The sequence below is a fragment of the Aristophania sp. ESL1100 genome, assembly GCF_058511235.1.
Genome location: NZ_CP196394.1, coordinates 1,803,206 through 2,033,891, shown reverse-complemented (window position 1 = coordinate 2,033,891; position 230,686 = coordinate 1,803,206). Strand labels below are relative to the sequence as shown.

General features: G+C 49.4%; 190 protein-coding genes, 5 tRNA genes and 2 riboswitches (2 of these 197 cut by a window edge). Of the genes, 95 read left to right on the top strand and 100 right to left on the bottom strand.

Annotation, left to right across the window (positions count from 1 at the left end; all coding sequences use genetic code 11):
* The 16 genes from mdoH to ACSYSY_RS09205 form a co-directional block, all read right to left on the bottom strand.
* Nucleotides 1–1,867 carry the 5' portion of a glucans biosynthesis glucosyltransferase MdoH gene (mdoH, locus tag ACSYSY_RS09280; RefSeq protein ID WP_491707274.1) on the bottom strand. Its footprint begins 440 nt before the window's first position, so the window shows 1,867 of its 2,307 coding nt (coding positions 1–1,867); its start codon is at nucleotides 1,865–1,867; its stop codon lies beyond the left edge, outside the window.
* A gap of 10 nt (nucleotides 1,868–1,877) precedes the next feature.
* Nucleotides 1,878–3,017 carry a polysaccharide biosynthesis/export family protein gene (locus tag ACSYSY_RS09275; RefSeq protein ID WP_491707273.1) on the bottom strand — a complete coding sequence of 380 codons (1,140 nt, stop codon included), beginning with the start codon at nucleotides 3,015–3,017 and terminating at the stop codon, nucleotides 1,878–1,880.
* A gap of 53 nt (nucleotides 3,018–3,070) precedes the next feature.
* Nucleotides 3,071–4,033 carry a hypothetical protein gene (locus tag ACSYSY_RS09270; RefSeq protein ID WP_491707272.1) on the bottom strand — a complete coding sequence of 321 codons (963 nt, stop codon included), beginning with the start codon at nucleotides 4,031–4,033 and terminating at the stop codon, nucleotides 3,071–3,073.
* Nucleotides 4,034–4,733: 700 nt separating this feature from the next.
* On the bottom strand, nucleotides 4,734–7,607 hold the full coding sequence (gene gcvP, locus ACSYSY_RS09265; protein WP_491707271.1) for an aminomethyl-transferring glycine dehydrogenase: 2,874 nt from the start codon (nucleotides 7,605–7,607) through the stop codon (nucleotides 4,734–4,736).
* Between the two features lie 44 nt (nucleotides 7,608–7,651).
* Complete coding sequence (gene gcvH / locus ACSYSY_RS09260; RefSeq protein WP_491707270.1) at nucleotides 7,652–8,011, bottom strand: glycine cleavage system protein GcvH; 360 nt, start codon at nucleotides 8,009–8,011, stop codon at nucleotides 7,652–7,654.
* A 19-nt stretch (nucleotides 8,012–8,030) separates the two neighbouring features.
* Nucleotides 8,031–9,164: a glycine cleavage system aminomethyltransferase GcvT gene (gene gcvT, locus ACSYSY_RS09255; protein WP_491707269.1), complete on the bottom strand. Its 1,134-nt coding sequence runs from the start codon at nucleotides 9,162–9,164 to the stop codon at nucleotides 8,031–8,033.
* Between the two features lie 131 nt (nucleotides 9,165–9,295).
* A riboswitch (glycine riboswitch) is annotated at nucleotides 9,296–9,407 on the bottom strand.
* Between the two features lie 97 nt (nucleotides 9,408–9,504).
* Nucleotides 9,505–10,341: a 3-methyl-2-oxobutanoate hydroxymethyltransferase gene (gene panB, locus ACSYSY_RS09250; protein WP_491707268.1), complete on the bottom strand. Its 837-nt coding sequence runs from the start codon at nucleotides 10,339–10,341 to the stop codon at nucleotides 9,505–9,507.
* Between the two features lie 12 nt (nucleotides 10,342–10,353).
* Entirely contained in the window at nucleotides 10,354–11,226 is an 873-nt protein-coding gene (gene speE, locus ACSYSY_RS09245) for a polyamine aminopropyltransferase (protein WP_491707267.1), read from the bottom strand.
* 113 nt (nucleotides 11,227–11,339) lie between these two features.
* Entirely contained in the window at nucleotides 11,340–11,819 is a 480-nt protein-coding gene (gene speD / locus ACSYSY_RS09240) for an adenosylmethionine decarboxylase (RefSeq protein ID WP_491707266.1), read from the bottom strand.
* A 176-nt stretch (nucleotides 11,820–11,995) separates the two neighbouring features.
* A complete protein-coding gene (locus tag ACSYSY_RS09235; RefSeq protein ID WP_491707265.1) occupies nucleotides 11,996–12,853 on the bottom strand; it encodes an aldo/keto reductase in 858 nt (285 codons plus the stop codon).
* 145 nt (nucleotides 12,854–12,998) lie between these two features.
* A tRNA-Phe gene (locus ACSYSY_RS09230) sits at nucleotides 12,999–13,074 on the bottom strand.
* An 85-nt stretch (nucleotides 13,075–13,159) separates the two neighbouring features.
* Nucleotides 13,160–13,342, bottom strand: coding sequence for a DNA gyrase inhibitor YacG (gene yacG / locus ACSYSY_RS09225; RefSeq protein ID WP_491707264.1), 183 nt, complete (start codon nucleotides 13,340–13,342; stop codon nucleotides 13,160–13,162).
* A complete protein-coding gene (locus tag ACSYSY_RS09220) occupies nucleotides 13,342–14,391 on the bottom strand; it encodes a ribonuclease E/G (RefSeq protein ID WP_491707263.1) in 1,050 nt (349 codons plus the stop codon). Before ACSYSY_RS09220 ends, yacG begins: the two co-directional genes overlap by 1 nt.
* A gap of 35 nt (nucleotides 14,392–14,426) precedes the next feature.
* On the bottom strand, nucleotides 14,427–15,041 hold the full coding sequence (locus ACSYSY_RS09215; RefSeq protein ID WP_491708269.1) for a Maf family protein: 615 nt from the start codon (nucleotides 15,039–15,041) through the stop codon (nucleotides 14,427–14,429).
* Between the two features lie 29 nt (nucleotides 15,042–15,070).
* Nucleotides 15,071–15,289, bottom strand: coding sequence for a translation initiation factor IF-1 (gene infA, locus ACSYSY_RS09210; RefSeq protein WP_043559458.1), 219 nt, complete (start codon nucleotides 15,287–15,289; stop codon nucleotides 15,071–15,073).
* Between the two features lie 143 nt (nucleotides 15,290–15,432).
* Complete coding sequence (locus ACSYSY_RS09205) at nucleotides 15,433–16,104, bottom strand: DNA-3-methyladenine glycosylase family protein (RefSeq protein WP_491707262.1); 672 nt, start codon at nucleotides 16,102–16,104, stop codon at nucleotides 15,433–15,435.
* Nucleotides 16,105–16,255: 151 nt separating this feature from the next.
* Between ACSYSY_RS09205 and ACSYSY_RS09200 the strand changes: the two genes are divergently transcribed.
* The 4 genes from ACSYSY_RS09200 (at nucleotide 16,256) to ACSYSY_RS09185 (ending at nucleotide 19,899) form a co-directional block, all read left to right on the top strand.
* On the top strand, nucleotides 16,256–17,251 hold the full coding sequence (locus ACSYSY_RS09200) for an energy transducer TonB (protein WP_491707261.1): 996 nt from the start codon (nucleotides 16,256–16,258) through the stop codon (nucleotides 17,249–17,251).
* 44 nt (nucleotides 17,252–17,295) lie between these two features.
* Nucleotides 17,296–18,228, top strand: coding sequence for a hypothetical protein (locus tag ACSYSY_RS09195; protein WP_491707260.1), 933 nt, complete (start codon nucleotides 17,296–17,298; stop codon nucleotides 18,226–18,228).
* A gap of 94 nt (nucleotides 18,229–18,322) precedes the next feature.
* On the top strand, nucleotides 18,323–19,264 hold the full coding sequence (locus tag ACSYSY_RS09190; RefSeq protein WP_491707259.1) for a ribose-phosphate pyrophosphokinase: 942 nt from the start codon (nucleotides 18,323–18,325) through the stop codon (nucleotides 19,262–19,264).
* Between the two features lie 38 nt (nucleotides 19,265–19,302).
* The gene (locus ACSYSY_RS09185; protein ID WP_491707258.1) at nucleotides 19,303–19,899 is read left to right on the top strand and encodes a histidine phosphatase family protein; all 597 of its coding nucleotides are present in this window, start codon (nucleotides 19,303–19,305) and stop codon (nucleotides 19,897–19,899) included.
* Nucleotides 19,900–19,933: 34 nt separating this feature from the next.
* Here ACSYSY_RS09185 and ACSYSY_RS09180 read toward each other — a convergent pair whose 3' ends face one another.
* From ACSYSY_RS09180 to ACSYSY_RS09165, 4 genes are all read right to left on the bottom strand, one after another.
* Entirely contained in the window at nucleotides 19,934–21,460 is a 1,527-nt protein-coding gene (locus ACSYSY_RS09180) for an efflux transporter outer membrane subunit (protein ID WP_491707257.1), read from the bottom strand.
* Complete coding sequence (locus ACSYSY_RS09175; RefSeq protein WP_491707256.1) at nucleotides 21,460–24,558, bottom strand: efflux RND transporter permease subunit; 3,099 nt, start codon at nucleotides 24,556–24,558, stop codon at nucleotides 21,460–21,462. The genes ACSYSY_RS09180 and ACSYSY_RS09175 overlap by 1 nt, the downstream gene beginning before the upstream one ends.
* Before the next feature lie 21 nt (nucleotides 24,559–24,579).
* Nucleotides 24,580–25,629, bottom strand: coding sequence for an efflux RND transporter periplasmic adaptor subunit (locus ACSYSY_RS09170; protein ID WP_491707255.1), 1,050 nt, complete (start codon nucleotides 25,627–25,629; stop codon nucleotides 24,580–24,582).
* Nucleotides 25,630–25,934: 305 nt separating this feature from the next.
* Nucleotides 25,935–26,801 carry an OmpW/AlkL family protein gene (locus ACSYSY_RS09165; RefSeq protein WP_491707254.1) on the bottom strand — a complete coding sequence of 289 codons (867 nt, stop codon included), beginning with the start codon at nucleotides 26,799–26,801 and terminating at the stop codon, nucleotides 25,935–25,937.
* Between the two features lie 217 nt (nucleotides 26,802–27,018).
* On the opposite strand from ACSYSY_RS09165, the gene ACSYSY_RS09160 reads away from it, so the two are divergent.
* The 10 genes from ACSYSY_RS09160 (at nucleotide 27,019) to ACSYSY_RS09115 (ending at nucleotide 36,322) form a co-directional block, all read left to right on the top strand.
* A complete protein-coding gene (locus ACSYSY_RS09160; protein WP_491707253.1) occupies nucleotides 27,019–27,795 on the top strand; it encodes a Crp/Fnr family transcriptional regulator in 777 nt (258 codons plus the stop codon).
* 84 nt (nucleotides 27,796–27,879) lie between these two features.
* Nucleotides 27,880–28,356: a hypothetical protein gene (locus ACSYSY_RS09155; protein ID WP_491707252.1), complete on the top strand. Its 477-nt coding sequence runs from the start codon at nucleotides 27,880–27,882 to the stop codon at nucleotides 28,354–28,356.
* Nucleotides 28,357–29,060: 704 nt separating this feature from the next.
* On the top strand, nucleotides 29,061–29,369 hold the full coding sequence (locus tag ACSYSY_RS09150; protein ID WP_491707251.1) for a hypothetical protein: 309 nt from the start codon (nucleotides 29,061–29,063) through the stop codon (nucleotides 29,367–29,369).
* A 202-nt stretch (nucleotides 29,370–29,571) separates the two neighbouring features.
* The gene (locus ACSYSY_RS09145) at nucleotides 29,572–30,009 is read left to right on the top strand and encodes a hypothetical protein (protein WP_491707250.1); all 438 of its coding nucleotides are present in this window, start codon (nucleotides 29,572–29,574) and stop codon (nucleotides 30,007–30,009) included.
* 250 nt (nucleotides 30,010–30,259) lie between these two features.
* On the top strand, nucleotides 30,260–30,550 hold the full coding sequence (locus ACSYSY_RS09140; protein ID WP_491707249.1) for a hypothetical protein: 291 nt from the start codon (nucleotides 30,260–30,262) through the stop codon (nucleotides 30,548–30,550).
* A gap of 129 nt (nucleotides 30,551–30,679) precedes the next feature.
* A riboswitch (FMN riboswitch) is annotated at nucleotides 30,680–30,837 on the top strand.
* Nucleotides 30,838–30,893: 56 nt separating this feature from the next.
* On the top strand, nucleotides 30,894–32,009 hold the full coding sequence (ribD, locus tag ACSYSY_RS09135; RefSeq protein WP_491707248.1) for a bifunctional diaminohydroxyphosphoribosylaminopyrimidine deaminase/5-amino-6-(5-phosphoribosylamino)uracil reductase RibD: 1,116 nt from the start codon (nucleotides 30,894–30,896) through the stop codon (nucleotides 32,007–32,009).
* A 3-nt stretch (nucleotides 32,010–32,012) separates the two neighbouring features.
* A complete protein-coding gene (locus ACSYSY_RS09130) occupies nucleotides 32,013–32,666 on the top strand; it encodes a riboflavin synthase (RefSeq protein WP_491707247.1) in 654 nt (217 codons plus the stop codon).
* A 5-nt stretch (nucleotides 32,667–32,671) separates the two neighbouring features.
* Nucleotides 32,672–33,913, top strand: coding sequence for a 3,4-dihydroxy-2-butanone-4-phosphate synthase (ribB, locus tag ACSYSY_RS09125; RefSeq protein WP_491708268.1), 1,242 nt, complete (start codon nucleotides 32,672–32,674; stop codon nucleotides 33,911–33,913).
* A gap of 2 nt (nucleotides 33,914–33,915) precedes the next feature.
* Entirely contained in the window at nucleotides 33,916–34,404 is a 489-nt protein-coding gene (gene ribH, locus ACSYSY_RS09120; RefSeq protein WP_491707246.1) for a 6,7-dimethyl-8-ribityllumazine synthase, read from the top strand.
* Nucleotides 34,405–34,474: 70 nt separating this feature from the next.
* Nucleotides 34,475–36,322, top strand: coding sequence for a glycosyltransferase (locus ACSYSY_RS09115; protein WP_491707245.1), 1,848 nt, complete (start codon nucleotides 34,475–34,477; stop codon nucleotides 36,320–36,322).
* Between the two features lies 1 nt (nucleotide 36,323).
* On the opposite strand, the gene pqqE is transcribed toward ACSYSY_RS09115, so the two are convergent.
* From pqqE to pqqA, 5 genes are all read right to left on the bottom strand, one after another.
* Complete coding sequence (gene pqqE / locus ACSYSY_RS09110) at nucleotides 36,324–37,424, bottom strand: pyrroloquinoline quinone biosynthesis protein PqqE (protein ID WP_491707244.1); 1,101 nt, start codon at nucleotides 37,422–37,424, stop codon at nucleotides 36,324–36,326.
* Entirely contained in the window at nucleotides 37,421–37,693 is a 273-nt protein-coding gene (gene pqqD, locus ACSYSY_RS09105; RefSeq protein ID WP_491707243.1) for a pyrroloquinoline quinone biosynthesis peptide chaperone PqqD, read from the bottom strand. Before pqqD ends, pqqE begins: the two co-directional genes overlap by 4 nt.
* A gap of 15 nt (nucleotides 37,694–37,708) precedes the next feature.
* The gene (gene pqqC / locus ACSYSY_RS09100) at nucleotides 37,709–38,434 is read right to left on the bottom strand and encodes a pyrroloquinoline-quinone synthase PqqC (RefSeq protein WP_491707242.1); all 726 of its coding nucleotides are present in this window, start codon (nucleotides 38,432–38,434) and stop codon (nucleotides 37,709–37,711) included.
* Entirely contained in the window at nucleotides 38,431–39,345 is a 915-nt protein-coding gene (gene pqqB, locus ACSYSY_RS09095; RefSeq protein ID WP_491707241.1) for a pyrroloquinoline quinone biosynthesis protein PqqB, read from the bottom strand. Before pqqB ends, pqqC begins: the two co-directional genes overlap by 4 nt.
* Nucleotides 39,346–39,444: 99 nt before the next feature.
* Nucleotides 39,445–39,525: a pyrroloquinoline quinone precursor peptide PqqA gene (gene pqqA, locus ACSYSY_RS09090; RefSeq protein WP_043559425.1), complete on the bottom strand. Its 81-nt coding sequence runs from the start codon at nucleotides 39,523–39,525 to the stop codon at nucleotides 39,445–39,447.
* Between the two features lie 204 nt (nucleotides 39,526–39,729).
* Here pqqA and gmk point away from each other — a divergent pair, with 204 nt between their 5' ends.
* The 3 genes from gmk (at nucleotide 39,730) to hisD (ending at nucleotide 42,451) form a co-directional block, all read left to right on the top strand.
* Nucleotides 39,730–40,326: a guanylate kinase gene (gene gmk, locus ACSYSY_RS09085; protein ID WP_491707240.1), complete on the top strand. Its 597-nt coding sequence runs from the start codon at nucleotides 39,730–39,732 to the stop codon at nucleotides 40,324–40,326.
* 117 nt (nucleotides 40,327–40,443) lie between these two features.
* Entirely contained in the window at nucleotides 40,444–41,118 is a 675-nt protein-coding gene (gene hisG, locus ACSYSY_RS09080) for an ATP phosphoribosyltransferase (RefSeq protein WP_491707239.1), read from the top strand.
* Nucleotides 41,119–41,152: 34 nt separating this feature from the next.
* The gene (hisD, locus tag ACSYSY_RS09075; RefSeq protein WP_491707238.1) at nucleotides 41,153–42,451 is read left to right on the top strand and encodes a histidinol dehydrogenase; all 1,299 of its coding nucleotides are present in this window, start codon (nucleotides 41,153–41,155) and stop codon (nucleotides 42,449–42,451) included.
* 237 nt (nucleotides 42,452–42,688) lie between these two features.
* On the opposite strand, the gene ACSYSY_RS09070 is transcribed toward hisD, so the two are convergent.
* Nucleotides 42,689–43,477 (bottom strand): alpha/beta fold hydrolase, encoded by a 789-nt coding sequence (locus tag ACSYSY_RS09070; RefSeq protein WP_491707237.1) that lies wholly within the window; start codon nucleotides 43,475–43,477, stop codon nucleotides 42,689–42,691.
* 123 nt (nucleotides 43,478–43,600) lie between these two features.
* Here ACSYSY_RS09070 and ACSYSY_RS09065 point away from each other — a divergent pair, with 123 nt between their 5' ends.
* The 6 genes from ACSYSY_RS09065 (at nucleotide 43,601) to ACSYSY_RS09040 (ending at nucleotide 50,343) form a co-directional block, all read left to right on the top strand.
* Nucleotides 43,601–44,692 (top strand): glycosyltransferase, encoded by a 1,092-nt coding sequence (locus tag ACSYSY_RS09065; protein WP_491707236.1) that lies wholly within the window; start codon nucleotides 43,601–43,603, stop codon nucleotides 44,690–44,692.
* A 371-nt stretch (nucleotides 44,693–45,063) separates the two neighbouring features.
* A complete protein-coding gene (locus ACSYSY_RS09060; RefSeq protein WP_491707235.1) occupies nucleotides 45,064–46,842 on the top strand; it encodes a chloride channel protein in 1,779 nt (592 codons plus the stop codon).
* An 82-nt stretch (nucleotides 46,843–46,924) separates the two neighbouring features.
* Nucleotides 46,925–47,407 (top strand): RidA family protein, encoded by a 483-nt coding sequence (locus tag ACSYSY_RS09055; protein ID WP_491707234.1) that lies wholly within the window; start codon nucleotides 46,925–46,927, stop codon nucleotides 47,405–47,407.
* Nucleotides 47,408–47,448: 41 nt separating this feature from the next.
* Nucleotides 47,449–47,697 (top strand): DUF3297 family protein, encoded by a 249-nt coding sequence (locus ACSYSY_RS09050; protein WP_491707233.1) that lies wholly within the window; start codon nucleotides 47,449–47,451, stop codon nucleotides 47,695–47,697.
* A 13-nt stretch (nucleotides 47,698–47,710) separates the two neighbouring features.
* Nucleotides 47,711–48,952: an NAD(P)/FAD-dependent oxidoreductase gene (locus tag ACSYSY_RS09045; protein WP_491707232.1), complete on the top strand. Its 1,242-nt coding sequence runs from the start codon at nucleotides 47,711–47,713 to the stop codon at nucleotides 48,950–48,952.
* Nucleotides 48,953–49,041: 89 nt separating this feature from the next.
* Entirely contained in the window at nucleotides 49,042–50,343 is a 1,302-nt protein-coding gene (locus ACSYSY_RS09040) for an Nramp family divalent metal transporter (protein ID WP_491707231.1), read from the top strand.
* 72 nt (nucleotides 50,344–50,415) lie between these two features.
* On the opposite strand, the gene htpG is transcribed toward ACSYSY_RS09040, so the two are convergent.
* Both htpG and ACSYSY_RS09030 read right to left on the bottom strand, forming a co-directional pair.
* Entirely contained in the window at nucleotides 50,416–52,290 is a 1,875-nt protein-coding gene (gene htpG, locus ACSYSY_RS09035) for a molecular chaperone HtpG (protein ID WP_491707230.1), read from the bottom strand.
* Between the two features lie 139 nt (nucleotides 52,291–52,429).
* A complete protein-coding gene (locus ACSYSY_RS09030) occupies nucleotides 52,430–53,230 on the bottom strand; it encodes an SDR family NAD(P)-dependent oxidoreductase (protein ID WP_491707229.1) in 801 nt (266 codons plus the stop codon).
* A gap of 195 nt (nucleotides 53,231–53,425) precedes the next feature.
* Between ACSYSY_RS09030 and ACSYSY_RS09025 the strand changes: the two genes are divergently transcribed.
* Entirely contained in the window at nucleotides 53,426–53,650 is a 225-nt protein-coding gene (locus ACSYSY_RS09025; protein WP_491707228.1) for a cation transporter, read from the top strand.
* Nucleotides 53,651–53,822: 172 nt separating this feature from the next.
* Nucleotides 53,823–55,133 carry an MATE family efflux transporter gene (locus ACSYSY_RS09020; RefSeq protein WP_491708267.1) on the top strand — a complete coding sequence of 437 codons (1,311 nt, stop codon included), beginning with the start codon at nucleotides 53,823–53,825 and terminating at the stop codon, nucleotides 55,131–55,133.
* Here ACSYSY_RS09020 and ACSYSY_RS09015 read toward each other — a convergent pair.
* Entirely contained in the window at nucleotides 55,066–56,991 is a 1,926-nt protein-coding gene (locus ACSYSY_RS09015) for an alpha/beta hydrolase family protein (RefSeq protein ID WP_491707227.1), read from the bottom strand. The genes ACSYSY_RS09020 and ACSYSY_RS09015 overlap by 68 nt on opposite strands.
* A 367-nt stretch (nucleotides 56,992–57,358) precedes the next feature.
* Between ACSYSY_RS09015 and ACSYSY_RS09010 the strand changes: the two genes are divergently transcribed.
* On the top strand, nucleotides 57,359–58,504 hold the full coding sequence (locus tag ACSYSY_RS09010; RefSeq protein WP_491707226.1) for a nitroreductase family protein: 1,146 nt from the start codon (nucleotides 57,359–57,361) through the stop codon (nucleotides 58,502–58,504).
* Between the two features lie 133 nt (nucleotides 58,505–58,637).
* Here ACSYSY_RS09010 and ACSYSY_RS09005 read toward each other — a convergent pair whose 3' ends face one another.
* Entirely contained in the window at nucleotides 58,638–59,534 is an 897-nt protein-coding gene (locus ACSYSY_RS09005; RefSeq protein ID WP_491707225.1) for a LysR family transcriptional regulator, read from the bottom strand.
* Between the two features lie 103 nt (nucleotides 59,535–59,637).
* Here ACSYSY_RS09005 and ACSYSY_RS09000 point away from each other — a divergent pair, with 103 nt between their 5' ends.
* The 7 genes from ACSYSY_RS09000 (at nucleotide 59,638) to ACSYSY_RS08970 (ending at nucleotide 67,214) form a co-directional block, all read left to right on the top strand.
* On the top strand, nucleotides 59,638–60,399 hold the full coding sequence (locus ACSYSY_RS09000; RefSeq protein WP_491707224.1) for an SDR family oxidoreductase: 762 nt from the start codon (nucleotides 59,638–59,640) through the stop codon (nucleotides 60,397–60,399).
* A 107-nt stretch (nucleotides 60,400–60,506) separates the two neighbouring features.
* A complete protein-coding gene (locus tag ACSYSY_RS08995) occupies nucleotides 60,507–61,550 on the top strand; it encodes an NAD-dependent epimerase/dehydratase family protein (protein WP_491707223.1) in 1,044 nt (347 codons plus the stop codon).
* Nucleotides 61,551–61,665: 115 nt separating this feature from the next.
* Nucleotides 61,666–62,334 (top strand): glutaredoxin 2, encoded by a 669-nt coding sequence (grxB, locus tag ACSYSY_RS08990; protein ID WP_491707222.1) that lies wholly within the window; start codon nucleotides 61,666–61,668, stop codon nucleotides 62,332–62,334.
* Nucleotides 62,335–62,632: 298 nt separating this feature from the next.
* Nucleotides 62,633–63,211, top strand: coding sequence for a sugar dehydrogenase complex small subunit (locus ACSYSY_RS08985; protein ID WP_491707221.1), 579 nt, complete (start codon nucleotides 62,633–62,635; stop codon nucleotides 63,209–63,211).
* Between the two features lie 37 nt (nucleotides 63,212–63,248).
* Nucleotides 63,249–64,847 (top strand): GMC family oxidoreductase, encoded by a 1,599-nt coding sequence (locus ACSYSY_RS08980; RefSeq protein WP_491707220.1) that lies wholly within the window; start codon nucleotides 63,249–63,251, stop codon nucleotides 64,845–64,847.
* Nucleotides 64,848–64,851: 4 nt separating this feature from the next.
* Entirely contained in the window at nucleotides 64,852–66,261 is a 1,410-nt protein-coding gene (locus ACSYSY_RS08975; protein ID WP_491707219.1) for a c-type cytochrome, read from the top strand.
* Nucleotides 66,262–66,596: 335 nt separating this feature from the next.
* Nucleotides 66,597–67,214: a DedA family protein gene (locus tag ACSYSY_RS08970; RefSeq protein WP_491707218.1), complete on the top strand. Its 618-nt coding sequence runs from the start codon at nucleotides 66,597–66,599 to the stop codon at nucleotides 67,212–67,214.
* Here ACSYSY_RS08970 and hemJ read toward each other — a convergent pair.
* The 3 genes from hemJ to hemE are packed head-to-tail and all read right to left on the bottom strand — an operon-like array spanning nucleotide 67,173 to nucleotide 69,395.
* The gene (gene hemJ, locus ACSYSY_RS08965) at nucleotides 67,173–67,619 is read right to left on the bottom strand and encodes a protoporphyrinogen oxidase HemJ (RefSeq protein WP_491707217.1); all 447 of its coding nucleotides are present in this window, start codon (nucleotides 67,617–67,619) and stop codon (nucleotides 67,173–67,175) included. The genes ACSYSY_RS08970 and hemJ overlap by 42 nt on opposite strands.
* 10 nt (nucleotides 67,620–67,629) lie before the next feature.
* Entirely contained in the window at nucleotides 67,630–68,337 is a 708-nt protein-coding gene (locus tag ACSYSY_RS08960) for an HAD family hydrolase (protein ID WP_491707216.1), read from the bottom strand.
* A complete protein-coding gene (gene hemE, locus ACSYSY_RS08955) occupies nucleotides 68,334–69,395 on the bottom strand; it encodes a uroporphyrinogen decarboxylase (RefSeq protein ID WP_491707215.1) in 1,062 nt (353 codons plus the stop codon). Before hemE ends, ACSYSY_RS08960 begins: the two co-directional genes overlap by 4 nt.
* Before the next feature lie 371 nt (nucleotides 69,396–69,766).
* Here hemE and ACSYSY_RS08950 point away from each other — a divergent pair, with 371 nt between their 5' ends.
* From ACSYSY_RS08950 to ACSYSY_RS08925, 6 genes are all read left to right on the top strand, one after another.
* Nucleotides 69,767–70,387 carry a Maf family protein gene (locus ACSYSY_RS08950; RefSeq protein ID WP_491707214.1) on the top strand — a complete coding sequence of 207 codons (621 nt, stop codon included), beginning with the start codon at nucleotides 69,767–69,769 and terminating at the stop codon, nucleotides 70,385–70,387.
* 79 nt (nucleotides 70,388–70,466) lie between these two features.
* Nucleotides 70,467–70,542 (top strand) — tRNA-Ala (locus tag ACSYSY_RS08945).
* Nucleotides 70,543–71,408: 866 nt separating this feature from the next.
* The gene (locus ACSYSY_RS08940; protein WP_491707213.1) at nucleotides 71,409–72,320 is read left to right on the top strand and encodes an LTA synthase family protein; all 912 of its coding nucleotides are present in this window, start codon (nucleotides 71,409–71,411) and stop codon (nucleotides 72,318–72,320) included.
* Between the two features lie 116 nt (nucleotides 72,321–72,436).
* Complete coding sequence (locus ACSYSY_RS08935; protein ID WP_491707212.1) at nucleotides 72,437–73,309, top strand: metal ABC transporter solute-binding protein, Zn/Mn family; 873 nt, start codon at nucleotides 72,437–72,439, stop codon at nucleotides 73,307–73,309.
* On the top strand, nucleotides 73,306–73,971 hold the full coding sequence (locus ACSYSY_RS08930) for a metal ABC transporter ATP-binding protein (RefSeq protein ID WP_491707211.1): 666 nt from the start codon (nucleotides 73,306–73,308) through the stop codon (nucleotides 73,969–73,971). The genes ACSYSY_RS08935 and ACSYSY_RS08930 overlap by 4 nt, the downstream gene beginning before the upstream one ends.
* Complete coding sequence (locus tag ACSYSY_RS08925; protein WP_491707210.1) at nucleotides 73,958–74,770, top strand: metal ABC transporter permease; 813 nt, start codon at nucleotides 73,958–73,960, stop codon at nucleotides 74,768–74,770. Before ACSYSY_RS08930 ends, ACSYSY_RS08925 begins: the two co-directional genes overlap by 14 nt.
* Here the strand turns inward: ACSYSY_RS08925 and ACSYSY_RS08920 are convergent.
* From ACSYSY_RS08920 to rfbB, 5 genes are read right to left on the bottom strand one after another with little or no spacing between them, the layout of a single operon-like run.
* Nucleotides 74,767–74,916, bottom strand: coding sequence for a hypothetical protein (locus tag ACSYSY_RS08920; RefSeq protein ID WP_491707209.1), 150 nt, complete (start codon nucleotides 74,914–74,916; stop codon nucleotides 74,767–74,769). The two genes, ACSYSY_RS08925 and ACSYSY_RS08920, sit on opposite strands and share 4 nt — an antisense overlap.
* Before the next feature lie 15 nt (nucleotides 74,917–74,931).
* Nucleotides 74,932–75,819 carry a dTDP-4-dehydrorhamnose reductase gene (rfbD, locus tag ACSYSY_RS08915; protein WP_491707208.1) on the bottom strand — a complete coding sequence of 296 codons (888 nt, stop codon included), beginning with the start codon at nucleotides 75,817–75,819 and terminating at the stop codon, nucleotides 74,932–74,934.
* The gene (gene rfbC / locus ACSYSY_RS08910; protein ID WP_491707207.1) at nucleotides 75,819–76,388 is read right to left on the bottom strand and encodes a dTDP-4-dehydrorhamnose 3,5-epimerase; all 570 of its coding nucleotides are present in this window, start codon (nucleotides 76,386–76,388) and stop codon (nucleotides 75,819–75,821) included. The genes rfbD and rfbC overlap by 1 nt, the downstream gene beginning before the upstream one ends.
* A 13-nt stretch (nucleotides 76,389–76,401) precedes the next feature.
* Nucleotides 76,402–77,304 carry a glucose-1-phosphate thymidylyltransferase RfbA gene (gene rfbA / locus ACSYSY_RS08905; protein WP_491707206.1) on the bottom strand — a complete coding sequence of 301 codons (903 nt, stop codon included), beginning with the start codon at nucleotides 77,302–77,304 and terminating at the stop codon, nucleotides 76,402–76,404.
* Nucleotides 77,301–78,359, bottom strand: coding sequence for a dTDP-glucose 4,6-dehydratase (gene rfbB / locus ACSYSY_RS08900; protein ID WP_491707205.1), 1,059 nt, complete (start codon nucleotides 78,357–78,359; stop codon nucleotides 77,301–77,303). Before rfbB ends, rfbA begins: the two co-directional genes overlap by 4 nt.
* Before the next feature lie 279 nt (nucleotides 78,360–78,638).
* On the opposite strand from rfbB, the gene ACSYSY_RS08895 reads away from it, so the two are divergent.
* From ACSYSY_RS08895 to ACSYSY_RS08885, 3 genes are read left to right on the top strand one after another with little or no spacing between them, the layout of a single operon-like run.
* On the top strand, nucleotides 78,639–79,340 hold the full coding sequence (locus ACSYSY_RS08895; RefSeq protein ID WP_491707204.1) for a histidine phosphatase family protein: 702 nt from the start codon (nucleotides 78,639–78,641) through the stop codon (nucleotides 79,338–79,340).
* On the top strand, nucleotides 79,337–80,677 hold the full coding sequence (locus ACSYSY_RS08890) for a lipopolysaccharide biosynthesis protein (protein ID WP_491707203.1): 1,341 nt from the start codon (nucleotides 79,337–79,339) through the stop codon (nucleotides 80,675–80,677). Before ACSYSY_RS08895 ends, ACSYSY_RS08890 begins: the two co-directional genes overlap by 4 nt.
* Nucleotides 80,674–81,510, top strand: a complete 837-nt coding sequence (locus ACSYSY_RS08885; RefSeq protein ID WP_491707202.1) for a hypothetical protein — start codon at nucleotides 80,674–80,676, stop codon at nucleotides 81,508–81,510. Before ACSYSY_RS08890 ends, ACSYSY_RS08885 begins: the two co-directional genes overlap by 4 nt.
* 6 nt (nucleotides 81,511–81,516) lie before the next feature.
* Here ACSYSY_RS08885 and ACSYSY_RS08880 read toward each other — a convergent pair whose 3' ends face one another.
* From ACSYSY_RS08880 to mnmE, 8 genes are all read right to left on the bottom strand, one after another.
* Nucleotides 81,517–82,218, bottom strand: coding sequence for a dTMP kinase (locus ACSYSY_RS08880; RefSeq protein ID WP_491707201.1), 702 nt, complete (start codon nucleotides 82,216–82,218; stop codon nucleotides 81,517–81,519).
* A 14-nt stretch (nucleotides 82,219–82,232) separates the two neighbouring features.
* The gene (locus ACSYSY_RS08875) at nucleotides 82,233–82,967 is read right to left on the bottom strand and encodes a nucleoside/nucleotide kinase family protein (protein ID WP_491707200.1); all 735 of its coding nucleotides are present in this window, start codon (nucleotides 82,965–82,967) and stop codon (nucleotides 82,233–82,235) included.
* Nucleotides 82,968–83,093: 126 nt separating this feature from the next.
* Nucleotides 83,094–83,169 (bottom strand) — tRNA-Lys (locus ACSYSY_RS08870).
* Nucleotides 83,170–83,624: 455 nt separating this feature from the next.
* The gene (locus ACSYSY_RS08865; protein ID WP_491707199.1) at nucleotides 83,625–84,515 is read right to left on the bottom strand and encodes a ParB/RepB/Spo0J family partition protein; all 891 of its coding nucleotides are present in this window, start codon (nucleotides 84,513–84,515) and stop codon (nucleotides 83,625–83,627) included.
* 3 nt (nucleotides 84,516–84,518) lie between these two features.
* Entirely contained in the window at nucleotides 84,519–85,307 is a 789-nt protein-coding gene (locus ACSYSY_RS08860; protein WP_491707198.1) for a ParA family protein, read from the bottom strand.
* On the bottom strand, nucleotides 85,300–85,893 hold the full coding sequence (gene rsmG / locus ACSYSY_RS08855; RefSeq protein WP_491707197.1) for a 16S rRNA (guanine(527)-N(7))-methyltransferase RsmG: 594 nt from the start codon (nucleotides 85,891–85,893) through the stop codon (nucleotides 85,300–85,302). The genes ACSYSY_RS08860 and rsmG overlap by 8 nt, the downstream gene beginning before the upstream one ends.
* Nucleotides 85,890–87,749, bottom strand: coding sequence for a tRNA uridine-5-carboxymethylaminomethyl(34) synthesis enzyme MnmG (gene mnmG, locus ACSYSY_RS08850; RefSeq protein WP_491707196.1), 1,860 nt, complete (start codon nucleotides 87,747–87,749; stop codon nucleotides 85,890–85,892). The genes rsmG and mnmG overlap by 4 nt, the downstream gene beginning before the upstream one ends.
* Before the next feature lie 6 nt (nucleotides 87,750–87,755).
* Nucleotides 87,756–89,051 (bottom strand): tRNA uridine-5-carboxymethylaminomethyl(34) synthesis GTPase MnmE, encoded by a 1,296-nt coding sequence (gene mnmE / locus ACSYSY_RS08845; RefSeq protein WP_491707195.1) that lies wholly within the window; start codon nucleotides 89,049–89,051, stop codon nucleotides 87,756–87,758.
* Nucleotides 89,052–89,128: 77 nt separating this feature from the next.
* Here mnmE and ACSYSY_RS08840 point away from each other — a divergent pair, with 77 nt between their 5' ends.
* Nucleotides 89,129–89,575 carry a methylated-DNA--[protein]-cysteine S-methyltransferase gene (locus tag ACSYSY_RS08840; RefSeq protein WP_491707194.1) on the top strand — a complete coding sequence of 149 codons (447 nt, stop codon included), beginning with the start codon at nucleotides 89,129–89,131 and terminating at the stop codon, nucleotides 89,573–89,575.
* Nucleotides 89,576–89,628: 53 nt separating this feature from the next.
* Here ACSYSY_RS08840 and rho read toward each other — a convergent pair whose 3' ends face one another.
* Nucleotides 89,629–90,924 carry a transcription termination factor Rho gene (gene rho / locus ACSYSY_RS08835; protein WP_491707193.1) on the bottom strand — a complete coding sequence of 432 codons (1,296 nt, stop codon included), beginning with the start codon at nucleotides 90,922–90,924 and terminating at the stop codon, nucleotides 89,629–89,631.
* A gap of 412 nt (nucleotides 90,925–91,336) precedes the next feature.
* On the opposite strand from rho, the gene sucB reads away from it, so the two are divergent.
* Nucleotides 91,337–92,410, top strand: a complete 1,074-nt coding sequence (sucB, locus tag ACSYSY_RS08830; protein ID WP_491707192.1) for a dihydrolipoyllysine-residue succinyltransferase — start codon at nucleotides 91,337–91,339, stop codon at nucleotides 92,408–92,410.
* Nucleotides 92,411–92,478: 68 nt separating this feature from the next.
* Here the strand turns inward: sucB and ACSYSY_RS08825 are convergent, their stop codons facing one another.
* Both ACSYSY_RS08825 and ahcY read right to left on the bottom strand, forming a co-directional pair.
* A complete protein-coding gene (locus ACSYSY_RS08825) occupies nucleotides 92,479–92,877 on the bottom strand; it encodes a DUF3597 domain-containing protein (RefSeq protein WP_491707191.1) in 399 nt (132 codons plus the stop codon).
* A gap of 84 nt (nucleotides 92,878–92,961) precedes the next feature.
* Nucleotides 92,962–94,257, bottom strand: a complete 1,296-nt coding sequence (gene ahcY, locus ACSYSY_RS08820; protein ID WP_491707190.1) for an adenosylhomocysteinase — start codon at nucleotides 94,255–94,257, stop codon at nucleotides 92,962–92,964.
* Nucleotides 94,258–94,555: 298 nt separating this feature from the next.
* Here ahcY and ACSYSY_RS08815 point away from each other — a divergent pair, with 298 nt between their 5' ends.
* The 3 genes from ACSYSY_RS08815 (at nucleotide 94,556) to ACSYSY_RS08805 (ending at nucleotide 98,861) form a co-directional block, all read left to right on the top strand.
* Entirely contained in the window at nucleotides 94,556–95,650 is a 1,095-nt protein-coding gene (locus tag ACSYSY_RS08815) for a CorA family divalent cation transporter (RefSeq protein ID WP_491707189.1), read from the top strand.
* A 144-nt stretch (nucleotides 95,651–95,794) separates the two neighbouring features.
* Entirely contained in the window at nucleotides 95,795–97,240 is a 1,446-nt protein-coding gene (locus ACSYSY_RS08810) for a catalase (protein WP_491707188.1), read from the top strand.
* Between the two features lie 175 nt (nucleotides 97,241–97,415).
* Entirely contained in the window at nucleotides 97,416–98,861 is a 1,446-nt protein-coding gene (locus ACSYSY_RS08805; RefSeq protein ID WP_491707187.1) for a catalase, read from the top strand.
* Between the two features lie 91 nt (nucleotides 98,862–98,952).
* Here the strand turns inward: ACSYSY_RS08805 and ACSYSY_RS08800 are convergent, their stop codons facing one another.
* Together ACSYSY_RS08800 and ACSYSY_RS08795 are read right to left on the bottom strand one after the other, a co-directional pair.
* Nucleotides 98,953–99,594, bottom strand: a complete 642-nt coding sequence (locus ACSYSY_RS08800; RefSeq protein WP_491707186.1) for a hypothetical protein — start codon at nucleotides 99,592–99,594, stop codon at nucleotides 98,953–98,955.
* A 13-nt stretch (nucleotides 99,595–99,607) separates the two neighbouring features.
* Nucleotides 99,608–100,693 (bottom strand): A/G-specific adenine glycosylase, encoded by a 1,086-nt coding sequence (locus ACSYSY_RS08795; protein ID WP_491707185.1) that lies wholly within the window; start codon nucleotides 100,691–100,693, stop codon nucleotides 99,608–99,610.
* Nucleotides 100,694–100,703: 10 nt separating this feature from the next.
* Here ACSYSY_RS08795 and ACSYSY_RS08790 point away from each other — a divergent pair, with 10 nt between their 5' ends.
* Nucleotides 100,704–101,204 carry a DciA family protein gene (locus tag ACSYSY_RS08790; protein WP_491707184.1) on the top strand — a complete coding sequence of 167 codons (501 nt, stop codon included), beginning with the start codon at nucleotides 100,704–100,706 and terminating at the stop codon, nucleotides 101,202–101,204.
* Nucleotides 101,205–101,240: 36 nt separating this feature from the next.
* Here the strand turns inward: ACSYSY_RS08790 and serB are convergent, their stop codons facing one another.
* Nucleotides 101,241–102,137, bottom strand: coding sequence for a phosphoserine phosphatase SerB (gene serB, locus ACSYSY_RS08785; protein ID WP_491707183.1), 897 nt, complete (start codon nucleotides 102,135–102,137; stop codon nucleotides 101,241–101,243).
* Between the two features lie 42 nt (nucleotides 102,138–102,179).
* Between serB and miaA the strand changes: the two genes are divergently transcribed.
* Genes miaA through ilvC form a run of 3 tightly spaced genes read left to right on the top strand, consistent with a single transcriptional unit; the run spans nucleotide 102,180 to nucleotide 106,068 of the window.
* Nucleotides 102,180–103,163: a tRNA (adenosine(37)-N6)-dimethylallyltransferase MiaA gene (gene miaA / locus ACSYSY_RS08780; RefSeq protein ID WP_491707182.1), complete on the top strand. Its 984-nt coding sequence runs from the start codon at nucleotides 102,180–102,182 to the stop codon at nucleotides 103,161–103,163.
* Nucleotides 103,164–103,209: 46 nt separating this feature from the next.
* Nucleotides 103,210–104,994, top strand: a complete 1,785-nt coding sequence (ilvB, locus tag ACSYSY_RS08775) for a biosynthetic-type acetolactate synthase large subunit (RefSeq protein ID WP_491707181.1) — start codon at nucleotides 103,210–103,212, stop codon at nucleotides 104,992–104,994.
* A 54-nt stretch (nucleotides 104,995–105,048) separates the two neighbouring features.
* Nucleotides 105,049–106,068 carry a ketol-acid reductoisomerase gene (gene ilvC / locus ACSYSY_RS08770; RefSeq protein ID WP_491707180.1) on the top strand — a complete coding sequence of 340 codons (1,020 nt, stop codon included), beginning with the start codon at nucleotides 105,049–105,051 and terminating at the stop codon, nucleotides 106,066–106,068.
* A gap of 130 nt (nucleotides 106,069–106,198) precedes the next feature.
* Here the strand turns inward: ilvC and ACSYSY_RS08765 are convergent, their stop codons facing one another.
* Genes ACSYSY_RS08765 through ACSYSY_RS08725 form a run of 9 tightly spaced genes read right to left on the bottom strand, consistent with a single transcriptional unit; the run spans nucleotide 106,199 to nucleotide 115,730 of the window.
* Entirely contained in the window at nucleotides 106,199–107,497 is a 1,299-nt protein-coding gene (locus ACSYSY_RS08765; RefSeq protein WP_491707179.1) for an NAD(P)/FAD-dependent oxidoreductase, read from the bottom strand.
* Nucleotides 107,498–107,521: 24 nt separating this feature from the next.
* A complete protein-coding gene (locus ACSYSY_RS08760) occupies nucleotides 107,522–107,941 on the bottom strand; it encodes a hotdog family protein (RefSeq protein WP_491707178.1) in 420 nt (139 codons plus the stop codon).
* Complete coding sequence (locus tag ACSYSY_RS08755) at nucleotides 107,928–108,725, bottom strand: beta-ketoacyl synthase chain length factor (protein ID WP_491707177.1); 798 nt, start codon at nucleotides 108,723–108,725, stop codon at nucleotides 107,928–107,930. Before ACSYSY_RS08755 ends, ACSYSY_RS08760 begins: the two co-directional genes overlap by 14 nt.
* Nucleotides 108,722–109,930 carry a beta-ketoacyl-[acyl-carrier-protein] synthase family protein gene (locus ACSYSY_RS08750; protein ID WP_491707176.1) on the bottom strand — a complete coding sequence of 403 codons (1,209 nt, stop codon included), beginning with the start codon at nucleotides 109,928–109,930 and terminating at the stop codon, nucleotides 108,722–108,724. Before ACSYSY_RS08750 ends, ACSYSY_RS08755 begins: the two co-directional genes overlap by 4 nt.
* Nucleotides 109,927–112,251 (bottom strand): MMPL family transporter, encoded by a 2,325-nt coding sequence (locus ACSYSY_RS08745; protein WP_491707175.1) that lies wholly within the window; start codon nucleotides 112,249–112,251, stop codon nucleotides 109,927–109,929. Before ACSYSY_RS08745 ends, ACSYSY_RS08750 begins: the two co-directional genes overlap by 4 nt.
* Entirely contained in the window at nucleotides 112,248–112,853 is a 606-nt protein-coding gene (locus ACSYSY_RS08740) for an outer membrane lipoprotein carrier protein LolA (RefSeq protein ID WP_491707174.1), read from the bottom strand. Before ACSYSY_RS08740 ends, ACSYSY_RS08745 begins: the two co-directional genes overlap by 4 nt.
* Before the next feature lie 4 nt (nucleotides 112,854–112,857).
* Nucleotides 112,858–113,769, bottom strand: coding sequence for a lysophospholipid acyltransferase family protein (locus tag ACSYSY_RS08735; protein ID WP_491707173.1), 912 nt, complete (start codon nucleotides 113,767–113,769; stop codon nucleotides 112,858–112,860).
* Nucleotides 113,769–115,403 (bottom strand): AMP-binding protein, encoded by a 1,635-nt coding sequence (locus ACSYSY_RS08730; protein ID WP_491707172.1) that lies wholly within the window; start codon nucleotides 115,401–115,403, stop codon nucleotides 113,769–113,771. Before ACSYSY_RS08730 ends, ACSYSY_RS08735 begins: the two co-directional genes overlap by 1 nt.
* Before the next feature lie 12 nt (nucleotides 115,404–115,415).
* Nucleotides 115,416–115,730: a phosphopantetheine-binding protein gene (locus ACSYSY_RS08725; RefSeq protein WP_491707171.1), complete on the bottom strand. Its 315-nt coding sequence runs from the start codon at nucleotides 115,728–115,730 to the stop codon at nucleotides 115,416–115,418.
* Between the two features lie 390 nt (nucleotides 115,731–116,120).
* Between ACSYSY_RS08725 and ACSYSY_RS08720 the strand changes: the two genes are divergently transcribed.
* The 3 genes from ACSYSY_RS08720 to ACSYSY_RS08710 all read left to right on the top strand — a co-directional run bounded on the left by ACSYSY_RS08720 (nucleotide 116,121) and on the right by ACSYSY_RS08710 (nucleotide 123,195).
* Nucleotides 116,121–118,886 (top strand): Hint domain-containing protein, encoded by a 2,766-nt coding sequence (locus ACSYSY_RS08720; RefSeq protein WP_491707170.1) that lies wholly within the window; start codon nucleotides 116,121–116,123, stop codon nucleotides 118,884–118,886.
* 347 nt (nucleotides 118,887–119,233) lie between these two features.
* Nucleotides 119,234–121,999: a Hint domain-containing protein gene (locus ACSYSY_RS08715; RefSeq protein ID WP_491707169.1), complete on the top strand. Its 2,766-nt coding sequence runs from the start codon at nucleotides 119,234–119,236 to the stop codon at nucleotides 121,997–121,999.
* 224 nt (nucleotides 122,000–122,223) lie between these two features.
* The gene (locus ACSYSY_RS08710; RefSeq protein ID WP_491707168.1) at nucleotides 122,224–123,195 is read left to right on the top strand and encodes a bile acid:sodium symporter family protein; all 972 of its coding nucleotides are present in this window, start codon (nucleotides 122,224–122,226) and stop codon (nucleotides 123,193–123,195) included.
* Here the strand turns inward: ACSYSY_RS08710 and ACSYSY_RS08705 are convergent.
* The 5 genes from ACSYSY_RS08705 to ACSYSY_RS08685 all read right to left on the bottom strand — a co-directional run bounded on the left by ACSYSY_RS08705 (nucleotide 123,165) and on the right by ACSYSY_RS08685 (nucleotide 130,405).
* Nucleotides 123,165–123,959, bottom strand: coding sequence for an ABC transporter ATP-binding protein (locus ACSYSY_RS08705; RefSeq protein ID WP_491707167.1), 795 nt, complete (start codon nucleotides 123,957–123,959; stop codon nucleotides 123,165–123,167). The genes ACSYSY_RS08710 and ACSYSY_RS08705 overlap by 31 nt on opposite strands.
* Nucleotides 123,952–124,944 carry a FecCD family ABC transporter permease gene (locus ACSYSY_RS08700; RefSeq protein WP_491707166.1) on the bottom strand — a complete coding sequence of 331 codons (993 nt, stop codon included), beginning with the start codon at nucleotides 124,942–124,944 and terminating at the stop codon, nucleotides 123,952–123,954. The genes ACSYSY_RS08705 and ACSYSY_RS08700 overlap by 8 nt, the downstream gene beginning before the upstream one ends.
* A complete protein-coding gene (locus tag ACSYSY_RS08695) occupies nucleotides 124,941–125,840 on the bottom strand; it encodes a hypothetical protein (protein WP_491707165.1) in 900 nt (299 codons plus the stop codon). Before ACSYSY_RS08695 ends, ACSYSY_RS08700 begins: the two co-directional genes overlap by 4 nt.
* Nucleotides 125,773–127,686: a TonB-dependent receptor plug domain-containing protein gene (locus tag ACSYSY_RS08690; RefSeq protein ID WP_491707164.1), complete on the bottom strand. Its 1,914-nt coding sequence runs from the start codon at nucleotides 127,684–127,686 to the stop codon at nucleotides 125,773–125,775. Before ACSYSY_RS08690 ends, ACSYSY_RS08695 begins: the two co-directional genes overlap by 68 nt.
* A 127-nt stretch (nucleotides 127,687–127,813) precedes the next feature.
* Entirely contained in the window at nucleotides 127,814–130,405 is a 2,592-nt protein-coding gene (locus ACSYSY_RS08685) for an MMPL family transporter (protein ID WP_491707163.1), read from the bottom strand.
* A 114-nt stretch (nucleotides 130,406–130,519) separates the two neighbouring features.
* On the opposite strand from ACSYSY_RS08685, the gene ACSYSY_RS08680 reads away from it, so the two are divergent.
* The gene (locus ACSYSY_RS08680; protein WP_491707162.1) at nucleotides 130,520–131,119 is read left to right on the top strand and encodes an IMPACT family protein; all 600 of its coding nucleotides are present in this window, start codon (nucleotides 130,520–130,522) and stop codon (nucleotides 131,117–131,119) included.
* Here ACSYSY_RS08680 and radA read toward each other — a convergent pair.
* The 4 genes from radA to ACSYSY_RS08660 all read right to left on the bottom strand — a co-directional run bounded on the left by radA (nucleotide 131,116) and on the right by ACSYSY_RS08660 (nucleotide 135,684).
* Nucleotides 131,116–132,522 (bottom strand): DNA repair protein RadA, encoded by a 1,407-nt coding sequence (radA, locus tag ACSYSY_RS08675; RefSeq protein ID WP_491707161.1) that lies wholly within the window; start codon nucleotides 132,520–132,522, stop codon nucleotides 131,116–131,118. The two genes, ACSYSY_RS08680 and radA, sit on opposite strands and share 4 nt — an antisense overlap.
* A gap of 9 nt (nucleotides 132,523–132,531) precedes the next feature.
* Entirely contained in the window at nucleotides 132,532–133,320 is a 789-nt protein-coding gene (locus ACSYSY_RS08670) for an ABC transporter ATP-binding protein (protein WP_491707160.1), read from the bottom strand.
* Nucleotides 133,321–133,350: 30 nt separating this feature from the next.
* Nucleotides 133,351–134,136, bottom strand: coding sequence for an MlaE family ABC transporter permease (locus tag ACSYSY_RS08665; RefSeq protein WP_491707159.1), 786 nt, complete (start codon nucleotides 134,134–134,136; stop codon nucleotides 133,351–133,353).
* Between the two features lie 102 nt (nucleotides 134,137–134,238).
* Entirely contained in the window at nucleotides 134,239–135,684 is a 1,446-nt protein-coding gene (locus ACSYSY_RS08660; RefSeq protein ID WP_491707158.1) for a hypothetical protein, read from the bottom strand.
* Nucleotides 135,685–136,014: 330 nt separating this feature from the next.
* Between ACSYSY_RS08660 and ACSYSY_RS08655 the strand changes: the two genes are divergently transcribed.
* The 3 genes from ACSYSY_RS08655 to cysC all read left to right on the top strand — a co-directional run bounded on the left by ACSYSY_RS08655 (nucleotide 136,015) and on the right by cysC (nucleotide 139,428).
* A complete protein-coding gene (locus tag ACSYSY_RS08655; RefSeq protein ID WP_491707157.1) occupies nucleotides 136,015–136,665 on the top strand; it encodes a phosphoadenylyl-sulfate reductase in 651 nt (216 codons plus the stop codon).
* Nucleotides 136,666–136,747: 82 nt separating this feature from the next.
* Nucleotides 136,748–137,542, top strand: a complete 795-nt coding sequence (gene cysD / locus ACSYSY_RS08650; protein ID WP_491708266.1) for a sulfate adenylyltransferase subunit CysD — start codon at nucleotides 136,748–136,750, stop codon at nucleotides 137,540–137,542.
* 17 nt (nucleotides 137,543–137,559) lie between these two features.
* Nucleotides 137,560–139,428 (top strand): adenylyl-sulfate kinase, encoded by a 1,869-nt coding sequence (gene cysC / locus ACSYSY_RS08645; RefSeq protein WP_491707156.1) that lies wholly within the window; start codon nucleotides 137,560–137,562, stop codon nucleotides 139,426–139,428.
* Nucleotides 139,429–139,497: 69 nt separating this feature from the next.
* Here the strand turns inward: cysC and ACSYSY_RS08640 are convergent, their stop codons facing one another.
* On the bottom strand, nucleotides 139,498–140,835 hold the full coding sequence (locus tag ACSYSY_RS08640; protein WP_491707155.1) for a UDP-glucose dehydrogenase family protein: 1,338 nt from the start codon (nucleotides 140,833–140,835) through the stop codon (nucleotides 139,498–139,500).
* Between the two features lie 80 nt (nucleotides 140,836–140,915).
* Nucleotides 140,916–142,643: a hypothetical protein gene (locus ACSYSY_RS08635; RefSeq protein WP_491707154.1), complete on the bottom strand. Its 1,728-nt coding sequence runs from the start codon at nucleotides 142,641–142,643 to the stop codon at nucleotides 140,916–140,918.
* A 189-nt stretch (nucleotides 142,644–142,832) separates the two neighbouring features.
* Here ACSYSY_RS08635 and pstS point away from each other — a divergent pair, with 189 nt between their 5' ends.
* On the top strand, nucleotides 142,833–143,858 hold the full coding sequence (gene pstS, locus ACSYSY_RS08630; protein WP_491708265.1) for a phosphate ABC transporter substrate-binding protein PstS: 1,026 nt from the start codon (nucleotides 142,833–142,835) through the stop codon (nucleotides 143,856–143,858).
* On the opposite strand, the gene ACSYSY_RS08625 is transcribed toward pstS, so the two are convergent.
* The gene (locus ACSYSY_RS08625) at nucleotides 143,855–144,403 is read right to left on the bottom strand and encodes a DUF2721 domain-containing protein (RefSeq protein ID WP_491707153.1); all 549 of its coding nucleotides are present in this window, start codon (nucleotides 144,401–144,403) and stop codon (nucleotides 143,855–143,857) included. The genes pstS and ACSYSY_RS08625 overlap by 4 nt on opposite strands.
* Nucleotides 144,404–145,123: 720 nt before the next feature.
* On the opposite strand from ACSYSY_RS08625, the gene ACSYSY_RS08620 reads away from it, so the two are divergent.
* The 11 genes from ACSYSY_RS08620 (at nucleotide 145,124) to trhO (ending at nucleotide 169,838) form a co-directional block, all read left to right on the top strand.
* Nucleotides 145,124–145,924 (top strand): creatininase family protein, encoded by an 801-nt coding sequence (locus tag ACSYSY_RS08620; protein ID WP_491707152.1) that lies wholly within the window; start codon nucleotides 145,124–145,126, stop codon nucleotides 145,922–145,924.
* 302 nt (nucleotides 145,925–146,226) lie between these two features.
* Entirely contained in the window at nucleotides 146,227–147,363 is a 1,137-nt protein-coding gene (locus tag ACSYSY_RS08615; protein ID WP_491708264.1) for a YncE family protein, read from the top strand.
* 116 nt (nucleotides 147,364–147,479) lie between these two features.
* Complete coding sequence (locus tag ACSYSY_RS08610; RefSeq protein ID WP_491707151.1) at nucleotides 147,480–149,621, top strand: protein-disulfide reductase DsbD family protein; 2,142 nt, start codon at nucleotides 147,480–147,482, stop codon at nucleotides 149,619–149,621.
* A 369-nt stretch (nucleotides 149,622–149,990) separates the two neighbouring features.
* Nucleotides 149,991–153,845, top strand: coding sequence for a Hint domain-containing protein (locus ACSYSY_RS08605; protein ID WP_491707150.1), 3,855 nt, complete (start codon nucleotides 149,991–149,993; stop codon nucleotides 153,843–153,845).
* A 56-nt stretch (nucleotides 153,846–153,901) separates the two neighbouring features.
* The gene (locus ACSYSY_RS08600) at nucleotides 153,902–155,398 is read left to right on the top strand and encodes an AMP-binding protein (protein WP_491707149.1); all 1,497 of its coding nucleotides are present in this window, start codon (nucleotides 153,902–153,904) and stop codon (nucleotides 155,396–155,398) included.
* A 26-nt stretch (nucleotides 155,399–155,424) separates the two neighbouring features.
* Nucleotides 155,425–161,880 (top strand): SDR family NAD(P)-dependent oxidoreductase, encoded by a 6,456-nt coding sequence (locus tag ACSYSY_RS08595; RefSeq protein WP_491707148.1) that lies wholly within the window; start codon nucleotides 155,425–155,427, stop codon nucleotides 161,878–161,880.
* Nucleotides 161,877–163,691 (top strand): AMP-binding protein, encoded by a 1,815-nt coding sequence (locus tag ACSYSY_RS08590; RefSeq protein ID WP_491707147.1) that lies wholly within the window; start codon nucleotides 161,877–161,879, stop codon nucleotides 163,689–163,691. The genes ACSYSY_RS08595 and ACSYSY_RS08590 overlap by 4 nt, the downstream gene beginning before the upstream one ends.
* 49 nt (nucleotides 163,692–163,740) lie before the next feature.
* Nucleotides 163,741–164,901, top strand: a complete 1,161-nt coding sequence (locus tag ACSYSY_RS08585; RefSeq protein WP_491707146.1) for an autotransporter strand-loop-strand O-heptosyltransferase — start codon at nucleotides 163,741–163,743, stop codon at nucleotides 164,899–164,901.
* Nucleotides 164,898–166,310 carry an autotransporter strand-loop-strand O-heptosyltransferase gene (locus ACSYSY_RS08580; RefSeq protein WP_491707145.1) on the top strand — a complete coding sequence of 471 codons (1,413 nt, stop codon included), beginning with the start codon at nucleotides 164,898–164,900 and terminating at the stop codon, nucleotides 166,308–166,310. The genes ACSYSY_RS08585 and ACSYSY_RS08580 overlap by 4 nt, the downstream gene beginning before the upstream one ends.
* A 101-nt stretch (nucleotides 166,311–166,411) precedes the next feature.
* Entirely contained in the window at nucleotides 166,412–168,856 is a 2,445-nt protein-coding gene (locus tag ACSYSY_RS08575) for a putative bifunctional diguanylate cyclase/phosphodiesterase (RefSeq protein ID WP_491707144.1), read from the top strand.
* Between the two features lie 49 nt (nucleotides 168,857–168,905).
* On the top strand, nucleotides 168,906–169,838 hold the full coding sequence (gene trhO / locus ACSYSY_RS08570; RefSeq protein WP_491707143.1) for an oxygen-dependent tRNA uridine(34) hydroxylase TrhO: 933 nt from the start codon (nucleotides 168,906–168,908) through the stop codon (nucleotides 169,836–169,838).
* 20 nt (nucleotides 169,839–169,858) lie between these two features.
* Here the strand turns inward: trhO and ACSYSY_RS08565 are convergent, their stop codons facing one another.
* The 4 genes from ACSYSY_RS08565 to uvrA form a co-directional block, all read right to left on the bottom strand.
* The gene (locus ACSYSY_RS08565; protein ID WP_491708263.1) at nucleotides 169,859–171,991 is read right to left on the bottom strand and encodes a TonB-dependent receptor; all 2,133 of its coding nucleotides are present in this window, start codon (nucleotides 171,989–171,991) and stop codon (nucleotides 169,859–169,861) included.
* Between the two features lie 167 nt (nucleotides 171,992–172,158).
* Nucleotides 172,159–172,647 carry a DUF2946 family protein gene (locus tag ACSYSY_RS08560; RefSeq protein ID WP_491707142.1) on the bottom strand — a complete coding sequence of 163 codons (489 nt, stop codon included), beginning with the start codon at nucleotides 172,645–172,647 and terminating at the stop codon, nucleotides 172,159–172,161.
* On the bottom strand, nucleotides 172,648–172,977 hold the full coding sequence (locus tag ACSYSY_RS08555; protein WP_491707141.1) for a DMT family transporter: 330 nt from the start codon (nucleotides 172,975–172,977) through the stop codon (nucleotides 172,648–172,650). It lies immediately after the preceding gene.
* 18 nt (nucleotides 172,978–172,995) lie between these two features.
* On the bottom strand, nucleotides 172,996–175,986 hold the full coding sequence (uvrA, locus tag ACSYSY_RS08550; protein ID WP_491708262.1) for an excinuclease ABC subunit UvrA: 2,991 nt from the start codon (nucleotides 175,984–175,986) through the stop codon (nucleotides 172,996–172,998).
* 99 nt (nucleotides 175,987–176,085) lie between these two features.
* Here uvrA and ssb point away from each other — a divergent pair, with 99 nt between their 5' ends.
* Together ssb and ACSYSY_RS08540 are read left to right on the top strand one after the other, a co-directional pair.
* The gene (ssb, locus tag ACSYSY_RS08545) at nucleotides 176,086–176,604 is read left to right on the top strand and encodes a single-stranded DNA-binding protein (protein WP_491707140.1); all 519 of its coding nucleotides are present in this window, start codon (nucleotides 176,086–176,088) and stop codon (nucleotides 176,602–176,604) included.
* The gene (locus ACSYSY_RS08540; protein ID WP_491707139.1) at nucleotides 176,585–177,277 is read left to right on the top strand and encodes a transglycosylase SLT domain-containing protein; all 693 of its coding nucleotides are present in this window, start codon (nucleotides 176,585–176,587) and stop codon (nucleotides 177,275–177,277) included. Before ssb ends, ACSYSY_RS08540 begins: the two co-directional genes overlap by 20 nt.
* A gap of 2 nt (nucleotides 177,278–177,279) precedes the next feature.
* Here the strand turns inward: ACSYSY_RS08540 and ACSYSY_RS08535 are convergent, their stop codons facing one another.
* Nucleotides 177,280–177,984, bottom strand: a complete 705-nt coding sequence (locus ACSYSY_RS08535; protein ID WP_491707138.1) for a pirin family protein — start codon at nucleotides 177,982–177,984, stop codon at nucleotides 177,280–177,282.
* A gap of 108 nt (nucleotides 177,985–178,092) precedes the next feature.
* Between ACSYSY_RS08535 and ACSYSY_RS08530 the strand changes: the two genes are divergently transcribed.
* The gene (locus tag ACSYSY_RS08530) at nucleotides 178,093–179,010 is read left to right on the top strand and encodes a LysR family transcriptional regulator (protein WP_491707137.1); all 918 of its coding nucleotides are present in this window, start codon (nucleotides 178,093–178,095) and stop codon (nucleotides 179,008–179,010) included.
* Nucleotides 179,011–179,019: 9 nt separating this feature from the next.
* Here ACSYSY_RS08530 and ACSYSY_RS08525 read toward each other — a convergent pair whose 3' ends face one another.
* Complete coding sequence (locus ACSYSY_RS08525) at nucleotides 179,020–179,685, bottom strand: DUF421 domain-containing protein (RefSeq protein ID WP_491707136.1); 666 nt, start codon at nucleotides 179,683–179,685, stop codon at nucleotides 179,020–179,022.
* A gap of 220 nt (nucleotides 179,686–179,905) precedes the next feature.
* Here ACSYSY_RS08525 and ACSYSY_RS08520 point away from each other — a divergent pair, with 220 nt between their 5' ends.
* The 7 genes from ACSYSY_RS08520 to ACSYSY_RS08490 all read left to right on the top strand — a co-directional run bounded on the left by ACSYSY_RS08520 (nucleotide 179,906) and on the right by ACSYSY_RS08490 (nucleotide 188,757).
* Entirely contained in the window at nucleotides 179,906–180,616 is a 711-nt protein-coding gene (locus ACSYSY_RS08520) for a polyprenol monophosphomannose synthase (RefSeq protein ID WP_491707135.1), read from the top strand.
* Nucleotides 180,617–181,106: 490 nt separating this feature from the next.
* Nucleotides 181,107–182,801 carry an aspartate-alanine antiporter gene (gene aspT, locus ACSYSY_RS08515; protein ID WP_491707134.1) on the top strand — a complete coding sequence of 565 codons (1,695 nt, stop codon included), beginning with the start codon at nucleotides 181,107–181,109 and terminating at the stop codon, nucleotides 182,799–182,801.
* Nucleotides 182,802–182,835: 34 nt separating this feature from the next.
* Nucleotides 182,836–184,434: a bifunctional aspartate transaminase/aspartate 4-decarboxylase gene (locus tag ACSYSY_RS08510; protein WP_491707133.1), complete on the top strand. Its 1,599-nt coding sequence runs from the start codon at nucleotides 182,836–182,838 to the stop codon at nucleotides 184,432–184,434.
* Between the two features lie 113 nt (nucleotides 184,435–184,547).
* Nucleotides 184,548–185,666, top strand: coding sequence for an asparaginase (locus ACSYSY_RS08505; RefSeq protein ID WP_491707132.1), 1,119 nt, complete (start codon nucleotides 184,548–184,550; stop codon nucleotides 185,664–185,666).
* Between the two features lie 42 nt (nucleotides 185,667–185,708).
* Complete coding sequence (locus tag ACSYSY_RS08500; RefSeq protein ID WP_491707131.1) at nucleotides 185,709–186,713, top strand: transporter family protein; 1,005 nt, start codon at nucleotides 185,709–185,711, stop codon at nucleotides 186,711–186,713.
* Nucleotides 186,714–186,985: 272 nt separating this feature from the next.
* A complete protein-coding gene (locus ACSYSY_RS08495; RefSeq protein ID WP_491707130.1) occupies nucleotides 186,986–187,918 on the top strand; it encodes a hypothetical protein in 933 nt (310 codons plus the stop codon).
* Between the two features lie 203 nt (nucleotides 187,919–188,121).
* Entirely contained in the window at nucleotides 188,122–188,757 is a 636-nt protein-coding gene (locus ACSYSY_RS08490; RefSeq protein ID WP_491707129.1) for an invasion associated locus B family protein, read from the top strand.
* A gap of 191 nt (nucleotides 188,758–188,948) precedes the next feature.
* On the opposite strand, the gene ACSYSY_RS08485 is transcribed toward ACSYSY_RS08490, so the two are convergent.
* The 7 genes from ACSYSY_RS08485 to ACSYSY_RS08455 form a co-directional block, all read right to left on the bottom strand.
* Complete coding sequence (locus tag ACSYSY_RS08485) at nucleotides 188,949–194,969, bottom strand: autotransporter domain-containing protein (protein ID WP_491707128.1); 6,021 nt, start codon at nucleotides 194,967–194,969, stop codon at nucleotides 188,949–188,951.
* Between the two features lie 311 nt (nucleotides 194,970–195,280).
* A tRNA-Glu gene (locus ACSYSY_RS08480) sits at nucleotides 195,281–195,356 on the bottom strand.
* A 41-nt stretch (nucleotides 195,357–195,397) separates the two neighbouring features.
* Nucleotides 195,398–197,200, bottom strand: coding sequence for a single-stranded-DNA-specific exonuclease RecJ (gene recJ, locus ACSYSY_RS08475; RefSeq protein WP_491707127.1), 1,803 nt, complete (start codon nucleotides 197,198–197,200; stop codon nucleotides 195,398–195,400).
* Entirely contained in the window at nucleotides 197,197–198,198 is a 1,002-nt protein-coding gene (glpX, locus tag ACSYSY_RS08470) for a class II fructose-bisphosphatase (protein ID WP_491707126.1), read from the bottom strand. Before glpX ends, recJ begins: the two co-directional genes overlap by 4 nt.
* 1 nt (nucleotide 198,199) lies before the next feature.
* Nucleotides 198,200–199,528: a homoserine dehydrogenase gene (locus ACSYSY_RS08465; RefSeq protein ID WP_491707125.1), complete on the bottom strand. Its 1,329-nt coding sequence runs from the start codon at nucleotides 199,526–199,528 to the stop codon at nucleotides 198,200–198,202.
* 28 nt (nucleotides 199,529–199,556) lie between these two features.
* The gene (locus ACSYSY_RS08460) at nucleotides 199,557–200,777 is read right to left on the bottom strand and encodes an LL-diaminopimelate aminotransferase (protein ID WP_491707124.1); all 1,221 of its coding nucleotides are present in this window, start codon (nucleotides 200,775–200,777) and stop codon (nucleotides 199,557–199,559) included.
* A 134-nt stretch (nucleotides 200,778–200,911) separates the two neighbouring features.
* Nucleotides 200,912–201,889 carry a hypothetical protein gene (locus ACSYSY_RS08455; protein WP_491707123.1) on the bottom strand — a complete coding sequence of 326 codons (978 nt, stop codon included), beginning with the start codon at nucleotides 201,887–201,889 and terminating at the stop codon, nucleotides 200,912–200,914.
* A 213-nt stretch (nucleotides 201,890–202,102) separates the two neighbouring features.
* Here ACSYSY_RS08455 and ACSYSY_RS08450 point away from each other — a divergent pair, with 213 nt between their 5' ends.
* Nucleotides 202,103–202,834 (top strand): ATP-dependent Clp protease proteolytic subunit, encoded by a 732-nt coding sequence (locus tag ACSYSY_RS08450; protein ID WP_491708261.1) that lies wholly within the window; start codon nucleotides 202,103–202,105, stop codon nucleotides 202,832–202,834.
* Nucleotides 202,835–202,849: 15 nt separating this feature from the next.
* The gene (locus tag ACSYSY_RS08445) at nucleotides 202,850–203,881 is read left to right on the top strand and encodes a ferritin-like domain-containing protein (protein ID WP_491707122.1); all 1,032 of its coding nucleotides are present in this window, start codon (nucleotides 202,850–202,852) and stop codon (nucleotides 203,879–203,881) included.
* A gap of 87 nt (nucleotides 203,882–203,968) precedes the next feature.
* Here the strand turns inward: ACSYSY_RS08445 and recA are convergent, their stop codons facing one another.
* Complete coding sequence (gene recA, locus ACSYSY_RS08440; RefSeq protein WP_491707121.1) at nucleotides 203,969–205,024, bottom strand: recombinase RecA; 1,056 nt, start codon at nucleotides 205,022–205,024, stop codon at nucleotides 203,969–203,971.
* A 150-nt stretch (nucleotides 205,025–205,174) separates the two neighbouring features.
* Nucleotides 205,175–206,605 (bottom strand): gamma-glutamyltransferase, encoded by a 1,431-nt coding sequence (locus tag ACSYSY_RS08435; RefSeq protein ID WP_491707120.1) that lies wholly within the window; start codon nucleotides 206,603–206,605, stop codon nucleotides 205,175–205,177.
* A gap of 229 nt (nucleotides 206,606–206,834) precedes the next feature.
* On the opposite strand from ACSYSY_RS08435, the gene ACSYSY_RS08430 reads away from it, so the two are divergent.
* Genes ACSYSY_RS08430 through folE form a run of 4 tightly spaced genes read left to right on the top strand, consistent with a single transcriptional unit; the run spans nucleotide 206,835 to nucleotide 209,926 of the window.
* Nucleotides 206,835–207,587 carry a DsbA family protein gene (locus tag ACSYSY_RS08430; protein ID WP_491707119.1) on the top strand — a complete coding sequence of 251 codons (753 nt, stop codon included), beginning with the start codon at nucleotides 206,835–206,837 and terminating at the stop codon, nucleotides 207,585–207,587.
* Nucleotides 207,588–207,589: 2 nt separating this feature from the next.
* Complete coding sequence (folP, locus tag ACSYSY_RS08425) at nucleotides 207,590–208,414, top strand: dihydropteroate synthase (protein ID WP_491707118.1); 825 nt, start codon at nucleotides 207,590–207,592, stop codon at nucleotides 208,412–208,414.
* Nucleotides 208,411–209,304 carry a 2-amino-4-hydroxy-6-hydroxymethyldihydropteridine diphosphokinase gene (gene folK, locus ACSYSY_RS08420; protein WP_491707117.1) on the top strand — a complete coding sequence of 298 codons (894 nt, stop codon included), beginning with the start codon at nucleotides 208,411–208,413 and terminating at the stop codon, nucleotides 209,302–209,304. The genes folP and folK overlap by 4 nt, the downstream gene beginning before the upstream one ends.
* Entirely contained in the window at nucleotides 209,294–209,926 is a 633-nt protein-coding gene (gene folE / locus ACSYSY_RS08415) for a GTP cyclohydrolase I FolE (protein WP_491707116.1), read from the top strand. The genes folK and folE overlap by 11 nt, the downstream gene beginning before the upstream one ends.
* Nucleotides 209,927–209,972: 46 nt before the next feature.
* Here folE and ACSYSY_RS08410 read toward each other — a convergent pair whose 3' ends face one another.
* The gene (locus ACSYSY_RS08410; RefSeq protein WP_491707115.1) at nucleotides 209,973–210,923 is read right to left on the bottom strand and encodes a sugar-binding transcriptional regulator; all 951 of its coding nucleotides are present in this window, start codon (nucleotides 210,921–210,923) and stop codon (nucleotides 209,973–209,975) included.
* A 165-nt stretch (nucleotides 210,924–211,088) separates the two neighbouring features.
* Here ACSYSY_RS08410 and ACSYSY_RS08405 point away from each other — a divergent pair, with 165 nt between their 5' ends.
* From ACSYSY_RS08405 to ACSYSY_RS08385, 5 genes are read left to right on the top strand one after another with little or no spacing between them, the layout of a single operon-like run.
* The gene (locus ACSYSY_RS08405) at nucleotides 211,089–212,504 is read left to right on the top strand and encodes a sugar porter family MFS transporter (protein ID WP_491707114.1); all 1,416 of its coding nucleotides are present in this window, start codon (nucleotides 211,089–211,091) and stop codon (nucleotides 212,502–212,504) included.
* Nucleotides 212,505–212,547: 43 nt separating this feature from the next.
* Nucleotides 212,548–214,029: a xylulokinase gene (xylB, locus tag ACSYSY_RS08400; RefSeq protein WP_491707113.1), complete on the top strand. Its 1,482-nt coding sequence runs from the start codon at nucleotides 212,548–212,550 to the stop codon at nucleotides 214,027–214,029.
* On the top strand, nucleotides 214,026–214,679 hold the full coding sequence (locus tag ACSYSY_RS08395) for a beta/alpha barrel domain-containing protein (protein WP_491707112.1): 654 nt from the start codon (nucleotides 214,026–214,028) through the stop codon (nucleotides 214,677–214,679). Before xylB ends, ACSYSY_RS08395 begins: the two co-directional genes overlap by 4 nt.
* A 7-nt stretch (nucleotides 214,680–214,686) precedes the next feature.
* Nucleotides 214,687–215,718: an NAD(P)-dependent alcohol dehydrogenase gene (locus ACSYSY_RS08390; RefSeq protein ID WP_491707111.1), complete on the top strand. Its 1,032-nt coding sequence runs from the start codon at nucleotides 214,687–214,689 to the stop codon at nucleotides 215,716–215,718.
* A complete protein-coding gene (locus ACSYSY_RS08385; RefSeq protein ID WP_491707110.1) occupies nucleotides 215,715–216,257 on the top strand; it encodes an SIS domain-containing protein in 543 nt (180 codons plus the stop codon). The genes ACSYSY_RS08390 and ACSYSY_RS08385 overlap by 4 nt, the downstream gene beginning before the upstream one ends.
* A gap of 9 nt (nucleotides 216,258–216,266) precedes the next feature.
* On the opposite strand, the gene ACSYSY_RS08380 is transcribed toward ACSYSY_RS08385, so the two are convergent.
* The 4 genes from ACSYSY_RS08380 to ACSYSY_RS08365 all read right to left on the bottom strand — a co-directional run bounded on the left by ACSYSY_RS08380 (nucleotide 216,267) and on the right by ACSYSY_RS08365 (nucleotide 218,417).
* Nucleotides 216,267–216,821, bottom strand: a complete 555-nt coding sequence (locus ACSYSY_RS08380) for a 6-pyruvoyl trahydropterin synthase family protein (RefSeq protein WP_491707109.1) — start codon at nucleotides 216,819–216,821, stop codon at nucleotides 216,267–216,269.
* Nucleotides 216,818–217,537 carry a 7-cyano-7-deazaguanine synthase QueC gene (gene queC, locus ACSYSY_RS08375; protein ID WP_491708260.1) on the bottom strand — a complete coding sequence of 240 codons (720 nt, stop codon included), beginning with the start codon at nucleotides 217,535–217,537 and terminating at the stop codon, nucleotides 216,818–216,820. The genes ACSYSY_RS08380 and queC overlap by 4 nt, the downstream gene beginning before the upstream one ends.
* Nucleotides 217,534–218,175: a 7-carboxy-7-deazaguanine synthase gene (queE, locus tag ACSYSY_RS08370; protein ID WP_491707108.1), complete on the bottom strand. Its 642-nt coding sequence runs from the start codon at nucleotides 218,173–218,175 to the stop codon at nucleotides 217,534–217,536. Before queE ends, queC begins: the two co-directional genes overlap by 4 nt.
* A gap of 165 nt (nucleotides 218,176–218,340) precedes the next feature.
* Nucleotides 218,341–218,417 (bottom strand) — tRNA-Asp (locus ACSYSY_RS08365).
* 274 nt (nucleotides 218,418–218,691) lie between these two features.
* Between ACSYSY_RS08365 and ACSYSY_RS08360 the strand changes: the two genes are divergently transcribed.
* Together ACSYSY_RS08360 and ACSYSY_RS08355 are read left to right on the top strand one after the other, a co-directional pair.
* Nucleotides 218,692–220,299, top strand: coding sequence for a catalase (locus tag ACSYSY_RS08360; protein WP_491707107.1), 1,608 nt, complete (start codon nucleotides 218,692–218,694; stop codon nucleotides 220,297–220,299).
* Between the two features lie 81 nt (nucleotides 220,300–220,380).
* Nucleotides 220,381–220,998: an ankyrin repeat domain-containing protein gene (locus ACSYSY_RS08355; RefSeq protein ID WP_491707106.1), complete on the top strand. Its 618-nt coding sequence runs from the start codon at nucleotides 220,381–220,383 to the stop codon at nucleotides 220,996–220,998.
* 8 nt (nucleotides 220,999–221,006) lie between these two features.
* On the opposite strand, the gene ACSYSY_RS08350 is transcribed toward ACSYSY_RS08355, so the two are convergent.
* Together ACSYSY_RS08350 and ACSYSY_RS08345 are read right to left on the bottom strand one after the other, a co-directional pair.
* Nucleotides 221,007–221,927 (bottom strand): aspartyl protease family protein, encoded by a 921-nt coding sequence (locus ACSYSY_RS08350; RefSeq protein WP_491707105.1) that lies wholly within the window; start codon nucleotides 221,925–221,927, stop codon nucleotides 221,007–221,009.
* The gene (locus ACSYSY_RS08345) at nucleotides 221,924–222,913 is read right to left on the bottom strand and encodes a tyrosine recombinase XerC (RefSeq protein WP_491707104.1); all 990 of its coding nucleotides are present in this window, start codon (nucleotides 222,911–222,913) and stop codon (nucleotides 221,924–221,926) included. Before ACSYSY_RS08345 ends, ACSYSY_RS08350 begins: the two co-directional genes overlap by 4 nt.
* 33 nt (nucleotides 222,914–222,946) lie before the next feature.
* Between ACSYSY_RS08345 and ACSYSY_RS08340 the strand changes: the two genes are divergently transcribed.
* Nucleotides 222,947–225,205, top strand: coding sequence for a primosomal protein N' (locus tag ACSYSY_RS08340; protein ID WP_491708259.1), 2,259 nt, complete (start codon nucleotides 222,947–222,949; stop codon nucleotides 225,203–225,205).
* A 14-nt stretch (nucleotides 225,206–225,219) separates the two neighbouring features.
* On the opposite strand, the gene ACSYSY_RS08335 is transcribed toward ACSYSY_RS08340, so the two are convergent.
* The 5 genes from ACSYSY_RS08335 to ACSYSY_RS08315 form a co-directional block, all read right to left on the bottom strand.
* Nucleotides 225,220–225,432 (bottom strand): hypothetical protein, encoded by a 213-nt coding sequence (locus ACSYSY_RS08335; RefSeq protein WP_491707103.1) that lies wholly within the window; start codon nucleotides 225,430–225,432, stop codon nucleotides 225,220–225,222.
* Between the two features lie 280 nt (nucleotides 225,433–225,712).
* Nucleotides 225,713–226,024 carry a heme-degrading protein HmuQ gene (gene hmuQ / locus ACSYSY_RS08330; RefSeq protein ID WP_491707102.1) on the bottom strand — a complete coding sequence of 104 codons (312 nt, stop codon included), beginning with the start codon at nucleotides 226,022–226,024 and terminating at the stop codon, nucleotides 225,713–225,715.
* A complete protein-coding gene (locus tag ACSYSY_RS08325) occupies nucleotides 225,981–226,850 on the bottom strand; it encodes an ATP-binding cassette domain-containing protein (protein WP_491707101.1) in 870 nt (289 codons plus the stop codon). Before ACSYSY_RS08325 ends, hmuQ begins: the two co-directional genes overlap by 44 nt.
* Nucleotides 226,847–227,887 carry a FecCD family ABC transporter permease gene (locus ACSYSY_RS08320; protein ID WP_491707100.1) on the bottom strand — a complete coding sequence of 347 codons (1,041 nt, stop codon included), beginning with the start codon at nucleotides 227,885–227,887 and terminating at the stop codon, nucleotides 226,847–226,849. The genes ACSYSY_RS08325 and ACSYSY_RS08320 overlap by 4 nt, the downstream gene beginning before the upstream one ends.
* Complete coding sequence (locus tag ACSYSY_RS08315; protein ID WP_491707099.1) at nucleotides 227,887–228,822, bottom strand: heme/hemin ABC transporter substrate-binding protein; 936 nt, start codon at nucleotides 228,820–228,822, stop codon at nucleotides 227,887–227,889. The genes ACSYSY_RS08320 and ACSYSY_RS08315 overlap by 1 nt, the downstream gene beginning before the upstream one ends.
* A gap of 130 nt (nucleotides 228,823–228,952) precedes the next feature.
* On the opposite strand from ACSYSY_RS08315, the gene ACSYSY_RS08310 reads away from it, so the two are divergent.
* Nucleotides 228,953–230,686: the 5' portion of a TonB-dependent receptor domain-containing protein gene (locus ACSYSY_RS08310; protein ID WP_491707098.1), read on the top strand. It continues 447 nt past the right edge of the window; only the first 1,734 of its 2,181 coding nucleotides appear in the window; it begins with the start codon at nucleotides 228,953–228,955; its stop codon lies beyond the right edge, outside the window.

The window sequence follows — 230,686 nt, the reverse complement described above, 5'->3', positions numbered from 1 at the left end:
GAAACCAGTGGCCCGACATAATGGCTATAAGCGCAAAATTCTGCACCGGTATTTTGCTGACCTGGTAAAAAAGAGCGGCGGCTGCAATAATCCCGATTGCACTGGTCCAGCTGAAATATCTGAAACAGACAGACCATGGCAGGGCCTCATCATCGCGTTGCTGATTTCCCCATGAGATTGTTTTTCGTTTGATCCACATCCAGATAAAACGTGAAATAAAAGCCATCATAAGAGGGGCAAAAAAGAACGAGAAAAAAGTCTCTGCCAAGGTGGAAAGAATCAGCTTATGCTTCCCACCAAATAAACGGGATCTTGATGTCCTGATATTGAGACAGATTGCCAGAACCCGTGGTGAAAACAAAAAAACGGCAGAGGCCACAAGCATCATGATGGAAGGAATTTCTATCTGGGCAATCGTTCCCGCAGAAAAATGACCCGTCTGCAGATAAGACACCATAGCACCAGCAGAAATGACCAGGAAAATGGCCCATAACAGCGCGGACATATATCCCATAAAGCCACTTAGAAAATTTTCCCTGTGAAGGGGCTTCAACCCCTCCAGAAAGAAGAAACGCGCATGTTGCAGATTGCCTTGCATCCACCGTCTTTCGCGGATCAGGGAGCTCAGGATATTCGCCGGTATTTCTTCATAACTGCCACCCATATCAGGCAGAAACCATACTTCATAACCGGCACGCGCCATCAAAGCAGCTTCGATAATATCATGGCTGAGAGGCTTGCCTCCCCAGGGCGATTTTCCTGGCAATTCAGGCAAAATACAGTTTTCGATAAAAGCGTCAGTACGGATTAAGGCGTTATGGCCAATATAGCTGGCATGCCCCATATACATGGCCTGAAGACTATAGGAGAACGCTGAGCCATAAAGCCGCCCTGCGAATTGCTGCATACGGCCAAAAAGCGTTTTACGGAGAATGGGGGTCGGATTCGTCTGGAGAATGCCAAGGCGGTGGTTGCCTTCCATCATTCTGAGGAGTTCATGAATGGTCTGGCCCTGCATGAGGCTGTCCGCATCCATGACCATCATATAATCGTAGCGTTTCCCCCAACGGCGGCAAAAATCCGTAATATTGCCCAGCTTTGCGTTATCGTTGGACGCCCTCCAACGATAATGAAACCGAATCTCGGGACAGAGTTCCTGTGCCTGATAAAGGGCTGCACGTTCAGCAATGCGAAATTCCGGCTTCCGGCTGTCTGACAGCAGAAAAAATTCATAATGTTTTGCACGGTGAGGCGCGTAACGGCTGAGAGATTGCGCCGTTGCGATCATCCCGGCAACCACTCTGGCCGGGTCTTCATGATAGACGGGAAATAAAACAGCCACTTTCACATTCGGCCGAGGGTCAACGGCCGTATGAACCGGGTGCCAGGGATTTCCCTTCGGCCCACGCAAGGCGTGCCATGAGCCAATGGCCAGTTTCGCAAACGTGGCAATCATGAAATAACTCATGACGGCATAGAGCAGGATGTAAAACGTCTCAAGAAAGGACGTAATATGCTCTGCTGTTAAGGTTCGTTTCGCAAAATACGTCAGAGAGGCTGTCAGGAAGAGTGTCGTGGCCAGCGCAACGCGTCTCCTGCGTTCAACAACGGCTGGCCAGACTGGCTCCTCCCCCACTGGGTGGCCTTTTTCCTTCATCGTGAAGAAACGACGTTTCAGAGCCGTTTTCCACGAAGTATCCATTGACGGTGTCCCTATGGAAATACGCTGTATAGCAGGCATTTCATCATCAGGCCCGTATTGATCAAGCCAGGCTCTCAGCTCAGCCCATGACCCGATCTGTTGTGCAGCACGGGCCAGTTTTTCAGGGCTTAAACCAATGAGCGTCAAATAGGACGTAAAATTCATGGATGAAAACTTACCTGGCGATCGTCGCGGGAAGAGCCATTTGGAAAATCGTGTTAAGGACGCGTGAAACGGGAACAATCGCCGATTCAGCAACATATATGATGTCTCCATTCTGAACGGGGAACTGTTGCGCTATGAGCAGACCGTTTCCATCCTTCCAGGAAAGCACGTATAAAGTCGGTTTCTGATCTCTCTGCTGTCTGAAAACAAAAATACGCGTGCTATTTGCCGCATTCGGGTTCAGACCTTGTGCACCCGCTATGGCCGCCGCCAGACCAGGCGACTTTGAAAAGCCATAAAGCCCGGCTTTTGCAATACCTCCCCCCACGATGGACACCTGTACAGCAGGCTCTTTTTTTATAATGACCTTATCTGCCGGATAGAGATGGATATCGCGTTTCAAGGCATCTGAAATGGGAAGGTTTATTTCATTACCATTGCGGATAATGGAAGCGGTAATGGCGTTCCTGTTGTTATTATCCAACGCACTATTTTCACTGAGAGTGGAAGCACCATTTCCCAACGTCAATGTAATGGCACGCGCCAATGTCATGCCACCCGGAGCCCAGGGCAGAACTTTCGGTTCCCCCGTTGAACCGGTTACAATAATTCCATCCTGGGTATCTGACATCTTCAATGTGATATCGGGTTGGTGGACAAGAGCCAGTTTTCTGAATTTACCGGCAATCACCGCCCGTGCTTCTTTGGGAGTCAGACCAGAGAGAGAAACAGACCCCACGTAAGGAAGCGTAATTGTGCCGGACGTATCAAGCTGGTACTGGCCCAGTTCTGTTGCTTTCGGACCCGGGGCCAATAAAGCCCCTTGCGGCATACTCCCGGCATCTGAAAAACTCCACAGAGCTATATCGACCATATCACCGGGTTGAAGCCTGCTCTCTTCATGATACCCTGTCGTTGAAAGCGCTCCCAGGGCAGCAGAAAGCTTCTGTTGTTCGTCAGTCTGCAAATCCTGAAGCATTTTGGAAGAAAGCTCAGCGGTAACGTTAACAATATCGACACCCTTGGTATTTTCCACTTCTCCTGCCAGAGGGCCTGCATTGGGAAGGGTGCATCCTGACAATAAAGCTGCGTTTCCAAGGCAAAGTGCAAGTGTCGCGGCAAGAGTGAAACGAGTCCGTTTTGTAGTCATTAAAAAAATCAAGTCCGTGAAAAGAAGAAATTAAAGAACAGACCAGGTGCAGCTTACGCCAGTAACGCACGCAGAATCAGGCTTGTCACAAGGATAATGAGGACCCATTTCAAACGTTGCGGGCCTGACGGCGCATGGGGCTCAGAAGATTTACTTATTATTTTTAAGTAATAATGGTTCTGAGAAGCCTTGATTTTTGTTTCCTGAAGAGACGTCTCAGCAGAAATCAATAATTTGGAATCAGCCTCTTTTTTCAATCTTAACGTCTCATATTCAACTGCCGCTGGGAACATGGACTGTGAAACAGAACGAGCCTTCGCCCCGGCATCCTCGATAACATCCATCTGTTTTTTCAGAATAAGGGCTGACGGATTGCCCGCTGCATTATACAGGATGGACTGATATTGGCTGTTTAGATCAATATATTTGCTATCAAGCTGAAGGATTTTTGAAGAGAGGGACCTATAGTCCAGATCCGGGCTCAGATAGCCATATTTACGACGCCACTGAGCAATGTCCTCTTCATCCAGAGCGACCTGTTTTCTAAATCGTTCTGCTTCTTTCGAGGCTGACGAAATGAAATCCTCATCTTCATCTTTATTCAAATGATTCAGATGATCCATGGCATCATGAAGCAGAGCCTGCGAGATTTTATAGGCATCACCCGAATTCCAGCCTTTTACAGCGATTTTGGTAACACCTGTCTGCTCATCAATCGTGATGACGATCTGATCCTGATAATAATGCCATAAAGTAATATCGTCAGTACGCCACAGGCTCATCAACCCGCCGGAACGCGCTACGAAATCACCTTTTTTATAGGTGTCAGCAATATGAAATTTCTGATCAATCGCTTTATATTCGTCCCACGATAAAAGCCTGTTTTTCAAAATCCAGGCGCCTGAGGTTGAAGCCCCGGCATTGCCCGCTAACAGGGAGGTCAGACTATCTGCGTTCCTGTTTGGATTTGTAACCAGAACGATTGATTCTGATTCATAGACAGGTGATGCAATCAAACCCCAATAACTTACAGAAATGAGATTCGGGATAGCAACAACGACGAGGAAAAGAGGGGAACTCAGACGTTTCCACCTCTTTATTACAGGCTGAAAAGCTGTGGGTATATTTACTGGGAACACGAATTCTTTTAGGCGGTACTTAACAGGTCAATCTGTTTTCTTGGTGACGTAACTCATCTTATTAAGATTTTATTCATCATAAGACGCCCAATTCATATGGTTTTGATCTTAAATGAGTCAAGAAATATCGCTAAATATAAAAATTTATTTATAGAATGTTAAACACTAAATTTCCTGTAACAAAACAAACATGCAGCTCATAACCAGGAATAGATAAGGTACTTAATTATATAATATATTATAAATACTTTCATAATAATAGGACATATTTACTTACATCACCATCACTTATTTATATAACTATATAGGATATAAATTATTTGCACCTTTTGATAATTATAATTTTACAAAAGTAATAGACCGATTATAAATTTTTATCATTACAAATAAACGGCAAGTAATATTTTTTATAATAAAATATGTTCTTGAAAAATTAGTATTTTTTTATCTTACGAACCCGGCTTTACCCTCACTTCACCACAAGTAAAACACAAAATCATCTTTAAACATATATGAGCTGTCTGGCATTGCCAGACAGCTCATAAAATAGGTCCAAAGCTGTAACGGCTTTAAAAATTCAGCCTTTCAGCTCTTCGGTATAGCTGCTCATATCAGGGCATGTGCAGACCAGGTTACGGTCTCCCCAGGCATTATCGATACGACCGACCGGTGCCCAGTATTTCTCACCTGACAGAGCTTTGGGGAACGCACCCTCCTCGCGACTATAAGGACGCTGCCAGTCTGATACGAGGTCACGCGCTGTATGAGGCGCATAACGCAAAGGACTCTCATCAATCGTGATACGCTTTTCCTCAATGGCAGTAATTTCCGCGCGGATTGCCAACATGGCCTCACAGAAGCGGTCAAGCTCTGCCAGATTTTCAGACTCTGTCGGCTCAATCATCAATGTGCCAGGAACCGGGAAACTGACGGTCGGTGCATGGAACCCATAATCAATGAGACGCTTGGCAAAATCATCAATTGTGACCCCGAGCGTATCCTTGAAAGGACGCATATCAAGGATGCATTCATGCGCTGTCAGCCCCTGAGCACCACGGAACAACACTTCATAAGCGCCTTCCAGACGTCTGGCGATATAATTGGCGTTCAGAATAGCCAGTTCAGACGCCTGACGCAGACCTTCATCACCCATCATCAGGATATAGGCAAGGGAGATTGGCAATACGGACGCAGACCCATAAGGAGCGGCAGAAATAAGCTCAACCTTTTCAGAAACGGAGACAGAAGGCAGATAAGGTGCCAGGTGAGCTCTCACACCAATCGGTCCCATGCCAGGACCACCCCCGCCATGCGGGATACAGAAAGTCTTGTGCAGATTGAAGTGTGAGACATCTGAACCATAGAGGCCGGGGCGTGCCAGACCGACCTGCGCATTCATATTTGCGCCGTCAAGATAAACCTGTCCGCCAGCCTGATGCACCAGATCACAGATTTCCGTAATCCGTTCCTCAAAAACACCGTGGGTTGAAGGATAGGTGATCATAATCGCGGCAACATGACCGACGTGACGGTCAAGCTTCACCTTGAGGTCATCAACATCCACATTACCGGCGTCATCACAGGCAACAACAACGACACTCATTCCCGCCATCTGAGCAGAGGCCGGGTTCGTCCCGTGCGCTGAAGCCGGAATCAGACAGATTGAGCGCTCTTTATCACCACGCGCTTCATGATAAGCACGGATCGCCATCAACCCGGCAAACTCACCCTGCGCGCCGGAATTGGGCTGAAGAGAGACCGCATCATAGCCGGAAATATGGCAGAGAGCTTTCTCCAGCATGTCAAAAAGCGCAGCATACCCTTCTTTCTGACCAGCTGGGGCAAAAGGATGAATCCTTGCAAATTCCGGCCAGGTAATCGGTTCCATCGCCGTGGTCGGATTGAGCTTCATGGTGCATGAGCCCAGAGGGATCATGCTGCGATCCAATGCCAGATCTTTATCAGCAAGGCGGCGCAGATAGCGCATCATTTCCGTCTCGGAATGATAAGCCTCAAAAATTGGATGTGTTAAGGCGGTCCCATCCCGTTTCAGATCAGATGATACTGTTTCAGGAACAGAAAGACCCTGTTCAAACTGTTTCAGCTGATTTTCATCAGCCCCGAATACACGCCACAACGTCTTGATGATGTCCGGCGTTGTCAGCTCGTCACATGAAAGACCGATCAGCCCTTCACCCTTGTTGCGCACATTAATGCCGTTTTCCTGCGCTGACTGGAGGATGTCAGCAGCTTTCGCACCGACATGGACGGTAATTGTATCGAAATAGGCCTCTGTTACGACAGAAACACCCAATGCTTTCAGCCCGGCAGCCAGAATCTGCGCGTAGCTATGGACACGTTCTGCGATATCCGTCAGCCCTTTCGGACCATGATAAAGCGCATAGAACGTTGAAATCATGGCAGGAAGTGCCTGCGCCGTGCAGATATTGGACGTCGCTTTCTCGCGGCGGATATGCTGCTCACGTGTTTGCAGAGACAGGCGATAGGCCATCTGCCCATGGCTATCACGTGAAATCCCGACAATACGACCGGGCATATGGCGTTTATGAGCATCCTTCGTTGCCATGAACGCAGCATGAGGACCACCATTGCCCATTGGGGTACCGAAACGCTGCATGGACCCGACAGCAATGTCAGCCCCTAAAGCACCAGGAGATTTCAGCAGCATCAGAGCCAGTGGATCGCAGGTCAGACAGGCAATGCTGCCAACCTGATGAAGAGCATCAATATAAGGTTGCGGATTCTGAACACGTCCCGATGAACCGGGATAAGAGAACAGACCACCAAAAACCTCATCGGCTTTCAGATCTGTCTCTGGATTACCGATGATCAGCGTCCAGCCCTGCGGTTTGGCTCTTGTCTGCATGACGGCAATGATCTGGGGATGGGTGTCCTGATCGACAAAGAAAGCCTGCGTTTTTGATTTGCTGGTCCGGCGTGCCATGGCCATCGCTTCAGCACAGGCTGTCGCTTCATCCAGCAGGGAAGCGTTCGCGATATCCAGACCGGTCAGCTCTGTCACCAGTGTCTGGAAGTTGAGAAGCACTTCGAGACGCCCCTGACTGATTTCAGGCTGGTAAGGCGTATAAGCTGTGTACCAGGCAGGATTTTCAAGGACGTTGCGTAAAATGACCGGAGGCAGGAAGGTATCGTAATAACCCTGCCCGATCATGGAAACCATGACCCTGTTTTTATCGGCCATCTGTTTGAGCTTCTGGAGTGTTTCCAGCTCACTCAAAGGCGCTCCAATGCCGCCCTGTGCCTCTTGCGAAGGGGCAGAAGGACGGATGGAGGCTGGTATGACTTTATCCATGAGTGCCGCCATGGACTCAAAACCCAGACTATGGAGCATAGCCTTCTGGTCCCGCTCGCGGGGGCCAATATGGCGTTGACTAAAAAGAGCTTTCTGCTCGGGCCAGTTCAGGGTCATGTAAATCTACCAGCAAAAAAAGTTAACAAGGCACAGTTTAAAAATTAAAGGGCAGCGTACTGTTCAGCAGACAGCAATTTTGAGAGCTCGTCCTTATTGGAGATCTCGAGCTTTACAATCCAGCCCAGTCCTTCAGGTTCTTTATTGATCAGGGTCGGATCATCAGAAAGCTGGGTGTTGAATTCTGTGATGGTTCCGCTCAATGGCGCATAGATGTCAGACGCTGCCTTGACGGACTCAACAACAGCCACTGCATCGCCAACAGAAACGACTGTGCCGTTATCCTTGCCTTCAGCAAAGACCAGTTCACCCAGCTCTTCAGCGGCGTGAGCTGTAATACCAACAACCGCGACGTCACCTTCAACGCGGACCCATTCATGTGTTTCTGTGTAATATGTTGTCATTTGGAGCAACCTTTTCTGATTAACGTTTAAAACCTGCGGGAACAAAAGGCATCGCCTTGACCGTTACAGGCACAATTTTCCCACGGAGAGAGGCGAATAATTTTGTCTCAGGCTTGGCAAAAGCAGTCTGTACATAACCCATCGCCACAGGAGCGCCGTATGTAGGGCCAAAACCACCTGATGTCACCACGCCAATTTTTGTCTGGGCGGCTTCATCAGCAAATAACTCAACACCTGCACGAACCGGCGCACGACCTTCAGGCTGCAAGCCCACGCGGAGGCGTTCCGTTCCATTCTGCAATTGCTGACCAATGCGCTCAGCCCCGGGATAACCACCCTCACGTGAGCCACCGGGACGGCGGGATTTCTGGATCGCCCAGCTTAAAGAGGCTTCAACAGGGGTTGTTGTGGTGTCAATATCGTTTCCATACAGGCACAACCCTGCTTCCAGACGCAGGGAATCACGTGCCCCCAACCCGACAGGTTTGACGTCCGGGTGCGCCAGAAGGGCCTTCGCAAAATCTTCGGCCAATTCAGCAGGCAGGCCGATTTCATATCCATCTTCGCCTGTATAGCCTGAACGTGACAGCGTGACGACGTGGCCGTTATAGGTGGTTTCAATACAATCCATGAAACGCATGGAGGCCGCTTCAGGGAAGAACTGGCTCATAACGTTCACAGCTTCAGGCCCCTGAAGTGCGAGCAGAGCACGGTCAAACTGACGCGTTACGCTACATTCATCAGCCAGTGCCTCTTCGATATAAGAGGCATCTTCATCCTTGCAGGCCGCATTAACAACGATGAACAGATCATCTTTCTGGCGTGCCACCATGAGATCATCACGGATACCGCCCTGCTCATTTGTTAAAAGGGCATAACGCTGGCGCCCCTCTGCGAGGCCGATATAATCCATTGGCACAAGGCGTTCGAAAGCGACTAACGCCCCTTCAACGCCGCCTTTTTTCGCCTTAAGGCGCAGCTGCCCCATATGAGAGACATCAAACAGGCCCGCTTTTTCACGCGTATGTTTATGCTCTTCCATCACCCCGGCAGGGTATTGAACAGGCATTTCATAACCGGCAAAGGGAACCATCTTGGCACCCAAAGCAAGGTGCAGATTATAAAGGGGGGTTCGGAGAAGAGACTCAGACATCACTAACGGCCCTGGAAAAAAGAGGTCACAATGCCCCAATGCGGAAGTGCATTGTCGCATTACCCCTTCTGTCCTTTTGCCTGAGATCATTATCCCGTCGGCGGGTGTTTTGACACCACTCTCCAGAATTCATAATCGCTATGGTTCTTCTGCCTGAGAGTTTCCGGGGTGGTTGCTCCTTCGGCGTCATTTCTATCTGATTTTCAGGCAGAAATCCGAAATGATCTCTCCCGTAACGATTTACCATAGATTGCCAGTTTACCCTCTGACTGACAATCTCTTTTCTGGCAGATCGAGAAAAAATAAATCATTCGGTTTAAAAGGGTTTTCCCTTAAAAAATCAGGGGAATTCTTTCTCCAGAGAGGCAAGAATTTCTTTATCCATAGAGGCACTTTGAGCCTTTGTGGGAAAAGACCTCGCCTCCACTTCCGCCTTATAGAGACTGAGGGCCTGCGTCATCTGCGCCCCGATCTCTGCAAAACGTTTGGCATGGCGGGGGGATTTCCCCTCAAAAAGGCCCATCACATCATGCCAGACCTGCACCTGACCATCGCATCCGGCCCCGGCCCCAATGCCGATAACAGGGATAGAGACAAGACGTGACACCAGAGCAGCAAGCTCAGCGGGAACCACTTCCAGAACCAGAGCAAAAGCCCCTGCTTTTTCGATCGCCAAAGCATCCTGAATCAATTTCCGGGCACTTTGTTCATCACGCGCCTGCACGCGCAACCCGATCTGATGCTGTGATTGTGGCGTCAGGCCCAGATGCCCCATCACAGGCACACCCATCTCGGTCAGGCGGCGGATAACAGGAATAATTTCTGCTCCACCTTCCAGCTTCAGCGCCTGGCCGCCCCCCTGTTGCATGAGCAACCGCGCCGCATTGACGGCATCCTGCTCGGTTGCGTAGCTGAGGAAAGGCATATCCACGACGATGAGCGCCTGCTGGCTTCCCCGGCGCACCATTTTCGCATGGAGCAGAATTTCCTCCACCGTCAGAGGCAGCGTCGTATCATGGCCGTGCATGACCATTGCCAGAGAATCCCCAACCAGCAACATGGGAACACCCGCCTTTTCGGCAATCAAAGCTGAGGCATAATCATAAACCGTCACCATCGTGATCGGCCTGGACTCTGCTTTCATCTTCTGAATATCAGCGATGGTCATGCGACGCATAAAGTGAGGTCCTTAACCTTGGGAAACAGGAAGATTTTCTGAAATATAAGGAGGAAGCTGGAAAGCGCTCCATTGGATTTCAGGCGTCCAATAACGGCAATCAGGTCCGATTCCGGCAGCTTCAGCACGGCTTCTGATCTGCTCAATGTCCAATGATTGCGGCTTGCTGCCTTTTTTGGCCATACCCAATGTCATGAAACCACCAACATAGGTCGGCACAGCCGCAACATAGGCTGTTACGTGCGGAAAGAATTTGGCACGACGAAGGCTCGTCTCACGCAATTCATCAGCCTGCATGAACGGAACACCGCATTGATTGACGATCACCCCTTCATCAGACAGAACGCGTGCGCAATTTTTATAGAAATCATCAGAGAAGAGAACTTCACCAACGCCGATCGGGTCCGTGCTATCGACGATGATCACGTCAAAAGACCCATCAGCGGCTTTGGCAACGTAATCGATTCCATCACCGATAATCACGTCTGCTCTGGGGTCTTCCCAGGCATTGCCGGCAATATTGGGGAGATATTTCTTTGAAAGGGAGACCACTTCGCCATCGATCTCAACCATAACGACCTTCTTAACGGTCTTATGCTGGAGGACACGACGCAGGACACCACCATCCCCAGCGCCGATAATCAAGACGTTTTCGGCTTTAGGGTGCATCAGAAGTGGCACGTGCGCCAGCATTTCCTGATAGACGAACTCATCACGCTCTGTGATCTGAATCACGCCATCAAGAACCAGAACACGGCCATGGCTCTGGCTTTCGAAAACAACAATATCCTGAAAAGGAGATTTTACGTGAGCCAGCTCACGTGTCACCTGAAAGCGCTGTCCCCAATTTGGGTAAAGGTCTTCATTAAGCCAGATATCCGCCATTATTCTGCTTTCTCTTTATTTACTTACACTGACGATAACAGGCCAGAATCCTGCCTGATATCACTATCAGCACAGAATTCCGGCCTGATCAGAAAAACCTCAAAGGGTTAAAATCAGCCTGCTCTCTGAGACTGTCTGGTCACACGACCACGTCGCAACGCATCAACCTCTACGCGCCCTGCCTGGAACAGTTCCTGCATGACAGGAATCGTCAGATTCGGGTCACAGACGCCACACATGAAGACGTCAATTGCCGCGAAATGACGCTCAGGCCAGGTGTGAATTGAGATGTGGCTTTCAGCCAGCACCAACACCCCTGATACACCGCCATTCGGTGTAAAATGATGGAAATGACCATGCAGGATCGTTGCGCCAGCAGCCTCTGCGGCTCTGCGCAATGTCTCATCAATCTTCTTGGGATTATCAAGATTCTTGGCATCCCAAAAATCGATAAGAAGATGATTGCCCGCAAAGCTTTCGCCATCACGAGTTATAAAATAGTCCTTGCGCTCATCATCAGCGTGGACAGTGCTAATATTCTGGATATCTCTCGGGAAACCCGATACCATCCCCAGTTGAGCAAGTGCGTTCATCACGTACCCCCAAACCAGTAGACAGCCAACGAAGCTCGAATGCTTCAGGGCTAAGGAAGGAGTGCTTGCTAACGTCTTTTCAGGTTTTTTGCAAGGTTTTTCTAACCATTAAAAAAATATTAATGGCTTTTTCAGTACCCTTTATCACCGCCCTGAAGGCCGATTGAACCTGGACTTCAGATCATCGCCAAAGGGACCTTGGCCGAGGGCGCTGGAAAAGCACGATTCAGCTCATCGCGGTCCGTTTCACTCAGGGTAATCTCTAGAGCGGCCATATTCTGCTTCTGGTGCTCAATTGTGCTCGCTTTGGGAATAGCCAGCATATTTCCCTGCCTCAGAACCCAGGCAAGTGCCACCATGGCCGGCGTCGCAGGACCGATATTTGTATGATGCCGAGCGGCAATATGGCGCAAAACCGGGTGACGCAACAGCTCTCCGCCCTGACCTATGGGTGAATAGGCCGTCGTGACGATTTTCCGCGCCTGATCGAAAGCAAGCAGATCATGCTCTATGCCCCGATATTCCAGATTATATAAAACCTGATTCGTCTGGCAGTCATGACTTATCTGCTCGAGTTCCTCCATATCGTCACAATCAAAATTGGAAACACCCCAGGCCCTGATCAAACCCTGTTCCTTCAGAGTTTCAAAAGCCCGAATCGTCTCACTCAAAGCCACCGAGCCACGCCAATGCAAGAGATATAAATCAAGATAATCTGTCTTCAGGTGGCGTAGCGTCCGCTCGCAGGCTCTCAGCGTTTCATTATAGGAAGCATGAGAGGGCAACACTTTACTGGTAAGAAAAACCTGCTCGCGCCTGCCGGCAATCGCCTCTCCCACCAGCATTTCCGAACGGCCATTTCCGTACATTTCAGCCGTATCAATCACCCGCAATCCGGCATCAAGGCCATAATTCAGGGCCTCTATTTCACTCTGACGCCTGGCTGGTTCATCGCCCATATTCCATGTGCCCATTCCAAGAACAGGAACAGACGACCCATTTCGAAATTCAAGCGAAGGCAAAGATGCTGGCATGAGATTTACGCTCCTTACGTCAGTGAAACAGGGAACATTCTTTCTTTTTCTTTGGAAGATTTTACATATAAATCGCAGAATTAAAGGTAAAGAGACCTATTCGTTTCTGCAAAACCCGGATTTATTTTTTGAAATGAAAAATAAATGGTGCCCAAGGGCGGGATCGAACCACCGACACTGCGATTTTCAGTCGCATGCTCTACCAACTGAGCTACTTGGGCACCGTGCGTAAGACCAACTTGCTTACGACTTGGAGTGATTTACCCTATGAAACGTAACTGATCAAGCCTCTTGCAAAGCTATTTCTTATTCTTTTCCAAATATCTCGAGACCACCGAGGGAAAAATCACTGATACGGGGGTCTTCAGCATGGATGAAAGGGGCAAAATAACGCCCGGCACTCCATCTTTTCAAATCAATGTCAGCGCATTTCTGAGAACAGAAAGGGCGAAACTTCGATTCAGTAACTTCTTTGCAAAGGGGGCACATCAGGAAAGGCTCCAGGAACGGTTCTTATGGGGCGGGCAGATAGAAAGGCGCAACTTACTGCCCCATTCTTTTTCGAAGGATTTAAGCATTTCTGAATTTGAATCAAGCGCCATGATAATGGGAGCAGGAGCGTGAAGGGTCGTCCCTTTCAGATTCTCTTTTAAAATACAACGCAATATAGAAATCCCCTGGCCGTAAGGAGAGGCAAAAATTTCCTGAACAGGGGGGCGCTGCCTTGGCCGTGTCATCTCAATCAGGCCGGAATTCGTCACTCCCAACAATCTGGGACCAAGAGGGTCTTTCTCATTTTGTAGGGCACGCTCAAAAAAAGGAACCAGAGCGGCTCTCTTTTTCATGCGAAGTCCCGCTGGATCAATGACCAGTGTGCCGGAAAGATTTCTAAGACGGATCTGCCTTAAAAGAGCTTTGAATGCCTCTATATTAGCCATAAAATCAGGACTGGAAGACGCGTCAAAATCAATGGCCGTCAGGGCAGGAGTGACCGTGATATGCGCTGTCAGAGGCCCCACACGGATTGTTGAGTCAAGAAGAGCAGCCCATTCCTCATCCAGAAAAGCAAAGGTTTCATGCCCAAGACGTTTAAGGCGGTCGTGATATTTCGCCGGTAACTGCGCGGCCAGAGACACATCTTCATAACAGATCATGGCATGGGACGCCTGAGCCAGAAGGTCTTCCAACGGGTGAGGGCCTTCCTGCAAAAGCCCGATGGACGCTGCGTTTTCTCCCACAGTTTCATCCAGCAATTTTAGCCGCGGCCCTTTGCCATTTTGTGCTGAGCGAATAATCTGCGCTTTAACAAGCTGCCCTTCATGAAGTGTTTTCTTCGTTGTCAGAAAACCAGTTAACTGGTTATCAAGCTGGACAAACACTCCTTCAAAAGAAGGCGTTATGGAAAGCACGCGCGCCCTGTAGTGATCACCCCACCCATCGGGCCGGCCCGGGTGCCACAAAGCAATATCGAGGATTTCACCTTCCTCTATAAGAGTGAATCGCAGCTCTCCTGGAGAACCTGAAAGCAGAATATCCATCAAGAGACCTTCAGAAACCGTATCAACAACCTGTTTCAGGGTATGGACAGAGCCATCCGCCCTCTTAAAAGCTGGGCCGTTTCGAAAAGAGGGAGACCAATAACCGCTGACGGGCTTCCACCCATCTGTCTTATATGGGAAGCAGCCGCTCCCTGAAGAGCGTAACTCCCTGCTTTGCCCCGCCAATCACCCTGCGCAATGAGGGCGTCTATATGATCAGAGGTCAGACGTGCAAACGTCACATAACTCTCAACCGTACGTTCAACCGCTTTGCTTGCCGGCAAACCAGCACTAGGAAACAGGACAACGGACGTAAAAACACGATGGCGACGGCCTGACAAAAGCTCCAGATGGCGTCTGGCTACCGTCTCATCCTCAGTCTTTTCAAGAATACGCCGCCCTGCAGCGACAACAGTATCCGCTCCGAGGATAAAAGCCGGTTCATCGCACTGGCTGGCGATATGAGCTGCTTTTTCATAGGCAAGACGACGAGCGTAAAAACGCGGTAACTCGCCCTTACGAGGTGTTTCGTCAAGATCAGCCGGTATGACACGGTCAGGCTCAATCCCGATCTGTGCCAGAAGAGCAAGACGACGGGGAGACGCTGAAGCCAGAATAAGCAGAGGTCTTTTCTGCTGGGCCTCAGCCATGATGACAGAGTTCTGCGTCACTTTAATTATTATTTAAAGCGGAACGTAATACGCCCTTTACTGAGGTCATAAGGAGTCATTTCCACATTGACCCTGTCCCCAGCCAGCACACGAATGCGGTTTTTACGCATCTTGCCGCTTGTATGCGCTAAAATGGTGTGTTCATTATCCAATGTTACACGAAACATGGCATTGGGCAGGAGCTCTGTAACCGTTCCGGTAAACTCGATCAGATCTTCTTTAGGCATGAAAGTCCTTATAATTCAGGGCAGTTTCAGGGATGGTTTCCGCTGAGACAAACAGGCCTCAGCTCCCTCTGCTCATCAGAAAGCTGCATTATGTGCGATTCTCTTGGAGCAAGGTCAAGAGAGACTTCGTTAAAAATATCACTTTAAACGCCCTTCTGCCCCGTACCAAGCTCTTTAGCCTGCCAGCAATAGCACGTTAATAATGTCCGGTGAGGGGAAAAAACCTCCGTACTTTTATAAAGAGCCGCCGGAGTAGGCTTCTGCGGTAATTTTTTAATAAGCCGCCATCCTTCCCTGATGCCAAAATCATCAGCTGGAAAGACATCAGGCCTGTGAAGGCCAAAAATCAGAAACATCTCAACCGTCCAGCGCCCGATCCCGTAAAGAGCCGTCAGCTCTTTTATCAGAGTCTCATCATCAAGTTTTTCAGCCTGCTCTGCGTTTGGCAGGCGCCCTTGTGACTGAGCTTCAGCCAGTCCTTTCAGGGCCCGTATTTTCCCATCTGACATGCCGCATTGTTTCAAGGTATCATGATCGGTCGCCAGAAGCGTTTCCGCATCTGGCGGATGCGCTATTCCCTGCTGATCACTCCTGGCTGTTTTATTAAGAGCACAGAAGCGTTCAAATATTTTCTTTACAGCATTACTATGAAGGTGCTGCCCGATAACCGCGTGGACAAGCGCCTCATAAGGCTCTCTGTAATGGCTGGCTGCAAGGCTTGAATTCCCTTCCCTGAAGAGATTACAGGGACCTGTTGATCTGGCAAAAGCACTGATATCAGGATCTTCCAGAAAAGATCGAGGCAAATGAAGCATGAAACACCTCTTTCTGAACGTTCTGTAATAAAACTTTGCCGTTTATTTCCACAATCTATGGTGACAGTCTGACCTATTATGAGGCACAAGAGAAGGGACATGATTGCATCTCTGTTCTGCCCCCTGACCTTATCTTGCGAGTACGACGTTCGTGACGGTTTCTGACACGACAGCCCCTCATGATCGTGCCAGGTTAGGCGCCTATTGTGCATTGCCAGCGCAGCATTATGCAACGCCCTCACCAATGTTACGCCCGGAAACGATTGCAGAATCCCCCCTGGTCGTTCCATCCTGCCTGTCTGTCTTATTTCATCTCACGCTTCTGGTCCTGATTTTTTATAAAACTCCGACTCTTCATGGCAATCCTGATGATGCCAACCAGCCTCAGGTGGAAATGGTCTTTGATGCCCCTCCCAGCAAACACAGCATGCAGGGGCCGCAAATTCATGACCCCGGGAGCGAATCACCCGCGGCCGAAGCCCCTCCCGTGAAGCAGGAAACAGCCCCCGAACCGGTTGTTCCCACCCCCAAAACGCCTTCCTCCACTCCGGCTCCGATCGCTTCTTCAGCGGACCTTGCCCAGGCGCCACAGCTCGACCAGCCTCTGACTCCTGCAACTCCAAAATCCAGTCACCGCAACCCGGTTTCCAGAAAACCGGTTCCACAACGTCAGAGACAGCACGTCACGCCTTTTTCGCACCCCATGGACCTTTCTTTCAGTGGTGAGCCATCTCCTCCGGCAAGACATCATGGTCACCGGGGGGGAAGCCGGGGGCCCGTTAATTTCTCCTTAGGGCCTCTTAGCCAGAACGGGCAGATCAACGCCCCCTATAAGACACGTAACCGCATTAAGGGTGTCAGTTCTGATTACGGATCAGAAATTGACCGCTGGGTGCGTGCCCATATGTTCTACCCTGAAGATGCGGCAGAAAACGGTGAAGATGGTTCTTCTTCTGTTCATGTCGTGCTCGACAGAACAGGCCGCGTCAAATCAGTGCGTCTGACCGATCAATCCGGTTCCTATGCTCTGGATGCTGCCACTGTTGGCATGTTCCAGAGTGCGCACCTGCCTCCTGTCCCACCCGATATGACGGGAGACCATTTTGACCTTGATATCACCATTTCCTACGTTCTGATCCGTCAGTAATGACCGTTCATGACTCCCCTTTCTGAAAGGTCCTGTCCCCCCTGATGAAGCGCTTTTATCCTACATTCTGTGCCTGTTTATCCTTACTGACACTCACAGGCTGCCTGGATGTAACGCACCCTTTCGCCCAGAGAGGGGGTGAATCCCAGCGCCTGGCTCTGCAAAATCTGCCCCCTCCTCGCCTTGCGGTCCCGGTTATGGTGCCTCCGAAAGCCCCATGGCGACACGGGGCAGAACTCTGGACCAGAGATGTGGTGACGGCTCTGGTCAATCAGTCTCTTCCTGCTGTCGATCAGCCCCCCAAACCGGGAGACTGGTGGGTAAGGCTGGGCGCCCAAAAAGTGGATAACGGGATTAAACCCTATTACAAACTCTATGATTCAACCGGGAAGGAACGGGCCAAAGGATATGGGTCCGTTATAGACCAGGCAGGCTGGAAAGCCGCCGACCCTGACGCCCTTAATACCGTTGCGCTGGAAATCGCCCCCGATATTGCGCGCCTTCTCACCGCCATTCAGGCTAAAAACATGCAGGGGGACCCTCACAGCCTAATGAACCGTCAGGCTAAAATCTATTTTGCCGGTGTGCAGGGCGCGCCGGGAGACGGCAATATATCGCTTGCACGCGCTTTTTACGCCTCTCTGCCGGATGGACGCAATAACGTCCAGACAACGCCAGAACATGCTGATTTTAAAGTAATCTGTCAGGTACAGCTCAAGGATATTCCTCCCAAACCTCCTGAAAAGAATGTAAAAGAACAACAGGTTACTATTATCTGGCACGTTCTGTCAGGCAAAGGTGAGGAAGCGGGTGCCGCAACTCAGCTCCATGCCGTTTCTGCCCATTCGCTTGACGGGCCGTGGGGAGACGTGGCTGACGCTGCCGCTCACGAGGCGGCTGGAGCGGTCAGAACCATCATCACCAATTATTCCGGCCGTGATATGAAACCATCACCAGATATAAAATCAAAGAAGTAGTTTCTTAACAGGTCAAGGACCATGACAGATGGCTGTCATGATGGTAAAAAGAACGTGTCTGACATTTTGCCTCTCCTGTGAGATTTCCTGCCTTATGAAAATCGTTGCCTGTAACAGTAATCTTCCTTTGGCTACAGCCGTAGCTGAGGAGCTTGACCTCCCTTTATGCAAAACCCTGATCCGTAGGTTTGCTGATGGTGAAGTCTTCGTCGAGATACAGGAAAATGTGCGTGGCGAAGATATGTTCGTGATCCAGAGCACATGCATGCCGACCAATGACCATCTTATGGAATTATTGATCGTTCTCGATGCGCTGCGCCGTGGATCAGCACGACGGATTACAGCGGTCATGCCTTATTTCGGTTATGCCCGTCAGGACCGGAAATCAGGGCCGAGAACACCGATCAGCGCCAAGCTTGTGGCCAATCTTCTGACTGAAGCAGGCGCCAACCGCATCCTGACCATGGACCTGCACGCCATGCAGATTCAGGGCTTTTTTGATATCCCGACCGATAATCTATATGCCGCTCCGCTTTTTGTGCGCGATATTCTCGCCCGCCATCCGGAACGCCATAAGGAAGACCTGATGATTGTCTCCCCTGATGTGGGCGGCGTTATCAGGGCCCGTCAGCTTGCCCGGCGCCTGAATGTTGATCTGGCAATTATTGATAAACGCCGCGAACGTGCCGGTGTTTCAGAGGTTATGAATGTCATTGGTGACGTCAAGGACCGTTATTGCATTCTCGTTGACGATATCATTGATAGTGGCGGCTCATTGTGCAATGCTGCCGAGGCTTTGATGAAACATGGGGCTGCCGGTGTGGAAGCCTATGTCACACATGGTGTTCTGACCAATAATGCCTGCACCCGTGTCATGAACAGTCCGATCAAAATGCTGACCATTACAGACAGTATTCCTGCAACGCCTGAACAGGCTGCAACACAGAATATCAGACAGGTTTCAACCGCAGAGCTTATTGCCAGAGCCATCAGAGCGGTGGCTGATGAAAGCTCTGTCTCGTCCCTGTTTGATTAAAAGCAGTCGAAACTTCTACAGCAAGAAAGGAAGTTATAATGACACGCCTCATAACACGGCCTTACTGGTTTTTACGCCATGGACAGACTGACTGGAATGCCGCCAATCTGTCACAAGGTCGCACAGACGTGTCATTAAATGAAATTGGCCGCGCGCAGGCAGAAGCAGCGGGTGCCTTATTTGCGAAATACGTCCGCAATAATGCGCTCCCTGTCCCTTTTACCCATATTGTCACCTCTCCGCTCAGCCGTGCCTCTGTTACAGCTGATTACGTGAAACGGGCTATTATGGACGTTGGAGGGCCTGAGCTCCCTGTCAGGACCGAAGAAGGCATCATTGAGGTCTGTTTTGGTGTGCAGGAAGGCCAGCCTATGGGAGACTGGTACGACCCCTGGATTGCTGAGCAATTTACACCCGAAGGCGCTGAATCCTTCTCAAAACTCCGGGAACGCGCTGTAAAAGCGGTTAATAAGGCGCTTTCTGAAGAGGGAACGCCCCTTATTGTGGCTCATGGAGGCGTTTTCCGGGCGCTTCGTTCCTCTATGAGGCTGCCTGCCAATGTCCGGCTTCCAAATGCCGTCCCCGTTCTTGCCCGCCCCGAGAACGATAAATGGACGCTCGATATTTACGAATAGATCTTTATGAATAGACTGGCTTTCAGCCTTGTCCCTACCAGGGGACAAGGGTTGTAGACAGTCTTTTTGCTTCTTCAGGTGGCAGACCGAGGTCATTACGGTGCCACCAACCGCCGCCGAGCGACTGAAACAAGCCGACACTATCTGAAAACCGAACGGCCTTTGCCTGAACGAAAGAGAGCTGGCTCTGTGCCACATTGGCTTGTGCCGTTATGAGATCGAGCTGGCTGATATCTCCGAACCTTTTTCGTGCGCGCGCTATATTAAGGACTTTCTGCGCACTCTCCAGAGCTTTTTCCTGAGCCAGAAGCGTTTCACTGTCATATTGCAGAGCGTGCAGACTGTCAGCGACATCTCCCACGGCACTTAAAACAGTTGATTGATACATTTCCGTTGCCTGATGAAGCTGCTTTCGGGCAGCCCGTTGGGCGTGAAGAAGTGATCCCCCTTGAAAGATCGGCTGGGTAATTGTCGCCATCATATCCCAGTTACCATAGCCGCCCTTGAACATCTGGCTCATATGTCCCACAACCTGCCCCGGGACCGCACTGAGCTGAACATTGGGAAGGCGGTTTGCAATCGCAATGCCAACCTGGGCCGCCGCGGCATGGATCTGTTCCTGCGCGGCTCTTATATCTGGCCGTTGTTCCAATAAGGCTGACGGCAAAGTCAGGGGCATTTGCGCAGGCAGGGTAAACTGGTCGAGCGTAAAGACAGGCACTTCCTGATTCGGGGTCATCCCTGCCAGCACAGCCAGCTGCGTCCTCGTCTGGGCAAGATCACGTTCCAGAGGAGGCAGCGTCGCTTCCAATTGAGCAACACTATTTTGTTGCAGCACAGTGTTCAAACGTGCCTGATCTCCCAGAGCCTGCTGCTTTTCAGCAATGGAGAGAGACTCTTTCTGTTGGGCAATCAGGGCGTTCGTTGCGTCTATCTGGGCTCTGAAACTTGCTTCTGTAATAGCGCCATTGACGATATTGGCAATAAGCGTCAGAGCCGTTGCCTCAAGTTGAAAACGCTGGACATTCGCCTGTGCCGCAGCGGCCCGGATGGCCTGTCTCTCACCGCCCCACAAGTCAGGAACGTACCCGATATTGAGCTGAGCTGTATGAAGGTTATAAAGCCACTCATTGGCATAGGGCACATTGGAAAGTGCTTTGGACGTCTTGTTGCGTGACGGGATAAACTGTGCCGAAATAGTGGGATACAAGGCCGCTCCTTCAACGCGGCGCTGCTCCCATGCCATTTTCAGCCCTTCCTGCATGGCTTTCAGGTCATGACTATGGGCCAAAGCCTGTTCCACAAGCTGATTTAAGGCAGGATTACGGAAAACCTCCCACCAGCGGCCCGGAATATCCAGCCCCTGCACAATATCCTGACGGCGCAGAGCTGAATCCCTGCTATCATGCCCGGCGGTCTGTTTCAGTGGTTCAGACTGGTAACCCGTGTGAGCTGGGAGAGCGGGGATCTTTCCTTTAGGCCCGATAACGCAGCTACATAAAGCGATACATAAAAACGGCGCCAGAAAGGAAGAGGCGGTGTATCTCGCGCGGAAGCTCATCACACACCTGCCTTGGACGCTGAACGGGCTGAACGTTTATCGATCCAGCTCTCCAGACGGTAAAAGGAAACGGGAAGAATAAACAGGGTCAGAAGCGTTGCAATTCCCAGCCCCCCGACAACGACAGTTGCCAGACCGCGCTGAACATCCGTTCCGACACCTGTCGCAATGGCGGCTGGCAACATCCCCACACTGGCCACGGTTGCTGTCATTAATACAGGACGGAAACGCTCAGACGCACCAATCACAGTCGCATGGAAAACGTCGTGACCCTCATGTCTGTGACGGTTGATGCTGGAAATCATGATAATACCATTCTGAATCGCTACCCCGAAAAGAGCAATGAACCCGACAGCTGTTGCAATATTCAAGGTTTCATGACGCAAATGGAGCGCAACCAGCCCGCCTAATGTTGCCAGAGGCACAACACCCAGAATCAGCAGTGCCTGCCTGATCTTTCTGAATTCAATATATAAAAGACCCAACATGACGGAGAACATGACGGACAGAGCGATGGTCAGGCGCACTTTTGCATGTTCGGCCTGTTTGAATGACCCGGCCCATTCCAGACGATAATTCTGGGGATCGAAATGCACGGCAGCATCAATACACTTCTGGGCATCTGCCAGATATTGCGACATCGGTCTTTCCCCGTTATCGACCTGAATTGTCAGCTCTCTTTCCCCGCCTTCATGGCTGATATTGCTTTCCCCCATCTGGAAACGGATAGCCGCCACCTCTGAAAGGGGAATGGCTGAACCATCAGGAGTGATCAGAGGGATCTGACCCATATCCTGCAAGTTATCAAGATGTTTATGGGCAACATGCAGGGTTGCATTATATTCCCGACCGGCTTTGACAATCGTCGTCAAAGGGGCATCACCAATCGCATTGGAAACAATATCTGAAATATCTGAAACGCTGATTCCGTAACGGGCTGCTTTTTTACGGTCAGCCTGCACTTCAATCTGAGGAATCCGTGGCTCCTGGAACAGGGAAGCCTGCACTGTACCCGGAACCTGCCAGAGTATGCCCACAATCTGCTGTCCGATACGGCGCAATTCATTAAAATCATCACCATAAACGCGCAGAACAAGCGGGCTGTGGGCCCCTCCGATCGAATCTTCAATACTATCCTGAATAGGCTGACTGATCGAAAACTCAATTCCTGGAATCTGGTTTAATCTCTGGCGAAGTTTTTCAACAAACTCTTCCTTCCCCTCTCCCTTCGGCCAGTTTTTATAAGGTGTCAGCCCAACGGGCATTTCTACATGCGACGGTGTCCAGGGGTCCGTTCCATCATCGGAACGGCCAAGCTGGGTGATGGCATAAGACGTTTCGGGGAATTCCCGGACAGCACGGCGCAATTCATTAGCGATTTCCTGCCCTTTTTCCAATGAAATAGCCGTTGGCATCTGCACCTGCACCCACAGGGCTCCCTCATCAAGGTCCGGGAGAAATTCCTGCCCGACAGAAGCTCCCAGAATCACCACCAGAACAAGAGCAATCGCCGCACCGACAAAAGGAATGAGAGGATATTTCAGAAAATAGGAAAGGCCATTTTTATAATGTCTGATCAGCCACTCAAGCGGTGCATTATGCCAGACATGATGCGGGGAACGAAGCGCCAGAAAAGTCAGGGTAGGGGTCAGAGCCAGAGCACAGAGCAACGCCCCGATCAGGGCAAAACTCACTGTAAAGGCCATGGGATGAAAGAGCTTCCCTTCCATTCCATCAAAGGCAAAAAGCGGGCTATAGGCCAGAATAATAATCATGGTTGCCGCAAAGATCGCGCGTCCCGCACGCCGCGTAACTGAAAGCACGACATGGCTATCAAGAGGCTGGTCCGGATCATCCTCCCTTAGACGTAAAATAACCTCCGTAATCACAATCGCCCCGTCCACGATGACGCCGAAATCAATGGCACCGAGCGAAAACAGATTGGCGGCCATACCGCATGCTTTCATAAGAATGAACGCAACGGCCAGAGCGAAAGGAATTGTAATGGCGGTAACGGCTGCACAACGGGGGGAACCCAGGAAAAACGTCAGAATGATCAGAACGAGGCCAATCCCCTCCGTCATGGTCTCTCCGACTTTTTCCGTCGTAGCGTGAATCAGATTATCGCGATCAAGATAAGGGACAATCCGCATATGGAGCGGTGCCAGGCGCTTTTGCAGCTTCTCGATCTTTTCATGCAGGGCATCAAGAACCTGGGAAGGATTGCTGCCTCGCAGAGCGGTAACGACCCCTTCCAATGTATCAGGATTGCCATTTTTACCCAGAAGCCCTTCGCGCACCTGCGAGCCAAATTCAATATGGCCCAACTGTCTGAGCAGAACCGGCACGCCATTATGGTGGGAAACGACAATTTCGTTCATATCCTCAAGGGAATGAATCAGGCCGACCCCGCGAATAATATAAGATTGCTCACCACGCGTGACACGGCCGCCCCCTGCATTGGCGTTGCTGTTTTTGACAGCATTCATGACGTCTGCAAGACTGACGCTGTAACGAATCAGCGCATTCGGATCGATTACAAGCTGATATTCACGCGTAAAGCCGCCGAAATTATCAATATTAACAACGCCGGGCACCTGTTTGAGAGCTGGAATGACGATCCATTTCTGGACATCTGACAGCTCCATGAGGTCACGATCATCTGACTCAAGGGTGTAGCGATAGATCTCACCGCTCGGTCCCGATACCGGCCCAAGAGCGGGCTGACCGCCATTGGTCAGATCAAGCCCCGAAAGTTCAGCCAGAACCTGCTGCCGGGCCAGATAAATATCTGTCCCATCCTTGAAAACCAGCGTCACCAGAGACAGTCCAAATGTGCTGGTTGACCGGCTTTCTGTCACATTCGGCACACTGGCCAGAGCCCGCTCTACAGGCATTGTGACCTGTTGTTCCATTTCTTCGGCAGCCAGGCCGGGCATCTGCGTCGTAACCTGCACAGTGACAGGCCCCAGATCCGGATAGGCTTCTATGGGAATATGCTTCCAGGAAACAACGCCCAATATCATGATCAGGAAGGTAAAGAAAAAAATCAGGCTGCGCCGCGAAAAGCACCAGGAGATAAAGGCCTCTATATACATAACCCGTTCCTTTATCCCTGCTTAATAATCATTGAGCAGGATCGCCCCGTGCGTAATCACACGTTCTCCAGCCTTCAACCCGCTGATGACTCTGACATTATCGCCTTCATCATAACTCATTGTGATTTGTCGCTGCTGGTAATGGTCGGGAGCTACGGCAACCATGACCGTTACAGCCTCATTATTCATAATCAGGGCCGTTTTCGGTAAAATAATTTCCTGGCGTTCCGGCACGCTGAGAAAGGCTGTTGTAAACTGACCGGGATGTAAGCGACCGTCACGATTTTCACAGCGCAGATAGAGATCAAGCCGTCTGGTATCATTCTGCACAACAGGGCTCTGGCTTGTAATAGGACCAGAACAGTCCTGTCCGTCAAAAGACGCTGACATGACCATTGTGGGATTAAGCTGGGGAAGCATATTTTCAGGCACATGGGCCACAACCCACAGACTGCTGATATCAACAATCTCCATAACGGGGGTAGATGCATCGGATATCTGCTGGCCAGCCCCCGCTGTGATCGATGAAACTGTGCCATCGATCGGAGCTGTGATCAGGAAACCGTGGTTCGTGGCATTATCAACACCACCACCGATCGCCTCAAGATGGCGTTTCGTCCTGTCGGACTCGGCCTCTGCCTGAATTAGATCATTATGTGCTGATTCAACGTCCTTGACTGCATTACCGCCCGCTGCGGTAACCGCTTTCGTGCGTTGATAAGTGAGACGGGCAAGTTTCAACGCTGCCTGAGCTTTCTGAAACTCTGATTGCGCCTGAGCCAGATCTCCTGAAAGCAGACGCCCGAGAACCTCTCCTTTTTGCACCGTTTGACCAGGCTGGACGATGATATTTGTCAGACGACCCGTAACAGGAGGATAAATTTTAACGGCACGACCAGGCACAACGGCAAGCTCAGCCGGCACCTCAATCATATGAGGAAGTTTTGATAAAGCAACAGGCGCCACAACCAGACGTTTGCTTAGTGGGCTCCCGGCTCTTACGTGGATCAACTTTCCTTCCCGCACGGCCATGGGAGGAGGGGCTTTCGGCAGAGGAGAGCCCTGTAACATATGCCATACACCCCACAGGCACAAAAGGCACAGAAGAGACAGGCCGCAATACTTGGCCAGGGAGCGTGCACTACCCATCGCAAACAACTCCACAATATGACATAATGGAAGTGAGAAAACCCGTCATTTCTGCCATATTCTGAAGAGTGTGTCACGGCACAACGAACTATAACAACATTAAAAAACTGTTATGTTTCTGTCTCTTCAAGAAACAACCGAAACAATATGAATGCAGACAAAGAAAAAGCCGGAGAGGGAGATCCCTTCCGGCTTTCTGTTCTATCTTTTGGGATCAGGCAGTACGCTTAGAAGCGGTACGCAATACCAGCACCCACAACGGTCGGGTTGATACTGTCGCGAGCATGAATACGGCCTGTAACCTCACCTGGTCTGTCTCTGTTAACTGAAATAGGCGTACGGAGCAGAATTTGTTTCACGTCAGCATTAAAGAACCAATTCCCTACGAGCTGATAATCAAAACCGAAATCAAAGCTGGGACCGACAGTTGTCTGCGCTTTCATATGATCGAAACCAGCGACTGTGTGGTGATTTTTAGGATTCTGATCGAAGAAGAATGCGACGGTCAAACCAACACCAATATAGGGATTGAAACGTTTATGAGGCCGGAAATGCCAGGCAACTGTCAGAGTCGGTGGCAGGACCCAGAACTTGCCAACATCACCATTACCGATAACACCAGCATCATTCGCTTTTGTCCCACGAGCTGTCGCTTTGTGATGCGTTGCCGAAGCGATCAGATCAAGAGAGACGTTATCAGTCAGAAAATACTCAAAGGTCAGCTCAGCCATAGCATTATTCGTCGCGTTCAAATGGCCTTGCGCACCACGCAATGAAGGTAATGCCGAATTCTTAAGGTTGACTGAAGAACTTGTATTATTCGTAATCGTGCCTAATGCAGAGAGGCGGATCAGGAAATCGCCCGCGCCCAGACCGATTTTGGTATTCGAGCATGTCTCGAAGATTCCACAATCCGTGTTCTGAGGCGCTGATAAATGGACTCGCGCATCAGGAGCTGCCTGATAGGCAGATTTGGCAGCAACCGTCCCCTGAACTACGTGGGGTGCTGGCTGTGCAGCCGGAACCTGGGCATAAGCAGAACCTGCAATAAGCCCAAGAGCAGCAAATGATGTTTTAAACGTTTTGCGTTGCATAATGTGAGAGGACCCTGATCAAGCAAAATAAGTTGATCTCTTCAGATCACATTTATTTGCTTCTCAACCTTGATATAGATCAAAAACAGGCGCAAAACGGTCATTCACAGAACTAATCTTTATAATCTGTGTCTTTTCTGCACCAGTGAACAAGAGGCTCTCTTTTCAGCTGTTTATTCCAATTCTTTCTCTCATCCTTTGAAATAAAGGGACTATTATGCTCAGGACCGATGAAATTTCCCTTGGGGAATGTGGCGTTTGTTACGGGCGTTCAATGAGTATCTGTAACGCTATTGATGATAGGGATCTTTCCGTCCTGCTTACGGAATCATCACGCTATCATCTGGCCCCCGGGCGCGTTTTTATTGAAGAAAGCGAACCGGCCCAGGCTTTTTATGTCATAGCTGAAGGACACGCCAAGCTTTTCAATCTCCTTCCTGATGGGCGGCGCCAGATTACCGGATTCGCAATGACAGGTGACTTTCTTGGCCTCGTCGCGACAGAACGCTATGCTTTTAGCGCAGAATCGCTCAGCACGCTCAGGCTTTGCCGTTTTGCCCATGAAAATATGAACCGCCTGACAGAGCGCTTCCCCCAATTACAGAAACGCCTCCGCCATGAAGCCTCGCAGGAACTGGTCAAAATGCAGGGGCGCCTCACCCTTCTCGGCCGGAAAACCGCCCGGGAGAGACTGGCCAGCTTTTTTGTAGAACAGGCACTCGCCTCAACCAGAGCAATCGCCCGCAACACCAATCCTGAAGAATGCAGGAAAACTGCCCCTTCTCAGCCATGTCCGGCTTCATCACCTGAAGTAACATTATATCTGCCAATGTCCCGCACTGATATTGCGGACTATCTGGGACTGACAATAGAGACCGTCAGCCGGATGTTGAAAACGTTTAAAAATGACGGCCTGATAAAAGTGGAAGATGTTAAATCCATCATCATTATGAATATTTCACGCATGACCCGTATAGCTGAAGGTAATGGTTAAATTTTCTTAAGTTTGAATATCTTTATTCTATCCTAATACTATGTTTAGCTACACAAAACAGACGCTAAGCAAAAGGATATGATTATGAAAATGCGTATATTTTCATCCGCATGCATGTTGGCATTGCTGTATGTTACAGCGCCACATGCCTGGGCCGATTGCGACAATAGCAGAGGTGGAAGTTTTCTGGACCGTCTGGCCAATAAGGAAGATTGTTTCGATCAAAATCTGGATAGCAAAATTGATAAATTTAAAAACGGCCAGAAACGTTTTGAAGACTTTGGCAACAGACTGAAGAGCATCCCACAACGGGAAACACAGAAATTTCATGACAGGCTCGATAGAATATTCGGCCCTACCTCTGACAGCGCAGAGGAATCAGAGCGCCGGGATGATGGGCACTACAGAGACGACAGAGATTATCGACAGAACCGCAACGACAGAGACTACAGAGACAACGATAATGACACCTACAGACAGCACGAAAGAAGCTATAGAGACAATGACGACGATAGAGACAGCGATCGCGATAGAGACGAACGCGATTACCGGGACCGCTGAGTTAAGGGGTCGCAGGCATACGTAAACAGATTATATGTCTGTTTATATATCTCTCTGGCAGGCGCTATAAAGACGGAGAGACGGTCGCGGGAAATTGCCAGGATTGCGATCCCGTCTCCGAAATCAGTACAACAGTCATAGCTGTTGCATTTATATATAAACGCTTTACCTCTTACGATATCAGGCCTTCGAACACTGAAAACGGATGTTCAGACTTCGCACGGCCTTATGATAGAAAAGCCGCCCTATATAAGAGCGCGGGCGGCGGCTCCTTACCGAACAAAAAGGCGGCGACAAGAGCAAGGACAATCCGAATTTTATCACTGGTTTTCAGAAACCATGAAACATCGGTCCTGACCTTCCTCAGGGAGCTCACTATCCTTTATAGATAACAAAATTTTCATCAATCGCCTCTATTTAAACGGTTCCCATATTTTTACGGAAACGACATCCACAGGGAGCTGTTTCCCTGCCTTTTATGCCTATCACAAAAGATATTTTATTCTTTTAAAATAAGAACTTATCTCTCTGTATCTATAAAATTCAATAAAGAGAATACGCTGAATAAAACTCCATAATTTTAAAGACAAAATCATGATTTCATTAAGGAAATCGTTAAATTTTCTTAAGTCTAATGCCCTTTATTAATACAGGATACTATGTTTAAATCCTTCTTATAGACATCAAATGAAAAGGATACAGTTATGAAAAAACGTCTTCTTCTATCAGCAACTATGGTGGCCTCATTATTTGCTGCGGCACCACTTGCTCAGGCGCACCACCATCATCACCATGATCATGATGATGGTTTCGATAGGCACGAAGAGCATCAGATGGAAAGAATGCATCATGAACACGAAGAACATGCCGAAAGATTCCGTGACCATATGGAACATCGCGAAGCATTACGTGACCATATGGAACATCGCGAAGCATTGCACGGGATGGAAGAACACAGAAAGCATGAATTTGAGGAAATGAGACATCATGAGCATGATGGCCTCATGCGTTAAGTTCAGGAGATTCTCGTCTGGAAAGCGTGTTTATGACACGCTTTCTGTGAACGCTATCCAAGTTTTGATGCCTTTATCAAATTATTGCCATAGTCGTATCAGGCACAGCCCCTATTAAGATCCTGCTTATTCATAAGTCTTTATTCTTTCACAGGATTATGTTTATCTGGGACCTACAAACATTGAACCAGAGGATCAGGTTATGAAAACCCGCTTATTGTTACCCGCAACTATGATGGTATCACTTTTTACTATTGCTCCTCTCGCGCAGGCTCATCACTCCGATTGTGATAATAAAGGCGGTGATTTCCTGCATCGTATGGCAAATAAGGAAGACTGTTTCGATAATCGTCTGGACAGTAAAATTGATAAATTCCAACATAACCGTGAAGAACGCCGGGAAAAAATTGATGAGTTCCGCGACAAAATCAAAAATGCCCCTGAACGCGAGAAACAGAAACTCAGAGACAAAATTGACAGACTGGATGGTCAGAAAAGATTTGACGAGAAGGTCGACCGTTTCAAAGAGCACGGCGAGGAAAGACTTCACAATATGAGAGACCATGAAAGACGCGATTTACAGGATCTGAAAGATTCCGGGCGTCGCAGACATGATCGTATTGATAACCTTCTACGTTAAAAATAACTCGTAGAATTTTAATTTTAGAGAGGCTGCTTTGCGTTTTCCTTATTTTATAAGGAAGCAAAGCGGCCTTTTCTTTTTAGAGACCTCATTGCCGATTAAGCCTTAACCTTAATAATAAACACAGATAAACTTTCTTTTTATAAAAATAATGATTGGCCATATTCTAATTAATATGGTTTATTTAGAAACCTTTTGTCTTAAAATTATTCGTATTTACGCATCACCTGAATAGAAGGTTACAATCATGATTAAAATACGTCCCTTCATAACAGCAACTATGTTAGCATCATTACTTTCTCTCGTACCTCATGCTTACGCTGACACTAGTTCTGCCTGTGATCATAAAGAAGGTGATTTTTTTGATCGCCTGGTAAGCAAAGCTGACTGTCTTAATGAAAATGTCGATAAAAAAGTTGAGCATGTCAGACATGGAGATAAAAAACAGCCGCCAAACGCCCAAAAAGCACGCGACAAGGTCAAGGAACCTTCTGATCCCGCAAAACAGAAGCACCAGAATAAGCACGATAATGAATAGGATCTTCATCAAAAAACTGTGTTTATAATGCCTTAAAGGCTGCTTGAGCGCGTTTTCTTTAGCAAACGGCTCAAAGCAGCCTCTTGCGCTTTTTAAGGCTTCATCACATATTAAAAGGCGAAAATTAATAGACGTTCTCAGGGCAGGGTGAAATTCCCTACCGGCGGTAATAACAGACCTTGTCTGTTGAGCCCGCGAGCGCCTTATGAACATTGTTTTATAAGGGTCAAGCAGACTCCGGTGGGATTCCGGGGCCGACGGTATAGTCCGGATGAAAGAGGACGCTTTTTGTTCCTGCATAGGACAAATGCCGGACCTGCGGGTTTGTGCAGAGTGTCGTCTTATGCAGAAAGAGAAGCGTGCTGCCCTTGAGAAAAACAAGGGTTGGCGTAAGCTTGTGATAGGGACGACTCCATTATCTGAAACAATTTTGCCTCTTTCGGCCATCGCTGAAGGGTTTCAGCTGGCTATGGGAGCTGCCGTCTGCACATTGGGTGCTACAGCGCCTAACCCTTCTGTCGGCTGCGCCTTGTTGGATCGGAAAGGCTCTGTGCTGTCTGTTGGTGCCCATCCCCGGGCAGGTGCCCCTCATGCTGAAATCATGGCTCTTGAGGCGGCCCGTGAAGCAGGTCTATACGAGCAGATTTATGCGGTCCTTGTAACATTGGAGCCATGCGCTCATCATGGGCGCACCCCTCCCTGTGCCGAAGCCCTTAAGGAAAGCCCTGCTCAGGAAGTATGGATCGGCCTGCGCGACCCCAATCCTCAAGCCACGGGGGGAAGCACTGTTTTACGTCAGGGGCAAAATCCGAAAAGGGTGTTCTTTCTTGAAGATTTTTCCGCAAAAGAGCCCCGCCTGGCAGAACTCTCAGATGACTGTCGGGCCCTGACTCTGCCTTTTCTGACACGTATTACCAAAAAACGCCCCTGGATTACGGTCAAGCAAGCCCTCACGAAAGAAGGCTCCATGATCCCACCCGCTGGGCAGACGACCTTTACCTCTCCTTATTCCCTTGAAAAAGCACATCTTCTGAGAAAATCCGTTGATGCCATCATCACAGGCGTCGGAACCGTTATTGCAGATCATCCTTCCTTTTCCGTCCGCCACGTAAAAGACCACAATAACCGCGCTCCTCGCCTGTTGATTGTCATGGATCGTCATAACCGGCTTCCTGCTGAGTGGAAAAAAGAGCGTGAACGCGACCAGTTCATCGTTAAAACATGCCGGACTCTAGAAGAGGCTGAGAACCTGCTGCATGAGATGGGTATCAACTGGGCGCTGATTGAAGCGGGGCCAACGCTTTTAAAAACAATTGAGGAAGAAGGTTTCTGGGATGAGTGGTGGACCCTACAACAACAAGAGAATGGCGAAGACGATCTGAGCCTGTTGAAAAGGCGTCAGACATCTCAACAGAATAAAACTCCCCTGCAATTGCTGCTCTCTTTCGAAAGGAATTAGGCAATGTTTTCCGGCATTATCGAAACTGTGGGTCAGGTCAAGAAAATCTCCATACGTGACTTGGCAATGGATCTGACTGTCAGCAGTTCATTCAAGGATCTTGAGCACGGTGAAAGCATTGCTGTCAATGGCGTCTGTCTGACGGTCGAAACCTTTACAGCTGAGGGTGAGGTCCAATTCCATATTAGCGGAGAAACCCTGAAGCTCACCAATCTGGGCGCCCTGGAGGTTGATCGCCGCGTCAACCTTGAGCGGGCTGTCTCGCTCAATACGCGCTTATCAGGCCATATTGTGCAAGGCCATGTGGATAGAACCGGCATTCTCCTTTCAGTCGAAAAGGCTGGGGACTCTCATGCACTGGAAGTTTTTCTTCCGGAAGATCTCCGTCGTTACGTCGTGGCAAAAGGGTCCATAACACTGGATGGAATCAGCCTGACCGTAAACAGCATAAAAGAAGCCGCCTCTTATAAAGGGGAAAAGGGGTTCATCATCGGCCTGATGATTATCCCTCATACCTGGGAGCATACAGATCTTTCCACCACTCTTATTGGCACGGAACTGAATGTCGAAGTTGATGTTCTTTCCAAATATGTTGAAACACTCTGTCGCTTTTCTCAGGACATTATGAGCATAGGCAAACCGGGAGATGCAGAATGAGCGGAATGTCCCCCTCGCTTAAAAACGCCATTACAGCCATGCGTGAAGGGCGCATGGTCATCATGGTTGATGAGGAAAACCGTGAAAATGAGGGCGATCTGGTGATGGCTGCTCAATTTGCCACGCCGGAGGCTGTCAATTTCATGGCCCGACAAGGCTGTGGTCTGATCTGCCTGTCTCTGACGCCTGACCAGATTGACCGCCTGAAGCTGCCTCCCATGACGGAGAACAACCAGGACCCTAAAGGGACCGCCTTTACAGTTTCCATCGAAGCCGCTCAGGGTGTCGGAACGGGTATCTCAGCAGCGGATCGCGCCCGGACTGTTCTTGCTGCCTGCAATCCCAATGCCCGACCGGAAGATGTGATTTCACCGGGTCATATGTTCCCTTTACGTGCTCACGAACAAGGCGTTCTGGGACGGGAAGGCCACACAGAAGGGGCCGTCGATCTTGCCAGACTGGCTGGTCTGGAGCCCGCGGGTCTCATCTGCGAAATCATGGCAGAAGACGGAACAATGATGCGGCTGCCGGAATTGCGGCGCTATGCAGCGCAACATAACATGCCCATTATTTCCATCGCAGCGCTCAAGGCATGGATTGAGAAGCATGGCTATAAGTGCCCGGACTTCAACGCTATAGCTGAGCATAACCGTCCTGCACATGATCTGGCGATTGCTGATTTTCCCAGTCTCTATGGCGGACATGATCTTAAAATCCATGCTTTTGAAAGTGAAGGCGGCCTTGAGCATATCGCCATCGTAAAAGGAGATCCCTCAAAAGGGATTCCTCTGGTCAGGGTCCATTCCGAATGTGTCACGGGCGATGCTCTGGGATCGCTCCGTTGCGATTGTGGACCCCAGTTGCAGGAAGCACTGCACCGTATTGGCGAGGCTGAAAGTGGTGTTCTGGTTTATCTGCGCGGGCAGGAAGGACGTGGCATCGGGTTGGCTAATAAGATCCGCGCCTATCATCTGCAGGATCAGGGATTCGATACACTGGATGCCAATAAAGCCCTTGGTCTGCCCGTTGATGCCCGTACATGGCGGGATGCTGGTACTATTCTGAAATCTCTGGGCGTTACGTCCTGCACATTACTGACAAACAACCCGGACAAAATTGACGGGTTGAAAGAGCAGGGTCTTGAGGTCGTTTCTTCTGAGCGTTTGATCTTGCCAGCAACCCCTTTTAATCGTCACTATCTCGAAACCAAACGCACCCGCATGGGGCATTTTTTCCAGGAAACTTGAAAATGAGTCAGCATATTGCCACCGCTCCCGAAGGATTAATCCTTTCTCCGGCGCCCAAAGTGGCCCTTATCGTCAGCCGTTTTAATACAGACGTAACAGGCGGCTTAAAAGCCGGCGCCCTCGCCTGGCTGGAAGAACACGGCATCACTGATAGTGACTGCTATGACGCTCCGGGAGCATTCGAGCTGCCGCTCATGGCACAAAAACTCGCCAGAACGAAAAAATATGAAGGGATTATCTGCCTTGGCTGTGTTATTAAAGGCGACACAGCTCATTTCGAGTTTATTTCTCTAGGAGCCACGATCGGCATTATGCAGGCCCAGTTAACGACAGAAACCCCCATTTCCTTCGGTATTCTGACGACTTATACCGATGAACAGGCAGTCGTCCGATCACGCGACAATGCCGAAAATAAAGGACGCGAAGCAGCCGCAGCATGCGTGGAGAGTATTTCTTTTGTGAGAACTGCCGCTAATCCTATCTTGTTATAAAATAAGAAAAACATTAGGTTCCAACAGCATAGCCAGAATTAAACCATTTCGGAATCGGAATAACATATTAATGACCGAATTGTCAGTTTACCTTTCATCTAAAGACGAACAATCACTCACGAAAGGTGATATATTTTATACTATACCTTCTGAATGGTTAAAAAATGAACGTGAAAAAGTTCCTGACCTATTCCAACTTTTGAATAAAAAAGAGAACTATTTACTGGACTTATATGCCATATGGAAAAATGATCTAAGTGATTTTGTAGGGTATTCACATAGTGAGTGTTATTTCTCTTTCTCTTCCGGGCCTGACGCACTGGATGCGTCAATGGTTCAGATCGGCGCAAGAGAGATTCATCTTAATAAATGGCGTAAAGACCAGGTAATAAAATTATGTTCCAACACATATAATAGATGCGCCTTCATACCACGATTTTCTAAAATAAAAGATGTATTTGCACTTGATTCTTCTAAAACGATTGAAGATATTTATTACTCACGAACAAACAATAAAAAACACATTTGTGATCTAAGCACTTTCATAAATGAAAATTACAAACAATATTATGATTCCACAGATTATATATTAAAAAATGATATTTTACTATCATGGAAAATATTTTTATTTGATAAACAGACCTTCCATGATTTTTGTTCTTTTATATTTAGCGTTATAAATTTTTATATTAAAAAATATAGCCCGGAAGAACTACAGCAGATAGATTTTAAGCTAATATTCATAATTGTTATGTCTATATATGGAAAATACCTATCGAATATAGACGGAATTAACTGTAACTATTTACCCGTATCTGCAAAAGAAGAAACATATTTCTCATTTAAAGAGTCAAAGAAAATTGTTTCATCAATTATACGGAAAGAAAAAACATATTCTATTTCTCCTGCTAAAAAAAATCTTTACGGTGAAAAGATTAATCTAACGATGTCGTTTGATGATAACTATGCTCCCCATGCCTGCGCAGTTATCAACTCCCTTTTAGCACACACTCAAAATGCCAAAGATATTGATCTTTACATCATTCACGGGAGAAATTTGTCACAACATAAAATCGAAGAATTAAAGAGTATCTATAAAAACAGGATAAACCTTATATTTAAGGTGATCAACAACAAATGTGTCAAGGACCTTCCTCTTGATATAGGATATATCTCAGAAATTACTTATTACCGTCTTTTCTTGCAGGATATCATTCCTTCGTCAGTAAAGAGAATTATTTATCTCGATACAGACATTATCATATGTGACGATATTGTAGATCTTTGGAATATGGACCTGAAAAACCATGTTATAGCCGGCATTAAAGATCTAGGGCATATCAAGAAAACTCTTTATGCAGGAGGGCGCCCCGATAGTATTTATGTTAATGCAGGTATCCTATTACTCGATATTGAATTGGCACAAAAACGATATGGCCGGTTATCCCAGCATTTCCTTGATGTTTTTGAGAAAAATAAAGGAAAAATAAGATGTCAGGATCAGGATATCATTAATCTGGCATTTCGCGATGACATATTAGCCCTACCTCTAAGATGGAATTTCATGTTCTATCTTGTCTCATATGGTCCAAGAGCTAACGATTCTAGAATCGAAGGAGACAGAGTATACACCTTGGAAGAATTCTCAGAAGCCGTCTATAATCTAGCTATATTTCATTTCCTCAGTTGCAGGAAACCATGGAAATTAGGCACTATAACGCCCTTTAAGGAGCTCTATTGGCATTACAGATCTCAAACGCCAAATTTTAGACCTACCTTATTGGAACGGTTCTGCCGCTGGAATAACTATGTCGTTTTTCGAGGCGGCTTTCTATGCATCTTCTTTAACGACAATGTCTATAACTTCCCCATAAGACCGCTTTGGACAAGACTCAAAAAGAGATTACGTCTCAACTAAGTTAAAACTTCCTGTAAATAAATGTCGGGGCTGGCTTAGTCTGGTCAGCCTCTTTAAGAGCTTCCAAAATGATATTATGGTGCGGTGATAAACTACAAACCGGGTCTGTATTACTAGCCTTGCCAGTCAGGGCTAGTGCTTGACAGCGGCAGCCACCCCAGTCAATTTCCTTACGTTCGCAGGAGGAACAAGGTTCCGGCATCCAGTCTGTTCCACGAAATAACGTGAAGGCATGCCCATTTTCCCAGATTTCTCTGAGCGGTTTTTCTTCTACATTATCAAAAACAAGTTCAGGAATTGTCTCAGCCGCATGGCAAGGGAGAACGCGGCCGGAAGGACTGATGTTCAGAAAACGCCGTCCCCATCCACCCATGCAGGGTTTTGGCCGGTCTGCGTAGTAATCAGGCGTGACATAATCAATCGCCAGGCCGCCTTTTTCCCTCTCTGCATCAACAAATTTCTGGGCTGCGTCAAGCTGTGCTTTGCTGGGAAGCAGGGCAGCCCTGTTTTGAAGAGCCCAGCCATAATATTGCGTATGTGCCATTTCCACACGGATCGCCCCAAGCTCACGAGCCAAGGCAAACATGGCAGGCATACGCTCAATATTGCCTTTATGAAGCACAAAATTCAACGTTAAAGGCAAGCCGGCTTCACGGATACGGCGTGCCGCCTCCAACTTACGCGGCTGAACATGTTTAAAGCCACTAAGCCGGTCGGCCTCTTCCGGCATGACATCCTGAAAAGACAGCTGCACATGGTCAAGCCCTGCTTCATCAAGGGCTTTCATGGCCTCATCTGTCAGGAAGACACCCGAGGTAATAAGGTTCGTATAAAGGTTCAAACTGCGAGCATACGCAATCAGTTCACAAAGATCAGGCCTAGCCATGGGCTCACCGCCTGAAAAATGAACCTGTAAAATACCGAGCTCGGCTGCTTCTCTTAAAACCCGCTTCCAGCTTTCCGTCGGAAGTTCCTGCGATTTACGCTCAAGCTCTAACGGGTTGGAACAATAAGGGCAGGAAAGGGGACAACGATGGGTAATTTCCGCAAGGAGGCTCATCGGGGGAGCCTCTTTTGCAGAAGGAATGAAGGGCGTTGTCATAAAATAAGCACACCTTTACCTTGAAGATCCGAAAGAAGCGCCAACACGTCGCGTGCTATAAGATCCCGATCTGCCTTATAGCGCCCGGCCAAATCTTCAATGATCGCACCAACATTACGACTGCCATCAATAAGACTGAGAATTGCTGCCGCAATGTCATCAATAATAAAGGCTTTTTCAGGAGCCTGAATCAACCAGAGCTGACGCACTTTATCATGTTGAAGCCGGTGCCCACGGGCAAATTTAAGACAGCAATTTTCAGTTAACATAATGATTGAACAGCGTTATTTCGGCACAAAGGCCCCTGGAGGAATATGACCTTCACTATAGGCATGTTCAAGAGCATCCAGCAGCTCCCACAAAATGGAACATTTGAACTCAAGCGCATGCAGGACTTCCTGTTGCTGCTCAATCGTTTTGGCATGTTCCTTGACATAAGCCAGGGCAAATTTTGAATCACGCGGAGCCTGCGTCAGACGCGGGGCAAAATAAGCCATCGTCTCTTCGGAGATAAAGTCATAATTCTTGAGCATCCCCTCCATTCGCTCCCCGATAATGGTAGGCGAAAAGAGCTCTGTCAGAGAAGAGGCGATGGCTGCCAGAATAGACCGGTCCCTCACGAAGGCAACATAGGCATCCACCGCAAAACGGGTGGCAGGCAGAAGCCCTTTCAGACTGATCACATAATCACGATCCAGCCCCAACCCATCGGTCAGTTTGAGCCAGCGGGCAATCCCCCCTGTATTAGGCTCTGTGCCATCATGATCCTCAATACGGTGGCGCCATTCGCGACGAAGGTCCGGGGTAGGGAGGCGCGCAAGTAACAAGGCATCCTTTACAGGGATCATCGCCTGATAATAATAGCGGTTCAAAGCCCATGCTTGAAGCTGTGCCTTTGTCAGCTTCCCGGCATACATAGCTTTATGAAGTGGATGCTGGCGGTGGTAACGCTCCGCCCCAATTTTGCGTAATGCGGCTTCAAGTTCATCAGGCGTAAGAAGTGTGCTCATGCGGCCCCCAACTGAAATGTCATGCCATCTTCGGCAACGGTCCAGCCCGCTTCTTCAGCAATCCGACGTTCCGGGCTGTCTTCAAGTAAAATCGGATTAGAATTATTGATATGGATAAAGACTTTTTTAGTTTTTGAACAGGGAGCAAAATTGCGCAGCGGCCCATCACCGCCATTAACGGAAACATGCCCCATTCTATGTCCGGTTTTGGGACTAAGCCCCGCTTTAATCATCTCATCATCCTGCCATAATGTCCCATCAAAGAAGAGCAGGTCTGCTTGTTGAGCCCGGTTTAAAAGATCCGGCGTAATCTCGGCACATCCTGGAACAAAAAGAAGTGTTTTCTGACCATCTGAAATCGATAATCCCAGGGAATCATCAGGCTTTGTGCCTGCTTTTTCAGCGTAAAGTGGCGCTTTACCGGGCACCGTAAAGGCCTCAAGCGTCAAGCCGGAAGGACGGCCATCTTTCAGCAGAAGAGGAATTGTCTGGAATAAAGGCAGGCTCTCGCGCTTTACAATGTCGCGATCAAGAGCCTCGAACACGGGATTCGCATCCAGCTGCGCCATCGTCGAGCGGCTCCCCATAAGGGTAAAAGGCTCTCTTTCACGCATGGTTAAAAGACCCGTAACGGAATCAATCTCGGCATTACTGAGAATAACACCTTGAATCGGCGTCCCGCGTAAGGAACCTTTATGCTGCAAGGCTGGCGTTGTGAGGATCTGTTGCCTCAGATCAGGTGATGCATTGAGTAAAAACCAGTGTTCTCCGTCAGCACTCACCGCCACAGAGGCCTGCGTCCGGGCCTTGGCCCCTTGCCCTGCGCGCGCTTTCAGGCACCCGGGAGCCGCCGAATTCCACTGCGGAAACCCGCCTCCCGCAGACGCTCCAAGAACAATCGCTTTCAACATCAGCTCAACACCTTTTACCAGGTCACAAAATTACCCTGTCTATAAAAGAAAACGGCTGCTCCGGGGAGCAGCCGTTCCCCCAATTAGACAGGGGCATTATTATTTTTTTTCACCGCAGACGTAAGAATTGATTTCTCCGCCCAGGGGAATTTCTGTGACTTTAGGTGTATTCCAGGCCATGTGTGCCTCCTTGATCAATTTCCAAAGTCTCAACGTCCAAGACTTCGATTCCTTAACGTAACCCTATTTAATCTTTTAGAAAAATAAAAAAAGCTCAGCTATGAACATAAAGCCTTACACACTATTGTGATTTGTTACAAAAGAGAGCTCTAACCACCTGTTATCAGGGACAAAGCCGGTTAATCAAAAGGAATGATACAGTTTATGACACACGCTGAAAGACGGGGGGTCTGTCTCGTCATCTCCGCCCCTTCCGGAGCCGGCAAATCAACGATCGCCCAGGCTTTAAGAGCAACGGATTCCCATCTTTTCACCTCTGTTTCCGTAACAACACGTGCCCCACGCCCCGGAGAAGAAGAAGGGACTCACTATTATTTCCGTACACTTGAGCAGTTCCGTGAAATGGCCGCCAATGACGAGCTTCTAGAATGGGCTGAGGTTTTCGGCCGTGGCTATGGCACACCCCGCGCTCCGCTGGAAGCGGCATTAAGCGAAGGGAAAGACGTCATTCTTGATATTGACTGGCAGGGCTATCGCCAGATGAAAACAGCGCTCCCGCAGGATGTTGTCGGCCTTTTTGTCATGCCACCATCGCTTGAGGAACTTGAGGCACGCCTTAAAGGGCGCCAATCTGACAGCGAAGCAGAAATTGCAAAAAGAATGGAAGCAGCCACTGCTGAAATGTCTCACTGGTCAGAATTTGACTATGTGCTGGTCAATGAATCACTTGAAAAAGCGATCCATCAGGCACGATCAATTCTTGAAGCGGCTCGCCTGACAACAGGGCGCTGTTCTTTCTGACGTTATACGGAAACATCATTCTGAGCATTTTACAGCTCTGACTCCTCTTGTCAGGGTCAGGATATGCAGCAATAGTCTTTAAAGTTTGATGAATCTTTTCGACATCAGGAGCTTTTCATGACTGACAGGCAGAGCATGCCGCTGATTCTCGCCCTTCCTAAAGGGCGTATTCTCAAAGCATTACGCCCTGTCCTGTCTCATACAGGGCTGGAGCCAGCCCCTGACTGCCTGGATGAAAGCAGCCGTCGCCTCCGTTTCCCCACAGCCAGCAAAAATATTGACGTCGTCCGTGTCCGCTCTTTTGATGTTGCCACTTTTGTTGCCTATGGCGGGGCCGATATCGGAGTCTGCGGTGCTGATGTCCTGATGGAGTTTGACTATCCCGACCTTTATGCCCCTTTGGACCTGGGCATTGGAGGCTGCCGCATCTCTGTTGCCCGCCTGAAAAGAAAAACCTCTGAAGAGGAGGCGCCTGAAGGGCGGTCCCGCCTGAGAGTCGCAACGAAATACCCTACCATCGCCCGTCGTCACTTTGCTTCGCGCGCTGTGAATGCCGAGATTGTGCATCTTCACGGTGCTATGGAGCTGGCGCCTGCTCTTGATATGGCTGACGTTATTGTCGATCTGGTCGATACCGGCTCCACGTTGAAAGCCAACGGGCTGGAAGAAATTGAGACCGTTGCCCATGTGACAAGTCGGTTGATTGTCAATCGCGTAGCCCTGAAAACCCGACCGGAAGAAATCAGCACCCTGATCGAACAGTTCCGTCAGGCCCTTGCGTCTCTGTCATAATCAGACAATCTTCAGATAAGGACACCTCTCTGTTATGAAACGTCTTGATACAAAAACAGAAAATTTCGCTCTTTCTTTTCAGAAAATTCTGGCTGATCGGGGTGAGGAAACACAGTCCGTTGCAGAGCCGGTCAGAACCATTCTGGCTGACATCCGAAAAAGAGGGGACGTCGCCTTATGCGACTATACCACGCGCTTTGATCATTTCCCTCTGACCGTTGAAACAATCCGGGTCACACCACAGGAAATCAGCCAAAGTGCCGCCCAGGTTGCCCCGGAAACAAAAGAAGCCCTGAAACTTGCCGCACGGCGGATCAAGGCCTTTCATCAGGCACAAATGCCCCGTGACCTGGACTATGTCGACGAAGATGGTGTGCGGTTGGGCATGAGATGGACGCCTCTGGACGCAGTGGGACTTTACGTTCCGGGTGGAAAAGCGGCTTATCCCTCATCGGTTCTGATGAATGCCATGCCTGCACGGGTTGCCGGTGTGAAGCGCCTGGCCATGTGCGTGCCCACTCCCGGAGGAATCTTAAACCCCCTGGTGATGGCCGCAGCCCAGCTTTGCGAAATTGACGAAGTTTACCGTATTGGGGGGGCACAGGCTGTCGGCGCCATGGCCTATGGCACGCAGACCATCGCTCCAGTGGACCGGATTGTCGGACCGGGCAATGCTTATGTTGCAGAGGCCAAAAGACAGGTCTTTGGTCATGTCGGAATTGACAGTATTGCCGGCCCTTCAGAGGTTGTGATCGTCGCAGATGACCACAACGACCCCCATCTTGTCGCGATTGATCTCCTCGCCCAGGCTGAGCATGATGAGCAGGCCCAGGCTATTCTGGTCACAACAGAAGCCGCTTTTGCCGATCTGGTGGAAGAGGCAGTGGAACATGCTCTTAAAACCCTCAAACGGGCTTCCATTGCCCGCCAGAGCTGGGACCGGCATGGCGCCATCATTACCGTCCGCAATGATGATGAAGCTTCTGAAATCGTCAATGCACTGGCCCCGGAACATCTGGAACTGCTGCTTGATAATCCCCGAGCCTTCAGCAAAAAAATACGCCATGCCGGTGCTATTTTCATGGGGCGTTTCTGTCCTGAAGCGTTAGGGGACTATGTTGGCGGCCCCAATCATGTTCTCCCCACCAGTAGAACAGCCCGCTTTGCTTCCGGCCTCTCCGTTTTTGACTTCCTGAAGCGCACGACCTCAATCGAAACTGATGAAAACGGGTTGAAAGCCATTGGTCCAGCGGGTGTCACACTTGCACTTGAAGAAGGATTGGAGGCTCATGCTCTCAGTCTTTCAGAGCGATTGAAGCTTTTCGGGAACTAATGATGTCTCTCCTGATAAGACATCAGGAGAGATAAAAATATTTCTGCTATTGCGTAATATAGCGTGCTTTCAATTCTGTGGATTATTCAGCCTGATTCCCACAATAAAAAACGCTATCCTTACTTAAAGAGGGGCCTTGTTTATTGAATCCGGGCTTATGAGAGTGGTCCTGACAACGTTTGGATCATTACCGACTTCCCGAATCGTTTTCCTGACAAAACCGGGCATTCCGAGTCGTTAAAGACATGTTGTCCCCTTGAAAAAATCAAGAACCATTTGGTTAAAAATAACCGGTTTTTCAACATGAAGCCAATGATTGGTATCTGGCAGGGTGTTGATTTCAGCCTTGGGGAAAAGTTTGTGGATAAGATTGTAATGTTGTGGTTGAATATAAGGGGAATTGCCGCCTTTTATAAAAAGGGCAGGTCCATCCCAATGGGCTGACAAAAGGGTGTCAGGCCAGGCTTCTATCTCATCAATACTTCTGACAATTTCATTAAATCCTATCTCCCATTGAGCAGGCGTGCCTGGCACAATGTTCTGCCCCACCAGTGCAGAAACGTCTTCACTGCCACAATAAGGGAGAAGGAAGTTTCTTATTTCCGACCTGTTTTTCAGATCAGGCAGTTTGAGCTGCGAAAGCGATTTTACAAGAGTTCCGCTGCCATGAGACGTAAGAACAGGGGCTATATCAGCCACACAAAGTTTCTTCACACGTTCCGGGGCCAGAAGGGCAAGAGCCATGGCAACCTTACCGCCCATGGAATGCCCGAAAAAAGAGGCTTTGGAAATTCCGAGCCGATCCAGCGTTTCAAGAACATCCTGGACCATATCGGGATAGGTTATCATCCCATGGGGGCTAGTGCCATGAGACCGCAAATCCATAGTAATGGCATGGAAAGAAGGATTAAGGGCTCTCTGCAACATCCCCAGGTTACGCCCCCTCCCCAAAAGACCATGGAGGAGAATAACGGGTTCTTTCTGATTATCGTCGGAATTATGAAAATTTGAACAAGACAAGTACATAACACTTCTTTAACAATTTATCTTTTTGAGTTTTTCTAATATAATTGTTATTCGTTTCATAAAGATCTGATGGTCTTTTATCCACAATTATCCGTGATATGATGGAAGTGTGCCCTGAATCTCATGAAAATTGATTATCTGGTAACAAGTTTTGATGGTGGTGGCGCGGAGTTTGCCATACTCCCTGTTGTAAAACTATTCACTAAAATGGGACATGACGTCAGAATCATTGCCTGTGAAGCAGGGGACCGGCTGGCTGAACATCGCCTCCAGGAAGCAGGTTTTTCCACTCACGCATTTTCCGAAACACGCGATCCTAAATTCAAACATGTCATAAGATATATAAAATATATCAAACAGAACGGATCGTCAGACATCATCCTTACCTCTTTAACGAGAGCAAGCAACGTCGGGTCTATTGTTGGAAAATTACTGGGAATTCCCGTTGTCAGCTGGAAACATAGTGCCACGCTGAAAAGCTCAACAAAATTGTGGAAATCACTTAGTAAACTCTGGATAGCGGATTCTTACGCCGTGAAAGATTTTGTTCAGAAAGTTATGAAAGTTCCTCCATCAGAGACTCTTGTCTGGCCACTTTTTTACTGCAATGCTGAAAAAATTTCCCGTCCTTCATGGGACCTGGATAGAACACTTAGAATTGGCAGTATTGGGCGCCTCCATCCGCAAAAGAATTATTCTTCGCTCCTTAAGGGTATTTCCCTCTTCAGAAATCGTTATCCGCACTATGCCCATAGGATATCTGTCTCAATTCTGGGAGACGGGCCGGAAAAAAATAATTTACAGGCACTCATTGAAGATCTTGGTTTAAATGAGTGTGTTACGCTTCTGGGTTACTCTCCAGATGTTTATAACTACCTGAAAGATATAGACCTTTACGCACAACCCTCTCTTTACGAGGGAATGTGCCTGGCTACCCATGAAGCATTATCGACGGGACTACCCTTATTAGCCACGCCTGTAGGAGAAATAAAAACCAGCCTGGAACAGAATACAGGGTTTGTATTGGAAGGGGATATTCCAGAAGCTATTTGTGCAACTTTGAAAACTATTTTCGATACCCCTTCCATACTGGAAGAGAAGGGCACAAACGCTTTGAATTATATGCATAAATACTATAGCGAGGAAAGTTTCGAAGCACACGGATGCGAGGTGCTTAAACGTATGCAGGCTTTACTGCCTTCTAACGTTACATAAAAATTTACACCTTACGGCCATACAAATAAGCCTGAAACTGCCAACATACGCATTATAAAATCCAGGTTGGCAGAAGGCTCTGATCTCCCATAGAGAGGCCTGCGTCCCCCCCCCGGTCACATCAGCTACCAGATATCGAAAGACGCCGCTCCCGGAACAACGCTCTGATACGATATAAATCAGAACGAAAAATACTCATTTTCAAAAACCTTCTATATCACGATGCTGATTGGTGTTATATTCAGGAAGCCTATTTTAACCGCACGACCTGATAAAGGAAAATCCAAGCATCGTGTCCGTGTCTAAAATGCCAACGCTTTCTGTGATCAGAAAAACTTTGGAAACCGGTTGCGCGGCTGAAGTTATGAGCTATGCCTCCCTTACGTAACAAAATTCGTGTCAGGTACTACGTCCCTTTTGCTTTGCGTGTTTTTATCAGACAAAGTGAAATAGGTCTGACGTTACTTGCAGCCCTTATCGGGGCATTGGGAGGCGTCTGCGTTCTTATTATAACGCATATAACACTTCTGGCTCATGCCCTTTTTTATGGACTGGATAATGGGGGACGGCTTTCAGGCCTTACCTCGCTCCCTCTCTGGCGATGTCTGGTTGTTCTGGGCGTTGGCGGCATTCTGGTTGGGCTTTTCGGGCTCTGGGTCAGAACATTCCTGAAAAGGCATCTTGTTGACCCTATTGAGGCCAATGCCCTTCATGGTGGCAAGATGTCTGTGCGCGATAGCCTTATCGTGGTCTCACAAACCCTTCTTTCAAACGGCTTCGGCGCCTCCATCGGGCTGGAAGCAGGCTTTACACAAATTGCAGCTTCCCTGGGATCGGCACTGGGGCAGGCGTTCCGCGTTCGGCGGGAAGACCTTCGCATTTTGGTTGGAGCAGGGGCTGCCGGTGCCATTGGCTCTGCCTTTGATGCCCCCATTGCCGGGGCTTTTTACGCTTTTGAGCTGGTCATCGGCACCTATTCCCTCGTCTCATTATGCCCTGTTGCCATTGCCTCAATTACAGGATTGGCCGTCGTCAATTCATGTGGGGGACTCCATAATGATGTAAAGATCACGCCCCTGCCTCCCATAGAATGGCATGATCTGACGGGCATTATAGTCCTTGGGGTTCTCTGCGCCCTTATTGCCATTCTAATTATGTACAGCGTCACGCAAAGTGAAGCCCTGTTTAAACGAATACCCGGCCCGCAATGGACGAAACCTCTCTGGGGAGGACTGGCTGTTGGCTCTCTGGCTGCCTGGAGCCCGTCAGTCCTTTCTTCAGGGCATGAAGCCCTGCGCCTCCTTCTTGAAGGGCAGAATTTTTCCCTCATAGCACTGCTTCTGTTGCTCGCCAAAGCTCTTGCCTCCACCCTTTCTATCGGCTCAGGTTTCAGAGGGGGGCTGTTTTTCGCCTCTCTCTATCTCGGCTCTCTGGCCGGGACAGGCTTCGGACTTGTTCTGACACCTTATGGGCTTGCCCCTCATAACATAACCTTATGTGCCCTCATCGGTATGGAAGCGATGGCTGTGGCCATTATCGGTGCGCCTTTAACGATTATGAGCATTACTCTGGAAATGACCGGGCAAATTCCTGTCGTTCCAGCCCTGATCCTGGCTGCCATTCTCTCGCTTCTGACAACGAGGCGGCTCTTTGGCTATAGCTTTGCCACCTGGCGTTTTCATCTGCGCGGTGAATCAATCCGGTCGGCTATTGATGTCGGCTGTATCAGATCCCTGACCGTTCAAAGCCTGATGCGTGTGACGATCCGCAGCCTTCATCCCTCTGTGACGGTCTCACAGGCACAAAAGCTCTTTCCTCTGGGAAGTGGGCACAGAATTATCGTGATTGATGAAGCGGGCCGGTATCAGGGAATGGTTTCCATTACGGACCTTCACGCCTGTCAGGAGGGAGATAAGACGGTCAATGAGCTGGCCGGATGGAAAGAGGCCATGCTGACACCACAGATGAACATCAAGGAAGCGGCTTCCTTATTTACCAGATATGAGGTGGATGCCCTGGCCGTTGTGGAGGACCTGATGTCCCGCGTTGTTGTTGGGCAGCTTGGTGAGGCTTACACATTAAGGCGTTATGCCGCAGAACTGGAACGCTCCCGCCGGGAACTGGCTGGAGAAGACCGGTTTTCTGTCTGAATAACGCATGAAAAGGGTTGTGCTTCCCTTAATGGAAGCGCACCCTGCACCAAAAGGAGACTGAAACAAGGAATGAACAAAAATGTCTGACACTTCCAAAATAAATGATGTCGAAGCACGTCTTCATCAGCTCCAGATCACGCTGCCACAGGCGGCAGCTCCTGTAGCGAATTACGTGCCTGCCCTTATAACGGGGCATCACCTGGTCATTTCAGGGCAATTACCCCTTCATGAAGGTGCCTTGCTGATAAAGGGCAAGCTGGGCGGTGAAGTGACAGAAGAAGACGGCATGAGCTGTGCACGGGCGTGCTTTCTCAATATTCTAGCACAGGCTAAAGCTGCTCTGGGGGGCGACCTATCCCGCATCAAACAGGTTGTCCGGATAGGGGGATTTGTTGCCTGCACGCCGGGATTTGAAAATCATGCCCGCATTATCAATGGTGCGTCTGATCTTGCGGTCGAGCTGTTTGGTGAACGCGGCAGACATGCCCGGGCTGCTGTCGGCGTGATTTCTCTGCCTTTAAATGCACCTGTAGAGGTGGAAGCCCTCTTTGAAATCGTTTGAAACATACCTATTTTATTTAACGTAGTGGATATTACCAGATCATGACCGATACACTTCCTGACCGCCTTTCCATTTATCCTGACAGCCCTTATTTCAATGAAGCTATTTTAGATAAGGGGATTGGAGTACGTTTTAAAGGCGTCGAAAAAACCAACGTTGAGGAATATTGCGTAAGCGAAGGCTGGATTCGCGTTTCAGTGGGGCGTACGTTGGACCGGAATGGTCGCCCCATGACCATGAAATTATCTGGCCCCGTAGAAGTCTGGTTTAAAGAACAACAGCAGGACTAGGAGGAACAGGATTATGACAGACACTCCCTATGCAGACCGTTATTCCGTAGTCATCGTTGGAGGAGGGGCCGCCGGCATCAGTGTCGCAGCTCGTCTGAGACGTGCCCGACCGGAATTAACGATTGCACTCATTGAGCCATCTTCCACCCATTGTTACCAACCTGGATGGACGCTGGTAGGGGCAGGTGTCATGCCCCTCGTTGATACCTTTAAACAGGAAGGGGGGTTAATCCCTGAAGGCGTTACCTGGATCCGTGACCGGGTAACTTCCTTCCAGCCTGATGCCATGACTGTCACGCTTGAAAGCGGTGCCACTGTGGAATATCGGCGCCTGGTCGTGTGCCCGGGTATTCAGCTGAATTGGGGAGCCATTAAAGGGTTGAAGGAAACTTTGGGCTGCAATGGTGTTGCCTCAAACTACCACAGGGATGGCGCTGCCTATATGTGGGAGTGTGTGCGTAATTTCAGTGGCGGGACAGCCCTCTTCACACAACCTGTTATGCCGATTAAATGCGCCGGAGCGCCGCAGAAAGCCGTTTATCTTTCCTGCGATCATTGGCGCCGTGAAGGGGTATTGCACCGCATAAAACCCCATTTCTGCATGGCTGGCGCCAAACTTTTCGGCGTTGATTATTATGTGCCGTCTCTTCAGAAAATGATCGACTATTATGGTGTTGAAGTTGATTATAAAGAGAATCTGATCGCTATTGACGGCCCAAGAAAAGAAGCGACGTTCCAGATCGTCGGAACGGATGAGACGATCGTCCGTCCCTTTGACATGATTCATGTCGTACCGCCACAATCTGCCCCTGATTTTGTTCGCAACAGTCCGCTCGCCAATGAGGCAGGATGGCTGGATGTTGACCCAACCACAATGCAGCACAAGAAATATAAAACAATCTTCGGGCTGGGAGATGCTGCGGGGACATCCAACGCCAAAACGGCTGCTGCCGTGCGTGAGCAGGCCCCGGTTGTGGTTAAAAACCTTCTCAAATCCTTTGCAGGTGAACCTCTGGACGGTGCCTATGACGGCTATGGCGCCTGCCCGCTGACAGTCTCTTATGGCAAGGTCGTTCTGGCTGAATTTTTATATGGGGGGAAAGTGGTTTCCAGCCTCCATTATGACCAGCGTAAACCAAGCCGCTTTGCCTGGCTTTTCAAAACGAAAATATTCCCTCGGCTGTACTGGTATGGCATGTTAAAGGGGATCGATCCTCAGGTCAGTCACAAAGTGATTGATACAACCAGGTCTTAAAGATTTTGTTGTGAATGCTGATATAAAAAAGTCCCGTTATCCTGACGGGGCTTTTTTTATGGGACATATTCGGGAGGAATGAAAACGTTATGGAAAAACCTGACCGCTCCCATAAACCTGCTTCATCCACGGTCTTTGTTCCCGGGCAGAATTCCTCCAACCTGAAACGCTTTCTGGCATTTACCGGCCCGGGCTATCTGGTCGCGGTCGGTTATATGGACCCCGGTAACTGGGCTACGGACATTCAGGGAGGGGCCCAATTTGGCTACACACTCCTCTTTGTCATTCTCCTGTCCAATATCATGGCGGTTCTGCTTCAGGCTCTCGCCGCGCGGCTGGGCATTGCAACAGGGAAGGACCTTGCGCAGGCCTGTCGGGAGTGGTCTCCATCATGGCTCAATCTCTTCCTCTGGCTGGCATGTGAATTGGCCATTATTGCCTGCGAGATCGCAGAGGTCATCGGCACAGCCATTGCGTTGAATCTGCTTTTTGGCCTCCCTTTACTGGCAGGGGCCATCATTTCAGTCCTTGATACGTTTCTGATCCTCCTTCTTATGAAGCTTGGATTCAGGGCACTGGAAGCTTTCGTCATCACACTTCTGGTGATTATCGGAGCGTGTTTTACGATTCAGCTAATTATGTCAGCGCCCTCTATGAAGGCCATTCTGGATGGTTTTATGCCGTCCACCGCCATCATAACAAACCCTGCCATGCTTTATATCGCGATCGGGATCGTCGGGGCGACGGTTATGCCCCATAATCTTTATCTTCATTCATCGCTCGTGCAGACACGCGCCTATGACCGAACGCCCACAGGGAAAAGAGAGGCCATACGCTGGGCAACATGGGATGGTACGATTGCGCTCACCTTCGCGCTGGGCATAAATGCCGCGATCCTGATCGTCTCTGCCGCAGCTTTTCATAACACCGCGCATCAGGATATTGCTGATATCAGCGATGCCTGGCGCCTATTATCTCCTGTGCTGGGTTATGGAGTGGCGTCCACACTTTTTGCCATCGCCCTCCTTGCTGCCGGGACAAATTCCACTGTTACAGGGACGCTGGCAGGGCAGATTATCATGGAAGGTTTTTTGCAGATGCGCATGCCCTATTGGGCAAGGCGTTTATTAACCCGCGGTCTGGCGCTTCTCCCCGTGATAGGGGTGATTATGGTTTATGGCCCAGGAAAGGCGAATTCTTTGCTGGTGTTCAGCCAGATTATTTTATCCATGCAACTACCTTTTGCCGTTATCCCTCTTATTCTTTTCGTCAGCAGTAAAAAGAAAATGGGAGATTTTGCTCTCTCTCCTTTCCGGGCTGGGCTTGCCTGGTTTGTTGCAGCCTTGATCGTCATATTGAATATCAAACTTCTCATTGATACCGTAACGTAAGCACAGACATAAAAAAGGGGAGATGCCCATCGGCACCTCCCTTTTATCTTCAGTCGAAGTCTGACCCTGATCTTACTGAGCCAGCAGGGCCGTCAGGCGACGGGAGAAACTGGCCGGATCAGGCAGGGACTCTCCTTCCTGAACGCGTGCAAGATCAAGCAATACAGGAGCGTAATCGGCGATGGATTCCCCGGCTTCAACCCGTTCTGCCAGACGGCGGATAAGAGGATGGCGCGGGTTTAATTCCAACACGGGCGGCATGGGCGGGAAGTCCTGCCCGGAACGACGCAAAAGCCGCTGCATCGCAAGATCCGGGCCGCCTTCAGAGGCCAGCACAACAGCACTCCCTGTCAGGCGGTCTGTAGCACGGACGTCTTTGACGCTGTCTCCCAAAGCCTCTTTCAAAGCAGGAAGAAGTTTTTCCGTTTCTGCAGCTTCACCCTGATCTTTCAGTTCTGACGCAAATTTTTCCAGATCGTTGGACGCATGAGAAACCGATTTAAGAACCTTATCCTTGTAGGAATGAAGGCGGTCAGGCCAGAAACTATCAACAGGATCGGTCAGAAGCAGCACCTCAATCCCGCGCGCCTTGAACCCCTCCAGCTGGGCTGACGCTTTCAGCGCCACCAGAGAATCACCCACCAGATAGTAAATGGCTTCCTGCTCCGGCTTCATACGGCTGATATAGTCATCCAGCGTAGTCAGGTTATCATCATGCGTTGTGTTGAAAAGGGCAATCTCTGCCACTTCCTGACGGTGTTCGGAATCTTCCCACAATCCTTCCTTGATGACAGGGCCGAAATTATTCCAGAAATTTCTGAACCCTTCATCATTTTCCTTTGCACGGGATTTGATCTCGTTAAGCACACGGCGGGTAACGGCTTTGCGGATCCGGGCCAGTACAGGAGTTGATTGCAACATTTCACGTGAAACATTGAGCGGAAGGTCATCTGTATCAACAACACCCTGCACAAAACGCATCCATCCCGGCACAAGCTTTGCTTCATCGGTAATGAACATACGTTTTACATGAAGGTGGATATGACTTTCACGGTCCTGCTGCTCCATAAAGTCAAATGGCCGTGCGCCTGGCAGGAAGAGCAGGGACGTAAATTCAACCGTACCTTCAGCATGCCAATGCAAGGTCGCATAAGGCTCATCAAACGCATGAGCGATATGATGATAAAACTCCTTATATTGCTCTTCTGTGATGTCTGATTTTGGACGCAGCCAGAGCGCTTTGCCCTCATTGACGGTCTGCTCCTCGGTCGTGCCGTCCTCTTTGGTTTCGCGCAGCATGACAGGCCAGGAAATATGATCGGCCCATTTGCGGATAATCGCCCGCAGACGGTGTGGATCCAGAAATTCTTCGGCATCATCCTTCATGTAAAGGATAATTTCTGTGCCAGCCTTATCCCGCTTTGCGCTGGAAAGGCTGTAAGACCCTTTCCCGTCAGAGCTCCACAGGAACGCATCTTCTGTTCCGGCTTTACGGGAAATCACATCAACTTTATCTGCCACCATAAAGGCTGAATAAAACCCGACCCCGAACTGGCCGATCAGGCTTGGGCGTTCTTCAGGCTTTGCGTGGCTTAATTTCTCTCCAAAAGCCTTTGTTCCGGAGCGCGCAATAGTTCCCAGATTCTGGACCAGTTCTTCACGGTCCATACCCAACCCATCATCTGAAATGCTGAGCGTCTTTGTCGCTTTGTCAGGGGTGATGGTGATATGAGGATTCTCAGGCAGAGCAAGAGCTGGCTGTGTTAAGGCCTCAAAGCGCCTTTTATCCATGGCATCAGCCGCGTTGGCGACCAGCTCACGTAAAAATATTTCCCGGTCCGAATAAAGGGAGTGCACAACCAGATCGAGCAGGCGGCCAACCTCTGCGCTGAATTGATGCTGCTCCCCCTGTGAAAATTGTGTTGTTGAGGTGTTGGTATCACTCATTCTTCTTCTAGTCCCTTATAATGATATCCAGAATGTAAGGCCTTAATAAAAACTCCAGCCCCTGGTTATCGTTAAAGATGGGCTGGAGTTTCCGGTTTTAAAAGAGGGCAGAAAATCTCAAAAGGTTCGGGGACGCTTTTTATGCCCCTATTCCCAGAGACGTCCCTTCATCGACCACAATGGCAGCGCCATGAAGGGCACGTGCCCCCTCACTGGAGAGGAAGGCAACAACTTCCGCAATATCTTCAGGTTTTGAGAAAGCCCTTTTGCTGGGATTGCCCTCCGCAATAGACCGCAAAACCCCGGCCTGAGCGGGATCATTAATCAATTTGTCATGCATGGCTGTTTCAACACGCCCGGGCTCAACAGCGTTGATATTGATCCCCATGGGACCTAATTCCAGAGCCAGAGTGCGCGTCAGAGCCGTTACGGCTGCCTTGCTGGCGCAATAGCCTGAATAAGTGGCGAAGCTGTAAAAAGAACAGATGGAGGACAATGCCACGATCTTGCTTCCGGGGTGATTGGAATCACCTTTTTTCAGAATGGGCAGGGCCGCATGAATGATGTTCCACATACCATTCACATTAACAGCCATCATGCGCTCAAACGCCTGAGTGGAATCACCTGCCAGAGGCGTATCAAAAAAGACGCCAGCGCCATGGACGAGCACATCAAGCTCAATCTGCTCTGACTGGAGTGTTTTCATCAGGTTTTTTACGTCTGATTCCTGAACGATATTGACCCCATAGCTTTTGACCCATGGCTTGTCTTTTCTGGCATGATGAACTGCGGAAACCGTGTTGACTGCCTCTGAATAATCTTTTGCAGGATTACTGCCTACTAAAATGACATTATAATTCAGAGAGGCAAACTTGCAGGCAATGGCCAGACCGATTCCTGAAGTACCACCCGTTATAAGAGCTGTTTTTACAATCGACATTTAAGATCACTCACAAAATCAGTTTCTATCACTTGATCCTTATACACTGTGCTTCAACGCGACAGAGAGTTTTATCTCACTAATTTTATGTAAACTCTGCAACAACAGGGCACTTCTATAAAATTGACATAATTACTGAATAAAATGTGAACTCCATTGAATATATTCTGTCAGCATCTCCAGGGAGAGGCCCTTTTGTATATCGAAATCCTGTCCCTCTATATTGAAGGACTGATAAGCACCCACTATGCCGAGACGCTGGAAGCCTTGCTGACACAGGAACCAGGCGTTGTGGGCGTAGAAACGGCCCTGTCTGATAAACGCATCAATATCCGTTATGACGAGGCCCAGACCTCGACGAGGACACTCTGCCAGCTTCTTGAAAAAGCAGGTTATGACCCTTTGATTCTCGATCAATAACGTTAACAGGCTGGAAAAAAACTTTATCCAGAGGTAAAGATAGGCTGCTAAGCTTATGGATAAATTTTTTTCTTCCCGATTTTCCCGTAAAAAAAGAGATCCGCAACTGAAAAATCCTCCTCCTAAAAAAGCGCGCTTTATTCACGGAAGTATTTTTCGCCACGTTGTGGTCATGGCCAGCACTGGTGCCATCGGATTGATGGCAGTGTTTGCGGTTGATCTTCTTAATTATTTCTACATATCCCACCTTCATGACTCTTCACTGACGGCAGCGATTGCCTTTGCCAGTTCCATAAGTTTCGTTCAGGTTTCTGTAGGGCTGGGCATGTCTATTGGCCTGGGTGCCTATACAGGGCGGCTCATCGGGGCGCATAAACATCACCGTGCCAGAAATATGGCTTCAGCCTTTCTGGTCATTATGGTGGGGATCACCCTGCTCCTCGGTCTGCTGACGGCTGTTTGCGCTCCTTATTTCCTGAAACTTCTCGGCGCGCGGGGAGAAACTCTTGGGCAGGCAACCTGCTTTTTGCATATTATTTCGCCCGCCCTGCCTCTCATCTGCCTCGGAATGGCGCTTTCATCGCTTCTCCGCGCTGTGGGAGATGCCAGACGCTCCATGAATGTGACACTTATCGGCGCCATTGCCACGGCTATTTTAGACCCGATTTTGATTTTTGGTTTTCATCTCGGGCTGGAAGGCGCTGCCATCAGCACAGTTTTATCCCGGTTGGCCATTACGTTAAGCGGGTTTTTCAATCTGCGCCATCACGACATGCTTTCCTGGCCAAAATTGTCACTTATTCCAATTGCCACACGTAAAATTGCCCCCATCGCCCTACCGGCCATCGGCACAAATCTGGCCACCCCTGTCGGGGCCCTTTTTGCAACCCACGCCATGGCCCGTTTCGGGCTGGATGCCATTTCGGGGCAGGCTGTGATTGACCGCCTTGTGCCGGTTTCTTTTGCTTTTGTCTTCGCACTCACTGGTTCAGTCGGCCCGATCATGGCCCAAAATCTCGGAGCTCATCAGATTGACCGTGTGAAAGAAACCTTTCTTTGCGCCCTGAAGCTGACGGCTCTTTGCGTCCTGATTGCCTGGATTGTGTTTGCGAGCTGCAACACCCTTATACTGAAAATTTTTCACGTTCAGGGCGTTGGTATTGAACTGGTCAGGCTGTTCTGTTTTTTCATTGTGACCAGCTATATGTTTGTCGGACTGCTGTTTGTGTCCAATACAGCCTTTAACAATCTGAATTATCCCCTTTATTCGACCGCCTTTAATTGGGGACGTGCCACTTTGGGCACCATCCCCTTTGTGACGATCGGTGCCGCCTATGGGCCGAAAGGGGTTATGATCGGGCAGGCACTCGGAGTCGTCATTTTCGGGTCATTAGCCATGATGACGGCCTTAGGGGTCATTCGCTCTCTTGAGAAAACAAATCCTCGTAAAATGCCAGCTCCCGCTGCAAGGTCTCCGCTATAACTGCGGGTGATCTGAAACCGTGCCCCTCTCCCGGGAAGCGATAAAAGGCCGCCTTCTTCATCTTCTTTGCCAATGTTTCTGCCAGTTCCAAAGGCACGACACTATCCTGCTCTCCGTGGAAGAACAGAACAGGCTGTGTCAGTTTTTCCGGCCAGTTTATGGGAGAGCGTTCTTTATAAAGCGCTTCGGCCTCCGGCAGCGGGCCGATCAGACTATCAAAATAATGCGCCTCAAAACGGTGCGTCTGCTCCACCAGCCCCAATAAATCGGTCACGCCATAAAGAACGGTTCCTGCTCTGAACAGATCTGAAAAAGCCAGAGCAGAAAGCACGGTCAGGCCACCCGCGCTACTCCCGCGAATTACGCAGCAATGGGGATCCACTTTCCCTTGATCAATCAGGGATTTTACAGCCAGGCAGCAATCCTGGACGTCAGCAACACCCCACTGCCCCTTCAAAGCATCTCTATACGTTCTGCCAAAACCGGTTGACCCACGATAATTGACATCCAGCACGGCAAAACCCCGTGACGTCCACCATTGCACTTTAAAGGAAAATTCCGGTCGTGCCTGCCCGGTGGGGCCACCATGAACCAGAACCACCAGGGGAGGCGGCATTTTTACAGGGAAACAGTTTTTCCCCTCTGCTGGCGGGTAAAAAAAGCCTCTGACAGGATGAGCATGATCTACCCCTGTAAAAGTCAGGTTCTGAGGTCTGGCAATATCCTCTTTTGTGATCGTGGCTGGCAGCTCCCAGGCCAGACGAAAACGCTCATAGTCCCCCGTTAAAGACCCGAAGGCCAAAGCAGGGGGCGCGTCTTCCGGGACATCAATCCAGCAATAACATCCTTTTTCAGCCAAAGGTGAAGGCACCATTTCAGGGCGTGCCTGACTGGGCACATCCTGCCATCCTTTCTGGTCCTCATAACGTAACAGGCAACCAACACCCTCTCTTATGCCACGAGCCAGAAGAGACCCGTCCTCTTCAATAATGTAGGATGATTGCCCGAACACCCAGAGAGGCAGACCAATTTCACAATGCGCTGAAGGAAGCGTGTGACAGACCCATTCTTCACCATCCCACTCATAAAAAATCGGGGACCAGAAACGATCTGTCTCATCTTTATCGCGCGTCTGATCTGATAAAATATAAAGGCGATTTTGATACCATTGAGGCTCTATAAAACTCACAGCCTCTTTTGAACCGGAATGATTATGTCCTGTGAACTGCCATTTCTGCCCAGTCTTCAATGACAGGATGCAAAATTGAGTCTCATCCCAGGGCATTGATGGATTCTGCCATTCAACCCAGGCAAGAAACTGCCCATTAGAAGACAAACACGGAGAGGCGTAAAAATCACTCCCCTTTGAAACAACCTGGCTGCCATTTCCCAGACTTATTGAAAGAATGACCGAGCTTTCAAACCCACGGCTCTGACATTCCCTAACGCAGGTGATTTCATCTTTATATGGATGAAAGCAAAAACCGCCATAATGATAGACAAGCCCTTCACGCATTTGGGAATCGTTCCATTGCTGCGTTACAACCCCATTCAGGCAGGACCAGATGCCCCCCTTTTTTCTATCGGTAAAAACCACTTCCCAGCCAGAAGCGTTCTTGCGAACCGTCCAGGCTCCTCCGCCATATTCATGCAGTCTTGTCCCCACATCATAGTCTGCTTCTATCATATCATGGCAGGCAGCCTGCGGATCTCTCATTACGATAACAGAACGACCAGTTTCCTCTGGCCTGCGTTCAAGCCAGAAGCAATAATCACCTCTTGTTTTGACTTCACTGAACTGGCGGGTTTTACGTGTCATTAATGACGTATCAACCCAGGAACTCTTCAAAGGGATCATCTTTGGACCTTCTGACATAAAACGAAACAAGGTTATCTCACCGTAAGCATTACATCGCCTGGGCAGAAACCATGAGAGAGATATCACCTAAGATATAGCGGACATGCTGATTTTGTCACACAGGCTTATCTCACTCACAGAATTTCTGTCATGGCCTTTCTTCATAACAATTTCATGGATCATTTCAGGAATTCATTATTCACATAAAATGAATAAAGCATTCATGTCAAATAGGGTTATCAATAATATTTTCACTATTATTATCAAAGAGTTCACTCTTTAGAAACAAATTTTGTATCACTTCCATCAATCTCTTTCCAAGTAGTACAAAAAACAAGAAAATACGCTACTTCCTTTCAGGTGTTTTATGAACCGTCGCTATTTCATGCAGGTTACTGCCGGAGTTGCCACTGCCTTATGGGTCGGAAAAGCCAACGCACAACCTGCTTCCTCTGCCTCTTTACCAGGTGGGAAACCCTGGCAACCATGGACTGAAACAGCATTACGCGCACATTCAGACCCACGCCTGCGCGCTGTTGCTCATGCTATATTATCACCCAATACTCAGAATCTTCAGCCATGGCTGATTGATGTTTCATCTCGTAATCGTATCATTTTGAGAATGGAACAAAAAAGAAAGTTATCCCTGACTGATTTCCCTGACCGTCAGCTTACAGTCAGTTGCGGTACATTTTCTGAAGTCCTGATTATGGCTCTGGAAGCCGAGGGCTTCGCAGTTGACCTCACTTTATTTCCAGAAGGTGAATCCTGGCCTTTCCAGGATACGCGTCCAGTCGCTATATTTGACCTTAAACCAGCCTCCGCACGGCGTGATCCATTACTGGATCAGCTCTTAAAGCGTCATACCAACCGCACAGCTTTTGATATCAACCGACCACCGACATTGGCACAATTAAACGCCATAAAATCTGCCGCCCGCTGGCCTGATCGTGTGCATGTAAATCTTGAGCCTGTTTTGGCGAACCATATTCGCGATATTGTTCTGCGTGCCTATGATGAATGGATGATCTCTTACCCATGGGGCCGCACTGAAGTGGCGCATTGGAGCAAAATCGGCAATGCCGCCATCGCTGCTGACCCCCATGGCCCCGCAATGCCAGATGCCTTTATAGCCAAAGCCCCCGGGCCTGTATCGGCTGCAACACTTGCCGATCCTGATAGTGCGATCTTCAAATATAATCGTGAAAATTACCGGAAAGCGGTCATGACGGGGCAGGCCCATTTATGGATCACATCCCCTGATTACACACGCACCGGCATGTTCGAGGCGGGACGTGACTGGGTAAGAGTCCACCTCAAGGCCACTGAGCTGGGGCTTGATATGCAACCACATAGCCAACCTTTATTCGACTTCGCTCAGATTATGCCTTATCTGAATGAGCTGCATGAGGCGACGGAAACCCCTAAAAGAGGGCGGATTCAAATGCTGGGTCGCATTGGCCATGGAACACATATTGGCCCGTCACCACGTGCTGATATAAATATCGGCTGACCAACAGATCAGAAGACTTATTTCAATACGAATGTGAAATATTCTTTTACCGTATTGAAATAAGCCTGATTTTTCACAATGCACATGCATTATCTTGTTACGAAACCGTACTGATATAACAGCCTTACTTTCCCTAAAGACTATATGTGGCCCCTTCGACCACCAGATGTTCGATAAAGGCCCGGGCTCTATGGGAAAGGTACTGCCCGGCCGCATGAACCGCATAAATATTGATGTCATCTTCCTTGAAGTCATCAAGAGCTGTTTCCAGCCGGCCGGCCTCTATATCGCCCATAATGTCATAATCCGCTTTCAAAACCACACCAGCTCCTGCAATAGCCCAAAGCCTTAACAGCCCTCCATCATCAGCCATCCGGTCCCCTGAGACGGATACTGTAAGGGGTTTTCCATTATCCTGGCCAAATCGCCACGTCACTTGTGGGCTCCCAAGACGGGACAATACCAGACAATTATGAGAAGAAAGCTCTTCAGGTCTGGAAGGCTTCCCCTTACGGCGCCAATAATCAGGAGAGGCACAGACTGAACGCCCACACCGTGCAATGAGTCTGGATTTCAGACGTGAATCCAGCAGAGGGCCTGTACGGATTCCGAGGTCATATTTCCCGTTAATCAGGTCTGTCACCCTGTCATCGAGATTGAGGTCAAAACTCACGCCGGGATGACGAACCAGAAAACTGTCAATCACACCAGCAAGACGAGACCGTCCAAAATCATTGAGAGACGTAATCCGTATCATCCCTTTTAAAGGACCATTGTCAGAAACCTGGTCACAGGCATCATCAAGGTCACGGATAATGCGGCGGCAATGCTCAAGGAACGCCATCCCCTCCGGCGTAAACGTCAGATTCCGTGTCGAACGCAGAATCAACTGGGTGCCAAGATGCTCCTCCAGGCGGCGCAGACTTCCTGTCACGGCAGAAGGCGCCAGATTGCGTACCCGCGCAGCCCCTGCGAGGCTACCATAATCCGCGATATCAATGAATATTCTGAGGTGATTTAATAAGTCCATAATTCAAATTAGGTGAATAAAGCCTTCATTTCAAAGACAATTATCAGCACTTTTTCGAGATCATATGATGCAAAGGTTCACTTTATCAGAAATAAGGATTGGTATGTCGCTTACATCTCCTTTTACTCCCGGTGGCTCCGGCCAGGGAGCTCTCTCCGGTAAAAAAATCTTTATCGTGGGAGGTGGCTCAGGCATGGGTGCCGCCATCGCCAAAATGGCTGCGGAACGCGGTGCAAAAGTTGCTCTGGCTGGCCGTAAAATCGAAAAACTGAAAACTGTGGCAAATAGCCTGGGAAACGCCGTCCTTGGTCTCTATTCCATTGATCTGGCTGACGAGACCCAGATTCAGAAAGCCCTGTCAGAGCATGGCCCTTATGACCATATTGTGACAACTGCGGCTGATCTGACCTTCGGCCCATTCCTGACACTGACAGATTCGCAGATCAGTGCCATGCTTGATTCAAAATTCTGGGGACCGATCTATCTGGCTCGTGCCGCAGAGAAATATCTTGCTCCACAAGGCAGCATGTTATTTTTCTCCGGTTTGGCAGCTTATCGACAGGGGCCAGGCTCTTCCATCGTCGGGGTGGTCAATATGGCTCTGGAAAGTCTGGTTGCCGCGCTTGCAATCGAACTGAAGCCCAAACGTTTCAACGTGATCTCACCTGGTGTTGTTGATTCAGAAACCTGGGCTGGCATGAATGAGGCCGATAAAAAAGCATTTTTTGCCCAGATTGCTTCCGGCCTTCCTGTTAACCGTGTTGGCACCGTCGAGGATGAGGCTCACGCTGCTTTGGCCGTCCTTGAAAATGGATTTATCAACGGGACCGTTATCAATGTTGATGGTGGCGGCCGCGTTGCCTAACTAAAAATTTGTAGAGTTTGTAGAGTTTGTAGAAGCGGGTTGATCTGATACCCATTTTTCAGATCAACCCTTTATTTAAGTCATCATCTTCTCAAGGGAGAGTCTTCATGACACAGAAACATGTACTTATTGCTGGAGGGGGCGGCGTTGTCGGACGTGCCGCTCTTGATGCTTTCGGTCGGAATGGGTGGAAAATCACAACACTCAACCGCGGAAAAGAAGGGCCTGGTTCTGGTGAGCATATATCAGCTGATCTGCTTTCTCCTGACAGTCTGAGAGCAGGGCATGAAGCCTTCAAAACCATTACTCACCTCTTTTATGCGGCCCTGAAACCAAATAGTGATCCCGGTATTGAAGCAGATGAAAATGCTGCCATGCTGGAGAACCTTGTCACAGCCCTGCGGGAGGCCAAGGCGCCACTGGAGCGGATCATGTTCATCCAGGGTGGAAAGGTTTATGGCGCCCAGCTTGGTGTCTATAAAACACCGGCCCGTGAAGATGATAGTCGGCATTTCCCTCCGAACCTGTATTTCCGGCATGAAGATTACGTGAAATCTCTGGAAAAAGAGGGCGTGAAATGGACTGCCTTACGTCCTGATATCGTCATTGGTCACTCATTGGGATCAGCCATGACACTCGGCAATCTGATCGGCGTTTATGGCACTTTATGCAAAGCAACCAATACAGCCATGCAATTTCCGGGCAGCGACCGTGCCTACCGCAATACATTGGTCAATGTGACGGGCGCAAAAGTGCTTGGTGATGCTTCTTTATGGGCCGCAGAAGAAAATAAAGACGGTGCTTTCAATATCACAAATGGCGATGTTTTCCGCTGGTCACATGTCTGGCCAAAATTGGCCGACTGGTTTGGCTTAACTGTCGGAGAACCTCAGCCGATTTCTCTGGCGCAGCGCCTGAAAGCCCTGAAACCCGTCTGGGCAAAAATCGCGGCTGAGCATCATCTGGTCGAACCGGATCTTGACCGGATTGCCCTGGGCAGTTTCGGTGACTTTATTTTTCACGTGGAACATGATGCTATCTTTGATGTCACAAAAGCCCGCAGAGCCGGTTTTAACAGCATGAACGAACATTCAGATGACGTTCTGCTGGCGCATCTGGAAGATATGCGTGCCAGAAAACTAATTCCTTAAACTCATTTCTTAAAAGGAAGCAAAGCGCCAGTGACAGGCTGGCGCCAGAACCCCTTTTAAAACACTTTCAAACGGGACTGATTTTTCAGTCAAATAGTTTTCAGAGGAAATCACTATGATGAAACTCTACGTATATGATCACTGCCCTTATTGTGTTCGGGCACGTATGCCTTTTGCTCTTAAACAGATTCCGTTTGAACTGATCTTTCTGCAAAATGATGATGAAGCCACTCCGATAAACATGATTGGCAAAAAGATGCTCCCCATCCTCGAACATGATGGAAAATTCATGGGGGAAAGTCTGGATATCGTAAACTTCATTGATCAGCTGCAAGGGCCACAGATTTTTGGAGGCACTCCTGATCCTGACATCATAAACTGGCTCACCGAGTGGAACAGTACGATCAATGCGTTGTCTATACCGCGCACTCCTGACCCTGTCTTCGCTGAATTTACCACTGCCTCTGCACGTGATTATTTTACGCGTAAAAAGAGTGCCTATTTTGGTGATTTCGCAAAACTGATTGCCCGGACTGAGACCTTTCTTCGCGATATGGAGCAGGCATTTTCTGAGCTTGAACCGATTTTACCAGACGGAAAGACTGTCGGAATTAATGATATTTTCCTGTTTCCCATGCTCCGATATCTCTCCATTCTTCCAGATATAAAATGGCCTGATATCGTCAATGATTACGCTCAGACCATGGCGGAACGAAGCGGCGTTCCTCTGATATCGACATTGCGGGATCTCAAAAAGACTGAAACCTTTTTCCATCCTGGATGATTTACAGAGCCATCTTTTGTCTCACCCTTGAAGACTTACTAAAACATTTCATGGAATATAATTAGAATTACAAATATTTTTAAATAAAATATAATAATAAATATAAAACCATAAGCACAAATAATTTATATCTATTATTATAGATATAAAGACGAATATCTATAATCTAATTAAATATAAATATTATAACTTATTTGTTATTATGGTTTTTGTTTTTATTAATATATTAATTTATTGTTAGAAAATTTTTAACTCTTCTAATTGCTTAATTAACTTATAAGTAAAAGGATAGCCTATTATGGGTAACGCTCCTGATCCGTCTTACGGATTTACGAGACGTGTGCTGCTGCGCGGCCTCGCAACGACCATGACCATCACCTCCTTCTCTCTCGTTTCTTCACCCTCGAAAGGCGCCCCCGCCGTAAAATCTGCGGCTGACGCAGCTACCGGCTCAGCCATATCTGAACAGGATTTTTTACACTTATCGCAACTCCTGACCCGGCGTGATAGCTTGGATTCTGAAATCAGTAATCGCGCCTTAAGCGCTCTGACCGCTACAGATCCCACTTTTCCCGCTGCTGCCGAAACACTTCGGAGAACGCTGCATCGTGAGAATCTGACGGACGTCAATAATCTTTCCGCTTTTGCAGAACATCACCCGGAACTCATGAAAACGGCTACCAGCATTATTGCTGCCTGGTACCTGGGTTATTCCGGCACGCCTGCAATTGAATCCACAAAAGATGATGCACACTTCATCTGCTATCAGGCAGCTTTGATGTACCAGCCCACAATTGATGCGACGGTCATCCCCACTTACGCGCGGGGCCATACCAATTACTGGGCAACACCCCCTGCAACTCTCAGTACCGATTAATCATCAATTAAAGCAAAAATTCATCAGAGATAACATTATGACAACACAATATGATGCTGACATTATCATTGTCGGTTCAGGAATCATCGGCAGTAATATTGCCCATAGCCTCGCTACCAAAGGGAAATCCGTCATTATGCTCGAAGCAGGTGAGTGGGTCCCCCGCTGGAAAATTCTTGAGAATTTCCGTTCGTCACCCCGTAAGGAAAATTACAATGATCCCTATCCGGATCATCCATGGGCCATGACGTCGTTTGACCCCAACTATATCGACAGTAAGGTTTATGACGGCTTTCGCTACATGCCCTACACGCTGAAACTGGTTGGTGGAACGACATGGCATTGGGCGGCGGCAACATGGCGCTTTATCCCTAATGATATGAGGCTCAAAACCGTTTACGGGCAGGGTAATGACTGGCCCCTCAATTATGAGGATCTTGAACCTTATTATTATGATGGAGAATATCGCCTCGGCGTCGCAGGCTCTGATACGGACGACCAATCAGGACAGGGGGGCAAAGCCTGGCCCCCACGCGCCAAGCCTTATCCGGTTCCCCCTGAAGCGGAGACTTATTACTTTAAGCGCCTTAAAACCAGAATAGGAGCAGAAGGTTATCATTTCGTACACGAACCAAATGCCCGGACCAATCGCCCATGGGATGGGCGCCCTGCCTGTTCGGGCAATAATAACTGCCAGCCTATATGCCCGATCGGGGCCATGTATTCAGGTATTTTTCACGCCAAACATGCGGCTGATGCGGGAGTAAAAATCATCAGCAAGGCAACCGCCTATAAGCTTGAAAAAGGTGCCGGAAACAAGATTGTTGCCGTGCATTATAAAACACCGGACCATCAGGATGTGCGCCTAACTGCCAAAACATTTATCATCGCCGCAAATGGTCTGGAAACACCAAAATTACTGCTGATGTCCGATGTTGCAAATTCATCAGATATGGTCGGCCGCAATCTGATGGATCATACCGGCATTACGCTGCGTTTCCTGTCTGATGAGCCACTTTGGCCTGGCCGTGGTCAGGTCCAGCAGGGAGGTATCTTCAACTGGAGAGACGGGCCACACCGCAGTGAACATGCTGCCGTCAAGCACGCTATCACAAACGCAGTTCCCAACCGTATCGTCGCCGATATGCTTATCAAACAGGGCGTTGCAGGCACCAAACTGGATGAACAGATCCGCCATATGTCAGCGCGTTGGGTCGAAATTTCCAGCGTCTTTGAAATGCTGCCTTCGCCTGATAACCGCATCACCTTGTCAACGACCAACACGGATGCACTCGGTCTTCCCACGCTTAAAATCAATTATCAGATCGCTGATTACGTAAAGAAAGCCGTCAATGTCATACGCAACAAGGACTATAAGGATTTTGTGCGCATTATGAACGGAACCCTTATTTCAAATACGGGAGAATTCCAGAACCGTTCGCACATTATGGGAACAGTGCTGATGGGCAAGGATGCTTCAACATCCGTCACAAACCATGAAGGACGCACCTGGGACCATGAAAATCTTTTCCTTGCGACAACCGGTCTGTTGCCTGCTGCCGGTGTGGTGAATCCCACATTAGGTGGGTTGGCCATCGGATTGAGAATGGCTGATATCATTGCCAGGGAAGTTTAGTCTGATGAAAAACAAACACTCTCTAGCAGTCCTGGGCACTCTTGTCGCTGGACTTGCCTTTTATGCTCATGATGGAAAAGCTTCATCCGTCTCAGATCTAGTCGAAAAAGGGCGCTACGTAGCCACTGCAGCCGATTGCTCAGCCTGTCACACAGCACCAGGTGGGGCGGCAATGGCAGGTGGTTACAGCATTGCCTCACCCATGGGGCCGATCATTTCATCAAATATCACGCCATCAAAAAAAGCTGGTATTGGAAATTGGACAGAAGCGCAATTTGCCAGGGCTGTGCGCGAAGGGATATCCCCTTCCGGTCATCTTTACCCTGCCATGCCCTATACATCTTATTCCAGAATGTCTGATGACGATATACATGCCCTATGGGTTTATCTGACGTCAGAGGTGTCTCCGGTAGACGAAGCTCCCAAACAGAAAACCCACCTAGCTTTTCCATTTAACATCCGATGGCTGATGACCGGGTGGAACATGGTTTTCGCCAGTGGGTCGCCTATGAATGGCAGCACTTATGACGTCAAAGGCGCTGCACGTGGCAAATATCTTGTCGAAGCCCTCGCCCATTGCTCAACCTGTCACACGCCGCGCAATGTTTTCTTTGCAGAAAATAATAAACTGGCTCTTTCAGGCGGAAAAGTGGGGTCATGGATCGCCCCGAACATCACACCTGACAAGGTCAGTGGGATTGGCGGCTGGAGCCATGATGAAATTTTCAATTATCTCCGCAATGGATCAGCTCCCGGAAAAGCACAGGCTGGTGGCCCTATGGCTGAAGCCATTGAACATTCCCTGCGCAAACTCTCTGATGATGATCTAAACGCAATTACCGATTACTTACAGACAGTACCAGCCGTGCATGATCCGCAGCAAAAAAGCACGGCTTATTCAATAGGGACTGTGCAACCGGTAAGCAAAACCCAGATAGACATTGCACTTGATCGTACCCCCCAAAATATGGCTGACAGCGCCATAAATGATGGCAACAGACTCTATATGGATAATTGTGCAAGCTGCCATCAACCCAATGGGACAGGGACCGAGGACCAATTTTATCCTTCGCTCACTCATAATACGGCTACCGGTGCCCCTTTACCCAATAATCTGGTAATGGCCATTGTCAATGGGATTCACCGTGAGACAAATCAAGGCACAGTCGCTATGCCAGCTTTTGGCAAAGAACTGAGCGATGAACAAATTGCTGCAGTTTCCAACTACGTTGCACAACGTTTCGGAAATAATAATCTCAAGGTAACGGCCCAACAGGTTCAGGCTCTTCGCGGTCAGTCTGAAACGCCATTATTCGTCAAAATGGCGAAATGGGGTGTGTTTCTGCTCATTCTGCCCGTCGTCATTATCATCTTTGGTGTCATGCGATTCATTCGTTCCAGACGCCGCCTGTAACGCCCGCTTGCTCATAATTGAGAGACCAGAACATAGTGGTCTCTCAATTATAGTTATATAAAATTATCATCCATTACTTTATTTAAGTTCCAAAAATCCCATTCTTCATAAATATAAATTCTAAATATTGCCCTTAATTAATTTTTGCATAAATCTTTTTCCTTTTATAAAATAAGCATCCTGATACAAAATAAGTTTTCGAAAATCCCTGGTGGAATAACCAGTTGATGATACATTATATCAGGAGTTGAACACTGTTTCATTTTTCAGACATCGCAGTCTATCTTTCCCAGATCCCGAGCCTGTATGCGTATCTCCTGATCGGCACAATCATTATGCTGGAAAGCACTGGCTTACCGCTTCCGGCAGAAAGCCTGCTGGTTATTGCCTCTCTTTATGCTTCCCAGACGCATCATCTCTCAGCCGACGGGCTTATTCTCTCTGCTGTGATCGGCGCAATAATGGGGGATAATATCGGCTATCTTGTGGGTTCGAAAATTGGTTATAACCTTCTGAAAAAATATGGTGCCAAAATTGGCCTGACTGAAGACCGTCTTTTATTAGGGCGCTATTTTTTCAGACATTTTGGCGGTCCCAGCATTTTTCTGGGGCGCTTTATCATCTTCTTACGGCTCTTTATTGCCCTGATTGCCGGTGCGTCACGAATGCCCTGGAGAAGCTTCCTGTTTTATAATGCAACAGGAGCCATCGTCTGGGGAAATTGTTACGTTCTGGTAACTTATGAAATTGGTCGCCAGATTGAAAAATTTTCAGGGCCTGCCAGCTTTGTGGTCGGATTCCTCATTATCATTGCTGTCATTACAGGCTTTTTCTTTTTACGCCGTCATGAGGAGCATCTTATTATCAAGGCACGGCTTGAAGAAGAAAATCATCCTCCTTCTCCCGGTGACTTAGGGCCTGACAATAATCATAACAACGATAATCATCATTAAAATCGTCGGTATTTCATTCACAAAGCGGTAAAAACGCTCATTATGACTGTTTTTTTCCTGCTCGAACTGCCGTCTCCAACATCCACAAGCTCCCTGAAAAGCCGCCATTCCTATGACTGACAGGAGCTTTCCCCACCACCAGAAACTGTTCCAGTCCACAATATGCGGTAAAGCCGCCATGAGGCCCCCTGTCAGGAACGTCATTATCATGGCGGGTGTCATAATCTGCCTGTAAAGCCGTCTTTCCATCAGGCAGAAGCGTTTATAGTCTTCAGTGCCTGTTTTAACCTGCGTATGATAGACAAAAAGCCTGGGTAAATAAAATATCCCCGCCATCCATGAAATAAAGGCCATGACATGCAGCGATAGGATCCAGGTAAGATGACTTTGGAAAATACTGGCCATAAAGTTTCTCTTAATGCGTACTATCTGAAGCAAGTTTTGGTAATAAAAGCGGCATGACTTCAGACAAATCTGTAATCTGCACAAAATGAGGGACAGGCCAGTAAGGCGGAAGCGGATGAGAGGGAGCTCTCAACAAAAGGCAGGACATACCGGCACGCTTCACCGCTTCTGCTCCGATATCACTATCCTCAATGACGACCACCTCTTCAGGTTTTACACCTTGTTGCCTGGCTGCATGAAGATAAACGCCGGGGTCAGGCTTATGACATCCCATATCATTTGCTGAAAAAATACGCTCAGGGGGAATCAATTGATCCATTTTTGTATGAGCAAATTTTGCTTCCATTTCCGCAATGGAGGAATTTGACCCTATGGAAAACGGAATTCCACGGTTATTGAGATCTCTCAATAGCTCCAGCGCACCCGGAATGGGATCAATGCCCGTTTTCAGAAATGCAATCAGCATAGTGCGCATTTCCGGTAATGTCTCAGGGGGAAGGGAATAACCAAGCTCTTCTTCAAAAAGCCTGATCGTCTGGGCGAGGGTATGGCCCCCATAACGGGCCATGGCTTCCTGATCTGATATTTTTATACCCAGAGACCGGGCATATTCCGCCACTTTACGGCAGGCTGGTCCTTCACTGTCAATGAGAACACCATCGCAATCAAAAACGACCAGTTTCAGGCCATTTCTTAATTCGTCAGATTTCTGTGTCATACGGACCTCACTGTTTCGACAAGAAGGGCCACATTTTCAGGCGGGGTCTGCTGCATAACACCATGACCAAGATTGAAAATGTGACGACGTCCTTTCAGGCTGTCTCGGATACGTATAGCCTCTTTAACCAGTGTTTCTCCCCCATTCAGCAAAATCATAGGGTCAAGATTACCCTGGAGAGCCATCGTGGAAGGAAGCATTTTTGAAATACGTTCCATATCCGCCACGGTATCAAGGGCCACGCAGTCCAGAGACGTATGTTCGGCATATTCCAGTGACATGATCCCTCCCAGACGCGGAAATCCTATAATCGGTGTCTGGGGATGTTTCTCTTTGAGGCTTTTTACAATGTCCCGCGTAGGGTTAATGACAAATTTCCTGAATTCTTCCGGCGGTAAAATCCCACCCCATGAATCAAAAAGCATAACGGCTTCAGCGCCAGCTTCAATGTGAGCACTCAGCATATTGGCCGTCGCTCTGGTCAGGAGGGTTATCAATTTCTGGAAAAGGGCCGGTTCCTGCAACATCATTCTGCGTGTTTGTGCAAAATCGCGTGAGCCGCCCCCTTCAACCATATAGCACGCCACTGTAAATGGGCTGCCTGCAAAACCGAGGAGAGTGGTGGCGGAAGGGAGTTCTTTTGAAAGAATGGCCAATGTTTCCCTGATAGGGGCAATCGCCTCGAAAACTTTTTCCTCATTCAGGGTATTCAGATCACGTTCATTACGGATCGGCTCAAGAACGGGGCCTTTCCCTTCAATAAAGGCCAGTGACTGCCCCATCACCCAGGGCAGAATCAGGATATCTGAAAATAAGATCGCTCCATCCATTTGATAACGCCTGATGGGCTGCATTGTCAGCTCCACGGCGATGTCAGGCGTCATGCACCGAGTCAGGAAATCCGCCTGTGCTCGTAATGCTCTGAACTCAGGCAGATAGCGACCTGCCTGGCGCATCAGCCAGATGGGAGGGGGCCAGATTTCCTGTCCCTGTAGAACCTGCAAAAGAGGTTTTGAGGAAGGCTTTTTCTGAAAATGGGAAGAGTTATTCGATGTCATACAGCACTCTAATCATAAAATAAGAAATAAAGAAATTCTGAGGTGGTTATGGAAGGCTGTGGATATCGGGGTACCCGGCTTTCTAGAAATGTACCCCGTTTTACTCACAGTGTGTACAACTTGAAAAATGAGGAATATAAAGGGCTATAGCAAACTATCCAGATTTTTCCACAGAAAGGCTGTGTACAATCCCCTATTTTTGAGGTCGTACGGTTTCATCCCCGGTACTCGGTACTATCAGGCAAAGAGTCCCGTACAATCCCCATGTACCCCATATTGCACTTAATTTATCCTCAAAGATGAAAAGCCTTTATAGACATCGATTTAGTGCTGGGATTTAGTACTGGAGTCGTTTTGAAAAGGTCAGTTTTATGAATATCCGTCTTCAAAAACCTTTCGTGTTGGCAAGTGGCTCGCTGACGCGGAGAGCTCTGCTCGAACAGGCTGGTATTGTTCCAGAGATTTATAGCGTCGACCTTGATGAAGAGGCTTTACGCTGCTGTGAGACAGAAAAAGGAACGCCCATTAAGGAAATTGCCGTAAAGCTGGCAGAAGCGAAAGCAGAAAAGGCAGCTGCCGCTCTTCCACCGGACAGAATCATTCTTGCTGCTGACCAGATATTAGAACTTGAGGGCAGGATCTTTTCAAAACCGGAAACGAGGGAAGAGGCTGTTACGCATTTGCAGGAATTGAGAGGGAAAACACATTGCCTGCAGACAGCGATGGTCCTCCACTCAGGTGGAAAGATCATCTGGAAACATGTCAGTGCCCCTGAATTGCACATGAGGGCACTGTCGGATTCATTTATCAGGTCCTATGTCGCAGCAGAGGGAGATAATGTGCTCCAGTCTGTAGGGGCTTACAGGATAGAGGCACTGGGGATTCACCTTTTTTCACAGATCAAGGGTGAAAGAAGCGCTATTTTAGGGCTTCCTATATTACCGCTTCTGGAAGCGTTGCGTCAGAATGATGTTTTGGCAGATAAATTTTAACGAAGTTTTTTTTCACTCTTGCTTTGTGATACAGGGCAGGATATAGGGAGCACAGACAGGAAGGACTTTCCTGTTTTAAGGGGCCATAGCTCAGTTGGGAGAGCGCCTGAATGGCATTCAGGAGGTCGTCGGTTCGATCCCGATTGGCTCCACCACCCCGTTATTATGAAATATGTTTATTCTGTCGTGAATAAAAGCGTCAGGCACCTGTCCTGGGTTCTTCTCGCCGGATTTCAGTGTCGTTCATTCTATTTTGTAATATTGTTAAAATAGCCTTATAATTCGCCACGTCTAAAATGAGTGTATAAGACGCCTTAAATCGTCATTATCGAAAAGTCGTTTCATTAAGCATGGGCAATTAATATATATTTTTTAACAGTCTGATTTACCGTAATATCATGATCATGAAATTTATACGTATAAACCGGTCTTTTCAGAGGATCAGCGTGAGACTGTGACAATTCTGGACCATGGACATAATATATTTTCCCTTATTATAGGAAGTATCATAATAAGCGAGATATGTGATCTTATGGTCCGCCCATATTCATTCGGGCGAAGTATAAATTCCATTTTTCTACGCGTTTTACCTATAGTGATTCTTAATGGATTTATTCTTCTATTGACGGGCTCAGTATATGCTTCCTTGTTTTTTGGAACGATCATTTTTCTTGTTTTTATAACAGCATCAAATATTAAATTGAAATTACTAAATGAGCCACTTGTTTTTTCAGATATGGCTTTATTATCTGGTTTTATAAAACATCCGGCATTTTATATTCAGGCAATTCCCATTATAACGCGTATTTTAGTTATAATCGGTTTTTTTACGCTTATAGCGGTTGTTTTTTTTACCTCATCACGTGATCTAATCATCAGAATAGAAGGCGGTCTCTTAGCTTTTTGCTCGGCGTGTCTATTGTGGTTTTTATTGGAAAGCCGCTCCAGAGCAGGGGGGCCTCCGCCTGCTTTATGGAACGATGTAAAGACTCAGGGGCTTCTTCCTGTGTTGATGTTATATATGTGTCGTTGGAAGCGTGAAGGCTCTCTCCCGGCTCAGCCGGTCCTGTCCTTTGTTCCAGGTGCACCTGAATCTGTCATCATCATCCAGTGTGAATCTTTTTCAGACCCTGCTGATCTTGATAAGGCATGGGAGAACCTGCCTGAACTCGCTCAAAGCCGGAAAGAAGCTGTCATGTGGGGCAAATTGGAGCCCAGCGGCTTAGGGGCTTACACCATGCGGAGTGAGTATGGTGTTCTCTGTGGGGGAAGTGAGCAGCTTTTATCCTATAAACAGTTTGACCCGTTTTTATCAGCGCATGATATGACCTCACATGCCTTGCCTTCCCGATTAAAGGAATTTTACTCAAAAGCGCTTTTTTTACATCCTTATGATCTCAGATTTTATGGGCGCAAGCGCCTTATGCCTTCTTTGGGATTTACGAAAATTGTTGGAGAAGAGCCTTTTAAAAAGTCTGATCATTACGGCCCTTATATATCAGATAAGGCTCTGACAGATTATTTGCTGACATATCTTCATGAAAATGAAAATTTTCTGGCTTATTGTGTCACTATTGAAAATCATGGTCCCTGGAAAAAAAACCGTCTGAAACAGAAAACAGGATCTGAGGCCTGGCGTGAACATGCCCGTAATGGGGATGTTATGCTTGGAAGAGTTCGTGACGCGATCAAGGAAAGCAAAAAAGACATCATGCTTGTTTTTTTCAGTGACCACCGGCCTGCTTTGAAAAATGTTCCTCCTGTTGAAGGGTTGGAGCGTAGCACGCCTTACGTCATTCTCAGGCCAAATGCTCAGATCTCGTCGTCAAAACCGGTTTTGCCTGTATCGTTAACCCCTGCGGAACTTCATGACGTTATTCTCAGAATGATCACCCGGAACGGTAAAGACGGCCAGGATACAAAAGCAAAATAATTTGATGCGTGTATCTGTTATTTTACCCGCCCGTCAGTTGTTTTATAAAAGACTGTGAAGCTGGCTGATGACAGGAGTGGTTAATGCGCTTTTTACAGCGTGCAAAAAAGAGAGTTTTGTCGAATTTTGTAATTTTAATATCACTTTGTTTTCTGGGAAGTGCTTTTTTTCAGAAAGTGAGAGCGGAATCACAACCGTCTCTTTTATGTGTTGAAGCTGTCTGGTGTAATATTGCCCAACAGATTGGCGGGCAGAATTTGAAAACCAGAACGCTTTTGTCAGCTCCCGGGCTAAATCCGCATCATTTTCAACCTTCACCCTCCTTATGGCGCTCAGTCGGGCAGTCTGATGGCTTCCTGATCAATGGAGCCACGTACGATGACTGGGCTCTTTCCTTCCATAAAGCCGGGACAGATTCACTCGTGGTTGCAAAAATTGCCCAATGGCATGAGGGGGAAGACCCTCATCTTTTTTTCGATCCGGTGATCGTAAAAGCTGTTGCTGTCACTCTGAGAAACTGGCTGACAGAAAAAGCACCGCAAAACCGGGCACTTTACCAAACCAATCTGGATAAATTTGAGCAGTCTCTTGATGAGCTCGGTCAGAAGCTGAATTCCTTCAAGCAACATTATCAGGGATTGTCTGTTGCTCTGACAGAGCCTGCCGGTATGCGTCTTCTTTCAAAAACGGGCCTGACAGTCAGTGATCAACACTGGGCTTTGTCAGTCATGAATCAGAGCGGGGTTTCAGCAAGGGAAACGGCAAAGTTGGAGGAGTCCTTTAAAAATAAGCAGATCCAGGCTCTGATTGTAAATCCGTCTGTTAAATCCACACAGATTAATAGTTTGCTGGAACTGGCTGCTCAGGAGAAAATTCCGCTGGTAACCATTCAGGAAACGCTGCCCGACGGATTAAACTGGCAAGAATGGATGTCACAAATTCTGGATCAGTTATCGAGCGCTCTGGCTCGGAAAGATCACGCAGGGTGAAACAGATCGTTCTTTCACTCGATCATGCCAGCCTGCTGGCAGGACAGGTCGTTGTTCTCGATGATGATACCCAATCTATCCCTCTTGAAGGCCTGATGATTTTGAGAGGGCGTAATGGTGTTGGAAAAACGACGTTTCTCAGAGCGCTTCTGGGATTGGCAGATTTAAAGTCGGGAACCGTTTCCTTGCGTTTTGACCCTCCTTCGAAAAAACATCCTGTGCTTGGTTATATGCCTCAGAATATCGGGCAGACCGCTCTGATGCTTCCAGTGATCAGCCATGTTATGGCAAGTCTGGATGGCACGTTATGGGGGTTTTCTCTTAAAAAAGAGCGTCGCAAGCGTGCTTTGGAGCTTCTGGAGCTGACAGGCGTCTCAGCTCTGGCAAATCGCTCTCTGGGAGTTCTCTCGGGGGGAGAGCGCCAGCGTGTTGCGTTGGCACAGGCTCTGGCAGGGAAACCCGACGTCCTGATTCTTGACGAACCCTTTTCGGCATTGGATCAGCAGGCACGGGAAGAAAGCCTGGCCTTATTTGGCCAGTTGAGGGAAAAGCTTGGTCTACGCTTTATTATGACGTCTCATGACATCGTCTCTTTATGTGATATAGCCTACCCTGTGCAGGAAATGAGACTGGAAAAAGGGCACCTTCATGTTGAGTTATGACTTTATGCGTCATGCTTTTGTCGGCTGTTTTCTGGTTTCCATTCTGGCGGGAATCCTGGGCTGGTTTATCGTCCTGCGGCACCAGATCTTTGCGGCTCATGCTCTGCCTCATGTGGGTTTCAGCGGGGCTGCTGCTGCAATCTGGCTGAAAATTTCCCCTTTTACCGGGATGATGCTTTCAAGTCTGATTGCCGGAATTTTTATGGCTTATGATAATCATAAAAAATCGCAGTTATCGGTTTATGCCCAACGTGAAATGATAACAGGGCTTGTTCTGGCTGCCAGTCTCGGAGTGGGGGTTTTTTGTCTTTTTGAGGCAAATAGTGCGTCAAATCAGGCAACAAATTTATTGTTTGGGGATGTTCTGGGCCTGAGTAACCAGACATTGATGGGATTGGCTGCAGTAACATGTCTCTGCCTGGCAGGGTTGGTCATTCTGGGGCGCCCGCTTCTTTTTACAACGCTGGCCCCTGAATTGGCTGAAGCGCGAGGTGTTAGGCTGCCGGTTATTTCCTATAGCTTTATGGCGATGACAGCGTTGGCAACAGCCGCCTGCTCAGAGGTTGCCGGTACCTTGCTGTCCTTCAGTCTGATGATAGGCCCTGCGGCTGCGGCCTTCAGACTTGGTCTGACGCCTCTTTGGGGGCTTTGCTTTTCTGTTGTAAGCGCTCTGGTTCTGTCCTGGAGCTCTCTGGCTATTTCCTGGTATACAGATGTGCCCGTCGCCTTTCTGATCGGGACGGGCGCTGTCATACTCTATATTCTGGCAGGCCAGTGGCGTTTCTGGAGGCCCGTTTAAAAATCGTGAAGGCTGGTGGCTGTCCAGTGGATCAAGGCAATGAAAGCGATCAGGGAAACATGAATCCCGATCAGAAGACGCATGCTTATGACAGGGATCTTCGTCGGGTCCTGACTTAATTCGGGGTTATTCCAGAAAAATCTCATTGCTTGCTTTCCTCTTCAGGGTGAGAAAATTTTTCGCACAATCATAGCAACACTCTCCTCCCAGAAGGGGAAGGAAAGAGAAAAAGTTTCTTCCAGCTTTGTGGTATCCATACGCGAATCAGCGGGTCTTTTAGCCGGTGTCGGCCAGTCCTGCGTGAGAATTGGCAGGATTTCCGGTTCTTTCTGCCCAAATTGTGCGGCCTGTTGCAAGGCACAACGCGCCAGTTCAAACCAGGTTGCGTCCCCTTTGCCACAGGCATGAAAAATCCCATGGTAGGATTCATGCCAGTTTTTTTGATGGATCTGCTCTATAATCCCGAGGATAATCCGGGCAAGATCATCAGAAGAGGTCGGGTTGCCTTTCTGGTCGCTGACAACTTTCAGAACGGGATTTTGAGCGCCCGCTTTGATCATGGTTTTCACAAAATTGCGTCCATAGGCTGAATAAACCCAGGACGTTCGCAAAATCAGGCTTTGGGGGTGGAGAGAGAGGACCGCTTTCTCTCCTTCTGCCTTGGTTTTTCCATAGACTGTTTCGGGGCAGATCGGGTCATTCTCTTTATAGGGTTGTCCCTTTTTCCCATCAAATACGTAATCTGTTGAAATATGGATAAAGGGAATATGCCTTAGAGCACATTCCTGTGCCATAAAGGCTGGCCCGGTGAAATTGCCTTTTCGTGCATTATCGGGCTCTGTTTCTGCCAGATCAACCGCTGTCCAGGCAGCAGCGTTTACGACGAAGTCAGGGTTATGTTTCCGCAGAAAGTCAGGAAAGTTTTCCGGATGGTTCAGGTCAAACTCAGGTCGCCCGATGGCCGTCATCTTTTCATAACCAGAGGCTTTAAGCGACTGGGCAAGCTGTCCGTTCTGACCGATTACGAGAATGGAAGGGCTGGCTGACATCAGGACACCTGCTGATAGGCAAACCAGTCCTGGACCTGTGAAAAGCCTTTCGCTGCCTGATCCTTTTCAGAAAGTACAGCATCTTCGGCCTTTACAGGCCAGGAAATACCAAGTCCCTTGCAATCCCAGCGGACTGAGCGTTCAGAGTCTTTATGGTAAAGAGCGGTGCATTTATAAAGAACTTCAGTATTTTCCGTCAAAGTGACGAAACCATGCAGAAATCCTGGTGGAATCCAGAGCTGGGACCAGTTTTCTGCCGAGAGTTCAGCCCCCACCCATTGTCCGAAAGTAGGAGAGCCGGTTCTGGCATCGACAGCAACATCCCAGATGGCTCCTTTTGTTACGCGGACAAGTTTCCCCTGTGCATAGGGAGGGAGCTGACAATGGAGGCCACGTACGACACCTTTCGCGCGTGAAAGGCTCTGGTTATCCTGCACAAAAGCCTGTTTTATTCCAGCTTTGGCCAGAGCTTCAGCATTATATGTTTCGGAGAAAAATCCCCTGTCATCACCATAGCGAGGGGGGGTGATCAGCAGGACCTCAGGGATAGAGAGAGATTTAATGTCCACGAAAAATATCCTTTTAGAGCGCTTTGGTAAGAGAGGCGGCGTGATCTTCTGAACTCTCTGCCAGATGAAGCAGCATTTTCCCTAATTCAGTCTTCGCCATATTTCTGGCTTGGGCGTAAAGGTCTTCAAGAGAGATGAAACCCATACGAAATGCGGCTTCTGTCGGAGAGCCCACAAGCATGCCCTGCCGTGATTGGATAGCCTGTACAAATGTGCCTGCCTGCATCAGGCTGTCGGGCAATCCAGCATCAAGCCATGCACATCCACGCCCTAAAAGACTGACCTGGAGATCATTTTCTTCCAGATACATCCGGTTTAAATCAGTAATTTCCAGCTCTCCCCGTGGGCTCGGCTTCAAGCTGGAGGCCATATCGCAGACACGCTGGTCATAAAAATAGAGACCGGTCACGGCCCAGTTTGAAAGAGGGGTCTCAGGTTTCTCTTCTATGGTCAGGGCTTTTCCATCCTGATCGAAACTGATAACGCCATAGCGTTGCGGATCGCGAACCTGATAGGCAAAAACAGTGGCGCCATGAGCTTTCTGTCTGGCGGCCTGTAATTTTGTGCTTAAGTTAGCTGCAAAAATGAGGTTATCACCCAGTGCCAGAGCACAGGATGCGCCATCAATCCAATCAGCAGCAATCAGAAATGCCTGGGCAATTCCGTCAGGTTTTGGCTGAACGCGATAGGTAAATTCCACACCAAATTGAGAGCCATCGCCGAGCAGTCTCTGAAATTGCGGTAAATCATGAGGGGTTGTGATGATCATGATCTCCCTGATTCCAGAGAGGATCAGGGTGGTCAGTGGGTAATAAATCATGGGTTTGTCATAAACAGGGAGCAGCTGTTTAGAGACCCCAAGAGTGACAGGATGGAGACGTGTACCGGATCCCCCTGAAAGAAGAATGGCTTTCATGACCCGCTCCCTAATCTCTGGCCTGTGTATCGTTTATCAATAATGGCCTGCCACCATGATTCATGGGTGAGAAACCACTCAATCGTTTTACGCAATCCCGTGTCAAAATTATGTTCCGCTTTCCAGGATAAGGTTTTTTCTGCGTGATCAGGGTTGATTTCGTAACGGAAATCATGGCCGGGCCTATCTGAAACAAAATGAATCAGACGTTCCCGTGGGCCGGCAGGATCAGGGCGCAACTGGTCAAGAATTGCACAGATTTTCCTGACCACTTCAAGATTGGTACGGGGCTGACGGCCGCTGATAGCGTAGGTTTCGCCAGCTTTGCCTGTCTCTATGGCTTTGACGAGTGCTTTGGCATGATCTTCGACAAATAACCAGTCACGGATATTGTCCCCTTTCCCGTAAACAGGCAAAGGCTGACCTTTAAGTGCTTTTATGATGACAAGAGGGATGAGTTTTTCAGGAAAGTGCCAGGGACCGTAATTATTGGTCGTGTTGGTCACAAAGCTCGGAAAACCATACGTACTGTGCCAAGCCCTTACAAGATGATCTGAAGAAGCCTTTGTTGCTGAATAGGGGCTCCTTGGATCATAAGGTGACTGCTCTGTAAAAGCTGGGGCATCGACGCTTAAATGGCCAAATACCTCGTCTGTTGAAACATGAAGAAAACGGAAATTTTCCTTTTTGTCCCCTTCGAGTGTGCGCCAATAGGTCCGGGCATTTTCGAGAAGAGTGTAAGTACCGATGATATTTGTCTGAATAAAATTATCAGGGTTGTCTATGGAACGGTCAACATGGCTTTCTGCAGCGAGATGCATAACGGCATCCGGTTTATACTGGCTGAAGAGACGATGAATTTCATCAGAATTTGTAATATTGACGCATTCGTGACGATAGCGGGATTTCGGCAGTTCAATTTCGGACAAATTTTCAGCCGAAGCCGCATAAGTCATGCAATCGACATTAAGGACGTCATGATCAGTATTTGTTATGAGATGCCGTATAACGGCTGACCCAATAAAACCATGACCACCTGTCAGGAGAATAAACATCAGTAATTAACCCTAAATAACGAGACAAAGTCACAAGATTATTATTTCGAAAACCTTAATTTTTGCGTTAGTTTACGTCAAATAAGCGGTTTAGTCATCTTTTTAGTTTTTGTAGAAAGGTTTATTTTATTTTTTATTTCATTTCGTTTTGATCAAATTTAGAATAAATAACAAATTTTATACCTCACTCCTGCTAAAATTTGCCTGTCTGGGCCTTTAAGAAAAAGGTTTTACCCGTTAAGAAGAAGCACGTGAATAGTGTTGATAAAAGATAATCTCGTGAAAAACCATCGTTCTGCCGGAAAAAAGGAGAAAATTCCTTTTCTTGACGAGCCACACCTTCAAGAAGGGGTAACGCGGTTATGGTTTGTCAGGCACGCGCTGGTGGATCCTCTTTCGCGGCAAATCATGTATGGGAACGAAGATGTCCCTCTTTGCCTGGACACGATGAAAGAACAGCGCTTTATTTATAAAAATCTGGCTCGTTGCCTGCCTCAATCAGCTTTGTGGGTCACGTCTCCTCTGAAACGGGCTGTTATTACAGCGCAGACTCTCCTTGAGGGAGGAAATCCCTCCGTCACGTTACAGGAAGAGCCTTGTTTTATGGAGCAGGATCTGGGAGCCTGGAGCGGATTGCATTATAATGAGTTCTGCCTCCGGCGAAAGCAGGAAGCTTCAGATTTCTGGGCTCTTTCTGCCACGGAATGTCCTCCTGATGGAGAAAGCCTGGAAGACGTGAAACGTCGTGTCGGGACAGCTCTTGAAGATTTAGTAAAGAAAAATGCAGGACAGGAAACAGTGATTATAAGCCATGGTGGTGTTATTCGGATGGCATTGGCCCATGCCATGGGTATTTCTGCTGATGCGGCACTTCATTTCACTGTCCAGAATCTTTCCGTAACCATATTGGAACATATCGCGGAACAATGGCGTGTGATTACTGTTAATTCTCTGGCTCATTTCGGGGAGAGACATGCATGAAAAGCTGGTTCCGAGATGATCTCTTCATGCTTGTTCTGAAAAATGCAGGAAAACTTGCGACAGGAAAACTTGCGGGAGCCTTCTTCGGGTTAGGAGCTCTTTTCTGCGCTACTCATGGCCTTATTCCGAGTGATTTTGGAGTTATGATCCTTATCAAGGCTTATGCTCAGGCGGTTGCTGATATAGGGCAGTTTCAAAGCTGGCAAGTTATCCTGCATTATGGGGCTGTTCCCTGGAAAAAGGGGGAAACAGAAAAGGTTAAAACGGCCATTGGTTTTGGCATTGCCCTGGATCTGAGCGCAGGATTTGTGGCGATGATTATAGGTATGGCTATCTTATGGTTCCTGGGGCCCAAGATAGGCGTGCATGCCAATCATCGTCATATTGCCATGCTTTATTGCACTCTTATCCCATTCCTCAGCCTGTCGAGTGATTATGGAATTCTGAGACTCTTTGACCGTATAGATGTCCTCAGTAAACGGCAGATTGTCTCTCCTATTGTCCGGACCGTGATTAGTTTTATAGCGTGGATCAAAGGTTATGGGTTGCCAGGATTTTTATTGGGGTGGTACGCAGGCAACGTTGCCTCGGACGTTTATTGCTGGATTATTTCCTATCTTGAATTAAAACGTCATAATTTATTGAAGGGATTGAGACCAGGCCTCATTTCCACCAGCCGTAATATGCCTAAAGGCATATGGAGTTTCGTCTGGCTGACGAGTGTTAATACCCTACTCAGCACAGTATGGGGTCCTTTGAGTAATCTGCTCATTGGGAAAATGTTGGGGACGGCTTCCGTTGGTCTCTATAGTCTGGCCATGACCTTTATTGACGCGGTTCGTAGACCTGTAGCGTTACTTGATAAGGGGTATTACTCAGAGATTGCCCGTTTGGATACAAGAACGAAAGAACCTTGGAAACTTGCGGCTAAAATGAGTTTTATAGGATTTTGTCTGGGAACAGCCGTTCTGTTAATTGTTTATATTGGAGGGAAGCCGGTTATCAATCTGTTTGGACATCGTTATGTACAGGCAGCAACGATTATGAGCTGGATGGCTCCGGCACTTATTTTCGATATGCTTATATTTCCTTTGAGAGGACTCCTTAATACAGCAGGCAAGTTAAGTCGGTTGATCCTGTTGCAATTCATTGCCTCTGCCCTCTATATAGCTCTCTTATTGATTCTGGGGCATTATTATGGTCTTCACGGTGTGGCACTGGCCTTTGTTGTCAGCAGTATTCTTGGGGCCTTATTCAGTATAGGTCTTGCTATCATAACGTATATAAGAAGGCAGTATATTGTCGCGCCACATGAGCGAGGCTCACATAAAATATGAAATGTAATTTGGATTACCCAGTCTTTCCACAGGAAAGATTAGACAGGCTTTTTGAATATATCCTTCTTGATGATGTCCCTCACTTTGAAGCGGAACTTGATTATAATTTTGAAGACACTATTACATCTGAGGAAATAGAACTCTCCTATAAGTTATGCTGGCAGCTCCTGAAACGTAATACTGATTTTAAGGCGTTCCGCCGTCTTATCCTGAAATTGGCCGTTAAAGGTTGTGCTACAGAAGAAGAGCGACTCTTTTTTAAATATGTAAGAGCACGCTTTAAACATATGCGATTTGCCTATACCAATTTTGATAAATGTCACCAGCTGCCTGGTTTCTTCCACTCGGCAATTGTGACAATGGGGAAAATGCAGGACAGTTTCAAGAATGGACAACGGTTTCTTACATTGAAATATGGAATGACTCTGTTGCTGTTTCTGTCTCCTCTGTTTCAGGCCTCAATGGAAAGGGAATTAAAGGCGTTTAGAGCAGATACTCCGGAGGGGATCAGGACTTTTCATAAGAAGGAAATAGAGAAATTAAAGGCGGCTTTTGAAAATAAGGAGCAGATGACGGCTCATAGTTTTCATGCAATGCGTAAAATATTCAGCCGTTGGGTCTCGTTTAATGATACGTTGAGAACGGTCCGTCCTTCAGCTCAGCTGGATCAGTTTTCCGCGTACCTAGCTACAATCAATGGAATGATGGGTGACTGCCACGATGAATATGTGGAAAAGAAATTCCAGAATAAGGTCGGGTATTTTCAGGACAATATAAGAATACCTGAAGAAGTCCTGAAAAGAATCAGGAAATTCCTGAACAAAGCTCACTAATCATTTTTAAAGGAATCTGGCATTTTTTAAGGCCGAGATAATGTCCTGACGGACTTTCTCATAGGGTTGACAGGCATTAATGGTCTTTTTCGGAGCACCATTAAAAGTCAGGCGAGGCATGATATCAATTTTGGTTTTAAGAGTTTCGGCATCATGGTCAGGTTTTCTTTGCAATGATGTTTCAAGATCCACCTCCAGAAACAGAACCAGATCAGGTTGAAAATCAGCCATTTTCTGATAGAGCTGTCGCTCCATTTTTGCCATAAGACGAATAAAAGGGTTATTGGTCGTGGCAACAGATAGCCCGGGACCATCACAATTACCCGGGATTTCATTCTGGGGATAGCGGTCTGTAATGACCAGATAGCCCGCTTCAACTGCCTGCTTCACACGTTTAAAACGGCTGAAACGAAGCAGAGAAAAGGCAAATACGACACTTGCCGTAACAAAACCTGGAATTTTTTCACCTTTGGTTCGCGTTTTCTTTGCCTTATGAGTCAATTTTTTTTCAAGAATTTTCCCGATAAACGGCCATTTTCCAATACGTCTGCCAAGGTCACCTGACCCTAATCCCAGATAGCCATAAGACGTCTTCCTGTTCCGCCCCAGGAGGCGAACCAGATCATGGCTCAAAGTGGACTTGCCTGACCCGTCGCTTCCTACAAGGGCAATCAGATGACCAAAACGGTGTTCAGGCTTGGTAGGCATGAGAAGAACCTGTCTTATAAGTGTTTTACAGGATAGATACTCATGACTTCATAAACGGCTTCGCCTGCCTGGGCAAGGACTTGTTCAAGAGGGTCCGTGGCATTCAGATCAAGAATGGGTGTGGCCCCAAAATGAAGCCTGCTAACATCTGATATTTTACGCGCTAATTTCACAGGGTTATGATCCGGTTTGCGGGCAAAAGCGACGTCAACAGGAACATTTAACCGGATAATCAGATCAGGCTTGAAGGTCGTCATCCGGTTATAAAGCCAGTTTTCAAGCTTCATAAGCTTATGCAGGAACCATCCCTTGAATGAAAGGTCAGACAGGGAGGGGCCGTCCAGGGGGCCTGCTATAAGAGTTTGTGGGAATCTATCGGTCAGGATAGCAAAACCCTGCCTATAATAACGGAGCATATGGTTAAATCTGTAGACGCGTCGTAATGACATGATAAAGGCCACTATGACCGATAAAAAAGAGGATTCTTTCCGTTTTTTGAGACGTTTTTCTTCTTTTTTGGCCCTTTTTCGGAAGAATTTTCCTAAAATAGGTAATTTTCTTAAAGCGCGTCCCAGGTTTCCTGACTGTTTGCCCAGGTGGCAAAATTTTGTGGGACGATTCAGACTCATCTTGGCATAAAGAGCCTCTCCGACAGTCGATTTACCACTCCCATCTGATCCGATAATGGCGATCACTGGTTGGTTACGGCCTGTTACGGGGATAATATGAATATTTCTCTCGTGGAGCACGTTTAGTCTCGCTTTTTATTAATCAGAAGTTAGATCTTAAGTAAAAACACCTATTATAAAAACATGAAGAAATTTATTCCTTCCTGTTTAACAGATGCCTTTATGCTCCTGAGATATAGGCGAATATGGTGGGCACACTAGGGTTCGAACCTAGGACCCGCTGATTAAGAGTCAGCTGCTCTACCAACTGAGCTATGTGCCCATATTCATTCCAAAAACCACTTAACAGACTCTGTAACATCAGACAAGTGGCAAAGTCTGAAAATCGCGATTTTCAGCTCATTATGGACTGTTCTATGAGAGAATAAAGGAGATTCAGTCGATAAAAATCCAGGCTTTTTATAAATAAGCGTAGTCACTATTATGCCTGGAAATTCATCGAAGTTTTATAATCCGGCATTGCAAAGAGTTATGAATTAAGGTTGCCAGAATTCAGAATAACATCATAAGACATATAGGTAATAAATACATAAAATAGTTATATATTTGTCCTGTTAAAGGTAAAATTATGAAGAGTATTATGTATAAAACATAATTTATACATAAAATTGCGAAACAGACTTAAAGAATTATGATGTCTCTTATAAAGAGAAAAGTGTCTTCCGGCAAAGAAGACACCTGGTGCTCTCCCAAAGAACGATGTTCCTTCGGTTTTTTTTAATGCCCTTTAAGAAGGTGCAATAACGTATCAAATTGCTCCAAACTCTCGTAATTGACCTTCAGGCACCCCTTTTTGCCATTAAAGGTGATGCGCGTTTTAAGGCCCAGACGGGTGGAGAGTTCTTCCTCCAGTTTTACGATGTCAGGCTGCCTGGGGTGACGTTCTGCTGCGTCTATGACCCCTTTTTGCGCATTGGTTGCCAGAAGCTCCGTCTGACGCACATTAAGGCCTCTGGTCAGAACAATCTGCATCGCCTCTATAGGTTCCGGGTGGGCAAGCAGGGCCCGTGCATGTCCAGCACTCAGTAACCCATCACGGAGGTTCTGGAGGATAAGCCCCGGGAGATTCAATAATCTGAGGGTATTGGCAATGTGGGAACGTGATTTCCCTAAAGCGCCTGCCAGTTCCTCCTGAGTAAGATGATAATCGGTCAGGAGTTTCTGGAAACCCTCAGCTTCTTCCACCGGGTTCAGGTCCGAGCGTTGCAGGTTTTCGACCATGGCTGCTGCCATGGCGTCACTGTCGTCAAGATTACGGATATGAACAGGGACTTCGTGAAGGCCTGCCTGTTGGGCAGCACGCCATCTCCGTTCCCCTGCGATGATCTGGTAATGACCCTTCTTGTCTGGATTGGGGCGTACGAGAAGGGGTTGAAGAATCCCACGGGAACGTATGGAATCAGCGAGCTCTGCCAGCTTGGGAGCGTCCATGACTTTGCGTGGCTGGAAAGGGCTGGGGGCCAGAAGGTCAACCGCCAGATTACTTTGAGAGCTTACCGCTTCGTCAGATGTTGCGCTATGGGCAACCCGACTGATCTGGGGAGCCCTGTCGCCCAATAACGCTGCCAGACCACGACCAAGCCGGGGTGAAGTGTCTTTTTTTGACATGGCCTATTTCCCCTTCAGACGTTCAAGAAGCTCCAGAGCCAGGGCATTATAGGCCAGGGCTCCCGTTGAGCGGGGATCATAACTTAAAACAGATTTCCCATGGCTCTGGGCTTCAGAGATACGGATATTGCGCGGAATGATCGTATCATAAATCTGAGACCCGAAGAAACTTCTCGCATCATCAGCAACGAGGGCTGAGAGGTTATTGCGTTTGTCATACATGGTTAAAACAATACCCTCCAGACAGAGATCGGTATTAAAGGCCATGCGAACGCGTTCAATCGTCCTGACGAGCTGACTGATTCCTTCCAGAGCAAAAAACTCGCATTGAAGAGGGACCAGCACACTTTGTGCCGCAACCAGCGCATTGAGTGTCAGAAGACCCAGACTGGGGGGGCAGTCAATCAGAATGATATCGTAAAGTCCCTCAACCATCTGAAGGACATCACGCAGGCGATATTCTCGCCTCTCCTGATCGATCATTTCAATTTCGACACCAGCCAGATCGACATTGGCGGGGATGATATCAAGCTGGGCGATATTGGTCGGGCGGGGAAGGGACGTCGGTTCCTCTTCCCCCATAAGGGCGTCATAACTCCCACGCTGCCGGTCGCTATAATCGATTCCAAGCCCGGTGGAAGCATTGCCCTGCGGATCGAAATCGACCAGAAGGACGCGGCGATATTGTGCCAGAGCAGCCGCCAGATTGAGGCTGGTTGTGGTTTTACCAACGCCACCTTTCTGGTTGGCAATGGCAATGATCTGGGTATCGGTTGATGAGGTTTTAGACACGTTTGATTTCACTGATTTTCAAAATGACCCCATCAGGAGCCGTGATGCTTGGGAAACTCTTATAGTTCATCTGCCAGTCTTGTGAGGCATCGGTCAACTCATGAGATGCTTTTTGTCCCTTTAAAAAAAGACAAAAGCCATTTTCTTTCAAAAGAGGCGTTGCCCACTGCAAAAGGGTCTTCAATGGGGCCAAGGCACGCGCCGTAATAATATCTGCAGGTGGTGGGGTTGCTTCTTCGATTCTTTTTGTAATGACCGTTGTCCTGATACCGCAGACGCGGCTTGCTTCGCGTAAAAAAGCGGCTTTTCTATGGTCAGATTCGATTAATGTAACGGGATTGCCTGTCGCAATGGCAATGATAAGCCCCGGGAAGCCGCCGCCTGACCCCAGATCAGTGATCTGACTGCCTGATGGAATATAAGGCACTAATTGCAGACTATCTTCAATATGGCGTGTCCAGAGGGAGTCTATATCACGCGGACTGACGAGATTGATCTTGCTGTTCCAGCTTGTAAGGAGGTCAGCAAAAACCGTCAGTCGTTCTTTTGTTTCATGTGAAACATTCATAAGAGGGGGCGTTGTCATGGCCGTCCTTTCACGTAAGCAAGCACAGCGATGAGGGCTGCGGGCGTGAGGCCACGCACTCTCTGCGCGGCAGCGAAATCATGGGGCCGTGCTTCTGAAAGCCGTTCCTGCATTTCAGTGCTGAGCCCACCGATTTTACTGTAATCAAGGTCATCAGGCAGGCGGAGCGCCGTTTCCTGTTGCAGGTTCTGAATGTCACGTTCCTGCCGCCGCAGGTAGCCCCCATAGCGTGCTTCTGTTTCCAGGTGACGGCGAATGCGCACGGGCAGTTCAGCCAGCCAGGGGGCAATCGCATAGAGAGCCTCTGGAGAAGCCTGCGTGGCCATCACTTCCAGAAGGGAACGCCGCTTTCCATCCTGTGAAACCTCAATCCCATGCTGGGCCAGAAGAGGCGGCAGGAAAATTTTCTCTTCAGCTTTTACCATAGCTGTCTCTATGGCGGCCTTGAGGGCATGAAATGTTTCACGTCTCTCAGTGCCGACGCACCCGGCTTCAATGCCTTTTTCTGTCAGGCGAAGGTCGGCATTATCAGCCCGCAGGATGAGACGATACTCCGCCCGTGAGGTAAACATACGGTAGGGTTCATTGATCCCGTGAAGGGTCAGGTCATCAATCAGGACACCTAGATAGGCCTCATGGCGCTGCAAAATCAGTGGTTCCAGCCCGCTGACAGAGCGGGCTGCATTCAACCCGGCCAGAAGCCCCTGTGCGCCTGCTTCCTCATAACCTGTTGTGCCGTTAATCTGCCCTGCCAGATAGAGACCCGGCAGACGGCGCACTTCAAGGGAGTGTCTTAACTCACGGGGGTCGACATAATCATATTCGACCGCGTAACCGGGCGTGACAATTCTGGCGTTTTCCAGCCCCGGCATGGAGGCGATGATGAGTTTTTGAACATCAGCAGGGAGGGACGTGCTGATTCCATTCGGATAAACCAGCTCAGAGCCCGGATTGCCGGGAAGTGCTTCAGGCTCAAGGAAAATCTGGTGACTGTCTTTTTCAGAGAATCTGACGATTTTATCTTCAATGGAGGGGCAGTAACGTGGCCCGCGCCCGGTAATCTCTCCACCATACATGGCAGAGAGATGAAGGTTTTCCCTAATGATGGCGTGTGTCTTAGCCGTTGTCTGCGTAATGCGGCACACAAGCTGACTGTTTGGAAGATGTGTTGTTAACGTGCTGAAGGCTTCCGGTTCTTCATCACCCGGGTCGGCAGGAAGATTTTTCCAGTCGATAGAATCCCGCGCCAGCCGTGGGGGGGTTCCTGTTTTCAGGCGGCCCATTTTCAGGCCCAGAGCCTCCAGCCTTTCGCCCAGTTTTGTGGCTGGTGCTTCGCCGATGCGTCCTGCCGCTTCCTTGACCTTTCCTGTATGGATCACGCCTCTTAAAAAGGTACCACTTGTAAGGACGACGGCCCCTGCGTGAAAATGGCGCCCATCTTCACAGGTAACGCCCGTGACTTTGCCGTCTGTGACGATGAGGTCACTGACAGCGCCCTCCTGAATGGAAAGATTGGGTGTTTCTTGCAAAAGGGACTGAATGGCTTTGCGGTATAGATAACGATCTGTCTGTGCCCGCGGCCCGTGAACAGCAGGACCTTTGGAACGGTTCAGAAGTTTGAAGTGAATCCCGGCTCTGTCTGCGGCTTTGCCCATAAGCCCGTCAAGGGCGTCAATCTCGCGGACAAGATGCCCTTTTCCGATCCCCCCGATCGCCGGATTGCAGGACATGGTTCCGACTGTGTCCAGATGATGGGTGAGCAGGAGCGTGCGTGCCCCAAAACGCGCTGAGGCAGCGGCTGCTTCACAACCGGCATGGCCGCCACCAATAATAATGACGTCGTAAGAAAGGGTCATGAACCGTTATTTCCCGATGCAGAATTGACTGAAAATTGTGTCAAGCAGAGCCTCTATATCCACATGTCCTGTCAGGCGTCCCAGCGAAACCATGGCAAGGCGGAGTTCTTCTCCCCTTAATTCAGGCCATTCGGCAGATTGTGCGGCCAGAAGGTGCTGCCTGGTTTCCTCCAACCCGGCACGGTGGCGTGCCCGTGTGAGCGGTGGCGTGACTCTTTGGGCCATAAGACGGCCAAGATGTGTCCGGAGCGTCTCTTTAAGAGGGGCCAACCCTTCAGGTGTGAGGGTGTTAATGCCAAGCTCATGAGGAAGTGCCGGGGTGATATCAGTTTTGGTGCGCAGGGTAATTTCTCTCGGCGCCAAAATAGAGGGTTCTTCTCCGGGGGCCAGAAGATGAAGAACAATATCGGCTTTTTCAACATGGCGACGGGCGCGCTTGATGCCTTCAGCTTCAATCAGATCATCTGTTTCCCGCAAGCCTGCTGTATCAATCAGACGCAGCTTGATACCATCCAGCACCCAATCGACAGTGATGGCGTCTCTGGTCGTGCCAGCCTGATGCGTGACAATGGCAGCCTCTTCTCCGCTCAACATATTCAGCAGGCTGGATTTTCCCACATTCGGAGCGCCGGCAATGACAATCGTCAGCCCATTGCGCGTGACTTCACCACGTTCATCCTGAAGATGGTCCTCAATTTCAGATAAAAGGGTATTTCCCTCTTCAACCAGAGCAGCTTCGACTTCAGGAGGCAGATCTTCGTCTGGGAAGTCAATCAGGGCTTCCTGCTGGGCCAGAATAGCTTTCAGGCGAGCCGCCCATTGTTGATAGAGCTGGCTTAAGGCCCCATCAATCTGGTTTAAAGCCTGTTTCCTTTGAGCCTGTGTCTCGGCCTCAACCAGGTCTGCAATGGCCTCGGCCTGGAGAAGGTCAAGCCTTCCTTTCTGCACGGCCTTTTTTGTAAATTCTCCAGCTTCAGCCGGACGAGCTCCCAGATCAATCAGCGCGTCTGAGACCGCTTCTATGACAGCAGGGCCGGCATGAAGGTGAAGTTCAAAACTGTCTTCGCCTGTATAAGAGTGCGGTCCGGGAAACCATAGTATCAAAGCGTGATCGAGAATATCGTCTTTATGGCGTAAAAAACGTAGACTGGCCTGACGCGCTTTGGGCAGGGGGCCTGCGAGAGCTGTCAGAATAGAAGCGCAAGCCGGACCACTTGCCCTGATGATGGCAATAGCTCCGTGACCAAGGCTGGTGGCAAGGGCAAAAATGGTGCGCGTTTCAGAATAGTTTATGGAGGTCATAACGTCCTCTTAGCGCACTCTTGAAAGAAAATCAGCCTTATTGACGCTAAAGGGGAGAAAAGGCATTTTCAGACATTATGCCTCAATTATCTTTTCAGTCTCCATTCGGCACTCTGACGCTCAGCGAAGAAGAGGGAAAGATCGTTTCCCTTGATGAAGGTCAGGGCCGTGATCAGGAAAAAACGCCCCTCCTGGAGCGTGTTGTGTCTTCGTTGCAGGATTATTTTGACGGGCAGTCTGTTGATTTTCGCGATGTCCCTGTTGAGTTTTATGGCACGGATTATCAAAAACGCGTCTGGCAGGCACTTCGCGACATTCCTTATGGAAAAACCTGCTTTTATAATGATCTTGCGCAGAAGGTCGGTGGCTCTGCCCAATCAGTCGGTCACGCTGTGGGGCTTAATCCGATTCCCCTGATTATTCCCTGTCATCGCGTTATCGGGCGGAGAGGCATGACGGGTTATTCCGCCTTTGGCGGCGTGGAAGACAAGGTCTGGCTGTTAGAGCTGGAAAAAGGGATTTAAACGTTATTTCATTAAAAAAGCCTCCCATTTCAGGGAGGCTTTTTTGAACGGGATCAGTTGTTCATCGCGTCGAAGAAATCCTGGTTGGATTTGCTGTAACGCAATTTGTCCAGCAGGAAGTCCATTGCATCCATCGTGCCCATAGGGGCCAGAATACGCCGCAGAACCCACATTTTGGAGAGGGACGCACGATCGACAAGCAGCTCCTCTTTCCGGGTGCCGGATTTGGTGATGTCAATCGCAGGGAACGTCCGCTTATCCGCAAGTTTACGGTCAAGGATCAGCTCGGAGTTGCCTGTGCCCTTGAATTCTTCAAAAATCACTTCATCCATGCGTGAGCCTGTATCAATCAAAGCCGTTGCAATGATGGTGAGAGAACCGCCTTCTTCAATGTTACGGGCCGCACCAAAGAAGCGCTTTGGTCTCTGCAACGCATTGGCATCCACACCACCGGTCAGCACTTTGCCTGATGAAGGCACAACTGTGTTATAGGCGCGTGCCAGACGCGTGATGGAATCAAGCAGGATCACAACATCGCGCTTATGCTCGACAAGACGCTTGGCTTTTTCCAGAACCATTTCCGTGACCTGAACGTGACGTGTTGCAGGCTCGTCAAAGGTTGAGGAAATGACTTCCCCCCGGACTGAACGAGCCATGTCCGTCACTTCCTCAGGGCGCTCGTCAATAAGCAGCACGATAAGGAAGACATCAGGATGGTTTGCCGTAATGGAGGAGGCAATGCTTTGCAGCATGACCGTCTTACCTGTGCGTGGCGGGGCCACGATCAGGGCACGCTGCCCCATACCAATAGGTGCAACGAGGTCAATCACGCGGGAGGTATAATCGCGCTGATCTTTTTTCCCTTTGGCATTCTTTGCGGCAGCGGGCTCTTCTTTGAGTTCCACTTCCATCTGAAGACGGCGTTCAGGGTAAAGAGGCGTCAGATTGTCAAAATTGATCCGGGTGCGGACCGTTTCCGGCGCCTCGAAGTTAATGGCATTGATTTTGAGAAGTGAGAAATAACGCTCTCCATCGCGTGGAGCACGGATCTCACCTTCTACCGTATCTCCCGGGCGCAGGCCAAAGCGGCGAACCTGGGCAGGGGAGACGTAGATATCATCGGGTCCGGGGAGGTAGTTTGCTTCAGGGCTGCGCAGAAAGCCAAAGCCATCAGGCAGGATTTCGAGCGTGCCGTCTCCATAGATGGATTGCTCACGTTCAGCCAGCGTTTTGAGAATTGCAAACATGATGTCCTGCTTGCGCATGGACGAAACGTTCTCAATCTCCAGTTCTTCAGCGAAGGCCAGAAGATCGGTGGGGGATTTCTTCTTAAGTTCGGCGAGATGCATGAAAATATGCGCCTTGATCTGCTCCAGTGGAGAGGGTCATGAAAGAGAAAGGAGACACCGCAGGCCAGCAGAAGAAACATACGTAAGCATGTGACGTGACTGATTGACAGAGACCTCGCAAAAGCCGCTTCCCCCTGCGTAAAATAAGAAAAGGGGCAAGAGTACGTGTAACGAGGATTTATTAAGGTGTCATCCGGTTTAGAGGATCGTGATCTGAAAAGGTATGAAAGCCCTCTCGAAATCTGGTTGACACTTAGGCAAGGCGAAAGATTGTGTCAAGATCATATCATAAAAATGTTTCAGGAAAAGGGAAAGCGTGCTTTTTAAGAAGGGCTCTGTTATAAAATTGTCCCAATATTTCTAAAAATCATGAGTTAGAAGGCTTGTTGAAGTCACTAAGGCAGGAAGCAAGATGACCGTTGAAATCCGAGTGCCCCCCCTGGGCGAGAGCCTGAACAGTGCGACCATTGCCCGGTGGCTCGGCAAAGAAGGTGATTATGTGCAGCCGGGAGATGTTCTCCTCGAGCTTGAAACTGACAAGGTAACCCTTGAAGTGCCGGCCCCTGTGGCGGGAAGTCTGGAGATTCTGGCACCTGTCGGGACAGAGGTGAAGGTGGATCAGCTTGTGGCCTCTCTTGATGAGACAGCTGTGCCTCCTGCTCCCCTGAAAACAGCCCCTTCCGAAAAAGCCGTTTCTGCCCCTGTTGAGACGGCTTCTATTTCCAAAGAGCCTCCTCTTACGTCTGAATCAAAGCCGGTGCAGCCTCGTGTCCCTTCAGATCAGGAAGGGGTCAGGCGGGTCCCTATGAGCCGCTTGCGCCAGACAATTGCGCGTAATCTGAAAGAGGCCCAGAATAGTGCGGCGATCCTGACCACATTCAATGAAATAGATATGGGCGCTGTGCGCGAGCTGCGTGCCCAGTATAAAGAGGTTTTCGAGAAGAAAAATGGCGGAACCCGCTTAGGCTTCATGTCCTTTTTCGCCAAGGCTGTGATCGGAGCAATCAAGGATTATCCAACCCTGAACGCCCAGATTGATGGCGACGAGATCGTTTATCGTGATCATGTAAATCTGGGGATCGCTGTCGGCACAGAACGCGGCCTTGTCGTGCCCGTCATAAGGCAGGCTGAGCAGATGAATTTTGCTGAGCTGGAGCGGTGTGTTGCTGATTATGGCAAACGAGCGCGGGATGGCGCTCTGAAGCTTGATGAGCTCGCAGGAGGAACTTTCACCATCACCAATGGTGGCATTTTCGGCTCACTTTTATCCACCCCAATCCTGAATCGTCCTCAATCAGGTGTCCTTGGAATGCACACAATTCAGGACAGGCCCGTTGCACGCAATGGTCAGGTTGTGATCCGTCCCATGATGTACGTCGCCCTTTCCTACGATCATCGTCTGATTGACGGGAAAGAGGCTGTCAGCTTCCTTGTGCGTATTAAAGAACTGATTGAAGATCCGAGACGTCTTTTGCTCGAAATTTAATCATTTCCCAGACAGCTATGTGACGGATGGAATACCCCCTGACCTGAGCGGAACAGGGGGTATTTTTATCAGATCTTCCAGTCTTGCGGAACGTGACCGCCATTTTCGCTGATTTTTCCGTACAGCTGTTTGATGAGCCATATATTCATGGCTTCGGTATTATTCTTGTCGCCCGCATAATTTAATTCATCGGCAAGTTTGCGCCGGGAATTCAGGGAACTGTCAAGATTGAGCAATTTCATCAGGTCAACAATGGAATGTTGATAATCAAGATTTCTGCCTGATTTGATGGCCAGCGCCTGTAATGTGGCTTCTACATCAACCGGCTGATTCTGTGCAGGACTTTCCGCCTGTTGTGGTGTCTTATCCTGTTTTGGAGCCGGCGTGGCGGAAGAAGCCTGCGTCGGTTTTTGCGCCTCATGGGCGAAGGATTTGATTCTGGAAACAATGTCACTGAAGATACCCATGGAAAATTCTCCCTGGTTATGAATGAAGGCCCCTCCGGGCCCTTTGCCGGGACTCCAGAAGGGGGGCCTTCTTTTCAGTGTAGCTCAGTAACGGTAAAGATCGTGTTTGAATGGACCATTTTGATTAACACCGATGTAATCGGCCTGTTTTTTGGTCATTTTTGAAAGCTTGGCGCCTACTTTATCCAGATGGAGGGCTGCCACTTTTTCATCGAGGATCTTGGGAAGTGTGTAGACCTTGTTTTCATAAGTGCCAGGTTTTGCTGTCCAGAGTTCAATCTGGGCCAGAGTCTGGTTTGTGAAAGAAGCGGACATCACAAAAGAGGGGTGCCCTGTTGCGTTTCCAAGATTGACGAGGCGGCCTTCTGAAAGAAGGATAATGCGGCGATTGGGGGCCAGCTCAATTTCGTCAACCTGTGGCTTGATGTTGTTCCACTTGAAGTTACGAAGGGAGGCTGTATCAATTTCACTGTCAAAGTGACCAATGTTACAGACGATGGCACGGTCCTTCATGGCGCGCATATGATCAAGTGTGATGATGTCTTCATTGCCTGTGCATGTAACGAAGATATCGCCTCTTGGAGCGGCGTCTTCCATCGTGACGACCTCATAGCCTTCCATCGCCGCCTGAAGCGCACAGATCGGATCAACTTCGGTCACCAGAACGCGGCACCCTGCATTGCGCAGTGACGCAGCGGAGCCCTTGCCAACATCGCCATAGCCAGCGACGACGCCCACTTTACCGGCCATCATAACGTCTGTGCCACGACGGATGGCATCGACAAGGCTTTCACGGCAGCCATAAAGATTGTCGAATTTTGATTTCGTCACACTGTCATTTACATTAAAGGCAGGGACTTTCAATGTGCCTTTTTTGGCCATTTCCCACAGACGGTGGACGCCTGTTGTGGTTTCTTCAGAAAGACCACGAATGTCTTTGAGCAGTTCAGGATGTTTTTCATGAACGAGAACCGTCAGGTCGCCCCCGTCATCGAGAATCATATTGGGCGTCCAGCCATCAGGGCCTTTAAGTGTCTGCTCAATGCACCACCAGAATTCGTTCTCTGACAGACCTTTCCAGGCAAAGACAGGAATACCGGCAGCCGCAATGGCAGCCGCAGCCTGATCCTGGGTGGAGAAAATATTGCACGATGACCAGCGGACGGTCGCTCCAAGGGCGATCAGGGTTTCAATCAGAACAGCTGTCTGAATGGTCATATGCAGGCAGCCTGCAATACGGGCACCCTTCAGGGGCTGCTGGTCGCCATATTCCTCGCGGAGTGCCATCAATCCCGGCATTTCACCTTCTGCGATGGAGATTTCCTTACGGCCCCAGTCAGCAAGGCTCAGGTCACGAACTTTATAATCATGTGCTGTCATTTGGACTTCCTCAAAATTCTAGCTATTCGGGCGTCATGAAACCCCAAATACGTCCAAAATACCAGCTTTCTTTATAAAGGGGCCGTGAAGCCGGCAGTAAGGATTGGGTTTTTGCCTCTTTGAAAGAAATATGCCCGGAAAAAGCGAATATTGTGGCGGATAAACATTTTTTGGTGGGAAAAGCGATTAGGGAGTGTCCAATCCCTTTGAGATACTTTAGGAAAGTGCCATATTGAATTCAGTCATCTGAATAAAATAATTGCCTGATAGATTTTTTTCGTTAAGGGGGGAGACAGTTATGTCGGATAATACTGTTCCCAAATTCCCGTTTGTTGTGCTTGACCCATCCCTGAAGAAAAAAGAGGGACCCGAGCGTCTGACACAAGGGTTGGTGTGGGCTATCTGTGCAACGCCCGGTGTCGGGATCAGGACTCTTGAACCCTCTGAAATCAAGGCAATTCTGGCTTCAGCAACACCTGAGCAGTTTCATTTGATCGGGAGTATCCAGCAGGAAGGCTGCTGGTTCTGGCTCCATTTTGATATGGTCCATAATTCAGCCCGTAACAATGTGGCCCATCTGCCCGGTTTGCCGGAAGATGTCAGCGCAATGCTGGCAGAAACGGAATATGGCATTGCTCTTGAAGCGTCAGGGGATACGGTCTGGGGAGCTTTCCCGGCTTTTGATGATGCTCTGGCTGAGGAAGACCGGGAAATCTGTGCCTGGCGGTTTGCCATGAAGCGGGATTTTCTGGTTACAACCCGCCGCACGCCTATTCCCGTTCTTGGGGCGGCATACAGAACGTTGGAAAATGATCATGTCCCGCGTAATCCCGCAGGGGTTGTGGATATGGTGTTGCGGGATTTTACAACAACGGTCCGCCGGCAGCTGGGCCAGCTTGATGATGAGCTCGACCGGACAGAAGATGTTCTTTTATTGAAAGAACGGAGCCATGATCTGGGCCATCTGGGTAGTATTGTGGGCAAAGTGCGCAGGCGGACGTCAGAATTACGTCGTGCCATGGTTCCTGTTGACCGTGTGTTGCGTGATGAAGACCTTAATCTCCCCAACTGGGCGGAAGATGATTTGCGTGATCGTGCCGAGCGGCAGGTCCATGCAGCCCTTGATGACCTTATTGCCCTGCATGACCGTGCACGCTCCCTGCAGGATGAACTGGCTTCCAATCAGGCTGAGGAAACGAACCGGCGGCTTTATATCGTCTCCGTGATGACGACCTTGATGCTGCCTGCAACATTTGTAACAGGGTTCTTCGGCATGAATACGGGGGGCATGTTCCTGGCGAATGGAGGGATCGGCACCATCATAGCAGGGGGGATCTGTTTTCTCTCCATGGCGATTACCTTCATTTTTATGAAAATGGCCCGTCTTTTATAAGCAGAAGATATATTTCATATATTTAAACGTGGCTTAATCTTTTCAGCCTAATAATCAGAAGAGCCCCTTCTGATTATCTTTATTATTTTTCAGTTAATTAGGGGGCAGTTCCTGTTCGTTATACGTTCATGAAGGAAACTGTCTATGTCTGAAAACATCATCCGCACGACAGCAGGCGCCCCCTGGGTCGATAATGAAGACAGCAAATCGGCTGGCAAAAGAGGGCCGCTTTTACTGGAGAATTATCAGCTTCTTGAAAAGCTGGCTCACCAGAACCGTGAACGTATCCCGGAACGTACAGTCCATGCCAAAGGCTCGGGAGCTCATGGGACGTTAACGATCACACATGACATTACGAAATATACCAGAGCTTCAGTCTTTTCCCAGGTTGGTAAAAAGACCGATATGTTCATTCGTTTCTCGGTGGTTGCCCCTGAAAAGGGAGGCGCAGAAGCCGAGCGTGACGTACGTGGCGTTGCCATGAAATTTTATACAGAAGAGGGGAACTGGGACCTTGTGGGTAATAACACCCCGGTTTTCTTTGTTCGTGATCCTATAAAATTTCCCGACTTTATTCATACGCAAAAACGTCATCCAAGAACAAATCTGCGTTCTCCTACCGCTATGTGGGATTTCTGGTCTCTCAGTCCTGAGAGTTTGCATCAGGTGGCCATTTTATTCTCTGATCGGGGGATACCAAAAGATTATCGCCATATGGATCTTTTTGGCAGCCATACTTATTCCTTCTGGAATGACCGGAGAGAGCGTTACTGGGTCAAATTTCATTTTAAATCACAGCAGGGCATTCAATGTTACACAAATGAGGAAGCGGCTGGCGTTATTGCACGAACACGCGATAACGCTCAGGAAGACCTTTATAACGCTATTGAGTCCGGGAATTTCCCGCGTTGGACCTTTTATATCCAGATTATGGAGGAAGAAGACGCCGAGCGTGTTTCGTTTAACCCCTTTGATATTACCAAAGTCTGGCCTCATAGGGATTATCCCTTGATAGAAGTCGGGGTTCTGGAGCTTAATCGTAACCCGGATAATTATTTTGCAGAGGTGGAGCAGGCTGCTTTTTCACCTTCCAATATCGTTCCGGGCATCGGATATTCTCCTGATAAAATGCTTCAGGGCAGGATTTTCTCTTATGCTGATGCCCACCGCTACCGTGTGGGTACTCATTATGAGATGTTGCCGATTAACCGCCCGAAATTCCCGATCCAGAATTATCATCTGGATGGGGCCATGCGTTTTGATGCTCCGAAAAGTGGCGATGGGGATTTCTATGAGCCTAACTCCTTTGGTGGACCGGTTCAGGATTTCAAGGCAGCAGAGCCGCCTTTGCGGGTAAGCGGTGAGGCGACTTATTATGATCACCGCAGTGATGGCAATGATTACGATCAGCCAGCTGCTCTCTATCATCTGTTTGATGAAGGCGAGAAACAGCGTTTCTATAAAAATTTCGCTTCAGCAATGCAGGGCGTGCCTCAAGAGATTATAGAGCGTCAGTTGGGTCATTTTGAGAAAGCTGACCCGCGCTGGGCTGAAGGTGTCAGAAAGGCACTGAAAGAGCTTCAGGGCTAGGCCGTCATTAAGTCTGTATAGGGCCTTGAAATGGTCACAAGATACGTAAGTGATGTGTCTTGTGACCTGTTACAGAACATTTAAATATTACCTCATACTATTATTGATATAAAATTATAGTTTTATTTGCAATTACTTATGTAATGTTGGTTATAATAAATAAAGGATTCTAATAATGGATAAGTCAATAATTCGTACAACAGCGGGCGCCCCCTGGGTTGATAATGAAGACAGTAAATCGGCCGGAAAAAGAGGGCCGTTATTATTGGAGAATTACCAGCTTCTTGAAAAACTGGCGCATCAGAACCGTGAACGTATTCCAGAACGTACCGTCCATGCAAAGGGGTCTGGCGCGTATGGGACCCTTACCATTACGCATGATATCACCCGCTATACGAAAGCATCTGTCTTTTCGCAGATTGGAAAGAAAACGGAACTATTTGTCCGATTTTCCATCGCCTTGGCTCAAAAAGGGGCGTCAGAAACAGGGCGCGATATACGTGGGATGGCGATGAAATATTATACAGAGGACGGAAACTGGGATCTGATCTGCAACAATTCCCCCGTCTTTTTTGTTCGTGATCCCATGAAATTTCCTGATTTTATACATTCAGAACGTCCTCATCCCAGGACCAATGTGCCATCCCCTCAGGCCATATGGGATTTTATTTCCCTAAATCCGGAATGTGTGCATGAAACGTTAATCCTGTTTTCAGATCGTGGTATCCCTTCTGATTACCGTCATATGGATAGTTTTGGCTGCCACACTTATTCCTTATGGAACGGAAAAGGGGAGCGTTACTGGGTTAAATTTCACTTTAAAACCCAACAGGGAAACAAGTTCTATACGGCGGAAGAGGCAGCTGCCGTTGCTTCTGAAAATCCGGCTTCATCGCATATGGATCTTTATGAGGCGATTGAAAATGGCGATTATCCACGCTGGACACTCTATATACAGATTATGGAAGAGACTGAGGCTGAGCGTGTGTCCTTTAACCCATTTGATGTGACAAAAGTCTGGTCCCATAAAGACTATCCATTGATTGAGGTTGGCGTTCTGGAGCTTAATCGCAATCCGGAAAATTATTTTGCAGAAGTTGAGCAGGCAGCCTTCTCGCCTGCCAATGTCATTCCCGGAATTGGCTATTCCCCCGATCGGTTATTGCAGGGACGCCTATTTACCTATCAGGATGCTCATTTTTATCGTGTGGGCACACATTATGAGATGCTCCCGGTGAATCGCCCGAAATTCCCGGTCAGGAATTATCATCTTGATGGAGCCATGCGTTTTGATTCTCCTGAAAATGGAGATGGGGATTTCTACGAACCGAATTCTTTCGGCGGCCCGGTAGGCGATCTCAGTCAGGCAGAGCCGCCACTGCGAGTCAGCGGAGAGGCGACTTATTATGATCATCGCAATGAGGGCCATGATTATGAGCAGGCGGCCGCACTTTACGCTTTATTTGACGATGGCGAAAAGCAGCGTCTTTATAAAAATCTTGCCACTGCCATGAAGGGCGTGCCGCAATTTATTATTGACCGGCAATTGGAACAATTTGAGAAAGTGAACCCGGAGTGGCGCAAAGGCGTTCAAAAGGCTCTTGAAACATTAAAGGATTGACCCTGTTACCTTTATAAGGTGGTCATAAAAAAGGCTCCCGGAATAACCGGGAGCCTTTTATTATATCAGACCCTGAAAGATATAAGTTTTATCAGGCGCTGGCCTGTGGGAGACGTCTGATTGTAAATGTGCCGGACGAAAAAGCCCCGTCAGCAGGTTTGAATGTGACTTTCAGGGTGCTGTTTGGAGCCATTTCCCCAATTGCCTGAAGGATTTTAAGGTTTTCGTTAATTCTGAAGTTGAATTTCCCCAATGCAACCAGTTGGCCGCCATCGCCCTGGGCGAAGAAGGTCAGAGGCCCGACTTCCTGATTATTTTCATCAGTAACGGTTGCGACCTTTCTGTCTACAAGAGCAGAGAGACCATTAAGCTTTTCCAGCGTAAGAGGCGTGAACATTTCCCACCCCATCAGGGCCGTAGAGTTGAAATGTGTCAGTTCATTACGTGGGTTGATGCTGAACCATGTATTGCGTTCTTTATCGCGCAATCCAATACGGTTATCTCCAGCATAGACCATCTCAAGTTCGGGCAGGGAACGGGGGAGAGAAGAGCGCTTACGCAGGACAGCAGGGGCAGGCAGCTGCAAAGGCATAGGGGCCAGAGCAAACAGGTCCGGATATTCACCGCTTATAAAAGGCTGGCGAATGAGCTCATCACGAATCGGGTCATGCCCGATGATATGTCCATACCAGTCGATAAGCCAGAAACGTGTCAGGGTCGGGGCAGCAGTCATGTTATAATCTCCCTTATGAATCACTATGTGACGAGGCTGTTGGCCCTGTCAGATATATACACTTACGCATAACACTCGATAAGGCGCTTCTTTCGGGGTTACGAAAACTACAATCGAAGTCCACTTCGGGGACATCTTTATAGAATTCTGACGTGTTTTCGTAAATATTTAATCTTAAAAGAAAATGCGAGAATATGTGTTTGACTTCCCCAATTTTTTGCCAGTGTGTTTTTATACCTGAAGAGCGAGGTGCAAAGGCAAGTGCTTCTTCTTCGGGCCAGGGTGTGTCCCTCCAGGGGGTTCCTGGCAGTTCATCCGTCCCCCCCAATAAACCGTGCGGGGGACGTGTTCTCAGAAGGACCTGCCCATCATCCAGACGAACACGAAACACGCTTCCATAACGAACGGGACGTTTTGGTTTGGGCAGTCGTCTGGGTAATTCTTTTGCGATATTCAGTCTATAGCCCTCGCATGATTTGTTGCAGGGGCAAAGCAGGCAGGACGGGTTAGCGGGCGTGCATATGGTCGCACCAAGATCGAATAAAGCCTGAGCAAAATCAGAAGGTCTGTCCCGGGCAACGAGGGATTGATTAAGCAGAGCAGCCTGTCGGTGGAGAAGGGGGCGGCTCCCGGGAAGGGGTTCCTCAATGGCGTTCAGCCTTGCGGTCAGGCGTTCGACGTTTCCATCGACAGGGACAACAGCTTGATAAAAGGCGATGGCCGCTATAGCCCGTGAGGTGTAGGCACCGATCCCCGGCAAGTCCATCAAGGCTTCAAGTGTGGTAGGAAAAGAGCCGGCAAGGCTTACTTTCCGGGCGCAGGCATGAAGATTTCTTGCACGTGCATAATAACCAAGTCCTGACCAGAGATGGAGAACATCGTCCAAGGGGGCACTGGCCAGGTCCTGCACAGTAGGATAGGTCTTCAGAAATTTTTCATAATAAGGGATAACAGTTGCCACAACGGTTTGCTGAAGCATAATTTCACTGAGCCAGACTTTATAAGGGTCTGGTTTCTGGTTTGGTAACGCCCTCCAGGGGAGGACCCGCCGGTGATGGTCATACCAGTCGAGAAGTGCAGAAGCTGTATCAGGTGTCACAGGAAGTCATATGAGTGATCAATCGCAGAGACGCAAGGGGAAGAGCGGTCCTTCAAAAAAAGAGGTCCCCTTCAAGAGGTCCCGTACAATCCGGTTGATAGGGTCTTATATCCCGCAATTAACACAACCTGCCTTCAGAAAACACTCCCCGTTGCTCACGCGTCTGATGTTGGACTGGGAACAGTTTGTAGGAAGTGCCACGGCACGCGCCTGCGCCCCTAAACGCTTAAGTCAGGGGATATTGACGGTCTCCTGTCAGGGGCCGGTTGCTATTGAATTACAATATAATACGGTGCTGATTCTCGAGCGTATAAACACATCATGTGGCCTGACCGGGGAGCATAGGCTGACGCGGTTGAAAATAGTTCAGGACCAAACCATTCCCGTGCAAGCTGAAAAAGTTGTCCGCCCCAAACCTCTTTCCATCATTGTGGAGAATTTTGAGGAAGGCCCTTTAAAAACGGCTCTTGAGCGCCTGGGCGGCCACCTTAAGGCACGCGGCAGACGCTGAAGATCCGTTCGGTAATCGTTTCACGTGAAACAGAGATCAGTTTCCGGAAACAAAAACAGAGGCAGGATATCCCTGAGCAAAGAGATGAGCCCGCAAAGTGGAGAAATTAACCTGCTGTGGGACCTCTTTTTTCACGACAGGTTTCGCTTTGAAAGCCAGTCCCAGCCCGGCCTCTTTCAGCATGGGAATATCATTGGAGCCGTCTCCGGTTGTTAAACTGGCTTTAAGCTTGATCCCGCGCTCGGCACATAGTCTGTCGAGATGCTCGCGTTTTGCCTGAGGGCCCAGAATCTCTCCGACAATTTTGCCTGTCATTTTTCCGTCCTGAATATCGAGGACATTTCCGTAATTTTCATCAAACCCGCATTGTGCGGCAATGCGTTGCGTATACCATGTAAACCCGCCTGAGATTAGAGCGGTGCGAGCTCCATGCGCTTTCATGGTCTGAACGAGCTCAATCGCCCCTTCATTGAGGACCAGACTCTCATGGATCTCGTGGAGTGCCTGTTCTGACATGTTTTCAAGTAGCGCAGTTCTCTGCTGCAAAGAGGTGGCGAAATCAATCTCACCATTCATCGCAGCCTTTGTAATGGTTGCGATCTTTTCCCCAATGCCCAGCAGAGCAGCAAGGTCGTCAAGTGTTTCCCCTGTTAAGATCGTGCTGTCCATATCGGCGATGAGAACGGCTTTGCGCCGCCCACGCGCTTTGGTCAGGATGGCATCAACCTTGTAAGGCGCCAATGTTGTGCGAATCGTTTCTATGGAGGCACTTCCGCTCCCTTGGGGGGGACAGGGGATCTCAACAGCCTCTCCCTCTGAAAGGGTAACAGGGGCAGAACCTTTGACCAGATGCCGGGCGATCTCAACAGCCTCTTTGGGGAGAGACTGGTGACGGCGGTCAACAACAAGCGTCAGAATATCAGGAAAGGACACAGGGACTCTCAATCAAGCTGTAAATATGGCAAAAGAGAAAGCATGAATGCTTCTCCTATTGCTCTTATTGTGGCTGGACCGACCTGTTCAGGCAAGTCTGCTCTGGCTCTGAAATTGGCCCAGGATTTTCATGGGGCCGTGATTAATGCGGATTCCATGCAGGTCTATAAGGATTTGCGCGTTTTGACCGCGCGACCTGACGAGACAGAAACGAGCCTCGTTCCTCATAAATTATATGGTGTTCTGGATGGAAGCCACGCGGGAAGCGTTGCCTGGTGGAGGCAGCAAGCGCTGGAGGCTCTTCAGCAATGCGCGGAAGAAGGCCGCCTTCCGATCTTGTGTGGGGGAACGGGGATGTATTTCCGTGCTCTTCTTGAAGGGTTGGTTGAAATTCCCGACCCCGGTGAGGAAGCCCGTAAGGAGGCGAGGGGATTTTTATCTGAACAGGGCCCGGAATGGCTTCATGACCGGTTGAAAGACGTTGACCCGGAAACAGCATCGCGTCTTCATGCCACAGATTCGCAAAGAATTGCACGGGCATGGGAAGTCTGGCGCGGGACAGGGCGCGGCCTGGCGGAATGGCAGAAACACCCACAATTGCCGCCAGCACCCTACCGGTTTCTTTCGATTCGGCTCGACCCGGATCGGCAGACCCTGCGGGGCGCGATTGCGCGACGTTTCGAGGTGATGCTGCAAGCTGGCGCATTGGAGGAAGTGAGGGCCCTGATGCAGAAGAATCTTCCTCCGACGCTGCCGGTCATGCGGGCCCATGGCGTGCCGGAATTAATGTCTGTCCTGAAAGGGGAGCTTTCTTTAGAGAAAGCAGAGGAGCAGGCCGTTATCGCAACAGGGCAATATACACGGCGTCAGGCGACCTGGTTCAGGCATCATAAATTGGGAAAAGAAGGTGATGATATTATTTCATTACACAGATTTGGGGAAAATGAGAAATTTTCGGAAAGAGAATTACGTGAAATAGAAAATTTTATAACCCAAAGAATTGACATGCCGGTCGGAAGTTCTTAACCTTTATCTTCGTTAGTGGAACTTCATAAACTGAGAGGAATTTCTCATGTCTCCTCATGATCATACAGAAGCCCCGATCCAGACCCGCAAAGGGGCCGAGGTTCTTCTGCATATTCTTGAGGAAGAAGGGGTCGACGTTATTTTCGGCTATCCCGGTGGTGCGGTTCTTCCAATTTATGATGCGTTATTTCAGCAGAAAGCCATCCGGCACATTCTGGTCAGGCATGAGCAGGCAGCGGTTCACGCGGCAGAAGCTTATGCCCGCTCAACCGGGAAAGTCGGTGTTGTTCTGGTGACGTCAGGGCCTGGCGGAACCAATACGGTTACAGGGTTAATGGATGCCAGGATGGACTCTGTTCCTGTCGTCTGTCTCTGCGGCCAGGTACCGGTCCCTTTATTGGGGAAAGGGGCTTTTCAGGAAGCCGATATTGTAGCCATTACCGCGCCTGTTACAAAATATGGTGTCACGGTTAAAACACCGGAAGGATTGGCGCCTCTTTTAAGAGAAGCCTTTGAAATGGCCCGCTCAGGGCGCCCCGGTCCTGTTGTGGTGGATCTGCCTAAAAATATCACAACCGGTGATGCCCCTTTATCGCCTGCTGTGATTGAAATCCCATCTATAAAGAAAGAGACACTGTCTTCTAACGCGGTGCAGGAGGCCGTAGCTGCGCTCAAAAAGGCCAAAAAGCCGCTTTTCTATATTGGTGGTGGTCTTGTAAATGCCGGCCCGAAAGCCGTGACCCTGTTCAGATTACTGGCGGAAAAAACACGCTTCCCGGTGACCTCAACTCTTATGGGATTAGGCGCTTTCCCTGCCTCAAATGACCAGTTTCTGGGCATGATCGGTATGCATGGAGCGGTGGAAGCCAATATGGCAGCCCATGAGTGCGACCTTCTGATTGCCCTGGGCGCCCGGTTTGATGACCGTGTTACAGGGCGGCTGGATGCGTTCTCGCCTCATTCTTTCAAAATTCAGGCCGATATTGACCCGAGTGAATTTAATAAGAATGTGCCGGTTAATGTCACGCTGGAAGGTGATCTGACACAGACACTCGAAGCCCTGCTGGAAGGCTGGGGGACAACTGATGCGCCTGACCTGAGAGAGTGGTGGCAGTCTATTGAGACATGGCGCGCTGTCAAAGGGTTCTCCTTTGAGCAGGAGCGCAAGCCGGAATCTGTGATCAAGCCTCAATATGCGATCGAACGTCTCTATCAGTTGACGAAAGAGAGAGACAGGGACGTCTATGTCACAACCGAGGTCGGACAACATCAGATGTGGGCTGCCCAGCATTTCGGCTTTGAAGAGCCAAATCACTGGCTGACATCCGGTGGTTTGGGGACGATGGGTTACGGACTGCCGGCTTCCGTTGGGGTGCAGGTCGCCCATCCGGACGCCTTGGTCATAGATATTGCAGGCGAGGCCTCAACCCTGATGAATATTCAGGAGCTGGGAACAATCGTGCAATATCGTCTGCCTGTTAAGATTTTCATCCTCAATAACCATTATATGGGGATGGTCCGGCAATGGCAGGAATTGCTTCATGGTTCCCGTTATTCACAATCTTATAGTGAATCCCTGCCTGATTTCGTCAAACTGGCAGAGTCTTTTGGGGTAAAGGGATTGCGGGCCTGCCATTATGGTGAGCTCGACAGCGTTATCACAACCATGCTGGATCATGATGGCCCGGTCCTGGTTGATGTGTGCGTGGCACAGGAAGAAAATTGCTATCCGATGATTCCGTCTGGCGCGGCTCATAACCAGATGCTTCTGGGGCCTGACCGTGTCTTTGGAGGGGCTAAGTTGACGGAAGAGGGCAAGAAGCTCGTTTAGGGTCTAATCATTTTTAATCAGGGACTTTGAAAAGTCGAAAGAGGGAGTTTTATCATGCGCGTTTATTATGATCGTGATGCAGATCTGAATTTGATCAAAGGCAAAAAAGTAGCCGTGATCGGTTACGGGAGCCAGGGCCATGCCCATGCCAATAACCTGAAAGATAGTGGCGTTTCTGAAATTGTCGTGGCACTGCGCCCCGGTTCTTCAGCCATCGCCAAGGCAGAAGCCGCCGGTTTCAAGGTGGTAACACCGGCCGAAGCGGCTGCATGGGCCGATGTTGTGATGATCCTGACCCCTGATGAAGGACAGGGCGCGCTTTATAAAACAGATCTGGAAGCCAATCTGAAAAAAGGTGCGGCACTGGTCTTCGCTCACGGTCTTGCCATTCATTTCCGTCTGATTGAAGCACGCCCTGATCTGGACGTTTTCCTGATTGCGCCAAAAGGCCCCGGTCATACAGTGCGTTCAGAATATAAACGTGGCGGCGGTGTTCCCTGCCTGGTGGCTGTGGCCCAGAATGCTTCTGGTCATGCTCTGGAGATCGCTCTGTCCTATGCCTCCGCAGTGGGTGGTGGCCGTGCCGGTGTGATTGAAACCACCTTTAAGGAAGAAGTCGAGACAGACCTCTTTGGTGAGCAGGCTGTTCTGTGCGGTGGCACAATCGACCTCATCCGCGCCGGGTTTGAAACGCTGGTTGAAGCAGGTTACGCGCCAGAAATGGCTTATTTCGAATGTCTGCATGAAATGAAGCTGATCGTTGATCTGCTTTATGAAGGTGGCATCTCCAACGTGAATTACTCAATTTCCAATACCGCTGAGTATGGTGAATATGTCAGTGGCCCACGGGTGATCACCAGTGAGACAAAGAAAGCCATGAAGAATATCCTGAATGATATTCAGGATGGCACATTTGTGCGTAACTTCATTCTTGAAAATCAGTCAGGCAATGTGCGCTTCAAAGCAATCCGCGCCCGTAATGACGCACACCAGATTGAAAAAGTCGGTGCTAAATTGCGTGAAATGATGCCCTGGATCGCCAAAGGCAAATTGGTTGACAAAACACGCAACTGATTTCTGATCTGTTTCGGGACATCGTTAAAAAACCCCTTCATGGTCTTCTCCATGAAGGGGTTTTTTTAATAAGTTATTGCTGGGCAAAGTGTTACGACGAGACGCTCTTTACGCGCATCTTCATTCCCCTTTACCGAGTGTGAGATTCAGGCATGGCGCCTTTATTTAATGTTTCCAGGGAAATGCCAAAACGTTTGGTAAAGGCAAAAATCGCTGTAAAAACATAGAATGGGAACATAACCCGCCAGGAGGGTGAGAAGTTTCCTGCCAGCAAGGCAATAATGGCATCCCGCATCCTTACAGGATGGTTTTTGGGGCGCATAAAGAAAAAGCGTAATAGATCGTCATTAATACGGTAGACCAGCCAGCCGATTAAACGCATTTCCCGTCTTATCTGCCGTTCCGCCTTACGGGCGGCTATGCGGCCTTTTGCCGGGTTGGCCAGCCATTTACAGGCGACATCCGCTCCACGAAGGGCGCCTTTCATGGCAAGCATGACGCCTGAGGAGAAAACAGGGTCCAGAAAGCCGAACGCATCCCCGATAATGAAATAACGTTCACCCCAGGCTTTGTCCCCCTTATAGGAATAATTGCCGGTCGTCGAAAGGGGTGCAAGAGCTTCAGCCTTGGCCATTCGTGCCTTGACACTGGGGCTGTCTTCAACTGTTTTCCAGAAGAGGTTATCGAGCGATCCGCCATGATTTTTAAAACTGTTATGATCTCCGACAAAGCCAACACTCATGACGTCATCAGGGAGCGGAATCATCCAGAACCAGCCCCCCTTAACAAGGTGAACGGAGATATAACCCTCCATACCTTCACCCTCGGCACGGGGGACATTGCGGAAATGACCGAAAACGGCCGCTTTGTTATTTTTAAGGTCGCTATATTTCTTTCCATGCTGGCGAAGCATCAATGTATCGCGACCAGACGCATCCAGAATGAAACGGGGGGAGAAAAAGAGGGTTTCTCCCGCCTTGGTGCGGGCCTCAACAAGAGGCGCATCAGGCGTGGGAAAGGTGACTTTTGTAACGCGTGTTTCTTCAAGCGTTTTGGCGCCTTTTTTTTCGGCATTACGGAAGAGCAGTTCATCAAAATCTGCCCGGCGGACCTGGTACGCGTGATCGGCCTGAGCATCTATGGCATAGCGGAAAGGAAATGAAAGCCGCCCTTCGCCGGTATCAGTCACAAATTCAGCGCCGGGTTTATAAACCCCCATTGCGGCAACTTCGTCGAGGACACCAAGTCTTTTCAGGATTGGAAGATTACAGGCCAATAAGGATTCCCCAATATGAAAACGGGGGTGTTTTTCCTTTTCAAGGAGGATCACTTCCAACCCTCTCTGAGCGAGAACAGCTGCCGCAGTACTGCCGGCAGGGCCGCCACCGATAATGAGAATGTCGCAGGGAATAGAAGACTGAGTCGTCATATATTTTTCCAGAAGCACTAATGATTACGGAAGCATAACTGCGCCAGTTCCACTTACGAGCAGCTGGGCAGAAGGGGTTTGCAAAGTAAAACTGTAAATCATGCCGTTAGAGGCATAATGCTCTCTCCGGACCATAATGATCAGGCTTTCCCATTCCGGGAGATCAAGCCGGTCACAATGGATCTCGACATTGCGGGCATTGGCAAGCCAGCCTTGACGATCGTCATGGGTCGTCAGGGCGCCATGTAAGGCAGCGGCCTGCATAGCCATTTCGATCCCAACAATGGGAGGCAGGATGTCCGCCATTCGGTACGGATTGGCAGGGTCATTATGGCAACGCGTTGTTGCCTCAAGCTGCGTGTCATCCCACTTTGTGGCGGTATCGAGCAGGCAGCTTAACCCTTGATGAGGGATAGATTTGAGGATGATATCACGCGTGAGCATTCGTCAGCACAATCTGTACATGGTTGGACCCATAAGGCAGGGAGAGCCGGGTTTCTCCTCCAAGGGCAATGGCTTGTAGAAGAGGGAGAATCCGGCCCGCCGGATTGGCGCGGGCAATCTGTTCCAGCCCTTCAGGCAGACTGTAAGGCGTGGGCTCCTCAATTTTACCTTCCTTCAGAGAAAGTGAGAGCGTTGGCCCTTCATTGTCTCCCGGGTGAAGGATGAGAGCACAGCCAAAGCTGTAATCCGTTTGCCGGACGGTGCTTAAAGGCCCCGGAATAGGCGCATCATAGACGCAGAAAAGGACAGGGCGATCCTCACTATGGGCTTCTGCTGTGGCTTTAAGAAGGGCAGCGGCCAACGTGTCATCATTCAGGGCAAGGGATGTGGCAGGCTGGTGGCTATGATGCCCGATCATCCAGTACCCGGCCGGAGCATTATGCACGGAATTATGAAAAAGTGAGGGGGAAACCAGTCCCGATGGCGTGCTGAGCGAGTCCAGAATCCGGTCTATAATAAAGCCATCACCATTGGAGCTGGCAAAAATAGCGGGCAGATCCTCGGCCTGATAACCCGCTTGCTGACAGGCATCCTCAGCGCAGAGGACAGCCAGTCGGATAATCTGGCTGGCACGGCGCCGTTCATTGTCAGGAAGGCTTTTGGGGGCGGGCAGCTTTGTCTGCTCTCTGTGATACGGGTCTTTCCCTTGTAAGATGAGCTTGGTGGCTTCCCATCCGTGGAATCCTTCGCCCCAGCAGCCAATGCCTTTTATGGTAATGATCATATCAGCCTGCCAAAGATAAGACTGCTATTGGTGCCGCCAAAACCAAAGGCATTATTCATGACGTACTGAATCGCCTTATGTCGGGGTGTGAGAAGAATATCGCTGGTAAAGGCAGGGTCGATTGTCTGAGTGTTTTTGCAAGGTGGCAGATAGTTCTCCTGCAACGCAATGGCGCAGATCAGACTCTCTAAAATCCCTGAGGCGCCTAATGTATGACCGGACCACCCTTTGGTAGAGGAACAGGCTGTCTCATTTCCAAAAACTGTGCTGATGGCCCTGTCCTCCATCTGGTCATTTGCGCGTGAGCCCGTACCGTGCATGTTGATATAACCAATCTCTGAGGGTGATAATCCTGCTCGTGTAAGGGCGCGTTGCATGGCCAGTGACGCACCGCTACCGGCCGGGTCGGGCGCGGACATATGGTGCCCGTCACTGCTGGCCCCGTAGCCAGCTAGAGATAATCTGTAACCCGCAGGCTTGTCGGAAAGAGGTCGGCTTCCCACCCGCTCCAGCAAGGCAAAGCCTGCGGCCTCTCCAATCGAGATGCCATCCCGTGTTGCATCACACGGTTTAACGGGGGCGGGCGAGATCAACTCCAGAGAGGCAAATCCTTGCAAGGCCATCCGGCAGAGACTATCGGCTCCCCCGATAATGGCGGCATCACATAGACCCGAGTGAATAAGGTGGGCGGCATCTATAAAAGTACGGGTCGAAGAGGCACAGGCGTTGGAAACGGCCAGTAACGGACCGCTTACCCCTAAGCGTGCAGCGACGTAATGCGGCAGAGAGGCCAGATCCTGGGTGCCTGTGTAGCAAAAATCTTCTGGTAAAGATTCTGTTTTCTCCGCCTTGCGGGTCGCATAGGCTATTTCGGCACTGAGGATGCCTGAAGTACTGGTGCCCATAATCACGGCAATACGGTGGGCACCATAATGAGCGCGTGCTTCTGCGACCGCCGCCATGAAATCATCACTCATCAGGGCCATATCTGCCAGGCGATTATTGCGGCAGTCAAACTCTTTCAGCTCAGAGGGCAAATTATGCGATTCTACTCCGGAAACGCGGCCAATATAGCCATGACCTGAAGGCTGAAAATTATCAGGCTGGAGGATGTCCCTTGTGTCAAAAAGAGTGGCACGGGTTTCCTCAATGCCACGCCCCATGGCGCTGATGGCCGTCCCGGCTGAAATCATGAGAGCGGTCATGAAGTTTTTCCTTGCTGTGGAGAGGCAGGAAGGGGCCCCATTAACAGGAAGCTGAAAATAAGAGCAAGAAAAGCGCCTGATGAAATCGTCAGGCCCAGTTCTCGCAAAAGTGGAATCTGGCAGCTTGCCAGAATGGCAAAAGATAAAACGGTCATGATATTACAGGTCAGCAAAGTACGCATAGTCCGGGTACGTTCAGCCTCGTCAAGTTGTGGGCGGCCAAAGAAAAGAGCGTAATCAATGCCAATCCCCAGAACAAATGCCAGAGCGACGATATGAATGATGGAAAAAACATCATTATGCAAGCGTAGTAATGCCAATAAACTTAATCCTGTTATAAATAATGTAAAAGTAGCGCGTCCAATCAGGTTTATGTTCTTTGTAAATAAGAGCAGGGAAAGCAGGGCAAGACTGATCCCGACAGCAAGCCAGAAAGCAGCCCGTTTGACGTAGGGGGCCAGAAGGTCGCCAATAGCGGTTTTTAAATTGACAAAAAGAACATCCGGCATCCGCTGGCTGGCCTGAGTCAGGTCTGTAGCGGTTTGTGGAGTGCGGGGTATGATAAAGCCATACCAGTGATTATTTCTGGGAAAAAGCAGCAATCCCAGGCGATAGGAGAGAGAGGTCCCTGCCAGTTGCTCAATCGTCAGTGCCGGTTGCTGGCGGGCATTTTCAACCTCTTGGGGAACGCTGGAAAAGACGTCCGTCTGGAAGGGACTATTGCTTTCCTGAAGCGCTTTTTGAAGAGCACGTGTTACAGAGGGGGCTGATGGCAGGCTGGAGAGACGTTCCCGCTGGCGCAGCTGACTGGGCAGCCATAAAGTGGCGGCTTCCACCGTGTCAGAGGTTGGGAGCCCGGCAAGGAGGGATTCTTCTTTGCGAAGAACGCCTTCGCTTGTTTTTGCCTCAATAACAGCCAGAGAGCCGGCCTGGGGCGCTCCTAATTCTTGCCGGAATGCTCTGTCTGTTTCCTGCATTTTCTGAGGAATGGGGTTCAGGACTTCTCCCTGCTTTTCCATCCGGAAAGGATGAAAAATCAACAAGCCAAAGGCAATGGGGATGAGGGGCAGGCAGAGCAGGCGGTAACGGCGTAAATTTTCCCACCGGAGCAAGGCGGGTGAAACACCTTGATGATAGGCCGCCAGATCCGCCTGAGTGACCAGATGGGGAAGAAACCAGATTGTAATACCGGCGGCTGTCAGAATGCCTGTTGCTGAAAAGATACCAAGCTGCATAATTCCCGGCAGGCCACAAAGAATCATGCTTAACAGTCCAATAACAGCTGTAATGACAGCCAGTTTCAGGCTGGTGCCGATACGCCCCATGACAATGGAAATACGCTCTCCCTTATCGCGGTGGCCCAGTAACAGCACCGGATAATCCAGTGAAACACCCAGCATGGTCATGCCAAAGCCCAAGGCAATTCCATGAACCCAGCCGAAGAGACACTGTAAGACGATCATGGACACTGAGAGTGACAGGAGAAAAGGCACAGCGATCGCAGCGAGGACCCATAAGGAGCGAAAACGCCAGTAAAGGACGCTCACTACCAATATCAGTGAAAATATGGCGAGGCGGTCCATATCATGACGGATGGTCTGCGCGGCATAGAGTGAAAAGGCAGGTGAGCCGGTCAAGGTAAGCCTACTGGTATCATGCTTATCATGACTATCGGCAAAGGCTTTCATGATTGTGTTATGAAGCTTTTTAAGTGTTGTGGGGTCCAGGCTGGGCTGACTGAGCTTCAGTAACATAAGGGTGGCGTGCCGGTCTTTTGTCAGCCAGATGCCATCCTGACTGGGTAGAAGAAGACCATTATTCAGGCTTGCCATGTAATCGCCATAAGCGCCGGTAGGGTCTTTCAGCCCTATATCTTCCACCAGAGGCGCTGCCATGGATTGCAGGAGGTCATAAAGCCGATTGATATCAGTCTTTAAGGATTCAACGGTAAAAAGGCGTGTCTGGTCATGAGGGGCGAGGGCGTAGCGATGCGCAAAGAAAAGAGACTGGTCCTTCTGCCAGTCCAGAGATTCTGGACCATCTATAATGAGACTGAAAAAACCTGTTCCGGCCAGGGTCTTATGAAAGCGTTTGGTGATCTGGCTTAAAATAACAGGATCATCGCCCCCAATAGAGGCGATCATCAGTGATTGTGTCGTTCCGTTATGAAGTTCATCGAGCAGGAATTGAGAGGCCTTATCATGTGGCCGTGGCAAAAAAGCCTGCATGTCCATTCGTAATGGAATCACGTAAAGCGTGACGGCTGCCACAATCAGAGCACAGAATAACGAAAGTAGAAGTGGCAGGCGTCTGGAGTTCATTTCTGGGAGATAACAGTGTCAGTGACGTCGCCATTCGTCTGGAGGAGATACGTATGTTCTATGACATTATTATGCCCCTCCAATTTTACGATTTGAATGATTTTGGCAACGTCTTTTGTGCGGGGCGTAAGTGTTACGCGCCATTGACCGATATTTCCGTCAGCTTTCAGGACATAATAACGTTTCAGGAGGTTTATATTTCCCTCCAGCGGTCCCCGAATTGTGTCAGCGATAATCTGTAAAGTGGGGTTCAGATGAAGAGGTATGTTTTTCACATCTGCCTGTCCATGCTGAAACTGCATGGTATCGCCTTCGATAACCACGTCATCTTTTATGGGCAGGAGAGTCAGTTTTTCGACATGGTCAGGGGGGGAGAATTTGAGCTGACCTTCGCTCTGGAGCGGCCGTTTAAGGGCGTGTAGCTGACGTGTTTCCGTGAAATGATTATCGCGTTGTGAAACCAGGGCGATGTGGTGAAGAATCACTTCTGATAGCGCCGTACTATCTGATGGGGGAGAAAGTGCTTCCGTCGAAGCTGCTGGCGCCTGCGTAAAAAGAGAGAAGCCTGCCATCATTAGGGAAAGAAGATAGATTCGCCTCATATGATTAAAGTCCTTCTTCCCAGAAATCGAAAAAATTGAACCAGGCATAAGGATATTCCTGGCAAAGTGTTTCCATCCAATGCGCATAAGCCTGCATAAGAGGGAAGAGACCCTCCGATGCTGAAATGTCCGTATCATTGTCTGCAGAAAGCCTTGTGAGAGACTGGCATGTAATCTGATAGGTACCATTTTTCTGCCGGATCGCCGAGACAAGTATAACCGGAGCATCCGTCAGGGCTGCCAGTTGAAAAGGCCCTGCTGGTAATGGGGCGTTTTGCCCCAGAAAGGGAATTGGGCAGAAACGGTTGCGATCATGGGCTCTGTCGGCAAGGATCCCGACGATTTCGTTATTTTTCAGGGCCTTTAATGCGGCAATCATGCTGTCAGGGTTTCCCAGCTCGATGATATTGGCATTAAAATCAGGCACGAGCGATTCAATAAAGCGGGAGGCGGCCCCGAGAAACCGCCTGTACATCAGCATCCGGAAACGGGTAGGCGCGCTCAGGCCAAATTGGCGCAATACATCAAAAGAGCCAATATGGGCCCCCATGAGAATGCATCCTTTTCCCTGTTTCAGGGCATCTGAGATAAGATGCTGGTTCCTGAAATGGAGATTTTCCGGTGGGAAACGGCCGATAAGAAGGAAAATACGGTCCAGAATATTTCTGCTATAGGCATTGATATGCGCCAGAACCATACCCCAATGTTTGCGGGGGAGTTTCCCTGCTTTCTGTAAATGCGTGAGGTAGCGCCAGGAAGCGTGCCTTACAGTTGGATACATAGCGGCGTAATAAAGTGTTGCAGGCCAGCATAACAAAGCCGTTAAGCGGTAGCCAAGATGTTGTGCAAGCCATATCAACAACCGGATTGAGGCTATATTCCCTTTTTCAGGTCGCAGCCATGTATTGCGGGACATCAGGTCTGGCCTTTCGCACAACCGCGCAGAATAACAATATTGTCTTTCCCGGAATCCAGATGGTGTAGGCTGAATTGTATCCGTCCATCTCCCAGAGCACTGGAAAATAACTGCATCAGCTCGCCAGGGCGGACGATAGAAAGAAATTTTACGGTTTCTATTGCCTGGACTTTAAGCGAAAGCTGCTCGAAGATCTTATTTAACAATAAGATACCAGGAATGGTGGGGTCTCCGGGGAAATGCCCTGGTAAAGCAGGATGATCGGGAGAAATTGTAAAAGGAGGATGGGCGCATTTTTCGGCATAATGTTCGACCAGCGCGTTCAGTGCCTGTCGCGTCAGTTTACCGACAGAATTGCGCGGCAGGCTTTCCAACCGGACAAGGCGGCGGGGAGTAAAAGGCTGGTCTATATGATAACGCAAACTCTGCATAAGGGCTGTGAGATCAATGTCCCTGCCAACAACAAAGGCTTGCAGATGCGTCGGCTCGTTTTTCCCTTCTTTTAACTCCTGTTCTGTATAAAGCGGGGCGAAACAGCCATCCATGACATCAGGTTGTTCACATAATATTTTATTGAGAGCCCCATATGAGCTTCGTTTCCCGGCAATTTTGAGAATATCCGCCTTGCGCCTTACCAGCCGGAAATGCCGTGGCCCTTCCATGACAATAATATCGTTCAAAGGATAAGGGGTTGCATAGGGCGCGTTGAGGAGGTGGCCCTCTTCATCATCGTCTGAAAGATCAGCCGTGAGCGTAAGACCTTCATAAAGCTGCCAGGGAGCAGAGCTGATTGTGCGCCTGATAGCGATGGAGCCTATTTCTGTGGCACCATAAATTTCCATGACCGGGGCATGGAATTGTTTTTCTGCTTCGCGCGCCAGTTCTTCAGTTAAGGGTGCGGCGGCAGAGATAATGCGTGTAAGCCCCGGTAACGTGGCTTTGGCTGTTGTGAGAGACTGCAAGTGGACAGGGGATGTTATAAGGATATGAGGTGAAGGTGTATTGGCGGCCAGTTTTTCTATATCAGCCGGGAAAAAACATGGCCCGCTTGCGGTAATAACCGGTGTATGGAGGCTTTGGAGAATGAAGGTCTCAAAACCATACATATGATAGGGCGGGACAGTCCCCAATAACGTTGTGCCTGCGGGCCCAAAGAGTTGTACTGCTGTGTGGCTGCGGGCAACAAGCACTCCCCAGTGTTTAACGTGCATCTGGGGTTGGCCTGTGCTGCCGGAGGTAAAGAGGCAGGCAACCTTCTGTGTGGCGGACAGAACGGGATTATCTGTTCTATCTGAGATAAGTTCTGCCAATGGAGGAAGAAGGAATTCATCCAGCCCCTCTGGCAGGGAGGAGCCTGTACAAACAGCCTTATACTCTGTTTGCAGGGCCTTGAGAAAAGGCAGGGTATGATCGCTGCAAAGCAGGCAATAATGGCCCTTCAGCAGAGCGGCCAGAAAAACAATGGTAAAATGAAGTGGATCGCTGTGTAGATTGATAACAGGGCCGTCCGGGAGACGGCCTGCCAGTGCCCAGGCGTAAGAGAGCAGTTTTCTCCCACTGATTATATCCGACGCTGTACAATAAACCGTTCGCTCTGGCGCAGTGATCAGGGAAAGGTCAAAGTGCGTGGCCATAGAAAAAGAGGCTCAGCTCGGACGATGGGCGTCAATATAGGCGGCGAGAGACCGTATGGAATAAAAAATCTCCTGACTGTTATCGTCATTGGATTCCAGTTTGATCCCATATTGCGTATTGATCATAAGGGCTATTTCCAGAACATCGATGGAATCAAGTCCAAGACCTTTCCCGAAAAGAGGGGTCTCCGGGTCAATATCCTGCGGATCCACATCCAATTGTACAGCTTCAACCAGATAAGTAGCGAGTTCCAGTTCCAGGGAAGATTTTTTATGAGAGGGGTCGGGCGTCGTCACGTAAAGGGCATATCCATTAATGATAGACAAAGACCGTCCTGTATTATCACCGGGCCTCTCTTTCAGCAAGAGTAACAAATTTAGCCCATAGAATGTATTTTGTTTTGATAATGTAATGAAATAATTAACGAAATTATCGAAAATTCCCGCCTTTATTGCTCACGGGGTAACAATTCTTTTTACTTATTTCCCGATATATTCCGGTCATATTTCCCGATGAAGCCGGTTAAGGGACTCCTCTGTTATAGATACTCGTCCTGAAAGCGGAATGTTTATTATAGGCGGGTATTTTTAAAACCCAATAAAATCATATAGTTATATTAACAATCAGTTGAATTGTGTTTTTTTTTTGACATAACTCGGAAGATTTTAATAAGAATTAAACAAATTAATAAAAGGTTACTGAGGAGCATATTACTAATGGCACTTACGTATCGTCCCCCTGAAGGAGCAACGATTGTCAATGGTGGAAACTGGGTTGCGACCAAGGGACCTGATGGAAAAACTTATTATCAACCGAGCTATGGTACAGGCGACGGTGCAGTTCCTAAAGATGATACAAAATATGAAGGCCCGATTATCATTGAAAATGGAAATCTCACGGTTGCTTCAGGAGCTGAGGCTTCAGGTGCTTACCTTTCAGGCGGTAATTACAACATTTATATTCAATCCGGCGGCACACTCGAATCTTCGACGAATGTGAATGGCTGGACCTATGTCAGCAGTGGCGGGTTGTCTTCTGGTAACACGTTGGTGTCAGATGGGGGGAGGGTTTATCGTGGTGGAACAATGATCGATAATTCCATTCTTTCCGGGCCATACCCTGATGGTGGAGGAGACACTTATTATATCGGGAGCCACGCCTACGTAGATGGGACTAATGTTGTCGGAGGGGGTGCCACTCTGGATGTGACCACAGGGCCGGCCTATGTTGAGTCCCCGATAGATATTGAACCAGGTGGAACACTTAAAATTACATCTGTCGCTACGACTGTCGGAGGAGGGCAGCCTCATAGCGGAATAGCCAATGCTCATCCCACGGTCAATTACCCCAAACCACCTGAAGGAGCCACTGTGGTCAGTGGGGGATACTGGGTTGCCTATAAGGCGTCTGATGGCAAAACATATTATCAGTCGGCAAGCCCGACTGGAGATTGGACAACCCCTGTAGGTAACGATAGATATACAGGCCCAATCATTATTCAAAATGGGTATCTCACAGTTGCTTCTGGTGCTGTGGCCTCTGGTGCCTATATCTCCGGGGGGAATTATAGTGTCTATGTTCAACCAGGTGGTACGTTAGAATCGTCTACACATATTAATGGCTATACATATGTCAGTAGTGGCGGCGTTATGGCTCATAATACCCTCGTATCGGACGAAGGTGCATTGCGCTCAGGTGGGTCATCCATTTCCAATATTTTTATAGCTGGAACAGAAACTGATGGTGGTTCAGATACATTCGTTGTTTCCAGTGGGGGCTATTTAAGTGGCAATAATATCAATGGACCAGGAAGTACATTAACTATTAATTCAGGGGCGACTGTAGCCCAGCCTACGACTAACTATATTACGGAACCTAAAGAAGGGTATCTAACCGCTCATGTTGTCAGTGGGGGGTACTGGGTTGCCTATAAGGCGTCTGATGGCAAAACATATTATCAGTCGGCAAGCCCGACTGGTGATTGGACAACCCCTGTTGCGGGGACTGAGAGATATACAGGCCCGATCATTATTTCAGGCGGATATCTCACAGTTGCTTCTGGTGCGGTTGCCTCTGGTGCCTATATTTCTGGTGGGGGGAATTATAGCGTCTATGTTCAGCCAGGCGGGACACTGGAATCGTCAGTGCATGTGAATGGCTATACATATGTCAGTAGCGGCGCCGTTTCCAAGGATAACATGCTCTTATCAGACGTGGGGAATGTTTATTCCGGCGGGACCTCCCTCAATGATTCCATCCTTGCAGGATCGGATTATGATGGTGGGAGTAATCACGATACATTTACCATTAATAATGGTGGTGTGATCACCAATGCATATGTCGGCTCAGATTCCACCTTAACAATACAGAGTGGCGGGACCTCCATTACTCCAACTCTGGAGGCCGGTGCGTCCTATAATGTTTATCAGGGGCAGTCTGAAGTGTGCTTCCTGCCCGGGACTTTAATCAGAACGCCATCAGGTATGGTTTCTATAGAGACGATCAATCCAGGCGATGAAGTCATAACCTATGTTGATGGTATCGGTGTGCCGGAACGTATCACATGGGTTGGTCAGGCCAGAGGCAGCATTCATTCTGAACGTTCTGATGACGAGGCAGGTTATCCTGTCCGCATCCTCAAGGGGGCAATTGCTGAAAATGTTCCTTTCAAGGATATGCTGATCACGGCAGAGCATTGCCTGTATTTTGGCGGTAAATTTATCCCGGTAAGGATGTTGGTGAATGGCCGTTCCATCTTTTATGACAAGTCGATCACCAAATATGATTACTATCATATAGAGACCCGGAAACATTCTATCATCATGGCTGATGGTGTCTTGACCGAGAGCTATCTGGATACGGGAAATCGCTCCATGTTTATGCAGAAAGGGAATATTTTTTCTTTCCGCGGAAAACAAAGGCAGACCTGGGAGGATGCAGCTGCCCCTCTGACTGTTTCACGTGAAATTGTCGAACCGATCTTCCGTCAGATTGACGCGAGAGCCGATGAAATCGGCGCAGCGATGAATGCGGACGCCCCTGTTCTGAGTGATGATGCTGATTTGCATCTTGTCACCAATACGGGCGTCGTTCTTCGCCATAGCCGGACGACCGGCAATCATTATATGTTCGTGGTTCCTGCCGGGGTTCAATCGGTCCGTATCATGTCCAGGGTGAGCCGCCCTTGCGACGCGATTGGCCCATTTGTGGATGACCGTCGTCAGCTTGGGGTTCTGGTCGGGGACGTGACCATGTTTGAATATAACCAGACATGGGCTGTTACGTCTCACCTTAAGGATGTCAACCTGTCAGGGTGGAGCAACCTGGAAGATGGCTCCATGCGCTGGACAAAGGGTAAGGCTGAACTCCCACTTGGGAAACGTCAGCCAAATCATGACGCTGTTCTTTCCATCCAGATTGTCGCTGCTGGTCCTTATGTTGTCAGAGAGGATGAGGCAAAGCAGACGGCTTTGAGAGCCTGATTGTTTTAAAAGAGTAAGCGTTCTGAGAGCTACCCCGTTTTTGCGTCAAAGCAGGAGCGGGGTATGTGATTCATACAGACATGTCATTATGAATCGGGGGATTCTTCCGAGGAAGGATCATTATGTTGGGCTTTTGCTAAAAAAGCAGGATTCCAAAGGACGTAACGTTGCCATTTTAAAAATAATATGTGTAATAACTATTATTTTTAATAAGAACTTGATGACTTGTTTTAATAAAAACAATAAGTTGTCTTTATTTGTAGTAAAATACGCCTTTTGACAAATATCGGAATCTTTTTAATAGAATTAACCAATTGATAAAAACTTATCAAAAGGTGACGTTACCCATGACATATACATATAACCCACCCGATGGGGCCACGGTCGTCAGTGGTGGTAACTGGATTGCGACAAAAGGACCTGATGGCAAGACTTATTACCAGTCTTCCTACGGAGCGGCTGATGATGCGGCGCCAATCGCGAACAGTGAAAAATATACCGGCCCCATCATTATTTCCAATGCAACTCTGACAGTTGCTCCCGGTGCAGATGTTTCCGGGGCTTATGTTTCCAGTCTCTGGTCGACACCAAACGCGGTATATGTGTCCTCAGGCGGTACATTTGAATCATCGACCCATGTTAATGGTAATACATATGTCAGTAGTGGTGGGTTGTCTTCGGGCAATATGCTCGTCTCAGATGAGGGGAAACTTTATAGCGGTGGAACGTCACTGGATGATACGTTCATCGTAGGTGATGAACGTGATGGAACAGGCAGCAGGTTTCTTATTGACAGTCATGCGCATATAGGTGGTCATACAGTTGTTGGCTCTGGTGTCATTCTGGATGCTGAGGAAGAAGGACATGTTTATATAGAGTCTCCAATAGAGGTTGAGCCTGGCGGGGAACTCCTGATTGCCTCTGCGGGCACAACAGTTGGTAATGGCCAGCCAAATAGTGGCATAGCCAATGCTCACCCTCACGTCGGAGTCCCTAATCCTCCCATAGGTGTCCCTGTCATAAGTGGTGGTAATTGGGAGGCCGTTAAAAATAATGAGACGGGCATAACCTATTATCAGTCCGCGCTTGGCGCAGGTAATGACGTGCAGCCAGTGATTAATGGAGCGGAATATACAGGGCCTGTCATTTTTAAAGATGTAACCCTGACTGTAACGTCCGGTGCAGATATGGTGGGAGCTTACGTCTCAGGGCCCGGGTGGATGTCCGTTGACGTCCAGCCTGGCGGCATATTGGCAGAGTCAACAATCATTGACTGTATAACGAATGTCAGTAGTGGGGGTGCCACCTATGACAATACGTTCGTGTCAGATAATGGTATGGTTTCCGGGGGCGGGACCTCTATTTCCAATATTTATGTGACTAAGAAGAATGACGCCGCTGAGTATTCTATTGCTTCAGGTGCGTATCTGGGGGGAGATACGGTAAAAGGGGAAGGTTACGACTTTCGGATTTCCTCTGGTGCAACGGTTGCTGACACGATTACAAGTTACATCAAGGAGCCCCAACCTGGTTATTTGAAGGCCAATGTCGTCAGTGGAGGTGAATGGATTGCTTATAAGGCCTCTGACGGCAAGACGTACTATCGGGCTGCAGAGGGTCTAGGTGCTTCAGCAAAACCCTCCCCAGCACAGAGTAAAACATATGATGGCCCTATTATTATCTTAAATGGGGATCTTACAGTGACTTCTGGTGCCGTTGCCTCCGGGGCTTACGTCTCTGGCGGTGTTCACGATATTTATATCCAGCCTGGTGGTACTCTGGAATCGTCAGTGCATGTTGAGGGTTATACAATTATCAGTAGTGGTGGTGTTTCCTCTGATAACCTGCTCCTGTCCGATTTCGGATCAACCTATTCCGGCGGGGTCTCTATTGGCGATACGTTTACGACGACGTCAGGTGATACGGGTGTCTATAACGTTGCCAAAGGTGGTGTGATTTCAAACGCCTATATCGGCTCAGGCGTTACTATGGTCGTGCAAAGTGGGGGGACTGCCATTTCCCCCACGCTTCAGGAGGGGGCGACCTATGAGGTTATGGGCGGTCAGTCTGAAGTATGTTTTCTGCCCGGGACGTTAATCAGAACACCTTCAGGCACGGTTGCTGTTGAGGCGATCAATCCCGGTGATGAAATTATTACGTATCGTGACGGTGTTGAGACGCCAGCGCATGTCACATGGGTGGGACAGGGACAAAGTACAATTCATCCCGAACGTTCAGATGACCAGTCAGGCTATCCTGTTCGTATTCTGAAAGGGGCCCTTTCTGATAATGTGCCTTTCAAGGATATGCTGATTACAGCAGAGCATTGCCTGTATTTTGAAGGCGGGTTCATTCCCGTGCGGATGTTGGTAAATGGCCGTTCCATATTTTATGATAAGTCGATCACCGACTATGATTATTACCATATTGAGGCGGAAAAACACTCTGTCATCATGGCTGATGGCGTGTTGACTGAAAGCTACCTGGATACAGGAAATCGCTCATTTTTCGTGCAGAAGGGGAAGGTTGTTCCTCTCAGGGCGAAAGAGAAACCTGGCTGGGAAAAAGCGGCTGCCCCTCTGACTGTTTCACGTGAAATCGTCGAACCGATCTTTCGCCAGATTGAGGCGAGAGCTGAAGAGATGGGTTTTGAAAGGTTCGAAAAAATCCCGGCTCTTACAAATGATGCGGATGTGCATCTTGTAACTGATAAGGGAGACGTAATTCGACAGACTCACGTAACAGGCGATCACTATATGTTCGAAATCCCCGCTGGGGTCCACTCTGTCCGTATCATGTCGAGGGTAAGCCGCCCCTGTGATGCGATTGGTCCCTTCGTTGATGACCGTCGTCAGCTCGGGCTTCTGGTTGGGGACGTGACCATGTTTGAAGCCAACCAGAGATGGGCGATTACGTCCCATCTCAAGGAAGTCAGCCTGTCAGGGTGGAGTGATCTTGAAGATGGCTCCGTACGCTGGACGAAGGGCTATGCTGAATTACCTCTTGGGAAGCGCCAACCCGGCCATGATGCACAGTTATCACTCCAGATTGTCGCTGCTGGTCCTTATGTTGTCAGAGAGGCCGAGGCAAAGCAGACGACTTTGAGTGCCTGATTGTTTTAAAAGAGTAAGCGTTCTGAGAGATACCCCGTTTCTGCGTCAAAGCAGGAGCGGGGTATGTGCTTTAAAGAGGCATGACAGATCACAAGCAATTGAAACAATGCATGGAAACTGCAAATTGAGTATTCCTTTCAGGATAGATATCTTCACTTTTGATCCTGATAGGGATAATCCGTGACTTTCCGGCACCTTTGATTTCACAAACCAGTAGGTATTTTATGAAAAGAATTGATCCCTTTCTGGTCATGTTGATTGTGGCGGTTCTTCTTGCCTCTTTTTTCCCGTGCCCCCCATCACTTCAGCCCTGGATGAACCGGCTGAGCACGTTGCTGATTACGTTAATGTTCTTTTTCCAGGGGGCAAAATTAAAGCGTCATGCCATTATTGAAAGCTTACAGGACTGGCGCCTTCAGGGGGGCACACTGTTCGCCAGTTTTGTGATGTTTCCGCTGCTGGGCTTCGCGCTTTATCTCTTATGTCACTTTGTGTTTGCTGACGGGTTTATCAGTTCTGATCTCTGGGTAGGGGTTCTGTTTCTGTGCTGCCTGCCTTCAACTGTGCAATCGTCCATTGCTCTGACATCAATCGCACGAGGGAATGTACCGGCAGCCATATGCTCGGCAACGGCTTCCAATATTCTGGGAATTCTTTTTACACCTCTTCTCAGTGGCCTTTTACTGCACCGTAGTGACAGTGGCTCCGGGCTTGAGACAATTATGGAAGTGGGTAAGGAACTCCTGCTTCCTTTTCTTGCCGGTCAATTAACGCAGAAATGGGTGGGGCCCATCGTTCACCGGCATAAAATCCTTCTTTCTTTCACAGATAGAGGATCCATTATTGTGCTCGTTTATGCGGCGTTCAGCACAGCCGTGCTTCAGGGGTTATGGAAACGTGTCCCACTGATTGATCTTGGAAAGCTGGCTCTCCTTGATACGGTCCTGCTCTTTTTACTGCTCGCGGCAACCTGGCAGCTCGGGCGGTTGCTGGGTCAGAGTAAGGAAAACGAGATTGCTCTGCAGTTCTGTGGCTCCAAGAAGTCACTTGCGACGGGCGTTCCCATGGCCAGTGTTATTTTCCCGGCAGGGGCAGGGATTATTGTCTTGCCTTTAATGATCTATCATCAGATTCAGCTTTTTGTCTGTACTGTTCTGGCCCGGCGTTACGCGTCACGTCCTGTTACTGATGAATAAGGCCATGACCGTCTTACAGGAACGGGAATGCCATTAATGACTTTTATATCCGTCTCATAAACAGCCTGGAGGATGTCTTCAGTGATAACGTCTTTTGAGGCCCCCTCTGTAATAAGGCGCCCCTGTTTTAGGAAGGCGATCCTGCTGCAATATTGAGCCGCGAGTGATAAATCATGGAGCACAATGCAGATGCCTATTTGTTCCTCTCTGGTTTTTTGGCTCAATAATTCCATCATGTTCATGGCCTGGGCGGGGTCGAGGGCGGCGGAAGGTTCATCAATCAGCAGAAAAGGGCTCTCGACAGCCAGAGCGCGCGCAAGACATATCCGTGCTTTTTCCCCTCCTGAAACAGTTTCAACCCTGCGGAAACGCAGCTCATGAAGCTTTAAGTCATGAAGGATTTTCTCTGTCACGGCCTGTTGTTGAGGTGCTTTTTCTTTTCTGTAGGGGAGCCTGCCCAGATGAATCACCTCTTCAACGGTCAGACCATAAGGGAGAAATCTCTCTTGCGGCAGATAGGCAATTTTCCGGCCTCTTTGAGAGGGAGAAAGCCGCTCAAGGGGCTGGTCATTCAAAAAGACAGACCCTTTTGAAAGGGGTAAAAGTCCCAGAAGGGATTTCACCAAAGTTGTTTTCCCCGCTCCATTTGGCCCTATGATTCCAAGAAGATCTCCCCCTTTAAGAGAGAGGGAAACATCAATAAGGCAGGGTTTCTTTCCCTGGATGACGGTCATATTGCGGGCTGTGAGAGAAAGATCAGACATGAGGGGACCGATTCAATTTCCATATCTGGAAGAGGAAAAAGGGTGTCCCGATTAAGGTTGTCACAACGCCTAAAGGAAGGTTGTTTCCAGGATTATAGGACCGGACCATCATATCAGCACCAACGAGCAAAGCAGCTCCGAGCAAAGCTGAGGGGATAAGCGAGTGTGAGGGTTTATAACCGACCAGAAACCGAGCGAGGTGGGGGACGATCAGCCCTATAAATCCAATATTTCCAGCAACGGCGACCGCCGAACCGAGCGATAGGGCGCAACCGCAGATAATAAGAGCCTGCGTGCGCGGGGGGCTGATCCCCATGGAACAGGCAACATCGTCTCCCAGTGAGAGACCATCGAGGTTACGCCCAGTTACGAGTAGCAGAAGCGAACCAGTCAGAAGGCCGGGAAAAGCTATGAGAAAATCCCGGAGATCAACTTGATTTAACGATCCCAGAAGCCAGTGAGTCATCTCAAAACGGGCATAGGGGCTGGGGACCAGATTTAAAATGAGCGCAAGCAAGGCAACACTGATGGTGCTGAGAGCCATCCCTGTGAGCATCATGACCGTGACACCCCGACGGCTTGATGCCAGTAAAATCAGGCAGGCACAGAGGGCGAAGCTGAAAGCAGCCAAAGGAGTGCTCCATGAAATCTGTGAGAAAAGACCGCTATAAAAGATCAGAACCGCTCCCAGAGAGGCCCCTCCCGTAATCCCCAGGATACCAGGGTCTGCCAGAGGATTCCTCATGACAGCCTGCAGATTGGCCCCAGCCAGTCCCAGAGAGGCCCCGATGAATAAAGACAGCAAAAGCCTTGGTAGGCGCAGCTCACCGATGAGAAGAGCACTGACGCTGTCACGGTGAAAACAGAAATCGATCAATCCCCCCATAACGTGAATATGGGGCGGCAGATGCGTATAAAGAGAGAAAAGGCAGCACCCCGTCAGTAATAATGTAAGGGATAGAAGAATAAAGCGGTAACGGCTCATGGAGACACGCCTTCTTTCTGGAGAGCAAGATGGGCGTTGTGTAAAAGCCGCAGAGCGTCAAGAGACGCGGCAGAACCGCATAAGGTCAATTTCATGGGAATGATAAGAAGGTGAGGTTTTCTGAACTGACTGAGCAGGAAATCAGGCAGAATTTTTGCCTCTTTTAACGATTTTCCTTCATCCAGCTTTGAAATAATCAGAAGATCAGGAGGTGTTATAAGAAGGGTCTCCGGCGAAAAAACGCGGTAATGATCCTGCGTTCCTTTAAGGGAGAGAAAACCGCTTTTCCTGATGAGATCATCTAAAAGTGGGTCGTCACTTTCACTATAAAAGGCCGCTTTCAGAGGGTGTGATGAACTGGAAAGCAAAAGAGAGTGTTCGCTCTGCTCAAAGTGCCGGGCGAGAGCATCGCCTTTCTGTGGAACATCGAGCCACAAGGCCAGCTCTCTGGTCTGTTTGGGAATATCATCGAGTGTTTGGGCTGCGGGAAGTTTATAATAAGCAATGGACCGCAAGTGGGCTATTTGCTCTATAGAAGGGTGATTCCACTGGCTTTCGAGAATATGGGTCGGATCAGAACGGAGGACGTCTTCCCCTTCGGCTTTGAGCGCAGGAAAAGAGCGTGCTTCTTTACAGATGGCGGATTCAGCACAATCACGGGCTAATGGACTTAACCCGGCAATTTCATGAGCCGGGAGGAGTGAAACCAGAGCTTCATCCGTGCAGAGATTAAGGGAAATGACACGTTTGGGGACGTGCGTTTGAGAGCGGGCTTTGACCGGAAAAATGCCACATATGCAGAGAAGGCAGGCAATAAGGGTTCGTAATTCAAAGGCCAATCGTAATCCCTCCATAAAAGGAGCGCCGGGGTTGCCAGTAGCCTGCAGGATTTTCATAATGATTATCCGCCAGATTATCCGCCCTTATAAAAAGCGTTGAAAATTTTGTTAGTTGGTACTGGGTTGCCAGGTCAAACGTCACGTAACCGGCAGTATGGATAGGTGAAAAATTATAGCGGTCTGTGTCATGCCAGGAACTGACGTAAAGCACTGACGGGACAATATGCAGTTTTTTTAAGGGACTCCATATAATACTTGCCGTTACTTTATGTTTGGGGCGGCGGATTAAAGGCGCTTTTTCTATCAGGTCTTTTGTTGTGGTGTAGCTGTAAGAGGCTTTCCATTGCAGGTCGCGGCGTAAGGTTACGCTTATATAAGCTTCAACCCCGCGCGTCCTGGCTCTTGCGACGTTCTGATAACTATATCCATTTACAGAAGAAACATAGCGGTAGTTAATCAGGTTATGGACATGATTTTCATAATAATCCGCGCCGAAGATCAGGCGGTTTTTAAATAGATGTTCTTCAAACCCACTATCAAATCCAATGAGTTTTTCTGCTTTCAGATGAGGGTTGGAAAAACTGTTAAAATCAGGATAACTCACAAAAAGCTGGTTTAGGGACGGCCCATGAAAACCGCTCCCGGCACTGGCCTTGAGCGTCAAACCCGTATGGGGAATTCTGATTGCCGGTGCAACGCGCCATGTGACGTAATGGCCGTAGCGGGAGTTGCTGTCATAACGGATATTGGCGGCTCCCATTAAAATAGAGCGCCATGCTCCTTCAATCTGGGCGTAACCGGCATGGGTTGTTGTCTGATAGTGAGAAGGGCGAATCAGGCGCTCCCTGATATAATCATACCCTGTCAGAAGGCTGACATGCCGCCCCAGATGCGTCAGACCATGCCAGTCTGCTTTCAGCCTGTCGCCCCGGTTAAAGGAGAGGTCTGTTTCTCCGGCTGTTTGATCGCGCCGCCGATAGGTGACGTAACCAAGCCCGAAACGTTGTTCAAACACGCCGTGAAAAGACTTTGAATGGAGTTCACCCCTTACAATCGCCTGGTTTAAATTACTTTCATTGCGTGAGGGACTGGGGATGGAAACGTAATCAGGTGGTGGGGACTGATCAGCTTCAAAGTCATAATCGGCCTGCGTTAAATGAGTCGTTAACGTAACGCCAAGAGAGCGCGTAATATCATAATCAAAACGCATCGTGGCCGTCCGGTTGTCATTACGATTCCGGGCAATTGTTTCAGGGCTATCCTGCCTGTACCGCGTAGGAACGGCCTGATAGGCGCCGGTATGATTATGAGAGAGAATAATAAAATAATGGAATTTATGGAGAGCACCTGAAACAGAGGCCATCTGGTTTGACGTGCTATAAGTGCCCCCTTCAACCCGACCTGTCGCTTTGAAGGCACCTTCGCCTTTCTGCGTTGTCATATCGATCACGCCTGCCATGGCATCGGCCCCGTAAAGACCACTTTGTGGCCCTCTGAGAATTTCGATCTTTCCCAGACCATCTGTCAGAAACTGTGCAGGGTCAAAAGCACCGTCAGGGGTGGAGGGGTCATTGATGTCCATGCCATCAAGACGGAGTTTCACTTCATTGGCATTAAGCCCTCTCATAAAGATCGAACCCGTCCCGCCGGGTCCTCCCGTTCTCACCATATTCAGGCCAGGTGCATAGGAGAGAAGGGTGGACAGGTCACGCTTCTGAGTCAGTTCAATGTCTCTGGCTGTGATGATCGTGACCTGGGAGCCTGTTTTATTTGTCGGGCGTGGTGTCTGCTCGGCCGTAACGGTGATCTCTTCTTCAGGAGAGGATTCAGGCGAGGCAAAGGCCTCCTTGCTGAAGAAAGAGGCGAAACTGAGAAGCAGAAAAAAGACGCGCGAAAGTCTCATGTCCCACCTTATATGTGACAAAGCGGACATGAGCCAGAAAGGCGGGCAGGCCCTGGGCAGGAAGATTAAAAAACTTCCTTGATGAGCCTACCCTGATACCATGATTTCAAAGCTATGAGTACTGATATCATTTGTCATCTATAGGGCGCTTGGGGAGCAGGGCGGGAATAAAGAAAAGCGTGCAGAGCAATGTGCACCCCAGAGATAGCAACAGAAGACGCCCCATACTGGCCGTACCAGGGTGAGCTGAAGCAGCCAGTGACCCGAAGGCAGACCCGGTCGTAAGAGCAGAGAAAATAACAGCCCGCGCCGTTGGTGACGTCAGAGGATATTTCAGGCCGGCCCGCCAGTTCATGACAAAATAGATGTTAAACGACACCCCGACCCCCAGCAGGAGAGGGAGCGCAATAATATTGGCGTAATTGAGGGGCTCCGGTATCAATACGATGAGAATGACCGTCAGGAGTGAAGACAGAATCAAGGGCATAATGACCAGAAGACTGTCTGTTATACGGCGGAGCGCCACAAGCAGAATCAAGGTGATGACGATGATGGCACACAGAGCCGCTTCCAGAAAAGCGTGCGTAATGGTTCTGGCACTTTCAGTAATTTCCAGCGCAGGACCGGCAATGTCTGGATTGACGGTTTTGAGTTCATTGACAAATTTACCCAGAATTGCCGGGTTGGACATCTGCCCTTTCGGGTGAATCACAAGCCTGTAGCGTTGATCGGGAGAAATATATTCTTCCTTGATATCGTCCGGTATGGAATCCAGAGTGACAGGCGAGGGGTTTAAAACGGTCTTGAGCTGGCGCAGTTCCGTTGGCAGGAATTGCGTCATGGCCTGATTGGCCTCAAGGATCGTTTCATCAGAAGCCGATCCCAGACGATGCAGCGCCTCTTTCAGCTGTTTTAAAGCCGGTGTCAGTTTAGTGGGCTCAATCGTATCAAGCTGGCTGGCCGTTTTTAACGTCGCCTGACGGAGGGTCATGGCATCCGGTTTCGGGGGCGTATCAGAAATATCGAGACTGGGCAGGAGAATGTCAGCAGCATCCTTGATCATGGCGAGCTTTTCGTCCTGATGTTCAGGAATCAGGGCACCAATCCATAACACATCATGCACGCTGGGCAGGTGGGACAAGGCTTCAGCCTGTTTGGCGGCAATAGCCTGATCTTTAACAACCAGCTGGGCATTATAGAAAGTCGTCAGGGGGTTTGCTTCCAGAAGCCTGAGCGCTTTCATTCCTTCAGTATTGGGGTTTTTGGTGTGTAATGGATCGGAATCAAACCGGAGCTGGGTTGTCAGCCCCAATCCGACAATGCCGGCAAAAGCAAAGAGTCCCAACACGACAAAACGATGGCGGCGGAGCCCGTTATCAAGCGGTTTCAGAGATAGGAAACCATGATTCTGGGCTGAAGAGCGTGCCTTGAAGACGACAAGCAGGGCCGGGAGAATGGTCAGCGTGCAGGTAAAGGCAATCAGCATACCAATCCCGGCGATAAGGCCCAGCTGAGCCACACCGACAAAACTTGTGGGTGTGAAAGCCATAAAACCAGCAGACGTTGCCAGCGCTGCTATGAAAATCTGAGGGCCACTTTCAGCACCTGTATGGGAAAGGGCTTCCAGCTGGGGAAGGCTTTCGCCATCAGTGCCCTGCTGGCAACGGAAGCGAACACCGAACTGAATGGCGAAATCAACCGCAATACCGACAAATAAAATAGCGAAGGCAACAGAGATCAGATTGAGCGTGCCAACACTTATGGCTGCGAAGCCGGTGGTGAGAATCAGGCCCGTAATGAGGGTTATCAGGATGGGAATAATGACGCGGATCGAGCGAACCGCCATAATGAGCCATAATGTGACGAGAGCCAGTGAAATAATCAGCCCCCACACCATTCCTTCGGCAACGGTGGAGAATTCTTCATCATTAAGTTTGGCTTCCCCGGTAATCAGGGCCGTGGCACGCTTGGCCTTGATGGCAGGGAGCGCATCAAGCTTTGCACGCATGGCCCTGGTGGCAGCTTCGGACGGTTCAAATGATGAGAAGTCCCGTTTGGGATGGGTCATGACAAAATAATAGTCACCCCCCATTGAGCTCAGCTCTCCGGCAAGGAGGTTCTGCCATGAAAGCGGCGTTGCTTTCCCGCGGGAAGCCGCATCCAGAGACTGGGCGAAGGCATTTAATGTTTTGCCGAAACTCTCGGGGATTGCCTGCCCGGATTTAAGGCCCAGACTCAGCAGATTGAAGCTCTGGAATAATCCGCCAAGAGAGGGATCGGCAGAAAGGGTTCCCAGAAAGGGCTGCGCCGCAATAATGGAATCAAGCAGAGGTTCGAGCTGTTTTTGATCAAGAAAAAGCAGTGCGTGCTGCGTGTAAAATGGATTCGCAGCAGGTTCCGAGACGGTTTTGAAATGTTGATGATCTTTTTTTAATTGCTCTGCCAGAGCGTGCGCTGTGGCCTGTCCCTCTTCAGGGGTATCTGCCTTGATGATGGCAACGAGCGTATCTTTTTCACCAGGGAAGAGGCGCTCAATTTCGTGGTTATAATGCTTCCAGGGGAGTGTATTTGAAAAAAGCTTGTCTGTTTCCGTGCTGATCCCAAGCTTCTCGTAACTGAGCCACCCTGCACTAAGACAAAGAAGAAGGAAGAAGGACAAAACAGTAAAAGCATGACGAGAGCAGAAGCTGGTCAAATCACGAGTTAATCTGGAAAGCATAACAGTCCTTAAGAAAGCGACACAGGGCTCAGAGACCGCTTTTAGAACTCAATTCGTTTCTGTGCAATTTCTGATATGCTGGAAAGACGTTTCTGCTTTGCGCTAAAAGAGCTCATGAGCTGGACAATAGACGGCATAGCCGAGCATGAATCAATTATTAAACATAGTATTTTCCGCACCTCAGCCTGCCATGTGAGCGACGAGGAAAGTGCCATGGCGTTTCTGGATGAAAAGTCCGTTCCTGAAGCGACTCATAATTGCTGGGCCTTTAAAACAGGCCCCCGATTCCGAATCAGCGATGATGGAGAGCCATCCGGCACAGCAGGGCGGCCCATCCTGTCAGCGATTGAGGGACAGGATTGTGATCATGTCATGGTTGTCGTCACGCGCTGGTTTGGCGGTGTGAAACTTGGCGCAGGCGGTCTGGTAAGAGCCTATGGCGGTGCCGCTGCTGCCTGCCTGCGGGAAGCGACAAAAATTGAATTGATCGAGCGTATCGGCCTGAAATTTCATTGCCCCTTTTCTCTTTACAGTGTCGTAGAAGCAAAATTGCCTCATTGGCAGGCAGAAGTCAGGACATGCGCGTTTGACGGGGAAGGAGCTGCCCTGCATATTTCACTTCCGCTAAGCCATAAGGAGCAGATTGCCGACTGGCTGCGTGATCTGACACGGGGGCAGAAACCGCTCGAATTTCTTGATGAAAAACAGTTTTAAGCCTCATCTTTCACTGAAAAACGGTTCACAAGATCACTGAGGTGCCCGATTTCCTGCAAGCTAAGCCCTTGGGGCGGCCGAGGTCGGGCTGAAGCCGTGCTGACGTGACGGGGAAGGCAGGCCTGTTTGAAACCAAGCTTGGCAATTTCTTTGAGTCTTAATTCTGTCTGGCTGACCTGCCTCAATTCACCAGAAAGACCAATTTCGCCAAAATAGGCCGCATCAGACGCTGTGGGCTGACCGGTCGCAGCAGAGATAAGGGCCGCGGCAACAGCCAGGTCAGCCGCAGGTTCTGTGATTTTTATGCCGCCGGTAATATTGAGATAGACATCCATCGTGCTGAGTTTCAGCCCGCAACGGGCTTCCAGCACAGCCAGAATCATGTTCAGCCTGGCACTGTCCCAGCCAATGACAGCGCGTCTCGGTGCCCCATCGCCTGCTTTGGAAGAAAGAAGAACCTGCACTTCCATAAGGACGGGTCTGGTACCTTCCAGCCCGGCAAAAACAGCTGATCCGGCAATATTGCCGTGGCGTTCTGCGAGAAAAAGGGCCGAAGGGTTGGGGACTTCTCTCAGACCTGAATCGGTCATGGCAAACACGCCGATTTCATCAGTAGCGCCAAAACGGTTTTTCGCAGCACGTAAAATACGGAACTGATGACCGCGGTCGCCTTCAAAATAAAGGACAGCGTCAACCATATGTTCCAGAACGCGCGGGCCTGCCAGAGAGCCCTCTTTGGTAACATGGCCAATGAGGATGAGTGAAAATCCCAATGTTTTGGCCATTCTGATGAGCTCAAAGGCACAGGCCCGAACCTGGGAGACCGAGCCGGGTGCACTATCTACGCCTTCAAGCCACATGGTCTGAATGGAATCGATCACCACAACCTTGTGGATTCGCCGCTCTTCAAGTGTGGTGACGATATCATTCACGTTGATAGAGGCCGCCAGGTCCAATGTGTTCAGCGCATCCGGCCTGACATCAAGCCCCAGGCGCCGAGCTCGCAGACGGATCTGGTCAATGGCCTCTTCGCCTGAAACATAAAGGACTTCGTGTCCTGTCCCGGCAAGGGCACAGGTTGCCTGAAGCATCAGGGTTGATTTGCCAATGCCAGGGTCACCCCCGACGAGTACGACAGAACCGGGTACAAATCCGCCCCCGAGCACCCGGTTAAATTCATGAATGCCGCTGTGAATTCGGTCTGGAGGAGTGGTTTTTCCATCAAGGCGAACTGTGACCAGACCATCCCCTTTTTTGAGGGTGGCTGTGCGCCGTGGTGTGGCTTCGAGCTTTTCCTCTTCCAGCGTATTCCATTCGCCACAATTTTCGCATTTTCCCTGCCACTTCAGATAACTGGCCTGACAATTCTGACAGATGAAACGGATTGTCGGTTTCTTCGCCATAACAAAGCCTCAGAGAGCAGGGGTTGTTTCAATATGGATGGGGCCTTCACGCCGGCCATGGGTAAACTGATCGACAACAGGATTGCCGGAATGGAGCAGATCCTGAGCGGCCCCTTTCCAGATCAATTTACCCTGGTAAAGCATGGCAGCCTGTGAGCCGATGCGTTGAGCTGACGCCATATCATGGGTGATCGTAATGGCTGTTGAGCCGATTTTTTTGACGCAATCAACGATCAGCCCGTCAATAATGGCGCCCATAATAGGGTCGAGCCCTGTTGTGGGCTCATCAAAGAACAGAATATCGGGCTGTCCGGCAATGGCACGGGCCAGTCCCACCCTTTTCTGCATTCCGCCCGAAAGTTCAGCAGGGTTCAGGGCAGCAACGCTTTGATCCAGCCCGACCTGTGCCAGCAGCTTGAACGCACTGTCTTTGAGTTTCTGGCGGTCACGGCGTGGATGAAGCGATGATTTGGCTTTCAGCCCGAATAAAAGATTATCAAAAACGCTCATACTGTCGAAAAGAGCGGCATTTTGAAAAAGCATGCCAATCCTGCGGCGTAATTCTTCCTGTCGGGGGGGAGAGGCCCGCAAAACGTCCTCGCCATCAATTTCGATAACACCTTCATCAGGAAGGGTCAGGCCCAGGATACAACGCAGTAAAACGGATTTACCACTTCCTGAACCGCCAATAATCACCATGGACGTTCCTTGTTCAACGTCAAGATCAATGCCGTTCAGGACAGATTTCGGACCAAAGGATTTTTTAAGCCCACGGATACGCAGACGTGGAATGGTCATGGAGAAAACACCTTCTGCAAAGAGGGGGACTTAGACGTTAAAAAACAGGTCCGTCAGAATATAATCGAATAACAGGATCAGAACGGAGGTCGCGACTACCGTCGCTGTCGCGGCAGAGCCCACGCCCTCAGCCCCACCACGGCTGTAATAGCCATGATAACACCCCAGAAGGGCGATCAGAAAACCGAAGATAGCGGCTTTGACCAGCCCGGTAATGGTGTCCGTGAATTTAACCGCCTCAATGGTTGCGTTGATATAGCTTTGTGGGTCTATCCCGAGTTTGAGCACGGAAACGCTGAAACCGCCAAAGGCGCCAAGGATATCAGCAATAAGCACTAAAATGGGGAGCGCCAGTGTAGAAGCCAGGAGACGTGGTGTGACAAGATAATTGATCGGATTGGTTGAAAGGGTCGTGAGGGCGTCAATCTGGTTCGTAACACGCATTGTGCCGATCTGTGCTGAAAGGGCAGCACCGACCCTGCCAGCGACCATAAGACCGGCCAGAACAGGGCCCAATTCACGGGTGACGGCCAGAACGACAATATTCGCAACGGCACTTTGCGCGTGATATTGCTTAAAGCCGGTATAGGATTGCAGGGCGATGACCGCTCCGGCGAAAATGGCCGTCAAAGCAACAACGGGGAGAGAGAGAAACCCGATTTCAATACATGTCAGTAAAAACGTTTTGACATAAAAAGGTCTTTTAAACAGCCCGTGCAAAGCCTGCAGGCCGAAAATGGAAATGGACCCAGCCTGTTTGAAACCCGAAAGAATGAAACGTCCAAGCGCAATAAATGGTGAAAGAATGAGCGTCACATCTGAATCCCTGCAATTTGGCAATCAGTTCTCTTTCTATCAGATTTTTTGCCAGACGGCTGGGGAAAAAACTATAAACCGCCTTATGATTTCATGAAGCGCTTACGGCAGAGGCTTTAGAGGAGACTGGGCTCCATCGCCGGTCTTTTCCTGTTGAGGCGATACCTGGCTTTCCAGTTTCATTTCCTGGGGTGCGATTTGTTGAGCCTGCCCGGGAAGAACCGCTGGTGCCTTCACTGCCGGTGCCTCTTGCTTTGTGGAAGAAGATTGACTGGTATCGGGAAGTGCTGTCTTTTTTGCGTCTATTGATGGAACAGAATTTGCCTGAGAAGAGGGTCCCCCTATAGCAGCGGGAGAGGGGACACCATTTTGCTGAATCTGCCCTTGAGGGGGATTTTGTTGGTTTTGTTCGGAAGGTGTTACAGGAGCAGTCCCTGTATCTTGTTCTGAGGGGGCAGAAGACGGTGTCTTTAAAGCCGGGGAAGGGACCTCACTTTGTGGAGGCTGCTCCTGAGGAGAATTTGGTTGAGTTTGTTCGGGAGAAGCCGCAGGCGTTTCCACTGCCTGTGACGTTGTTGCCTTTATAGGGGAAGCCGGTGTGGACACGGGCGTTACAAGAGGCGCCTTGTTTTGCTCGGGAGCAGGATCTTCCTGCATGAAGGCTTTTACCTCGGCAGCAATGGCGGCAGCCTTTTGCTGTTCTGGAGTCGGTCCTTTCGGGGTAACAGGTTTGGGAGCCTCCTTTTTCGTAGGAACTATTTGTTTCTCAATGGTTTCAACAGTTCCCGATCCTTTGGGAAGAAGGGCTCCCAGAAGGGGACCGATTTTGACCTTGCTCTGGTCATTAGCCGTCACATTCGCTTTCCCGACATTTGCATGTACTTCAGCCGTACTCTGGTTGGAAAGAAAAAGCGTTGCAACATTGATGAGCCCGGAGCTGACCTGCAAAGAGCTTGTTCCGGCCATGGTGGCTGAAAAAGCCGTCAGATTGACCTGATCTATGTTTATATCGGACGTGGCAACAGCGGCAATCTGCGCGGCACGATCAAGGCGATGAATCTTGATTTTGGACGCGCCATTGGCAGCCATATCCAGTGATTCAATGGTATCAGCAGAGAGTGACCCGTCTTGAAGATTGATTTCCAGGGCAGCCAATGTGCCTTCTTCCGTAATAACGGATTCCGAACTGTCATGAATGGTCAGTGTTGTGTTGGGTGATATCACGACGTGGAGGGAGGCACCTTGTGCACATGTCCCATAACTCAGGGAAAGACGATTTTGGGCGCCATCCCGTCCTTGCGTCATTGTTGGTCCCGCGCCGCGTGCCGCTTTTATAATGACACCGCTTTTTATTGCAGGATCTACAGAAAGGTGGGTCTCAACGCACGGCACACTTAAATCAAGCTCATCTGCCGGCAACAAAACATTAGACGGGACAGCTGCCAAAGCAGGTTTATATGTCCCCCATGCCGTCAGGGAAATGAGTGTGGCCAGAGACCACTGCATTTTAAAAAATGTCAGGAAAAGCGGCCTCAGACATTCTTTCACCTAGAGTCTCCCATCGGCAGAATTTTCTTGATTTATTATAATCATCTTCCCGTGCAACTTAGAAAGTACAATTTTTTTTGAAAAGAGAATTCTTGATAAACAAGGATTCTTATCGGTCTTTGGCACATATGATCGATTAATTTGCAACATTATTAACTATGATTAATAGTTATATTATATAAATAACATTGAACTACGTATTAATTATGTTTAGTGTGGCATTACAGGAAATGGATTTCAGGAATAATCACGGTGGGACATACAGCAGAAGAGCTGATTTTTTTGAGGAAAATAGCCGACACTCACAATAAAACTATTAATGTTAGTGAATTGTCTGCAAATTTCCTGAAAAAGCTTCTGGGACTTTTTTCGGGGCGCGTGGCTCTTATTTCCTCTTTCGGTGCAGAGTCTGCCGTGTTGCTGGCTCTGATTGCCGATAATGATCCGTCCCTTCCGGTTTATTTCCTTGATACAAAACGCCATTTTCCCGAGACGTTGCAGTACCGCGATGAGCTGGTGAAATTTCTGGGGCTGAAGGACGTAAGGACTCTGTCTCCTTCACCGCAGGCATTAAAAGACCGCGATCCTCAGGACCAGCTGGCCGCCTTTGACCCGGATGCCTGTTGTGCCTTGCGGAAGGTTGAACCACTTGAGACTGTGCTGCCGGAATTTGATTTCTGGATTACCGGGCGCAAGAGAAGTCAGTCTCATACAAGAGCGGCCCTGCCAATGATTGAGCCGCAGGCGGATGGGACTGTAAAAATCAATCCTTTGGCCCAGTGGCAGGCCAGCGATATTGCGGCCTTTATGAAGGACCGCCATCTTCCCCCTCATCCGCTTGTAGCAGAAGGGTATCTTTCAATCGGCTGTGCGCCCTGTACCAGAGCCGTTGGGGACGGCGAGGATAGCCGGGCGGGACGTTGGGCAGGCCAGGCAAAAATAGAATGTGGAATTCACCGTCCGGTGCCGACGCAGCCATAGGCGACGAGGCGGAATTCAGTTTTCAGGGAAATGTTTCCTTCAGGAGGGACCTTTAGTCATGAGTTTAGAAGAACCTCGTATCATGGATGGGCTGGATCAATTAGAGGCCCAGAGTATTTTCATATTGCGTGAGGCTTATCGCAAGCTGAAACCCATGGCCCTTCTCTGGTCTCTGGGCAAAGACAGTAATGTCATGGTCTGGCTGGCCCGTAAGGCCTTTATGGGCCATGTTCCTTTTCCGGTCATGCATGTTGATACGGGGAAAAAATTCCCTGAAATGTATAAATTCCGCGATGAATATACAAAAAAATGGAATCTTGACCTGATTTTAGGGGATTGCCCTCCTGTTGAGGAAATGGATCCCTCTCTTCCCCCCGCTGCGCGCTCTGCTGCGCGTAAAACAGCGGGATTGGCGGCGTTGATTGAAAAATATCAGTTCCGCGGTGTTGTTGCCGGGATCCGCCGTGATGAGCAGGCGACCCGTGCCAAGGAGCGCGTTTTCAGCCCTCGTGGTGCCGGACATCGCTGGGACGTCAGAAATCAGCCACCGGAATTCTGGGATCAATATGCAACGCCTTTTGAAGACGGGATGCATATTCGTGTTCACCCGCTTCTGGCATGGAGAGAAATTGATATCTGGCGTTATATAGAGCGCGAAAATATCCCTCTTGTTGATCTTTACTTCGCCAAAGACGGCAAGCGTTATCGCTCTTTGGGAGATCAGGACATTACCAGCCCGATTGAAAGTAACGCGTCAACAGTAGCAGAAGTGATTGCCGAGCTTGAAAATAGTCGCACGTCCGAGCGGGCGGGACGCGCTATGGATCATGAGTCTGAAGATGCCTTTGAACGTCTTCGTGTGGCCGGCTATCTTTAAGGAATTGAGTGAATAACATGATTTCTGTTTCTTCTTCATCCCAGGCATTGGCTGTCAGCACTCCGATTGTGATTGTCGGTCACGTCGATCATGGAAAATCAACGCTTATCGGGCGCCTGCTGTACGATACTGACAGCCTTCCTGACGGGCGTGTTGCCCAGATCATTGAAAGCAGCCGCAAGCGCGGTCTGGCGGTCGAATGGAGCTTCCTGCTTGATTCCCTTCAGATTGAGCGCGATCAGGGTGTAACGGTTGATTCAACGCGTATTCCCTTTAAGATCGGGGATCGTGAATTTGTGATTGTTGATGCCCCGGGGCATAGGCAGTTCCTGCGTAACATGATTACCGGCGCAGCCGATGCTGAGGCCGCCGTCCTGGTCGTTGATGCTGCTGAAGGTGTGCGGGAGCAGACTAGGCGTCATGCCATGCTTCTGCGCCTTATCGGCATCCGGCATGTGATCGTGCTGCTCAATAAATCGGATCGTCTGGAGTTTGCTGAAGCTCCTTTACGGCAGGTGGAAGCGGATATCCGGCAGCTCCTTGAACGCCTTGAGCTGAGTGCCCAACATGTCATTTCTGCCTCGGCGCGTGATGGCGATAATATTGCCACGCGCTCTGAAAAAGCCTCATGGTATCAAGGGCCGACCCTGCTTGAAGCCCTTAATGAAGTGCCTCCTCCAGCGCCACGCCTGGCACTGCCTTTCCGTATGCCTGTGCAGGACGTCTATCGTTTTGATGATAAACGCTATGTCGCCGGTCGTATTGAACGCGGCACGATCCGGGAAGGGGACCGGATTATCATCGGCTCCCAGGGGCAGGAAGCAACAATTGCCGAGATCTGCCGCTGGCATGCACCTCATCGCCCCGTAGCCGGGGCAGGTGAATCCATTGCGCTCCGTTTGGAGCCGGATCTTGTGCCGGACCGGGGGGATCTGCTCTTTCCGGCGCATGATGAAGCAGGGGCGCCCCTGAAGTCAGCGCGGATAAAAACGCGTCTCTTCTGGTTGAGAAGTCAGCCCTTGCAGGTGGGAGAGAGCTTCAAGTTGCGTCTCTCCACAGCAGAGCATGATGTGACGGTCGTTTCAATTGATGCGGTTGTCGATCTGGATGATCTTTCCCTGAAACCGGGCGATGAAGTTCCGGCTGATGGTTTTGCAGAAATCACTCTGGCCGCCTCTCATACGATTCTTTTCGATCCCTTTGCACCGGGGATGAGTGATGGGCGTGGCGTTCTTGTTGACGGCCACCAGCGTATTGTCGGTGGGGCCCCCGTGATTGGTGTCGCTGATCTTGCAAAAGGGCAGTCAGCCATCCATCCGACCGCCAGCCGTATTTCAACAGCACAGAGAGCGGGCCTGCGTGGCCATAAGACGGGTGTTTTCTGGATGACGGGCCTGTCAGGGTCGGGAAAGAGCACCATTGCCAGAGAGGTGGAAGAAAAGCTTACACAGAAAGGATATTCTGTCATCGTTCTGGATGGCGATACGTTGCGGGCGGGTCTATGCAGCGATCTTGGTTTTTCAGCAGAAGACAGGCATGAAAATATTCGTCGTGCTGCACATGTTGCAAAAATTCTGGCGCAGGCGGGCCATATCGTGCTGGTTGCACTTGTTTCACCCCTGAAGGCAGATCGTGCCATGGCGGCGAAGATCATCGGCTCTGACTGGCATGAGGTTTTCGTTAATACGCCGCTTTATATCTGTGAGAAACGCGACCCCAAAGGCCTTTATGTCAAAGCGCGTGAAGGCAAAATCAGTGAGTTTACAGGGGTTTCCTCTCCTTATGAAATGCCTGAAAAAGCTGACATCATTCTGTCAACAGAACAGGCTGTTTCTGACTCGGTGGAGGAACTTTCACGCATCATTATGAAAACTGTAAAAGTTTAAGGCGTTATCGGAGCAGGAGCTTTTAAAATGGGGGGCGGAAAACGGCCCCCCATTTTTGTTTCATTCTTATTATGCAGCGGGTGGCTTCTGGCCGATGCAATAATAGGTAAAGCCGTGAGACGCCAGCTCCCTGTTTTTCCAGAGACCACGATAATCCATGATAAGCCGTCCTTTCATGGAGGTCAGAAGGTCTGAAGGCGATATCTGTAAAAATTCATCCCATTCAGTGAGGATGACAAGCAGATCCGCTCCCCGGGTGGCCTCAAGGGCGTTTGTGGCAAAATGGATTTCCTTTTGCAGAAGAGGCCGTGCCTGCTCCATGCCGTGAGGGTCATACACTCTGAGCGAAAGACCTGCTTCGAGCAGGAGAGGGAGAAGCGTCAGGGAAGGAGATTGACGCATATCATCGGTATTGGCCTTGAAGGTCAGTCCCAGAATTGCAACGGTTCTCTGATAGGTCAGGTCACCTAACATTGTCAGGATTTTTTCGGCAAGGCGTCGTTTGCGGGCCTCGTTTGAGGCAATGGTCGTTTCAACCAGTGGACTGGGTGTGCCGGCCTGTCGTGCTGTTATGGCAAGAGCCTGCGTATCTTTGGGGAAACAGGACCCGCCGAAGCCCGGGCCTGGGGTGAGGAAATCAGGGCCAATGCGTGGGTCAAGACCTATGGCGTGACGCACTTCATCGCTATCAGCGCCTGTTGCTTCACAAAGGTCAGCCATTTCATTGGCAAATGTGACTTTCATGGCAAGGAAGGCATTAGCGGCATATTTGGTCAGTTCCGCACTTTCCAGCCCCATAAAAACGAGGCGGGTCTGTGGGTGGTTCAGAGGTTGGTAAAGGGCACTCAGAAGGGTTTTTGCCTTTGCCCCTTCATCATGACTTTGCCGGTCCAGCCCGATCACGACGCGATCGGGCTTCATGAAGTCTGCAATCGCCTGACCTTCCCGTAAAAATTCCGGGTTTGAAGCGACTGAAATATCAAGGTCAGGGCGCAGAGACGTGACGATATCACGGACCTTGCGTCCCGTCCCAACGGGAACCGTTGATTTGGTAACGATCAACAGATCATTATGGGCGCCTTCAGCAATTTCCCGGGCGGCTGCATAAACATAGCTGAGATCAGCATGGCCACTCCCGCGGTGTGCCGGTGTGCCGACTGCGATGAAAGCGATTTCAGCTTCCCTGAGGCCCTCTGTAAGATCGCTACAGAAAATCAGACGGTTTTGTGCTTTCTGTTCGGCAAAGAGCTCTTCAAGTCCCGGCTCGTAAAGAGGAATATTCCCTTTCTGAAGAGCCGCGAGGCGTTCAGGATCTTTTTCAACAAGACGGACCGTTGCCCCAAAAGCTGCAAAACAGGCACTTGAAACCAGACCGACATAGCCGCCTCCAATCATTGTAATTTTCATAGATAGACAGCCCTGTTTTTTTCAGTCTCATCGTGATGACGTGTTTTTCGTTATTCTGCTGTGATATATGGAAATTACGGTTAATTGAATGGCATATAGCGCAAAGACATAAAAAACATGTCCGCATTTATGTGGGGTTTCCCACCGATACCGGAAAAAGCGTCAAGGTAGATATGGGCATATTGCCCTCCAATGCGGATCGTGCCGTAATCACCTTTTGCCGCTGTATACCAGAACCCGGCCGTGGCCTCTGCGACTGTTCGGACGTTGCCTGAAGCGGCACATACGGTAGAAAGCTCACTTTTACAGCCGCTCATATCATAACCATGATTTCCGTAACCGAAATGATCGCCATCATGGTCGAAGGCTTTGCGCCGTAAAACCTTTTCGGCGCCGGCGTAGCTGTAGAGGGTCAGGTCCTTGAGGGGCATACCGTAAAGCCCGACAAGAAGATTGGCTTCAGGGAGAGCCTTGGGCCCGCCATCAGGGCGGTACGTGTAGTCAGGCATGTTGGCAGAGCCGTAACGCCCCAGCCCCTGCCCGACAAGGCCTGAAGCCTGAAAATAAAGGGCGTTCTCCATAAGCGGGAGGATAAGACCGCCGCCCCCTCCACCGGCCATAATGGTGTGGTTCTGACCATCACCATTCCTGCTCGACCGGCTGCGGAAAAAGCGCATGATTCCTGTGAGTTCATAATGCCCCCATCCTGGATCAGCGGCAATTTTGGCAATAAGGTCCGGGGCAGGGTCTGTGGTGTAAAAGGTGTTGGGGTTATTCACATTTGTGCCGCTGACATGGTCGGTCACATGGCCATAAGCCTTGCCCGCAGGAACGGCACTTGGATTTTCAACTGAGAGCCCGAACGCATAGCGTTCCTCTTTCCCAAAGGTTTTGACAACGCGTAATTGCGGGTTACGGGTCCAGTTAAACCCTGGTACGTACTGCGCTTCAATAACGAGAGGGGTCTGCTCATCACGGGCGAACATGCCTTTATTGAACAAGGTCAGGAGCGACCAGCTTTGTCCTCCGAGAAAGTAAAGCCCATCAGCCTCATCTTTGAGTTCCCCATAGACAACGCGGGCTCTGGGAACATAGGAATTGGACTGCCGTGAGTTTGATGAAGACCCTGACCCCTGAAAATCGGTCTCGACATAAGCATCTGCTTCAAGTCTTCTGGTAATCATGCCTTCCACTAACAAGGAAAGGCGGCTCTGCCGTTCTGATTGACGGAATTCGCTCATATGATGTGCAGGCTGGTTCCCCCAGGGGATGGCATTAAAGCCCGTTGCGATATCAGAGCCTGTGTGGCGGGAGCGCCAGATTGTCGCAGCTTCCAGAAAGCCCCCCAATGTCAGACGCACACCGCCAATCTGGAGTTGGCCACGGCGGAGAGGTTTATAAAGATCCGGGTGCGCTGGCGGCGTGGCGGTGAGAATTCCCTCAGGCGTTGAAGCCGTCAGGGAAGGAGCGAGAGGCTCATAGTCAGCCCCTCTGAGGGTCAGACGTCCCTCGGTCCTGTGGTCAAACTCTGAATTGCCGGCGTTTCCTAATAAGGAAGCTCGGGAGGCATAGGGATTGGCTTCTATTAAGTCGCGTTGCCGGGCCAGTTGGGCTCTGACGCGCTTGTTTTCTGCTTCCTGTTTAATCTTAAGCTGCGTCAGTTGCTGCTGTAGGGCATGGATCTGTTTTTCCATGATGGCGATGGAGTCCGCCGTTGTTGGGGAAGCCCGGCTGCCGGGGATAAAAATAACGGTGCCTAATGCAGTGAAAAAAATGATCCTGAGTCTGAGACGAGGCAAAGGCGTCAAGCAGGCAACCTTTCGGGTCTGTGTAAGGACTGAATGTCTCCATAACAATGATCTTAGGCTGTCAATAGTCTAAAAGTCGTTAAGAATTTATTTTGGTGTCATAGTGTGTGTCCGGTGCTACAAGGGCTGCGGCTGATAGTGTGTTCATCGGGGGGCATTGTGCGCTTCAATCGTGCTTTATACGTAAGAATGGTCTTGGGCAGTCTTTCATTGATGGGGGGATTGGCAGGTACTGCCTGTGTGCATGCTGAAAGCACGGCACCGGCTTCTCAGGAAGTGACCATCACGGGAGCGGGGTCAAGTTTTGCGGCACCTGTTTATGAAGGATGGGCCGCGGCGGCGTCCTCTAAGACCAAAGTGCAGGTGAATTATCAGTCGATTGGTTCCGGGGCAGGGCAGGATCAGGTCATAGCAGGGACGGTCGATTTCGGGGCGACTGATAAGCCGATGAGTGATGAGGCTTTGAAAAAAGCAGGGCTTTATCAGTTCCCGACCGTTATGAGCGGCGTTGTTCTGATCGTTCATTTACGTGGTGTGGCGCAAAATACACTGAATCTCGATGGCCCGACTCTGGCAGCCATTTACGCAGGAACGATTACGAACTGGAATGATGCCAGAATCCAGGCCTTAAATCCCGGGACCAGCCTGCCTGATGAGGAAATTGTTCCCATTCACCGCGCTGATGGCTCGGGGACAAGTTACGTCTTTACCTCATATCTTTCCCAGGTTTCACCGGAATGGAAACGCAGCATTGGTGCAGGGACACTTGTGGAATGGCCAGGAGGTGCAGGAGCGAGGGGGAATGACGGCATTGCCGCTCTGGTAAGGCAGACAGAAGGAACTCTGGGTTATGTGGAGTTCGCTTATGCAGAGGGAAATCACCTCCCTGTTGTCAGGCTTAAAACACAGGCGGGAACCTTTATTCTGCCTACGCTGGAAAGTCTGGCGCAAGCGACAGAAGCCGCTGACTGGCAGGGCATTTCCGGATTTACAGTCAATTTACTGGGGCAGCCAGGCGTTGGAAGCTGGCCTATTGTTTCGGCGACTTATGCCCTAATCCCGCGCCGTGACATGAAAACGCCAGGAGGTGCCGCTGTAAAGCGCTTTTTCCAATGGGGGTTTGAGCAGGGCCACTCTATTGAGCAGTCTCTGGGTTATGTGGGGCTCCCTGAAAAAGTTCGCTCGGCAATCCTCGCCAGATGGTCGGAAAACTAGGCGCCTGGCTTGGGAGGGTCCTCTTTTTTGGCAAGAGTTGCTTCATATTGCTGAAGCATGTCCTCTCTATCATGCTTCAGTCCATGCCAGCTTAAAATAGTATCTGCCAGAAAGGCGGATAAAGCAGCCACGGTGCAGGTCAAGGCTGCTCCAAAGAGGAAGATCAGCCAGGTCGATGTGACAGCATCCCTGATTGAACCGACAAATAAGGCAATAGCAGAGCCGCAGGTAAAGGCTCCACCACAGCCATTGAGAATGATAGCCAGGTCCAGAACGAAGATTCTACGCCGCAACCGGATCTGATGCACTCTTAGTCGTGCGGGTGTAAAATAAGGATCGGGCTCGCTATCCTCCTCTGAGGGGGGCTGGGCGAGACGTTTGTTAATATCTTCAAGATGGTCGGAAACGCGCGAAAGGCGGGTATTGAAGACGTTAATCAGTGTTCCGATGCCGGAAAGCATAAAAACAGGCGTCAAGGCAACCTGAATCAGATGGGCGGCGCTATCAACAGTATCCGGGTCAGCAGCGTATAGTGGGAAATTCATGGAATTTTCTTACGATAAGAAGATAATCTTAAAAAATATTTAATTTATCCTGAATGTGTATTTCAGACGTTGAGGAAATATAGCCAGACTATATAGCTCTTTCAATAGGTTATTAAAGAAGCTTTAGAAAAGACAGTCCTCTTTCATATCCTTATTGGCCGTATAGCTGATAGAGGTGACAGCTTTACCTGTCATTGACTGAAGGACTTCGGAGTCTGGGGAATGTCTAATTCACTAAAAAATTTCGTGGTTTTTTAAGGGGATTTTTGATTATTTAAATAACCAATTGAATTTCATGGTATTTTATTAATGTCTCGTTAAATAATATCGGTCGTTCTGTGGTCTGATATAAGGTTATACCTTCTTGGAGGTAGTTGACAGAATGTCTGAAAAACCCTTTTTTCTGTCTGATAAAAATCAGCAAAGAGTTTTATCCCTCTTGAAGTCTTTATTCAGGACTATATAAGGGGGATTTAAAAATAGACAAATTATTCGTGACAGTAATGATAATTCCTGTGTTCTAGAGATTCTGGAAGAAAATGTCTTTAATTCGTAGAAGGGGGGCTGATTATATTGCATCATGAAAAGCTCTTGGGGAGATCTTCTATCCTTCCATGGAGTCCCTTGCCTTTAGTGCATTCTTTTCTGAGAGGGTTTGCGAGCCTTACATCCTCTCCGAAATGCTCCTTTTCTCCCACTATAAAAATTCTTACCTTTTCTTTGGCTGTGGCGCTTTCAACGTCTGTTGCAAATGCACAGAGCTGCGAAGGGCTTGCCTCACAGGTAGAGTTAACGTGTCATACATGGACTGAAATCGACCAGGCCTTAAAAGCTGGAACGACGACGGTTATCGTGCCGATTGGTGGGACAGAGCAAAGTGGTCCTTATATCGCCGTCGGCAAGCACAATGTCCGGGCGCAGCGATTGGCTGACGAGATTGCGTCACGGCTTGGGAAGAGTCTTGTTGCCCCTGTTATAGCTTACGTGCCGGAAGGATCGACGTCTCCAAGGCGATCTCATATGCGTTTTCCCGGGACATTATCTGTTTCTCCCGAAGTTTTTGGAGGTCTTATCAAGGGGGCGGCGGAAAGTTTACAGGTGCAGGGTTTTAAAACGATTATTTTCCTCGGTGATCATGGTGGTTATCAGGCCCAGCTTGCAGAAGTCCTGAAAAAACTTGAGGCTGAATGGAAAAAGAATGGGACTAAAGCCCGTATTCTATATGTAAAAGAATTTTACGATGTTGTCCCTGGTGCATATGCTCAGAAGTTAAAAACCATGGGTCTGGGATATGCTGTAGGGAAACATGCCGACGTCAGTGATACATCGCTTATGTTGGCTGTTGATCCATCGCTTGTGCGTCTTGATGCTTTAAAACATGCCGCCAAACCCTCTTCGAAAGATGGTGTTTATGGTGGCGATCCCAGACCAGCTACGGCTGAAATAGGCCGGATAGGAACAGAAATGCAGCTTGATACAGCAGTCAGATCTATTGAGAGTTTTAACAGGAGTTCCCCATGAAGTACAAAATTGCGCTGGTGGCAGCCTGTGCTTTTGTGAGCCTGGGAACAGCCAGTCTGGCTGACGAGTATCAGCCCACACCTGATTCGTCAGAGGGGCAGTTTATCGACGGCATGTCCATGCTGAATGATGATGTGTTCCCGGATTATGAGAGCGAGGCTCCTGCGCATCATGATCTGTTCCCGGACTTTGAGGATGGGGCTCCCCCACAGGCCTCTTTCCATAATGAAGCGCCGGCGCCGGCCCCATCGCTGTCTCCAGAGCTAGCTCCATCTCCCAGTTTCCAGAATTACTCACATGAGATGGATCATACAGCGCTGGAAAGGCACAATGATTTCAGCCCGGCTATTGCGAGTGCCATAAAGACAATTCCCGGTATGCCGCCTGTTATTAATCCGAATGATCTTTACAGCGAGACGGAAGGTGTTGATAAATTATCTCCCGTTGTCAAAAATCATCTGGTGCGAGTTTATGTCCCCAATTTGAGGAGCAACACAGTTTCTGTGATTGATCCCAAATTAATGAAGGTGGTTGGCACTCTCAAAGTGGGGCATTCACCTCAACATGTTGTGCCTTCATGGGACCTGCGGACATTATGGGTTACCAATAATAGTGAAAGGCGGACCGATGGTTCTCTGACGCCAATTGACCCCGTTACAGGAAAAACGGGTCAGTCAGTTGCGGTGGATGATCCTTATAATCTGTATTTCACGCCTGATGGAAAAACAGCGATTGTCGTTGCTGAAGCACGTCAGAGGCTGGATTTCCGTGATCCGAAGACAATGCAGCCAATTGAAAAGCTCGATATACCGGCTTGTAAGGGCATTAATCATGCAGCCTTTGCGATTGACGGGCGTTATGCCATCTTTACATGTGAGTTTGGGCCTTATCTTGCCAAGGTTGATACAGTAAACCGCAAATTGGTAGGCATATTGCATCTGTCAAAAGGTGGTATGCCACAAGATATTCTGACATCACGTAATGGCCGCAAATTTTACGTTGCCGATATGATGGCAGATGGTGTTTTCATTATTGATGGAGATAACTTCAAGGAAGTTGGCTTTATTCATTCCGGACCCGGAACGCATGGCCTTTATCCAAGTCGTGATGGCAAGCTGATTTATGCGACGAACCGGGGAAGCCACGCCATTCATGGTCGCAGACATAGCCCTGGTGGTAGCATCTCGGTGATTTCTGCCGATACAGAGCAAGTCATTAAGCACTGGCCCGTTCCTGGTGGTGGAAGCCCCGATATGGGTAACGTAAGCGCCGATGGAAAGACATTATGGATTTCAGGGCGTTTTGATGACTGCGTCTATGCGATTAATACAGAAGATGGCAGCATGAGAAAAATCGGCGTCGGTATGGAACCTCATGGTTTGACCGTATGGCCGCAGCCTGGTCGTTATAGTGTCGGCCATACAGGGATCATGCGTTAAAATTATGATAGGATACCTATGGACATTTTTCATAACACCATAGGTATCCTTGTTTTATGAATATTTTCCGGTTCTTCAGCCGCTTTTTTGTCACTCTGATGGTGAGTTGTTTCATCATGCTGGGCTGTTTCGGCACACTTTATGCTGCTGAAACAGAGTGGGCGAGTGGGGCGCATAGTCAGGCTCGCCTGATTATTGATCATGATGTTCTGGGACCGGAGCAATCGGTTAAATTGGGCATTCAGATTCGCCTGCAGCCGGGCTGGCACAGTTACTGGATCAATCCCGGCGCTGCGGGAGATGCTCCACATATCGATATAGCAATTTCGGGCCGTAAGCTGGCCAAACAGGGCCCGATTCAGTGGCCCGTTCCCATCTTGTTGAAAGAGGGAGATTTATCAGCCTATGCTTATGAAGGGACTTTCCTGCTTCCTCAGTTACTGGAGCTGGCAGGGCAAGGTGCTGTTACGTTCAAGGTACATGCAGAATGGCTGGTTTGCGCAGAAGTCTGCGTGCCAGAACAAAAAGATTTTACGCTTTCAGTTCCTTCTGACTCCCAGAGTGTCATGAATCCCGGAGCTGCGTCTCTCTTTGAAGAGGCAAAACAGCATTTACCTCAATCCTCTGTTTTCGAAGGGCAAATCAGTCCCGATAATAGTCTGATTATCAAGAGTGGTCTTTTTTCAAAAGACTCGGTCCAGCGAGCCTATTTTTTCCCGTTTAAAACAGGCCTTGTCGATCCGAATGCAGAGCAGAGACTCCATGTCGGAAAGGGCTTTATAACGCTTTCTTTGAAAGCGGATTCTGCATTGGGGAAGAAACTTGCTGCTCAGAGACCTGAGGGTTTACTGGCCCTTACGGATTCTCATGGTCAGACTATCTATGTGACTCTGAAAACGAGTGAAGAAGCGGCGGCTCCTTTATCAGAATTTCGTGAGGAACATGAAAATATAGGGTTCATTTTATTATGTGCGTTTCTTGGGGGGATGATCCTGAACGCGATGCCCTGTGTATTCCCCGTCCTGGCGATGAAAAGTCTGTCCCTGATTAAGCTTAAAGGGGCTGAACAACGTGAGCGAAGAAAAAGTGCCCTTTATTATACAGCCGGTATCATTGGCAGTTTTGTAGCACTTGGCGGCGTGCTTTTATCCCTGCGTTGGGTGGGAAGAGCCGTTGGTTGGGGGTTCCAGTTTCAATCGCCCTATTTTGTGGCTTTTATGTGCTGGTTGCTGCTTCTGCTGGCTCTTAATCTGTTTGACGTTTTTTATATCGGTCTGGGAAAAATCGGGACGGCTCTGTCAACAGGCGTAAGTCCGAATGACGGGCTTCGTGATCATAAGATTACAGGCTGGCATGATGTCATGGCCGGTTTTGTTGCTGTTCTTCTTGCGACTCCATGTGTAGCTCCTTTTATGGGAGTCGCTGTCGCGGCTGCTTTATCTCACTCCGCTTTTACAGGAATTGTGATTTTTACTTTCATGGGGCTGGGCTTGGCCTTTCCTTATATTCTTTTGGCGAATATTCCTGCTTTAGTCAGCCTCTTGCCTCATTCAGGTCCTTGGATGGGCGTCTTCAAAAAGTTTCTCGCCTTTCCTTTATTGGCAAGCTGTGTGTGGCTTCTCTGGGTGGGAACTCTGCAAAATGGGGCAGGTTTTATAATTTCTGTTGCTGGAGGCGGTATTTTACTGGCCCTTTCAGCATGGATTTATGGTATGTCACAAAATAACCGTATTGTTGGAAAATATACGCGACTGAATATTGTCAATTATAGTGTAATAATATTGTGCGTTATTTCAGCTTTCTTAATGCTGATTATACAGGTTACGTCAGGCTCTGTTATAAAGGGTCATCAGCAGGCCAGGTCTCAGAATCTTTCCACCTTGCCGGAAGGATGGGAGGGTTTTTCCTATGAAAGACTCGAACAACTTCGCAAAGAGGGTAAGCCTGTATTTGTCGATATGACAGCATCATGGTGTATTACCTGTCTTGTCAATGAACGTGTTGCTTTGAAAATTCCTTCCACGCTTGCTGCTTTCAGACAACATCATGTCACAGTCATGGTCGGAGACTGGACGAAAGGCAGTAAAGAGATTTCCCGTTATTTAAGGCATTATGGCCGCGATGGTGTGCCACTTTATGTCTATTATCCGCCTCGTTTATCCGCAGAAAAGTCCTCTAATACTGGCGAGCATAAAGGCATAATGCTTCCACAGATTCTGACGCCGGGATTAATCATAACCACCCTGACTCAGAACTGATCAAGGCTGTTTAGAAAACCTTTTCCAAATCAAAACAAACGCATAGCAAGGCAGCGTCGCTGTCCAGTGTGCTTATAAAAGTGTGCTCATACGTATGTAAAATCATAAGATATGGGCGTATGAGCACGTCTGAACGTAGCGTTTTAGTGGATTTTCAATAGTTTTAAATAATCACAATGAAATAATTTAGTAATAAGATAATGTTTTTTTTATGGCACTCTGTATTGCCAAAGTTTTGACACAATATTATGCGTGACGTCACAATGTTGGTAATGAATTAAATTGTGATTATTCTTGAAAAATTATATTTGTTATTTTATATTCACCGCAATCAACTAAAGACCCACCATTTGTTCAGGGTATTTGCTCATGTCCGATGATAATGCTGAAAACAAATTTTCTACTATGTCTGGAGCCTCGAAATCAGCGTCCGCTGATCTGACTCGCAGTGTTAATAGTAATTATAAAGATCCTGCTGGCCGGAAAAGTTTGTACGTTACAAATGGTTCGTCCGACGGCAATGCGTCAGGGACACTTTATAATGTCATAGCGTCGGGAGCATCAGGGACAAGCGCATCCATGATCGTGGCATCCAGGGGTGATGCGGTCATTTATGGTGCGACAGCACTTGATGGAGCGGCTGTTGCCGTAGCGAATGGTGCGAAGCTTTTCAATGGATATGCTGGTTCCAATGCCTCTATAGATGCCGTGCAGGGAGGTATTGTCTCCGGCGTAGAGGTAGGGTTCAGCGGGGCTGCAATTGCCTCTGTTGTGACGACGGATTCGGATGGAAACAACCCGGTAGGTAACATTAATAAAGGTGGTACCCTGTTTGACCCATTGGTTCATTCCGGTGGGTTTGTACTGGCGGGGGGAGGTGCTCCCGGTTTTACCGTCAAGGGTTACAATGTCGCTGGTAGTGGTGGTCTTGTATCGGGGGGTACATTTGAAGATGGCTCCGAGATGGTTGTGGGTAGAGGAGGAACAGCGTTAGGGGGAAGTTTCGCTGGCACGCAATATGTTCAGTCCACCGGTATTGCTAATGGAAACCTTTTTTCCGGCCATAATGCGAAACAGATTGTTAATGGAGGGCTTGCTTCCAAATCCACGGCAGTTAACGGCGCAGAAGTTCTGGTTTCAGGAGGTCATGGGCAGGAAATTACGGCAGCATATGGCGGTAAAATCGTCGTAAAAGGGGGTGATTACAAGTCGCCACTTGCAGATCATGTTGCAACAGACAATAAACCGGCACCCGGTATTTATGCATCAGGCGATGTTATCCGTGACGTTGTAGCCAATGGCGGAACAGAAATTGTAGGATCCGATGGCACGGCAACTGCCTCCACAATTACGTCCGGAGGGACAGAGGTAGTCAGTAACGGCGGTAGTGCCCTTCAGACAAATGTTTCCGGAGGTATCGCTGATATTACATCCGGTGGTTACATGAGTGGCGGTAGTGCTGCTGATGGTGGTTTGATTGACGTATCTGCTGGTGGAACAGGCGTGTCTGTTGTAGCGGATTCCGGGGGGTATATTGACGTCCAAAGTGCCGCTATCGCGGAAGGGATCGTGGCCAATAATAGTGGCCGTGTGATTGTTGAAGATGGCGCAAACATCTCTGGAGCAACTGCAAATTACGGCGGTCTTCTGGATCTTCAGAGTGGTGCTAATTATGCGGGTACTGTTCAGGTTAACGGTGGAACGGCCGAAATTTCAGGTAAAATAGACACGCTGGCAATGAGCGGCGGTTATGCTGAAGTCCATTCAGGAGGCGAAGTTGTTAATAGTACCATCCCTGTTATAGGTGGCACGCATCATCCGGATGGGGCCATGCTGAAAGGGACAGTACAATATGATAGTGGTTCCATTATTGGCGATCTGTTCGGTGGCCCGGGGAGCCAGCCCTCGGTTGTTTCCGCAGGGACAGGGGGCGTTATTATCCTGGAAAACGGGGCGCTCGCTCATCAGGTTTCCGTTGATGGTGGCGGTCTGGGAGATAACCAGGGTGGAACGGCCATCATCCATGGTGGCGTTCATGATGCGAAGGCCGTATCTGGCGGCGTTATAAGTGCCTCTGATGGAGCAACGATAGGCGATCTCTCATTTGCAGGGGCAAGTGCCTATATCGGGTCAGGGGTTATTGTCCATGGTGGTCACTCATTATCTCATCCAACATGGGGGGAGGACCCGCACATTTCAGGTGCCACACTTTTTGCAGAGGGTGACGGCCATAATCGTGGCTATTTGGCTCTTGAGAGTGGCGCCATGGTTGATACCGTTTCAGCGCATGATAATGGCTTGGTAGATATTAACGGGACCGTGAGATATGCCGAAGCCAACAAGGATGGTCAGATTGATTTCAGTAGCCAGGGTGAAGGTAACATAGTCACTGCAACTGATTTCGGACATGTTCACATCACTGATGGTGCGACCGTTGCACAGGGTAGTGTCGATCGGGGTGCTCATATAGATGTGGGGAATGGCGGAACACTTAATGAGGCTTATGCCGGAGCCTTTGGTACCGTCACAGCGCAGAGTGGCGCCTCTCTTGAGTCGATCACGATTGCCAGTAATGGTTATGGAACGGTCCAGTCTGGCGCTACTGTCGCAAACATTTCGGTGAGTTCAGGTGGTTCAATCTACTTTATGTCCGGTGCTTCAGCTACGACAATCACAGTTGCAAGTGGTGGCTGGCTCAGTGGTACGACAGTCGGTCATGGCGATCTCCTTAAAGCCGATTCTGGTAGCACCATTATAGGAGCAATAATTGATGGAGGTCGTTTTGACTCGGATGGCGGCCTTACCCGTGACCTTCCCCACGAGAATCATACATATATCGCTTCGGGGGGAACAGCCGTAGGGACGATAATTGCCGGGGCAAAGGAACCTGGTAGTATGGGGGGCATGCTCGAAATCGCTTCTGGCGCGATACTTATTAATACATCAATGGGCTCAAATGCCAGCATCAAGATTTATGGCATGCATTATGACGATCAGCATAAAGAGGTTGTCCTCCATGGTGGTGAGCTGACCGTTATCGAAGGTCAGGGTTCTGACATGTATTCATGGGGAATGACTATCTCCGGGAGCTATAATCAGGGCGATTTTGAGCTAGTGGATGACGGATTGGGTAATACGGTGCTTGTCTATGCCTGTTTCCTTGCCGGAGCCATGATTCGTCTTGAAAATGGTGAAGTTCCGGTCGAAGAGGTAAAAGCCGGGGATACTATCTGTGTATTGGACGATAACCAGAAGAAAACTCGGGCGGTAAAAGCCGTTATTCGTAAACGGGCCTTTGTGCGCAAGGACTTGCCGGAAGAGCTGGCTGGCTGGCCGGTTCAGGTCTGTAAGGATGCCTTTGCACCAGGCGTGCCTTCACAGGATCTTTTTGTAACGCCTGAACATTGTTTCTATCTGAATGGTCGTTTTGTTCCTGCTCGTATGTTGGTCAATGGAGCGTCGATTCGCTATGACCTGTCGCAGGACAGCTATGATTATTATCACGTTCAGACGGAACCTCATGCCATTATCTGGGCAAATAATACGCTGACAGAAAGCCACCTTGAGACTGGGACAAGGCAGAGCCTGAGTGAACTGGATGATCAGGGCGTAGCGCGTGTCATTAATTTGAGAGAGCTGACGTGGGAAAATGATGCGGCAGCTCCTCTTGAAGTCAGTCGGGAATTTGTTGAGCCACTTTATAATGATTTCCGTAATCGTGCGCTTGCTCTGGGATATTCGGCAGAGCGTGTTGAGCCGGCAAAACAGAGCCTGATAGAAGAGTCAGATCTGCAGATCATGCTTGATGACGGCACGGTTATCGAAAGAAGTCGGGAAAATAAAGGCAAGATGGTCTTTGCCCTGCCACGTAAGACAAAGAATGTGCGTCTGGTCTCAAGGCAGTTCAGACCATCTTCGACGATTGGACCATTTGTTGATGACCGTCGTGACCTTGGCGTTCTGGTCGGCAATGTAGAGTTCTGGGTTGGTGGCCGCAAACTGGATGTGACATCTCATCTTGAGCAGAAGGATCTTCCGGGGTGGAGCGTTATTGAGGCTGGTCCTCATCGCTGGACAACGGGAAATGCTCTGCTTCCTCTTCCTGAATATGGTGCGGTTTCTGAAGGTGAAAAGGTTCTCCTGGTTCTTCAGATTGAAGCGGGTGGGCCTTATCCACTGGATGATGAATCCGTGCTTGAAGACCGTGTGGCCCTGAGCGCTTAACAGCGCTCAGGAAAAGCGGAAATAATCGACAGGACTATTGGAATCAGCGGGGATGAATGTTCGATCGTTTCGTTCTCTATAATGCCTGTAATTCCGGGGATACACTGGCATTAGGGGGAACAGCGCGACAGTATAGTTTTGCGAGGCTGGAGGCATCGGTCAGCCGCGTTGCGCGTGTTCTTGAAAATTTGAAAGAACTGACCTCTCCGTTGGTTGCGGTTCAGTGTCCCGATGTGTGGCATCATTGGATCATTATTCTGGCGTTGTCCCGTTTGGGATTAACGTCAGTTTCCTTGCCTGATAATGACGTGCATAATGAGGTCCTTACCCTGTTAAAGCCCGATGTCATTATCCAGAGTGGTGGTGATCTGGGAAAGACTTCCAAAAGTCTTATATTAGGGCGCGAATGGTTCCAGAACGTATTGTCCGGTGTTGAAACGGATAAAATTGAGGATTATTTCCCTCCTTGTCCGGTTGACCCAAGAGCAATCTGCCGTATTGCCATAGCGGCGGGTACAGACAAAAATTTTCATGCTCTGGCCTTCAGTTTCTCTGATATTGAAACGGCGATCCTGCGTTTTATTTATCAGGATAGTCATGCTGCATTGGAAATTGCTTATCAAAAGAAGAGAAAGCCCGATTTGCTGTGCACAATCAGTCCGGCCTCTCACAGTGCTTTTCTGATTGTTGCGGCTGCGCTTGCCAGTGCGACCATGGTCCGTGAAGTAAATAACCAGAATATAGGGCTGGAGATTGCGAGAGGACAGCCTCTCTTTGTCATTATGACGCCCTCACACCTGACACATCTTCTCAAAGCGCTTCCCCCTGGAGCGAAATCTCTTTCCCATATTTATTTAACAGTGGTCGGGGCGGCTTTGTCCGATGCATTGCTGAAGGAGACGCTCAAGCGTGTTACGCCGCATGTCACGGTAGCCTACGGGACAGATGAATGTGGCCTTGTGACAGAAATTTCCGCCCCTTTAAGGGGAAGTGATCAGAGTGTTGGGTCTGTGTTGCCCTGGGCGAATGTTGAAATTGTGGATGAAGAGGGTGTTCCGCTTCCCATAGGAGAAAGAGGGACGATCCGTGTCCGCACTGTAGGTATGGCACGTTCTTACAGAGGGGAGCCAGGGTACAGTCAGCGCCGCTTTCAGGATGGATGGTTCTATCCAGGGGACAGAGGGTATCTTTCAACCCGGAGAGAACTTCATATAACGGGGAGAAATGATGATCTGGTGGCCCTGGGGGGTGCTAAATTTGATCTTTCCATTATCGATGCGATTGTAAAGGATAATTCCTCTGTAATAGATGCGGCTTCTTTTATAATCATTGATGAAAATGGAAATGAGGCACTTTATTGTGCTTTAATTAATCATGAAAAACTTGATAGTGAAGATATATCAAAATCTTTGCATAAACGTTATAACGATCTTCCTCCTGTAATTGTTATATGGGTTGAAACTATCCCATATGGTGAAAACGGGCTGGTTGATCGTCAAAAATTGAAAAACAGCATGTCATTATATTTGAAATCGAAAAAAAATGACGATTGAATATAAGACATAAGGGGCCGTTAAATATGAGTGCAGAGCAATTGACTGAAATTGCTATCATTGGTGTAGGCTTTACATTGCCGCAACAACCAGGAAACAAAAAGGCACTCTGGCAGTTTCTTCTCGATCAGCGTGAGGCATTGGTTGAAATTCCATCAGATCGGTGGAGTATTGGCCATTTTTATGACCCAGTAGCCCAGACGCCTGGCAAGACAACAATGCGCTGGGGGAATTTTCTTTCCCCCGGTTCGTTGGATTTTGACCCCCTGTTTTATGGAATTTCTCCCAGAGAAGGGATGATGATGGATTTTCAGCAGCGCCTGTTGCTGGAAACTAGCTGGCATTTAATGGAAAATGCCGATCTCATTCCAGCGGATTTACAGAAGACGCGTACTGGTGTGTTTATTGGCGGGTTTACGCAGGATCATATGGTCCAGTGTGGGAGCCCCTATATGCGGGCGCTCGTGCGTGACCAATATGCAGCAACAGCGGCCCCTATGACCATGCTGGCAGCACGTCTGGCTCATGTTTATGGCTTGCAGGGTCCTGCCATGTCGATTGATACGGCATGTTCATCATCACTTGTCGCTATTGCCCAGGCCTGTAATGGCCTGCAGTTAGGTGATTGTGATCTTGCGATTGCGGGCGGGGTGAATTTCATGCTCTCTCCGCAAACGGCCTTATTAATGACAAAAGGCCATTTCCTGTCAAAAGATGGCCGTTCCAAAAGTTTTGATGCCTCAGCCGATGGTTATGGGCGTGGGGAAGGATGCGTTCTTTTCGCTCTGAAACGCCTGGAAGACGCCATGCGTGATGGCGACGATATTCAGGGCGTCATTAGTGGGAGCGGGGTGAATCAGGATGGCCGCACACCTGTCCTGACCATGCCAAGTGCGGAAGCACAGGAAATACTCATGACGGACGTTATGAGGAAAGCTGGCGTAACACCCGATCAGATCGCCTACGTGGAAGCTCACGGTACGGGTACTCCTGTCGGAGATCCGATAGAAGCCAGAGCCATTGGTCAGGCGATTGGCTGTCACCTCCCAGACGGGCAGAAAGTGATTGTTGGCTCTATCAAAGCCAATCTCGGTCATACAGAAGCAGCAGCAGGGGCGTTGGGAGTTCTGAAAGCCCTTTTATGTCTTGAACATCGGAAAGTGCCACCTCAGGCTAATCTGCACGAATTGAATCCGGAAATTCCTTTTGCGGATTATAAAGTTGATGTCCCCTATCAGGCAGCCGTATCGTTGCCGGAGACCGAATCCCTTTACGCATTGGTCAATTCTTTTGGATATGGCGGAACCAATGCCGTCGCGCTGCTTCGTCGCCCGACACAATCAGAGTCAGAAAACGCACAACGCAAACTGAGTGAAAAATTCGGAGCGAAATGTGCGGATATTTCAGGATTATCAGGACGGATCCCTCTTGTTATTTCGGCTTTCTCTGAAAAATCCCTACAGGCTCTGGCAGATTCTTATGCAACCCTGATTGGCAGTGAGAGCTGTAAAGGGTGGGAAGCACTCTGTTTTTCTGCGGCCATGTATCGCACGCATTTTCGTTATCGGGCGGTTATTTTACCCCATAATGGAGAGAATGAGTCTGAAGAGGGACAGACCGCTTTACAGGCTCTGGCAAAAGGGGCGACGCATCCTGCCCTTTATACGGGTGAGGCGGTTGCGGATGGGAACATACAGCCCGTTTTTGTCTTTTCCGGTATGGGGCCTCAATGGTGGGGAATGGGGCGGGATTTTCTGCAGAAAGCAGAAGGATCAGTCAGCCATCTGGCCCAGGAATGTGACAGGGTGTTTCATGCGCTTTCCGGCTGGTCCATTCTTGAAGAATTATTTCGGTCAGAAGAAGAGTCCCGTATTCAGGAAACGGTTATTGCGCAACCGGCTATCTTTCTGCTGCAAATCTGCCTTGCTGAGTTTTTCAGACAACAGGGCGTAAAACCAGGAGCCATTACGGGCCATAGTGTAGGAGAGGTTGCTGCTGCCTATGTCGCCGGGGCTCTGGATTTAGCCAATGCCGTCAAGGTTATTTACCATCGCAGCCGCCTTCAGGCCTCCCTTGAGGGGAAAGGCGTTATGCTGGCCGTCGGGCTGAGCGCAGAAGTCCTGAAAGAAAGGATAGAATCCTTTGAAGGCAGGGTCTCTATTGCTGCGGTCAATGCTCCGGCTTCCTGCACATTGGCAGGAGATAGGGCCGATCTGGAAAGGCTTGCGGCAGAATGTGAAGACGAGGATGTCTTTACGCGCTTTTTAAAAGTCGATCTACCTTATCACAGTCCCTTCATGGAAGAAATCAGGGACGATTTCCTTTCATCTCTTGCGGATATCCAGACCAGTCAACCTCATACGCCCCTTTATTCCACTGCGACGGGGCGAAAATGGGATCCGGCAGAGCGGCATGACGCTGCTTATTGGTATAAGAATGCCCGTGATCCTGTCCTGTTTCTTGATGTCATGCGGCACTTGCTGGAAGATCATTATGCTGTATTTCTCGAAATAGCCGCCCATCCGGTCTTATCACCTTCCATTAAAGCCTGTGCCGAGGAAACACGGCATACAGTCTCTGTCTGTGCAACGCTGAAGCGTAAGGAAGATGATCTGCTTCATTTGACCAGAGCCTTGGTTGGGCTGGTTCTGGCTGGGGCAGAGCCTGACTGGCGCCTGATCATGTCTCCTTCCAGAGTGGCGCTGCCTCCCTATAAATGGTGCGCAGAGGAGGCACGCTGGCAGGAAGCTGAGGCAGCACGCCGGGACCGCCTTGATATGACGGTTCATCCCGTTCTGGGGACACCATCTTTGAATCCCGGGCGGTCATGGCAGGCAAATATGACCGCTGTCATCATGCCATGGCTGGTTGATCACCGCATTGATGGTGTGACCCTTTTCCCGGCAGCGGCCTATATCGAAGCGGCAATTGCGGCTCATAATCAGATTGAATCCAGAGCACCAGCTGTTCTGGAGGATTTTCGCCTGAATGCTCCTCTTGTGTTGCAGGAGGGGGCTGTTCCTGTCATGGCCTGGTGCTTTGATGAAGAGTCACGAAAATTGACGTTTACCAGTGAGACGATGGCTCTGAATGGTGACTGGCAGGTTCATGGCCAGGTTACGGTGCTTCAGGCAGCCCCCTGGGAAAAAGAGTCTATAGAGCCCGGGGCACTTTGTCAGAATATGACACGGTTTGAGGGATCTGACGTCTATAAGGAACTTGCTGATTACGGCATGAATTACGGTCCTTCCTTTCAGACTTTGAACGCCCTTTACCGGGGAGAGGGAATTTCAGTCGGTGAAATTGCCTTGAAAGAGGCGGAAAAAGCTGAATGTGATCATTATTTTATTCACCCTGCGCTTCTTGATGGTGCCTTGCATGCTGCGATCGGTGCTTTCAGGATGGAGGGAGCAAAAGACAGCCTTTTTGTACCCACAGAAATCCGGCGCATCAGCTATATGGGGCAGAAATGTGAGTCTGTGACTGTCATTGCTAAAGCTGTAGCTCAGAGCAAAGATCGCATTGAAGCGGATTTGACCCTCTATACAGCTGATGGTGAGCCGCTGATGGAAATTCTCGGCCTGAAATGCCGCCGTCTGGCACGAGCGGGTCATGATGAAGCAAGTCAAGTTGGGCGCTTTTTGTTGTCTCCATCCTGGGTTGTGACTGAAAAACAGGTTTTGCTTAATGAACCATTGAAACTGGCTTTAATTGGCGATGGTGCAGGTCTTGCTGCGCAATTGAAATCAGTTTTTGAAGAAAACGGAATGGAGGCGCTTTCATTCCGCTCTCTTGAAGATGAGGGCGTGGATGACCTCTTTTCCCGTGATAAAACTCTTATGGAATTACGCTCTGTCGTCTATTTCCAGGAGCCTGACAAAGGGGACGGTGAAAGCGCTATAAGAGACGTACAGAAGGCGCTTTCCCTGATTAACAGGCTTCCGATGCATAGGCGCAGAAAGCCTGTGACCTTTATCGTTGTGACGCGCGGCGCTTATGAAGTCGCGGGCCAGAATGAGACCGTTTTTCCGTCACAACGGGCAGTGGCCTCTTTCTTTCGCGGCGTTCAGAGCGAGCGCGCGGATCTTTCAGTCCGTATCATTGACGTTCCCTCTATTATGGCCGCGCCCCTTCTGGAAGATCTTGCAGCCGAACTGGTCATGGAAGGGGTTTCGGAAGAGACTGTGGCTCTGCGTGACAGAAAACGCTTTGTTGAAAGGCTGGTAAAAGCCAATTTAAATCCTGAGCCAGAGGCTGTCCCTTTTGAATCGCTTGAGGGGAGTCAGGATGGACGGCTGGGGATACGTCTTCAGACGAGCAGCAAGGGAACCTTTGAGGCACTGAGCTGGCAGGCGTACGAAGTCCCTCAACCGGGACCGGAAGAAGTCACCGTTAAAACGCTGATGGCGGGTCTTAATTTCAAAGACATTCTTAAGGCCATGTCGTTACTGCCGGAATCGGTCGTTGAAGGCACTTATAATGGCGACCATCTGGGCATGGAGGCTGTGGTTGAGATCACAGCCGTGGGAGAAAAGGTGACGGACCGAAAAGTCGGTGATCTGCTCGTTTTTGTGTATCCCGAAAGCTTTTCGCTCTACCGCGTCTATCCTGCGGAAAGACTGGAGGGAAGTGCCTTCCCCCTCAATGAGGAAATTCTCTCTTACGGCAAAGCGGCTCTTGCGGGTACGCCTGTTGTGTTTGTGACAGCTTATTATGCATTGATGCATCTCGCTCGTCTGGAAAAAGGAGAGACGGTGCTGATTCATGCCGGTGCCGGTGGGGTCGGGCAGGCGGCGATCCAGATTGCCCTTATGCAGGGAGCGACAATTTATGCAACGGCAGGAAGCGAGAAAAAAAGGGAGTATCTGCGCCAGCAGGGATGTGCTGGTGTATGGAGTTCCCGCACGCTGGAATTTGTAGACGGTATCCGCAAGGCGACGAACGGGCGCGGGGTGGATGTTGTTCTTAATTCCCTCTTTGGGGAGGCTCTGACACATAGTCTCTCACTTGTGGCTCCAATGGGGCGTTTTGTCGAAATCGGCAAACGCGATATTGTGGAGCATCACCGCCTTGATTTGACGCCATTTAACGAGAATTTGTCTTTCTTCTCGTTTGATATGGATCGCCTCATGCCTCATCATCGTCTCAGGCAGATGATGACGGATATTCTCCATTATGCCCGAGAGCAGAAATTAAGCCTCCTGCCACATAAGGTGTTTCCTGTGTCCAAAACCATAGAGGCTTTCCGTTATATGGCCTCTTCAAGGCATATTGGAAAAGTGGTTCTGTCCTTTGAGGATTTGAATCAGATCAAGGTCCATCCGGTTAAAAAGAAACAGCCGGTTATAAAAAAAGACGGGGCCTATCTGATTACTGGCGGTATGGGCGGGTTTGGTCTTAAAACGGCAGAATTTCTTCTGCGCCAGGGTGCAGGAGCCCTTCATCTGGTTGGCAGACGCATGCCGGTGCAGCCGGAGGGGCAGAAAGCTCTTGAAACCCTCAAAAAAATTGCTGGAGCGTCCGGGGCTGTTGTCGAAATTCATCTGCTGGATGTAACCGATGAAACAGCCCTTAAATCGCTTATTACGGAACTAAAAGCAGCGCCGCTTCCCTTGCGAGGGATTTTCCATGCAGCTGGCGTGGTTGATGACCGGACATTGCCTCATCTGACAGGCGACATAGTTGCCGATGTCATGGCGCCTAAAGTTCTGGGGGCCAGCTTCCTTGATGAGGCAACGAGGGGCATGGATCTTGATTATTTTGTGCTTTATTCCTCTTTTACGACAGAGATCGGGAACCCTGGTCAAAGCCCCTATATTGCCGCAAATGGCTGGCTGAATGCTCTTGCAGAAAGGCGCCATAAGGCTGGTGAAGCCGCCTTGTCCATTGAGTGGGGCGGTATTGCGGAAGTGGGTATGCTCGCACGCAACGAAACAGCCGGTCGCCTCTTTGAGGCTGCTGGCGTCACGTCCATGGACGCTGAAAAGGCGCTGTCTTTCCTGCCGGTCCTTCTGCGGGTTAATCAGGCTGTGGTTTCGGTCGTTGATATTGACTGGGGCAAGGCATTCACGGTGTTGACGTGGCTGGAAAATATGGCCCGTTTTGCAGCCGTGAAGCAGGAAAGCCGTAAAGGGGGTCTTTCTGACGGTTTGCGGATTCTTCTTGCCATGCCGGAAACAGAGCGGCTGGATTATGTCCTGATGCGCCTGAAGGGCCAGCTCGGCACCGTATTACAGATTGATCCGGAAACGATCAGTGATAATGCGCGGCTATCGGAACTGGGCATTGATTCACTGGCCGGGGTGGAATTGCAAACGGCTATTCGTTCCGAGTTTGGGGTGGATATCTCTCTTGTGCTTCTGGCCAGGAATGAAACGATTATAGAAATGTCACGTTCACTGTTGCGTCAGGCAGCAAGCCTGAATACGGGTAAAGCATGTCTTCCTGATAATGATGACGTATCTGAAAAGAAAATCGCATGAGTGAGGCGAGTGCGTATCATCTTTATCATCATGGAGACGGGCATGTATTCCTGGACTGGAAAAAATCCACTCTTGATGAAATACTCAGTTACAGGGCTCATATAGCGCCTGACTATAAGCAGTTCAGCTATATTGGTGATGGTGAGTCCATTACGCAGGACATGACTCAGGGAGAGGCCCATGAATGGGCATGTCGTGTTGCTGGATTGATTGCCCGTTTTGTGCCCGAACGCTCTCACGTTGTTTTATGTTTTGAAAATGGACTTGAGGCGATTGCGGGGCTTTTTGGGTGCGTTTATGCCAATGTGATTCCGGTTTCAGGTGTGTATCCAACTGCGCCGGAAAGTGTCTCACGGCTGGTGGATATTCTGGAAGATTCAAAGGCAGTCGCCGTAATCGGTTTACGTCAGACCCTGCTTGATTTCCGGCGAATGCTGCCTGCAGGAGCTCCTTCTGTAAAATGGATTCCGCTTGAGGCGGCCGAAAAAGCCGAGCCTCTTTACAGGCGCCATGCAGTGGACGTTCATGAGGTTGCTTTTGTGCAATATACGTCCGGATCCGTAGGGCGCCCCCGTGGCGTGCAGATTACGCATTATAATCTGGGCTGTAATCTGTTTCTGATGCTGGGCACCGTCGGGCTCTATGATGGAGCTGTGGGAGTGAGCTGGCTGCCACTTTCTCATGATATGGGGTTGATAACAGGGTTAATGGTGGGGCTGACGATGGGTGGGCCCTGCATACTCATGTCCCCATTCCATTTTGTTGAAAAACCTGAACGTTGGTTGAAAGTCATCAGCCGTTATCGGGTGTCTTTTACGGCCAGCCCCAATTTTGCCTATGATCTGTGCGCCAGGTCCATCTCTGATGAGACATTAAAAACACTCGACCTTTCTTGTTGGAAACGCTCCCTTATCGGGGCGGAACTGATTGAGAAAGAGACGGTTGAACGCTTTATTGACCGTTTTTCTGAAGCCGGCCTCTCGGAAACCTTTATCTATTCCGGTTACGGAATGGCTGAAACGACATTGGGAATTGCAAGTGGAGCGCGTCACGTTCCAAAGAAGGGGGAGACAGGCGTTTCCTTTAAGGCCTTTTCCCGTTCGGCTTTGACACAAGGGAACGTCATCCCGCCTGAAGACGGGCAGGATGAACGTGTTCTGGCAAGTTGTGGCAAAGTTCTTGAAGATCATAAAATTGCTGTGGTTGACCCTGAGAGTGGCCGTGTTCTGGGAGAGGATCACGTAGGTGAACTCTGGTTGAGTGGTCCCAGCGTTTCACGGGGCTATCTGAATCGCGAACAGGAGAATCGTGAAAGGTTTGGTCTCATGCTGGAGGGAGAAAGCTATTTCAGAAGCCGGGATATGGGTTTTCTCCATCAGGGAGAGGTTTATATTATGGGCCGGATGGAGAACCGCCTCATGATTGGGGGGCGGTGTTTCGACCCGGACGACCTGGCCGGTGTTGTGCGCCATAAATGCCCGCTATTCAGCACGCGGAGTCTGGCAATTTTCCAGGAAGAGAAAGTGGTGTGTGTCCTGGGGGAAATCTCCCCGGCGGCGTTGTCTGAGCAGGAAAAGACTCTTGCTTACAAAATGGCACGCGCTTTAAAAGAAATATGTCCTGTTAAAATGGTAAAGATCATTCTGGTGAGGGCAGGTAGTATCAGCCGGACTCCCAGCGGAAAAATTCGTTTGAAAGCAACGCAGGATGCCTATAGGGAGAAATCGTTGCCTTTTATTGGGGAGTATCTTTTTACCGATGTTGAATTGGAAACAGTTAATATTCTCGATCATCCCCCGATAATTCTATAAATCCGGGATAATGATTTATGCGTAATGAAACAGGTAGGCTGGTTTTTTTATGAGCAATGAGGGTGTGCTGACACAGGAAGGACCTGAGGGAATCCGTTTCGATTTTCTGGATGGATGTCGGGTATGGGTGCCGGACGGTGCGAAATGGCGTGTCGAATTATGGGATACGATGACAGACAGCCGGCTTTTTGATCAGGAAATGGATACATCCAGTTTCGTGCAAAGCTCAAAACGTTATTACGTGCCTTTTGAGCTTAAAGTCTGGAAAGACGGGAAGCTGGTTTTTACGCATCGTTTCGACCTGAAGCATAAAGAGGTTCTTATCTCCATGGATCTTGGAGGTCTGGGGGATCACCTGGCCTGGGTGGGTCATGCTCTTGCCTTTCAGAAAAAGCATAAATGCCACCTTACGTGTCAGGTTAATAAAGATATTCTACCTTTACTGGATGGCGTTTATAAAAATGTTCGTTTTATTGCGGCAGACAGTAAGGATGACCGGACTTATTACGCTCATTATAAAGTCCTGGTGTTCTTTAACGACACGGCTCGTAATTATCAGCCCAATGATTATCGGCAGGTCGGTCTGGCACAGATGGGGGCCTATATCCTCGGTCTGCCAGCAGAAGAACGGCGCCCGGATGTTGTCATTGACAAGGGTGGGCGCCCACTTAAAGAGCGTTACGTCTGTATAGGAACCCAGGCCTCGGGAATGAGCAAATACTGGCATAACCCGCTAGGGTGGTTCTCTATTGTCAGATTTCTCAAGGAAAATGGGTACCGCGTTATCTGTATTGACCGTAACTGCATAGAGGGCATCGGCGATGTCTGGCGTTCCATCCCCCATGGGGTTGAGGATCAGACAGGGAATCGCCCTTTGAGTGAACGGGCACGCTGGCTGAAATATGCGGATTTTTTTGTGGGATTGTCTTCAGGGTTGGCCTGGTTATCCTGGGCTGTAAAGACGCCTGTTGTTATGATCAGCGGTTATACAGAACCCTATAATGAGTTCTATACACCCTACAGGGTGATCAACCGGCATGTCTGTAATAGTTGTGCAAATGATATAACGCAGATATTGCAAACCGATAATCGTCTGTTCTGCCCTTATCACGCCGATACGGACAGAATGTTTGAGTGCAGCAGGGCTATTTCGGTTCAGCATGTAAAATCAGTGATTAAAACAATTCCCGGTTTTGGAGTTCAGTCGTGACGGAAGCGGAAACAGATCGTATCCTTCAGGACATTGTGAACCTGCATGGAAACAATTCAGCTGATAAAAAGATCATTTTATCTTCAAAGAAAAGCGGCGAGGATGACGGTGTGTCTTCTGATAAAGAGGATACACAAGGCTCTCCTACCGTAAAAATTATGGAAGGGACGCCTTTTCCGGAGCCTGCATCCATTATGACGCAGGAAGGCCCCGAAGGGGTTCGCTATGACTTTAATGCCGGTATCAGGGTCTCTGTGCCGGAAGGCAATTGGAAAATACGCTTTCTCGATGCAGCGACAAGCAGCATCCTTTATGAAAGAGAAGGAGAAAATCTCCAGCTTATCTCCCTGAAGCGGCATTTTCTGCAGGCGCGTATCGAAATCGAGAAAGATGGAAAGCCCTTCTGGTCCCATGATTATAACGCGGCAGGTAAAAAAGTGGCTATCGTTATGCCGGGCTCGACATTAGGCGATACGCTTGGCTGGTTTCCTTATGCCGTCCGATTTGCCAAAGAGCATAAATGCGACCTGACTGTGACCATGACCCAGCCTTTCAAGGAAATGTTGCAGCCTGCCTATCCTGACGTTCGTATTGTAACCAATGATGAATTTGCCGATCTCAAAAATGAGTTTTACGCAACCTATTACATAGGTCTGTTTTTTCATGATGAGCAGAACCGCTGGCAGCCGGCTGATTTCCGAATGGTCGGGCTTCATCGGACTGCGGGATATATATTGGGCGTCGACCCAACTGAAGAACGCCCCAGAGTTGATATTGCAAAGGCGGATGAACGTCCAATTCCTGAGCCCTATGTTGTGATAGCCGTTCAGGCTTCCTCTGCCTGTAAATATTGGAATAACCCGACAGGATGGCATGACGTTGTTTCGTATTTGAAACAAAAAGGCTACAAGGTTGTCTGTATTGATAAAGATGCCATCATTTCCCATGGACTATCATGGAATACACTGCCTTTCGGGGTGGAAGACGAAACGGGAAACCGTCCACTGAGTGAGCGGGCACGCTGGATAAAACATGCTGATTTCTTTATCGGGCTTTCTTCCGGTTTATCCTGGTTAGCCTGGGCTGTTGGTACACCGGTGATCATGATCAGCGGGTTTACCCATCCGTTGAACGAATTTGATAATCCGTATCGTGTTTTCTCAACCCATGTCTGTAATAGCTGCTGGCATGATATCAGGACGCCATTCCAGCATAGTGAATATATTTTCTGCCCCCGCCATAAAGGGACACCCCGTCAGTTTGAATGCACAAAGGGAATCAGCACTGATTACGTGATAGAGACGATCGACCGTCTGTGTGCGGACAGAAAACTCTCTCCTAAGAAGAAAAAGGCCGGAACAGTGCCAAAAAAACGGGCGAAAACCACGTCCAGGGCAAAGGTGACATGAAGGACCTGCCAGCAGATTTCATATAAAATATTTTAACATTTTATAAACCTTATCTCTATACTGATTGATCAACATAGGGTCATGATGAAAGAGATAAGGCAATGAACTCTCATGAAACCAGATCAAAAGAGATAGAAAATCTGGGTGATATTTTAACGCAATATCACGGTTTCTTCCCTTTTCTTGTCGACCTGTTCAGGAAGTTATATCAGATCAGTCCGATGGATCCCGCTATTGGGGCCATCAAGGTCCATATCCTGAGACGGGTAACGCCGTTTTTCGTCTTTTTTCAGCTTATGGCGGCGTTCTGTCTGATTATTTCCATATGGAATCTTCCAGATAGTCTTCTTGTTACGATTGCAGCCTTTATCGGTGTCCTGATTATTGGCCTCGGGGCTTATCTTTTCCTGGTCAGGGAACATCATTTAAGGCAGGCGCCCGCTATTTACATCCTGCGTATTTTTGCTCTGTGCCTGGGCGGGTTCTGGCTGAGCATCATAGCCTTTATTCTTCCGACGGAACCGCAACTTGGCCAGATACTCTGTTGCGTGTTTGTGATGGCACTTATGGCCAGTGCGGTTCTGTTTCTGCCGGTTGCCGGTGCCTCTGTCCTGTTCTCAAGTATTTTGGGAGGAGGGACCGTTTTAGTGATTCTGTTTGCCTGGTATCAGTCTCATTATCAGGAAATCTATCTGATTGGCGCTATTATATTCGGTGTTTACACAGCCCTTATTATTCTGAGCTGTGGTCTCATCCGGGAACTTCTTATTGGATATCTGATCAATCATTATTACCTTGAACAGCGTAATGCAATTTTAACGCTCCTCTTGGGCGATTCAAGCGATATTGCCAGTGACTGGCTGTGGGAGACCAATGCGGCGGGAGTGCTCACAGGTGTTTCCCCTTCTTTTGTGCATGCTCTTGGGTTGGAAGAGACGGTTTTATATACCAAACCGTTTGTAGAGATCATGGTCCAGACCGTGAGTGTTTCAGATGAGACGAACCATGCAGAGGGGATTGAGCGGCTTAAGGAATGTCTTGAACAGCGCATTTTCTTTCGTGATCTTGTCGTCAAGATTCCTAAAGAGAGTGAAGTCTATTACTGGTCGCTCAGTGGGCGCCCCATGTTCAGGGATCGGAAGTTTATCGGGTACCGTGGGGTCGGGACAGATGTAACCTATATCCATAACATTCATCGACAGGCGTCTTTCAGGGCCCGTCATGATGAACTGACGAATATGCCCAATCGGACGGCATTTTTCGATGATATGGAATTTTATCTCGTCAGGGCAGAACAGAAGAAAGAAGAATTTGCCATTCTTAATATCGACCTGGACGGATTTAAATATGTGAATGACCATTACGGCCATCATATTGGTGATTATGTTCTGACGCAGGTTGTCAATAGAATCAGCCGCTCTCTCGAAGAGAATGATATTTTATATCGTATTGGCGGTGATGAATTTGTGCTGGTTGATAAAGGCACAAATAAAAAAAATGTCACAGAGAAAGTTCAGAATCTCATAAATATTATTACGTCAGAACAGATTGAACTGAAGGAGGGCGCTTACTGGACACCTGGCGTAACGATTGGAATCGCCCTTTCCAAAGGTGGGAGTGAGGGGATTAATGACCTTCTCGCCGCCAGCGATCTGGCCCTCTATGAAGGTAAAAAGCGGGGTGGGAATTGCTTTGTCTTTTTTGCACCAGAGCTTGAAACGGTTGCCCAGAGGAAGCTGAATCTTCTCCGTGATCTGGCAAAGGCTCTCGATGAAGGGGATATATCTCTTTTATATCAGCCTTTTTATGATGCACAGACGCAGAAATTAAAAGGGTTTGAGGCTCTTTTATGCTGGCGCCATGCCCTCTATGGCCGCATTCTGACAGAGCAGCTTATTTCTCTGGCTGAAGATTCCGGCCTTATTCAGAAACTTGGGCTCTTTGTCCTTAAAAAAGCGGCGACATTTGCCCTTTCCTGGCCGGATGATCTGATTTTGTCCATTAACGTATCCCCCGGTCAGCTTATGAGAGACAATTTTGTATCTGAGTGGGTGGAGACCCTGGAAGAAACAGGTTTCCCTGCTTACAGATTGCAGGTTGAAATTACCGAAACAATTTTCATGAAACAGAGCCCGGTGACTTTTGCAAAGCTGCATGAGTTAAGAGAACGGGGCATGGCCATTGCGCTGGATGATTTTGGAAAAGGCTTTTCATGTCTGGGTTATCTTTATTTTTTCCCTTTCTCAAAAATTAAAATGGACCGCCTGTTTGTGCATGACATGCTGCGTGACCAGAGAGCGGCCACAATTGTTAAAAGCGTTGTAAATCTGACAATTGATCTGGGAATTTCCATGACGATTGAAGGCGTGGAAAGCCAGGAACAGTATGATTATATTGTCTCTCTGGGTTGTAATGAGGTTCAGGGATTCTATTTTGCAAAACCGATGCTCCCTGAGAACGTTATGGAGCTGATTGCCAAAGGAGGAACAGAGACCCCCATTCCAGCACCTGGCACATCCGTTCTTGGAACGGTTGTTGGGGCTTAAAGAGCCTGATATGAAGAGACAAACTCCAAATCAGGGGGAAATGAGTCTGATGTCTGAAATGTCTTTACCTATTCGTGTTGTTGCCCTTTACCGTTTTACACCTTTTGAAAATCCCGAGGCCCTGCGTGGCCCTTTGCGTGATTTATGTAAAAAAGAGGGTGTTAAAGGGATTCTCCTTCTCGCCAGGGAAGGGATTAATGGCACAATTGCAGGAAGCGAAGAGGGGATTGAGCGCGTCCTGGATCACATTCGCACTTTCCCCGGATGTGCTGATCTTGAGTATAAGGAATCGAGAGCAGCGACCATGCCCTTCCTGCGCACAAAAGTCAGGTTGAAACGTGAGATCGTAACAATGGGTCAGGAGAATATTGACCCGCTGGCATGTGTGGGGCGTTATGTCGAGCCGAAAGACTGGAACGCCCTGATCAGTGATCCAGATACGATTCTGATGGATACACGCAATGATTACGAAGTGGCGATTGGGACCTTTAAGGGAGCGATCGATCCCGACATCCAGACATTCCGTCAATTTCCGGACTGGTTCCGCCAGAAGCGCGATGAAATTGAATCCCAGGGGCGCAAAGCCAAGATTGCCATGTTCTGCACGGGGGGAATTCGTTGTGAAAAATCAACGGCTTTTGCTCGTATGGAAGGGGTTGATGAGGTCTATCACCTCAAAGGTGGCATCCTGAAATATCTCGAACTCATTCCGAAAGAGGAGAGTCTCTGGGACGGGGAATGTTTCGTTTTTGATCAGCGCGTTTCAGTTGGTCATGGTCTCGTGCCGGGTGATTATGAATTATGTCATGCCTGCCGGAGCCCGATCAGCGAAGAAGATAAGGCATCTCCTGAATATGAGGAAGGTGTGAGCTGCCCGCATTGTTACGGGAAGCGGACAGAAGCGCAGCGCCATCGTTACCGTGAGCGCCAGCATCAGGCAGAGCTGGCCCGCAAGCGCGGGACAGTTCACCTGGGAAATTGAGAATATAAGTGAGGGGGCGCTTAAAAGCGTCCCCTTAAGGTCAGATTCACTGATCGCCCCATGGCCAGAACAGGCGGTGGGAGTGTGCCGGCAGCATGGTTTTTGTCTGTGACCATGCGCCCTCCTAGAGGGAGGAAATAACGCTGGTTGAGCAGATTTTCCAACCCGATATCAAGCCGCATCATCCGCCATTTATAGCCGACCCCAAGGCCTAAAAGAGCATAACCCGGTGTGCGGGCTTCGCTGCGAATGGAATCGACACTGCTTTTGGCTTTGACAAGTGTGAGCTCAGCCCGCCCTGTCCAGTGGCCGAAGCTTTCATGAATGCCAATAATCCCGTTAAGCGGCATTTGTTGGTAAAGGCCTGTATGGGAGGTTTTATCCTGACCACGCACCCAGTTCAGACTGGCCATAAGATGCGCTGTGCCAAAACGCCCATTACTCCAGAGCTGCAGGCGGCCATTGGCATTAATGCCGTAGCTCTGTGCTTTATGATTAACGAAACGGAGCTGATTAAAGCCATTTGACAGATGGGCGATTTTTTCAACATTCACGTAATTATGGATATGGCTGAAATAAGGTTGCACCTTGAGGTCCCAACGCTGGTCGTCAGGGTCATGAAAATGGAAGGTGACACTGACATTATCCGCAATTTCAGGTTTTAGATGGAGGTTACCCACATAGCCATTACCATCACCAAACCACCCGATCATGCGGGACGCCATAGAACTTTGCCCCCAGGCGTAACGCTCATAAAGATTGGGCGAACGGGTTTTGCGGGCATAACCGCCTTCAATGTCAAAATAGTTTGTGGCCTTGTAACGTAGGATGATTGTGGCATCAAAATTGGCATCGGTGCGGCCACGTTTGGCAGCGTTAAAGGCTTTGGCGGCCTGAGCGTCCGAGGCTCCCATTCCCCCCATATTCATGCTCATCATATTCATCATGCCCATCGAACCTCCGTCATTATAGGAGGAAACGCGCCCTGTATTCATCATCACCAGGTCACTTCTCATACCGATTTCAGTTGAGAAACGTGACGTCCAGTGGGAATTGAGCTGGATAAAATGACCCAGATGGTCACGGTGAGCATTATTGAGATTATGGTAGGTCCCGGGCCCCATCATCATGCTGCCCTGTATAGGGGGCCACCAGTCATTAAGACCATTATGCTGGAATTCACTTCCAACCTGCAAAATCTGCTTCCGCGTCAGGGGAATTGTTGCCTTTATGGAGTAACCCACATTGCGTGACGCAATATTCATGGGCATTCCCGTTGTGTCAGAATGGCCGCCCTTGTCAGACATCATGTTCATGGCATGATCGATCCGTTTCCAGAAGGCCCGAACATCGAGCTTCCCCCAATCGAAACTGCCGAGATATTTCCCATTGACGAAGGTCATGCGGTTATTGGTTTCGTCCATATATTGGTTCGGAAAGCCCTGATAGGGCATATCCTGTTGCCCGAACGTCAGGGCAAACATATGGTTCTCATGTCGGAAACCAGCTGTGACAGCATGGTTGTAATTCAGGTAACTGGTGGACCCGACATGACCACCACGCCCCCCGGCTGTATAATCACTCGCATGGCTGTAAGACGCTGTATAACGTAAACTCAGCGTGTCGTTCGCCACTGTAACAGACCCTCCCGCGCCAGAGCCACCACCATTACTGCGCCAGTCAGCACGCCCTTGCCCGGTGATGAGGATTTTGCCTTTTTTGGCAAATTGGGGGTCTTTCCGTTCGACTGAAATAGAGCCTCCAATACTATCGCCACCAATATTGACTGAACTGATGCTGGAGACAGCCTGGCTAGACGCAACACTATCCATATCAATTTGCGAAAAAGCAGGATTCATATGGTTGGGGCAGTCAGCTCCGGTTCGTATACCGTCAACGAAGGTGGCAAGCCTGTCATCAGCCATGCCATTCAGCACAGGCAGAGAAGAGAGCCCCCCGGCAGAATAGGAACTAAAGCCGGGAACATCCCGAAAAAGGGCCGTTGTATCCGCAGCCTGAGAAAAATGCTCCCGCTGGCGGGTAACCGTGATGGTGTCCTCCTTGGGCTGAGCTTTATTGGTGGTTGAAGGTGTAGTGGAAGTTGTACCGGCAATTATCGTCCCGGCAGCTCTGGCAAAAGGGGAAAATGACAAAAGTGATGAACTGACAAGAAAGAGCCCGACAGAAACTTTTCTGTGACGTCCAATCCCGTTTGAAAAAACAGGCGGCAAAAAAGACACGGATGATCGTCCTGAAACACAGTTAAAAAAGACCCGTTCAACGCTCAGCAAAGAGGTCAAAGGGGTATGGATGTGTGATTTCAGAGGAAAATAGGAGGGGCCCGGGAAGGGGGAAACTGCCAGGCTTCCCGGATGGGAGGCGCGCGGGGTTGGGCAGGTCTTGCCCATCTCATGCGTAATAACTGACAGCCTTCGAGTATTACTATACCAGCGGAGAGAGCGAGAAGGACATGCTCCAGCAGGGAGCAGAGCGGGCAGAGATCGTTATCATGATGATGGTGATGATGCCCGTTGATGGGAATAAAGGTTCTTTTGTCTTTTATCGATGAAGCATGTCCCATATGGGACATCATGGGGTCATGAATAGAGGTATCAATAAAGGGCGTGGAGATATCAATCCCGGTTAATCGCTCAATAGTGCTACAAGGTGCCTCTTCGGGAAGAGAGACCGTCTGCAGAAGAATCTGCGCCAGAAAGGTGACAAGAAGTAAAAGCAGGAGAGGCCTGGGCCTTTTTCCGTGTGAGAGGCGTTCCGGCAACAGAGCGGAAAGAGGCGGAACGCACATCATTTAGTGACGGATCGCCCCAGCCAGACTGGTGAGAACCGTGCCGATAATAATAAAGGCGATCCCCAGATAGGCCGTTAAAGAGAGCTGTTGCCGGAAAATGACGACTCCTATGGCAACAATGCAGACAATGCCAAACCCGCACCACACAGCATAGGCAATCCCAAGAGGGATATCACGCAGCGCACGAGACAGGCAGAAAAAGGCGATGAAATAAAGACCTAGTGAGCCACCCGTCGGAACAAGGCGCCTGAATCCATCGCTCAGATTAAGCAGATATGTTGCGCCCACTTCCATTAAAATGGCGGCGAAAAGATAGAACCAGGCCGTCATGTGTCCATCACAGAAATGTTATGTCTTCTTCTCTGATTTCCCCTTTACCGAAGATTTAGAGGATTTGGCAAGGTTTGTTTTACGCTTGCCTGAAGAGACCGAAGAAGCAGGCTTGTCTGTTTTCCTGCCTTTTAACATGGGGGCAAGAAAATGGCCTGTATAACTGTCCTGGCAGGCGGCGACTTCTTCCGGCGTTCCTTCACAGACAATCTGGCCCCCACCAGCGCCCCCTTCAGGACCGATATCGATAATCCAGTCTGCTGTTTTAATAAGATCAAGATTATGCTCGATAATAAGCACTGTGTTGCCCTGCTCAACCAGGGCATGCAGGACTTCCAGCAATTTTCTTACGTCTTCAGTATGAAGGCCGGTTGTTGGTTCATCAAGGATATAAAGGGTGCGCCCTGTGGCGCGTCGGCCCAGTTCCTTGGCGAGTTTGACTCGCTGGGCTTCACCCCCTGAAAGAGTCGTCGCCTGTTGACCCAGCGCAACGTAACCCAGACCCACCCGTTGCAGAATAGCCAGTCTTTCAGCAATTTTAGGGACAGCCTGAAAGAAGGGGACCGCTTCATCAACCGTCATAGCCAGAATGTCAGCAATGGATTTTCCCCGGAATTTGACCTCCAGGGTTTCGCGGTTATAGCGGGCTCCTTTGCAGCTGTCGCATGTGACGAAGACGTCTGGCAAAAAGTGCATTTCAATTTTTATGACGCCATCACCCTGACAGGCTTCACACCGCCCCCCTTTGACGTTGAAAGAGAAACGGCCCGGTTTGTAACCACGCGCCTTGGCTTCGGGAAGCTCTGCAAACCAGTCACGGATTGGTGTGAAAAGGTCTGTATAGGTGGCGGGGTTGGAGCGTGGGGTCCGGCCAATAGGGGATTGATCAATCTCGATGATCTTATCAATCTGTTCGGCGCCTTCAATCCGGCTATAGGCAAGGGGCACAACGCCTGATTTCATGATCTGCCGGGCCATGGCCTTATAGAATGTGTCGATAACCAAAGTGGATTTCCCACTGCCGGACACGCCTGTTACGCTGATAAAAGTGCCAAGCGGGAAACGGGCAGTGACATTTTTGAGGTTATGGCCTTTGGCTCCATGCAGGGTAACCCAGCGCTTGCTTTTTCTTCTGTGGGCAGGGACGTCAATCCCTCTTCGTCCCGCAAGCCAGGCGCCTGTAATGCTGTCAGGGTTCTCGGCAACTTCCTGTGGTGTGCCATAGGCAATGACGTGGCCACCTTTTGTGCCGGCTCCAGGCCCCATATCAACCAGATAATCCGCCTGACGGACGGCATCTTCATCATGTTCAACGACAATGACCGTGTTGCCCAGATTCCGCAGGCGCTCCAACATGGCCAGAAGCCGGGCATTATCCCGCTGATGCAGCCCGATAGAAGGTTCATCCAGGACGTAAAGAACCCCTGTAAGGCCGGAGCCGATCTGCGAGGCAAGGCGGATACGCTGGCTTTCCCCCCCTGAAAGGGTTGCCGATCCCCGGGCAAGCGTCAGGTAATCCAGACCGACACGATCAAGGAAATGCAGTCTTTCAGTGATTTCGCGCAAAATTCTCCGCGCAATTTCAGCGCGTTGCGGTGTGAGGGTGCCTTCAACCGTCTTGAACCAGTCAAGAGCCGCACTGATCGTCATTTCAGAAGCCTGAGCGATATCCAGCTCTCCAACCTTGACGCACAAAGCCTCCGGTCGCAAACGGGCACCATGACAGGCCGGGCACGGCATGTCTGACTGATAGCGCCCAAGGGCTTCGCGCACATAGACACTATTGGCCTGTGCCAGCCTGCGTTGCATATGGGCAATCAAGCCCTCAAAGGGACGTTTGATGGTGTGTACCCGGCCTCTTTCATCCTGATAGGGGATGAGAACAACATCAGGGCTGCCATTGAGCAGGAAATTGCGTGTTTCAGGCCGCAATTTCTGCCAGGGTGTTGTGAGGGATTCCCCCATATGGCGGGCAAGAGCGGCCAATGTCTGCTCAAAAAGCGGGTCTTTTTCGTCCCGCCATGGAGCGATCGCCCCGTCCTTGAGGGAAAGGGTTTCATCAGGGATGATAAGAGCCGGGTCAAAATGCGTTTCCGTCCCCAGGCCATCACAATGCGGGCAGGCCCCCATAGGGGCATTAAAGGAAAAGAGCCGGGGCTCAATGGATTCAAGACTGAAGCCCGAAACAGGACAGGAAAAGCGGGAGGAAAAAGAGAGGGAGACAGGCTCTTTTTCGTCTCCGGCACGGGGGATTTCCTCAATGGAGGCAATGCCGTCAGAGAGTTCCAGTGCTGTCTCGAAACTATCGGCAAGACGCGTTTCAATGCCCTCTTTTACGATAAGGCGGTCTATAACAGCATCGACATTATGGCGGGTTTTACGGTTCAATTTGGGGACTTCGGAAAGCTCATAGAGCGCCCCATCTATCCGGGCACGTGTAAAGCCCCGGCGAGAGAGATCTGCCAGCTCCTTGGTGCAATCACCTTTCCGGTCTCTGACGACGGGGGCTAACAACATGATTCTGGTATTTTCAGGAAGTGCCATGACCCGATCGACCATCTGGCTGACACTTTGCGATTCAATGGGCAGGCCCGTTGCCGGGGAATAGGGAATCCCGACTCGCGCCCATAAAAGGCGCATATAATCATGGATTTCTGTAATTGTGCCGACAGTCGAGCGAGGGTTTTTAGACGTTGTTTTCTGCTCAATGGAGATGGCAGGAGAGAGCCCTTCTATTGAATCGACGTCAGGTTTTCCCATTAATTCAAGAAATTGCCGGGCATAGGCGGAGAGGGATTCGACGTAACGTCTTTGTCCTTCTGCGTAGATTGTATCAAAAGCGAGAGAAGACTTTCCCGACCCTGACAGGCCCGTGATGACCGTCAGCGTATCACGCGGAATTTGTACATCAATATTCTTGAGATTGTGCGTGCGAGCCCCCCTCACGGAAATGACTCCGTTGGTGGTGGCCTGTGATGAGGGGGCAGGAGGCGTTGTCTTCACTGAGATATATCCTCTTATGACGCAGATTGGGTGTAGATCGTAAGGCTGGAGCGCGTTACAGTGTTCCTAATGTAATAAGTTCTGGTCAATATGAAAGTGGGTACGATGGCGGGAAGTGTAAACAAGGTGATTCTGGTGGGTAACCTCGGGCGGGACCCTGAAGTGCGCAACACACAATCAGGCGGCAAAATTGTCAATCTGACTTTGGCAACCAGTGATACATGGAATGACAAGGCCAGTGGTGAACGCCGTGAACGGACGGAATGGCACCGTGTTGTCATTTTCAATGAACGTCTGGGTGATGTTGCTGAGCGTTTTCTCCGTAAAGGCCGCAAGGTCTATGTTGAAGGTGAATTGCGCACCCGTAAATGGACCGATCAGCAGGGGATGGAGCGTTATACGACGGAAGTAACGATTGATCGCTTCCGTGGGGATCTGGTGTTGCTCGATAGTGGGCGTTCCGGGGGCGATGATATGGGAGGTAACGGCTATAATGACGGTCCTTCCTCATCTTTCGGTAGTCGCTCTTCCAGCAGTGCGGGGGCTGCGAAACCGCAGCAATCATCTTCAGGGTGGGATATGCCTTCCGGGTCTGATGACCTTGATGATGAAATTCCGTTCTGATTTATGGGTCGTGGCCTCAATGTCTGACACTATAAAGACGGGCCCGGCTCTCAGGACACTGGTGGGGCGGGTTATCATTCTGAGCGTGTTATTGGGGTCTCTGGCGGCGTGTGCCTCATCGCCGCCATCGCATCCTGGCAATTTATGTGACATCTACCGTGAAAAACGCGGTTGGTATCATACAGCGATGCGGCAGCAGAAAAAATGGAATGTGCCCGCTGCTGTGCCTGTTGCCATGATGTATCAGGAATCGAGCTTTCGGAGCAGTGTCCATACGAAGCGCCGTTATTTCTTATGGATTATTCCCTGGGGCTATCAGTCAACGGCTTTTGGATATGCTCAGGCCAAGGATGAAGTCTGGCGCGATTATGAAAGAAATACCGGGCGCTCAGGTGACCGGACGGATTTTTCTGACGCACTGGATTTTATGAATTGGTACATTACGACCACCAGAAAGAAAGATGGTGTTCCGGTTACCAATGCAACGAACCAGTATCTGGCCTATCACGAAGGATGGGGCGGATACCAGAAGCGCAGTTATGCTTCCAAGGGGTGGCTGGTCCAGACGGCCCATAAAGTAGGCCATCGGGCAGCCACCTATCAGAAACAATATCTCAGTTGCAAGGAAAGCCTGAAAGGCGGCTTCTGGGAAGATTTCTTTGACTGGTTCTGAACTTATTGCACAATCGTTTCGACTAAAATGAGTTCACTCGTTTCAGAGGCGGTTATAACGAGCTTTGTTTCATCTTTAATGGCGGCTCCATCACGTTCGTTCAGTGTTTTGCCATTGAGGATGACGTTTCCGGTAGCGGGCACAAGATAAGCATAGCTCCCGGGTGCCAGTTCATGAGTGAGGCTTTCCCCCTTCTGCAACGTTGCTCCCATCACTCTGCCGGAAGTGTGAATTTGGAGAGCGCCCTGGTCTTCAGGAAAGCCTGAAGCAAGGGTTACAAACTGTCCCTGTCGATTTTCCCTGGGGAAGGGGCGGGTTTCCCATGAAGGTTTGTGGCCTTTACGATCAGGTAAAATCCAGATCTGGAAAATCAGTGTGTCTTCGGATTCAAGGTTATATTCACTATGGGTGATCCCTGTCCCGGCAGACATGACTTGTACATTACCAGCGAGTGTGCGCCCTTCATGGCCCATATTATCGCGATGCGTGATGGCTCCCCGGCGCACATAGGTAATAATTTCCATATTCTCATGGGAGTGAGGGGAAAAACCGGTCTGAGGCGCGATCTGGTCATCATTCCATACGCGTAAAAGCCCCCATCCCATACGGTCGGCATCATAATAATGGGCAAATGAAAAATGATGTGAGGCGATTAACCAGCCATGGTCAGCGTGACCTAAGGAGGCGTATGGGCGGATTTCGATCATAGTTGTTTCCTTAATGAAAATCAGGTGATGTATTTCCCTCCAGGGTCGCATCAAATTGGTGAATAAACTACGATCAAAATAGAAACTCTGTTTTACAGGAATATGACAGTGGCAAGACTACCGGATTTTGAAGCATGGGCGATATTTTCAGTTGTGGCAGAAGAGGGCTCATTTGCCGGTGCCGCACAGAAACTCGGTTTGTCCCGTCCAACGATTTCCCGCGCTATTGCCAGGCTGGAAGAGCAGATCGGGGTTGCGTTGTTTCAGCGCACCTCTCACCAGATCGCCCTGACGCAGGCCGGGCAGCAGGCGCAGGAACATGCCCGTAAATTATATGAAGAGGGAGTGGCTCTTGAAGGAGGAATGAAAGAGCAGGATGGACCTTTGCGAGGACTGATCAGGCTTTCTCTGCCAACGAGTTTCGGCACATATCATATGGCCTCTCTTCTGGCCGAATTTATGGATGAGTATCCGCTCATTACAATAGAGGCGGAATGTGAAGACAGAAAAGTCAATCTGGTAAGCGGGCAATATGATCTGGCGGTCAGAATTTCCGCTTTGGTTGATTCTTCACTGAAAGTTCGGCAGGTCTGCAAAATGCCCCGTTCCCTTGTCGCAAGCCCGCAGTGGCTCAGAGAGCATGGGGACATAAAACCGCGTGACCTGGAGCATTATATGAGCGTGATTTATACAACATCACGCAATTCCACATCCTCAACACTGCATTTACAGAAAGAAGGCGGTCAGGATTTAATCATAAATTTAAATAAAGTCAGATTTTATAGTAACAACGCCGAACTATTTATCCCGTTTCTTGAAAAAGGGAATGGTGTTGGCCTTCTTCCGCTCTTTATGATTGAGGAACAATTACGGGAAAAAACGCTTGAGGTGATTCTTCCTGACTGGCGATTGGAGGAAATTTTCCTTCATATTCTGACACCACCCCTTGCACGGCGTCCTGCCCGGGTTGATGTTTTCATCAATTGGCTGGTTGCTCGCCTCAAACAGGCCTCATGGGCGCGGTAGTAACACCCTCTAGCTGAGTGAGGGTTCAGGGATCTGTCGTCCATTCTGGCAGACATATGAGAAACGGCCATGCTGGAGCTCTGCCAGGAAAATATCTTCAACTTTTTCAATACCGTGTTTTTTCATATCCTGAAAAAAATCTTCAGCTGTTTTGTGACAGAGTGCCAGATCCTCTTCACGAATTTTCCCTTCATAACAGACAATCGCTGCCGGACGGTTTTTCTTATCGGTCACAACGGTTACCTGCCCATTTGGTTCTATCTGGGCATAATAAACCTCTTTAAAGGACATAATGCCCCTCACATAGAGCTGTGAGGCGACATTAAGCATATCAATCTTATTATTTTTATTCCCAATACTATCCATCAGGAAACGTTTATTACAGATAATCGGAATAGGGCGACCTATTGTTATGGCGCGTACATTATAAAATTTTCTATATAAGTAATTAAAGATAAATAATATAAGAATCCCTATAATAAGGGAGGATATATATTCCAGAAATGATATATTATCGGCATAGATGACCCCGCCAATCATGCCGCCCAGGATAAAATTCCCGATTAAATCAACAGAGTTCATTTGAGAAAGCTGTGTGCGACCTGAGATATTGAGATAAGCAATAATTAACGTAAATCCAACAATCAATTTTGCAAACATAGTCAGATAGAACATAATGCATATTCCAGATTGAACCTGATGATTAAGATAATCTGGTTATTTCCCTGGTATCCTGCAAGAGTGGGGCTGCTTTGAAACATGCTGGAAAACACTTCGTAATTGTAAAAGCCAGGAAGAGATAGTAAGTGTCATCCTTCGTTGGATTTGCTTGAAAATGACAAGCTGTAAATGTCTTTGCCGGTAGAGGCGTATATCATTACGGGGCAAGTGAGATATGGAATGTGCAGAGCTTGGAATTGTCGTTCCCTGCCTGAACGAGGCTGAAAATATTGCCCCCTTTGTTGAAGCTGTTAAAAAAGCGTTGCCTGACGTCAGATGGGAGATTGTTTTTGTTGATGATCATTCCCAGGATGGCACGATCAGGAAAATCCGTTCCCTTGCCCAGGCTGACCCGCGCGTAAGAGGGATATTACGTTTAAACCGTAAAGGGCTTTCTTCTGCGGTGATTGAGGGGGCTCTCAGTGTGTCGGCTCCTTATATAGCCGTCATGGATGGTGATCTGCAGCATGATGAAACGTGCCTGCGTGCCATGCTGGCGTTATTGCGTTCTCAAAAGGCAGATCTTGTCGTGGCCAGCCGGTATATTGAAGGGGGTGGCGCACAAGGTTTATCTTCTCCCTGGAGGGAATTTTTATCAAAAGCGGGTATCAGGCTTGCTGCGGCTATTTCGCGGGCACCTTTGACAGACCCTATGAGTGGCTTCTTTATGATCCGGCGGGAAGTTTTTGAAGAAACGGCTCCATTTCTGTCAGGAAAGGGCTTTAAAATCCTGCTGGATATTGTTTTGAATACGCGTTCTTCCATTGTGATTTCTGAAATTCCCATGATCTTTCGTAAACGGCTTCATGGTCAGAGTAAATTGGGCCTTGGTGTGATGGTTTCGTTCGTTGTTATGAGCCTCAAGGCAGTTTTAAAGCGTTTTTAAGGAACGTTTTTAAATGTTGGATTAGATAGTCACTCTATATTACAATATATAATACTTTTTTATGAAATAATTTGTAATATTTCAAAAATATATCACATATAAATACAAAAAATAATTCTGCTTATAAAAGATATAAAGTTTCTATTTGATGGAATATTTTTCAGGAAATACGCTTATTTATGTCATGAAACTTCACTGTTAATTATTTTATAAAACTATTTATTTAATAAAACAAAATATATAATTTTTATATAACCTTATTATATGTAATATATGTTTTGTTAATAATATAACTTATTGTTTAAATTGGCATTTTCCTCTTAATCATTATTATTGAGGTGATAATTTTATTTTTACAAATCCATCTTAAAAACAGAATTATTATAATTATATAAATAAAAAAGATGGTATTTTTAAGGCATCGGGAAGTTTTGCGGAAATCAGGGAGTCATCCCACGGTTTCTCACAATGAAAATAAAAAGAGGTGCTCGTGGTTCATTCTATCCTTTCCTTTATTTCTGCTATTTTGCAGAAATCGCCGGAGATAGCGCTCTTTCTCTCGCTCGTTCTTGGTTACATCATAGGGCGGATAAAATTTGGCACATTCCAGTTAGGCGGTGTGGCCGGATCTCTCCTTGCCGCCTTATTGGTCAGTCAGGTTGGCATTTCGATTGATTCCGGCATCAAGAATGTGTTGTTTGCCTTGTTTATTTATGCTGTAGGGTATCAGAGCGGCCCTCAGTTTTTCCGGTCACTGGGCAGACAGTCTCTCAAAGAAATCATGATGGCTGTTGTTCTTGCAGCAACAGGATTACTGACGGTTGTCGTAATTGCCCGGTCGTTTCACCTTGATAAAGGGATGGCAGCCGGCCTTGCCGCTGGAGGACTGACGCAGACAGCGATTATCGGAACGGCTGATTCAGCTCTTGAGACGCTGAAACTACCTCTCTCACAGCTGCATCAGCTGCAGGGAAATGTCGTAGTCGGTTATGCGATTACCTATATTTTCGGGACGCTCGGTACGATTATCATATGCTGTAATGTCTTGCCGTGGGTGATGAAACGCAGCATCCGTGATGACGCGCTGAAAGTGGAAGCGGCTCAGATGGGGGGCATGTCCCTTTCCGGGAAAAATGAGGTGCCGGCTTTACCGGATCTGGTCGGGAGAGCCTATCAGATTACGCAAAACGATCTCACGGTCGCGAAGGTCGAGGCCATGGCGAAAGGCGTCACGGTCGAGAGGGTCGTAAGGCGTCGCAAAACAGTCGGAAACAGCCCTGATACGGCACTTCAGCCTGGCGATACCGTCGTCCTTTTTGGGCCTCGTGACGTCCTTGTCACGCTAGGGCAGAAAATCGGCCGGGAAGTCACGCATGGTCCCGAACTGAATGTTGTTTTCCAGAGGACCAATGTTGTCGTAACGGCACAGGAACTTTCTGGAAAAACCGTTGCCCAATGTGCCCAGATACTTTCACCGCATTTTATTCATGGCGTGTATCTGGTTAAGGTCATCAGGGATGGGAAATCCATTCCCTTTACCTCTGAAACATGCTGCCAGCTGGGAGATATCGTCACCCTTTTCGGCACGGCTTCTGACGTGCAGCGTGTTGCCCAGCATATTGGTAGAATCCTCAATCCAGGATTCAAAACCGATATGATTTTCCACTCTCTTGGGATTGCTGTCGGCTTGCTGATAGGACTGGTGGTTGTTCGGATCGGCGCTGTTTCCCTGACGTTGGGTAGCGGAGGGGGCGCCCTGTTCTCGGGTCTGCTTTTCGGGTGGTATCAGAACCGTCATCCAACCATTGGCAATATGCCTATGGCTGCCTCAAGTCTTCTGAAAGACCTGGGACTGGCCGGTTTTGTCGCTGTAACGGGATTACAGACGGGGCAACAGGCTATCACAAGTATTGCCCATCATGGTGTTGTCCTGTTTTGCCTGGGAATGCTCGTAACGATCGTCCCGCTTCTTTTGACCCTGCTCTTTGGGCGTTACGTGCTGCGCTATAACAATAGTGCCATTTTTGCCGGTGCTTTAGCGGGGTCCAGAAGCGCCAACCCTGCGTTCGGAGAGGTTCTGGATAAGGCCGGAAATTCCGTGCCGACAACGCCCTTTGCGCTCACATACGCCATTTCCAATATTCTGCTGACTTTGCTTGGCCCACTTGTTGTCGCTTTTGCCTGAAAGCAGAAATCAATAAAAAGAAGGAAGTCTGATCATGACAATTGATTACTCTAAATATGCCTCTTTAAGCCCCTTTGAGTTAAAAGACGAATTAATCAAGCTGGCAAAATCACGGACAGACCGCACAATGCTAAATGCAGGACGGGGAAATCCCAATTTTCTTGCAACCCTGCCGCGCGCTGCCTTCTTCCTGCTGGGGCAGTTTGCCCTGAGTGAATCGCGCCTGTCATTGTCTTATCTTTCTCCCTGGCTGGGAGGGACTGTCAGAATTGAAGGCATTGAAGGCCGGTTTGACCAGTTTATGGCCGTCCATAATAGCCAGGAGGAAGCACGTTTTCTCTCTACGGCCCTGAGCTATGTCCGGGATCAGATGGGACTTCCGGCTGATCGGTTCCTGGTGGAAATCGTGGAGGGCATTCTGGGGTGTTATTATCCCACACCGCCACGGATGCTGACGCTGAGTGAGAAGATTGTTGCCCAGTATGTCCTGCGTGAAATGGTTGGCGGGCATGTATCACTCGATAGCACGGATCTTTTTGCAACAGAGGGTGGAACAGCGGCTATGGCCTATGTTTTCAATTCTCTCAAGCAGAATGGCCTGATTAAGAAGGGCGATAAAATTGCGCTCGGAATGCCGATTTTCTCGCCTTATATCGAGATCCCGAAGCTTGAGGAATATGGACTGGAGATTGTGCCCGTTCAGGCAGATATTTCCCTTAACTGGCAATATCCTGAAAAAGAACTTGATAAACTGCGCGATCCTGCCGTGAAAATGTTCTTCTGCGTTAATCCCAGCAATCCTCCTTCGGTCAAGATGGATGATAGCTGTCTGGAAAAAATTGCCTCCATTGTTAAAGAGCGCCCGGATCTGATGATCCTGACAGATGATGTCTATGGCACGTTTGCAGATGATTTCCGCTCGCTTTACGCTCTGTGCCCTCACAACACCATTCTGGTCTATTCATTCTCCAAATATTTCGGGGCGACAGGGTGGCGTCTTGGTGTGATCGGCATGCATAAAAAGAATGCCATTGACGCAAGGCTGGCAGCCCAACCTGCTGAAATGAAACAGTATCAGGCGCATCGTTATGAAAGCCTGACCAATGATGCGTCCTCGCTCAAATTTATTGACCGTCTTGTCGCTGACAGCAGGGCCGTGGCTCTTAATCATACAGCAGGGCTTTCAACGCCGCAGCAGGTCCAGATGGTTATGTTCTCACTCTTCGGCCTGATGGATTCTGAAGGGCGTTATAAAGCCACTTTGAAAAGCCTGATTCGCCGCCGGGAAGCCGCCTTATATCGTGAGCTTGGTGTAAAACCTGCAGAAGATGCCAATTCGGTTGATTATTACACCTTGATTGACCTGGAAATCTGTAGCCGTGCTCTGTATGGCGAAGAATTCGCAAAATGGATGCTCGGCCGTGCAAGCACTGGGGAAATCCTGTTCCGTGTGGCTGCTGAGACGGGAATTGTCCTGCTTCCTGCCTCCGGATTCGGGGCGACGCGTCCTGCGGCACGGGGGTCTCTGGCTAATCTCAATGAGTACCAATATGCCGCTATCGGGCGGTCATTGCGTAAAATGGCAGAGGAATATTACGCCCAGTTTCAAAGTGAAAAAGGAAAGAAGAACTAACGTTTTCTGATCATTTAAACTGAGTTCTGACAGTTCCGGAGGTCGTTTTCGGCGACTTCCGGGTTCCGATACAGGAAGTTCAATTCTTTGTGCAAATAATTAAGGAGGGTCGTATGTTTAGACAAATGGCGTTTATTGCTATAGGAGCATTTTCCTTCCAGGGAGGTATGGCTCTGGCCCAGAATACCGGGCAGGGACCGTCCTCTCATATCATGACAGTACAAGCGGATAGAGAACGTATGAAGGAACCGCAGGCACGGGTTTTAATCCTTGCAACAGGAGGTACTATTTCCGGCAAAGCTGATGAGCGTTCAGCCATCGGCTATAATGCAGGAGACCTGACGGGGCGTGATTTGATCGCGGGGGTTCCCGGTCTTGAAAAACTGGCCAGACTTCAGGTGGAACAAATCTCGAATATTCCGTCCCAAAGTATGAATTCGCAGATATGGTTCAAACTGGCAGAACGTATCGACAAGGCTTTTGCCAATAATGAAGCTGACGCCGTTGTGATTACGCACGGCACTGATACGATGGAAGAAACAGCGTTCTTTTTGAATAATGTGATTGATAGCCAACATCCCGTTATTCTTACAGGGGCCATGCGCCCCAGTACTGCGATCAGTGCCGATGGTCCTGCAAATTTATATGAAGCCGTCAAAGTAGCCAGCGATAAAAGAGCGCAAGGTCGCGGTGTCATGGTTGTGCTTAACGACACCATTCATTCGGCACGCCGTGTCACGAAAACGGATACAACATCCCTCCAAACGTTTCAGTCCCGTAATGGGGGCGCTATTGGAGCGGTTGATGCTGCCAGTGTGAGATTTTTTGAGGAACCTTTGCCGGTGACTCATCTGAAGTTACCTGAAAATCATCAACTTCCAGACGTGCGGATTATTTATGCTCACGTTGATATGGGCACCAGCCAGATTGATGAAGCGGTAAAAGCGAAAGTGGCTGGAATTGTCGTTGCAGGAATGGGGGATGGAAATGTCTCTCAACAGGCTCTTGAAGCCTTGGACAAGGCCGTAAAGGCAGGCGTGGTCGTCGTAAGGTCCAGTCGCGTAGGGGATGGTTTTGTAAACCGCAATGTTGAAATTAGTGACGATAAATATAATTTCATTGCGTCTTACGATCTAAATCCTCAGAAATCACGGATACTGCTCCAGTTACTTCTTGCCGGAAGCGTAACGAATACGTTAAGGATGCAGAAAGTATTTTCGTCGGGGCTATAAGACCCCAAAAGACGCCTATTTATAAGTTAAGTGAAGAATGTCATGCAAAAGATACGGACAGGCGAATTGTGCCTGCATAAAAATCTGGGAAAAATAAAACAATATACAGCCCAGCTTATTGTTTTTTTTGCAATGATGCTAGGTATTGTTTCCGGGGCTGAGGCAAAGCAGTGGTACACAGGCTCGCTAGTCTCTCCCTCCGGGGCGACCGGGGCAGGGTCTCTCAATGTGGAGCCTTATTTTTCCTATAGTCAGCCTATGGGATATTTCAATCCACATGGGGGAACGGGCCCGATGAAACACCCTATTCAGAGGAGTTTCTCCAATTCCACCCTCTGGAAATATGGGCTCAGGAAAGACCTGAGTATCCAGATCCATACAATTGTGAATTATAAATGGAAAAATGGGCAAGGTCATTCTCATGGCCCCAAAGCAGGGGATATGCCGCTTGATCTGATCTATCAGTTTATAGATCCTGATCCGAAACGATTTCTCCCGGCATTCAGTATTATTACAGGGGTTATTTTCCCAACAGGTGACTATAACCGCCTGGGCTATTCCCAGGATGGTATAGGAACGGGGTCTTACGTTTTTCGTCTGGCCTTTGTCGAACAGTCAACTTACACCCTGCCGGGAAATCACGAGTTACGTCTAAGAGTCTGGAACTGGTTCCGGCGCCCTCTGAATTCGCCCAAGCTGAAAGATGTTACCAGTTATGGCACATCTTATGGGTTCCGCGGACGCGGCCACCCTGGAATGAGCGGGCAGACGGGTTTTTCCCTGGAATATGCTGTTACGCAGAAATGGGTTCTGGCAATGGACCTCGCTCATGACTGGGGGAATGGTAATCACGTTAAGGGATATGATGCCGCTGGTCATTATTCCAAAAAAACAGGCGCTGCTTCGACCGATTGGCAGATAGCTCCTGCTTTTGAATATAACTGGAACCCACGGTGGGGCATTATTATCGGCTCTCCCTTCTATTTTGCAGGGCATAATACGGGGATTCAGGTCTCTCCGCAGTTCGCAATCAACTCTGTCTTTTAGGAAAGAGAAGGGGGCTGGATTGCAGGGTCCGGCCTTTCCTTGTGGACGGGATGCATAGTCTGTTTTTAAGCGGATTTGCCACGTCATATTATAAAATACAGATTCAGCTCTGTATTCGCTTGACTTTCCCTGACGCTTCGCGATTAACGATAACTAAATTCATATTGTAAGCGGAATGGAGTGGTCAGTTAGTGGGAAAGAGGCGCGGGACGCTGAGAGAAGGGTTTATAGTTAAAAAGCCTCTGCGAAAATATATATCACAGTTTTACGTCATGTCCGCTGGCCTGCTATGCCTGTGTTCCGTGCCGTCCAAAGCCCGGGCTGAGCAATGGTACACAGGGTCTCTGATCTCGGCTTCCGGCGGGGTGCCCAAAGGCTATTGGGATATTGAGCCTTATTATACCTATACCCAACCTATAGGGGCTCTCGATAGTCACGGTCGTGGCATGAAGGCGTCTCATCCTCTGCAACGCTCTTTTTCTAATGACACATTATGGGAATATGGCCTTACCCGGAACCTGACCTTTGAATGGCATACCGTTGTGAATTACCAATGGAAGCACGGTGCGGGTCACTCTCATGGTCCCAAGGCCGGGGATATGCCTGTTGATCTGATCTATCGTTACGTGGAGCCAGACCCGAAACGATTTATCCCAGCCTTTAATATCTATGTTGGCATGGTTTTTCCGACCGGTGATTATAACCATCTGGGGCACGATCAGGATGGAATGGGCACTGGCACGTTCACATTCCGCCTCGGTCTGACTGAGCAATCCACCTATATTCTGCCCGGAAATCATGAACTGCGCCTGAGGATATGGAACTGGTTTTACAAGCCTGTGACAACGGCCTCACTTAAAGACAAAACAAGTTACGGCACTGAGCAGGGATTCAGGGGACGGGCTCAACCAGGAATGCATGGCGAAACAGGATTCGCCCTGGAATATGGGGTGACCCAACGCTGGGTGCTGGCTATGGACCTTTATCGTGACTGGGCCGATGGTGCGCGTGTAAGGGGACATGACAGGAGCGGTCATTACTTTCACGAGGTCGGTTCTTCTTCCGGATCCTGGCAAATTGCTCCGGCAGTGGAATATAGCTGGAATGACAGCTGGGGTGTTATTTTTGGCTCATCCTTTGTATTTGCCGGGCACAATAATGACTTCTCTGTCGCTCCACAATTCGCTGTAAATGCGATGTTCTGACGTTTGTTTAATAAGGGAGAAGACTATTTGGAACATAGTCTTCCAACCTTCTTTGTTCCTTGCAAAAACGCTCGTCTCAGCTCACTATAATTCCAATAGAACTCTGGTTAAAACTTTACCCGGAATTATGGGGGAGATCTGTTGTTTTTACGTCAATCGTGTATGCTGAAAAAGATCCTTAATAAAGATTGGATGTATATTCAATGATTCTTAAAGTTCTTTCTCGTTGTCTATTGGCCTCAACGATCATCATAGGGGTACCGGCTTTCGCCGCCTCTAAAAAACAGGCCAAGACAACGGCTCCAGCGCCAGCAACCGATGCCTTTGGTCATTTTACACCTGTTACTGCTTCCGGTACCGTTGGGAACTGGGTCTATCGCTGCACATTTAAAGGTGATGCTCTTGCCGCTGGCCCACAAAATTGTGTCATCCAGCAGGAACTGGCAGTGCAACAAAAAGGGCAGCGTCCAGTTCCTTTAGGAATCGTTGTTCTGGCACGTACGCTCCCCAATAACAGCCAGGCTTCTCTGGCACAGCGTCCATGGCATCTGGCTGTTGTTGCTCCGGAAGGATTATCCCTTCAGAAACAGCCACGTGTTTCTACAGATAAGAATAAGCCCGTGTCTCTCTCCTGGGAGAACTGCACAAATTCAGGCTGTGTTTCCAGCACGGACCTGAGCGCTGACGTCGCCAAGCAATTCCAGCAGGCCTACGTAGGAAACTTCTTCGCCTCCAAACTTGAGGGAACCAATGAGCTGAAGATTTCCTTCTCTCTCAAAGGTCTTAATATGGCGATGGAACGTGTTCAGGAATGGATTGATCATCCTCCTTTCCACTAATGAATGTGGCTTTATAAAGCAGGAAAAGGAGGCTCCCAGCCTCCTTTTTTTATGGCTTCTTTCATAAAAGGAAGGTTGCAACAAATCTGAAGAGGGCAGTTCAGGGAAGTATGGATAAGAGCGTTTCAATAAAAACAGGGCGCCCTGAGGACGCCCTGTCTGAGTCGCATTCTGAAGAGGTTCGCCTCTGATCAGAATCTGTAATGGATGCTTCCTGAGCCACCCGTTGTCGTCTGGCTGCTGCCATATTGGCCGATATAATCGACATTAACATCGAGACGGTCTGTCAGACGCATACCAAAACCAGTGTTGATCTGGGCTGTGTCGACAGAGAGGCCTGTACCCCAGATCGTCATGTCATAGCCATTATTCGTGGCAACAAATCCCTGACGAACATGAGCATCAGTGCGCCCGAAGGCACGACGATAAGCCGCTTCTATATGAGGGGAGAAGAGAATCTTGCCAATTGAGAGGCTCGTGGCTACTTTGATTCCCATCGTTGAGAAGCCCATGGAGCTGTTCTGTCCTTTAACGCGCAGGGCTGCGTCAGACCCATGTTCACGGAAGCTGTCCTGGCCGTAATTTACGTATGTCATACGGACAAAGGGTTCAACTTCCAGCGGGAGCGCTGTGCCTTCATTAAAGGCCATACGGTATCCCGTTTCAGCAAAGACCTGCCCTGTGCCTGCACGATTTCTCGAAGAGGCGTGGCTCGAATAGGCACCGTAGGAGATTTTACGGTTCGTATTAATCATGTTCCAGGAATAGCTTACACCTCCTTTGAACGTGATGGCCGCATCCGGCATCAAGCCACCAACGCGCCAGGCATTGCCGATATAGGCGCCGACCGTTGCTGAGTTGGAGTGGGCAGAAGAGCCGCTTCCACCTTTGGCATCAAACCAGTCACGACCGTAGGAAAGCATCCCACCGACGCGCCAGTGTCCCTGGACGAGCGTATCAGCGCCCATGATCCAGCCGATAGAGGACTGCCCTAAAGCACCAGCATTGGACGTGCCTGCATTCCGGCCCTGTTGTCCGTAGATTGTTCCCCAGACAGTGACAGGCTTGTTCGGGTCAACGTCGCAATAGCCTTTGCTTTGCTGTTTGCCGTCAAGGGCGCGGGCACGCAGAAGATCGCCAGCACAATCCAGGCGGTTGATAACCGCTTCCTGAATCATGAAGCTGTCATTCACCATTGCTGTTTTGGCATCAGCATTGATTTCACCAGACAGGGCGTTATAGGCCCGTCTGGCCTGCGCTCCGGCATCATTTCCAGCAGCCAGATTTTCCAGAGATCCCATAAAGGAGGTTGTGACGCCCTTCTGATCTGCCTGTGTCAGAGCATTGGCCATGGCGCGCTCATTGGCTGTTCTGGCCCATGTGCCATAAGAGGCGTAGCGGCGGTAATCCAGGTTCCAGAGACCGTTATCACCCTTTTCTGCCTTGCCTTTGACAAAAATGGTATCGAAAGCTGTCTGGCTGAAACCTGTTCCTGTGGTCTTGAAGTCAAGAGCCTGTGTGACATAGTCCTTGTTCAGGGCAAGGCTGGTCAGATGCTGGACAGAAACGGCCATGGTCGCGTCATTGATAGCCGCGTCCCCGGAAACATGGATGCCGGAAATGGTCGGGCCATTTTTGCCGGCACCATCGAGCGTAACCCCAAGCACAGAACCGGACGCCATGTTCAGGCTGGAAAGCGTGCCTGTTCCGGAAAGGGCAGCCCCTTTCAGGACGTTGGTTGTTCCGCCCAATGTATTATTGACCGTTAACAGACCAGACTGGACATTGGTCTGACCGGCAAATCCGGAATCATCAACCTCTTTATTGAGTGTAAGAGTACCTGAACCTGTTTTATTGAATGTCCCTGTGCCGTTTAATGTATTGTCAAAGCTGCTGGCGCTGTTTTCAATAACGTTCAGAGTGCTCTTATCGTCAAGAGCGACAGCCCCTGTGCCAAAAGAGTGGGATTCTGCTGTGACACTGGCCCCTGTGGCAACTTCTGTTCCGCCAGAGTAATAGTTTGACCCCTGCAGGACAGCGTTCTTGCCTGTGATGTTGAGTTTTCCCTTACCAAACAGGCCATCACCATAGGCTGTATGATCCCCGGCAAGTGTGAGCGTTGATTGATCTCCCAGATAACCAGTGCCGTACCCTGTCAGGTTATTGATAGTGACATTCGCCTTATCGCCGACTGTAAAGAGGTTATTGGTGGCTTTAAGATCATCAAGGACCGTATCGGTTTTGCCATTGATGCTGTCACTAACAGCCTGCAGCAGCCCTTTGGCGGCCGGATCGGTCGCGTTTTTGAGTTGCTGGGCAACAAAGTCTTTTCGGCTCTGACTTGTCAGTGAATCCTTGCGGTTCAGCCCGGCAAGATGATCAAGCCCCTGGTCTTCAGAAGTCGCCAATGTGTTGACTGTTGTCGTGCCGTTTAGCTCCAGCTGGCCGGATTGTTGGCTTAACGTGCCTGTCAGTTTGGCGCTATCGTCAAAAATGGCATGCCCGTTATTGGTCATGGAAGCAACCTGACCATTCCCATTAACAACGGTAGTACCAAGGCTGTTAGAGATATCTCCCGTCTGTCCTGATACGGTTACTGTGCCGTTATTAACAATTTTTCCAGTTTTGCCGGAGACATTCAGTGTGCCTTTTGACGTCACTTCTGTCTTGCTGCTGGAGGAAATATCACCTGTTTTGCTGATATCGAGTGTGCCGTCCACAACATCGGTTACACCCGTATAGCTGTTTTGGCCATTGAGCGAGACGGTGCTTGTTCCTGTTTTCTGAATACCGACAGCATTATTTCCGTTATCGGTAATAGAGGCGTTGATGGCAGCAATAGTCTGTCCGTCATTATTGTTGATTTCAAGCGTATTCTGTCCGCTGCCACTGGCACTGACCGGCGCTGTGATCGTCCCTTCTGAAACGGTCTGATATCCATCAGCGTCAGAGCTGAAGTGAAGGGAAGACGTAACGTCAGGTTGGCCAGCGCTATGATCGATCTGATAATTGCCCCCGGAAATGACATGCGTCGGAGCAGGAGACGGTGCCGGCGGCGTAATTGTGCCATTATCGGTCCCGTTGCCAGAACCCGCCGTGTTGCCATTGTTATCGGCTCCAGATCCTGCGTTTGCCCCAGTGTTGGCGCTGTTGTCAGACCCGGAGCCTGTGTTTGCTCCAGTGTTGGCGCTGTTGTCAGACCCGGAGCCTGTGTTTGCTCCAGTGTTGGCACTGTTGTCAGATCCAGAGCCTGTGCTTGTCCCAGCGTTAGCGCTGTTGTCGGAACCTGACCCTGCGCTTGCTCCAGCGTTGGCGCTGTTATTGGATCCAGAGCCTGTGCTTGCGCCAGTGTTGGCATTGTTGTCGGAACCGGAACCAGCGTTTGCGCTATTGTCGGAACCAGATCCTGCGTTTGCTCCAGTATTGGCGCTGTTATCAGATCCGGAACCAGCGCTTGCCCCAGCGTTGGCACTGTTGTCGGATCCGGAACCAGCGCTTGTCCCAGCGTTGGCACTGTTGTCAGATCCAGATCCTGTGTTTGTTCCAGTGTTTGTAACGTTGTCAGATCCAGACCCTGCGCTTGTCCCAGCATTGACGCTATTGTCAGATCCAGATCCTGTGTTTGCGCCAGTATTGGCACTGTTGTTAGATCCAGACCCTGCGTTTGCGCCAGCGTTGGCGCTGTTGTTAGATCCAGACCCAGCGTTTGCCCCAGCGTTGGCGCTGTTGTTAGATCCAGACCCAGCGTTTGCCCCAGTGTTGGCGCTATTGTCGGACCCAGACCCCGCGTTTGCGCCAGCATTGGTACTGTTGTTAGATCCAGACCCAGCGTTTGCTCCAGTGTTGGCGCTATTGTCGGACCCAGACCCTGCGCTTGTTCCAGCGTTGCCACTATTGTCGGCTCCAGAGCCCGCGCTTGCCCCAGCGTTGGCACTGTTGTCAGATCCAGATCCTGCGTTTGTCCCAGTGTTGGCACTGTTGTCAGATCCAGATCCTGCGTTTGTCCCAGTGTTGGCACTATTGTCTGATCCGGAACCAGCGCTTGTCCCAGCGTTGGCACTGTTGTCAGATCCAGATCCTGCGTTTGTCCCAGTGTTGGCACTATTGTCTGATCCGGAACCAGCGCTTGTCCCAGTGTTGGCATTGTTGTCGGAACCAGCCCCGGCTCCAGGTTTGTCCTGGGTTGTGTTGCTGTCTGTTGCGTTTGAGACAATGACATTGACGGATTTATCGGCCATGTCATAGACGTATGTGCCTGTCTGACCAGCCTGTGTCGCGGTGAATGTTTTGTCTTTTGCGGCAGCCAGTGTTCCTGTGTAATCGAACAGGTGATAGCTTCCGAGGTCAACAGCGCCCTTCTGTCCTTTATTCTGTCCGGCAATGGCATTGATGGAAATGTTGCCGCCGAGTGTCAGATTTCCATGAACGTCCGCATAAGAGTTATAGGCATCGCCTTTATTTCCCTTATCAGTGGTCGTGCCTTCATAGAAGTTTGTCGTGCCACCCTGTGCAAGGTTCAGGTCACCATAGACTTTGAGAACCCCGGCTTCAGAGCTGTTACCGATGTTAAGAACGCCCCCGTCATTGACCGTAACAGCGCCCTGGCGCGTCTGGCTGAAAGTGCGGCTTGTATTGTCATCACTGATGCCACTTGGGTGTGTCCCTGTAACATTGAGTGTGCCGCCTTTATTGACTTCAATATTACCGGTGCCATTTTCCCCACCGAGGACGATAAAGGAGTCATTGAGATTCAGCTGGCCGCCATGATCGACGGTAATCAGACCAGAGCCTGAACCAGCTGTTGTGTCCATGAGGTTGATAGGCCCGATCCAAAGTGTGCCTTTATCAACATTGACGGTGCCGCCATTATTCCCGTCTGTCTGGTTGATATTCCCCTTATCGTCATAGCTGACATTATCACCCGTGATATGGAGCGTACCAACGCTGTCGCCGTCTATATCGGCTTCATCGAGGTGATTTCTGGAAGCATCTGCCCCTCTTTCATCATAACCAAAGCCAGCATGATTTCCTATATAGAGCCCGGTATGTATGCCCCCTTCTGCTATAGTAACGGTGGCTCCATTTGAAACCCATGCAGTGCCATCAGCACGACCGTGACCAACGTCAGAATCGTCATCATAGGCAGGGCGTACAGGCTGGGAAAGTGTTTTTCCGTCGTCTGATAATTTGAGTGGGATATCACCACTCTGTTGGCCAATAATAAGCTGGCTTGTGTTTACGTTCGTGCCGGAATCGCTAATAATGACTGAAGCCATATGGGATTCATGACTCCCACCATTGGCAATGAGGACCTCACCGACATTTATCTGTGTTCCCATGCGAATAGAGGTGTGACTGGCTTGTGCCTGTTGAGAGCCGAGGGTGTAATCTGTCCCCGCGAAGTCCAACCAGGGAAGTTTTTCAATCGTCGCTCCCTGGAAATCAGAAAACTTGCCGTTAAATTCTGTAAAATTGGTACGGCCTTCACTCATACCATAAGATTCGTCGAAGGGGGCGGTGTAGGAAGGCAGTGTGCTCATGTCATAATCACCGCTTCCGATGATTTGACCTGCAAAAACGCTCTTATCCCCGGAAACCATAAAACTTCCGTATTTGCCCAGTAAAATTTTTCCCTTACCAGTTAAGTTGGCAACATTGGAGTAAATGTCAGTACCGCTATTAATTTTGCCGTCATCATTTGAATCATTAGTGTCGTGCGTCAGATCCAGCGTCCCGTTCTTACCAATTGTAAGATTGGCCACATTGGTATTACCTTCAATGATAGAAGAAGGTTGAGAGACGCCATTTTGATTGTCATCAGGATGATTTATAGTGAGAGTGCCCTCATTTATATTAATGGATTTTAGATTATCCGCTGAAAAATCAGGTAAGTTTGTGTTAACCTCGGGGGAACCATCGCCTACAATAATTGTCCCACCACCATTAACGGTCAGCTCATTAACGCTGGCAATTTTATCTTTCGTAAATTCAGGATGGGACGTGTCGATATTCAGTGTCTCTCCGGACTGGGCAGTCAGGTCAAGCGTTACATTACCGTTCGGTGCTGTTCCGTAGGTAATAGTCTCAGCTCTGGCTGAAAGAGACGTCCCCATAATCAAGGCAATCAGGCTGACTGAAGCGCCTATATATCTAAGTGATTGATTTTTATTGAGAGAATGAAGAACAGTGTTATGGGTATCAGAAAGTCGCACGGTGTTTAATCCTGCATTTTGAGATTCAGTTGGGGACTATGAGACTATTATGGTAGAAAGTTTTTCACGAAATAAGAGGGATTAAATAATGGTTAATCTATTGCGTATGCAAGAAAAAATTATTAAATAGATTGCACGGATATTAAGAGTGATAAATATCATTCACTAATTTGTTATTAACGCGGAATATATGCGCATATAAATAACATAATTCATATGCATGAATAATTGAATCTTATTAAAGATTCGAAATAACAATAATTTTTGTGAAAATGCACTGTCTCATTCTGTATGGCTCTAATGGCACAGAATGGCGTCCCGTACGGGATTCGAACCCGTGTTGCCGCCGTGAAAGGGCGATGTCCTAGGCCTCTAGACGAACGGGACTAAAGGCGTGAGGCGGTTGATAAAGAGTTTATATCCCGCCGTCAAGAGGGAGAAACGTCAGAAATGAAAAAAGTTAGATTTTCTACACCTTGCCACTCTTCCAGGCGCAGATGTCCCGCAATATGGAGCAGCGGGCGTGTCCTGTCTTCAAGCAGGGGTGTGAAGTCTTTTTCCCCGGCCCGGAAGACCAGACCCTTAAGACGTGTTGAGCCATCCTCGCCTTGTAACGTGACACGCAGCGTATTGCCGTCTTTGCCGATGCGGTCGGACCTTACGCATCGCACAGGACTGATGGCAAGGACAGGTTCCTCATTGCCATTCCCAAAAGGCGCCAGACGTGCCAGTTCCTTAGCCAGAGCAGGAGTGGCTCCGGCGATCTTCAGGATCCCGTCAATCGGGAGAGAGGCCTGAGGAGGGAGGGCCAAGGCTTCAGAGAGTGTTTTATCCAGAAAATCATAAAAGATTTCAGCCTTGGTAACGTCCAGCGTGAAACCGGCCGCCATGGCATGGCCGCCACCGGCCAGAAGAAGGCCGGATTGCTGAGCGGCAATAACGGCATTGCCAATATCCAGCCCATTAACCGAGCGCGCAGAGCCTTTAATGGTTCCCTCTGATAAGGCGCCAATCAGGGTAGGGCGATTGAAACGTTCCTTCAACCGTCCTGCAACGATGCCGACAATGCCCGGGTGCCAGTTTTCATCGTACAGAAAAATGACGGCATGACCGGAACTGACCAGATGTTCCGCCCTGTCCATGGCGTCCTGAAGGACAGCGCTTTCAACGCTTTGTCTCTGACGATTCACCTGGTCAAGCTGCTCTGCCAGATTATGGGCCTCATCCAGAGACGGGCTTAGCAAAAGCTTGAGCCCCAGGTCGGATTGAGCGATGCGCCCGCCCGCATTAATGCGCGGGCCAAGGGCAAAGCCGCAAGCCATGGCGTTGGTTTTATCGCGTACGCCAGCACAGTCTGCCAACGCGGCGAGCCCGGGCCTCTGGCTGTTATTAAGGACTTTAAGGCCCTGCGTTACCAGAGTGCGGTTAATGCCGCGCAGGGGCATAACGTCACAGATCGTGGCCAGAGCGACCAGGTCCAGTAAGGAAAGCGGATTGGGGAATTTATGGTTTTCCAGCCAGCCACGCGTTCTCAGTTCCCGCCGGAGGGCGACGATGGCAAAGAAAGCAACGCCCGTGGCGCACAGGATGCCGAGATTTGAATCGCAATCCAGACGATTGGGGTTAATGACCAGACCTTTGGGGAGAAGACCCCCATTAGGCTTATGATGGTCCAGGACAATCCGGTCCGCTTTGCCTTCAAATGAGTCAAGAATCAGGGAGGCAGCCGTCCCGCAATCAATACAGATGATCAGGGAAGCGCCTTGTGCAATAAAGCCTTCCAGAGCCGGTTTATTGGGGCCATAACCTTCAGCGATACGGTCAGGGATATGGGTCAGGACGGTGCATCCCGTTTCTCTGAGGACACTGGCTAATAGAGCCGTGCCGCAACCTCCATCGACATCATAATCACCGAGGAGACCAATCGTCTCATGGCGTTCCACGGCATCGGCCAGGCGGTGGGCAACCGCGTCCATATCCTTGAAACAGGAGGGATCAGACAGGTCACGATCGAGGCGAGGCGACAGAAAAGCCTCTACCTGACCGGGTTCTATCCCCCGGCTGATCAGGATGCGTGCCAGAAGCTCTGTGCATCCCGTCTGCTGAGCCAGAGCCAGAACAAGACGTTGCTGGCTTTCATTTAACGGGCTCTGGCGCCAGAGCCATTGTCGTTTCCCGGCACTGAACTCAACATTGAGCACAGTGCCGGATTCAGAAGAAAGAAGACTCATGACTCCTGAAAGAAATTAGTCTGCTGCTGTTTGGTTACGATATGATGGAACGCACTGACGTAACGGATTGTTCCGGTTTCAGAGCGCATAATGACGGAGTTTGTCCGCTTATAGCCGGTCTTGAGGGTCTTCACACCGTCAAGAAGGTCACCTGATGTAACGCCTGTCGCACAGAAGAAGACATTACCCCGGGCAAGGTCATCAAGTTCCAGACGGCGCTTGGGGTCCTGTCCCTTCATCATGGCCTGGGCGCGCTGGAACTGGTGATCATCTTCAAACAGAAGACGCGCCTGCATGGAACCTTTCATGCAGCGTATAGCCGCTGCTGCCAGAACCCCTTCAGGAGAGCCGCCGCTTCCGGCATAGATATCAACGTCACTTGTGGGGAGGCATGTTGCAATCACAGCCGCCACGTCACCATCACTGATAAGACGGACTCTGGCACCCACTTCACGAGCTTTGGCGATCATCTCTTCGTGACGTTCCCGGTCCAGGGCGCATAAGGTCAGTTCGGAAGGGGATTTCCGTTTTGCCTTGGCCAGCTCACGCAAATTCTTTTCAATAGGGGCATCAATATCAATGACACCTTCAGGCAGATCAGGCCCGACGGCAATTTTCTCCATGTAAACATCAGGGGCATGAAGGAACTGACCGCTATCAGCCAGAGCGATGACGGTCAGGGCATTCGGAAGGCTGCGTGCACAAAGATTTGTGCCTTCCAGAGGGTCAACAGCAATATCGACAGCCGGGCCGCCACATCCAACTTTTTCCCCGATATAAAGCATCGGGGCTTCATCCATTTCCCCTTCGCCAATAGCGATTGTGCCGTCAATGGCAACATGATCAAACGCTTCTCTCATGGCTTTGACAGCGGCACCGTCAGCATCATTCTTTTCCCCGCGGCCTGTCCAATAGTCGGAGGCGATGGCAGCGGCTTCTGTCACTCTTACGAGTTCCAGACCAAGGTTACGGCCAGTCAGGCGAAAAGGAGCTTGCATGTCAGGATAGCCTTTCAATAGGAATAATCAAAGGTGAGCCATGCACTGAAGGCAGAACCTTCAAACGTGCTGCAGCATTAATAATTGCCGTATTTTCAACCGGATGGGTGATAACAGCCAGATAGGCTCTCTGGGCATCGGCATCATGCTGTGTGATATGATGAACAGAAACACCCTGGTCGCGTAGGACGGCAGAGATGTCAGCAATAACACCTGGAGTGTCATTGACAAGAAGCCGTATATAAAAAGCACCATAAAGTGATTTAAGAGACCGTACTTTTACAGGTGTACTTGTTGTCACGCGCCCCCAGAGGGAAAGATGATTTCCCCGTGCCAGATCTATAATATCGGCAATAACAGCCGTAGCGGTGGGGCCTTCACCTGCACCACGGCCGGAAATCGTCATGGAGCCACTGTAAGTGCCTTCCCACGTAAGGGCATTGAATACATCATTGACGTGAGCAAGCTTGGTATCATGGGCAATCAGACAAGGACGTACCCATGCTTCAATAGTTTCATCCTCGTCATGATATCTGACCATGCCCAGAAGTTTGATCCGGTAACCAAGTTTGCGGGCAAATTCCAGATCATGAGCCGTAATATGGCGGATACCCTCTACGATCAGACTGTCAAACTGGACAGGTTTGCACGCAATTCCGGCTAAAATGGCCAGTTTATGAGCGGTATCCCACCCATCAATATCGGTAGAAGGTTCAGCTTCAGCAAAGCCTTTTTCCTGAGCTTCCTTCAGGACGTCATCAAAATCACGCCCTGTTTTCTCCATGGTGGAAAGAATATAGTTGCACGTGCCATTCAAAATGCCGCCAACCATTTTAATGGTGTCGCCTGCCAGTCCCTCTCTCATCAGTTTGATAGCGGGAATGGCTCCAGCGACGGAGGCTTCAAAAAAGAGAGGCGTCTTATAAGACTGGCTTAGTTGTGACAGATAGTCGCCATGCAGGGCAATAAGCGCCTTATTTGCGGTAATGACGGGCTTGCGTGCTTTCAGAGCGGCTTCGACGAGCTTATAGGCCGTTCCTTCAGCGCCACCGATCAGTTCCAGAACACAGTCAACGTCCTGATCCTGCACCAGATCCAGCGGGTCATCGTACCAGCGAATTCCCTCAAGAGTGAGCCCACGGTCTTTATGGCGGTTTCGTGCGCTGACAGCGGTGACTGTCAGAGTGCGGCCTGTCCGGTCACTTAACAGAGCCGCCTCCTGCTGTAACTGGCGGATGACGCCCCCTCCTACAGTGCCGAGCCCCGCAATCCCTAAACGAAGTGGAGGAAAAGCGGTGTTAGTCTGAGCAAGGGAAGAGGAGGATGTCATCTTGATTACTCTTTCATTCTTTTTGATTTCAGGAGCGTTTGGGAGAGGTTTTGGGCTCGTTTGGTGTTACGCCATGTTTATTCATAAAACCTTTGATAGAGCGTATTGCCTGGCGCAAACGTTGGGTATTTTCAACCAGTCCCAGACGTACAAACCCGTCACCATATTCACCAAATCCCAATCCGGGAGCCACGGCTACTTTTGCCTCTTTCAAGAGCAGCTTGGAGAAATCCACACTTCCCATCTCAGCAAATTTGGGGGGAATAGGAGCCCAGGCAAACATGGAACCTTCCGGAGCAGGGACGTCCCATCCAGCACTATGGAGCCCCTGGATCAGAACGTCACGGCGTTCTTTATAAAGAGCGCGTATATCAGCGACGTAATCCTGAGGTCCGGTCAGGGCAGCGACGGCTGCAACCTGAATGGGGGTAAAGGCACCGTAATCAAGGTAGGATTTGATGCGCGTCAGGGCATGAATAAGCCGCGGATTCCCAGCCGCAAAACCAACACGCCAGCCAGCCATGGAATAGGTTTTGGACATGGAGGTAAATTCAACAGCAATGTCCTTGGCACCTGGAACGGCAAGCACTGAGGGAGGTGGCGTTTCACCAAAATAGATCTCAGCGTAAGCCAGATCAGACAGGATCCAGATATTTTCCCGCCGGGCAAAAGCAACGATTTCCTTATAAAAATCATAGCTTGCAACAAAAGCCGTGGGGTTGGAGGGGAAATTAAGAATAAGTGCGGTGGGCTTTGGTACAGAATGTTTTACGGCCCGGTACAAAGCACGCAGCATATCTTCATCCGGTGTCGCCGGGATAGAGCGGACAGAGGCCCCGGCAATAATAAAACCGAACTGATGAATCGGGTAGGAAGGATTAGGGACCAGAATGGTATCGCCGGGGCTGGTAATGGCTGATGCCAGGTTTGCCAGACCTTCTTTGGAGCCGATTGTGGCGACGATTTCGGTCTCTGGATCCAATGTTACGGAAAAACGTTTCTCATAATAGGAAGCCAGTGCCCGGCGCAGACCAGGGATGCCTCTGCTGACAGAATAACCGTGGACACGTGGATTCTGAATTGTTTCAGCCAGTTTTTTAATGACGTGAGCAGGCGGTGCGCTGTCAGGGTTCCCCATGCCAAGGTCGATAATATCCTCACCGGCGGCTCGGGCGGCGGCTTTGGCCTTATTGACTTCTGCAAAGACATAAGGGGGAAGACGGCGGATCCGGTGGAATTCTTCAGTCATGGGGAACTCTTCTGCTTACTCGAAATAAGCAATCATTAAGGTTTAGGATGCAGACGGGACAATCCAGGCCCGTCCGCCTGTCATGTTTCACTGCTTTGCATTACGAAGCAAGGGGGTATGTGCCGTAATCCTACCTATTTCTTAAAAGAATTTGCTGACAGAGGCTGAATTTGAACACGGGCGCCATCACCAATGGGTCTGGCCTGAAGAATAATATGCTCCGGGGATACCCCTTTCTGGCCAAGTTTCTGGGCAATGCTTTTGGCACGTAAAAGGCCCAGGGTGAGCTCCTGCTGCTGATCATCAGGCTGCAGGCCGGCATCTGCACTCAATGTGGTGCCAAAACCGGTGATAATGACACGGGCATTATGGCCGTCATAGGCAAGTTGTTCGAGTGTTTCTTCCTGGCCTGAATCAAGCTGATCGGTATCAGCGGCGAAACGGATCAGCGTTCCCGGAGGTTCCTTGGCGACGAAGTCAGGACGTATGGCTTCCTGCGAGGTGGGGACGTCAAAACCCCCAAACCCGATGGGCGCCGGAGGTGGAGCACCAATCGCAGGGAGGTCGCGTGGGGCATCATGGGAAATAGGGTGATATTTCAGTTCCGGAAGATCTGGGTCATCGGTCGAGCTTTTCCCACCCGCTATGGGGGTCGCTAATGGATGGATATCTGTTAGATCCGCTGTTCTGCTCGGCGCAGAAGAGCCTTTTGAGCTGCTTGAAGAGAGAATGCTGGAATTTTCCCCATGTCCCGGCGGCGGTGGAGGCGGTGCGGGTGACGTCGTCGGGAGTGGGCCGCTCGCTGCACTGAGGCGTTGGGCGTAATTACGGTGCTCCTGCAGATTTTCTGTCAAGGCAGTGCGATATTCCTGACTGGGGAAAGAAGGTTCATATTTAGGTGTTATATTAATATTGGGCATGGGTTTATCATGACCAGGCGGTGGGGGCCTGAGTTTATAAACCTCGCCTCCCATCAGACCGTGTGTCCAGTCTGTAACGGTCTGGTTGGCTGTGCGATGCTGACAGGCAGACAAGGCCAGCATGGAACTAAAAGCGCAAAGCAAACCCGTCAGCTTTGACCTCGCTGATTTTAAAATAAAGAAAGAGATCATGGTGCGTTACAGTCCATCAGAGCGACGTCAAAAATGACATGAATCAATGATTGATAGAGCAACAGGCTCTATTGAGAGGGAAGAAGCCACGATAAACATCTCTTCTTTTCCTCGCAAGCATCCCTGCGAGAAGGGAGGGGTTCAGCTAGCTTTGAGATTACATTATGTTTACAGAAAAGATGGTATATGAAAAAGCGAGCGCAGGATAAAACGATGATAGATGATAGACAATATCGTGATTCCAGAGTTACAGGCCAGAGAGCTGACCTGAAGTTTGATACGGCCTTTCCAGCCAGGGCGGCATTCCATCGTCTTGATGAGGAGGAACCGGCTGATCCTGACAGTTCTGACGACTCTGATAAAGACGCCCCCAAACCGTCTCCCGAGATGGAGGACCGCCTTTTCAAACAGAGGAAGGTTCTTATTTTCGGAGGGGTGAATGACCGGCTGGCAAAAGATGTGACAGCCCGTCTGCTGGCTCTGGCTGGCGACTCGGATAAGCCAATCGATATTTATGTCAATTCTCCCGGCGGACATGTGGAGAGTGGCGATACCATTCACGATATGATTCGCCTTGTTGATTCAATGGCGCCTATTACGATCATCGGGACAGGCTGGGTTGCTTCTGCCGGTGCCCTGATTTTTGCGGCAGGTCATCCGGAGCGCCGGTTATGTCTGCCCAATACACGCTTCCTGCTTCATCAGCCTATGGGTGGCGTGCGTGGTCCTGCGACTGATATTGATATTGAAGCGCGGGAAATCATCAAAATGCGTGAACGCCTTAACCGGATTTTTGCGCGTGAAACCGGTCAGAGTTATGAAAAAATTGCCCGTGATACGGACCGTAATTACTGGATGTCCGCTCAGGAAGCCGTGGAATATGGTCTGGTAAGCCGTATCATCAGTTCCGTAGCTGACCTCAGAAAATCTTCAGCTCCAAAGTAAGGAAAGGAGCACGCCGTGAGTGACGTGACAAACAAGACCGCTAAAAAAAGTCTCGCAGATATCTATTCGCACTTGCCCGACCAGCCTTCTGAAAAAACTTTGGCAGAGGCAGATTATCAGGCACGCCATTGGAGCAGCCCTGTCAAAGGCCCCCTGAAACCAGGAACCCATGAGCATAAAAAGGCCATGGCAGACATGTTCCGCGAAACATTCAATCCTTATAAGCCCTCTGTGATTGCCTGGCCTGACCTCGATCCGGAAACACTTCACCGGATCACCTCTTTGCCGATCTGGGATATTGCTGTCCAGACTGAAGGCAAAGCGCGTCTGCGCATGGCCGCTTACGCAGAAATGCTGGAAGATCCAGACATTAAAGATGCGATTTCACGCAATGCTTGGGAAGAAAACCGCCATAAGGAAGTTCTGGCCCGTATGGTCGAGCACTATAAAATCCCTATGGCGCCGGAAACAGCCTATATAGAACCCAGAGATACAGAATGGGCTTATCTGGTGACAGGTTTTTCAGAGTGCTGGGACAGCTTCTTTGCTTTTGGTCTGTTTGCCCTGGCAGAAAAAGCCGGTCTCTTCCCGATGGAGCTGATTGAGACCTTCGAGCCTGTGATGCAGGAGGAATGTCGCCATATTCTGCTTTTCGCCAACTGGCTTGCCTATCATCGTGCGGTTATGCCTTTCTGGAAGCGGCCATGGTTTGAGCTGCGTGTGATTGCTGTGCTTTTCTTCCTGCTTTATGAGCGTCTGGATCTTGTGCGCACAATTGATGATAAAGGTGTTGAGCACACGCAGGATAATAATTTCACGGTAACCGGTGCCAAAAGCATGACAGAGCAGGATATCGATTTTGTTGAATTGATGAAGCTGTGTCTGAGAGAAAATGACCGACGCTTTGCAGGGTATGATTCACGGCTTGTTCGTCCGCAGATGGCACCTTTTGCAGCACGTGTGGCTGTGAAAGCGGTAACGTTCTGGCGCAAATTGCGTGGGGAAAAACCAGCCCCTTCAGCTGATACAGTGCCAGCACATAGCTGAAATTTTCTGATCTGGTTCTAAAAAGAAAAACCCCGCTTCTCTCTAAAATAGAAGCGGGGTTTTTTAGTCAGAAAAGCGAGTAATGAATTAATCTTCCAGAGGAAGTTCGGAAGAACTTCCTTCGGCGTCCTCTTCTGTTTCTCCAGAAAGAAGTGAATGGGCCAGTATTCCCGCATCAGCGCGGATACGCTGCTCAATCGCATCTGCGATTTCGGGATGTTCGCGTAAATATTGTTTGACGTTCTCGCGTCCCTGGCCAATGCGCGTACTGTCATAAGAGTACCAGGCGCCCGATTTTTCCACGATATTGGCTTTTACCCCAAGATCGAGAAGCTCACCAAGCTTGCTGATCCCTTCTCCATACATAATGTCGAATTCGACCTGACGGAAAGGAGGCGCCATTTTGTTTTTGACGACTTTGACGCGTGTCTGGTTCCCGACGACTTCGTCTTTATTTTTGATAGAACCGATTCGCCGGATATCAAGACGCACTGAGGAATAGAACTTCAGGGCGTTGCCGCCTGTCGTGGTCTCGGGATTGCCGAACATGACCCCGATTTTCATGCGGATCTGGTTTAAGAAAACAACCATGGTGTTGGACCGTGAGACCGTCCCCGTCAATTTACGGAGTGCCTGACTCATCAGGCGCGCATGGAGCCCGACATGACTGTCACCCATATCGCCTTCAAGCTCAGCACGAGGGACGAGTGCCGCGACGGAATCTACGACGAGCACGTCAATGGCGCCGGAACGGACAAGTGTATCCGCAATTTCAAGAGCCTGCTCTCCGGCATCTGGCTGGCTGAGCAGTAATTCCTCAATATTGACACCAAGTTTGCGGGCATAAATTGGGTCGAGGGCATGTTCCGCATCAATAAAGGCGACGGTGCCGCCCTTTTTCTGGGCCTCAGCGAGGATATGAAGCGCCAGGGTCGTTTTCCCTGAACTTTCAGGACCGTAAATTTCAATGATACGGCCACGTGGCAGACCGCCAATGCCCAACCCGATATCAAGGCCGATCGAGCCGGTTGAAATAACCTCAACCTGTTCAATAGGGCGCTGACCAAGTCGCATGACTGATCCTTTGCCAAAAGCACGTTCAATCTGGCTTAAGGCGCCTTCCAGAGCTTTGTTTTTGTCCATGTGATCCTCATATTAACAGAAGGCAGATCATGCCTGTTCGCAAGAGAGAGCGGTCGCGTCTTATCCCCAGATAGGTCAGGCATTATCTGGAAAAGGGAATAAAGGCTCCCATATATGGGAACCTGTTATCACCTTTCAAGAATAGTCGCCTTAATCAGGTTGTTTTGTCCATGTGCTGAGCCCATTTCCATGGGGGTCTGTAACGCCTGCACACCGTCCATCTTTACAGACAATTGCATTTAAGCGGGTTGTATCGGACGCAGAGAATGTTTTTCCCTGAATCAGCCTGTCGATGCTGTCAGCAACATCCTGTGAGGCATGATTTAAGCCGGAAGAAGCGATGATCGCTCTTACCTTACGGTCGGTCGTCTGTACGGTAGCCGCTGTCAAAAGTGGTTTCGGGTAATTCCGTGGGGACGCTGCGAGAACGACGCCCGTCGTGCCGGCGACACGGCCTGTCCCGAAGAGGTTATAGTTGGTGAGCGAACAAGCAACGACCAGGCCCGCGTGATCTCTTACGGTAAAACTCGTAGAGGCCGGCAAGGGAGGGAGCGGTGTCGGGCTGGTGTGATTTTGCTCAATAAAGCTGCGTGCTTCTTTAACACTATTCAACCCAGACTGGCGCCATGCCTGGACAGCCTGCTCTGCCGGGACATGATATTTGAGTGCCATAAGCGTGCCGATACCACCATCAGCCGGTGGAGGAAGAACGGCCGCACGGTAGCCTTTCTCATAAACATAAAGAGCCGCACTATCTACCGGCAAAGCTTTGCGTAAATCTTCACGCATCAGACCGGCACCGGCTTTTTCTGACTGGTCAATAAAGACCTGTGCCAAGGCACCATTATAAAGGTCACCAACGCCAACAAGCTTCAGGCGGGACAGGAAGGAAGCCAGCCTCGTCTGGACCAGCTGATCACCAACCCCGACGATTGTGTCACCTTCTTTGCCGAAAACGGCCAGGGCAGCGCTATCGTCAAGGAGAGGACCTTTCACAACGGCAAGGTCATCGGCCAGAGGCTTGCTGACGGTAATGCCCTGTTGCGCAAGATTAATGGCAGGATCAAGTGTTTCGCCAAACTGGACAGCCCCATAATGCAGCTGGAGGAGGTAAAGACCACGTGCCATCATCGGTACGCCGGCAGGACGGTCCCCTGCGCCGCTGCCAGCTTGTGGCAGGAAGGTTACAGCATGTGGCTCCACCTGACCGGGATGGCTGATAAGACAGGCACCCCCACCGCCCAGAGAGGCACGGGAAGGGAGTGTGACACCCAGGGCAAAAGCGGTTGCCGTGGCAGCATCGGCAGCATTGCCCCCACGGGCAAGGATATTCCGCCCGACCAGAGCGGCCTGGGGTTCATCAGCGACAACAATCCCGCCACCACCGGGAGGGGTATCAGGATGGATGCCTTCGAGCACGTGCACGTCCGGCGCGCTGCATCCGCTGAAAATAAGACCGGAGGCAATAGCGGTCAGAAGCAGAGCCTGTTTGCGAAATTTTCCGACCAGAAAAGATTTCCAACCAGCATGCGTGGCTGAACGGAAGGACTGAATGAGAGGCAGGCTTTTATGCTGGGCCACGGGGGCGTTTCTCCAGTTTCTGATTCAAGACGGAATACAGGTGGTTCAATAAGGGCGCGACTATGCCGAGACTCAAGTCCTCGTAACATAACATGATGAAAGAGTATCGAGAAAGAGGCTGAAATGGTATAGGCTGTTTTTTACTATTAAAGTGGTTTCTTCCCTGTCAGGCTGTGGAGGGATTTTTATTTCTGGACTGCCTGCTATCCTGATTTAACGGAGACTTCGTGTGAAACGCCTGACTTCCTTTTCAGTTTTAAGCGCTCTTTCTGCCGCTCTATTTGGTGGAACGTCCTACGCGGCACAGACGCAATCTCATCATTTTACGCAACAGGAACGTGCCGAGATTGTGCAGATTATCCATGATGCCCTGAAAGATGACCCACAAATTCTGGTGGATGCTCTCCAGTCTTTGCGCCAGAAGGCCGCAGCGCAGAGCCAGACTCAAAGCCTCAAAAGCGTCCAGGCTCATTATTCAGCGTTGGAAACCTCACCTGCCTATGCTGTCAAAGGGAATCCGCACGGAAAAGTGACCGTTATCGAATTTCTGGATCCCAGATGTGGGTACTGCCGGAGTATGATGCCTGCTCTGGATAAATTCCTTAAACGTCATCCGGACGTCAGATTGATTGAAAAAGTGGTTCCGGTTCTGGGGCCTGACAGTTTATTGGATTCCCAGGCGATTTTTGCAGCCGCCATGCAGGGTCATTATGAAGAGATGCGTCTGGCTCTGATGCATGATACAGCGAAGCCTGATCAGGAAAAGATTGAGTCTTTTGCCAGAAAACAGGGTCTTGATCTCGATAAATTCCGCAAAGATATGAAGGGCCCCGCTGTTCAGGCATTGATTGCCATCAATGTGGGGCAGGCCCAATCTATCGGGCTCAGTGGCACGCCTACGTTTGTTTTTGGGCAGTCTGCCGTGATTCCAGGGGCGATCAGTCTTGAGGATATGGAAAAGATTCTGGGGGAGATAAAGTAGTTTTGAAAACATTTGGGGATCTGATCAGGGCTGCTCATGAAGGGAGTATTCCTGCCCTGATTATGGGTATTCTTAATGTCACACCCGATTCATTTTCGGATGGCGGACAATTTTATAAGCCGGAAGACGCCTCTCATCACGCTGATTTATTGGTCAAGGAAGGCGCAGACCTTATTGATTGCGGGGCGGAATCAACCAGGCCAGGTTATAGTCCTGTCAGTGCAGAGGAAGAGTGGCATCGTCTGGAACCCGTTGTGACCTCTCTTGTTTCCAGAGGAATTTACCTTTCAATTGACACGATGAAGGCAGAGATTGCCCATAAAGCCCTGAAGGCAGGGGCTGTGATGATCAATGATGTATGGGGCCTGCATCGTGACCCGGATATGGCCTCAACAATTGCGGATTATGATGCTTATGGCGTGCTTATGCATAATCGCGATGTGATTGATCCGACCCTTGATCTGAAAGCTGATTTCCGGCGTTTTTTTGATATTTCACTTGAAAAGGCGCATTTTGCCGGTATGGCCCGTGAGAAAATCGTGCTGGATCCTGGTGTCGGGTTCGGAAAGACCCACGAACAGAATCTTGAAGCGATCCAGCTCATAGCGTGGTTAAGGGAGGAATATCAGCTTCCCGTACTTTTAGGGTTGTCGCGCAAGTCCCTTTTTGGTCATTTTCTGGGGCGTCCGAAAGATGAGCGTCTGGCAGCGACAATTACAGCCAATCTTTATGGCGTCAATGAAGGTGCGACGATTATTCGCGTGCATGACGTAAAGGCACATAAAGATGCCATTTTATTTGATTCTATGCTCCGGGGTAAATCGTGATTGAGCCTTCCTTGACGCGTATTTCTGTGCGTGACCTCTGTTTATTTGCCCATCATGGTGTCCTGCCTGAAGAGACCCGCCTCGGGCAGCGCTTTTTTATCAATATGGATGTCTGGGCGGATATTGATGAAGCTGTTCGTCACGATAATTACACGCAGGCGGTCTGCTACAGTGAGCTCTGTAAAATCGCTACGGAAATCAGTCAGCACGCCAATTTCCAGCTGATAGAGACGTTGGCTGATCATATCGCTTCATCTGTGTTGAAACATTATGAACAGGTCGTTGAAGTCCATATCGAGATTCGCAAGCCGTCGGCTCCTCTGCCTTATACCGTCAGGGAAGTGGCGGTTGAGGTTACAAAAAAACGGGTGGAGACGATTGGTCTGGCTTTAGGGGCTAATATCGGAGAGCGGGAGGCAACACTGAAGGCGGCACTTGATCTCCTGGCCCGCTCCGAGTCTGTTCAGATTGATCGTGTTTCTGCCCTTTATGACAGTGCTCCCTGGGGAGTTGAGGACCAACCACCTTTTGTAAATCTCTGCCTTGTTGGAAAGACGAGTCTAAGCCCTGCAGCCTTATTGAGATTGTGCAAGGAAACGGAATCTCTTTTAGGGAGGATGCCGGGGCGGCATTGGGGGGAGCGGGCTCTGGATATAGATGTTCTCTTTTATGGACAGAAAAAAGTAAACACAGCCGTCCTGACTTTGCCTCACCCTCGCATTTTTGAACGTGCATTTGTGCTGGAACCGCTTTATGAGCTGGTTCCGGAATTAACACTTTCCGGGCGTTCCATAAAGGAAGCTTTAGCGCATCTCCCCCGTATGGAAGGGGATGTTGTTCGACGTTGCCAGACATCATTTTGGGGCTTAGAGGATTCCTATGTCAGTTAAAGACCTGTCATCTTCATCAAACGCAGAGGGGAAAGCGGGGGCACTTATATGCCCTGCCGATGCCCAGGAACGTATTGCTCATGCTGTACATGACATATTGGTCGCCCTGGGCGAGGAACCTGAGCGTGAAGGGTTAAGAGAAACGCCTCAGCGTGTCGCAAAAATGTTTCTGGAAGTTTTTTCAGGTCTCTATGAGGACCCGCAGGAGCATCTTAAAAAGCAGTTCAGCTCTGACAATCATAGCGGTGCGGTAATTGTAAAGGATATCCGTTTCCAATCCACATGTGAGCATCATTTACTGCCTGTCTATGGTGTGGCCCATGTGGCTTATCTGCCCGATGGTGGCCGTTTGACGGGGTTGAGCAAGCTTGCGCGTGTCGTGGAAGGATATGCCCGCCGCCCCCAGCTTCAGGAACGTCTGACCGATCAGATCGTACAGGCGATGGTCAATGTCCTGGCCCCTAAAGCTGTCCTGGTTGTGATAGAGGGAGAGCATATGTGTATGAGCTTGCGTGGTGTCCGCTCTCCCGGTTCCAAAACAGTGACAAGCAAGGCCTATGGTCTATGGGCGGAAGATGCCCAGGCCAGACAGGAAATCCTGTCTCTTATGAAGCTTTCATAAAAGACGGCCCTGATGTGATGACCACCAATTATGGTGGTCAGGCGCTTTAATAACCGCCTTTTTCAGGAGTCACCTCTTCCAGCAGACCTCTGGCAACATCTTCATCTGTTATGAGTGAGGTTATAACTCTGCTTTTAAGAGCGGCCCGAATGGCATCTAATTTTGAAAGCCCACCGGCGATGGCGATTACTTCGGGAATTTTCTGGAGCATTTCATAGGAAATTCCGAGAGTGCGGTGCTCCAACGTTGTATGGAGCGGCTTGCCCTGACGGTCTATGGGAATAGCGCAGAATTCACAGGCCATACCAGCCCGAGTGAGTTCCTGACGGTCAGGTTCGGAGAGAGTCTCATAGATTTGTGACCCTTCAATGCTGCAATTGCCAATTGCGACGACGGCGACCGTAATGTCAGGCCAGTGTGACATGGCATTTTGAATGGCTGGCTCTTTCTGAAGGCGCAGAAGCGTCTCATGATCTGAAACAATGAGAGGGGCATAAATCGGATCAGCCTCTCCCCGGGACGTGGACGCAAATTTACGGATAATATCCAGATTATTGGTTCCAATTGTGCCGGCAATGCCTGTCATCTGTACAATACGGCAGGGCGGGAGAGTGCGTATTTTCTGGGCTGTTTCCTCAAGTGTGCGCCCCCAGGCGAGTCCCAATATATCATTTTCCGTTATAATCTCTTCCAGAAATTCAGCGGCCATTTGCCCCAAAGTTTCGCGGAGGGTGAGGGGGTCGGAAAATGTCCCGGAAAGCACAATTGCGTGTTTAAGGCTGTATTTCTGTCTCAGCTGTTCTGAGAGGGATGTCTCCAGAGAGGTACTGGGCGTAATTTCAATTCGAACAATGCCTTCAGTCAAGCAGGCTTCAAGGATGCGGGCCACCTTGAACCTGGACAAATCATGACATGCGGCAATTTCAATTTTGCTCATGCCTTCAAGATAATATTGGCGTGCAATGGTAACGGCCTGCACGCGTTCAGCTGGTCCCATTCAAATAAATCCTTTCATATATGGGATAAGAGGTCTTCATATCACATATGAGCGAGATGCCTTACATATGAGCAAAGTACGGTCTAAGGTTTTCTTCCAGTTACAGAAAATTTTGAGTCTCTCCAGAGCTATTGGCCAGAGCTATTTAATGGAAGGGAAATTCAGATGGTACAAACAGTCTCTGACGAAGTAATCTTAACACATTCTTCTGATACGAAGTCCAATAAAGCGATCCTCCTTTTTGTTGTTATTGTTTCTGCTTTGGGGGGTGTCCTTTTTGGTTATGATACGGGTATTATTTCATCTGCCTTATTATCCATCAGTGCAGATTTTCATTTAAGTGATTTTGGCAAGGAACTTGTCACAAGTTCCATTCTTATCGGCGGTATGGTTGGGGCTCTGGGGAGTGGTCCTGTTTCAGACCGGATAGGGCGCAAGAAGACCGTTCTGACTGTTGCGTTTCTGTTTATTATCGGGGCGATCAGCACCAGTATGGCTCCAGACGCTTTAATGCTGGTTATAACGCGTTTTCTTCTGGGCATAGCTGTTGGGGCCATCACACAGATCATGCCCGTTTATATTGCTGAGTTAGTACCCGCCGCCCGGCGAGGCGGGATGGTTGTGCTGTTTCAGGTCATGATTGCCGGTGGAGAGGTTGTCTCTTATCTGGTTGGTTACGGGTTGCATGGTCACTGGCGCATGATGTTTTTCCTGGCATCACTACCGGGGCTGGTTCTGTTTCTGGGGATGCTTCTCCTTCCTGAAAGTCCCCGCTGGCTTGTGACACAACACAGAAAAGACGCGGCTTTTTCTGTCCTTGCCCGTCTGCGCGGGAGCGAACCCCAGGCCCGGAAAGAAGTGATGCGGATTGAAGAGGTGAACCGCGAAACAAGGGGAACCTGGTCAGACTTAAAGAAACCCTGGGTCAAACCGGCGTTGATTGCCGCTGTCGGAGTGTCAGCTTTCTGTCAGCTGACGGGAATCAATGCTGTCCTTTATTATGCACCGACCATTTTGACCCAGTCAGGTTTTGGTGACTCGGCAGCCCTGATTGCTACGATCGGCGTTGGTGTTGTGCTTCTGGTGATGAATTTGATTGGAACGGTTCTGGTTGATAGCTGGGGCAGAAGACGCCTGATGCTGGTTATGATCCCGCTTTCAATTGTGGCTTTATTCGTTTTAGGCGCTGCGATGCTAGGCGGGCATCCGACGGGGGCTGCCAAGTGGGTTATTGTTGTCTCCATGTTTGCTTACATGGCTTTTAATGGCGGCAGCCTGTCAGTCGTGATCTGGCTTTTAAATTCGGAGGTTTTTCCTCTCTCAGTGCGTGGAATGGGGACAGGCCTTGGTGCTGTTGCCATGTGGGTTTCAGATTTCATTGTCAGTTTTACAGCCTTGAGTCTGATCACATGGATCGGTGCTTCCGGCGTGTTCTGGCTTTATGGTGTGATCTCCATTCTGGCCCTGATTTTCGTTTATTATTATGTGCCTGAGACAAAGGGGAAAACTCTTGAAGAGATTGAGACCTCTCTGAAGGAAGGACGCTTTTCGCCTTACGCGGCTCATAAAAATCATCACTAAATTGGATATCATTCTGGCTTAGGCTTAAGAGAAAGAAAATTATATGGCTCTTATTGTCGGTGTCGATAGTTCAACCCAGTCATGTAAGGTGGAGCTGCGAGAGCTTGAAACTGGCCGGTTAATGGGGCGCGGATCAGCGCCTCATTCGCCAGCTCATGCCCCCTGTAGTGAGCAGGACCCCCATGAATGGTGGCATGCTTTTGAGAAGGCCCTTCATGGCGCTATAGAAGCGTCCGGTCAGAACCGGCGGGATATAGTGGCGATTTCTGTTGGGGCACAATGTCACGGGATGGTGGCTCTTGATGAGCAAAACCAGGTGATCCGTCCTGCCAAATTGTGGAACGACACGCAAAGTGCTCCGCAACTTCAGAAATTACGGGATAAAATCGGGGCTCAAGCCTGGATTGAAACAGTCGGTTCTCTGCCTACGGCGGCGTTTACTATCGGGAAGATTGCCTGGCTGGCGGAGAATGAACCGGAGAATTTTGCCCGCTTAAGGCGTATCTGTCTTCCTCATGACTGGTTGACCTTCAGGCTTTGCGGGCGTCATGTGACAGATCGTTCCGATGCCTCAGGTACAGGATATTGGAGCGCTCGGGAAAATCGTTACGTTCTGGAATATCTTGCCCTGATTGATCCTGATCGTGACTGGGCAGCGATGTTGCCAGAGGTTCTGGGGCCGGAAGACTGTGCTGGAACCATCACAGCTGAAACGGCAGACGCTCTTAATTTACGCCCGGACGTTCTTATTGGCCCTGGAGGGGGAGATCAACACACCGCAGCTTTGGGGCTGGCTGTGGAACCGGGTGATGTCGTTTATACCATCGCGACATCAGGTGTTGTTTTCACAGCGTCTCTGGAGCCGGTTTTTGATAAAACCGGCCTGGTCAATGGGGTTGCTGACTGTGCGGGAGGGTTTGCTCCCCTTATATCAACGCTGAATGCGGCGCGTGTGACGGATTGGATGGCGTCCTTACTGAATGTCACGCATGAAGAATTAAGCCGCATGGCTCTGGAAGCAAGTCCTCTTTCAGCCCCTTCCTTTGTGACGTTTCTGGATGGGGAACGTACGCCAAATCGCCCGATTGCCCATGGGATGATGGCGGGCCTGACCTCTTACACGTCCCGTGCTGATCTGGCTCGTGCAGCGTATGAAGGGGTTTTGTCGGCCTTGTTCAGGGGTGAAATGCTTATGAATAAGGCAGGAATCCACACCGATCAGCGGGTTCTCATCACAGGCGGGGGAGGGCGTTCCCCTGCTTACAGGCAAATTCTTGCAGATTTTACCGGGCGTGACGTTTTTATGGCTGACCCGGTAGATGCCGATGAAGCCACAGCGCGTGGAGCGGCCATTCAGGCAGCCTCAATTGTTAAAAAGATTCCGGTTACGCAGATGAGACGTCACTGGGCGCCACGATTTGATCATGCTGCATCTCCCTCCTCAAATGCGTCCTGCCGGGATGAACTCATGAAACGTTACATGGTGGCTGCTGACTGGACGGGCTTTGATGGAATGATGACATGAAAGAAAGCCCGGAAATCTCTTTAAATGATTCGTTTGTAAAGAAAGTTCAGGCTTTCCCCGGAGTGTCATTGAGTGGAAGCCTCTATGCTGTTCCGCATGACCAGAGAACGCTCATGGCGCGTGACTTATCGCGGGCAAAAGTGATTTTGCATGCGGATATTTTTGCTGATGAAACTCAGGGGATAACCCTTGGAGAGATTCAGACGCTGGGTCAGGACTCTGAGAACGTTATCGATGTTCATCTTTTAACCGCGGGAGCGCTTCATTTTCTGGATAGGCTTTGTCAGCTTAAGGTCAGAAAGATTATTTTCCCTTTTGAAGGGGTGCGGGATCCCGCGGCCATTATCCAGACAATACGTAAGGCGGGAAAAGAACCGTGGTTAGCGGTTTCGCCTGAGACCTCTCTTATTTCCTGCAAGGCTTTTCTACCTCTTCTTGAAGGGGTGTTGATTATGCTGATTCCACCCGGGACAAAACAGCAGGCCGATTGGGCGCTGCTTGCAAAGGTCCATGAAGCGTCTCTCCATGGTCTGACTGTTGGTGTGGATGGAGGAGTGACAGAGGACCGTCTGGCTTCCGTCATTGCGGCTGGAGCGACCGACCTTGTGATAGGTCGCTCTCTTTTTAATCGTGTTTCTTCAATTTTGTGAGGGTTTTATGTTTAAAACATGTGAATCAATCCCTTCTAAAATGAGAGCCTCTGTTCTGACAGGGCCGCAGAAAATACAGCTTGAGGAACGCCCTGTTCCTGTGCCTGATGATGATCAGGTCCTCATTAAAGTCAGTGCGGTAAGCGTTTGTGGCTCTGACGTTCATTATTATCAACATGGACGGATTGGCGACTTTATCGTCAAAAAACCCCTCGTACTGGGCCATGAGGTTTCAGGTCGTATTGTGGGTGTTGGGCGCAATGTGTCAGAGAGCCGGCTGGGGCAGCGCGTTGCGATTGAACCACAACGGGCTTGTGGCACCTGCTTTCAGTGCCGGGCAGGGCGCTATAATCTCTGCCCCCATATGGAGTTTTATGCCACACCACCGATCGATGGTGCTTTCCAGGACTATGTGACGATACAGGATTCTTTTGCCCACCCGATTTCCGATAAGGTATCAGATGAGGAAGGGGCGTTGCTGGAACCTCTGTCAGTGGGGATCTGGGCCTGTCGTAAAGCACATATTGTGCCGGGATCGCGTGTCCTGATTGCCGGGGCCGGCCCGATTGGCACCCTGACTGTGCAGGCAGCTCGTGCCTTTGGTGCGGCAGAGATTATTGTTTCAGACCTGCAACCGGAACGCCGTGAAAAAATCATGCATTATGGGGCGACGAGGACCATAGATCCTGCCAGGGAGAGTGTTGCTGAATTAGGCGTTGATGCCTTTATTGACTGTTCCGGTTCCCCCAAAGCTGTGCAGTCTGGCATTTTTGCTGTGCGCGGTGCTGGATATGTCGTGCTTGTCGGGATGGGGGGCGATGAGATGATGCTGCCTGTTTCCACCATTCAGGTGAGGGAAATCAGTTTGACAGGTGTTTTCCGCTATACAGATACGTGGCCATTAGCAGCCCATCTTGTTGCCTCAAAACAGGTTGATCTGGCCTCTATGGTGACAGCGCGCTTTGACCTGGAACATGTTGAGGACGCGTTAAAAGAGTCGCAGAAACCGACCTCAACCAAAGTGATCGTGACTTTATGAAAGAGACTGTGACAATCCGGAGTGTCGCCGCGCTTTATGATGAATTGTCCGGCGTGATGTCTCATGTAAACCCGGAACAATTCTCTCAGGCTCTGGCTTTGTTGGAAGTTCCCGGCCGCCGCTGGTTTTTTACAGGGCAGGGGCGTTCAGGGCTTGTCGCTCAGATGGCGGCGATGCGCTTTATGCATTTAGGCTATGAATCTCATATGGTGGGGGAGGCAACGGCCCCCTCCATCAGGGAAGATGATGGCCTTCTCATTATTTCCGGCTCGGGAGAAACACCGGTTACGCGGCATTTTGCCCGATTGGCACGAGCAGAAGGGGCAATCGTGTTAGTTCTCACACGTGAGGCTGAAAGCACTCTGGCTCACATGGCGGATCTCCTGATTGAGATCCCAGTAAAGGAGAGCTGCCAGTTTGGGGGCAGTCTTTTTGAGCAGGCTTCTTTGCTGACGCTTGACGGGCTTGTGCTGGCATTAACGAGGCAGGACCCGGCTATGTATGCTGCAATGAGCGAGCGCCATACAAATTTGCAGTAAGGCAGAGCCCTAAAAGTCTGAAATTGTGTCGTCGGCCCTGTTCCACCAATGGCAGTCTGCTGACGGGTCGGAACCGGGGAGATAGGCAAGAGGATCCCCGGAGAGGCGTACAGCGTTGGTCGGGGTTTCACGGAGTTCAAGGCCCTGCAAAGCAAGCTTATCGCCTTGTTCACGTAGAAACGCATTCAGTTTTGCCATGAGCAGAGCAGCCATGATTTCTGTTGTAGGGTCGCCGGGCGTGACGATGATGCGGTCAAGTCTTTGTGGTTCATTTTGTTGGAACCAGTCCAGCAGAGGATCAGAGTCAGAAAGCTGGAAAGCGTGGTCAATCCGTTCATCAATAAAGCGGTGCCAGCGCCCTTTTGCCTCGGCAAAGGGGAGAAGCATATTGCTATGGCCGTCGAGACGCTTATGCGTATTATTCTTACCAGCCCCGAGTGTAACCGTTACATATTCATTATGTCCGTGCGGGGTGGCGCAACGTTCACTACATCCTGAAATCAGACGATGAGCCATGCTGAAGCGTCTGGTAAAAACGAGTTCGGGATGAGGTCCGTTTATCATAAACTCTCCTGATAACGACGCCAGCCTTCCGCACGGAGTTGACAGGCAGGGCAGTCTCCACAACCATATCCCCACTCATGATTGTGCGTGCGGTCCCCTTTATAGCATGAATGGCTGTCCCGGCGGATAATTTCCACCAGTTCATGGCCTCCAATCTGATCACAAACTTGCCAGGTCTGGGCCTTGTCCAGCCACATAAGAGGCGTGTGCAGAACAAAACGCTGATCCATACCGAGGTTAAGGGCAACCTGTAATGCCTTGATCGTATCATCCCGGCAATCGGGATAACCGGAGTAATCAGTTTCGCACACGCCGGTAATGATATGTTTCAGACCACGCCTGTAAGCCAGAGCAGCGGCAAAGGTCAGGAAAATAAGGTTGCGCCCGGGAACAAAAGTCGAAGGGAGTCCGTTCTCATTGAGATTAATCTCTGTCTCTCGCGTGAGAGAGGTTTCTGACAGAGCGCCAAGACTTGCGAGGTCGATCATGTGATCTTCCCCGAGTTTCTGCACCGCTCCCGGGAGTAATGCGCTTATCTCACGTCTCAGCGTGTCACGACATTCCAGTTCTATGGCGTGGCGCTGGCCATAGGCAAAACCAACGGTTTCAACATGTTCAAACCGGGTCAAGGCCCATGCAAGACAGCTCGCTGAATCCTGACCACCTGAAAATAAGACCAGGGCTTTATGATTTGCAGAACGAGCTGAGTCTGTCATGGGATGCCGATCAGTTTGTGGGTTTGCAGGCTGAGCCGCCATTGGGGATGCGCCTGACAATAGCGTACAGCACGTGAGGTTGCCTCTGCACGTTGCGGGCCATCTTTGGGTTGAAGCCAGAAATGCGAAAAATCAAGCTGTTCGAAAAGAGAGGGAGGCAGGTCTTTTTGCGGATAAACCAGCTTTAATTCTGACCCCGTCATCTGCACGAGAGGCAGGCCGGGTTTCGGGCTGACGCACAACCAGTCTATCCCTTCAGGGGCTCTGATCGTACCGTTCGTTTCCACTGCGACTGTAAAGCCATAGGCCTTTATGGCCCGGATAAGGAGGGTATCAAGCTGGAGGAGGGGTTCCCCTCCCGTAAAAACGACGTAACGCTCTGTGGAAGAGGAGGATTCGCATTCCCAGCAATGATTGATGGCCCTGGCGAGAGACGAGGCCGTTTCAAATCGGCCGCCCCCTGGCCCATCAATTCCGATAAAATCAGTATCACAAAACGAGCAAGAGGCCCGGGCGCGATCTTCCTCACGGCCGGACCAGAGATTGCATCCGGTAAAGCGGCAGAAAATTGCAGCACGGCCAGTATGAGCGCCCTCTCCTTGCAGAGTGGCGAATATTTCCTTCACAGCATAAGACATAGATCTGAGATGTCGTCGAGTCTGTTATCAGATGCAAGAAATTTTTTATCTTTATGGGAAATTAAAGAGCGCATATTCGCGGAAATGCGGTGTCTGGTTCCAAGGTCACAGCGAAAAATTCTAGGGCTTTTTTTTATGATTTCTGCAGCCACCTCAATGATAAGGTGGCGCGAGTGACGGGGCTCGAACCCGCGACCTCCGGCGTGACAGGCCGGCGCTCTAACCAACTGAGCTACACCCGCTTTGTAACAATCTCATTTTCAGAGAGTGTGTCCCTTAGTGGGTGGCGTTCATCTAACAGTCCCTTAAGTGTCTGGCAAGAGGGAAAATGTATTTTTTAAATTTTTCTGATCTTTCTCTTAAGAACTGATTTGATGATTTATTAATTTTTTTTATTTTATGATAGTTACTGATAGGTAATACCTTTAATTATGATGAGGGATATCAATTTTTTCTCTCAGTTGGAAGTAGGGTAGCCTTAAACCGTATCATAATAAAAACCTGAAGGAGATACTCATGAAAAAGAGTTTTATGTCCTTACTTTCCTTTCCTTTACTCATGTCAACAGCATTAGCCGGGACGTCCATGGCGCCCTCAACTCATACCCCCATGATTCGGCAGGATTCAGGGGCCATAACAATTGATAACCAGAATTCCAAAACGGCCGGACAGGACGGCCCTGTGGTTCTGGAAGATTTTGCTCTTATTGAAAAAATAGCTCATTTTGATCATGAACGTATTCCCGAGCGCGTCGTGCATGCGCGCGGCGTAGGGGCTCATGGTTATTTTGTTTCCAATGGCGCTTTCACTGAGTTCTCAAAAGCGGCTGTGTTTAAAGATGGTGTGAAAACGCCGACCTTTGTCCGTTTCTCCACGGTTATGAATTACCGTGGCTCTCCTGAAGCGGCGCGGGACCCACGCGGTTTTGCGACGAAATTCTACACAAGCGAGGGAAACTGGGATCTGGTCGGTATTAATCTGCCGGTTTTCTTTATCCGTGATGCCATCAAATTCCCGGATTTCGTCCATGCTCTGAAGCCTGATCCTGTAACCAATATGCAGGATATGAATAACCAGTTTGATTTCTTCTCCAATGCGCCAGAGTCAGTGCATATGCTGACCTATATTTACTCTGACAAATACGGGATGCCGATTAATTACCGTCATATGGACGGTCAGGGCGTTCATGCTTTCCGCGTTATTAACGCCAAAGGTGAGACGCATTTTGTAAAATTTCACTGGGTCAGCCAGCAGGGTGTTAAAGGGATGGACCTGAAAGCCACTCATGCCGCTGACACAAATTATGCGACAAAAGACCTCTATCAGGCCATTGGGGAAGGTAATTTCCCGAAATGGGATCTTTATGTGCAGGTTCTGACACCGAAAGAAGCCGCTGCCCTGCCATATGATGCCTTTGATGCTACAAAGGAATGGATGGGTGTGCCTGAAAAGAAAATCGGCACGATGGAACTCAACAGAATGCCGGATAATTTCTTTCAGGATACGGAACAGGCAGCCTTCTCACCCGGGGTCATGGTACCTGGCATTGAGCCCTCACCAGACAAAATGCTTCAGGGGCGCCTGTTTTCCTATTCTGATACCCAGCGCTACAGATTGGGTGTGAATTATCAGGACTTGCCGATTAACCGCCCGCATGTTGAGATAAAGAACAGCCATCAGGACGGGATTATGAGCATCCGTCCCCGGAAAGGGCACGTTAATTACCAGCCAACGAGCCGCTATGATGACCCGGGTGCTACAATTGACGAGACAAACCCAGGAATGGGCATTATACGCGCTGAAGCCCCGCAGAGTGACCCGAATAATCTTAGTCGCTACCCGGTTTCAGGAGTGGTGTTGAAACAGGCCATTCATCCTACAGATGATTTTGCACAGACGGGGCAGGTGTATCGTAATCTTTCTCCCTATGAGCAAGGGGAAGTGGTGTATAATCTGGCAAGTGACATGAAGATGATCAAAAGTCATGAAACCCAGGTGCGCTTTACGTCTTACATTTATCGTTCCGATAAAACCTATGGTGAGCGTCTGGCAAAAGCCCTGAATCTGGATGTCAGTGAAGTGGCCAGGGCAGCGGACCATATTCCAGAGACTCAGGTGCAGTAATCTGATTTATATAAAAGCGCCCCTTCCTTTTTATAAAGAGGGGGCGTTTTTCTTTGTTTATGAGAAAGGAGTGAAACCAGGATGCGCAGGGTTTTTCTTTTGAGCAGTTTGTTACTGATCGTCCCCGCAATGTCTTACGGGGCAACGCAGGATACCCCGTCATCATCGGTTTCAGAGCAGAAGAAAACGCACTATACGGTAAGGCATCTGCATGAAATCTATTTTGATGCAGCGCGTCAGGGGCGCAATGATATTCTGGAAGGGCTGATCAAACAGGGTTTCAATCCCGATATCCAGGATGAGAAGGGTTATACAGCTCTGATTCTGGCTACTTATAACGATCACCCTGACACTGTGGAGCTTCTTTTATCTCATGGAGCTAAGCCATGCGGAAAAGACCATAAAGGTAATACAGCGCTGATGGGGGCGGCTTTCAAGGGAGAGAGCGCTCTTGTGCGCCGTCTTGCAAAAGCAGGATGCCCGGTTGATACGACCAACCTTACCGGCCAGACCGCGTTGATGATGGCAGCCTTATTCGGGCGCAATGAGACGGTCAGGACATTACTTGAGCTCGGGGCAGACCCCCTGCTTCAGGACGATAAAGGGGAAACGGCCTATAGTCTGGCAAAAGCGCAGAATAGCCAGAGCACGGTTGAAATCCTGCAGGATGCGCAGTCCAAACGGCTTATGCGCCGTTAATCTGAGCCTTATTGATCGCTATAAACCTGCCCTGTCGCCCGGGAAATCCAGATATGGTGGGTTTTAAACCAGTCCGCGCCGAGAAGCATGTCAATATGGGGTTCTGTCGGGGCGATTGTCAGGACCGGGTTACGAGTCAGTTCCGTGCCGATACGGAGCTGGCGGAATTTATGCCACTGATAGCGTCTTTCCTTTGAGCCGATTCCCGTACTATAGCCGCCTGGGTCCTGAGCCAGCTCTTCATTGCTCAGGCCGATTTTATGGGCAAAAGCAAGGCTCAGTATGTGGGAGCGGGCGCCGCTATCCAACAAGGCCACCCCATCATGACCATCCAGCTGAAAAGGAATCAGGAAGCGATCTGCCTTGCGCTGCGTTGCTAACATCTCGCTCTTTTTTCCATGAGTCTGAACCTGCCAATGAGGTGGCTTCAGGCACATCTGCGATCCCAGATGAACCTGCCAGAGAGTCAGCAGGTTATGAGGCAGATCGAAATCAAGGTCATATCGGCCGAGAATATCCATTCCAATCAGCCCGAGCAGAGGGGGATGAAGCAGGGGCGCACCCGGAAGGTCCCCGATGGGGAAAATATGATCTCTCAGACGTAATGTGCCGAGGCTAAGCGAATTGACCGTCAGGCTGGGGACGATATGACCACTGCCATCGGGCCCTGAAATAAGGGTTTTAAGCGTATTATCTGGAGAGAGGGTGAAACGTCTCAGAGCTTCAGGGGTTAGCAGGCTTCCTTCTGAGCCGGTATCAATAAGAAAAGAGAGGTCATTGCCCTCAACCTGCCCCTTTGTCGTGATGGTATAGTCCGTATCAGTCAGAGACAAAGTCGCGATATGGGTGAAGGAACAGACTGTGCCGGCTTTGGCAGAGGAGAAAAGGAGGCTTCCAAGAAGCACCGTCATAAATAGCAGATAATTCATGATGATTTGACGTTAGCGCGTGGATGAGCTTTCTGCCAGACGTCCATAAGATGGCGTTCATCTGCCAATGTATAAATCTGTGTGGAAGAGAGGCTGGCATGTCCCAGAAGTTCCTGGATGGCACGCAAATCAGCCCCTCCCTGCAGAAGATGAGAGGCAAAGGCGTGGCGCAGGGCATGTGGTGTTGCAGAATCAGGAAGGCCCTGAAGTTTGCGCCATTGCCGCATGGCACGCTGTGCCACACCGGGGTTAAGAGGGCCCCCTCGTGCCCCGCAGAAGAGCGGCTCCGCAGGAAGGGGTGAGGGGTGAACCTTTAACCAGGCATGAAGGCTTTCGCGAACTTTGGGTAAAACTGGAACAAAGCGTTCCTTCCCGCCTTTTCCCTTAATCAGCAGGACATCCCCTCCTGAGCGGTTCAGGTCTGAAATGGTGAGTGATAAGGCTTCGCTGATACGAAGGCCCGCCCCATAAAGAAGTGTGAAAAGAGCTTCATCACGCAGAGCCATAGGGAGTGTGTGTTCCTGCTCGGCAATGCCTTCCGGGGCTTTCTGGGCATCTTCTATCGTGAGAGGGCGTGGCAGACGGGGTTTCAGACGGGGGGCATTCAGCTGGAACAGGGCCTGTTGATCGAGGTTATGCTCTTTTTTCAGGTAGCTGAAGAAGGAACGCAAGGCAGAGAGGCGCCTCGCCAGACTGCGGGCTGTACCACCCTTGTTATCATGGTGGTGCAAACCTGATTTTTGCTCTGATTTTCGTGTTTCATAGGCAAGCCAGCTTCTGAAATCAGAAAGTTCCAGATTTTTGAGATCCTGAGATGTGGGTTCACGGCCTAAATGTTTCTGGAAGAAATTGAGTGCCTGCACGCCATCATGACTGTACGCTATGATTGTTTTGGGGCTGAGATGTCGGTCAAAATCGAGCCAGTCCTTCCATGCTTCAAGCAGAGTAAAGGCAGAAGTGAGGGGCGAAGAATTTTGAAGAGTCATGAGAATCTGGAGCAGAGCGGGTTAATCTTGAATATGACAAAAGATAGTTCCGGCCCCGATGTTACTCTAAAAAAGGAAGATGGGAAAAGGATTCGTCATGCTGTCCTGATTCCCAGACCGTTCCCGCAGCCTCTGGATTATTGTTTTTCCCGTTCTCTGCCGCCCGGGACATTGGTTCAGGTCCCTCTTGGCCGTAAAGAGATTATGGGGTGCGTGTGGGACCCGGATTGGCGGGAGGCCCTGCCTGTTGATTTCCGTCCCGACAGCCCCGAACGTGTTTTTGAGCTTGGGCGCCTGAAAGAAATTGACCATGTTGTGGAACATATTCCGCCATTGCCTGAGAGCTTGCGCAGATTTATCGACTGGCTTTCAGCCTACACGCTGAGCGCCCCCGGTATGGTTCTGGCAATCGCTTTGCGCGTCCCGCTGGCGGGAGGATTCCGTCCTGTGACAGGCTGGATTGCGACTTCTGACAAGCCTTCCCCCGCATTTCGTCTGACCCCTGCGCGCCGTGCTGTTTTAGAAATTGCCTCTGTTACTGAGGCAGAAACGACCCAGTCTTTGAGTGAGAAAAGTGGTGCCAGTGCGGCCGTTATCAAGGGACTGGCAACGCAGGGACTTTTGAAGGAAGTCCCTCTGGACGTCTTTTGGGATGAAAAAAAGCCCGAGGCACAGTTCCATCCCCCTCTTTTATCTGAAGATCAGCAGGAAAGTGCTGATATCTTGCGGGAACGTGTCAAAAAACAGGAATTCAGCGTGACCTTGCTTGAAGGTATGACAGGGTCGGGGAAAACCGAGGTTTATTTTGAAGCGGTGGCAGAAGCGCTGGAGCAGAAAAAACAGATTCTGGTCCTTCTTCCTGAAATTGCGCTGACAACCCAATGGGTGGAGCGGTTCACAGCACGTTTTGGTGTGGCGCCTGCCATCTGGCACTCGGATCTGGGAATCAAAAAACGCCGGGAGGTATGGCAGGGAGTGGCTTCAGGGGGCGTGGATGTCATTGTGGGAGCACGTTCGGCTCTCTTCCTGCCTTTTACCAATCTGGGCCTCATTATTGTTGATGAAGAACATGAAAGCACTTTCAAACAGGAGGAAGGGGTTCTTTATAACGGACGTGATATGGCAATTGTCAGGGCCCGTCTTGTGTCAGCGCCAGTGATCCTGGTTTCAGCAACGCCCTCTCTTGAAACAGTGGTGAATGTTGAGCAGGGGCGCTATTTCCACGAAAAACTTCATGCCCGCCATGGGGGTGCAGAATTACCGGCAATCAGCCTGATTGATATGAAAAAAGAGGGGCCGGAGCGTGGCGTGTTTCTCTCTCCCTTCCTGTGTGAATCCATTGAGGGAACCCTTGCCCGTAAAGAGCAGGCTATGCTGTTTCTCAACCGCCGTGGCTATGCTCCCCTGACATTGTGCCGGGCCTGTGGTTATCGTTTCCAGTGCCCGCATTGCACAGCCTGGCTTGTTGAACACCGGGCGCGTGGGAGAATGGCCTGTCATTATTGTGAATATACCCAGCCCATCCCGACACATTGCCCGGAATGTCAGGCAGAGCACAGTCTTGTGCCGATCGGCCCGGGGGTGGAGCGTATTGAGGAGGAAGCCAAAGAACGTTTCCCACATGCCCGCATTCTTTCCATGGTTTCGGACACACTCACAACGCCGGGTGCTACGCAGGAGGCTGTCAGGAAGATTTCCGAAGGCGAGGTTGATCTTATCATTGGGACGCAGATTGTCGCGAAAGGATGGCATTTCCCGAATCTGACATTGGTGGGTGTTGTTGACGCGGATTTGGGGCTTGGTGGTGGTGATCTGAGAGCCGGAGAGCGCACCATGCAGCTGCTGCACCAGGTTTCAGGCCGGGCGGGAAGAGGGGAAAAACCAGGTCGGGTCATGCTGCAAAGTTATGTGGGCGATCACCCGGTCATGCAGGCCCTCATTCGTAATGATCTTGAGGGCTATATGCAGCAGGAAGCAGCTTTGAGAAAGCCTGGTTTCTGGCCACCTTACGGGCGGCTGGCTGCTTTGATTGTCAGCTCACCCCATGAAAAACTGGCCGATCAGACTGCCCGTGATCTCGCCCTTCAGGCACCGGAAGGACAATTTATCCAGATTCTGGGTCCGGCCCCTGCGCCTTTGGCTTTGTTCCGGGGGCAACATCGGCGCAGATTGCTGTTACGCACGCGGCGTAACATCGCTGTGCAGCCCCTTATCAGACACTGGCTGGAACGAGTTAAAGTCAGTCGTGAGGTCAAAATTACAGTTGATATCGACCCCGTGTCCTTTATGTAAGGCTGACACCTACCTTATGAGCGACGACGGAAAAGGCCCATAACAGCCCCTGCAATGCCGATAAGTGTCACAAAATTGCGGAGCCATGGCCTGAATTTCTGAGGGCCGAATATGACCAGAAGCATCGTGCCTGTCATGACGACTTCCCCGGCCCGTACTTTATAAGCGTCAGGGATTTTTCTGTTCTGACTATGCTCTTTGCCAAGATGCTGAAATTTGAATGACATACGACCTCTTGCGCGGAAACGTTATAGGAATCGAAGGTATAGTATAAATAAGATTCTTTAAAATAATCATTATAAAATATTCATGAAATCACAATAAGATGTTAACTATACAGGCTTGTTATAGTGCGATGAATGTAGGAACGGTTTTAAAAAAAACGCCTGTCAGAGGACGGGCTTTGGTTGGCTGAATTTATTTCGGTATCGATTTCATTAGGAGGACTGCTTTCCGGTAAGGAGGCAGAACTCCGCCTCCTTACCGGAATGTTGTAACTTTTAAGGGTTATGCGACGTTCTGGAGAACGTCATATCCTTCAAAACAAGGTGGACCGACAGTCAGGCCTTTAGAGCGGGGAGCCTTGCTGTGAGCCAGTTTGAATGCTTCTGAGTTTGTCCAGTTTATGAAGTCCTCATAACTTTTCCAGACTGTATGAGAGACGTAAAGAGTGTGGTCGTCTGTCGTTTTTCCCCGGAGAAACTGGAAGGAGATGAAACCCGGCATTTTTTTAAGATGAACTTCCCGGTTAAGCCAGTTCTGTTCAAAAGTCTCTTCATGACCCAGCCCGATCTTGAAACGATTCATGGCGATGTACATTTTTGCTTCCTTTCTGAAAATCATGACAGGCGAGGACCATGTCATGAGCGAGGAGATAAGGGCGGTTTGTTTGTTCGTGATGTTTGACAATGGAGGAAGGTAACCCGAAGACAGAGCCGATGATGGCATCTGTCAGGACCGATTGAGGCGGTCCCTGGGCGTAAATTCGGCCTTTCTGAAGAAGGATTATATGGTCTGCAAGGGCGGAAGCCCAATTCAGGTCATGGAGAATAATGAGCGCAATCCCTCCTTTTTCGACATGTTTTTTGACAAGAGAAAAGACGAGAAGATGCTGGGCAGGGTCCTGAGCTGAAAGAGGTTCATCAAGCAGGAGGAGCTGACATTCCTTTTTCCGGTTAATGTCTAATTGCAGCAAAATACGTGCGAGATGGGCGCGCTGTCGTTCACCGCCGGAAAGCGTTTGTATGTCCTGCTCTTTTTTGGAATTGAGATTCACAGCTTCAAGAATGTCTGTGACGTATTCATCCTGAGTCTGTTTTGAAAGAGGCCCCTCAAGGCTTTGGAAAGCCATGCCAACCAACTCTGTTACAGAAAAAGAGGCTGTTATGAGACTTTCCTGAGCCAGTAAGGCACGTTTTTGTGCCAGAGCTTTTGGGGAAATTGTTTTGATATCGATATTATTGAATGCTATTTTTCCTACGCTGGCACTTTTGAGGCCACCAGCCAGTTCCAGCAAGGTGCTTTTCCCGGCTCCATTGGGGCCCAGAAGGGCGATAATCTGGCCACGACTTGCCGTGAAACTGATATTTTCAAGCAGGAAATTGTTGTTGATCCGGTAGGATACGTTTTCAAAGATGAGGGTCATGACACAAAATTCCTGGAGCGGGTTCTGGTTAGTAACCAGAGGAAAGCGGGAGCCCCCAGGGCCGCTGTGATAATACCGACAGGGACTTCAGCTGGTGGAGCAATGAGGCGGGCTGCCGTATCTGACCATAACAGAAGTATTGCGCCAGACAGGGCACTTGCCGGCAGGACAGTCCGGTGATCCGGTCCTGTCACAAGGCGCACAAGGTGTGGCACAATGACGCCAATAAAGCCGATAACACCCACGAAAGACACAATGGGTCCTGTTGCAAGGGCAACGCTGAAAATGGCCAGTTTTTTAAAGCGCTCAACAGGGTGGCCCAGAAGAATGGCTTCTTTTTCACCAAGCAGGAAAGCGTTCAGCGTATGTCTTAAAGAGAAAATCAGTCCCACTGAGATGAGAAAACAGGGCAGTAAAATCAGAATATTTGACCAGTTTGCGCCTGCCATACTGCCAAGATTCCAGAAAGTGATATCACGCAAGGCTGTGTCATCAGCGTGAAAAACCAGAATGCCTGTAATGGCAGATGCGAAAGCTCCGATCGCAATTCCTGCAAGAATAACCAGAGTGGTTGAAAGTCCCTCCTGACGTCTGGAGACATAATAAAGGAGTGCGGTTGTCATAAAACCACCTGTTATGCCGGAAAAAGGAAGAGACCATTTTAGAAAGAGCGTCTGATAAAGTGGGTGTTCATGAAACACCGTTCCAGCACCCAGTGAGCTTTCCAAAACGATGCATAATGTCGCCCCTAAGGCCGCGCCAGAAGAAACGCCTGTAAGACCCGGATCAGCAAGAGGGTTGCGAAACAATCCCTGCATCACAGTCCCGGAAAGGCCAAGAGCCGCCCCCGCCATAAGAGAAAGACAAATGCGCGGGAGGCGTATCTGTTCTATGACAAACAGATTCAGGCTGTGTTTCTGACCACTCATGATGGTGAATCCTGTCGCTCCCAGTAAAGAGGAAATGATCGCGGAGACAATGAGTGTCATGAGAAGCAGCAGGATTATTACGGCAGCTCGGGGGCGGAATACAGCCATCAGAGTGCCTGGAAATGATCGAGTGTCTGGGCGAGTGACAAGGCAGCTTCAGCCGTATGAGGGCCGAACCCTAAAAGCTGTTCTCCCTCCATGGCAATGAGAGTCTTATTTTTCCCCGCCGGTGTGAGCTGGAAGGCAGGGTCTTGCGCCATTAATGTTTTTACGGCGTTTTCGCTCTGGGTCATGGTGAGAATAACATCAGGTTTTAAAGCTGCGATGGCTTCACTATTAAAGATTTTATACCCTTCCATGTCGCGGGATATGAGAGCGCCCCCGGCCAGTGTGATGATCTGCTCAGACGCTGTATTTCGGCCCGCAACGAGCGGGCGCCCATTGACAACCTGAAGGATAAAAAGAACTTTTTTCGGGTTTTTATGGCTTTGTCGCCATTGTGCCAGTGTGTCCCATTGAGACTGGATCATCTGGCATAATGCTTCACCTTTTTGGGGATTTTGCATTAAGCGCGCCAGGAGCTTTGTACGACGAATCACCGCTTCGGGAGAGGGGGTGGCTTCTATAAAAAAGACTGGAATGTGAGAGGCAATCAGCTGGTCCAATGTTGTGGCAGGACCGGCATCATTACTGACGAGAATCAGGTCCGGCTCAAGAGAGAGAATTCCTTCAGGAGAAAGCGCGCGCATATACCCGAAAGAAGGCTTTTCTTTTAAAGCCTGTGAGGGTCTCGTCGAGGTGCTGTCAATTCCGGCAATTCGTTCGGAAACGCCAAGTTCATAAAGTGTTTCGGTTATTGTTCCACCAATGACGGCTATGCGCTGCCAGTCCTTAAGAGTGATGGAGCGGGCCCGGCAGTCTTTTATGATGTTGGTTGTTGCGGCCTGTGCAATGGGACATAACGCCGTAAGAAAGGCGCCTAGTCCCAGTGTTGAAACCTGGCGCCGGTTTAAGATGAATCCTTTTGAGACAACTTCACGCATAAAATGCTCCGAGAAAAAGAAGAACTTTTTTGCATGATTTTTATGTAAATGAGAATCATTCGCATTGCAATAGATAATCATTATCATTTAGATGAGGGTGTTTCTCTCTTCATGAATGGATGATGAAGCCATGTCTCATTTCTTTTTTCCCTTGGGAAAACCTGCGGTTATTCCGGTTCGTGCCACATTATGCTGCCTGTCTTTATGGGGGAGTGGCGCTTTGTCTGAAGGGCAGGAAACTGCGCAATCAAGCGGCCTGTCTCCCTCTGAGAGTCCATCCATTTCCTCGTCTGATGCCGATTCGGTATTGGAGCTTCCTTCAATAAAAGTGATGGGGAAATCCAGCCCCATGACTGTGCCTCAAGCCTCATCTGTGGTGTCACGCAAGGAAATGCTGCGTATCCAGCCGACTGAACCTTACGGTATTTTGCAAAATCTACCGGGTGTCTTTTTTCAGAATGACGGAACGCCCGCTTTGTCTGTTTCCATGCGGGGTATGCAGGATTTCGGGCGCGTTAACGTCATGATTGATGGAGCGCGGCAGAATTTTCAGGAAAGTGGTCATGGCGCGAATGGAAGCGTCTATGTCGATCCGGCTCTTCTTGGAGGAATGGACGTAACGCGTGGAACTGTTTCCACCGCTGATGGAGGGGGAAGCATCGGCGGGAAAATGAATCTTCATACGCTGGATGTCGATGATATCGTTGACCGAGGCAAACAATATGGAGGGCTTATAAGGGGCATTGGAGGGACAAATAATTATGACGGCTCCGGAATGATTGGCTTTGGGAGCCGTATCAATGATGTCATTGGAATCGCAGCGGCTTATAGTATGAGAAGTTCAGGTGATTATGATGATGGAAATGGAGACCGTGTGGCCCATACATTTCAGCGCCTTCAATCAGGTTTATTCAAAATTGACATCAAACCGGGAGAAGACCAGATCCTGAAACTGGGAGCCGTGATTTATCATAACCAGTTTGGTGTGGGGGCTGAAGGAATACCGACCTCTGACGAAGTACAGAACAATACCGGCACCATTGATTACACCTATAAACCGTCTGATAATAAATGGGTTTCCCTGCATGCAAAGGGATATGTTGTCAGCACGAACATGTCCAATTACACGCCATCTTTCCAGGCTGTCACAACAGCTGCCGCTGACTTAACTCATTACGGTCTAACAACGTTAGGGTTTGAAATAGATAATACGTCCCGTTTTAAAGGTGGCCCTGTGAATATGTCTTTAACTTATGGGGGCGAATATTATCATGACCAGGTAAATACAAAGAGCAGCACAAATTATACAGGGGCCACGCCCAGTGGAGGCAGAGAGGTGGGAGGGGCTTTTACAGAACTGACAATGGGGTGGAAAATCCTGCAATTAACCGGTGCTGTACGTTATGACCGGTTTCATCTTTCAGGGAAGGGGCATAATGAATTCCCCGGTATTGAGGACATGCCTGTAGGGGACTTCCGCGTTAACCGGAGTATAGATGCTGTCAGTCCCAAAGTGACATTTGCGGTCACTCCGGTAAAAGGGCTGCAATTTTACAGTAATTACGGTCTGGGATTTCGCCCTCCTGCAACAACAGAGACACTTTATTCCGGTTCACATCCCGGGTTGGGATTTGTAAAATTTGTCCCCAATCCATACCTTCAGCCAGAGCGGACTTATGGGTGGGAAGTGGGTTCAAAACTTGATTTCCATAGTGTTTTCGCCAAGGACGATCATATAGAAATGGACGTCGATTATTACGACACCCGTATCAAGAATTATGTCGGGCAGACTCTGATTAAAGGGGGCGCCACACCGGGTGTCTTTCCACCTATTCCCAATTCAGGATATCTTTTTAAAAACATC

What these genes read in the sequence shown, in the direction of transcription:
- ACSYSY_RS09275 (WP_491707273.1), bottom strand. Translation starts at nt 3,017, where the DNA reads ATGACTACAAAACGGACTCGTTTCACTCTTGCCGCGACACTTGCACTT.
- gcvP (WP_491707271.1), bottom strand. Translation starts at nt 7,607, where the DNA reads ATGACCCTGAACTGGCCCGAGCAGAAAGCTCTTTTTAGTCAACGCCAT.
- gcvH (WP_491707270.1), bottom strand. Translation starts at nt 8,011, where the DNA reads ATGACAACATATTACACAGAAACACATGAATGGGTCCGCGTTGAAGGT.
- gcvT (WP_491707269.1), bottom strand. Translation starts at nt 9,164, where the DNA reads ATGTCTGAGTCTCTTCTCCGAACCCCCCTTTATAATCTGCACCTTGCT.
- panB (WP_491707268.1), bottom strand. Translation starts at nt 10,341, where the DNA reads ATGCGTCGCATGACCATCGCTGATATTCAGAAGATGAAAGCAGAGTCC.
- speE (WP_491707267.1), bottom strand. Translation starts at nt 11,226, where the DNA reads ATGGCGGATATCTGGCTTAATGAAGACCTTTACCCAAATTGGGGACAG.
- speD (WP_491707266.1), bottom strand. Translation starts at nt 11,819, where the DNA reads ATGAACGCACTTGCTCAACTGGGGATGGTATCGGGTTTCCCGAGAGAT.
- ACSYSY_RS09235 (WP_491707265.1), bottom strand. Translation starts at nt 12,853, where the DNA reads ATGCCAGCATCTTTGCCTTCGCTTGAATTTCGAAATGGGTCGTCTGTT.
- yacG (WP_491707264.1), bottom strand. Translation starts at nt 13,342, where the DNA reads ATGTGCCCCCTTTGCAAAGAAGTTACTGAATCGAAGTTTCGCCCTTTC.
- ACSYSY_RS09220 (WP_491707263.1), bottom strand. Translation starts at nt 14,391, where the DNA reads ATGGATATTCTGCTTTCAGGTTCTCCAGGAGAGCTGCGATTCACTCTT.
- ACSYSY_RS09215 (WP_491708269.1), bottom strand. Translation starts at nt 15,041, where the DNA reads ATGGCTGAGGCCCAGCAGAAAAGACCTCTGCTTATTCTGGCTTCAGCG.
- infA (WP_043559458.1), bottom strand. Translation starts at nt 15,289, where the DNA reads ATGCCTAAAGAAGATCTGATCGAGTTTACCGGAACGGTTACAGAGCTC.
- ACSYSY_RS09205 (WP_491707262.1), bottom strand. Translation starts at nt 16,104, where the DNA reads ATGCTTCATTTGCCTCGATCTTTTCTGGAAGATCCTGATATCAGTGCT.
- ACSYSY_RS09195 (WP_491707260.1), top strand. Translation starts at nt 17,296, where the DNA reads ATGAAGCGCTTTTATCCTACATTCTGTGCCTGTTTATCCTTACTGACA.
- ACSYSY_RS09190 (WP_491707259.1), top strand. Translation starts at nt 18,323, where the DNA reads ATGAAAATCGTTGCCTGTAACAGTAATCTTCCTTTGGCTACAGCCGTA.
- ACSYSY_RS09185 (WP_491707258.1), top strand. Translation starts at nt 19,303, where the DNA reads ATGACACGCCTCATAACACGGCCTTACTGGTTTTTACGCCATGGACAG.
- ACSYSY_RS09180 (WP_491707257.1), bottom strand. Translation starts at nt 21,460, where the DNA reads ATGAGCTTCCGCGCGAGATACACCGCCTCTTCCTTTCTGGCGCCGTTT.
- ACSYSY_RS09175 (WP_491707256.1), bottom strand. Translation starts at nt 24,558, where the DNA reads ATGTATATAGAGGCCTTTATCTCCTGGTGCTTTTCGCGGCGCAGCCTG.
- ACSYSY_RS09170 (WP_491707255.1), bottom strand. Translation starts at nt 25,629, where the DNA reads ATGTTACAGGGCTCTCCTCTGCCGAAAGCCCCTCCTCCCATGGCCGTG.
- ACSYSY_RS09165 (WP_491707254.1), bottom strand. Translation starts at nt 26,801, where the DNA reads ATGCAACGCAAAACGTTTAAAACATCATTTGCTGCTCTTGGGCTTATT.
- ACSYSY_RS09160 (WP_491707253.1), top strand. Translation starts at nt 27,019, where the DNA reads ATGCTCAGGACCGATGAAATTTCCCTTGGGGAATGTGGCGTTTGTTAC.
- ACSYSY_RS09155 (WP_491707252.1), top strand. Translation starts at nt 27,880, where the DNA reads ATGAAAATGCGTATATTTTCATCCGCATGCATGTTGGCATTGCTGTAT.
- ACSYSY_RS09150 (WP_491707251.1), top strand. Translation starts at nt 29,061, where the DNA reads ATGAAAAAACGTCTTCTTCTATCAGCAACTATGGTGGCCTCATTATTT.
- ACSYSY_RS09145 (WP_491707250.1), top strand. Translation starts at nt 29,572, where the DNA reads ATGAAAACCCGCTTATTGTTACCCGCAACTATGATGGTATCACTTTTT.
- ACSYSY_RS09140 (WP_491707249.1), top strand. Translation starts at nt 30,260, where the DNA reads ATGATTAAAATACGTCCCTTCATAACAGCAACTATGTTAGCATCATTA.
- ribD (WP_491707248.1), top strand. Translation starts at nt 30,894, where the DNA reads ATGCAGAAAGAGAAGCGTGCTGCCCTTGAGAAAAACAAGGGTTGGCGT.
- ACSYSY_RS09130 (WP_491707247.1), top strand. Translation starts at nt 32,013, where the DNA reads ATGTTTTCCGGCATTATCGAAACTGTGGGTCAGGTCAAGAAAATCTCC.
- ribB (WP_491708268.1), top strand. Translation starts at nt 32,672, where the DNA reads ATGTCCCCCTCGCTTAAAAACGCCATTACAGCCATGCGTGAAGGGCGC.
- ribH (WP_491707246.1), top strand. Translation starts at nt 33,916, where the DNA reads ATGAGTCAGCATATTGCCACCGCTCCCGAAGGATTAATCCTTTCTCCG.
- ACSYSY_RS09115 (WP_491707245.1), top strand. Translation starts at nt 34,475, where the DNA reads ATGACCGAATTGTCAGTTTACCTTTCATCTAAAGACGAACAATCACTC.
- pqqE (WP_491707244.1), bottom strand. Translation starts at nt 37,424, where the DNA reads ATGACAACGCCCTTCATTCCTTCTGCAAAAGAGGCTCCCCCGATGAGC.
- pqqD (WP_491707243.1), bottom strand. Translation starts at nt 37,693, where the DNA reads ATGTTAACTGAAAATTGCTGTCTTAAATTTGCCCGTGGGCACCGGCTT.
- pqqC (WP_491707242.1), bottom strand. Translation starts at nt 38,434, where the DNA reads ATGAGCACACTTCTTACGCCTGATGAACTTGAAGCCGCATTACGCAAA.
- pqqB (WP_491707241.1), bottom strand. Translation starts at nt 39,345, where the DNA reads ATGTTGAAAGCGATTGTTCTTGGAGCGTCTGCGGGAGGCGGGTTTCCG.
- pqqA (WP_043559425.1), bottom strand. Translation starts at nt 39,525, where the DNA reads ATGGCCTGGAATACACCTAAAGTCACAGAAATTCCCCTGGGCGGAGAA.
- gmk (WP_491707240.1), top strand. Translation starts at nt 39,730, where the DNA reads ATGACACACGCTGAAAGACGGGGGGTCTGTCTCGTCATCTCCGCCCCT.
- hisG (WP_491707239.1), top strand. Translation starts at nt 40,444, where the DNA reads ATGACTGACAGGCAGAGCATGCCGCTGATTCTCGCCCTTCCTAAAGGG.
- hisD (WP_491707238.1), top strand. Translation starts at nt 41,153, where the DNA reads ATGAAACGTCTTGATACAAAAACAGAAAATTTCGCTCTTTCTTTTCAG.
- ACSYSY_RS09070 (WP_491707237.1), bottom strand. Translation starts at nt 43,477, where the DNA reads ATGTACTTGTCTTGTTCAAATTTTCATAATTCCGACGATAATCAGAAA.
- ACSYSY_RS09065 (WP_491707236.1), top strand. Translation starts at nt 43,601, where the DNA reads ATGAAAATTGATTATCTGGTAACAAGTTTTGATGGTGGTGGCGCGGAG.
- ACSYSY_RS09060 (WP_491707235.1), top strand. Translation starts at nt 45,064, where the DNA reads ATGCCTCCCTTACGTAACAAAATTCGTGTCAGGTACTACGTCCCTTTT.
- ACSYSY_RS09055 (WP_491707234.1), top strand. Translation starts at nt 46,925, where the DNA reads ATGTCTGACACTTCCAAAATAAATGATGTCGAAGCACGTCTTCATCAG.
- ACSYSY_RS09050 (WP_491707233.1), top strand. Translation starts at nt 47,449, where the DNA reads ATGACCGATACACTTCCTGACCGCCTTTCCATTTATCCTGACAGCCCT.
- ACSYSY_RS09045 (WP_491707232.1), top strand. Translation starts at nt 47,711, where the DNA reads ATGACAGACACTCCCTATGCAGACCGTTATTCCGTAGTCATCGTTGGA.
- ACSYSY_RS09040 (WP_491707231.1), top strand. Translation starts at nt 49,042, where the DNA reads ATGGAAAAACCTGACCGCTCCCATAAACCTGCTTCATCCACGGTCTTT.
- htpG (WP_491707230.1), bottom strand. Translation starts at nt 52,290, where the DNA reads ATGAGTGATACCAACACCTCAACAACACAATTTTCACAGGGGGAGCAG.
- ACSYSY_RS09030 (WP_491707229.1), bottom strand. Translation starts at nt 53,230, where the DNA reads ATGTCGATTGTAAAAACAGCTCTTATAACGGGTGGTACTTCAGGAATC.
- ACSYSY_RS09020 (WP_491708267.1), top strand. Translation starts at nt 53,823, where the DNA reads ATGGCCAGCACTGGTGCCATCGGATTGATGGCAGTGTTTGCGGTTGAT.
- ACSYSY_RS09015 (WP_491707227.1), bottom strand. Translation starts at nt 56,991, where the DNA reads ATGATCCCTTTGAAGAGTTCCTGGGTTGATACGTCATTAATGACACGT.
- ACSYSY_RS09010 (WP_491707226.1), top strand. Translation starts at nt 57,359, where the DNA reads ATGAACCGTCGCTATTTCATGCAGGTTACTGCCGGAGTTGCCACTGCC.
- ACSYSY_RS09005 (WP_491707225.1), bottom strand. Translation starts at nt 59,534, where the DNA reads ATGGACTTATTAAATCACCTCAGAATATTCATTGATATCGCGGATTAT.
- ACSYSY_RS09000 (WP_491707224.1), top strand. Translation starts at nt 59,638, where the DNA reads ATGTCGCTTACATCTCCTTTTACTCCCGGTGGCTCCGGCCAGGGAGCT.
- ACSYSY_RS08995 (WP_491707223.1), top strand. Translation starts at nt 60,507, where the DNA reads ATGACACAGAAACATGTACTTATTGCTGGAGGGGGCGGCGTTGTCGGA.
- grxB (WP_491707222.1), top strand. Translation starts at nt 61,666, where the DNA reads ATGATGAAACTCTACGTATATGATCACTGCCCTTATTGTGTTCGGGCA.
- ACSYSY_RS08985 (WP_491707221.1), top strand. Translation starts at nt 62,633, where the DNA reads ATGGGTAACGCTCCTGATCCGTCTTACGGATTTACGAGACGTGTGCTG.
- ACSYSY_RS08980 (WP_491707220.1), top strand. Translation starts at nt 63,249, where the DNA reads ATGACAACACAATATGATGCTGACATTATCATTGTCGGTTCAGGAATC.
- ACSYSY_RS08975 (WP_491707219.1), top strand. Translation starts at nt 64,852, where the DNA reads ATGAAAAACAAACACTCTCTAGCAGTCCTGGGCACTCTTGTCGCTGGA.
- ACSYSY_RS08970 (WP_491707218.1), top strand. Translation starts at nt 66,597, where the DNA reads ATGCTGGAAAGCACTGGCTTACCGCTTCCGGCAGAAAGCCTGCTGGTT.
- hemJ (WP_491707217.1), bottom strand. Translation starts at nt 67,619, where the DNA reads ATGGCCAGTATTTTCCAAAGTCATCTTACCTGGATCCTATCGCTGCAT.
- ACSYSY_RS08960 (WP_491707216.1), bottom strand. Translation starts at nt 68,337, where the DNA reads ATGACACAGAAATCTGACGAATTAAGAAATGGCCTGAAACTGGTCGTT.
- hemE (WP_491707215.1), bottom strand. Translation starts at nt 69,395, where the DNA reads ATGACATCGAATAACTCTTCCCATTTTCAGAAAAAGCCTTCCTCAAAA.
- ACSYSY_RS08950 (WP_491707214.1), top strand. Translation starts at nt 69,767, where the DNA reads ATGAATATCCGTCTTCAAAAACCTTTCGTGTTGGCAAGTGGCTCGCTG.
- ACSYSY_RS08940 (WP_491707213.1), top strand. Translation starts at nt 71,409, where the DNA reads ATGTGTCGTTGGAAGCGTGAAGGCTCTCTCCCGGCTCAGCCGGTCCTG.
- ACSYSY_RS08925 (WP_491707210.1), top strand. Translation starts at nt 73,958, where the DNA reads ATGTTGAGTTATGACTTTATGCGTCATGCTTTTGTCGGCTGTTTTCTG.
- ACSYSY_RS08920 (WP_491707209.1), bottom strand. Translation starts at nt 74,916, where the DNA reads ATGAGATTTTTCTGGAATAACCCCGAATTAAGTCAGGACCCGACGAAG.
- rfbD (WP_491707208.1), bottom strand. Translation starts at nt 75,819, where the DNA reads ATGTCAGCCAGCCCTTCCATTCTCGTAATCGGTCAGAACGGACAGCTT.
- rfbA (WP_491707206.1), bottom strand. Translation starts at nt 77,304, where the DNA reads ATGAAAGCCATTCTTCTTTCAGGGGGATCCGGTACACGTCTCCATCCT.
- rfbB (WP_491707205.1), bottom strand. Translation starts at nt 78,359, where the DNA reads ATGTTTATTCTCCTGACAGGTGGTCATGGTTTTATTGGGTCAGCCGTT.
- ACSYSY_RS08890 (WP_491707203.1), top strand. Translation starts at nt 79,337, where the DNA reads ATGAAAAGCTGGTTCCGAGATGATCTCTTCATGCTTGTTCTGAAAAAT.
- ACSYSY_RS08885 (WP_491707202.1), top strand. Translation starts at nt 80,674, where the DNA reads ATGAAATGTAATTTGGATTACCCAGTCTTTCCACAGGAAAGATTAGAC.
- ACSYSY_RS08880 (WP_491707201.1), bottom strand. Translation starts at nt 82,218, where the DNA reads ATGCCTACCAAGCCTGAACACCGTTTTGGTCATCTGATTGCCCTTGTA.
- ACSYSY_RS08865 (WP_491707199.1), bottom strand. Translation starts at nt 84,515, where the DNA reads ATGTCAAAAAAAGACACTTCACCCCGGCTTGGTCGTGGTCTGGCAGCG.
- rsmG (WP_491707197.1), bottom strand. Translation starts at nt 85,893, where the DNA reads ATGACAACGCCCCCTCTTATGAATGTTTCACATGAAACAAAAGAACGA.
- mnmG (WP_491707196.1), bottom strand. Translation starts at nt 87,749, where the DNA reads ATGACCCTTTCTTACGACGTCATTATTATTGGTGGCGGCCATGCCGGT.
- mnmE (WP_491707195.1), bottom strand. Translation starts at nt 89,051, where the DNA reads ATGACCTCCATAAACTATTCTGAAACGCGCACCATTTTTGCCCTTGCC.
- ACSYSY_RS08840 (WP_491707194.1), top strand. Translation starts at nt 89,129, where the DNA reads ATGCCTCAATTATCTTTTCAGTCTCCATTCGGCACTCTGACGCTCAGC.
- rho (WP_491707193.1), bottom strand. Translation starts at nt 90,924, where the DNA reads ATGCATCTCGCCGAACTTAAGAAGAAATCCCCCACCGATCTTCTGGCC.
- sucB (WP_491707192.1), top strand. Translation starts at nt 91,337, where the DNA reads ATGACCGTTGAAATCCGAGTGCCCCCCCTGGGCGAGAGCCTGAACAGT.
- ACSYSY_RS08825 (WP_491707191.1), bottom strand. Translation starts at nt 92,877, where the DNA reads ATGGGTATCTTCAGTGACATTGTTTCCAGAATCAAATCCTTCGCCCAT.
- ahcY (WP_491707190.1), bottom strand. Translation starts at nt 94,257, where the DNA reads ATGACAGCACATGATTATAAAGTTCGTGACCTGAGCCTTGCTGACTGG.
- ACSYSY_RS08815 (WP_491707189.1), top strand. Translation starts at nt 94,556, where the DNA reads ATGTCGGATAATACTGTTCCCAAATTCCCGTTTGTTGTGCTTGACCCA.
- ACSYSY_RS08810 (WP_491707188.1), top strand. Translation starts at nt 95,795, where the DNA reads ATGTCTGAAAACATCATCCGCACGACAGCAGGCGCCCCCTGGGTCGAT.
- ACSYSY_RS08805 (WP_491707187.1), top strand. Translation starts at nt 97,416, where the DNA reads ATGGATAAGTCAATAATTCGTACAACAGCGGGCGCCCCCTGGGTTGAT.
- ACSYSY_RS08800 (WP_491707186.1), bottom strand. Translation starts at nt 99,594, where the DNA reads ATGACTGCTGCCCCGACCCTGACACGTTTCTGGCTTATCGACTGGTAT.
- ACSYSY_RS08790 (WP_491707184.1), top strand. Translation starts at nt 100,704, where the DNA reads ATGAGTGATCAATCGCAGAGACGCAAGGGGAAGAGCGGTCCTTCAAAA.
- miaA (WP_491707182.1), top strand. Translation starts at nt 102,180, where the DNA reads ATGAATGCTTCTCCTATTGCTCTTATTGTGGCTGGACCGACCTGTTCA.
- ilvB (WP_491707181.1), top strand. Translation starts at nt 103,210, where the DNA reads ATGTCTCCTCATGATCATACAGAAGCCCCGATCCAGACCCGCAAAGGG.
- ilvC (WP_491707180.1), top strand. Translation starts at nt 105,049, where the DNA reads ATGCGCGTTTATTATGATCGTGATGCAGATCTGAATTTGATCAAAGGC.
- ACSYSY_RS08765 (WP_491707179.1), bottom strand. Translation starts at nt 107,497, where the DNA reads ATGACGACTCAGTCTTCTATTCCCTGCGACATTCTCATTATCGGTGGC.
- ACSYSY_RS08760 (WP_491707178.1), bottom strand. Translation starts at nt 107,941, where the DNA reads ATGCTCACGCGTGATATCATCCTCAAATCTATCCCTCATCAAGGGTTA.
- ACSYSY_RS08755 (WP_491707177.1), bottom strand. Translation starts at nt 108,725, where the DNA reads ATGATCATTACCATAAAAGGCATTGGCTGCTGGGGCGAAGGATTCCAC.
- ACSYSY_RS08750 (WP_491707176.1), bottom strand. Translation starts at nt 109,930, where the DNA reads ATGACCGCTCTCATGATTTCAGCCGGGACGGCCATCAGCGCCATGGGG.
- ACSYSY_RS08745 (WP_491707175.1), bottom strand. Translation starts at nt 112,251, where the DNA reads ATGAACTCCAGACGCCTGCCACTTCTACTTTCGTTATTCTGTGCTCTG.
- ACSYSY_RS08740 (WP_491707174.1), bottom strand. Translation starts at nt 112,853, where the DNA reads ATGAGGCGAATCTATCTTCTTTCCCTAATGATGGCAGGCTTCTCTCTT.
- ACSYSY_RS08735 (WP_491707173.1), bottom strand. Translation starts at nt 113,769, where the DNA reads ATGTCCCGCAATACATGGCTGCGACCTGAAAAAGGGAATATAGCCTCA.
- ACSYSY_RS08730 (WP_491707172.1), bottom strand. Translation starts at nt 115,403, where the DNA reads ATGGCCACGCACTTTGACCTTTCCCTGATCACTGCGCCAGAGCGAACG.
- ACSYSY_RS08720 (WP_491707170.1), top strand. Translation starts at nt 116,121, where the DNA reads ATGGCACTTACGTATCGTCCCCCTGAAGGAGCAACGATTGTCAATGGT.
- ACSYSY_RS08715 (WP_491707169.1), top strand. Translation starts at nt 119,234, where the DNA reads ATGACATATACATATAACCCACCCGATGGGGCCACGGTCGTCAGTGGT.
- ACSYSY_RS08710 (WP_491707168.1), top strand. Translation starts at nt 122,224, where the DNA reads ATGAAAAGAATTGATCCCTTTCTGGTCATGTTGATTGTGGCGGTTCTT.
- ACSYSY_RS08705 (WP_491707167.1), bottom strand. Translation starts at nt 123,959, where the DNA reads ATGTCTGATCTTTCTCTCACAGCCCGCAATATGACCGTCATCCAGGGA.
- ACSYSY_RS08700 (WP_491707166.1), bottom strand. Translation starts at nt 124,944, where the DNA reads ATGAGCCGTTACCGCTTTATTCTTCTATCCCTTACATTATTACTGACG.
- ACSYSY_RS08695 (WP_491707165.1), bottom strand. Translation starts at nt 125,840, where the DNA reads ATGAAAATCCTGCAGGCTACTGGCAACCCCGGCGCTCCTTTTATGGAG.
- ACSYSY_RS08690 (WP_491707164.1), bottom strand. Translation starts at nt 127,686, where the DNA reads ATGAGACTTTCGCGCGTCTTTTTTCTGCTTCTCAGTTTCGCCTCTTTC.
- ACSYSY_RS08685 (WP_491707163.1), bottom strand. Translation starts at nt 130,405, where the DNA reads ATGCTTTCCAGATTAACTCGTGATTTGACCAGCTTCTGCTCTCGTCAT.
- ACSYSY_RS08680 (WP_491707162.1), top strand. Translation starts at nt 130,520, where the DNA reads ATGAGCTGGACAATAGACGGCATAGCCGAGCATGAATCAATTATTAAA.
- radA (WP_491707161.1), bottom strand. Translation starts at nt 132,522, where the DNA reads ATGGCGAAGAAACCGACAATCCGTTTCATCTGTCAGAATTGTCAGGCC.
- ACSYSY_RS08670 (WP_491707160.1), bottom strand. Translation starts at nt 133,320, where the DNA reads ATGACCATTCCACGTCTGCGTATCCGTGGGCTTAAAAAATCCTTTGGT.
- cysD (WP_491708266.1), top strand. Translation starts at nt 136,748, where the DNA reads ATGGATGGGCTGGATCAATTAGAGGCCCAGAGTATTTTCATATTGCGT.
- cysC (WP_491707156.1), top strand. Translation starts at nt 137,560, where the DNA reads ATGATTTCTGTTTCTTCTTCATCCCAGGCATTGGCTGTCAGCACTCCG.
- ACSYSY_RS08640 (WP_491707155.1), bottom strand. Translation starts at nt 140,835, where the DNA reads ATGAAAATTACAATGATTGGAGGCGGCTATGTCGGTCTGGTTTCAAGT.
- pstS (WP_491708265.1), top strand. Translation starts at nt 142,833, where the DNA reads ATGGTCTTGGGCAGTCTTTCATTGATGGGGGGATTGGCAGGTACTGCC.
- ACSYSY_RS08625 (WP_491707153.1), bottom strand. Translation starts at nt 144,403, where the DNA reads ATGAATTTCCCACTATACGCTGCTGACCCGGATACTGTTGATAGCGCC.
- ACSYSY_RS08615 (WP_491708264.1), top strand. Translation starts at nt 146,227, where the DNA reads ATGGATCATACAGCGCTGGAAAGGCACAATGATTTCAGCCCGGCTATT.
- ACSYSY_RS08610 (WP_491707151.1), top strand. Translation starts at nt 147,480, where the DNA reads ATGCTGGGCTGTTTCGGCACACTTTATGCTGCTGAAACAGAGTGGGCG.
- ACSYSY_RS08605 (WP_491707150.1), top strand. Translation starts at nt 149,991, where the DNA reads ATGTCCGATGATAATGCTGAAAACAAATTTTCTACTATGTCTGGAGCC.
- ACSYSY_RS08600 (WP_491707149.1), top strand. Translation starts at nt 153,902, where the DNA reads ATGTTCGATCGTTTCGTTCTCTATAATGCCTGTAATTCCGGGGATACA.
- ACSYSY_RS08595 (WP_491707148.1), top strand. Translation starts at nt 155,425, where the DNA reads ATGAGTGCAGAGCAATTGACTGAAATTGCTATCATTGGTGTAGGCTTT.
- ACSYSY_RS08590 (WP_491707147.1), top strand. Translation starts at nt 161,877, where the DNA reads ATGAGTGAGGCGAGTGCGTATCATCTTTATCATCATGGAGACGGGCAT.
- ACSYSY_RS08585 (WP_491707146.1), top strand. Translation starts at nt 163,741, where the DNA reads ATGAGCAATGAGGGTGTGCTGACACAGGAAGGACCTGAGGGAATCCGT.
- ACSYSY_RS08575 (WP_491707144.1), top strand. Translation starts at nt 166,412, where the DNA reads ATGAACTCTCATGAAACCAGATCAAAAGAGATAGAAAATCTGGGTGAT.
- trhO (WP_491707143.1), top strand. Translation starts at nt 168,906, where the DNA reads ATGTCTGAAATGTCTTTACCTATTCGTGTTGTTGCCCTTTACCGTTTT.
- ACSYSY_RS08560 (WP_491707142.1), bottom strand. Translation starts at nt 172,647, where the DNA reads ATGATGTGCGTTCCGCCTCTTTCCGCTCTGTTGCCGGAACGCCTCTCA.
- ACSYSY_RS08555 (WP_491707141.1), bottom strand. Translation starts at nt 172,977, where the DNA reads ATGACGGCCTGGTTCTATCTTTTCGCCGCCATTTTAATGGAAGTGGGC.
- ssb (WP_491707140.1), top strand. Translation starts at nt 176,086, where the DNA reads ATGGCGGGAAGTGTAAACAAGGTGATTCTGGTGGGTAACCTCGGGCGG.
- ACSYSY_RS08540 (WP_491707139.1), top strand. Translation starts at nt 176,585, where the DNA reads ATGATGAAATTCCGTTCTGATTTATGGGTCGTGGCCTCAATGTCTGAC.
- ACSYSY_RS08535 (WP_491707138.1), bottom strand. Translation starts at nt 177,984, where the DNA reads ATGATCGAAATCCGCCCATACGCCTCCTTAGGTCACGCTGACCATGGC.
- ACSYSY_RS08525 (WP_491707136.1), bottom strand. Translation starts at nt 179,685, where the DNA reads ATGTTCTATCTGACTATGTTTGCAAAATTGATTGTTGGATTTACGTTA.
- ACSYSY_RS08520 (WP_491707135.1), top strand. Translation starts at nt 179,906, where the DNA reads ATGGAATGTGCAGAGCTTGGAATTGTCGTTCCCTGCCTGAACGAGGCT.
- ACSYSY_RS08510 (WP_491707133.1), top strand. Translation starts at nt 182,836, where the DNA reads ATGACAATTGATTACTCTAAATATGCCTCTTTAAGCCCCTTTGAGTTA.
- ACSYSY_RS08505 (WP_491707132.1), top strand. Translation starts at nt 184,548, where the DNA reads ATGTTTAGACAAATGGCGTTTATTGCTATAGGAGCATTTTCCTTCCAG.
- ACSYSY_RS08500 (WP_491707131.1), top strand. Translation starts at nt 185,709, where the DNA reads ATGCAAAAGATACGGACAGGCGAATTGTGCCTGCATAAAAATCTGGGA.
- ACSYSY_RS08495 (WP_491707130.1), top strand. Translation starts at nt 186,986, where the DNA reads ATGTCCGCTGGCCTGCTATGCCTGTGTTCCGTGCCGTCCAAAGCCCGG.
- ACSYSY_RS08490 (WP_491707129.1), top strand. Translation starts at nt 188,122, where the DNA reads ATGATTCTTAAAGTTCTTTCTCGTTGTCTATTGGCCTCAACGATCATC.
- recJ (WP_491707127.1), bottom strand. Translation starts at nt 197,200, where the DNA reads ATGAGTCTTCTTTCTTCTGAATCCGGCACTGTGCTCAATGTTGAGTTC.
- glpX (WP_491707126.1), bottom strand. Translation starts at nt 198,198, where the DNA reads ATGCAAGCTCCTTTTCGCCTGACTGGCCGTAACCTTGGTCTGGAACTC.
- ACSYSY_RS08465 (WP_491707125.1), bottom strand. Translation starts at nt 199,528, where the DNA reads ATGACATCCTCCTCTTCCCTTGCTCAGACTAACACCGCTTTTCCTCCA.
- ACSYSY_RS08460 (WP_491707124.1), bottom strand. Translation starts at nt 200,777, where the DNA reads ATGACTGAAGAATTCCACCGGATCCGCCGTCTTCCCCCTTATGTCTTT.
- ACSYSY_RS08455 (WP_491707123.1), bottom strand. Translation starts at nt 201,889, where the DNA reads ATGATCTCTTTCTTTATTTTAAAATCAGCGAGGTCAAAGCTGACGGGT.
- ACSYSY_RS08450 (WP_491708261.1), top strand. Translation starts at nt 202,103, where the DNA reads ATGATAGATGATAGACAATATCGTGATTCCAGAGTTACAGGCCAGAGA.
- recA (WP_491707121.1), bottom strand. Translation starts at nt 205,024, where the DNA reads ATGGACAAAAACAAAGCTCTGGAAGGCGCCTTAAGCCAGATTGAACGT.
- folE (WP_491707116.1), top strand. Translation starts at nt 209,294, where the DNA reads ATGTCAGTTAAAGACCTGTCATCTTCATCAAACGCAGAGGGGAAAGCG.
- ACSYSY_RS08410 (WP_491707115.1), bottom strand. Translation starts at nt 210,923, where the DNA reads ATGGGACCAGCTGAACGCGTGCAGGCCGTTACCATTGCACGCCAATAT.
- ACSYSY_RS08405 (WP_491707114.1), top strand. Translation starts at nt 211,089, where the DNA reads ATGGTACAAACAGTCTCTGACGAAGTAATCTTAACACATTCTTCTGAT.
- xylB (WP_491707113.1), top strand. Translation starts at nt 212,548, where the DNA reads ATGGCTCTTATTGTCGGTGTCGATAGTTCAACCCAGTCATGTAAGGTG.
- ACSYSY_RS08395 (WP_491707112.1), top strand. Translation starts at nt 214,026, where the DNA reads ATGAAAGAAAGCCCGGAAATCTCTTTAAATGATTCGTTTGTAAAGAAA.
- ACSYSY_RS08390 (WP_491707111.1), top strand. Translation starts at nt 214,687, where the DNA reads ATGTTTAAAACATGTGAATCAATCCCTTCTAAAATGAGAGCCTCTGTT.
- ACSYSY_RS08385 (WP_491707110.1), top strand. Translation starts at nt 215,715, where the DNA reads ATGAAAGAGACTGTGACAATCCGGAGTGTCGCCGCGCTTTATGATGAA.
- ACSYSY_RS08380 (WP_491707109.1), bottom strand. Translation starts at nt 216,821, where the DNA reads ATGATAAACGGACCTCATCCCGAACTCGTTTTTACCAGACGCTTCAGC.
- queC (WP_491708260.1), bottom strand. Translation starts at nt 217,537, where the DNA reads ATGACAGACTCAGCTCGTTCTGCAAATCATAAAGCCCTGGTCTTATTT.
- queE (WP_491707108.1), bottom strand. Translation starts at nt 218,175, where the DNA reads ATGTCTTATGCTGTGAAGGAAATATTCGCCACTCTGCAAGGAGAGGGC.
- ACSYSY_RS08360 (WP_491707107.1), top strand. Translation starts at nt 218,692, where the DNA reads ATGAAAAAGAGTTTTATGTCCTTACTTTCCTTTCCTTTACTCATGTCA.
- ACSYSY_RS08355 (WP_491707106.1), top strand. Translation starts at nt 220,381, where the DNA reads ATGCGCAGGGTTTTTCTTTTGAGCAGTTTGTTACTGATCGTCCCCGCA.
- ACSYSY_RS08350 (WP_491707105.1), bottom strand. Translation starts at nt 221,927, where the DNA reads ATGAATTATCTGCTATTTATGACGGTGCTTCTTGGAAGCCTCCTTTTC.
- ACSYSY_RS08345 (WP_491707104.1), bottom strand. Translation starts at nt 222,913, where the DNA reads ATGACTCTTCAAAATTCTTCGCCCCTCACTTCTGCCTTTACTCTGCTT.
- ACSYSY_RS08340 (WP_491708259.1), top strand. Translation starts at nt 222,947, where the DNA reads ATGACAAAAGATAGTTCCGGCCCCGATGTTACTCTAAAAAAGGAAGAT.
- ACSYSY_RS08335 (WP_491707103.1), bottom strand. Translation starts at nt 225,432, where the DNA reads ATGTCATTCAAATTTCAGCATCTTGGCAAAGAGCATAGTCAGAACAGA.
- hmuQ (WP_491707102.1), bottom strand. Translation starts at nt 226,024, where the DNA reads ATGTACATCGCCATGAATCGTTTCAAGATCGGGCTGGGTCATGAAGAG.
- ACSYSY_RS08325 (WP_491707101.1), bottom strand. Translation starts at nt 226,850, where the DNA reads ATGACCCTCATCTTTGAAAACGTATCCTACCGGATCAACAACAATTTC.
- ACSYSY_RS08320 (WP_491707100.1), bottom strand. Translation starts at nt 227,887, where the DNA reads ATGGCTGTATTCCGCCCCCGAGCTGCCGTAATAATCCTGCTGCTTCTC.
- ACSYSY_RS08315 (WP_491707099.1), bottom strand. Translation starts at nt 228,822, where the DNA reads ATGCGTGAAGTTGTCTCAAAAGGATTCATCTTAAACCGGCGCCAGGTT.